Origin of the sequence: Snodgrassella alvi (genome assembly GCF_040741455.2) — a bacterium.
GTDB lineage: Bacteria > Pseudomonadota > Gammaproteobacteria > Burkholderiales > Neisseriaceae > Snodgrassella > Snodgrassella alvi_E.
In genome coordinates this window covers 1,787,819-2,018,504 of sequence record NZ_CP160328.2, presented here as the reverse complement: position 1 = coordinate 2,018,504, position 230,686 = coordinate 1,787,819, and the positions used below count along the sequence as shown (strand labels likewise).

The following is a 230,686-nucleotide window of genomic DNA, read 5'->3' as shown; positions in this document are numbered from 1 at the left end:
TTCTGGCTAAAAATAAATTATCCAAATATCTAAGCTTTTTCTGTATTACGCCGTTGCAAACGCCAGCTACAAAACTGCCAGCAGCGGTTGAACACATGGCGATACACAAAAATCGCACACAGCAGGCAGCCACCGGCAGAACCAGCACAAATCAGAAACATGGTCAGTAACTGAAAACGAATGGCCTGATCAGGTGAAGCACCGGCCAGAATTTGTCCGGTAATCATTCCCGGCAGACTCACCAGCCCTACTACACTCAACTGATTAATCGTCGGCAACATCCCAGCGACAACGGCAGATCGTGCCGTATCCCGATAAGCTTCCCAGCCACTGGCACCCATGGACAATAAAACTTCTACCCTAGCCTGCTGCTGGCGTAAGTCCTGTGTTAACCGGTCAAGACATAAAGCCACAGCAGTTAAACAATTACCAAGCACCATACCCAAAATCGGAATGACATACTGCGGCGAATACCATGGATGGATATGAAGCACCGCATACAGTCCTACTGCAGCACTTAACCAAGAAGCCAACCACACTGAAGACAGTGCATCACGAGTCAGACCACGATAAACATAGCTACCACGAGAGCGCGCCGAAAATCCGGCTATTAAGGTCATCACAGCAATAATCAGCAGTACCCAATACCATTGATTAGCCGCAAAAATCCATTTAAGCAACAAGCCTACAATGGATAACTGCACCACAGCACGCACAGCAGATATCAAAATCCGTTTCGTTAACCCTAGCTTTAGCCATAATGATACACCGGCACTCACCAAAATCAGCAAAGAAGCCAGAGCCAGCTCAGCAACACTAATATAATTAGTTCCTTGCATTATTGCCTCCCATTCTTTACCGAATGCTTGATGTGCGTTATTCGTCCGGCATCAAAATACCAGATTTCATCACCCACTTCGCTAACTTGTTGCTCACTATGCGAAACCCACATATAGGCAGCCTGCGGATTTGCATGTTGCCACTGATTAACCAGTTTCTGTACCGTGCGTGCAGAATCCTCATCCAGAGAAGCTGTGGGTTCGTCCAGCAACAATACCGGAGGATTCAACTGTAAAATACGCAGCAAACAAACCAATTGCGCTTCACCACCCGATAAATCGGTACCGTCACGCTCCAGAAAATGCTCATCCTTACCCATATTCTGCAAAACCTGAAGCACATGTTCCGGCTGAAACGTCAAATGCTGATAATGATGCAAAGTATAAGGTAACTGCAAATTATCACGCACCGTACCCGGAATCAATACCGCCTGCTGACGCACATAAGCAATCTGGCTACGGTGCCGTGCAATACTATGTGCATTCAAATTCACAGGCTGATTCTGACAATACAACGTACCAGCAGCAGGTAAATCTAGCAAAGAAATTGTACGTAAAAAAACCGATTTTCCTGCTCCGGATGCACCGCTGATTGCCACACGTGCCCCAGCTCTGAGCTGAAAATCGATATCCTGTAATAACATTCTGCCATCATCATGGGCGCGCTGACACACACCCTCACCAGATAAAATTGGCGTATTCATGACGAACCACGCAGTTCTTTCGGCAGCACAAACATAATATTTTCCTCCACACCCTCACCTTCGGTAACTGTTGGATATCCCCAGGAAACAATCGTCTGTACAACATCATTAACCAGTACCTCCGGTGCTGACGCACCGGCAGTAACACCTACACGGCGCTTGCCGGAAAACCACTCAGTCTGCAGACAGCTGGCATTATCTACCATATAAGCATCAACACCCAGCAAAGCTGCCACTTCGCGTAAACGATTACTATTCGAACTGTTAGGAGACCCTACCACAATTACCACATCACAAGTAGCGGCTAACTTCTTTACCGCCTCCTGACGATTGGTGGTTGCATAACAAATATCCTCTTTATGCGGACTTTTAATGTGAGGAAAACGCTGTTTCAACGCAGCAATAATACCGCTGGTTTCATCTACCGATAGCGTTGTCTGGCTCACATGCGCCAGCTTTTCTTCATTGCGGACCTGTAAACCTGCCACATCAGCAACTGTTTCCACCAGCAGCATTGCCCCCGGCGGCAGTTGCCCCATCGTACCTTCTACTTCCGGATGACCCTTATGCCCGATCATCACAATCTGATATCCCTGCTCATCAAGACGAGATACCTGTCTGTGGACTTTCGTTACCAAAGGGCAAGTAGCATCAAAAATACGGAAACCACGCGCCACCGCTTCTTGCTGTACCGCCTGAGATACCCCATGTGCCGAATAAATCAACGTGGCATCAGCTGGCACATCATCCAGACTCTCAATAAACACTGCGCCCTTGTTACGCAGATTATCAACAACAAACTTATTATGTACCACTTCATGGCGCACATAAATCGGTGCACCATATTCTTCCAAAGCCCGTTCTACAATACTGATGGCTCGGTCAACACCAGCACAAAATCCTCGCGGATTAGCCAGTAAAATCTTTTTGTCGCTCATTCAACTTCCCGTTAGCTGGCTGATTTCACCAAAATTAAACCAATCAAGCTGCCTTTTTCTTCTGATGAAAAATACTTTCCAGCACCAGCAAAACCGCACCGACACAAATCAGGCTATCCGCAACATTAAACGCCGGATAAAACCAATTATGGTAGTAAAACAACAGAAAATCAACCACATGACCATGTACCAATCGATCAGCAACATTACCAGCCGCACCACCAATAATCAACGCAGCAGCCACTTTACCTATTGTTCCGAATTCATCGCGGATAATCCCACGCAGGAGGTAAATACAAATTACCAGCGCCAGTCCCATAAAGAAAAACTTCTGCCATCCACCCGCATCGGCAAGGAAACTAAATGCCGCGCCTGGATTATAAGCCAGCGTCAAATCAAAAAAACCCGGTATTACCGCAATTCGTTCCAGATAATGAACATTTTGCAATATCAGATATTTCGTTAACTGGTCTGCCAAAAGACCCAGTACGATAATGGCACCATATAAAAACAGTTTTTTACGTTGCATAACCATCCTTAAAACCAGAACAGGCGTGACCGACTAAATCTGCCACACCTGAATCATTCAAATCAAGCCTAAAAAAACGACAACATTACAGCCGTTACCTAGTCTCAGGCATACAAACGCTTTTCACCGGCACCATCGACATTTTGCACACAGCGACCACAAATAGTCGGGTGCTGAGGGTCGGAGCCCACATCATCAGTATAATGCCAGCAACGCTCACATTTTGTACCCTGATCCACCGATACAGTGGCAGATAGCTCTTCTCCAGCTTCTACGGTAACTTTCGCCACCATCAATACAAAACGTAATTCATCACCCAGCGCGGCCACATAAGGCAGCAAATCTGCTGGCACCTTAATCGCCACATCAGCCTGTAAAGAAGACCCTACACTCTTATCCGCACGCAACGATTCAATAGCCACATTCACCGTATCACGCACTGCTCGGATCGCCTGCCATTTCAGTGTTAAGCTATCTACATCAGCTAAAGGCGGGAATTCATGCCCCGTATGGTACAGTACACTATCTTCTTCATCACCACTCAATACTGCCCAAGCCTCCTCAGCAGTAAAGCAAAGAATTGGGCTCAATAAAAGCACCAGATTACGCGTAATATGATACAAAGCAGTTTGCGCACTACGTCGGCCATGGCTGCCAGCCTGCATTGTATATAAACGGTCTTTCAGAATATCCAGATAAAACGCACCCATATCTTCTGAACAGAAATGGACAATATCCTGTACCGCAAAATGGAACGCATAACGGGCAAAATAATCATCAGCCACACGCTGCTGCAATTGCTGTGCCAAAACCAGTGCATAACGGTCTAGCTCCAGCATCTCATCCACTGGCACCGCATCTGTAGCCGGATTGAAATCACTCAAATTCGCTAAAAGGAAACGTAGCGTATTCCGCAGACGCCGGTAGCTTTCTGACACTCGTTTTAAAATTTCATCTGAAATTGCCAGCTCACCGGAATAATCAGTAGAAGCCACCCACAAGCGCAGAATATCTGCACCCAGACTATCATTTACCTTCTGTGGTGATACCACATTACCCACAGATTTAGACATTTTCTGCCCGTTGCCATCCACCACAAAACCATGTGTCAGCAACTGTTTATACGGCGCACTGCCAACTGTAGCACAGGCAGTTAGCAGCGAAGACTGAAACCAGCCGCGATGCTGATCAGAGCCCTCCAGATACAAATCTGCAGGCCATGCCAGCTCAGGGCGCTGACGCAGTACTGCGTAATGCGTACTGCCCGAATCAAACCAAACATCCAGCGTATCTGGCAATTTATCATACTCATCCGCATCTGCGCCCAAAAGCTCATGCTTATCCAGCGCAAACCACGCCTCAATACCATGCTGCTCAATCCGCTTAGCCACCTCTTCCAGCAATTCAGCCGAACGTGGATGGAGCTGACCAGTTTCCTTATGGGCAAAAAAGGCCATTGGCGTGCCCCAGTAACGCTGGCGAGATACCACCCAGTCTGGACGACCTTCAATCATTGCCTCCAGACGCGCGCGTCCCCATGCCGGAAAAAACTCAGTCACCTCTACAGCATCCATCGCCTTATCACGCAAAGTCTTGCCATCCGTACCTTCTTTATCCATACCAATAAACCACTGGCCAGTAGCACGGTAAATCAAAGGCGTTTTATGGCGCCAGCAATGCGCATAACTATGAGTAATTTTTCCATTCGACAGTAATCTGCCCTCTTCGGCCACCCAATCAATCACCACCGGATTACCTTCCCAGACCGTCATCCCTGCCAATCTGGGCACATCACTGATATATCGTCCCTCAGCATTCACTGGGTTATATAACTGAATACCATACCGCAAGCAGGCAAAATAATCGTCCAGACCATGTGCAGGTGCCGTATGTACCAGACCTGTACCGGCCTCAGTAGTCACATGCTCACCCAGTAAAACCGGAATATCTCGATCCAGAAATGGATGATTCAAATGCAGTTTCTCCAGTTGTCGTCCTACAACTTCAGCCAGTACCGCAGTATCATCCACATCGAAACCAAAACGTTCCAAAGCTGCTTCAGCTAGCTCTTTAGCCAACACCAGCTTACCTTTTGGCGTATCAAACAACTGATAAACAACGTCCGGCCCCACACAAATTGCCTGACTGGCCGGCAAAGTCCACGGCGTAGTTGTCCAGATCACCGCATAGGCTTCGCCTAAAATCTCATTCAGACCAAACACAGCAGCCAGCGCCGCGTTATCCTTAAACTGATACGCCACATCAATCGCAAAAGAAACCTTATCTTTATATTCAACTTCAGCTTCTGCCAGCGAAGAACCACAATCCAAACAGAACTGCACTGGTTTCTCACCCCGATACAAATAGCCGCCTTGCTGAATCTTTCCCAGTGTACGGACAATATCCGCCTCAGTCTGATAATCCATCGTCAGATATGGATGCTCCCAATCGCCCAGCACCCCCAGACGCATAAAATCCTGTTTCTGGCGCGCAATCTGCTCCCGCGCATATTCACGGCACAGCTCACGGAATTTAGCAGCCGGAATATTCTTACCGTGCTTCTTTTCTACCATCAGCTCAATCGGCAAACCATGACAATCCCAGCCCGGCACATATGGCGCATCAAAACCAGCCAGCGTCTTACTGCGGATAATAATATCCTTCAATACCTTATTCACTGCATGGCCGATATGAATATCACCGTTCGCATACGGTGGGCCATCATGCAGAATAAATTTCGGTCGTCCAGCAGCCAGCTTACGCAGCTTCTGATAACGTTTCTGTTCATACCATGATTTCAGCCAGCCACCTTCACGCTTGGCTAGATTACCGCGCATTGGAAACGGCGTGTCCAACAAATTTACAGTTTTGCTATAGTCAGTCATGACTTTCTCTTTAAAATATATCCGTTAATTCAATAATCTAAAAATCAGTATTATTTTACGGCCACCCGAACGCCACTTAGCAATTCAGGCAGCCTGCCATATTCGTGCCGCATCCATATCAGCAAAAATCTGAGCCTGCAACGCTGCCAAAGAATCAAACTTCAGCTCATCACGCAACTTATGCAGAAAATGTATCCCTAAGCGCTGACCATACAAATTGGCAGCACAATCAAAAATATGTACTTCAAGCTTCTGCTGGCTACCCGTAGAAACCGTCGGATTTTTACCAAAACTGGCCACACCACGTTTACGTCCGAAAGCACCTGTTACATCCACCACAAAAACCCCATTCAGCGCATAATGCAAAGCCGGCAGATGCACATTTGCCGTTGGGCAGCCCAATTCGCGACCCAGCTTGGCGCCATGTTTCACTCGACCACTGAGCACATACTCATGTCCCAGCAGCAACTGCGCATAAGCTAGGTTACCAGCAGCCAGCGCCATACGAACTGCCGTACTTGAGGCACGTACATCTTCAACCACAACAGATGGCGTTCTCTCTGTTACAAAAGCCTCCTGAGCCTGCAATAAAGCAAAATCACCGCTGCGATGGGCTCCAAAACGAAAATCATCACCCACCAGCAAATAGCGTGCTGATAACTTTTCAATCAGCATCTGCCGGATAAAATCCATCGGCTGCATCAATGCAAACTGCTGATTAAACCGCAGCACATACACCGCATCCACACAACCACTTTCAGCAAGCAAATTCAGCTTATCCCGCAGCGGCGACAACCGGTAAGGCAAAGACTTACCTGCCTGCTGCGCAAAAAACTCCTGAGGTTGCGGTTCAAATATCATCACCACCGAAGCAAGCCCGCGTTTATCAGCTTCCTGACGCAAGCGCAGCAAAATATGGCGATGTCCACAGTGCACACCATCAAAATTACCGATTGTTACTGCCGTACCACCAGACCAATCCGGCCGCAGCCCGCTCCCCAACCAAACTTGCATACAATTCTTGAACGAATCAAATAATAAAACACACCATTGTAAACACTTCAGCTCACCTTAGCCAGCGTAATTAAACAGCATTTTCCACCCTCTGCAGCCAACAAATCCGCTTTATACTCAACGGCAAACAAAATTTGATACAGTTACAACAGCATTTCTTGCTAAAATAGCGCCCACATAACGCCAAGGCTTAGCCCAGCCGGCAGCAATACCCCAAAAACCACCATTAGGTAACACAATGGCCTTTCGTTTCGACATCATCTACGAATACCGTGAAATGTTTTATTACGGTGCGCTCACCACATTAGGCGTCACTCTGATTTCCACATTTATGGGCACCTTACTCGGCCTGATATTCGCCCTCACGCGTATTATCCGCCTCGAAAAGGGCGGCCTGCCCATACGCGCACTGGTATGGACACTGCGGCAAATTTCGCTGCTGTATGTCACCATATTTCGCGGTACACCGCTATTTGTTCAAATTTTCATCTGGTATTTCGTCTGGTTTCCACTGCTCATCAACCCAACTGATGGCCTGATTATCAGTGGAGATCTTGCCGTAGAACTCCGGCGCAGTTATGGCGCACTGATTGCCGGCACACTAGCCTTGTCAGTCAACTCCGGCGCCTACATCACCGAAATCTTCCGCGCTGGCATTCAGTCTATCGACCGCGGCCAATTTGAAGCCTCCCGCTCACTAGGACTCAGCTATACACAAGCCATGCGCTACGTTATCCTGCCACAGGCCATCCGGCGTATGCTGCCACCCATTGGGAATGAATTCATTACTCTTCTTAAAGACAGCTCACTGCTTTCAGCCATCGCTGTGGCCGAACTAGCCTTTGCCGCCCGCGCCGCAGCCGGACGTTACCTTAACTATGAAACCCCACTCTACACCATCGCCATAATTTATTTGATCATGACCATAGCATTGAGTTGGTTCTTTTCATGGCTTGAAAAAAGATACAATAAAGGTTATCAGCATTAATTCATAATTCACGCAAAAGATATCAAATATAACAATCATACAGAGCGGTTGAAATATATATACCGCTCTATTTTTTTATCCGCTAAAAAATGTTAAAAAACCATACCAAATAAATAGCCTGATCTAAATACATTTATTTTCTCATCTTTAATTAAGTAGCCCACCCAAACATGTGAAATACAAATAAAAAATAGGCACAGGCAAAATTTGTCATTCCGACTAATATTGATGCATATCGACACTCTAGATGGGGAATCTACATTTACCCTTGTCCATGAAAACCCAGACTAGATTGCTGAACAGGGCAAATGTATGAATGATTTTAAAGTTGGAGCAGCAACTAAAGTTTACACTGCATGGGGCTTCGGCCATTGCGCCCCTTGCTAGCAATCTTAAAAATTAATGTAAATATCAAACTGAATCGCCAATTTTTGGCGTGGCATGGGCACTAATGGTAGCATGACTAAATACATGATCGTCTCTGCCAGCCGTTCACTGATGCAAATTTATAAATTACACTTCAAAGAAGTGGCTAGACTCACCGATGCCGCCTTAACTCCATGTCATGCCATTAAACGTTCATCAAACAAGATTACACCATCTGCTTTTGTATTTGTCATCGGTATTGTTGGCTTAGGACATATGGCAGTCCAAATTCTAAAAAATGTTTATTCTGCCACCATTATTGCCGATGATAAGCTTGAATTAGCCAAAAAATACGGTGCCGATTACGTCGTGCGTACTAATAAAGATATTGATACCGTTGCCAAAGAAATAACCCAAATTACTGATTCAAAAAATGTGCCGTTATTCTCGACTTCGTCGGTTACAATCCAACATTGGCCTTAGGGGCCAAAACTGTTGGTTTGGGTGGAGACTGGACAGTAGTTGGACTTGGTGGTGGACAATTAAACCGACATAGCGCCAATCAAGCATGGGGTACATCACTACACACCCCATTTTACGGTTCCCACATAGTAATTTTGACAAATTAGCCAACAGCCTTGATAGGAATTGGTTTAATAATTTTTAAATCAATCCAGAATCTTAACTACGACTTTAGAATTGAAGAATAAAAATAACCAGAATAAAATTTCGGGGCTTTTTTTCTATTCAACAAGATTTCTATCAATATCTCCTGTTAAATAAAATTCATTAAATGCTTTTCTGACTTTCGTAAAATCTTCGGTTATGGTTCGATTATCCCACAAATCACCGTATAAACTTACCAAACCCCGAGTTCGATTATTGTCCCAAAAAGTTCTTACTTCATCATCTTCATCATCTTCATTTCCAGCTAATGGAGCCCTTTTCGAAAACAAGACTAGATATTTTCCATTATCTGCGTAAAGCTTCAATTCGTAAGGAGTCGTACCTTTCACATCATTTTGTATCAGATAAAGTACGCCCTCACTTGAGGCAAATAAATCCAGAGCATTATTTATATCTTCTAGTGTTGGGTTACGATTTACAATTCCATCATTATTTTTATATAGATCACCAACTATTCTTCCATTAAATTTAAATTCTGTTTTCATTTTGGAGTCTCCGTTCTTTCCATTTTACTCATACCAGGTTTCCATTTATAAAATATATCTGCTTCTGTAGTCTCAGCTTTGATATTTAATGAATTCAATTTTGATGCTTTAGCCATTGAAACAATATCATGTCTGCAATAGTACACACCTCCTCCCCTTAACTCCCATATATGCATTAGCTCCTTCGGTTACAACCTTATCAGCAGCCTGCTGTAGTGCTCCTATTTCTGCATGTGTATTCTTCATATCACCATTTGATTTTGGATTTTTGGATTTTGCTACTTTCTTAGCTATTTCTTGTGTATCAACATTTTATTAAATAAACTCGTTTTTTTTAATTTACCTTTTTACTAAAATCAAATAATCTCTTGTATTAAATTAATAGTAATTTTGACAAATTAGTCAACAGCCTTGATAGGAATTGGTTTAACAATTTTTAAATCAATCCAGAATCTTAATTACGGCTTTAGAATTGAATTGAAGAATAAAAAAACCCCGAATAAAATTTCGGGGCTTTTTTTCTATTCAACAAGATTTCTATCAATATCTCCTGTTAAATAAAATTCATTAAATGCTTTTCTGACTTTCGTAAAATCTTCGGTTATGGTTCGATTATCCCATAAATCACCGTATACACTTACCAAACCCCGAGTTCGATTACTGTCCCAAAAAGTTCTTACTTCATCATCTTCATCATCTTCATTATCTTCATCATCTTCATTTCCAGCTAATGGAAGCCTTTTTGAAAACATGACTAGATATTTTCCTTTATCTGCGTAAAGCGTCAATTCGTAAGGCGTTGTACCTTTCACATAATCCTGTATCAAATAAAGTACGCCTTCGCTTGAAGCAAATAAATCTAGAGCATTATTTATATCTTCTAATGTTGGATTACCACTACAACTTACATTACCAAAAAGAGTTCCATTAAATTTGAATTCTGTTTTCATTTTGAAATCTTCTTTCTATTCATTTTACGCTCACCAGCTATTTATTCATAAAATATATCATCTAAGGTTCAAAGTAGTCTGGTTTGCAGAATCAAGTTTAAAATTCCCAAACGAATCAGCAATACCTCTCCATATCAGCAGCCCCCTCAAATTTACTGCCAGTTGGGGGATACACATAAATCGTTAATCAGGTAGTTAATTTCATTATTATATAAAGTCTGGCTATTATTCAAACTAACCTGCCATAATGGGCTCGTGCTCCAATCGCTATCCGGTATTTTGTACTAAGTGGTTTTGCCATCTACGGTTTTGCTGATGCGCCGGCCAAACAGGTCGTATGTTAGCTGGCTAATTATCCGCTGTCGTTGCTGACTTTACTCAGGTTCTCGGGGGCGTTGTAGTCAAAGTTCTAACTTTAAATTAAAAATAATCCCGCAATATAATAAATTGCGGGATTATCATATTTAGATTTTATCTAAAATATACATATCTGTAGCTTGTAAACCTTCCCTTTTTAACAATTTGAAATTGACATTTAATTTCAAGTAATGAATTAAACCAAAAATATTAGTATTTACAATTATTTCAACCTTGTGTATTAATAATTAATAGTTATAACTAGATTCAGTAAGATAATTTTTAAAATCAAAAAGCATATTAGTAGTCTAGTTATACATCCTTCCAAACTGAGTTTATCTCCCGTTTTTATTCCATTATCGTTTAGATGAATCATTTTAAGTCTTTATTAACAAATATTTATTAAAATAAAAAATATAGGCTGTAATCACTCAGCGTTAATAGAATATTAAATACATTTTAGATAATTATAAATCTTCATTATTATCATGTAATTTATTCTTCAATGAGAATATTTTTATATTTATCTTTAATATTTAAAATAGCTTCTAAACAAATAATTTTTCCATTAATTGAACCACTTTCTAGACAAATTTCATAACCGCTTTTCTTTTTTATTTTAAAATTCATATTATCTTTAAAAGGGTATTTAATCAAAATATTATCTAATTTTTTAATACAAATAGATGAAATATAGCATCCTTCTAAACCTTCATCTTCATCAATATCATTATTAAAAATATGCAAAAGTTTAATATCTTTACATATAATATTACCCATTACTTCGCCTTGATGGTATACACTTACTAGTTCTAATGATAAATCATTACCATGATTTAAAATTTTTGTAAATCCTAATCCTAAATCACAAATCTTTTTCATATTTATCTCCCAAATTTATTTTACAAAATGCCTAGTTGAATGCGATTCATTTTCTAATTTATTTCCCCACTAATCTTGCCTTTCATTTTATTAGACCTGCTGTTGCCAAATTTTTTTGTTCTTATTATTTCACCAGTCTTAGGTGTTATCCAACCCTTTGTAAATGTTTTTGAAACTTTATTAGATATAAAAACAGCGTAAGAAAACGCTGTTTTTTGAAATGAAATTTCATTTTATATTATGTTTAATTTAGTTTTATTTGCTAAAATTTCAATTTGTTTTTTAAGAATAAATTTGTTTTTTTTAACAAAAAATTGATGTGTTAAATCATATCCAGTGATTGTAAAACAACCTAATAATGGATAAATAAATATATACAATCTTTTTTCTTTAAGAACATTATCCAATAAATACATATAATTATTAAACGATTTAATTCTTATTGGTTTATTATCAATTATAGCAATAACATTTGCTTTTGAAATTTTAAACAAATATGTATATATAAATATAAATTTATTTTCAATTTTATTAAATAACATTTTTTTTCTTACACTTTTTTTTGCATCATTATAAGAAACTAGATCAGCATTAATGTATTCATTTTCTGTTAAAAAATGATCAAAAATAGAAATACAAAAAATATAATATTTTTTTTCTAATAAATTTAAATTACTTAAATCTAATTTAATCAATTTGTATATTAAATTTCTCATTCTCTTATATATTTTCCTTCTTTACTTAATGTACCTATTCTATCACCTTTTTTGTTAAATAACTTCCAGTAACTACCTCCATGTCCTCTTACTCCTGCTCTGTCTTTAGAAATTTTCCAGCCAGTTTTAGGATCTTGATAATCTCCACCCTTAAGTCTTTTATTAAATCGGCTTGAGTCAACTTGATCTCCTTTTTTTAATTTCTTTTTATAATTATTATCTTGATCATCAGGATCAGGTGAACCTCCTACCGTATTCTTACTATTTGCATCACTTATTTCAATATCTTTAGTTTCACAGTCCTTTTATCCTGACTTTTATTATCATTAAGCATTGGTATTGTGGGTAATCCTGTAAGCCAACCTACCATCCCCCATTTCAACGCTTCGCTTGCCAGTCTGTTGCAAGTAGGATTCAACACACAAAATCGTATCCCATTTATTGCAACCCTTATTCCAGCAACAATTAATGGAACAGCTACAGGAGCAATCTCCTCAGTCGGATCACTGTATACCAGCGGATTTCCACCTACATATCCATACGTGTTTATCCCTCCAGCCAACCCTATCGGGTCATTCTGAATATATCTCCCCGTCTTCGCGTCATAATCCCTGAAGTAGTTATACGATAGTCCAGTCTCTTCGTCGTAATACTGTCCCGGAAACCTCAGGTTCATGGTGATTTGGTTATTTGCATCCAGTTCGCTGTTGCCAAATGCATCACTGGTAATCTTCCTGCTCTGTTCTCCTGCACTGTTTATTGCTAGTTGTGGAGTGCCCAGATGGTCTGTTATTAGGTAGTGATAGCTGGCATTTTTTAGGGTTTGGCCTTCATTTAGATTGGCCTGTCACAATTGGCTGGTGCCCCAATCGCTGTCCGGTATCCAGCTATACGCTACTTGCATCCGTCCTGTTTGATCCAGGTCGGCTATCAGCCCTGCGCTGCTGTAGATGTAGTAGGTGGTTTTGCCATTTACGGTTTTGCTGATGCGCCGGCCAAACAGGTCGTATGGTAACTAGCTATTTTTCTGCTGTCGTTGCTGACTTTACTTAGTCTCTCGGCCGCGTTGTAGCTAAAGTATTTACATTGAATTAAATATTCAAAAAATATCCCGCAATAAAATAAATGGCGGGATAATTAAATTCAATTTTTAACTAATATATACATGTATTTAAGCTATTCTTACTATTTTCTTTTTAATAATTTAAAATTAGAATTTGGTTCAGAATAATGAATTAAACCGGCAACATCAGTATCTACCATTATTCCAGTTTTACATGTATCTATCCAAGATTCATAATCAAATTCAGGAAGATAATCTTTTGAATCAAAAGAGCATAATACTAAACCTGTCATTCCTCCTTCTAAACTAAGTTTATCTCCTGCCCTTATTTCATCACCATTCGGATAATTCATTTTAATTCCTTAATTAATAAATTATTATTAAAATTAAAAAAGTTAGCAATAATCTAAATGTTTTCAATATTAATATAGCTATTTATTATTACAAAATTTTCAAATAGTTTATTTATTTTTAAATATTTAAACATAAAATTTAAAAAACATGTAGTTATAAATACTAAAAAATTAGCTAGCGGTAGATAATCAAAAGTATATAATCTAGATTATATCGGTATAATCGATTCATTCACAATTTTAAAAGTTGACCACACGGTTCTGTCAGGATCTTTAAGTACTGTTTCTACTTGATCCTCATTTTTTCCTTTAGTTATTGTATATGAAAAAGTAAGATAAGTATCTCCATTAATATTCCATTTTTTTTCAGCACTATCTATGTCTGAGATAAACAATTGATCATTGGTTCGAATATTTTTAAGTTTACTCAGCTCTAGCGAAAAAAATAATTTATTTTCAAATACGACAATTGTGAAATCATCGTGCACTTTCCCATTTTTAGCATATCTTGTATCATAGTATGAAATAAGTAATACAAAAATTTTTATAAACAAAAAAAATATTAAAAAATTTATTATAGATAAATTTTAAAAAAATCCTAGTCTATAATCTAGGATTTTTTTAACATAATTATTTTAAATTAATAATTTTTATAAAAATTTATCATTTCACGAAGTAATAAAGGTAAATCGGCACCATCCTTTCTAAAATAATCATCTTTTAATTGGCCTCCCGATAAAACCACAGTATAAAAATTTTTCTTATCCCTCTCACCATCAAATTTGATTACTATTGTGCAACCTTCTTGTGCAATTGATTCAACTTGATCTAAATAAGTGATCATATTAACTCTATATACCATTTTTTAAAGCTCCAGATATTTCTTCAATACTTCTCAACCTTCCAGTAGCAGAATTATTAATTACATTTCTAATTTGAGATTTACTAATATTAATATTATTTCTTTTTGCAAGTTGCTCTACAACAGTTTGAGCCGTTCTTTTATTTGCATTATTAAATAAATGTCTACCAGCAATATCTCTAATAACCACGGCACTCTTATCATAAAATCCTGTTCTATACGACATATTTGCTAAAACCGTATCAACTTCTCCTGTAACCGTATTTGAACCACCATGAATTTTATTTATCAATTTTATTTCATCAGCACTAATACCAATAAAAGAATCTGAGTTTTTTCATCATCAGGATCTTCAGGTGGAGGTACTGCTCCCATAATATAGTAACATTATTGGGATCATTTATACTAACTGTATTACTATCGCATGATTTTGTATTATTTTTATTATCTTCTCTGTTTCCCGTTAATGTAGGCAAAACATCTGTGCCTTTAATTCTTTCACGTATATTTTGATATAAACCAGACCAAGAATCAGTGACATTTTTTTTACATACTGGTGACACTACACATGCACTTAAAATAGTGGCTCCTATTAATACTGGAACTATTACTTGAGCAAACTCCCCAGTCGGATCACTGTATACCAGCGGATTTCCACCTACATACCCATACGTGTTTACTCCTCCTGCTAACCCTATCGGGTCACTCTGGATATATCTCCCCGTCTTCGCGTCATAATCCCTGAAGTAGTTATACGATAGTCCGGTCTCTTCGTCGTAATACTGTCCCGGAAACCTCAGGTTCATGGTGATTTGGTTATTTGCATCCAGTTCGCTGTTGCCAAACGCATCACTGGTAATCTTCCAGCTCTGTTCTCCTGCACTGTTTATTGCTAGTTGTGGGGTGCCAAGATGGTCTGTTATTAGGTAGTGATAGCTGGCATTTTTTAGGGTTTGGCCTTCATTTAGATTGGCCTGCCATAAGGGCCTGATGCCCCAATCGCTGTCTGGTGCCCAACCGTACGCTACTTGCATCCGTCCTGTTTGATCCAGTTTGGCTATTAGTCCTTCGCTGCTGTAGATGTAGTAGGTAGTTTTGCCATTTACGGTTTTGCTGATGCGCCGGCCAAATGGGTCGTATTGGTAGCTGGCTATTTCTCCGTTGTCGTTGCTGACTTTACTTAGTCTATCTGCAGCGTTATAGCTATAGCTGAGTTTTTTATTGGCGTTTTCTTCTGTCGCTAGCTGCCCGTTGATGGTGTAGCTGAGGCTGGTTTGTTGTTTGCCTTCTCCCCATTTGATGAGTTGGTTGAGGTCGTTGTACTGCCACTCACCTGGTTGTTGGGCGCTACCGGTGCGGTTGTCTATGGCATCGTAGCTGTACGATTCTGCTCGTTGCGCTTGGCTTTCTTGTTTCGGTTTGACTTGGATTAACAAATCAATTATTAATTATTTAAGATTGAGAATTAATAATTGGATTAAACATTTAAAATAAATTAATTATATCAGATCAATATAAATTAATTTTCCAAATCATCACCTTGATATAAAAACCAAGCTCGTTTACATTTTTCATAATCAGCTGGACTTTCCGCATCATTAAAACAATATTCTAAAAACATTTTTTTACTAATTCTTCTACTACAACGAATACAACTATAAACAAAATCAGGTGTACCAGCAAACATATGATATAAACCCCATTCATGCCTGTAATATACAAAATCAACATTTTCATTAGTTATAATTGTATGACAATATGAATAATTTAAATCACTAGAATTAATATTACTACTATTATTATTAAATTGTAATATTTCTTCCAATCCATCGTCATAGAATAAGTATTGATAATAACTATTAGACCCTAACCTATGAATTGCATCAGAAAGCCACTCAGCCTCTATTGAATATAGATAGCCTGCACAAGGCATAGCTACCCATCCTTTATCATTTATAAATTGCTTAGAAATTCCTTTATCTGAATTTAGTAAGTATTCAGAAAAATTAGCTTTATTCTCAAATAATGCTTTTCTTGAAATTAAATTACTCATTATTAGCCCCATTATTTATTTACTTACGCTTAATTAAAAATTATATATATAAATCCTTGCCAAAAGGCAAGGATTAAATACTAAATAAAGCTAAATTAATTTATTGATATAAATCCCATATATATTTGCATTCTCGAAATTCTTTGGAATCTTTCATAAATTGATGATAGTACTCGTTATAAATTTCTTTACAATTTTGCTCACTACATTGAATGCAGCTATAAACAAAATCATAAGTTCCAGCAAATATATGATATAAATTATCTAAATTTTTATAATACATAAAATCAATATTTTTATTAGTTAGAATAACTCGTTTATCCAAAAAACCGTATTCGCTATCATAAATATTTTCTTGATTATTAATAATTTCTAAATATTCTATTTTATCATTATTTTCGATAATATATTGTTCATATGTAGTAAATCCAAATCTATGAATGGCATCAGACAACCATTCAGACTCAATAATTTCAAGATTTTCAGGAATAATCATTGCTACCCAATTATTTTTATAAATAAAATCTTTTGAAATCACGCAGTGAGTATTTAAAATACTTTGTATAAATTCAATTTTATCTCTATACAAAGATGTATTTTGATCACAAATGTTCATCACATATCCTTGTTAATATCTAATTTTTGTTACTCGTTTACCTTTAATAGGTCTTATTTCCATTGTGGGTCTGCCACTAGAGCTATTAGGACGTATTACTACTATTCTGCCATCCTTAAGCTGACCATGTAAAACAACATTTTCTCTACCTACATTTTTAACATTACTTGGATTTAAATTATTAAAATCCTTTTGCGTTTGCTCCCATCCAGATTTATTACGTATATATTGTGTACTGTGTCCTTTTGTTTTTGGCCCAGGAGTAGAATCATTAATAATATCCTTTAGAACTTTATCTTGTTCATTCTCATTATCTGGATCAGGAGGAGGAGCTGCTCCATTAGTACTTATATTATTAAGGTCGTTTATATTAACTGTATTACTATCGCATGATTTTGTATTATTTTTATCATCTTCTTTGTGCTCCGATAATGTAGGCAAAACATCTGTGCCTTTAATTCTTTCACGTATATTTTGATATAAACCAGACCAAGAATCAGTCACAAATTTTTTACATGCTGGTGACACTACACATGCACTTATAATAGTGGCTCCTATTAATACTGGCACTATTACTTGAGCCAACTCCCCAGTTGGGTCACTATATACCAGCGGATTTCCACCTACATACCCATACGTGTTTATTCCCCCAGCTAACCCTATCGGGTCATTCTGAATATATCTCCCCGTCTTCGCGTCGTAATCCCTGAAATAGTTATACGATAGTCCAGTCTCTTCATCGTAATACTGTCCCGGAAACCTCAGGTTCATGGTGATTTGGTTATTTGCATCCAGTTCGCTGTTGCCAAATGCATCACTGGTAATCTTCCAGCTCTGTTCTCCTGTACTGTTTATTGCTAGTTGTGGGGTGCCCAGATGGTCTGTTATCAGGTAGTGATAGCTGGCATTTTTTAGGGTTTGGCCTTCGTTTAGATTCGCCTGCCACAGTGGGCTGGTGCCCCAGTCGCTATCTGGTGCCCAACCGTACGCTACTTGCATCCGTCCTGTCTGATTCAGTTCAGCTATTAGCCCTTCGCTGCTGTAGATATAGTAGGTAGTTTTGCCATTTACGGTTTTGCTGATGCGCCGGCCAAATGGGTCGTACTGGTAGCTGGCTATTTCTCCTTAAATATTCGTTTTAATTTATATAGTTCAGAATTTATACATTTGCAAATAATAATATATTAAAAAAAAGCTTTAACTATTTAATCTTAGTTAAAGCCCAAATATATTTTACCGCTAATTTACTTATCCATAGCTTTATAGTTAATTGCAAATAAAATATAGTACATTTTTATTAAACCATATCATAAAAAAAATTGTCTAATGCTTCTTGTTCAGTATTAAACCATTTTAAATATGAAAAGCTAAATTCTTCTCTAACTAATTCGTAATAATTTTTTTTTTGGCTTACACAATCCTTCTCGAAATCAGCATCATCGTATAAATAATCTATTGATATTACAGCAAACTTATTATCTTTCAATCTTTCTAACAAGTTAGCTTTACATATATTATTACAATCATTATTACATTGATTTATTAATATACTGCTTTCTTTATATAAATTTAGTCCCATTGTCGAACCCATTTTCCCTTCTTTACTCTCATATTGGTATTAGCTCTGAAATTTTTGAAACTAGTATGTATTTCTCCATTTGATTTTGTAATCACAACTCTATCCCCTAAACATGTACAGTATAACCTACCTCACTATCTTTATATTTTTTACATTCTCTTATAACTCTATTCCTATCACCCACTTGCCTATGTTTATCAGTAGCTGCTTGCTCTCCTACCATCCCCCATTTCAACGCTTCGCTTGCCAGTCTGTTTCAAGTAAAATTTAACGCACAAAATCGTATCCCATTTATTGCTACCCTTATTACAGCAACAATTAATGGAACAGCTATAGGAGCAATCTCCCCAGTCGGGTCACTGTATAAAAGCGGATTTCCACCTACATATCCATACGTGTTTACTCCTCCTGCTAACCCTATTGGGTCATTCTGAATATACCTTCCCGTCTTCGCGTCATAATCCCTGAAGTAGTTATACGATAGTCCAGTCTCTTCGTAGTAATACTGTCCCAGAAACCTCAGGTTCATTGTGATTTGGTTATTTACATCCAGTTCGCTGTTGCCAAATGCATCACTGGTAATCTTCCAGCTCTGTTCTCCTGCACTGTTTATTGCTTGTTGCATGGTGCCCAGATGGTCTGTTATTAGGTAGTAATAACTGGCGTTTTTCAAGGTTTGGCCTTCACTTAGGTTAGCTTACCACAGTGGGCTAATACACTTTAAAAATGTATATAAATATACTTGAGTAATATATGTTAATTTTTAATTGTAATCATATTTTTAAAAATATTATTATAAAGAAAAATTTTTTTACATAACAAAATAATTTTAGATAGTTATACACATCATTTTAATTTAATAATTTCTACATAAAAATATAGTATGAATAATAAAAATTTACTAACTAATTAAGTTTATTGACCTAGTTAAAGATTTATAATTAGTTAGTCTTTATCAAACAATTTAATATTTAAAAATTAAATTAGTTTTAAAATTTTCGAAAATATAGTTTTAATATTTTCAATTTCTCAAAATTATTCATTTTCATCTATTTTCCCGAAGACATTTTCTATCCTTTCCAAATATTTTTTATAATAAATAGTATATTTTTTTTTATCATATAGCCTTTTATATATATATTGACGCCCATAGATAGCATAATGAATATCTTCTGATACACTAGCCTCAATTTCCCAGTCCTTTAGGATAAATAATTGAATTTTTTCCTCTTTAGGTAGTTGATTCAATTTTTTTATTAAAGCAGTTTCTTTTAATCTAGATATAAGCACATAACGGTATATATCTGAATCACTTAATAAATTATAATTTAATTTATCTGTAAAATCATCATCGTTTAAAACCTGACGAGCATAATAAGCTAAACAATACCTATGTGGTTTTTTCCAATCAATCGGCACATCTAATTTTTTAATAATTTTATCAGCTTCTAAAATCCAAGTTTTTTTATCTGTATTATTATAGATACTAAAAGAAACATAATGTTCAAATGTATCTGATCTATATATTACAATATATACTACCCCATCATTAATATAAGCAACTTTAGCTTTGAAGTAATTATTTTTTATTAAACATGTATTCAACATAAAAACTCCACTTTTTTGAAAAAAAGAAAGCTAATTGAATTTTTTTGCAACCTCTTTGGAAACACTCATTTTTTCTGCTATTGACCGTTTTGATGATTTTAATATTTCATCTGCTTGCTTGTCATATTCACAACCCCAAAGTTTAGCTTCATTTACAAGCTTTTTCAAAGCATCTAATACTCGATTGTACCTTAGATTATGTCCACTGTCCCCTCCTCCATATTTTATTAAGTCTCCGGCTCGTATTCTTGCTCTCATTGATAAATAATATATTGCATTTCTTATTTTTTGACAACGATCGTTTGGGTCAAAAGGGTCATATCCTAACTCTTTTTTTCCTTCACATACATTAAGTAAATGATCTTCCCCTGGATGTCTTGAATTTAAATATGGTAACCCATTATTTCCTTCTTTCAATCTTCTATCAATATTCTGATTTATGCCTGCACCTACTCCAGGCATGATGCCAGAAACTAATCTTCTTGCCCGAATGCTTGATAATGCTGATCTCAAACCTATAATGCCTAACCTTATTCCAGCAACAACTAATGCACCAACTACCGGAGCAATCTCCCCAGTCGGGTCACTATATATAAGCGGATTCCCACCTACATATCCATACGTGTTTACTCCTCCTGCTAACCCTATCGGGTCACTCTGAATATATCTCCCCGTCTTCGCGTCGTAATTCCTGAAGTAGTTGTACGACAGTCCGGTCTCTTCGTCGTAATACTGTCCCGGAAACCTCAGGTTCATGGTGATTTGGTTATTTGCATCCAGTTCGCTGTTGCCAAATGCATCACTGGTAATTTTCCAGCTCTGTTCTCCTGTACTGTTTATTGCTAGTTGTGGGGTGCCAAGATGGTCTGTTATTAGGTAGTGATAGCTGGCATTTTTTAGGGTTTGGCCTTCGTTTAGATTCGCCTGCCACAGTGGGCTGGTGCCCCAATCGCTGTCTGGTGCCCAACCGTACGCTACTTGCATCCGTCCTGTTTGATCCAGTTCAGCTATCAGCCCTTCGCTGCTGTAGATATAGTAGGTGGTTTTGCCATTTACGGTTTTGCTGATGCGCCGGCCAAATGGGTCGTATTGGTAGCTGGCTATTTCTCCGCTGTCGTTACTGACTTTACTTAGTCTCTCGGCCGCGTTGTAGCTATAGCTGAGTTTTTTATTGGCGTTTTCTTCTGTCGCTAGCTGCCCGTTGATGGTGTAGCTGAGGCTGGTCTGTTGTTTGCCTTCTCCCCACTTGATGAGTTGGTTGAGGTCGTTGTACTGCCACTCACCTGGTTGTTGGGCGCTACCGGTGCGGTTGCCGATGGCATCGTAGCTGTAGGATTCTGCTCGTTGCGCTAGGCTTTCCTGTTCCGGTTTGACTTGGGTTAAGCGGTCTAATTGGTCATACTGGTAGCTACTGCTGCCCTTTTCTGTCTGGATACTGCTGATGTTGCTGACTTTATCGTAGCTGTAGTGGCGTTCGAGTAAGGTTTGTCCTTTGCTAACCAGTTTGATTTGTGTTGGTCGCTGTAAGGCATCATAGCTGTTGGTTTGTTCTGCTTGCGGATAGGTGATACGTTTAGGCTGATTCCATTGGTAATCACGCCAGTTGATTTCTTCTCCGTTTGGCAGTATGGCTTGCTGTAACTGGCCGTTGGCATAACGATAGTTTACTGTGCTGTTATCGGGATAGGTGATGCTGGCTAGGTTGCCATCTGTATCATAGCTGTATTTTAAGGTTTTGCTGATGCGGCCATAGCTGATGTTTTCTTCAACGATTCGTCCTAGGGCATCGCGCTGATAGGTGTAATGGCTGTTGGAGCTGCCGCTTTGCTGTACGTCTGTCAGTTGGTTGTTGGCATCATATTGGTAGTTGACTGTCTGTTCGGCGGTGTCGGCACCGGCTGCGATGTAGTTTTGCTGGCTGAGGTTTCCCGCTGCATCATACTGATACTGTATGCGGTTGCCGTTGGCCTGCTTCTGTTCGGTCAGCTGGTTGGCAGCGTTGTAGCTGTATTCGACGTTGTTGCCCAGTGTTTTGGTTTCTTTGAGTAGGTTGTTATTTTGATCATATTCAAAGTGGTACTGGTTGCCTTTGGCATCAGTCAGTGTGCTGAGGTTGTCAGACAGGTCATACTGGTACTGGGTTTTACCTGACAGTGCATCTATGTCGGCTGTGATTTGTCCCAGTGCGTTGTATTGGCTTTGGCTGGTGCGGTTGGCAGCATCGGTGCGGCTGATTTGTTGGCCTAGTTGGTCATAGCTGCTGTGGCTGCTTATCTGGGTATTGCTGTCCAGCTGCTGGTTGACGCTGATGGTGTTACCCATGTTGTCATAATCGTAGCTTTCGCTGTAGGTCGGGTAGTTTATTTTGGTCAGGAGTCCAGCCTGACTGGTGCCGGGTGCGCCATATTCGTAGCTAAGCTGATTGCCTTTGTAGTCTTTATACTGGCTGATTCTGCTGTTGCTGTCGTAGCTCTGTTCACTAACCAGTCCGGATGGGGTGATGGTTTTAATCAGGCGGTTGAGCTGGTCATACTGCTGGGTGGTAACTTGATTCAATGCGTCAGTGGTTTTTACTTCGCGCCCTGTTGCTGTATTTTGATAGCTGTAATGGGTGCTGTTGCCTTGCGCATCGGTCATCTCTACTATTCGGCCGAGGGCATCGGTTTTCATGGTAAAGGTGTGCTTGAGTGGGTCGGTTACTTGTGTTGTGTAACCGGCAGCGTTGTAACCCAATAGCCATTTCTGCTGTAAAGGGTTCTGTAATTCGGTTGGCTGACCTTGTATGTTATAGCTGTACTGGTACTGTTGCCCTTTGCCATCGGTATAGCTGGCTATGTTGCCGTAGCGGTCAAAGCTTTGCTGCAGGCTGATGCTCTTTTGATTATTGCCTATGGTGGCTTTGGTTTGCTGACCTAGGTTGTCATACTCGAAGTTGACGATGCGTTGCTCGGGTTTGCCGGCAGCATAGGTGATTTTGGTCGGCTGGTTGGCAGCATTGTATTCAAAGGTGATGCTGTCGCCTTTGGCGTTGATTTGTTTGACCGGTTTGTTGGCCTGATTGTATTGATATTCTTCTACTGCGCCATTCGGATAGGTGACTTTAACCGGATAGTCCGCTTGGTTATACTGGGTAGTGGTAATCTGCCCGCGTTCGTCGGTGTATTTGACGATGTTGTTGGCGCTGTCTCGATCATAGCGGGCGGTAAGATGGCCGTTTATACTTTCGGTCAGTACGCGTCCATTGCTGTCAAATACGGTGACGGTTTTTTGTCCGGCCGGATCGTTGACGGTGATGGTGTATTGTTTGTTGACGCGGTTGTACTCGGTGTTATAAACAGTCACAGCACCGGTTTTGCTGGTGATTTTGCCTACGCGTGCCAGTTTGTTTTCATGATCGGCTGCGCCGGTGCTCACTACGGCACTTTGTGATATTACGCCACCATTGCGGCCGCTGCCCATGGCAAACTGTGATGAGGGTACGGACACGATGTAATCAATTTTGGTGACGCCACCATCGGGATCGGTGCGGCGGTTTATCTGGCCGTTGTTGTCGTAACCATATTTCCAGACGTTGCCCATGACGTCGGTTACTTGGGTCAGGCGGTCTCCGGACCAGTTGTAGCTGACGCTGCGGCCACTGCGGTCGGTGGCTTTGATTAGGTGATCCTGATTGTCATAGTCTAGGTTGTATACGAGTTCGCCGTTGTTATCTTTAATGGCTTTGCGCTGCCCGTCTTTATCTAGCTCAAAGCTAACTTGTACGTTGTTGGCATTGCCATAGGCCAGTGGCCGGCCTTTGCTGTCATAGTTTATCCAGTTACCCTCTGGATCCGTCCAGCGCCAGCCGGTTTCGGTTTTGCTGATGGATACTTGTTTGTAGGTATATAAGTCGGCTTCGCCGCTGCGCTGATACAGGGTACCGGCACGATCGATGGTTTTGACGCTGCTGTCGAGCGGATCTAATACGAAGCGTAGTTCGGCCCAGGCTGGATTGAGATACCAACGTCCATTTTCCCAGGTGCGGTTGAGTTTGACTTCTCCACCTAATACTTTTACCCGCATGTCTACGGTGTTTTCGGTATATTCGGTATTCGGCAGTCTGACGCTGGCATGACTGATGCCAGATAATTTTTCGTCATTGCCGCTGATGCGGGCATACGCCATCTGCGGCAATGCCATTACCAGCATGAGTATGTAGCTGATTACCCGGAACAGCCATTCCTTCAGGCTGTTCCGGGGTCGGTTGTTTGTTTTCATTTTTTGACCCTTGTGTTTAATTTATTTATTTTGTTTTATTTGTTGGTATTAGCACGAACCATCTTTCGAACCACCTGAAGCGCAGGGCGCATCCGGGGTACAGCCAGGCGTTATCGGCATCGCCTCCGGCGAACCCGCTCCAGCCCCATTTCCGAAAGTGCCGCCGCCCACTCCTCCAAGTGAACCGCCGCCTCCCCAGCCAATACCATTGCCCTTGGTTGAGCATTTTTTACCGGTGTATTGATAGAAACGCCCACTACTGCTGCCTTTGGAAATGTCACCACTGGGACACTCACTCTGATGTGATTCCTCATAGCTAGCTTCGTAGGATGTGCAGTCGTCTTCATCTGGTACAGCACGTAGCAAGTCTGATAGCGAAGCAATTCTGGTTTCTGCCGGCGCCTGTTGTTTCGGATCAAGAGCAGTCACTTTATAGGAAATCACTACTTTTTCTTTTGGTTTGAGCACACTGGGCACTTCACCAAAAAATTCATACTTGAAGTGAGCATCAGTTTTCGGCAAATTCAGTACCACATGGTCAGCCTGTACCAGACCATAATTGCTGACTGTAATCTGGCCCGTTTTTTCTTCTCCAACCTGCATTGCACCAAGATTAATAGACAATGGTTCGAGCATAATGACAGGTGCCGGTACTTGCGTATTAAAGGTGGCATTAACATTAATGTCATACACATCTTTAATGGAGGTTTCAGTCACGCCAAACTCTACATTGATTGTCTGATACTCCAGAAATACATGCTGATTAGTTGTGCTATCAGGCTGAATCACTATACGGCCGCTGGCATCCATATGATTAGGTGCGCTGACGCGATAGCGATAGATGCCTGCCGGCAGCTTGTTTAAGGTTGCGATACCATCTTTGTCTGTATTGAAAGTATATTGTTCCGTTAATACACTATCATTCTGCAACTTGATGGTTGCTCCTTTTACGCCTTTGATGGGCTGTCCGTCTGCATCTAGGGTGGCGGTATAGATATCAGCCACATCAAAGTGAGCTACGCCCTGTCCGCTCTGGGTAACGGAAATTCTTACCGGAATGGTGCCTGCTACTTTGCCGCTGCTGGATACTCTGATAATAAAGTTGTAAATGCCGTCGGGGATGCTGTTGTCCGGCTGAGCCATGATTTGTACCGGTACTTTTTCATCAACCGCAATTTCATTAATATTTTTATCACTGGCAATAAATACCCAGCTCGGAGCGGGATTACCCTGCTCATCTACCAGCTCTACCTGAACATTTTTTGCCGCTGCCAATCCTTTATTGCCAACGCTGACTTTGGCTGTGGAGCTGGTATTTTGCTGTAAGCCAGTCTGTATATAGGTAGGCGATGCATACAATTCAGGCATTGGCTGACCAAGCTCATAATTAATCTGTAATTTACCGCGTACCAGATCTCCTGAATCATCGGCATAGGCCACCAAAAACAAGCTGCCCTTTTCGGCTGCATGATCGTCTGCGGTGAATTTAATTGTTGTCGTGCGACTCTGTCCGGGGGCAATATTTACAGCTTCAGATTCAATATTCACGCCCTGAGGCAATACGCCATCTGGCTGATTTTCAGCAGCCAATACCCAGCGCAGGTTTTTAGCACCGGTACTGGCTGTAGCATTAACCTGTATGGGTGTGGTGATGGTTCGCGGCGCTTTGAGCTGATAGCCTTGTATATTAAATGCGATGCGGTTGATATCAAAACTGCCCTGACTGGTAACAGTTTTTTCATCCGGATGAATAATGCCAACCTGATATGTACCCGAGTCAGATTCCTGCGGGGTAAAGGTATAGGTGAAATGGCCGTTTTCATCAGTGGCAACAGCTATTCTGCGTTCAAACCCTTTTACATTCAAAACCAGTTTTAGCGGTAGGTTTGCAGCTATCGTATTTTCAGCACGATAAACAGCCTGCCCGCTAATGGTTACTGGCTGCGGGCCATAACTAACCGCAGGGCTGATTGCGGTAATTTTACCGGTATAAGGTGTGGGAGGCGGAGCCGGTGGTTCAATTTTGACATTGACCGTACGGGTGCTGGTCACTGTTTTGCCGCTGGTATTGGTCACTTTTGCACTGATTTTGTGGCTGCCATTATCCTCCATGGTCAGAGGCCAGTGTGCCTGATAGGGGCGTTCTGACAGAGTAGCAAACTGTTTGTTATCTATCAATAAATCTACTTTTTCGATACCAAGTTCATCTGCAGCATCTACCTGAATATCAACCGGAGCAGCAAGTGTTTGATTATCACTGGGAGTAGTAATGATTGCAGTGGGTGTCGGTAAAGCGAAATCAAACTGCACCGGTGCACTGGGCTCACTGCTGCCAGCATCATTCTGCGCTACAGCATGTAAGCGGTAACTACCTTCTTTCGGCAACAGAATATCCTGAGTGAAATAGCCTTGTGCATCAGCAGTAACCTTTTCACCCACTGGTTTATCATTCAGATACAACTGTACTTTTGCACCAGACTCAGCAGTACCCTGAACTTTTAATGCTGCGTTCTTAACCTTTGTCTGGGTAACAGGGCTGATAAGTACTGGAGGTGTAACCGTAATAGCAGATGCCTGAGTATAGCCTGAGCTGTTGCCTGCTTTATCCAAAGCATTCAGTCGGGCATATAACATTCCACCAACAGGCACATTATCTATCTGCACATTATTGCTTTGCAGATTAATATCCTGATCGATAATGGGTTTATTGAAATCTGGATTATTGGCAATTTGCAGATGTATAGAGGCTATACCACTCAGATTATCACTGCTGCTGTAACCAATTCTCACCGCTTTGTCATTAACACGACTGAATTGGTTTAGTTCCACAACCGGTTTGGTCGTATCTACGGTAATGAGCTCAGAGGGTGAAGACCACATTTCCCAGGTAGCACCTCGATTAATACTTCCGCGTACACGGGCGCGATAAGACTGTCCATTTTGTAAACCTGCATCATAAGTATATTGATTTACTTTATTCAGTATTTTTTTATAGACGGTATTTCCGGAAGCATCCTGAATTTCAATTTCCCATGTATCAAGTGTATTGATATTCTGCCATGTCCAGCTTGGTGCCTGATTTGTATAACGGGCAGCAGGTTGTGGTGCAGCCGGTGTTAGATCAGAAATATCGATAAAATTGTACTCAGCATTCTCATTCTTGGTATATTCACTTAAATCATTATTAGGCGTAAATAAAATAGCCTGTTCTGGTTTAATGATATTGGCTTTATTACAGCCTACTTGAACGTTCTTTGGCGTGATGCCCTGAATACCAATTGTTGCACTCTCGCCTTTGCTTAGATCAATATTTAAAGTACGATACTGATATTTAATCTGATTTGTACCTTCATAAAGAATCGCTTCAAAGGTTCCCATAGGCAGATTCGAACTATAAAAATACTGATTCGTCCATTGCACAATGAGTTTTCTGTTTGGCGCTTCACCCTGTGTTTCGTATTTAATGGTACCAGCAGGCTGGCCGTATACATCAGTTCTTAAATCATCCCAGAATACAAACAGTGTATTATTGATTGCAGGTAGGCAAGAGTTATTGTAACCGCTGCTTGGATTCGAAAATTGCAGTAATCCATTTGTACTTACATAAAATTTATTATATTTTTTGCCATAATAATTAAACTCAAAACCAATCGGTAATGCGCCACTGACTTTATCATCACCTTTCAGTTTTGTGTCGGTACCGGCATAGCTTGCCGCACTGGCAATGGTGCATAATGCACAGACAACCATTGCATATGCTTTTCTCTGCTTATTTTTATGTTTTGGCTCTTTTTTTATGTTTAAACCGAAAAACCTTTTTTTCCAGTATTGATAAATATTCATTGTGTACCCCTCATGAGTTCGAATACTCCTTAAATAAATTAAATAGTTATGCGGCATGGTCTGGATAAACTTTGTCCAGCATGATTCATTAAATTATTTTGTTGTTGTATATATTGCTGATAAGCCGCTAATCCGCCTTGCAACCAGACAATATGGTCGTTTTCTGCAAAGCTCATTTGCCGCTGCAATAGCCTAAGCGTCTGTTCATCTGGGCTAACCAGTACATAGCGTATAAAGGCATCATTACGATTATCTCCTTGGCTGATGTATTGCTTTAGTTCTGGACCAGATATCTGGGCAAGACTAAATTGTTTAGCAGGCAGTTCTGGTAAAGTATTCATTTGTTGTGAATTCAAACCTATACTAATCACCTGCCATTGTATGGATTGACTACCGGATAAAAACTCCAGTGCAGAAATTTCCTGCTGACTGGGCTTATTATGCTTTTGTACTTTTTCCCAGACAAAAAATCCTCCGCTTAAAGCATATACGTGGTTAAAACCTTTTTTTCTTAAATTTTTAATAGTTTGATTTATCTGTAATTCATCAAAACCAGTTCCAACCAAAATCACGGTTTTAGGAGCTAAAAAATCGGCACTATACAATCGACTAAGCGGTACAGCCAGCATTTTCAGCCCTGTTTCTTGTTGCACTGCACCAGTTCTGATATCCACCCACACCGCATTCTTCCATTGCGGCTGACTTAACGCTTTTATGCTAAGCCAGTATTTATGATCAAGTGGTTGTTTAACGTGGTTTTGCGGCCAGTTTACGGCTACAGGCTGTTGTGCCAAGTCTGGTTTATCATTGAGACAGGCAGATAATTCCTGTGCCAATATCCGTACACTGAAAAAAAATAAAATTCCAGTGATATAAATAATCTGTGATAACTTCAGCATCGCATATCTGTATTTTTATTGGTTTATCATTCAAAATTTACAGCCACAACGATATATCGTGGTGTTGCAGCTGAATAATCAAGCTAAATAGTATTTCTCATCTAATTGAAATATTAATACTTACCAATTAGCTTGATTTGACAATGGTTAAAATGGTTTATTGCTAATATGTAATCATTATTCAACTAATAATTATCATTTAAATTCAATATACAAGCGCTTTTATTTCTGAATCGCGTAAAATTTCTACACTGGTGGCCAGCATTAGAGCGATTGCACGTTAACAACCACCTAGAAAAATTTTAAATATCTTCAAATAGCATTATTAATTAGCTATATTTCATAAAATAAACAAATAATATTTATTTCAAAAGCATAAACTAACTATTACCACAATCCAGATAAGATTAATTGTCATTAAAAACTTTCAACCTCTATTTTATGGTTGCCGTTAAAATATAAATATTTTTAATCTATTTATTAAATTCAAAATTTTTCTGTTGTTAATACTTCCTCTATATTAGCTATATATATATCAATAAAATATTAACTTAATTGCGTAGCTCCATTATTCGCAATAATCAATTATCCTGCTCGCATTAATGAGCCTCAAAGGCGAATCAAGATAAAGAAATGGTACAGATGCTCTATGTATACGGATTTCAGATTTAAAGGTTTCAGAGCTTTGTGATTGCGCTCTATCTTGTTCTGAAGTCTGAATCCCGGATTTCATACGGCTGTATATAGCCAATAAATTTTGTAAACAGTTAATAATTTTGCTAAATAGATATTAACTTTCTTTTGTACACCTTTAATATTAGCATACCCTAATATTTTTAGGCAAATAATTTGTATCAGTTACTTAACTACGCTAATAAAGCATTATTTTACTACCATAAATTAGATGATACTTATTTTTTCCATACAACTATTTAGGAAGCTATCTGTAAATATTTCTGCTTCAAGCGCGATTATTTGCACCTCTAGAGATGTTTATTATGTTTATCTTCTTCAACTAGCTAGATTTAATCATGCTATTAATTTCCAAAATATATCTGGATAATGATTAAGTTACCTAATAAAAATGTTTTCCCAAACAGGCGAATTAAAGTACCAACAGAATAAAATTATTGGACAACGTAATGCCGTCTTTCAACGCTGATATCTGGTATTCGTCGCTGAGTCTCAAAAATATCATATGCAGGTTTCAATTGTTGCCAGAAAGGAAAATATTCTGAATCCTGATTTTTTTTCATATTAGATGGGCTCATCATAAATGGAAAAATATGTATCGGAATCTGCTTCTGCCCCTCGTCTAATGCCAAGCTGACGAGAGTATATATTTCTTCTATACTTGCGTCTGTCATGGCATAACAACCTGCAGAAACACATTTACCATGTATCATAATATAACTACCGTTAAAACCATTTGCTTGATCGTAAGTATTTGGAAAACCAATATTAAAGGACAGATGATAACGGCTATGTGGATTGAGCAGATTTTTCTGGGTTGCATAAAAGCCTTCCGGACTTTTGCCATCACCTTCTGCTTTTTTAGGTCCCAGTCCACCAGAAAAAGTACAAATTCTCCATGTTTTATATAGCTTGTATGGCTGATTTTTATGTTGAGTCCAGATTTCCAGAATCCCTTCCTGCTTAAAAAGACGCAAATAAATATTATCCCCGCGTACTGGATAATTGGCCGGATTCGTTTGAAGTGGATATTCCAAAGCTTGAGCATGATGGTATCGATTCAATGCCTGATTAATTGCTGATAAAGAATCAATGTATAGCGGATTATTCTTCAACACCAGCACAAACCCAGCAATAAAAGCAATTAAACAGCCACCCACAAAAAAACCAAAGATTCTATTATTCCTGAATTTAAAATTGTTTTTGCGTTTTCTCACTACAGCCGAAATCAATAAAACAAACCCTACAGCAACCAAAAATATCAGGCTGGAGAGGCAAAGCAGGTTTCCGATTAATTTTGACATATATTATCTTTGATTTTCTCAACAGAAATCTGACTGTTTAAACTGATGGCTGGTTGTTAAACAACTGATTTATATGATTTCGTAAGCGCTTTAAGATTAAAAGTATCTTATTCAACTTATATTACTATAGTATGTAAAAATAAATCAATTTATTTAGCATTCTATTCAGAATTTAAATTGACTAATCAATCATTTACTTGCTTGATGATTTTTGGCAATCCATAATAATTTGATGCTTAACTCTGATGAATCCCCTAATGATTTTGGTAAAAATCATTAAGTTAAGGTGGATACACATCTTGTCATATGATCAAATGGTTTCGCGAAAAATCAATAATCAGACAACAAGATGTGCGAACTCGATATTTTACACGACTCTCTTTACCAATTCTGCCCCGAATTACACTTAAAACGACTCAACAGCTTAACGTTGGCTTGCCACGCATTACTTGACTGTAAAACTCTCACTCTTACCGAACTTGGCCGTAACCTGCCAACCAAAGCGAGAACAAAACATAACATCAAACGAATCGACCGATTGTTAGGTAATCGTCACCTCCACAAAGAGCGACTCGCTGTATACCGTTGGCATGCTAGCTTTATCTGTTCGGGCAATACGATGCCCATTGTACTTGTTGACTGGTCTGATATTCGTGAGCAAAAACGACTTATGGTATTGCGAGCTTCAGTCGCACTACACGGTCGTTCTGTTACTCTTTATGAGAAAGCGTTCCCGCTTTCAGAGCAATGTTCAAAGAAAGCTCATGACCAATTTCTAGCCGACCTTGCGAGCATTCTACCGAGTAACACCACACCGCTCATTGTCAGTGATGCTGGCTTTAAAGTGCCATGGTATAAATCCGTTGAGAAGCTGGGTTGGTACTGGTTAAGTCGAGTAAGAGGAAAAGTACAATATGCAGACCTAGGAGCGGAAAACTGGAAACCTATCAGCAACTTACATGATATGTCATCTAGTCACTCAAAGACTTTAGGCTATAAGAGGCTGACTAAAAGCAATCCAATCTCATGCCAAATTCTATTGTATAAATCTCGCTCTAAAGGCCGAAAAAATCAGCGCTCGACACTGAGAGATCCCCTCATAATTTCCCCAAAGCGTAACCATGTGTGAATAAATTTTGAGCTAGTAGGGTTGCAGCCACGAGTAAGTCTTCCCTTGTTATTGTGTAGCCAGAATGCCGCAAAACTTCCATGCCTAAGCGAACTGTTGAGAGTACGTTTCGATTTCTGACTGTGTTAGCCTGGAAGTGCTTGTCCCAACCTTGTTTCTGAGCATGAACGCCCGCAAGCCAACATGTTAGTTGAAGCATCAGGGCGATTAGCAGCATGATATCAAAACGCTCTGAGCTGCTCGTTCGGCTATGGCGTAGGCCTAGTCCGTAGGCAGGACTTTTCAAGTCTCGGAAGGTTTCTTCAATCTGCATTCGCTTCGAATAGATATTAACAAGTTGTTTGGGTGTTCGAATTTCAACAGGTAAGTTAGTTGCTAGAACCCATGGCTCCTTTGCCGACGCTGAGTAGATTTTAGGTGACGGGTGGTGACAATGAGTCCGTGTCGAGCGCTGAGAGATCCCCTCATAATTTCCCCAAAACGTAACCATGTGTGAATAGATTTTGAGTAAGCAGGGTTGCAGCCACGAGTGAGTCTTCCCTTGTTATTGTGTAGCCAGAATGCCGCAAAACTTCCATGCCTAAGCGAACTGTTGAGAGTACGTTTCGATTTCTGACTGTGTTAGCCTGGAAGTGCTTGTCCCAACCTTGTTTCTGAGCATGAACGCCCGCAAGCCAACATGTTAGTTGAAGCATCAGGGCGATTAGCAGCATGATATCAAAACGCTCTGAGCTGCTCGTTCGGCTATGGCGTAGGCCTAGTCCGTAGGCAGGACTTTTCAAGTCTCGGAAGGTTTCTTCAATCTGCATTCGCTTCGAATAGATATTAACAAGTTGTTTGGGTGTTCGAATTTCAACAGGTAAGTTAGTTGCTAGAATCCATGGCTCCTTTGCCGACGCTGAGTAGATTTTAGGTGACGGGTGGTGACAATGAGTCCGTGTCGAGCGCTGATTTTTTCGGCCTTTAGAGCGAGATTTATACAATAGAATTTGGCATGAGATTGGATTGCTTTTAGTCAGCCTCTTATAGCCTAAAGTCTTTGAGTGACTAGATGACATATCATGTAAGTTGCTGATAGGTTTCCAGTTTTCCGCTCCTAGGTCTGCATATTGTACTTTTCCTCTTACTCGACTTAACCAGTACCAACCCAGCTTCTCAACGGATTTATACCATGGCACTTTAAAGCCAGCATCACTGACAATGAGCGGTGTGGTGTTACTCGGTAGAATGCTCGCAAGGTCGGCTAGAAATTGGTCATGAGCTTTCTTTGAACATTGCTCTGAAAGCGGGAACGCTTTCTCATAAAGAGTAACAGAACGACCGTGTAGTGCGACTGAAGCTCGCAATACCATAAGCCGTTTTTGCTCACGGATATCAGACCAGTCAACAAGTACAATGGGCATCGTATTGCCCGAACAGATAAAGCTAGCATGCCAACGGTATACAGCGAGTCGCTCTTTGTGGAGGTGACGATTACCTAACAATCGGTCGATTCGTTTGATGTTATGTTTTGTTCTCGCTTTGGTTGGCAGGTTACGGCCAAGTTCGGTAAGAGTGAGAGTTTTACAGTCAAGTAAGGCGTGGCAAGCCAACGTTAAGCTGTTGAGTCGTTTTAAGTGTAATTCGGGGCAGAATTGGTAAAGAGAGTCGTGTAAAATATCGAGTTCGCACATTTTGTTGTCTGATTATTGATTTTTGGCGAAACCATTTGATCATATGACAAGATGTGTATCTACCTTAACTTAATGATTTTGATAAAAATCATTAGGGGATTCATCAGTGCTTAACTTGTATTTAATCAAACAGAAAAACTTAACATTCGACATCTAATTTATTTTTAAAACAGATTAGCTAATATTTTATGCAACTTCAGCTTCAATTTGCTATTTAAAAACTACTGAGCAAACATCTGTTGTTTTTTGATAATTTCACACATAAAAATTATTAGCAATAAGAAATAAAAAAGCATTACCCGCAGCCTATAAGCCATTGGTAATGCTTTTGTTTGTTACTTCCTGTTCAGCTGACACATAACGTGATGCGCTGTCCAGAAACCTACTAATAAGGATGTTATCGCTTGTCTCTTACTTTTTTTCTAAAGAAACCGGAAAGGTAACTAAATTATTAGTCTTATTCGGATCAGCTAACAACCCCTGAACACGTGCTTTAAAATCAGCCTTTCCGTTTGCGCTGGTAATTTTGACTGTCTGCAGAATAATCGTTTCTTCGCCTATAGGCAGTTTATCAATCCGGTTTGCAGACTCATTATAATTGCCCATCACTACTTTCTGTTTCGTGATTTGTACATCATCGGATAGCGATTGCAGAGAAATATTGCGCGCATCCGCAGGACCGTTGTTGGTGATAGTCAACAACAATTGCACACAGTCAGCCGGTAATGCCGGTGTAAGCTCTACTTTTTCAACCTCCAAAGCAATATCAGCTGCTCCAGGCATAACAGGAATACTAACCTCATTATTATTTAAATTAGCATCCTCCGTCTGGCTTTTAATCCGAACCGTAAACTGGCTTACCTTATCGGATCCGGTCACCTTAACCGTCAGTAACAACGTGGTGCTTTCTCCGGCGGCTAGATTATCGATACGCTCTTCCTGAGTATTGTAATTTCCAGCCAGTACTTGCTGAGCTGTAATCTCCAGATTATCTGGTAACTCAGGTTGGAGATAAACATTACGTGCACTCAGTGGTCCGTTATTACTAATTGTGACGAGTAACTGAGCGGTATCTTGATCTAAAGAATTATTCCATTCAACGGCTTCAGCATTGATTGCAACATCTGTCTTACCTGGAGCCACAGCAGCAGATGCAACATTATTACTCATATCAGGGTCAGCTGAATCACTGTTGATATGTGCAGTAAATTCACCCTTACCATCAACATTTTTCATTCGCACAGTAAATAGCATCGTAACCGCCTCATTGGCGCCAAGCGCATCGATACGCTGCTTCACAGAATTGAAATTGCCAGACAAAACTTTTTGCTCAGTAATTTCCAAATCAGATGACAATTCAGGCTGCACATGAATATTTCGTGCAGTTTCCGGCCCTTGGTTCGACACAGTCAGTAAAAATTGTGCCGTATCCGCAGGCAGTTTATCATTCCACTCTACTGTCTCAATATTCACAGCAATATCTGCATCACCAGCCACAGGCGGCTGAACCGCAGCTTGCTTAGCAAACAGATAATTCTCAGCATGCATATTGTCTTGCAGAACAATATGCTCGATTTTACCTGCCAGAGCCTGACCACCGGCACTACCTGCCACAGCTGGTCCGTCAATCATATCTGCAACATCGTCAACCCAGATAGAATAATCACCGGCCGCTAACTTATCAAAACTAAACCTGCCTGATTCGTCAGTGTAGGCCACTTGTTCAATGCGCTTACCGGCCACATTCTGCCCTGATAAAACAACCTTGATATGGCTTAAACCCTTTTCATCATGATTTAGCAGGCCATCAGCATTCACATCATTGTAGACTGTACCGGCTATCAGCCCCTGAGCATACGCAGCATTATGCTTAAATAAACTATACTGACCGGTAGAATCAGAATCGAACACATTCACATAATAAGACCAAGACATATCCTTATTACGCGATTTGGATAACCAGACATTATCGCTTAGCAAGTGTTTACCATCCGAACGTACCACATCGTCTGGCTGTCTGCTGCCCTGAAAAGGATCCGCCACCTTGGCATAAACAAATCCTTTTGTAGCAGGAAAAGAAAGCTGATAGCCTTTATCACCTGCTTGCATTAAAGCTTGACTGCTTTGCTCAGACACATCTGAGTTCAGGCCACTAGATTCATACAGACGTACTACATCACCATCACGAGCCAGAAAATCTGTGACATCATCGCTATCCGGTAAATCAGCTTTTACATCATGAATTAAGGAGTGGGTATTCGTGGCTTTCAACAGACTGGTCACTGCCCCACCCAGTGTATCCGCATGTGTAAACGTGGCCTTAAAATCCGTAAATGTCCCCGACAGACTGGCAATCATATTCCAGCGGCCTACTGTAGAAGCACCGCCAGCTATATCTCCAAAATTCAGCAATAGACTTTTATCTGCAGGCTGATTATTGATATAGCTGCCCAGAATAGAAAAATCCACCAAAAGATTTTTCTTATTTTCCACAATCTTCGGCTGAGCTGAATCAATCACCGTGTGATAAGAAATGCCCTTACCATCATTGCGAATACGAACACCAAGAGTAAAAGGCTCAGGTGTTTCTTCCTCAGCCGTAAACGGATCATCACCATAAACTTCTCCCGGTAAAAAATAATCGAGCGTCAGCAATGGCTGAGGTTTCACTACCACATAATCTGGCACCACATCTACTGTCGTTTCCTGACCATTTAGCTCATAGGTGAGTTTTGCGCCTATATTGTAAAGCGTGTCCTTATCCTGAGCTGCGCCAAATGCAGGAATAATCATCCAATGGATATCAGCATTGGATTTGGCCGCAATCTGCCCCGTCCCATTAATATCATCAACACCGGACAAAGAATCAGTACGATAAAAGAATTTGGCCTGGCTATCCTCAGTTTTTTGCGTCACTTCAACTGGCTGATTATCCTTATCTGTAAAAACCAGCTCCACACGAATATTTTTCAGATTTGCATCCAGACCATTTTTAATTAACATCCGAGCATCAAAAGCTTGCCGCTCAAAAGACAGCTTTTGCTCAATCACAATTTTAACTTCCGCACACTCCACATCCTGCGCAAATGCCGATCTGACCGGCAAAATGCTACAGAACAAAAATGCCAGAAGAGTCAGCATATGGCAAAACCCCTTACCATATTTCAACAGGGTACCCTTCATCATTTAACCTTTATATATTATTATTCATTTTATTGAATTTACAGATAAATCTAGTCACACTTACTCATCTACTCAATATTTATCTGTTTACTCTCCTTAAAAATATTATTTATAGATAGTTCTAATTTTTATTCAGATTCTTATATTCTCCATTTTAATATGCATATGAAATTATTGTAATTAAAATATAATGATATTTTTTAAAATTATCAGATAAATTATGTCCCATCTAGTTATAATTTAAACAGCATAAATAAAATATCAAAATCAGCTAAATAGATTTCAAACCCAAACTCATAGACATAAATATAATCAAGACAATACTTTTATTTTGAGCTATATAAGTGGAATATTATCTGACCATAAAAGCCAGCAAAGCAAAATACCGCCGGCACAAAAATCAATTATATTTTTTCAAAAAACTACAACTAAAGCTTTGTATATGGCGCGTTAGTTGAAAGAATTAAAAGTACAGCACTCAAAATTAATGCTGACACAAAAATAAAGTATCCAAGCATCCGGCTTATATTTCTTCAAGTGAAATAATTTCCTAATATTTGTTCTGGAATGCACGATTTTTTATTGTAAAGCATAAGTATGCAATGAATAAAATTTAAATTTGCATTAAATTGGAAGCAAAGTTCACAAAGAAAAATCTCTAAATAGTACACATAGTATTCAAGAGAAATATAATAGCTGCACAAGCAAAATCAATATTTAACCTAAACTATATTAAGATTAAACAAACGAAGCTGAATTTTTTATCGGCAAAAGATATCAAAATTCTTTCTATAAATTAAATATTTAATCATCATAAAATTCAGACCCACTATAATTTATTGCAAAATGTTAAACCTCTAATTCCCATCATTACCCTTTTTATAAACTATCCTGTTAAATATAATAAATATTATAGCAAATATCTTTACACCGTTTTTATACATGAATCAGTGCAGCAAAATCCTATTTATAAAATTTTTTTAACTATACCCTTTTTCAATTATCATTTGCAAGCCAAATTTAGTACAAATAAATACCAAAAGCATAAATATATAAGCAAACTAAACATCATGAATTAGTTTAGAACACTACTGAGTCTACTTTATTTATAAATAGATGGAGTAATAATAAAGATATAATTATGTATTAAAGTTTAATACACGTTAACAGATACAAAAAACCAGTACCTGCCAAACTGATTAACCTCACTATACGATTGAATAATTCAGCTCTTTTCGTTTTAACCATACCTAAACACATCGATAATAGAAGAATTTTAGGGTTAAAATTTAAATTATTCAAAACACAAATCTACAGTTAAACAGTTGTCACAAAACCTTATTTATTTCCAATAATTGATATGAAAAAATTTGCATGAAAGCACAACTATGACAACATTAATTTCAGAATCAGAATAGATTTCAACTTGTGAGTAATTATGTTTTTGTTGCAAACAAATTTGTGTTTGCTATAGATAGCACACGCAGCTTATTAAATAATTTTTTTTATTAGGTTAGTTCAATTCAGAGCGAAAACTAATAACTACTGTGCACAACCAATCCATCATAAGCAGGTTCGCAGTTTTTCGGGCAACGCTGCTTTAAATTATGGTATTCCTGTTTATGGGTCATGTGGATAAAGTAAGTATGTTTGGCCTCAATTCGTTTGGCGTAAGCAAAAGCCTGTTTGGTACTAAGATGGCTGGGGTATGAAGTGTCCATCAAGCAATCGAGAAACAGGTAATCTAGTCCCTGTAAATGTGGGAAAATGGATTCGTCAATATGGTTGAGATCGGTAAACCAGGCAATGTTGCCTATGCGATAAGCACTGCTTGTCCAGCTTCCATGTGATACAGCAAACTGCCATACAGGTACGTCTTCAATAGTGAGAACCCTGCTCTGCCCCTGATTTAACGGTAACTCATGTGCGCGCAGTACAGGACGGTTCCAGTGGTTATTTTGCTCCAGAAAGGCGTAATCAAAGCGGCTGCAAATATTAGCCAATGTATCACGATGGCCGTATATCGGTATGGGCGCGCGCTGTTTGTAGCAGAATGCGCGCAAATCATCGATACCGTTTAGATGGTCGGCATGAGGGTGGGTATAGAGCACGCCATCGATATGCGACAGTTGATGTTGTAAAGCCTGATGGTAAAAATCGGTACCTGTGTCAATTTGCCAGTGCTGTTTGCCTATCTGAATATGAGCACTGCAACGGGTGCGCCTGTTTTTCGGGTCGCTGCTGGTGCAGGTAGCACATTCACAACCGATTACTGGCGTGCCGGAGGAACTGCCACAGCCGAGTACAGTTAGAATAATCTGTGTCATGGCTGGCTAGTCAGCGGTGGTAATTTGCTAAACAAGCGATAGGTATTGGCGGTGGTGGCTGCTTCGATGGTTGCCATGCTCTCGCCGCGAAACTGTGCGACAAATTCGGCGGTGTAACGTACGTAAGCCGGTTCATTTGGTTTGCCACGCTTGGGCACTGGAGCCAGATAAGGAGCATCAGTTTCAACCAATATGCGATCTAAAGGTACGTATTTGCAAGCTTCTTGTATCTGCTGCGCGTTTTTGAAGGTCACTATACCAGAGAAAGAAATATAAAAGCCTAAATCCAATACTGCTTTAGCAAAGGCAGTATCTTCGGTAAAGCAATGAATAACGCCTTGTTGTGCTTGGTTTTCATGTAGAAGGCGCAGTGTATCCGCAGCAGCATCACGGGTATGAATAATCAGGGGCAGACCGGTTTGGTTGGAGGCCTGTATATGCGTGCTGAAGCGTGCATGCTGCCAGGACAGATCACCACTGCACCAATGATAATCGAGGCCAGTTTCCCCGATACCGACTACTTTCGGATGTTGTGCAGCCGCAATCAGTTCATCTATACTCATTTCCGCCGAGTTTTGGTCTTCAGGATGCACTCCGACACTGGCAAACAGATTTGTATGCTGCTCGGCCAGTGCCAGCACTTCATCTGCGCTTTGGCGGTCTACACTAATAGCAATAGCCTGCCCTATTTCTGCCTGCGCCATATTCTCCAAAACTTGTGGCAGTCTGGCTGCCAACTCAGGCATATTCAAATGGCAGTGTGAATCGATAAGCATGATTACAGGGTATATGTTGTGCGTTCGCTCAGCAGTAAACCAGGCAGAATATCTTCAATACTCTGCTTTACGGCAATGCTGTCTTCATCTTTGCCAAAAGCCAGTCCGATTCCCTGAGGCTGGCCGGTAGATGTAGCTGCGGTGTTTATCCATACTACTTTTGTGCGCAGATATTTGGCTTCGTTGAATTCGGGCAGGTTTACCGCCAGTAATACTTCTTCACCCATTTGAAACGTATCTGTTGTGGGCGCAAACAGGCCACCATGCTGTAGAAATGCCATATAGCTACGATACAGCTCTGGTTTATCGGGAATGGTTAAATTGAGCATTTTGCCCGGCAGATTGGTAGGCGCTTCAGCCATAAACTTCCTTTGTGCTTATGTGTGTTTATGCTGCCACACATTAAGATAATCTATTAACAGGTCTTCTAGTTGCATTTTAACATTGAGGGTATGTTTACCGTAAGGGGCTAGCGCATTTACTCTGTCGATTAAAGCAAACAGGGATAACGGGTCGATTTGTGTAGTAATCTCGTTCAATGCATTTTGCCAAGCCGGATAATACATGGCACACATATGTTGCTGCGCTAGAGACATATCCAGTAACCATTTGGCCAGCCAGTCGAGAAAGGTTGCCAGAGCCAGTTTCTGTTTGTCAAAAGCAGCAGCATAATCCAGCATGGCAATCAGACGTGGCTTGACGAGCAAAGGGATAAGTTCATTACGTAACTGCGTATGGCTGTCGTTATCAGAAAACAAGGGTGCCCCGCCGTGAAAGGCAAGCAAATCAGCCGTTTTTTCACCATGTAATTGTTGAGCAAAGGCCAATGCCTCTGCTGGTGTGGGCATGGTTAACACAACCTGACGACAACGACTTTTAATGGTAGGTAGTAGGCGATCTTTCTGATGGCTGACCAGAATAAAAATCATCCCAGCCGGAGGTTCTTCTAGAATTTTCAGCAAAGCATTGGCGGCCTGTGTATTCATACTTTCAGCGGGGTAAATCAAAGCCACACGTTTGCCGCCGCGATGGGCACTTAGGTGAGCAAAGTCGAGCACATTACGGATGGTTTCTACTTTAATTTGTGCCAGCTTTCGTTCACCGCCGTCGCTTTCTGCTTCTTCCGGCGTCACCATCAGGAAATCCGGATGGCTGTGCTGGCTGAATAAATGACAAGAAGTACACACACCACAAGGCTGATGATTGGCTTGCGGGGACTCACACAGCAGTGCTTGCGCCAGATGCTCGGCAAATTCCCGCTTACCGATTCCCGGATGGCCATAAAGCAACCATGCTTGCGGCTGCTGCTGCCAGTGCTGGGCAATCTGTTGCCAAACAGGTTCGAGCCATGGGTAAATCATGGGTTCAATCCAAACTGTTGTGCCAAACTCTGATTGATTTGCGCTGCTACAGCATCCAGTTGCAGGCTGCTATTAATGATGGCGTAGCGTTGCGGTGCCGCCGCGGCACGGTCTAAATAAACCTGACGTGTGTGTTCAAAAAAATTAGTATCCAGTTGCTCAAAGCGGTCGGGGCTTGTGTTGTGACTTAGACGCTGCTGAGCCACAGCCAAAGGCACATCCAGTAGTAAAGTTAAATCAGGTTGCAATCCTTGCTGTACCCAGTTTTCCAGAATAGCAATATCAGGCAGAGGCAGACCGCGTCCACCACCCTGATAAGCAAAAGTAGCGTCTGTAAAACGATCACTGACAACATGCATACCTTGTGCCAGAGCCGGTTTAATCACCTCATCCAGATGTTGCTGACGGGCAGCAAAAATCATCAGTGTTTCAGTGCGGGCATTGGCACGAGTAGCAGGATTAAGCAAGAGCTCGCGTAACGCTTCACCAATAGCAGTGCCTCCCGGCTCACGGGTAAACAGTACCGGCAATTGGTGTTTTTCAAACCATGTACGAATGGTATCGAGGTTGGTTGATTTACCGGCACCATCAATCCCATCCAACGTAATAAATTTTGCTTTCATCTATACTAATCTGCTCAGGGTTTTTTCAGAATATACTGGCGAACCGCTGCGTTATGCTCGTTCAGACTGTGGCTGAACTGGCTGCGTCCGCTACCATCATTACGCGCCACAAAATACAGGTAATCATTACTTGCCGGATGAGCAGCTGCTTCTAGCGCAGCTTTGCCCGGCAATGCAATCGGGCTGGGTGGTAGTCCGGCTCGAGTATAAGTATTGTATGGTGTGTCACGACGTAAATCAGCTTTGCCAATTTTACCTTTATAGCGGCTGCCCATGCCATAAATCACGCTAGGGTCTGTTTGTAAGCGCATATGCTGATTAAGCCGATTAACGAATACCGCGGCCACATTGCTTCTGTCTTCCGCATGTCCAGTTTCTTTTTCTATCAGACTGGCCATAATCAGCATTTCGTAGTCAGACTGGTAAGGAAGATTACTGCGCCGTTCTTCCCATGCGGCCTGCAAATGTTTCTGCATCGCCTTATATGCTTGCTGGTACAGCGATAAATCACTGCTATCAGAGCTAATATCATACGTTGCTGGAAAAAACAGCCCTTCTGCGTGGGCATAATGGGTATCATCTGCCACTTGTTTAAGTATTTGGGCATCAGTCCAGCCACGAGTAAGATGTTCTATATCGGGTGTACCATCAACAATCCTGCGCATCTGTGCAAACGTACTACCTTCAATAATTTGCACATTAATACTGTCTGGCTTACCATTTCGCAGCCTTTGCAGAATCTGCCAGCTTGATACCGAGCGGGACAAGCGATAATTGCCACGATGAATTTTATCACCCATGCCAAGCATATAGGCCGTGCCAACAAATACCCAGCGGCTGTAAATCACATCATTACTGGTTAGTATTCTGCTTACTCCGCTAATACCATAGTCTGCTGGCACTTTCAAACGATAGCCCGCGTTACTTTTAGGCATAAATAACAACAATGCCCATACTAGCGCAAACATCAGTAAACCCGTCAAAATCAGCAATACCGCCCGTCGTTGTTTACGCCGCATAAAAGCTATCCTGTCAAATAAGATTATTTTAGACTAGCCTGTAAGTATAAATTTAATTGGCAGAAGCCACCACTCCTGCCTTTAATCCAAATGTGTGTCCAGATATGCAATATTTATTGGGTAGAATAGTTTACAGATTGAGAACTGTATTTCCACTTTAACAAGAAAGCTTAAGCTAGGGCTTGCAAAATTCAGTAGTTCAGGTAAAATGCGCAGCCTGTTCAGCAATAAACGCTGTAACAATCGGGGGTATAGCTCAGTTGGTAGAGCGCTTGCATGGCATGCAAGAGGTCAGCGGTTCGATCCCGCTTACCTCCACCATATAAATAATGATTTTATAAATAAATGGACGCAAACATGCGTCTTTTTTTGTATCTGCTTTTGACAGCGCTTGGGTTTTGCTCCGGTTTTATAAATGATTCAAATAATCTATTTATTCACCTGAAAAGTGAAGGCAAATTAACTATTAGAAAATATATTCATGCCAAATTAGCGTTAGAAGAATTATATCGATAAATTAAAACTGTTGATTAGTAACAACAAAATTTTTTGCCAATTAAAATTTTAAATTTTTTAAAAACAATAATTTAAATTATATAATTATTTTGTCTAAACATAATATTAAACATGAATCGTAAATCAGAAATTTTAGTGTTATAAATTAATAAATATAGTAATTTTAATTATTTCAATTCTAATAAGGGGATAAAAATTGTTAGATACAAAATTTTCTTTTGAAGGCTTAATCATCAATAAAATAATTGCTCATCGTGTTTACGCTAGAAATGCAGATAAAACCATAGATCCACCTAAAATTAGTAATCATCTTATTAATTTATCAAATGAAGCAAAAACTTCCTTAGAAAGCCGAATTACAAATGCATTAGGAAATAAATCTCATGGCATTGAAATGACAATTAGAGAAACTGATGACAATAGTTTCTTTAATATCGCTGCCAATGCGTTATTTGATTCTGATTCCGAATTTATCATAAAAACCAGCATGCTTGCTCAAAACTTATCAAAGGCTCAACTCAGCGTTAATACTCCAGGCGGGATTTTGATTATTGCTAAAGGTCATGTCGGAGAAGATGATAAACGATTTATTATTGTTATTAAAGCTGAACCACAAAGTGGTTTTCAAACCTCAGATAATGATGATAATATTTCATTAGAATATATTAAAGATTTATTATTAACGGATGCACAACGTTTATATAAAATTGGTTTTTTAGTTGAAGAAACTAATCAATCAAGAACAAAATTACATGTCAGTAATTTTCGTGCTTTTCTATTTGACCATTTATTGACAAGTATTGATACAAAAAAAGCTGGAAGTTATTTTTATTATAATTTTTTGGGTATGAGTATTGCAGAATCATCAAAAAAACTTACGCAGAATTTTTTTGAATTTACAAAAAATTTTATCGATAATTCAGGAATGACAGACGATGAAAAAATAGATACTCATGAAGCATTACGTGTAATGTTAAAAAATCAAGATGCAATGATAAGTGTACACGATTTTGCAAAACAAAATTTATCTGTAGAATATCAAAATCAATATGAAAAATTTATGGAGAAAAAGAACTTTCCATCAAATTCAGTTATTAAGGATACAGAATACATCAAAAAAAGGTTGAATACTCGTCGTAAATACTGTTTTAGTAATAATGTAATTATTTCAACTCCATCAAATAAAACTGAAGAATACTTATCCTTGAAAGAACTTGAAGATCAAAAGTATACTCAAATCACCATTAAAGGCTTGTTGCAAAAACAAGAATGAATACAATTGAAGAATTTTTGAATTATTTCGAACAGCATAAAAATTTTTTTTGTGCTTGGGGGGATTATGTAACAAAAAAAATTGAAAATGAGCTAACTACCCAAATAACTCCTTTAAAAATCAGTGAATTTTTGAAAATTGAAGCCAAGCCAAGAATTAAAGAAATTGAATCTGCTAAAGCCAAAATATATAGAAAAAACTATACTAATCCTAAAGTTGAAATGACCGATTTGGTCGGTGTCCGATTTGTTGTTCTTATTTCGCAACAGATTGATATTATCAGCAATATTATAGAAAAAGAAGTTACTTGGAATGCAGTGGTTTCCAACGATTTCTGCAAAGATAGGGAACTAAATCCTACCGTATTTGATTATCAATCTAAACATTATGAAGTACGTCCTAACAAAAATATTTTCATCAAATATAATGACAAAAAAATAGAAATTTCAAAAGATATCTGCTGTGAAGTACAAATACGTTCGTTGCTTCAACATGCTTACGCTGAATTGGTTCATGATAATCTGTATAAACCAGCTGGAAAAGTACCTAATGAAGCTAAAAGAGAAGTTGCTAAAAGCATGGCATTAATGGAAACTACAGATGATTTATTTACTCATACGTTGACATTGCTACAAAAACATAATACACCTATAAATAATCTTTATGAAAATTTATCAAATTTATATATAGATATATTTATAACAGATTCAAATTTTGATAAAAAAACTAATTTGATGATTTTAGAAGTGTTTTCAAATTATATTAGCGAATCAATAATAGATCAAATTCAAGATCTTTTAAAGAAAAAAAAATTTATAGAAAATAAAATTAGAACACAAATTGAGAATTCTTATCTATTTCAACAACCAATTATTCTATTTATCTATTGGCTAGTATCTTCGAATCCTACCGCCATAACAAAAAATATTTGGCCTTTACCTGCTTTCCAACAAGATTTAAGCTATGTATTTTCAGATCTTGATAAAGGTCCATTACCAGAATAGTAATTATTTATAAAATTTGTTTATACTATAAAATAAATTTACTTGAATATTCTATTTAAACAAAAATTATTTTATTTATTTGATATATAAAATTTTGCAGTGATTCTGCATTTATTCCCAAAGCACGCACACATAAAACGCAATCTGCAGCTTGTGTGATACCCCACAGATAATCATCGTTTTCAAGTGGCCAATCTGGCAATAAAGCGGTGTATATTTGGTTAATTAGCTGCAGCAAGTCCGTTTTGCTGGCGGCGGTATTGACATAATAGAGGCTGGCTTGATGGGTGTATTGCTCCATCTGTCCCAATACATTAAGAGGTTGGCGATTGGGTTGCCAGAAGATATTGTCGCTTAGTAATGGCTGTTGCTGATAATCAATGGTTACTCGTGATGACAAATAACGAAAATCCCAGCGTTCATGATTAAGTACGCGGCCGCAGGCGATGATTTCGCCCAAAATTAGCTGGCAGTTATCCGCCAGACTGATTTGCATACTTTGAGTTAAGGCAGCATCGCGATGCAGCACCAATGGATGCGGTAGATAGCAAAGCCGGCTGTTTTCATGCAGAAAAATACGTGTATGCTGCTGCGCTTCTGCTGCCTGAGGCATGGATTGGATGCGAGTAAAGGCTTGTGTGAACAAGTACAGTTGTGTTTGTTGCGCCAGCTCTATCTCAATATCTATATGATCACCAGCTAGCAAACCCGGCGAAGAACTCATCTGCATCACCGAGAGTGCCTGAGGCCATACCGGTGTAGCCATATGGGGTAAAGTCAGGATTTTCAGTGGCGGGGTATAAAAGCAGCTACCTAAGATGGTCTGTCCGCGCTGGTTGAGCTGAGTGACAAGTGCTAATCGGCTGTGCATTAGCGTATCAAGCCTGCAGGTTCTGCTACATTTTCCAATAAGGCGTATTTTTTAATCCAGTCTATTATTGTATTTATCCCCTCTTCTGCCATCAGATTGGTAAATACAAACGGCTGCCCTTTACGCATGCGCTGAGCATCATGCTGCATAACTTCGAGACTGGCACCTACGTAAGGAGCCAAATCGGTTTTGTTAATGACCAGTAAATCAGAACGGGTAATACCGGGGCCCCCTTTGCGCGGAATTTTTTCGCCCTGTGCTACATCGATCACAAACAGGGTAACATCGGCCAAATCCGGGCTAAAGGTGGCGGAAAGATTATCACCACCACTTTCGATAAAAACAATCTGATTATCTGGAAACCGCGCCACCATTTCGTCTACTGCTTCCAGATTCATGCTGGCATCTTCACGGATGGCGGTATGCGGACAACCGCCAGTTTCTACACCCATAATACGCTCAGGTGGCAGCAAGCTATTTTTGGTCAGAAACTCGGCATCTTCCTGTGTATATATATCATTGGTGATTACTGCAATGCTGTATTGCTGTGCCATATGGCGAGTCAGTTTTTCAATCAATGCGGTTTTGCCCGAACCCACCGGACCGGCAACGCCGATTTTTATGTATTGACGCATCTTAAGTGCAGACCTTTCGCTTTGGTAAGCGCTTATTTGTATTTATTTTGTGAACAATGTTTTTAGACTGTTAAACTCATGTGGACAGACAGAAAGGCAAATCAGCCTTTTCTGTCTGAACGGAGAGTTAATAGCGATCAGGCTGTGAACAGCATCCCAAAGCCAACCAGACCAATTAAGCTGCCGGTCAGGCGTAATAACCATTGCTGTTTGCTCAAGGCCGTACCCAATCCAAAACCGGCGGTGTGCAACGCAGCGGTAACAATAACAAAGCCACATGCATAGCTGAATGCGCCATGAGCACCCATTTCAGCACCATGTGCTACACCGTGAAACAGAGCAAACAATCCGACCAAAACCATGGCTGCTGAAGCCGGTACTTTTTTAAGCCACGCTGCAGCAAGGCCCAGTACCAGTACCGAAACGGCTATTCCCTGCTCCAGCATCGGTATCTGCATACCATGTGCACCAAGTATAAAACCAACTATCATCACCCCAACGAATGTTGATGGTATTAGCCAGCGTGTTTTTCCGCGTAAAGTAGCAGCCCACAAACCCACGGCCAGCATTGCCAGCAAATGGTCCCAGCCACTGAGCGGGTGCAATGCACCCGCCTGCCAGCCTTCAGTTATATGTCCAGGGTGAGCAAAGGCCAGTACCGGACTTAATAATAACAAGGTAAATATTTTTTTCATGATTTTCTCCATTAAATATGAATCTAACTCATATATAAACGAGTATATAATCGTTCATGCTGCATGGCTCTGATATCTGTGGCCAGTGTTGTCGCACCTAATTGCTTTATAGAAGGCTGCATGCTAGCAGCAACGGTTTCAGCAATCTTTTCATGCAATTCAATTAACATTTCCTGCCCCGCCATCTGGCTAAGTGGAATCAATTTCACCCCATTAGTAATCAGGCCCACTACAGCGTTGTAATAAAATGCCTGTAGTGTAGCCGCTTTATCTAAATGCATTGCAGCCGCCAGCAGACCAAATACCAGTGGATAAAATCCCCGTACCTGCTGTGACAACAGTGCTTCTTGAAAGGATCTCACTATGGCTGTCTGGTAATGCGGTGCAAAAATTTTAAGCAGGCGTATGCCGAGTTTGTAGCTGCTCTCACGCAGTTCACGAGCTACTTTGGCAGCACCAATCTGTTTATCTAGCTGCATCAGTGCTGGCAGATTATTGTCTTTGCTGGAATGGTAGGCCAATGATACATAGGCACCATCATTGTGTATCCAGTTTTGCTGCAATTGGGTACAAACAAATTCTTTCAGGGTAGCCTCATTATGTACTGCGCCTTGCTGAACAAAGGTTTCCAGCCCGCCGGAGTGGTTAAAGCCTCCAATTGGCAGCGTAGGATCAGCCAGTTGCAGCAATAAACCTGCACGGGTTAAAGCATGAATATCAAGCTGGCTTCCAAAGTTGCTCATAGATGCAAACATTAATGATGGTGGTGTTCTGCAAATTCATGGCTGTGGCTATGCGTGTGACTACCGCCCACACCTGGTGCAGAATTGGCACGCAATTGTTCACTCAACCGCCGTTGCTGGCGCGTAGGCGCAAAACCAGCTGCTTGCAACCATTCAAACAATGGTTTATCAAATGGTAACAGTAATTCATTTCCGTCTAAAAACAATGGTGTATGTTTGTTCCCGATTTCATAGCAGGCACGTGCCATTTCCGCTAGGGTCTGTGGCGACAGCACCATCACTTCACTAGGCTCAATCTGCACTACGATAGCCAGCTGCTTATCCAGATACACCACATCATCATGATGCAGACGTTGTCCTTCTTTCAGCAGGCGAAAAGCAATTTCTCGCCCGTCATTGGTGGTGGTGCGGATAATGCGGCGGTCTGCTTCAAACCATTGCAGGCAGACGGTATCGACTTTCTGGGTTGTTATCTGCTGCTGTTGTTTAAGCGTTTGCAGATTGCCGATAATGGTTTGGATGATGAGATTCATTTTGATTTTTGATGATTTTAAGTAACAATAAGAGAATATAATAAAAATTATGAAAAATATTTAATTTCAAACAGATTAATATAAAAACATTTGACTCGAATTACAAAGATTTTTTTTCGTCATATTAAATTCAATCCAACATTTTCAACACAAAGAAAATTTATTTCAAAAACATAAAGTTACTTTTACTATCTGAATAAACAAATTTTATGCATTGAGACAAATGATATGAATTTTTTGTCCTAAATTTTAACACCATTAAAAATAAAAAAATTGATTTCATTCCATTCTTAATCATCCTCAAAACAGAAAATACCGCTGCGCCAAAGCTACTTTTTTAGCTGGCTCACAGGTAATATGCTCACCATTCACGCGTACTTCATATGTTTCCGGATTTACGGTAATTTCCGGCATGGCATGATTATGAATTAGGTCTTTTTTACCAATATTACGGCAATTGCGCACAGGAAGAGTTTGTTTATGCAATCCATACCGGCTACGGATATCGTTATCTACTCCAGCCTGTGAAACAAATAATACGGCAGTATCTTGCACAGCCCGTCCCAGTGCACCAAACATAGGACGATAGATTACCGGCTGAGGAGTCGGGATAGAGGCATTCGGGTCACCCATACGGGCATAGCTGATGGTGCCACCCTTAATAATGATTTCAGGTTTGACGCCGAAAAAAGCTGGTTTCCATAAAACCAAATCGGCGATTTTGCCGGCTTCGATTGAACCGACATAATCGTTGATGCCTTGAGCAATGGCAGGATTAATGGTGTATTTGGCTAAATAGCGCTTGATACGGAAATTATCATTGTTGCCGGTTTCTTCTGGCAACGAGCCACGCTGCTGTTTCATTTTGTCGGCAGTTTGCCATGTGCGTACGATAACTTCCGCAACCCTGCCCATCGCCTGTGAATCCGAACTCATAATTGAGAATACACCCATATCATGCAGGATATCTTCCGCAGCAATGGTTTCCGGTCTAATGCGTGAATCGGCAAAGGCCACATCTTCAGCCACACTTTTATCCAGATGATGACACACCATCAGCATATCCAGATGCTCGTCGATAGTATTCACAGTAAACGGGCGTGTGGGATTGGTAGATGCTGGTAAAACATTCGGATACATAGCAGCTTTGATGATATCCGGTGCATGGCCGCCGCCTGCGCCCTCTGTGTGAAAGGTATGGATTACTCTGCCATCAATAGCACGCATGGTATCTTCCAGAAATCCGCCTTCATTCAGAGTATCGGTGTGGATAGCTACCTGCACATCCATTTCATCCGCAATTTTTAAGGAAGCATCGATAACAGCCGCGGTGGCACCCCAATCTTCGTGAATTTTCAACCCCAGCGCACCGGCGGCTATCTGTTCACGTAAAGGCTCGAGGCTGGCGCAATTGCCTTTACCAAAAAAGCCCAGATTGACTGGTGCCTGTTCTGCCGCCTGTAACATTTTTTGTATATGCCACGCCCCTGGTGTAACTGTGGTGGCATTGGTTCCGTCAGCTGGCCCTGTCCCTCCACCAATCATGGTGGTGATGCCGGATTCAATGGCATGGGTAATCTGCTGCGGTGAGATAAAGTGGATATGGGTATCTATTCCCCCGGCAGTGGCGATCAGATTGGCACCATTATGGACTTCGGTGGCCGCACCGATAATCATGTTTGGTGTCACACCATCCATAGTATCGGGATTACCTGCCTGCCCAACGCCCACGATTTTACCATCACGAATACCGATATCAGCTTTGACGATGCCCCAGTAATCCATTATCAGTACATTGGTAATCACCATATCCAACACATTCTGGTTGCTGCGTGTGGCAGTAGCAGACTGCGCCATACCATCCCGAATGGATTTACCACCGCCAAATTTGCCCTCTTCTCCATAAGTAAGTAAATCGCGTTCTACTTCGGCAAACAATTCAGTATCACCTAAACGCACTTTATCGCCTACGGTAGGCCCGTAGGTGGCAACATATTGCTGACGGGAAATTTTCAGGCTCATGGCAGATTCTCGATTCAATTCACTGGTAGAAATGTTTAGTGGTGACTTAATTTGGTTCTGTCCGGTATCTGGATACCAATAATTATTGATTGTTTAGACTGCCATTAATGGCATTATGAAATCCAAATACTTTTTTCAAACCACCATATTCGGTTAATTCTATGGTTTTCACTTCACCAGGCTCGAAACGTACAGCATTACCAGAAGGCACATTCAGGCGCATGCCGCGCGTTTGTTCACGTTCAAATTCCAGCGCCGCATTGGTTTCATAAAAATGATAATGTGAGCCCACTTGTATGGGGCGGTCGCCACGGTTCACTACGGTAATGGTAAGGGTACGGCGATTCTGATTGGCGATAATATCGTCTGCAGCCAGCACATATTCTCCGGGAATCATACATTTCTCCTGATCAGACGTGGTACGAATATTTTGTTTGCATGTAGTTGCTATTTAGCAGGGCGTAACCTGCAATGTCTGAATTCTGTATCAGCGAATGGGCTGGTGTACGGTCACCAGTTTGGTACCATCCGGAAAAGTTGCTTCAATCTGTACTTCATTTACCATTTCAGGCACACCTTCCATCACGTCAGCACTGGTTAATAATGTCGCACCATATTGCATTAATTCTGCTACGCTCATGCCGTCACGTGCTGCCTCCTGTAGCTGGCTGCTGATGTAGGCTATGGCTTCGGGATAATTCAGCAGTACACCGCGAGCACGGCGTTTGGCAGCCAGTTCGCCGGCCAGAAACAGCATTAGTTTTTCCTGTTCACGACTGGTTAAATGCATGGTTTGTTTTCCTGTGTAAATATCTGAACGTTATTTACATTGCGCTATAAACTAAGATAGTTTTATTTACAATTGATAATAAACTTAAAGTAGTGTTTCTGTATATAGGTAGCTGAATGTTTCGGTGAAATTGATAAACCCGTATAAACATATGCTTATACGGGTTTAACACTGCTGAAAACTGGATTTATTTAATATAAACAGCCCAATATAAAGAACAATGCAAGTTAAATCACTCCCTGAGCTTTTACTCTGGGCTGGCTTTCCAGTTTATTAAGGGCTGAAAGATAGGCTTTGGCACTGGCAACAATAATATCGGTATCAGCACCCTGCCCGCTAACCAGATGGCCTTCACGCGACAACCGTACTGTTACTTCGCCCTGACTTTCGGTACCCGCTGTAATGGCGTTTACCGAATACAGCTGCAAATCAGCTGTACTACCCGCTTCTGATTCAATAGCTTTGAAGACAGCATCAACCGGACCAGAACCATGGCTGCTGGCGCGTTTTTCGTTTCCGTCCACATTAAAGACGATTTCAGCTACCGGCTCTTCACCGGTTTCACTATGAATACTCAGTGAAACGTATTTGTAACGATCAGGCGCGCGGCTGACTAACTCATCTGATACCAGTGCATGCAAGTCCTCATCGAAAATTTCGCGTTTTTTATCAGCCAGCTCTTTAAAACGGGCAAAAGCCGCATTTAAAGCTTCTTCACTTTCCAGTTCAATACCCAGCTCTTGCAATTTGGTACGGAAAGCATTGCGGCCGGAGAGTTTGCCTAGTGTCAGGCGGTTGGTACTCCAACCTACCGATTCAGCAGACATAATTTCATATGTTTCACGACATTTCAGCACGCCATCCTGATGGATACCGGATTCATGTGCAAAAGCATTGGCACCAACTATGGCTTTATTCGGCTGCACCGGATAACCGGTTACAGTAGACACCATTTTCGAGGTTGGTACTATCTGCGTGGTGTCGATATTGGTTTCCAAGCCAAAAACATCATGGCGGGTTTTCAATGCCATTACCACTTCTTCAAGGCTGGCATTGCCGGCACGCTCACCCAATCCATTAATGGTACATTCTACCTGCCTAGCACCGCCAATCACCGCTGCTAGTGAATTACCCACAGCAAGTCCGAGATCATTATGGCAGTGTGCCGACCAAATTACTTTATCGCTACCCGGTGTTTTCTGAATCAATTCACGGAAAAAGGCTTCTGTCTGAAATGGGATGGCATAGCCCACGGTATCAGGGATATTAATGGTGGTGGCACCTGCTTCAATCACTGCCTGACAGATTTCAGCTAGAAAATTAATATCGCTACGCAATGCATCTTCGCAAGAGAATTCAACATCATCCGTATATTCGCGCGCGATTTTAACGGCTTTGACTGCGGTTTCTTTCACCTGCTGCGGTTTCATCCGCAGTTTATGCTCCATATGCAGGGGGCTGGTGGCGATAAAAGTATGAATTCGTTTCTTCTTGGCTGGTGCGATCGCTTCGCCAGCCTTACGTACATCGCGTTCATTTGCACGGGATAATGAGCACACTGTGGCATTCTGAATAATTTCAGCAATGGTGTGAATAGCATCAAAATCCCCTGGGCTGGCTGCTGCAAATCCGGCTTCAATTACGTCCACACCCAGCTTCTCCAATTGGCGTGCAATGCGAATTTTTTCTTCCTTCGTCATAGCCGCTCCCGGCGACTGTTCTCCATCACGCAGAGTGGTATCAAATATAATGACTCGATTATTGGTACTGGTCATTCTTGGTCTCTCCAAGGTAGTGTTATTGTGTTGCATAAAAGCATTGATATCGAGCGGCTTGTTTTGTTTCTCAGCCATCAGAATAATTTTTTGCAGTTGATTCAGTGGTAAGGAACCACGCTTACGCCATTTATAGATGGCTGCAGCAGAGGCTGCGCTATCAGGATAATGCTGTTTCAGGGCTTCAGCTAAAGCATTTACGCCACCAAAATAGGCAATTAAGCGGTCTATATTCAATTGCATAACTGACCTTTTGTCCAATTTACTTTTTTCATCATGCTACAATTATTCTATTACGCTAATATACGTAAAATTGGACAAAAAAACAAGTTTATTTTATTCAAAGATATTATTGAAATTATTTTTTAGACATTTTGTACATTTTTATAATGAAGCACGATAAATCGCCACACTACCCTAATATTGAATAGGTCAGACAACGGCTTTCCTATCGGCCTCAGCCTTACATGGCTAAATTTTCTTTCAATCAAATACCTGCAATTACACCTTCAGCATGACATTCGTACACTTTGTAGTAGCCAATTTATTTTTTCTTACAGATGACAACATGCGTGACATCAGCAGCATGAGTAGCTGAGACTTGCTCCTATAAGTGTTTTACAGTGGCCAGAAATACCCTCTAACATATTGCTTCGTCTGACTTATCAATACTGCTTGTTTTTCGATTACTCACCAAATTAGCCTGCACAATTTGTCCTAAGGCTTTTGGAAAAATATTGGATTTAGCAAAATCGTATTACCTATAATCTAGCACGGCGCCATCATTTTCGTTTGTTCAAGTACCTGCAAGCGCGTTGGCATTTGCCGTCTGTATTTGTTCGGTATTATTATCGTTGTGATTATTTAAGTTATACAGAAATTTTTTACCGTGAGGCTAAACGCTACCATAATGCTTCGGTGCCTCCGCTGACGCTAAATCCGGCTTTTATCCGTTTATACCAAAATATTGGCCAGCACACTCAGGTTTTGATTGTTGGCCGTAGCCTTGGTGGATGAAACGGTTCGCATCTGAGCAGGATAGTAGTTGCTCACAGTGTCCACTGCCGTTTTTTAGTTATGCTGGATCCATAGTCTATCGAAATCACGATATCCGGATCGCCGGTCATCTTATACATCAGGCTCAGATTTACCACAATATTTTTATATCCATATAACATAAATATATGTATATCAGTGGCTTTTACATACGGCCAGCAGAAAACTGACATTCTGCTGAATGGAAAAACTGGGTTTCGTGGGCTGGCTGGCAGAGGTTAATTAAAACGGCCCCCCGGAAAGTCATTTAGTGGTTAATCAATGTACACAGTATTCTCATCGGCAGGCTGAAAATATGTTTACCTGCCCTACCCGTCTGGGTCTAAGTACTGCCTCAGCATTAATGCAGGAAATTGACGGTTTGTTGCAGAATGCTGATTTACTGCCGCTTAACAATTGATTCTTCTTGAAACCTACCGTTGGGTTCGGTGACACATTTTATGTGTGATTAACCAAACGGAAAGTTAAGCCGATGAGATACGCTTTAATCAAGCCAGATGGCGCTAACCATGCGGCCTGTTTGTCCATCACGCCGGTACGAGAAATAGCGTTCGCGCTGCAATACCGTACACTCTGTGCCACCATAGACTTGATGTACACCGACATCTGCCAGAGCTAGCCGTGCCAGCGCATATATATCGGCAAGATAATGATGGTTACCGATGTCAGTAAAAGCAGCCTGTGCTTTGGGCTGATGCAGACAGAAAGCTTCCCATACGTCGGGGTCGACCTCGAAAGCTTCGGGTCCGATTGCCGGACCAAGATAAGCCATTATTTCCAATGGGCTGACCCGCATGGCTTCTATGGTATTTTGCAATATGCCGCCGGCCAGTCCGCGCCAGCCGGCATGGGCGGCAGCTACGGTTGTACCGGCACGGTCACACAGCAGCACTGGTAGGCAATCGGCTGTCATGATGGCGCAGGCGACTTTTTCTCCTTGGCGGCTATAGCTGGCGTCGGCTTCAGCTGGCTGTCCAGACTGCAATGCAGATAATGCCGTTGTGGCTGCGATTACATTTACACTGTGAGTCTGATTCAGATAGGCGATTGGCTGTGCTGCCTGCTGCTGCACAATGGCGCGGTTTTGTGCTACGGCTTGAGGATGATCACCTACGTGTGCACCAACGTTCAATGATGCAAATGGCGCTTTGCTGATGCCACCCAGTCGTGTAGTGATCAGGGTATGTACATTGTTTGGTGCTGGCCAGTCTGCCTGTGCAAAGGCATTTTTGTCCTGACACAGACCAAGTGCCTGATTCATGTCCCATTGTGTATTCATGCGGCGGCCTTATTATTCGCGTATGTAAATTACATCCACGTCGTAATCATCGTCATCCCAGTCTTCGTCTTCATCATCGGTCAGACGTTTCTGCCATTCATCAGCGTTTTTGATGGCTGAATCCATGCCTGCCTGTAGACGCAGTACAGAAAGTAAGTGATAGATATCTTCGGGCAGTGAAGCTTCAAACTGTACTTTTTCTTGTGTCTGCGGATGAATAAAACTGAGCCGGTAAGCATGCAGTGCCTGCCGTGCCATTGCTTTTATTGCTGCTTTGGCTTCGATGGTAGCTGGATGGCGCGGGTTGCCATAGAGCGGATCTCCAGCAAGCGGATGGCCTGCGGCTTTCATGTGTACGCGTATCTGATGGGTACGGCCGGTTTCGAGCTGACATTCGATATAGCTGAAATCGGCATATCGTTCGAGCACTTTGACGTGGGTGATGGCTTCTTTGCCTCCAAACGGTACCACGGCCATTCGTGTGCGGTTATGCGGATCACGGCCAATCAGTGTTTCGATTTTGCCATCATAAGGTACGATTCCGTCAGCCACTGCACGATAGGTTCGTTTAACAGTCCGTGCTTGTAGCTGGCGTACTAAGTGTGTTTGTGCCGGCACGGTTTTGGCTACAACCATGAGGCCGCTGGTATCTTTATCTAGACGGTGCACGATACCGGCTCTCGGTACTTGTGCCAGTGCCGGGCAATAGGCGAGCAGGCCGTTCAGTAGTGTGCCCTGCCAATTGCCTGCTGCGGGATGTACAACAAGACCAGCCGGTTTATTCAATACCAGTACGCTATAATCTTCATATATAATGTCTAGTGCCATGGCTTCGGGGGTGAATGCGAGCTGGCTTTCATCCTGTTGTATGGCTGCCTGTATGGTTTCACCGCCGATCAGTTTATATTTCGGCGGTACGATGTGGCCGTTAACGGTGACGTGATTTTCCCTGATCCAGGCAGTAAGACGGCTGCGGGAGAACTCAGGCGCCAGTTTGGCCAATGCTGCGTCCAGGCGCAGGCCGGCTAGATCATTAGGTACGGTCCAATTTTTATAACTTTGTGCAGCTTCATCTGCCGCAAAGGGCAAATCATCGTTATAATCGTCATCATTCTCTAACAAAGAAGTGTCTTTCATGAAAAATTTGTTTTTGGCGGTGGCCTTAGGCCTTTTACTGAGTGCCTGTGCCAGCACAAGTACGGTCGATAAGGATTCCCAGATTACTCAGGACTGGTCTGTTCAGCGTCTGTATAATGAAGCACACGATGAGCTGATGCATCGTAATTATACTCATGCAGAGAAATTATACGAAATTCTGCAGTCTCGATTCCCGTATGGTTCGTATGCGGAGCAGGCTCAGCTGGACACAGCATATGCTTATTATAAAGATGATGAGAATGATAAAGCATTGGCGGCAATTGAACAGTTTCAGCGTTTGTACCCGCAGCACCCCAATATGGATTACGCTTTGTATTTGAAAGCACTGATTCAGCTGAATGAGGACAAATCCTTTGTTAATAAGCTGGCCAAACAAGATTGGTCTGACCGCGACCCGAAAGCTAATCGGGAAGCTTATACCACTTTTGCTCAACTAGTAGAATATTTCCCCCAAAGTAAATATGCTGCCGATGCTCGCGATAAGATGCAGAAACTGCTGGATGCGCTTGGCGGGAATGAGCTTTCAGTAGCACGTTATTATATGAAACGTGGTGCATGGCTGGCGGCTGTTGGCCGTGCACAGACGGTTATTTCTCAATACCAGAATACGCCTAATGTGGAGGAAGCACTGGCTATTATGGTTTCTGCGTATGAAAAACTGGGTGAGCAGAAGCTCAGTGATGATACTAAGCGCGTTCTGGCACAGAATTTTCCAAATAGCCCGTATCTGCAATCTCCGTGGCAGGATCATAATGCCATTCCATGGTGGCGTTATTGGAAGTAAAGCCTAACGGTAAATCTCAAAATCTGATGAACAGTGCTATTAGATCGATACAAGGTATCGGTCTAATTTTTTATTTGGTTATTTGGACTAGAGACTGAAATTCTTTTTAATCTTATATGCTATAAAAATTCTATCCAGTGAGATGATAATTTGGATATTAATGTTTTTGAGTTGAGAGTGATTTTGTATCGATATTATTTATTCTAGATTTGATTGGTTATAGTAGCCGATGGTGATGAACATCTATAAAAGTTAATATCTCGTTTTTAAAATTTTTTTACTGATTGCTAATTGTGTTGCACTGGCCTGTTTGTTTGCCAGCTATTTATTTTTTGCAGTATTGCTGAATCTGCGAAATTTTATGCTCAAAAGCAATGAAACTGGCATTTATTCTTGTGGCTGATATGTCCGTGCCAGCCAGCGAATGTGCATCTGTGCGTCTGGTAGCAATTGTTTTAATTCAGTAACTGCTGCTTCTGCCAGCAACTTTCCACACATAAATATATCAATAGCGGCATACTGATGCTCTGGCCACGTATGGATACTGATATGTGACTCGGCCAGTAGCAATACGCCGGTTACGCCTCCACTACCACCAAAAGTATGAAAATAGCTTTCTAAGATATGTGCCCGTGCAGCTTGGGCTAGCTGACGCAGGAGCTGCTCGATTGCACTACTGTTTTGTAACCATTTGCTGTCCAACTGATAAACATCCAGCAGACAGTGCTGCCCGATAATATGATTATTCTGCATTATTTGTGCCAATGTCCACTGCTACCTCCATAATAGCTGTGACCAACAGTAGAATCTTCTGCTTTCTCAGAAGAATACGAAGCATAATTTATCCAAGTGAAGCCGATCACAATCAGGATGGCCATGAAGATATTGAATTTTTTATAACCTTCTGCTGAACCGAATATAAAGAGTTCCCGATAAGGAAAATCACGGAGTAATCCATAGGCAAGAATATGCCAACACAAAGGCGTGAACAGATATTCAAAATCTGCTACACCAGCTACAAAAATTTTAATAAAAATAGGCAAATTCAAAACAATAAATACCAGCATCCAAAAGGTTGGCGTGTGGATATCGGTACTGAGATGCAATACGTTTTTCACCCGCCAGCTTTTAATGTTGGCTTTGGTAAAATCGTTTGCTTTAATGTTTTGGTGTTCACGAACAAGAACTGCTGCTTTATCAGCAGGCATGGGTTTGGCATCAATGCTGATGTTTTTATTTCCCTGAAACCATGCAGACACCAGTGTCGCCGGTATATTGCTGACGACAGACCATGATTGTTCGTTTCGGGTCAGGGTGGTAGATAATTTACGCTCTTCGCACCCATAATCGATGTAATACATTCTGTCGCCAGGAGAGACTTGCCAGTAAAAGGCTCCAGCTGCATACTCAACTTGAGCTGCGTAATCATATAAAAATGGGACGCTGTCTTTGTTTGCATCAATTGGTTCTAGCGGTTTTTTCAGAACCGGCCAGTCATCCAATGTGGTAGCTATTGCCCATTGGTTTTTTCCCTGCTCCACCAGCCACAGAAACCCTTTTTTGGGTGAGTAGAGCAGATATTCTGTCCAGCCAGCTGAGTCATCCTCATCTTCACTTTCTTTGCGTTCAGCCAGCTGGATATAAAGCGGTACATCCGGCATAACTTTTTCTACCGGTACGTAATACAACACCATGGCGCCCAGCACCCACCAGTTTTCATTATCAATGCGTGCTTTGCTGCCGATTTTAATGGTTAGAGCGCGTTGTTGATGCTCACGCATTTCATGCGTCGCATTCTGGTGAGCCGTTTCTTCACTCATGTTGAGCTGGCTGCGGCAATACTGGCAGACAACGTGGTCTGCCACACCGCTTACCCAGCGTATTTCCCCGCCGCAATTGGGACATTTACCTCTTTTGGTACTGCCCTTGACATAACCGGAACGGGTACGAATCTGGTCGGGTGTACGGGTGTTTTGCAGTCTCAGGGCACTGAGTGCCACGCCTTTACCGGCAAAGACTTGTGGCTGTGCCTGACCGTCGGCGTAATCTAGTGTAATGAAGGATGTACCATTGCGGCAATCTGCTACCTGTGCCTTTTCCGATTCAGGTAAAGGCACCGGCAGTTCGCCTTCGGCTGCATACTGGCCGCGGCGGATATCACGGATATCGGCTACGGCATAGTGCCGGTCTCTGTATTTGAAATAAGAGCTTCCTACTTTGAGATTGCTGAATTCTGGTAAAGCTTTCGCTTGAGGAGATGTAGGCTGCAGGCGGGTGAAAACAAAGCGGTCATTGGATTCAGATAGCCATGCACTGCTGCCATCATGCATCAGTGCATGCCATTCACTCCACGAACCGGCTTCGTAGCTGACTTGCATACGCCCGATGAGGGTGAACGGTTTACCCTGCCACATCCCAGTAGTACCGATTTGCAGTGGTGATAGATCATTTAAAACTGCAGAATGGCGGCCGGATAGTACTAATGCATTCTGTTGGATTAATAAAACAGAATGACAATAGCCACAAACTGCGGTGACGGCGGTTGCTGAGCGTATACCGATTTCGGCACCACAGCTCGGACAAGTACTGTACAGCAGATAGGAAAAACTGTTCATACAGCCATTTAGTCAGTGAGTTTTCTGAGAATCTCGGCCTTAGCTGAATCATAGTCGCTCTGACTGATAAGATTCTGCTCCAGCAGGGTTTTCAGCTGTGACAATCGAGCGGTTATATCTGCTGTTTCTGGTTTAGAGGCCGGTGCGGCAGTGGCAGTACCGGTGATACCTGAAGTCATGACATTAGCAATATTCATACCGGCAGCTAATCCAGCTCCGATGCCGGCTACTCCGCCTTCATTCTGTGCAGCCAGTGGAATAGCCTGAGCCGTCTGGTATTGGGTGTAGCGTCCCATGTCGCCAACGATACCCATGCCCATGCGTTCATCCAGCCGTTCTTGCAGGCTCTCTGGTAGGGTAATGCTTTCTACGGTGAAATTTTCCAGCGCAAGTCCCATGGCGGTGAATGCCGGTTGTAATAGGGTAGTCATTTGTTCCGACAGCAGCATCTGATTAGCAGCCATATCCAGAAAAGGAATATTTGCGTTGCCAAAAGCGGAGGCAAGCTGGGTAACAGCCAGATTGCGCAGCTGTTCTTCCAGTGTTTCGGTGCGGTATTCTTCGCATACACCGCTTACTTGGCTAAAAAACAATTCTGGCTGGGCAATACGGAATGAATACATACCAAATGAACGCACAGAAACAGCACCGAAATCATTGTCGCGGATGGTAACCGGCTGTGCGGTGCCCCAGCGTCTGGAAAGCTGCTGACGCATATTGAAGAAGTACACGTCGGATTTGAATGGTGATTGAAATAATTTACCCCAGTGTTTGAGATCGGTTAGTAAGGGCAGATTCTGGGTATTAAGTGTGAATGTACCGGTACCAAACAGGTCGGCGATGGCGCCTTCGTCTACAAACAAGGCATTTTGTGATTCGCGGACAATGAGTGCGGCTCCGTTTTGAATTTCCTGATCCTTAATCGGAAAACGCCACATCAGGACTTCAGGGTCGGGGTTTTCCCACTGGATTACATCAATGAATTGTTTCTTGATGAAGCCACCGAGTTTGTTAATGCCAAAAATTGAGTTCAGAACCATTTTTGTATCCCGTTCAGATGTTTGATTGTTAACTTAGTGCAGCTGCATTAAGGATGCCGATAGACACTGACAGCCCGAAAAATAAGGCGCCGACGGCGATATTGTTGTTCGCCAGTTCGAAATTGGCCTTGGGGATAAGCAATGTGGCAATAAAGTACACCAGAATCTGCACAATCATAGCTGCCGCGCCCCAGATGATGAAACTGATGAGATTGACAGATTGCAACATGCTGGAAATGAGGGTGATGCAGAATCCGATCATGGCGCCGCTCATTGAGACGGCACAGGCAAGGTTGCCCTGCTTAATCAATTTTAGTTCGGCTACCGGAGTTATTCGTATATAAAAAATAATAAATACGATAAGTAGCAACAGGGCAACGCCAAAATATTTTAAATATTGTATGTACTGCCAGAGAGTAATTACCATAGTTTATTATCCTGACTGTTTAGTTTTTTAACATACCGTATAATAATGTTTTTGTATAGTTTATTATTTACTTTTTTTTGCAATTTGTTAGCTTTAGATTGAAATGTGGTATCTGGTTTGTTGCTAGAGCAGAAATATTTATTAAGTATTTTTTAATCGGGATGCTTTATTTTTATTACAGAGCTGGTTTCAACGGACGGCAGGTGGCTGCTGTGATGCTGAAAAAATATTAAAAGGATAATTTGTGAATCCTGCTTTGATTGTTTCTGTGTTTGTTGTGGCCAGTTGTGGGCTGGCTTATGAATTGATTATGGCGGCACTGGCCAGCTATTTGCTTGGTGACTCGATACTCCAGTTTTCGTCGATTATCGGTGTGTATATGTTTGCGATGGGCATTGGTGCGCATCTGACTCGTTATATATCCGACCGTGATGCGCTGAGCCGCTTTATTGATATTGAAATTCTGGTGGGAATTGTCGGCGGTGTTTCGGCGCTGCTTTTGTTTGTTTTATTTGGTTTTTCTGCGGCACCTTTTCGTTCGGTGCTATACGGGCTGGTGCTGATTATCGGTATTATTACGGGAATGGAGCTGCCGCTGGTGATGCGGGTGCTGAATCTGCGTGAGGTGGAGTTTAAAGAAGTGGTCAGCCGTGTACTGACTTTTGACTATCTAGGAGCGCTGGCTGTTTCGTTGTTGTTTCCTCTGATTCTAGCTCCAAAGCTGGGCATGGCAAGAAGTGCGCTGTTGTTCGGGATTTTAAATACGGCAGTGGCACTGCTGACAGCGCGGCTGTTTAAGCAGGAACTACCTCGTTACCAGCGTCTACGTATGCGCGGCAATATAGTGCTGTTGGTTTTATTGCTGTTTTTCTGTTACGCCAATCACATTACGAATAAAGCAGAACAACATTATTTTGGTGACCCAGTGGTGTTTAGCACCGCTTCTCCTTATCAGCGGCTGGTGATTACGAAATGGCATAATGATACAAGATTGTTTCTTAATGGTAATTTACAGTTTTCTTCAGTAGATGAGGCACGCTATCACGAAGCACTGGTACTGCCGGTGATGGAGCAGAATCCGCAGGCCTCCCGCATTTTGATACTAGGTGGCGGAGATGGGCTGGCAGCACGGGAGGTGCTGAAATATCCACAGGTAAGCCGGATTACGCTGGTGGATCTGGATGCAAGTATGACGCGTGTTTTCCGTACTTCGGCAACTTTGCGTGAGCTGAATCAGAATTCGCTTAATCACCCGAAACTGCGCATTATTAATGCGGATGCGGCGCAATGGCTGCAACACAATCAGGAAAAATTCGATGTGGTGATTATCGATTTTCCTGACCCTTCCAATTTTTCCCTCGGCAAACTGTATTCGGTACCAATGTACCGTATGGTGGCGCGACATTTAAATCCGCATGGTAATCTGGTGGTGCAGTCTACTTCACCTTACTTTGCACCCAATGCGTTCTGGTGCATTGTCAATACACTGGAAGCTGCCGGACTGAAAACGCTACCTTTTCATGTGTATGTCCCTTCTTTTGGTGAGTGGGGCTATGTGATGGCCAATCAGACTGGTGAGTTTCTGATTCCAGACCATTATCGGGTGCCGACACGCTATCTAGATGCAGAAACGACGCGCGAAATGTTTGTGTTTCCAAAAGATATGCAGCGGCGAGCAGTAGAACCCAATCATCTGAACACGCAGAAGTTAGTGGAATATTTTGAGGCTGACTGGCGCGCGGTGATGCGCTGATAGGGGTAAAAAAATGAAAATCAGTCGCCGCCGGTTTCTCAGCAATGTGTTGGGCGCCAGTATGGTGGGTTTGAGCAGCTATGAGGCGTGGCGCTATTTTGTACCAGGGCAGCCACCAATCAGTGTGGATTTCCCCGGTAAGACTGTGGGGCATGCTATTCGTGATGCGCAACGACAACCTCCAGCTAATATTCCAACACGCCATGTGAATACGGTGATTGTCGGCAGTGGTGCGGCGGGGCTGTCTGCTGCCTGGCAGTTATCGAGACAGGGCATGCACGATTATATTTTACTTGATGGTGCTGAACGCAATGGCAATAATCGCGGTGAACACCAGTTTGGTGTGGATTACCCCACCGGTGCGCATTATCTGCCCCTACCCTCACCGGAATCGGAACACATCCGAGAATTACTCGGCGATTTACAACTGTATCAGCATGGTGTGTATGATGAGCGCTCACTGCTACAGGTGCCCAATGAGCGTTTATTCTATCAACAACACTGGCAGAATGAATTGCTGCCTCAGCGTGATGCTGATAGTCAGCGTTTTTTCCGTTTTATTCATCAGCTCAGCAGCCAGCGCGGTGTGGATGGCAAGCGTATATTTACCATTCCGCTGGATTTGGCCAGTAACGACAACGAATGGCGCCGTCTGGAACGGATAACTTTTGCCAATTGGCTGGAACAGCAAGGTTATCACTCGCCTACTCTGCTGTGGTATCTGGACTATTGCTGTCGTGATGATTATGGGCAAGGCATCGGCCAAATCTGTGCGTGGGCCGGACTGCACTATTTCTGCGCCCGTGGCACAGAGCAGAATGAACACGGTACAGTGCTGACCTGGCCGCACGGTTTACATGAGCTGTCGCAGCGGATACGCGCATTTTGCCGTCTGCAAGCTATGGAAAACATTCCTGAAACCGATCAGCCATTGACTCAGCCGCGCAGTCTCCGTGCTTATGCAGTTTCGATTGAAGAAGAGGCTCAGGGAGTACGTCTGTTAATCTGTACCGCACAACAGCAATATTTCTGGCTACAGGCACGGCATGCAATCTGTGCCATGCCACTGTATATCGCAGCTCACGTGGTGCAGAATATTCAGCGATATGGTTTTCAGCCACAGACCCATATGCCTCAGTATGCCCCTTGGATTGTGGCTAATTTTTTACTGCGCGGCATGCCTCCAGAAAAAAGTGGCAGCGCGCTGGCATGGGACAACATTTTGTATCAAGGTGATGGGCTAGGCTATGTGGTGGCCACACACCAGCAAATTCGGCAAGGGCCGCCACCCTTTACATCTTTCACTGCCTATACAGCATTGAATCATGATTCGCCGACCAACATACGTCACTGGATGCTATCGGCCTCACCTGAAGAAATATACCAATGTGCGGCTAAAGAATTGGAAGAGATTTATGGCATTGTGTTGCGAAAGCGTATGGTACAGGCGCGTATCAGTCTACGCGGCCATGCCATGGCCGTACCACAGCCCGGTTATCTCACCAATGCGGGCTTAATGGCGTTGCGCTCTTATCAGGGTCGTTTACAGTTTGCCCATAGTGATTTATCCGGCTATTCGATTTTTGAGGAAGCCTGCTATTGGGGTAAACGTGCCGCTGAGCAGATTCTGGCACAACAGTAATATTGATTACAGGTCTGATTTGAAAAACAACAGCCTGTGTACGAACTTGTCCACAGGCTGCTTAATCTGCTACTGATATACTAGATTTCGAAGTAATCCATAATACTTTGTGCAGCATCACGCCCTTCTGCTATGGCGGTAACCACCAAATCCGAACCACGGGTGATGTCGCCGCCAGCAAAGATTTTTGGATTGGCGGTTTGCTGTTTGTATTCACCACTAGTCTGAATACGGCCGCGCTCGTCCACGGTGACACCAACTTCACCTAACCACGGCATGCTGTGCGGTGCAAAACCAAAGGCTACAATTATGGCATCACAGGTAATGATTTCTTCACTACCGGCTATGATTTCGGCACGGCGCCGGCCGCGTTCGTCTGGTACACCCATGCTGGTGCGGACAACCTGAATGCCGGTTACTGTGCCTGCTTCGTTTGTCACCACAGTCTGAGGCTGCACATTGAATTTAAACTGCACGCCTTCTTCCCGCGCATTGTTGAATTCTTTTCTGGAGCCGGGCATATTGGCAGCATCGCGGCGGTAAGCACAGATTACTTCTTTGGCCTGCTGCCGCAGCGCGGTGCGTACACAATCCATGGCAGTATCGCCGCCACCAAGCACCACGACACGCTTACCTTCCATGCATACATAATCTTTGCTATCGATGTTTAGCAGATGTTCCGTATTGCCAATCAGATAGGGCAAAGCCAGATAAACACCGCTGGACTCTTCATTTTCGATACCGGCACGTAGTCCCTGATAGGTCCCCACGCCTAGAAACACTGCATCATATTGCTGCTCAAGCTCTTGCAAGCTAATGTCGGTACCGACATTGACACCCAGTTTGAATTCTATGCCCATATCAGTGAGTACGTGCCGCCGCCGCATCATGACTTCTTTTTCCAATTTGAACGCCGGTATACCAAAGGTGAGCAGGCCGCCGATTTCGGATGCCCGTTCGTATACGGTCACGTCTACACCATTGCGGATGAGAACATCGGCACAGCCGAGGCCAGCGGGTCCGGCTCCAACCACCGCTACTTTTTTACCCACTTTTTCCACGGTGGCAATATCTGGATGCCAACCTTGCGCAAATGCCTGTTCGGTAATGTATTTTTCGATGGCTCCGATGGTAACGGCGCCGAATTCCGCATTCAAGGTACAATCGCCTTCACACAGACGATCCTGCGGGCATACGCGGCCGCAGACTTCAGGAAGGCTGTTGGTGGTGTGTGCTAACTCGGCTGCTTCGATAATTCGCCCTTCATTCGCCAGTCGCAGCCAATTGGGAATGTTGTTGTGCAACGGGCATTTATTCTGGCAGTACGGATTACCACAGGCCAGACAGCGGTCTGCCTGAGCAATTGCCTGTGCTGTGGTAAAGGGCTGATAAATTTCCGCAAACTCCTGCTGGCGTACGCTCAGCGGTTCTTTCGGTGGATCGACACGCGGTACATCAATAAACTGATAAACATTTTCGCGTTGACTCATGTGGTGTTCCTTGCACGATTTTTGATTATTGCTGTCTTAATGTCTGCTCTTACTGGGTAACAGCGCGCAATTCAGTGACGGTACGCGGTTTGTGCCCCAGCAGCGCATCGACATCATTGGCTTTTGGTTTCACCAGCACAAAGCGGTTCACATAGTTGTCCCACTCAGCCAGAATGCGTTCCCCCAGCGGGCTGTGAGTATTTTCCACATGCTCGGCGATGAGGCCGCGTAGATTTTCCTGATGCATGGTAAGTGCAGCGATGTCTAAACCTTCAACCAGCTCAGAATTAATACGCTGTCTGAAGCCGCCATCCACATCCAGCACATAGGCAAAGCCACCAGTCATACCGGCACCGAAATTGATACCGGTTTTGCCTAATACACACACTACTCCGCCGGTCATGTATTCACAGCCGTTGTCGCCAATACCTTCCACCACGACTGTGGCACCAGAATTACGCACCGCAAAGCGCTCACCTGCCTTGCCAGAAGCAAACAATTTGCCACCAGTAGCACCATAAAGGCAGGTATTGCCGATAATGGTGGTGTCTTCTGGCCGGAAAGCAGTGCCGCCATGCGGCCTAATCACAATTTTGCCGCCGGCCATACCTTTACCGACATAATCGTTGGCATCACCAGTTAGATACAGATTCATGCTACCAGCCAGCCAAACACCAAAACTCTGTCCGGCAGTACCATTTAGATAGATATCAAAGCGTTGTGAAGTACGGCCACGATTTCCATGAATAGCAGCAATCTGTCCAGCTAAGGCAGCGCCTACGGAGCGGTCGGTATTATTGATATCATAGGTCAGATCCACATCGGCACCGCTCTGTACGGCATCGCCAACGTCCTGCATGATGGTGTGATTGAGGCGACCAGTATCGAATGGCGGATTGGTTTGCGTACAGTAGCGAGCACTGCCATCCGGTACCTTGGGTGAATACAGTAACTTGCTTAAATCCAGCGTACCCTGTTTCGGGGTGATGCCAGCAACGATTTCCAGTAGTTCCGTGCGGCCGATTAAATCAGTCAGGCGGGTGATGCCGAGCTGTGCCATGATTTCACGCACATCCTGTGCAATGAATTTAAAATAATTCATTGCTTTTTCAGGCAGACCGTGGAAATGTTCGTGGCGCAGAGTGTCATCCTGCGTAGCCACGCCGGTGGCACAGTTATTCAGGTGACAGATACGCAGATAGCGGCAGCCCAGCGCAATCATCGGCCCAGTGCCGAAGCCAAAGCTTTCCGCTCCCAGAATAGCCGCTTTAACGATGTCTAGACCGGTTTTCAAGCCGCCATCAACCTGTAACCGCACTTTGTGGCGCAAATTGTTTTCTACCAGCGCCTGCTGGGCTTCTGCCAGTCCCAGCTCCCAAGGACTACCAGCGTATTTCACACTGGTTATCGGGCTGGCGCCAGTGCCGCCGTCATAGCCGGATATAGTAATTAAATCTGCATAAGCTTTGGCTACGCCGGTAGCGATGGTACCCACGCCTGGTAAAGACACCAGTTTTACCGAAATCAGCGCACGCGGATTAATCTGTTTTAAATCGAAAATCAGCTGTGCTAAATCTTCGATGGAATAAATATCATGGTGCGGGGGTGGTGAAATCAAGGTGGAACCGGGCACAGCGAAGCGCAATTGCGCGATGTATGGTGTGACCTTATCTCCGGGAAGCTGTCCACCCTCACCCGGTTTGGCACCTTGCGCTACTTTTATCTGAATCACATCGGCACTCATCAGGTAGGCCGGTGTGACGCCAAAACGTCCCGAAGCCACTTGCTTAATCCGTGAAACGCGTTCGGTGCCGTAGCGACGTGGGTCTTCGCCACCCTCGCCAGAGTTGGAATAGCCGCCCAGACGATTCATCGCCGTGGCCAGTGCCTCATGTGCCTCTGGGCTTAATGCACCAATCGACATAGCCGCGCTATCGAATCGTTTATATAAATTTTCTGCTGCTTCTACCTGTTCAAGTGCCACTGGTGTGGCTGCTTCCGTTTTAAGCCGTAGCAAATCCCGCAGCATGGAGGGAGGGCGTTTATTCACAGCATCCGCATAGTGGCGGTAGCGGGCATAGTCACCGCTGTTGATGGCAGCCTGTAAGGTATTCACCACTTCTGGATTGTAGGCATGGAATTCACCCTGCGGCTTATATTTCAGAAAACCGCCAATTTCCAGACCACGGCTTTTCTGCCATGCACGTTTGTGGAACCAGCGCAGATCATCTTCTAGCTGTGCAAATGTAGCCCCTTCAATACGGTTTACCATATTTTTGAAACACAACTGCATGACTTCATGATGAAAACCAATGGCTTCGAAAAGACAGGCACAGCGATAAGACGAAATGGTAGAGATACCCATTTTGGAAATGATTTTATACAGCCCCTTATTGATACCATTACGGAAATTGAGCATCACCTGCCGTAAAGGTTTAGTAATCGCACCAATACTTACCATTCTGGCCAGACTTTCATACGCCAGATACGGATACACCGCTGTAGCACCTAGACCAATCAGTACGGCAAAATGGTGCGGATTTCGTGCAGATGCGGTTTCAACCACAATATTGGCATCGCATCGCAAATTGGTTTCTACCAGCCGCTGCTGAATCGCGCCCACACTGAGCACAGCCGGAATCGGCATAGCATTACGGCTGACATTGCGATCAGATACCACCAGCAGAACTGCCCCATTTCTGACCGCGGCAACTGCCTCATCACACAAATGCAGCAAAGCTTCCTGCAAGCTGGTTTCATTTGGGTTGTACACCGCCTGCAGGTGATGATGCTGATAGTGTTCGGCAGAAAGCTGAAGCAACTGCTGCATATCGGAGTAAAGCAATACTGGTGATTTAAAATTCACCCGATGCGACATGCCTTCAGCCTCAAAGAACACGCTCATCTCACGCCCGATACAAGTATTCAGGCTCATCACATGCTTTTCGCGTAAAGGGTCTATTGGCGGATTGGTTACCTGAGCAAAGTATTGGCGGAAATAATCAAACAGCAGGCGTGGTCGCTGCGAAAGTACTGCAAACGGCGTATCGTCTCCCATCGAACCTACTGCTTCCTGTCCATTCTCGCCCAACACACGAATCACACTTTCCAGCTCTTCCATGTCATAGCCAAATAGTTTTTGGTAAACCAACAGCTGGTCTGCTGAAAAAATGGCTTCTCCGGTTTCATTTTCCGGCAGTTTTTCAAATGGAATTAGCGATAAAACATTTCTGTCTAGCCATTCTTTATACGGATGGCGCGTTTTCAGCTCGGTATTAATGTCTGCCGACTGCATCAACCGTCCTTCACGCGTATCAATCACCAGCAGCTCACCGGGGCCGACACGGCCTTTTTCAACCACCTCATCGGGAGCGTAATCCCAGATACCTACTTCGGAGGCAATAGTAATCAGCTTATCTTGCGTAATCACATAGCGCGCTGGCCGCAGACCATTGCGGTCGAGCGTACAGGCTGCATAGCGCCCATCACTGAGCACAATTCCTGCCGGCCCGTCCCATGGCTCCATATGCATAGAATTGAAATCGTAAAATGCGCGTAAATCGTCATCCATATCTGGATTGTGCTGCCATGCCGGTGGTACCAGCAAACGCATAGCACGAAACAAATCCATACCACCATTCACAAACAGCTCCAGCATATTATCCAGAGAACTGGAATCCGAGCCAGTTTCATTCACAAACGGCGCAGCGGTCTGTAAATCCGGAATCAAAGGCGTATGGTATTTGTAGGAGCGTGCTCGTGCCCAAGCACGGTTGCCGGAAATGGTATTGATTTCCCCATTGTGCGCCAAATAGCGAAAAGGCTGCGCCAATTGCCACCGCGGCAGCGTATTGGTAGAAAAGCGCTGATGAAACAGACAAATTGCACTTTGCATACGCAAATCAGCCAGATCAGGATAAAAGCGCGGCAAATCCTTGGGCATGCATAGCCCTTTATATATCATCACCTGATTAGACAAGCTGCAAATATAAAAATCTCGGTGACTAATGCGTTTCTCAATCCGCCGGCGCGTCATAAACAGCCGCCGCTCCAAATCGCGCGGCAGCCAGCCGGCAGGTGCATTCACAAACACCTGCTCAATATGTGGCATATCGGCTAACGCAATGGCGCCAAGCATTTTAGGGTTGGTGGGCACCGTGCGCCACAGAGAAATATTCAGCGTTTCCTGCGTCAGCTCTTCTTCAATAATGGCTTTGTACTCCTGTGCCAGCGCCTCATCGCGCGGAAAGAAAATCATGCCGACGGCGAAATTTTTAGCCAGAGTGATGCCGCTTTCCTCAGCCACAGCCTGAAAGAATTTTTTCGGCATTTGCAGCAGCAGGCCACAACCATCACCAGTTTTACCATCTGACAAAATCGCGCCGCGATGCTGCATGCGCGACAGCCCCAATATTGCGGTACGCACCACCTTATGGCTGGGTTCACCCTCAATATTGGCGATTAATCCAAAACCGCAGTTTTCTTTTACCAGAGTATGGTCGTATAAGCCGGACATCAGGAAACCTCGTTTGCTGCACTGATTGCAAAGCACAATTTAGTTAGACAAGGTAACAAACATACAAAAATTTACCCTTTAACGTCAAAACCTTTTTTCATAGAAACGATAAAAAAAACGCTATAATTTGAATCAATTACAGCATAAATCACTACCCAGAGACATATATATGCAGATTAAACCGGCATTTAATCAAAAAATCACTATATTTCACCAATTTACATAAACGTGTTAATCAGTCTTCAGAAAGCAAAAAAATTTGCTGAAAACACGAATAATGTCATCAGCAAATTATTCTAAATGAAAATAATAATCAATTATTATTGTAATTCAATTATATATAACAACTGGCAGCCTACACCTGACCCTAAAGAAAAAAATTGTCCTTATCCTGCGTATCTTTAACTTGAATGAATGTGCAGACTTTATTTGAAATCCTCTCACCAGCCTAAAACATTTTCTAATTTATGTTTGCGACAACAGCGCAGATCTTGCGCCAAAAATAGTATTCAATAATCCCTATCCAGAACCAGAAAAGTAAATTCTCTGAGCAGCACCATGCCGATGATCACCGGCAATATATTCATTTCCATTCCAACCAATATCAATTTTTTGCCAAAATATTCATTTAATCTCCCACTGGTAAAGCTATCTGCCTAAATAAACACAACTGATAGAAAATGAAAATTAACAAACAAATGACATTTAAAGTATTTATCGATAAAATAAAATATCATTACAAAATTAAAATAAATTTAAATAAATGAAAAATATTTTTTGCCTGATCATCATTGCCTTTCTCTGTGGTTGTATGACTCCGAAAGGCGATTATCATATTGTCGCGGAAGATGAATTTGGAAGAGATTTAGCTCCGAATATTAAATTTGTTGCACAAAATGGCACAGGTATTACCAGCACTAAAATTAGCCTGTGTGCAGGTTCTCCAGGAGCTATTATTCGCATATACGATTTACATACAAACGAAGAAATAAAAAGTCTAAGTCCACGTAAATGCCGCTGAAAAAACGAAAAGACGCATTGAAATTTTAGCGGCTAAAATTCACGCGTATCGTAAATAACAGCCAAAATACGCATCTTCTAGTTTGTATGCTGTATTTTGCCATCAATAAATAAGGGAGATGCCCGCATCTCCCTTGAAGTTTTATTCGTTTACCACACCTGCGTGCTCAGCCTGCACATCTGCATGATAACTCGAGCGAACCATCGCCCCAATAGCACCATGCTTAAATCCCATCTCATAAGCACGTTTTTCAAAAGCCTTAAACTGCTGCGGTGTCACATAGCGCAACACTGGCAAATGGCTGTTGCTGGGTTGCAAATACTGGCCTATGGTAATCATTTCTACATCATGGTCGCGTAAATCCTGCATCACTTGCAGAATTTCTTCATCACTTTCACCCAGACCAACCATCAATCCAGACTTGGTGGCTACTTCAGGACGTAGCACCTTATATTGCTTCAGCAATTTCAGTGAATGCAGATAATCTGCACCAGGACGCGCCTGTTTATACAGCCGCGGTGCCGTTTCCAGATTATGATTCAGCACATCCGGCGGAGTCTGCGCCAGAATTTCCAGTGCAATATCTAGGCGTCCACGGAAATCCGGCACCAGCACCTCAATCTGAGTATGCGGGCTGGCTTCACGGATAGCAGTAATGCAGTCAGCAAAATGCTGCGCACCACCATCACGCAGATCATCACGGTCAACAGACGTAATCACCACATAGCGCAAATTCATCGCTTTTACCGAAGCAGCCAGATGGCTTGGTTCCTGCTCATCCAGCGGATTAGGACGGCCATGGCCAACATCGCAAAACGGACAACGACGAGTACAGATATCACCCATAATCATGAAAGTAGCCGTACCCTTGCTAAAACATTCACCGATATTTGGACAACTGGCTTCCTCACATACCGTATGCAACTTCTGTTCGCGCACGATACTTTTAATTTCAAAAAACTTCTGACTGCTCGGTAAACGTGCCCGAATCCATTCCGGTTTTTTCAGCTTTTGTTCCAGAGGAACCACTTTAATCGGAATACGTGCCGTTTTTTCTGCACCCTTGTGTTTTACCCCTTGGCTGTTATCTTGATTCATAGTACAACTTTCTGTGTAGATGGCCGCTCAGGAGGCGGAGCATTCAATTGCAAACTCAGGTAGCCGGTTAAGCGTTCTGCCACTTCAGCCAGTGTTGGACACGGCTTTATCAGCTCAGCAATCTGCGTCATATGCAAGCCGGCATAGCCGCAAGGATTAATGTGTGTAAACGGAGTCAGGTCCATATTCACATTCAGCGCCAGCCCGTGATACACCGCACCCTGTTTAATGCGCAGCCCCAGCGACGCGATTTTCCGGCCGCTAACGTAGACACCGGGCCGTTTCGGGTCATTCTCCGCTGCAATGCCATAATCGGACAGCGTGGCAATAATACTGTTTTCCAACCGGCTTACTAGCTCACGCACGGTAATATGGCGACGCTTAAAATCAATCAGCGTATACACCACCAACTGACCTGGGCCGTGATAAGTCACCTGCCCACCGCGGTCTATGTGTACTACCTCAATATCATCATGCACCAGAATATGTTCCGGTTTACCGGCCATGCCCTGTGTAAATACGGGCGGATGTTCAACAACCCACAACTCATCTTCGGTTTGGGCTGTGCGAGCAGCCGTAAATTCTTGCATTGCAGCAAATACCGGCTGATAAGCGCGTAAACCCAGCTGCACCACTTTCATAGTACAACTTTCACCATCGGATGGCTGCTTAAAGAACGATAAATATCATCCAACTGCTGCTGACTTTCGGCACGAACAACCACTGTAGCACTAATATAATTACCCTTACTGCTCGGGCGGGTATTAATATCTGAAGCTGCGGTTTCTGGCGCATGCTGCTGCACCACGTCCAGCACCCGAGCCGCAAATTCCGGATGCTGTTCACCCATTACCTTAATCGGGAAATCCAGCGGAAATTCAATAATACTGGTTTTCAGATCATCACTCATCTTCATACCTTTCCTGTCTGGTCACGTTTTTACCATGTAAATCACATGCAAAACAGGCTTAATCACGTAAAAAAATTTAATCACAGGCAAACAGCAGCCCTAAACCCATATTAAACAGCTCTTTTCTGTGCCAGATAGGTTTGCAGACCCCGTTCACGCAATACACAGCTTGGACACTCACCGCAGCCGCCTTCCACGCCGTTATAACAAGTGTGCGTATGCTCACGCACATAATCCAGATAGCCAAGCTCATCTGCCAGCGCCCATGTCTGTGCCTTGTCCAGATACATCAGCGGCGTAATCAGACGAAACTCATAATCCATAGCCAGATTCAACGTCACATTCATCGACTGTACAAACACATTGCGGCAATCCGGATAGCCGGAAAAGTCGGTTTCACATACGCCAGCAATCACATCTTGAATACCCTGACCTTTGGCAAAAATAGCGGCATACAACAAAAACAACGCATTACGGCCATCTACAAACGTATTCGGCAGCCCATTTGCCGGAGTTTCAATAGACTGCTGCTTATCCATCAGCGCATTATGCGTAATGCTTTGCAGCAATGACAAATCCATTACGGTCTGTGCTACGCCTAAGTCCTGCGCAATCCAGCGTGCCTTTTCCAGCTCAATCGCATGGCGCTGACCATACTGAAAAGTAATCGTCTGCACATTTTCACGCCCATAAGTCGCTATAGCCTGCAATAGACAAGTCGTCGAATCCTGACCGCCGGAAAAAATTACCAGCGCTCGAGTATGTTGTTCCATTATTTCGTTTCCTTAGTTTTGATTTCAGAAACAGCCGTAAAAACCGCTTTTACCGCCGCCTGACGTGGGAAGTTTGCGAACCACGCAAGTACTTATTATAAAACATTTGCTCTTCCCCTACCGACAGCCAGTCCACGAAAGCCACCAAAACAGGTAAAATAAACCGCTTTACTGCTTTAAATTCAAATATTCAAACATGTTGGTACTGGGAATCGAATCATCCTGTGACGAAACCGGCGTTGCCCTATACGACACCGAACACGGACTACTGGCTCATCAGCTGCACACACAAATTGCCATGCACGCCGAATATGGCGGCGTCGTACCCGAGCTGGCCAGCCGCGACCATATTCGCCGCCTAACCCCGCTTACACAGGCGTGTCTGCATCAGGCCGGCAAAACATTTGCCGACATCGATGCCATCGCCTATACCCAAGGTCCAGGGCTAGGTGGTGCATTACTGGCCGGAGCCAGCTTTGCCAACGCACTGGCTTTTGCTCTAAATAAACCCATCATTCCCGTTCATCATCTAGAAGGCCATATGCTGTCGCCGTTGCTCAGCGACGACAAACCGGATTTTCCATTTGTCGCCTTACTGGTTTCTGGCGGTCACACCCAATTTATGGCCGTCAAAGGCATCGGCGACTACACCCTACTGGGCGAAAGCATCGATGATGCAGCCGGTGAAGCATTTGATAAAACTGCCAAACTACTTGGCCTGCCCTATCCAGGCGGTGCTAAACTGTCTGAGCTAGCCAGACTTGGCCACAGCGGCAGCCTGCATTTTCCGCGCCCTATGCTGCATTCGCACGATCTGAACATGAGTTTTTCCGGTTTAAAAACCGCCGTACTCACTGCCGTCAACAAAATCAAAGCAGAAACTGGCTGCGGCGAAGCTTTACCCGAACAAATCAGACATGATATCTGCCGCGAATTCCAGAACGCCGTTGTCGATGTACTGACCAGCAAAGCCAAACAGGCACTACAGCAAACCGGCTACAAACAACTAGTCGTAGCTGGCGGTGTGGGTGCCAATTGGCAGTTGCGCCAAAGCCTCAGCAGCCTTCCTGAAGTGCATACATTCTTTCCTCCGCTAGCCTACTGCACCGACAACGGTGCCATGATTGCCTTTGCCGGAGCTATGCATCTGTCCAGCGCCCGCCCTACCGGCAGTTTTAATGTTAGACCGCGCTGGCCGCTTAGCCAGATTGTCAACTAACCCGCCCCCCTTGCCTCTCAACTTGTAGCGTTTGATATGTATGATTGAAATAAAAAATCTCAGCTTACAGCGCGGTAGCAAACAGCTTCTGCAACACGCCAGCCTGACAATCTATCCCGGTCAGCGCGTCGGCCTGATTGGCAAAAATGGCACCGGCAAATCCAGCCTGTTTGCCCTGCTGGAAGGAAAAATCAGCCATGATAGTGGCGACCTACGCCTACCCAAACACTGGCAGCTAGCCACCGTCAAGCAGGAAACACCGGCACTTGATATCCCTGCGCTGGACTACGTACTTCAAGGCGACACAGAATTACAGCAACTACAACAACTGCTGCAACAGGCCGAAGCAGGCAACGACGGACTCAAACAGGCCGAACTTCATGCACGTCTAGATGAAATCGGTGCCTACAGCGCACCAGCACGTGCCGCCAAATTACTAAACGGCCTAGGTTTCTCACAACAAGAACAGCATCAGCCAGTAAAATCATTCAGCGGTGGCTGGCGTATGCGCCTAAATCTGGCTCAGGCACTCATGTGCCGTACTGACCTGCTTCTACTAGACGAACCCACCAACCATCTGGATTTAGAAACTGTCCTGTGGCTAGAGCAACATCTGGCCGGTCTCGAAACCACCCAGATAATCATCTCGCACGACCGCGATTTCCTCAACGCCACCACCACCCAAACCGTCGAACTGGCACAGCAACAACTGACTCTTTACGGTGGCAACTACGATTTCTACCAGCAAGAGCGCGCACAGCGACTCGCACAGCAGCAGGCCGCCTATATCAAACAACAGGCACACATACAGCATCTGCAATCCTTTATCGACCGCTTCAAAGCTAAAGCCACCAAAGCAGTACAGGCACAGAGTCGCATCAAAGCATTGGCCAGATTAGAACGTATCGCACCAGCTCATCTGGACAGCGAATTTTCATTTGAATTTGCCCAGCCCGACCATCTGCCCAATCCGCTGCTAAAACTTGAAAACATCAATCTAGGTTATGGCAACCGAACGGTATTGCATAACATCGATCTCTCAGTCGAATCAGGTGCACGCTATGGTCTGCTAGGTGTCAATGGCAGCGGTAAATCCACCCTAATAAAAGCCATCTCCGGCAGCCTGCAACCATTAAGCGGCCAGATTGTGCGAGCCGAAAAACTCAAAATCGGCTACTTTGTACAGCACCAGCTTGAAACCCTACGTGCCGACCAAAGCCCAATATGGCACATTCAGCAACTGTCTCCAGACGTGCGCGAACAGGAAATTCGCAATTTCCTTGGCAGCTTTGCCTTTTTCGGCGATATGGCAATGCAACCTATAGCCCCCTTTTCAGGTGGCGAAAAAGCAAGGCTGGCACTGGCCATGATTGTGTGGCAGAAGCCCAACCTTTTACTGCTGGACGAACCCACTAACCATCTGGATTTAGACATGCGCCACGCCCTGACACTAGCATTACAAAGCTTTCAGGGCGCATTAATCGTAGTGTCGCATGACCGTAGCCTGCTCGAATCCACCACCGACGCCCTGATATACCTCAATCAGGGCGAGCTCAGACACTTCGACGGCGACCTGAGCAACTACCGCCAGTGGCGTCTGACACAAGAGCAAACCAGTATCGACCAGCCGCAAAACTCCAGCGACAGCATTAAGCGCAAAGAGCAAAAACGCATCGAGGCACAACAGCGGCAGGAACGAGCCAAACTGACCAAACCCTTGATGAAAAATATCGAAAAAGCCGAACGCGACATGGAAACCTGGCAACAGCAGCAGCAGGAAGGCGAAGCCTTTCTCGCCAGCGAAGAAGCCTACCTTGACGAAAACCGCACAAAATTACAACAAACCATTACCCAACTAGCCGAGCTCAAAGTAAAATTAACCCAAACTGAAGAAAAATGGCTTGAATGGCAGCAACAGCTTGAAGACATCAGCCAACAAAACTGAATGATTGATGTACAAGGTTTAATAATGACATATAAAAAAGCGCTTCCCATACTGATCATTTCTGGCAGCCTGCTAATCAGTGCGCAAGTACCGGCAAAAGTATATACCTGCCTTGAAAACGGCGAAGTTGTCTATACATCAAAACCTAAAGGCAACTGTGCCGTCGCTAGCTTGCCTGCTATCGGCAGCTATAGCGACAGCCGCCCCAGCTACCGCAGTAGTAGTAGCTCTTCAACAAGCGTGCGTAGTCGACCACGCCCAGCCACACGCGTAGCCACAGCATACAGCGGGCCCCAGCCCTCGGTAAATATCGTACCCAAAGGCAGTGACAATACCCGCCGTGCAATCCTACAACAGGAACTGACCAACGAGCGCAACGCACTGGCTCAGGCACAGGAAGCACTTAACCGCAGCCGTACTGGCAAAGGCGGCAATACTACCGAGTTGCAAAGCGCCGTACTCGACCGCCAGCAGAATATTCAGGCAATTCAGCGCGAACTTGGCCGCATGTAACCCCCTTACAAAGGACAAATCATGAAAAAAAACCTCATTCTGGCTGCACTATGCTCCCTACTGAGCACTACTGCACTAGCACAGATATACGAATGTACCGACAGCCGTGGCAACCACAGCTATTCAGAAGTACCAAATGGCAAAAACTGTCGCCAGGCCAATAATCTAGGGGGAAATTTTTCCACTACACCAGCTTACAAACCTGCTGTGGATAACCATTCTGCTCCCACAGATAACTACGAAGCAGAAAAGCAGCCTAACCAGTCGGCAATAGCTTCAGCACGAAAAAATCTTGCAGATGCCAAAAAAGCGCTGGAAGAAGGCAAAAAAGTACGTTTGGGCAACGAACGCAACTACGTACGCTATCAGGAACGCATCAAAGGATTAGAAGATGCCGTACAAGCCAAACAACAGGAACTAGACAAAGCCATGAATGGCAACTAAACCACGGATATCCCTGCTTACAGTTTTTTTCCTGCAACCTTTAAGCAGGGATAATTAATAAAACGAAGGTTTTATTAATTTATTTATTAATGAATCTGTTCTTTGCCTTTTATCGCACTTGATGGCAAAGAAATCAGTAATGCTTGTTGTTGGCCTTGTTTATCCTTTGGCGTTTTTATTTCAAGTAAAGTCTCTGTACCAATTCCAGAAAATAAAATATTTACATTTTCTATATAGCATAGCTCAAAACATTTAAATTCTGAATTCAATGCTGAATTTTTAGTTATTTTAGCAATTCTGGATTGTAATAATTTTTGATAATTTTTATCTATGTATATCGTTACTGCAGCTTGTCTAACCCCTGCCAATGTCAGCGTTATATCTGTAAGGCTGATCATAATATTATTAACACAGAATAGCAGCAAAATTAATGAGTAAATTATGATTATTAATTTCGAAGGAATTTCAATTTTACCAATTTTAAAATAAAGTATATTTATGTTTTTTGCACTTGGTTTAAGTTGGTTTATTTTGAAAAGAGTATTCCATTTTTGATTAAAAATACAAAAACCAATAAGAATCAAAACAGCTCCATAATTAGCAATAAAAGAAATCAATGTTTTAAACAAACTTCTTGTTTGGAACCAACTATAAAATATAAGTGACAAACAGAATAAATTAGCTATTATGCTTAAAAAAATATAAATTTTTTCTTTAGGCAAAATAATGGGACGAAGATTACATTTATTAAAACATTTATTAAAACATTTATTAATCGGTTTTGGAAATAAAATTAAAAATATTCGACCGGCCATGTATTGCTGGAAAATAAATATAAAACATAAAAATCCAAATATTACAAAAATATACATACAAAACAATACATCCCCCACCGATATACCAACCGGATAGAATTGATATGTTATACAGTACCAAAATATTATAATTACACCAATAATATTTCCAACTAAACCTAATAACGCAACAGCATTGCGAATAGTTTTTATTCTAGATTCCAGATTACTAATCATGCTTTTTCCCCTAAAACCCTTAGACTTAATGAAAAAACCACCAATGTTAATTTATATAGATTAACATTAGCGGTTGAATTTTAACAAATATGTTACTAAAAGCTCATTCAAGCTTCGGATGTAAATCAATGTACTGCTGTTTGCGCATTTCCAGCGTCTGTATCTGTTCCTGCAATCGTGCAATTTCTGCGTCGATATCTTCCACACTCTGCTCAATATGCTCATAAGTCTGTGCCAGCAGCTCACGCGCTTCCTGTTTACTCGAAGCAGAAGGTGAAACACCGCGTAACGGGCGGTTAGCTGTTTCTTTCAGGCAGATACCGGTCACAATTCCGATTACGCCCACCAGCATCAGATAATAGGCCGGAATAAACAGATTATTGCTGGCGTCCACCAGTGCTGCTGCGATGGTTGGCGTTAATCCGGCAATAATAATCGCAATATTAAACGCACTGGCTAGAGCACTGTAGCGAATACGTGTTGGAAACAAGGCCGGTAAAGTAGAGGCCATTACGCCAGTAAAGGAATTCAATATTACTGCAAGAATAAACAGACCGAGGAATATCAACCCTACTTTGCCGCTGGTAATCAGCTGAAAACACGGTATGGCCAGTACCAGCAGAGCAATCGACCCACCAATCACAAAGGGCTTACGGCCGATTTTGTCGCTAGTGAATCCGATAATTGGCTGCATAAACATCATGCCTATCATAATCGCGATAATAATCAGCACCCCACGGTCTTCTCCGTAATGCAGATTATGCGACAAATAGCTGGGCATATAAGTCAGTAGCATGTAATAGGTAATATTGGTAGTGAGGACTAGCCCTACGCTGACCAGCAAAGTTCGCCAAAATCGGCGCAAGACCTCTTTGAACGACACCTGAGGGCGGTTGCTCACTGCTTCCTGTTCTTCTTTTTCCATCATATCCAGATGTTTCTGGAAAGCCGGAGTTTCTTCAGCGGCATGACGCAGATATAGGCCGAGCAAGCCTAAAGGAGCGGCTAGGAAAAATGGAATACGCCAGCCCCATGAAAGGAAATGCGACGAGCCCATGATATTTTCCAGCAACACCACCAACCCCGCGCCGAGCACAAAGCCGCATATCGACCCAAAATCAAGAAAACTGCCCAGAAAACCACGCTGGCGGTCGGGCGCATATTCCGCCACAAAAATTGCTGCACCGGTGTATTCACCACCTACTGAAAAACCCTGTGCCAGTTTGCATAGCAGCAACAGCACCGGTGCCCAAATGCCGATACTGTGATAGGAAGGAATCAGCCCGATACAGAACGTACTGAGCGCCATAATAATAATGGTGGTCGACAGCACTTTTTGCCGGCCGAAACGGTCGCCAAGAATACCGAAAAATACGCCACCTAAAGGGCGCACCAGAAAGGGAACGGAGAAGGTACCCAGCGCAGCGATAATCTGCACACTGGGCGAAGCTGATGGAAAAAACACTTGTCCTAGCGCATAGGCCACAAAACCATAGACACCAAAATCAAACCATTCCATGGCGTTGCCTAGCGCCGCTGCTGAAATCGCCTTTTTCAGCTTACTCTGGTCAACAATCGTAATGTCGTGTAATTCCAGTGTACCATTCTGGGTAGGAATCAATGGCGGTACTTGAGACGAAGTCTCAATCTGTTCATTAGGTTCAGCCATGGCAATCCTCTCATTATTAATATTGAAATGGTGAATATCAGTATAACATACGCCAAATTTTTAGCTTTATATCTGATTTTAAAAGAAAACCACCAATAGCATAATTGAGAAAACACCACTGCACGTCAAGATTAACTTATTCAGTCACGAATTTTAACCAGCTTAACGCAAGCTTTTTTTCCGCTACTTTCATGGATATTCCTGCACAGCAGTACCAGCCCTTGCATCCGCCTGCAAAGCCTGCCAGTAGGCCGGCAGCTGTTCATGCAGCCGGTGTAGCTGCCGCCACAACACTTTCTCCACCACATCTTCATCCGCCTGAGGCCGGCTTTGCACCAGCTCTGTGTCCAGTTTTGACCATTCAGCTTGTAGCACAGCATCAGCAGCATCCTGCGCCATCAGCTCTGCCAGTGCTGATGCGATAACAGACCAGTGCTGTATTCGCTGTGGTGTCAGCTGTGGTCGCATCCGATCCACCTGCGCCCGCAGCGCCCCAAGTGCGGAAATACAGCTTAGCAACACATAATTAAGTTGCAAAATAGTTTTGCCCTCGGGCAGACGTCGTCCATAGCGCGCCGGCTCCATCGACATATCTGCCACCGTATTACTTAACGTTGCCGCCAGCTCATGCGCCGTGCGGCGGGCTAAACGGTAGTCCACATCGTCACGCAGCCCTTGCTGCAATTGCTGCGCAACCTGCCGCAGATAGGCAGCGTCACTGCACAGAGCACGGCGGGCAATCCGTCCCAATGTCAAATAACGCCAGTCTGGCCACAGATACGACACCGCGCACCACGCCAATACCGAACCCAGAATCGTATCCACAAAGCGCGACAGCATTGCCGACTGGGTATCCATGCCAATAATAGCAAAGCCAACCAACACCTGTACGGTAATAAAAAAGGTGGAAAAACTATAACGGCGTACACGGAAAGCAAAAAACAATACCGTACTCACTACCACAATCACCAGCCGGCCAGCCAGTGTCGGCACAAAATATGGCAACACCGACCCCACTACCACACCGAGCAGCGTGCCCACGATACGCTGCTTCAGACGGACAGTAGTGGCTGAATAGTTGGGCTGGCAAACAATAACACCAGTGAGCAGAATCCAGTAGCCCATTTTAAGCTGGCAGCCTTCCACCACCACACAGCTCACTGCCGTCAGGATCGCTAGCCGTACCGCATGACGCAATACATTTGATTGCAAAGTAAAATGAGCGCGCACAGCCGGCAGAATATCGCGAATGCGATCCACATCCAGTCCTGCGATTTGTGTCTCGCTGACTGCTTCTGCTGTGGCACCAGTCTTTACCTGCTCCAGCCACAATAGCTGCTCATTGATTCCCAAAACATTGGCTATCAATTGCTGCAACCCTGGTGTATCTTCATCACAACCATTTTCAGCACAATAGCGCTCAGCTGCCTGCTCAATGCCCTCACCAGCACGGCGCAGCATCGGATTGAATACATAGTGTTTGTCCTCGTGCAGACACTCACTCATCTGCTGGCAAGCCTGTGCCTGCAGCACAATCAAACGCTGAATTCGGTAAATCAGATCAGAATGAGCCAACCTGTGAGCCAGCGCCGTATAATCCACATGGCGCGAGCTGATGCGTTCATGAATATTCTGTGCGGTTAGATAATATTGCAGTAAGGTGCCCAAACCGCGCTGGCGATGCTGACGGCGCAGACGGTAAAACAGCGCTGCGCGACAGCGGTTAAACCCCTCAATTACAGCCGTATTTTTCATCGCCAGCGCCAATTCCTTTTCTGCCAGCAAGTCAGCCTCATCTGGGTCGAAAAACTGTGCTTTCACCAGCATATAATCGGCCAGACGCGCAAAAGCACCTGATAAATTATCCTGTACCGGCCGATTGGGAAACAGCAAATGCAGCACAAGCGTACATATACTAAACAGGCTGGTGCCGCAAATCAGCATTAGCGGATTGGTATACCAAGGCAGCATTGGCGAATAAGTCAGAACCGTATACAGCATCACCAGCAGCGTACCAAACGCAATGGTACGGTAGCGCGCATCAATGGCGCCCATCATCGTCATGGTAAACGCCGCCCAAATCATCAGTAGCGAAAACGCCAGAGGGTGCCCAAATGTCCATTGAACTGCCGTAGCCGCTAAAGAAAAATGAATCAGCGTATAAAACAGATTACGTAGCCGGCCGGTAAAACCATCATCTAAATCTACCAGTCCGCCAGCGATAATCCCCAGAAACAGAGCCGTGCTTTCCGCCGTATTACCGGTATACCAAACCCACAAAGCGGCCAGCACCATGCTCAGCAGCATCGGCAGATTAGCCAGATAACCGGCACGCACCGGAATTGTTCTCATCAGACTGTCCTTAATCAGCAGAACTTACCATTATGCTTATTTTAACAAGCCACCGGCTGCCCGTCCGGCGGATTCTGTTTACCAAAAAGCCGGCCATAACGGCCGGCTATATACACAGGAATACAGGCACAATTATTTTTTTTCTGCCTGTGCCTGCCACGTATCACGTAAAGTAACCGTGCGGTTAAATACCGGATTTTCCGGCGTATGGTCGTAGCGGTCGGTAACAAAATAGCCCAACCGCTCAAACTGATAGCGCGTTTCCGGTGCCAGCGTATTCGCTACTGGTTCGACCAGCGCATCAATTTCCGTTACCGAGGCCGGATTCAGAAATTCAGTAAAATCGCGGTACTGACCATCATCTCCACGTACTGCATCCGGACGCTCCACCGTAAACAGCCGGTCGTAAAGACGTACTTTGGCCGATACCGCATGCTCCGTAGACAGCCAGTGTATTACCCCTTTCACCTTACGCCCTTGCGGCTTGGCAGCCAGTGTTTCGTGATCGATGGAACACTTCAGCGACACCACCCGGCCGGATGAATCCTGCACCACTTCCTCACATTTAATCACATAGCTGTATCGCAGACGCACCTCGCCACCCGGTGTGAGCCTCTGCCAGCCTTTAGGCGGGTCTAACGCAAAATCATCGGCTTCGATATAAATGGTTTTGCTCAGCGGCATCAGACGCTCACCCATCTCTGGATGATGTGGATGGTATGGCGCTTCACGGCTTTGTGTCACTGCCTCATCAAAATTAATAAGCTCCACTTTAATCGGGTTTAACACCGCAATCATTCGTGGCGCTACACTTTCCAGATCTTCTCGAATGGCTCCTTCGAGCACACTCATATCTACTACATTTTCACTTTTAGAAATTCCCACCCGCTTAGCAAACAGGCGCAGCCCTTCCGGCGTATAGCCGCGACGACGCATACCAGAAATGGTAGGCATACGCGGGTCGTCCCAGCCAGAAACATGATCCTGCACCACCAGCTGATTGAGCTTGCGCTTGGACGTAATCGAATACAGCAACTCTAACCGAGAAAACTCATACTGATGAGGTTGATGGGCAATAGCAATGTTTTCCACCACCCAGTCATATAGCGGCCGATGGGATTCGAATTCCAGCGTACACAAGGAATGGGTAATATTTTCAATCGCATCTGAAATCGCATGCGTGTAATCATACATCGGGTAAATCACCCACTTATCACCAGTACGGTGATGATGCACACGGCGGATACGGTAAATCACTGGGTCGCGCAGATTGATATTGCCTGCCGCCATATCGATTTTCAACCGCAGCGTTTTACTGCCGTCTGGAAACTCACCGTCACGCATGCGCGCAAACAAATCCAGATTTTCCTCAACAGAACGTTCGCGATATGGGCTGTTTCTGCCCGGCTCAGTTAACGTACCGCGGTACTGGCGCATTTCCTCCGCATCCAGATCATCCACATACGCTTTACCATCTTGAATCAGCGCCACTGCGTAATCATACAGACGCTCGAAATAATCAGAAGCATAATGTTCCTCATGCCACTGAAAGCCCAGCCACTGCACATCTTCTTTAATCGAGCGCACATACTCATCCGATTCTTTCTCAGGATTCGTATCATCAAAGCGCAGATTGCACAAACCATCATAAATATAAGCCAGACCAAAATTCAAACAAATGGATTTGGCGTGGCCAACATGCAAATAACCATTCGGCTCCGGAGGAAAACGCGTAATCACCTGCTGACACTTGCCGCTTTGCAGGTCTTCCTCAATGATAGAACGGATAAAATGATTATCGGCAAACTGATCTTTATTAAGCATAGCTATTCTGAATATGTGCAAAGGCATTTACAGCAGACCGGCTGAAAATACCAACCAAAAGGTAATAATTATATACCCAATTTATATAAGCAATATACAATTATACTAAATAAAAAAAGCATTAAGTATTTTAGTAATAGTCTGGCAAATACTAAACCAAATTAACCGAAATACAAACAAAATTTTACTTTAACACCCGTAATCAGCTTACTTAAGCTCTTCAAATAGCATTTTTACCTCAGTTAGCATCCGGCTAATCAAACGGATAGCAGAGCAACCAGCTACAGGAAAACATGCCATAGCAGATGTCACCCCTATTTTTCAGCACGTAGCACCTTCTATTTAGTCCAAGTGCAGCCATATAAGTAGCATATGCCGAAATAACTCTTTTTTAGCCCCGTGCCGCAGCACCCAAAATTAACCCCTGCATACATACTAATAATTATCACAAAGCTTTACAGCCGCCACGCCAGCAGTTTCCGGCTTCAAGCCGATAGCCTTAAGCACAAGCACCGCAGTTGCACGTAAGTAAATCCACATTCCTGACCGCTGTATCGTTCTTTTTCCAAATGCCGGCCAGTACCTACACCAGAAACACCTCAATCAGCCTGCAGCTGACCCTACCAATAAATAAAGTATAGACCTACCCGTCCAACTGCACACAATGCCAACACAAATTTCATATACCACACCGAGCATAGAACAAAAGTTTAATGTAAAATACTAACGCTATGTTTTAGTAACTAAATCTTACTTACATCCACGCTGCTTCAGCACAACAACAAACTGCTAAAAATACTGGGCTCGCTGCAATTTATCGCTTCAAAACGAAGCCTATAAATTGGAGGTTACAGCATAAGGACGGCAATTAATTCAATTAAAGCAGCACTGTGCCACGCTGTTCGCATCCATTGCGAGTAAGACACAACATCAGGCACAGCATCAAAGGACAAAACATGGGAACAACAGACAACATCAGTAAGCTAAAGCCACAGCTTAAACAACAGCAACACAAAACCGACAACCAACAGGCACCCATTAATCACCACACTGCTGACGCTAAGCATAGCGCTGCCACATCATCACCTTCTCATTCACTGCTGAGCCGAGCCTGCCACTATTACTTCCATCCAGCAGCAACCATCCGCAGAAAAAACCGTATCAAAACAATTCGAATCGCTGCTAAAACCGCGTTATTACTCAGCATTGCCCTCATCATCTTTGCTTCAGTTCGAAATATCATCCGCCTTAAAAATACCAACCCTGGTCACACCATATTCACCATTCCGCCTGCCGGTGTGCGCAAACCCTTCCCCTTTACCGTGCAAAACTTCCGTGCCTTATTTAACGCCCTCAACAGTGAGAAAAACATTATCAGCAGCCAGCCGGCTCCGTACCAACAGCAAAAAGCACTAAAACAGCACCGCACAGAAAACTAAACCATACGCCTACGCCACGACATATCAGTCTGACTTTGCGGGGTAGCTTTACGCCGATGCCACACGGCCAACCCATGGTGGTGTTGGTGGCAATACCGTCACATAGTCAGCATAAATTGCAGACTAATTCGAGGCTGCCGGCAGCTTGCCTTGCGGGCATAATTCCTCTATATGCTGGTATAATCATATGCGCGATGTTTTCGCCCTCTTTCTTGATGGCTTCGAGCCTGGCTTAATTGTGCCGATAATCGACCATGGATTTAAGACTCTGTCGTGGCGCGCATAGCTTTTAACTTTTGGCAAATAGCTTAGAATGCATCGGCGTATTTCTACCCTCTTAATATTAGCGTAGGTAATGAAAATCTGATTACAAGCCAGAAAATGCACGGTGATATTTTTTACCCTGCCAAAATCATCGCTGGCAGATGGTGATGAGGGCGGTAAGGTAAACATCAGCTAAATATTTTTTAGCATATGGCATAATATAACCATTTCTTTCTTATTATTAATCTTAATAAATTTAAACACTTAATCCACCACTCTCAATACAGTAGCGCGTCCCATGATGTATACACGACCATGCTTCTGCTCCCACTTTTCTCACAGATAAGAAGAACCAAGGGTGAATGCACATTTATTTTTTACCGATTTCGCAAGCATCCCCATTTCTGGCACCCTGTATTCAGTTGTCGTTGATTGGATCACTGTACATATTTTCACAATCGTATACGAGTGCTTTTAATGAGCATATTTAGGATTAGTTTTTGCCGAAGGTAATTCAGACAATAGGTTTGAAGCCGAATTGCAAGAGATGATAGCCGGAATAGCCAATAATATGCTGGATAATTTAAAAAATAATATTATATTTGTATATTTTATGTAAAATATCTATTTTCAAATATATTCTAGAAATTTTGAAAAAAAAGTTATCTTTAATATAGAGATTGATTACTTTAGTACTTATATTCAACCTAAAACCCTTTGGCATATTATTATGCTAAATTATATTCGATATTTTATTTGTATTTTATCCATTAAGATATATTTTGATAAATAGAAGCTGAAGCAAAGCCACGGGATTAATTATACCAATATCATTAATACACTATAATCTACTTAAATAGAGTGATATTGGCAATGTACACAATAAAACGCCACTGCACTGATATCAATGCAATGGCGTTGGGGCGAAGTCAGCGTTAATGAAACGCTGTATTGAGAGTACTGCTAATTCAGCAAACTTAGCAATACTTTTTTTATTATTTCAATCTTTTGTGGTGAAAGTGTCTGTCTCCGCTTAGGCAAATAAGTGTCAATCAAAAATGCCGGAATGCATGTTTTCGAGATGAAATCCATGCAGGTATCTAACCATCAATTTATGGCTTTCTTCTATTAAATTTCAACCTTTGTTGTCAATATAAATTTTTCTGACGATGCTGAGGAGAAATTTGCTAAGCCTGGCCGGCTAAATGCCATCAAGAGTGAGTTGCTTACACATTTCATTCTTATACACTACTCGCTTGTTGCTGATATTATCTTAGCCTGCTTCACTTGCCTTTTTATGCCACTAACTAATAAGTATGGTTTACCCTTTCTGATACCTTTACCTTTTACAATTTCTGTATGTTTTCTAGAATTCTATGACTTTTGATTTTTTAATTTTTCTAATCACGTAAATACAAGTCAGATCCTAGTTGCCACGTGCCTAGCTAACACAAATATTGTTATGGCCAATTTCCTCAATGCAGGGCGATGCGGACACGCTAAATATAATGGTAAAACCAACTTTTACTAATCATTTCCTCCCCTTAATACGGTGGAAAACTTTTCGGGATTAAAGACGTCGAAGCACTAAAACTTAAAGTAGCTGCTTCGTTAGAGGCATGCAAAAAATTTGGTAGTCAGCGCTGCTGTGATGGAATGTATGAGGGTTACAGATGAAAAAAAAACCAAATTCTTAGAATTTGGTCAGGTAGTTTATGGCAACGTTATTATTATGAATGGACAGGCTGAGTGGGTGTGTGTCTGTCAGGGATATGCAGACCTAGCGACTTGAGGGTCCAGTCGCGGATGCGCTGTACAAGCTCGGGATTGTGTTCGAGTTTCTGGCCATAGCTAGGTATCCATTTATGTAGGGTCGCAGACCAATCGCCAGCCACTTGAGCGGGAAAGCAGTGTTCAAGTAACTCAAGCATAATGGATACAGAAGTGGAGGCTCCGGGGGAGGCTCCTAAAAGAGCGGCAAGAGTGCCATCGGCAGATTTTACCAGTTCAGTGCCAAACTGAAGCACACCACCCTTATGTGGATCGTTTTTAATTACCTGCACACGATTACCGGCGATGGCAAGCTGCCAGTCTTCATCTCGAGCTTCAGGATAGAATGTGCGTAATTCTTTCATGCGGTCGGCAAAGCTTAATCTCACTTGTTGGATGAGATAGTGTTCGAGGCCGAGGTTGTGCATGCCAACGGTGAGCATAGGACGAATATTGGCAAAGTTGAGGGTTTTGAATAGATCTTTGAAGGAACCACGTTTGAGGAATTTGGTGGTAAAGCCGGCAAAAGGGCCGAAAAGTAAGGCTTCTTCGCCATTAATCACGCGTTTATCCAGATGTGGCACACTCATAGGTGGAGCACCGACGGAGGCTTTGCCATAGACTTTGGCATTATGGCGGCGGACGATTTCAGGGTTTTTACACACTAGCCATTGTCCGGATACAGGAAAGCCGCCGTAGCCCTTGCTGACATTGATTTGGCTTTTCTGCAGCAAACGCAAGGAACCACCACCAGCACCGATAAATACAAAACGAGCAGATATCTGCTGACGGGTATTGGTAGAGAGGTCTCTGATATCAAGCAACCAGCGGCCACTTTCCTGCCGGAGGTCAATAATTTCGTGCTGAAGATGCAGGTGACAACCGTGTTCGGTAAGGTTGTTGATTAAGAGGCGGCTTAAAGAGCCATAGTTTACGTCGGTACCAAGGTCTGACCAAGTGACGGCAACGGGCTCACTGTTGTCCCGCCCTTGCATCATAAGGGGTACCCACTGGCTGATTTGTTGTTTGTCTTCGGTGTAGAGCATGTCCTGAAACAGACGGTATTGTTGCAGGGCATGGTAGCGTTTGCGTAGGAAATCTACATCCTTTTCACCGCGCACGAGACTCATGTGAGGAACGCTGCGGATGAATTCGCTAGGGTCAGAAATCATGCCGGCGTCAACAAGTGAGGCCCAAAACTGTTTGGACAGCTCGAACTGCTCGATGATTTTGATGGCTTTGGATACTTCAACTGTGCCGTCTTTTAGCTCAGGTGTATAGTTGAGTTCGCACAGGGCTGAGTGGCCGGTACCTGCATTATTCCATGCATCGGAACTTTCGGCGGCTACATCGGCAAGGCGTTCGTAGATGTTTATCTGCCAGTCTGGCTGTAACCCCTTGAGAAATGTTCCCAGTGTTGCGCTCATGATGCCGGCGCCAATGAGTACGACGTCTGCTGAGCTATCGCATTTGGTGTTTTTCATAACGCAAACTCTTCTCTCTTCTCTTCAGGTTGTTCTGATAAGTGTTTATCTGGAAGTTAGCACAAAGAAGTATTCACTATTGGTGTGATTTATGTGTTTTTGACTTAAATCATTGACAATAATAAGTGCTTAATTTAAGCACTTTTACTTGTCCTCAGCAATAGTAAATTTAGTTCTGGCGCGGCTATGCCGGTTTTGCAACGATTAGCTGGTTGATTATTTTGCTGTTTGACGATTGTTATGATGACGATGAAATTTTTTGATAACAGCAGGTGATGGCTACACCAGCTTAGGAACGGGAGCCGATTATGTGTATGATGATATTGAAGATTTGCGATAACAGCCGACTGTAATGGCGAGAGTGCAGATGATTACAGCCTGATAACTAATGTTTTTTTGCTAGTATTTTTACATTGGCAAAGCATAGTGCACTAAGTCCGGCCGCCAGTGCATTGAGGAGCAGGGGCAACCAGTCTAGCGGCCAGACAAACAGCCAGTTCTGTATCAGGGCAGTAAACAAAGCGGTGCCGGCGGCTACGGCACTGATGATGAGACGTGGCAGGTGGTGGCTGAGGTAGCTACTGAGGATGGCAGACAGAAGTGAGGGTAGAAAGGCAAACAGCATGCAGCCGCAGAGTAATATTAGGATAAGGCGAAAATCGTTGTGGTTGAGCAGGTTGACGGGATGCAGTGGCAGCTCGCTACTTACTCGCCATATGAAGAGGATGGAGCAAAATATTGCGGTACACACTACGCTGGCGGCGGTTTGCAGAAGCAGCGCGGGAAGTCTGGCCAGAGCCAGCAAGCGCTGGCGATGCGAGAGCTGCATAGTATGGCTCCAGTATGGTGTGCCGGTGCTGGGCGGCAGCGGCCGGCACGTATAGAGATAGCTAGGTTAGTATATACCTGTGGCGCTAAGGGCGGAAATTTTATGCTCCGAGTACGGCCGGCTTAGTATTTTTTGGGCAGCGCCAACCACTATTGGATGGCAATACACCGGCCGATACCGGAAACATTTGTCATTCAGGTGTCACTGGCGCCGAAGAGCAGGTTTTCTTTGATGGCGCGAATTTTGTCACGTATCTGGGCTGCTTCTTCAAACTGTAAGTCACGGGCGGCTGCCTGCATGGCTTTTTCGAGTTTAGCAATCTCTTTAACCGCATCGTCTTCGGTATGGATTTCGCCAACTTTGAGTTTACTGCGGCCTCGGCCTTTGCCGCCGTTTTCGTCGTGATACACACCATCAATGAGGTCACGCACCTGTTTTTTTATCTGCTGCGGTACGATACCGTGTTCAGTATTGAATTGTATCTGGCGGGCACGTCGCCGCTCAGTTTCGTCTATCGCCGCTTTCATAGAGTCGGTGATTTTGTCTGCGTATAGAATGGCTTTGCCGTTGACGTTACGCGCGGCACGGCCAATAGTCTGAATCAGACTGCGGTGGCTACGCAGGAAGCCTTCCTTGTCGGCATCGAGTATGGCCACCAGTGAAACTTCAGGAATATCCAGCCCCTCACGTAGCAGGTTGATGCCGACGAGTACATCGAATAATCCAAGTCGCAGGTCGCGGATGATTTCTACGCGCTCAACAGTATCAATGTCGCTATGCAAATAGCGAACTTTAACGCCTAACTCAGCGTAGTAATCGGTAAGCTGCTCGGCCATGCGTTTAGTCAGAGTGGTTACGAGTACGCGCTCACCTTTTTCACGACGAATATTGATTTCTGAAAGTAAATCATCTACCTGCGTGGCCACAGGACGAATGATGATTTCTGGGTCAACAAGACCTGTGGGGCGCACCACCTGTTCGACCACCTGCCCTGCGTGCTCTTCTTCGTATTTCGCCGGTGTGGCGGAAACAAAAATAGTCTGTGGCATCACGCGCTCGAATTCGTGAAACTTCAATGGGCGGTTGTCTCGTGCCGAAGGCAAGCGGAAACCATAATCAACCAGATTTTGCTTGCGCGAAGCATCACCCTTATACATGCCACCAATCTGGCTGACGGTGACATGGCTCTCGTCGATAAACATCAGTGCGTTTTTAGGAAGATAGTCCATCAAAGTGGGTGGCGGTTCGCCTTCAGGTTTGCCGGAAAAATGGCGAGAATAGTTTTCAATGCCCTTGCAGAAACCCATTTCGTAGAGCATTTCCAAATCAAAGCGCGTACGCTGCTCTATGCGCTGGGCTTCAACCAGCCGCCCCTCGTGAGTAAACCATTTAATGCGGTCGCCCAGCTCCTCTTTGATGTGTTCACAGGCACGCAGTACCGTATCACGGGGGGTGACATAGTGGCTGGAGGGGAATACCGTATAGCGGCCGACACGCTGTTGCAAGCTGCCGGATACAGGGTCGAATAATTGCATGCGGTCAACTTCATCATCAAACAGACTTACGCGCAGTGCCAGCTCGGAGCTTTCGGCCGGATAAATATCAATCACGTCGCCACGTACGCGGAAAGAGCCACGCGCAAAGTCGATGTCGCCGCGTTCATATTGCATCGCTACCAGTCGCGCTATGATGTCGCGCTGGTCGATTTTCTGTCCTTCTTTAAGGTGCAGAATCATCTGATGGTATTCATTGGGGTCGCCAATACCGTAAATAGCAGACACAGTGGCAACTATCACAACATCCTGCCGCTGCATCAGGCTTTTGGTGGCGCTCAGGCGCATCTGTTCGATGTGTTCATTGATGGCCGAATCTTTTTCGATAAAAAGGTCGCGGCTGGGAACATAGGCTTCCGGTTGATAGTAATCATAGTAAGAGACGAAATATTCAACGGCGTTTTCAGGAAAAAATTCGCGCATCTCTGCGTACAACTGGGCAGCCAGTGTTTTGTTGTGCGCCATGATGATGGCCGGACGGCCACTACGGGCGATAACGTTAGCCATGGTAAAAGTTTTACCTGAGCCGGTTACCCCAAGCAGAGTCTGGCTGGATAAACCATCATCCAGCCCTTCCAGCAATCCCTCAATTGCCGTTGGCTGGTCGCCAGCCGGTGGAAACGGCTGGTGCAATTTGAATACACTACCGGGATACTGAATCACATCCATATGTCTGCTACCTGAAAATAAATTCATCCAAAAAATTAACACTGCTCATAATGGCTAAAAACCGCAGTACGCGGTTTAATCTACACATAAGGCCATCTATAGCAAAAAGCAAGCAGCCACAGGGGATTTATAACGCAATCGGGCATTTCAGCAACGGCTGTGACCAGACTTTACTATTCATAATAATTTTCTTACAAATCATCTTATTAGATGGAACTAATACTCTCAACTGAAATGCAAGGCCTGTTGTTCTGCTTATCGCTACTACTAACAAAGCTAATTGCAACAAGCCGCTGGAATTTAGTGGCCGAATACAGAGCTGATTCGATATTTTATGCCTATCTGACTGTTAAAATATTTATATTGCGCTAATGTGCTGCACCTATGCAATGATATCGGACTTGTATACAACATAAACAGTTATAATCTATACAAAATCAGAGTAAACCAAGTGGCCGCTGGCCGCTAACAAATTGGCTACAGGGGATAAGCTGAAATGAGTGAAAACAGCCTGAAAAAATGTGTACCTATCGAAATTCCTGATGATAATCCGTTTCAGAACGATGTACTGAACAGAAAAGACAATATTGAAATTCTCACCAAGTTTATTACCAGCTTTGAACAATCAATTGTGCTGTGTATTGATGGCGGCTGGGGGCAAGGCAAAACCACTTTTATCAGGATGTGGGAAAAATATTTGCATCAGCAATCTATTCCGACTATTTATTTCAATGCCTGGGAAAGTGATTACACTGATGATGCACTGATTGCTTTGATTGGGGAGATTGGTTTATCAATTGAAAATTTGTCTGGAGAAAATAAGGAAAAAGGCAATGATTTTTTAAATACGTTAAAGAACAAATCAATCTATTTGGGTAAAAGCTGCTTCTGCGAAAGACTGGCTGGCAATTGGTTCAGCAATAGGAAGCTTCTTTACGAATGGACGAATTAAAGCGGATAAAATTGTAGAGTTTACAAACAATTTGGGTGCTTGTTTAGCCAAAGAGCAAATTGAAAAATACGAAAAATCAAAACAAATTTTAAATTAATTTAAAGAAAATTTGAGTAAACTGGCAGAATGCTATTCCTCTACCAATGAAACGAAACCATTGATAATCTTTATTGATGAGCTGGATCGCTGCCGCCTTAATTTTGCAATTGAAGTACTGGAAAAAGCCAAACATTTTTTTAATGTGGACAATATTATTTTTGTACTGGCCACAGATAAAAGCCAGCTTGCGCATTCCATTCAGGCGGTATATGGGCAAGGACTGGATGTAAATGGCTATCTGCGGCGGTTTATTGATTTTGATTATTTATTACCAACTTCAGATAATAATAACTTTTTTAAAAATTTGCTTCAAAAGTTCTCTCTCGACCAAATTCTTAATAATACAAAACCCTTTTATATGGACACAGTTTCTAGGGACACTTATTTAAATTTATCCAATAATTTGATTAATTTATATCAATTAACGTTAAGAGAACAAGAGTCATTTAGTAAAATTCTCAATGTCGTCTTAAGAACTCATAATCATTTAGATAGAAGTGAATTAACTCTGTTATTTTTCTTAATTATTTTAAAATTAAAAGTTCCTGATATTTATAAATCTCTTAATAAAAATAGTATAAAAAATTTCATAAACCGTGCTTTAGAAAATCTTCAATCACATTCTACTGTTGTAGAATCTAAAGATTTAAAATCTCTTCCATTGTTAGAAAGTTTACTGTTGAGTGTTTCTAGCTTGAATCCATTATCTGTTAATACACCAATCGTACAAAATTATATTAAAAAATATAATTTGGATAACGACAAAATAACAGTCTTAGAAAAATGCTTTTTAATGATTAAATATGAAGAATTTGGTACTTATGAATTGCTAAATTTAAAAAAATCAATTGAATTTTCAGTAAATTTTAGCCTTTAATAAATCATCATCTTTAATAGAAATGAATTTTAAGCATTAAAATCCACCATCATGAAGCCTATCTGCAAGGCTCTAAAGATGTACAAAATAAGGACCTGTTTAGACTCAGCCTAAAAGCCGATTGTACTTGTATCTTTGAGTAAAGACTTCATCATTGCCGCAGCGACCAACCTACCCCGCTGCCAGCACCGGTATCGGATATTGGATATTGGATTAATGCTTTCCATTCATTAATAAAATAATCAGCCGCCTATTTGGCGGCTGGATATATTACTTGGTGGCTTTGCGTTTTGAATAATCAATGGCTTTATAGTAATCTGAGCCGCTATTACCTTCCGGATGTTTTTTCACTCTGGCAAGGCAATCGTTAATTACTGATTCATCATACATACGATAATCTTTATCAGTCAAACCACCATTCATTGCTTTCTTTTTCATTTTTTTAGCGATGTTGATTAATTCCTGTCTCGTCATCAATCCGGTGAGATTGTAAATTCTGTTTCGAGCAATCTCATTTTCTAGCCCGTTTCTTTTAATCATAGTAAATTGTTGTAGATTTTTATTGAGCAGGTACTCATCAGGTGTGCCTTTTAAAAAGGCTTTTTCAATTTCTGTACCCACTACTCTATCAGCATCCGCCAGCGATCTTTGCCCTCTGTAAGCCATATTATATTGATTATAGGTTGTTGATAAAACCGTTTCCAAGGTTATGCATTGTGCAGGTAAGTCTTCGATGTTAGAGGAATCATAGCTATATCCTTTAGCAAATACGCCCGAACACAGCCCAAATAATAATGCAGAAGCTAAAATGTATTTTTTCATAAGTGAATATTCCTAATTTATATGAGTGGATTAAGCCATACTTTCTTTATACAGCCTGCAATATATGCTTCGCAATTATAAAATTTCAGAACTTTTGCTCTGATTTAACCCATCGCATAAATTTAATCCAACAGCCAAAATTAATATATAAACAATTTTGCTACTGTTCATAACCATTTCTGTTATAACAACCAAAAGTGTCTAATATTTGTTCAATTTATACATCAAAACTTATAACAAACCAGTCTTCTAATATGTCCTGAATCATGTTCCGAATGAGGGAAACTTATCGCCACTTGTTTGCAGAATTGGTCTGAATGATAAAGGGTTGCTACAGCATAACAAAACAGAGATTTTTGCTAACATTGCGACCAGAAATGTATTTAGCATAAAAGAAGTTGTATCAATCTGAATTTGGTTTAAACAAATTTAAAAAACTTAGCCGGAGTGTCCCACAATACGGCCTGTGCCAGTGTTTCATCCTGTAACAATATATTCAGCTGTGTAGTCAGATATTCAGGATTGATCTGCTGTTCGTACTGAGTATGCGGCCAGTCACTGCCCCACATCAGGCGCTCACGGCCAAGGTTTTCCACAAGCTTAGGTACAGTATCGGCTAAAAATTTATGACCTTCATCCGCATGAGCACAGATGCGGTATACCGCAGAGATTTTGCACCACACCAGCCCACTGTGCCCCCATTCTAATAGCTGCTGAAAACCGTAATCACGGCTATGATTACAATCTGATGGCCGGCCGAAATGGTCGATTACCACATTGATCTGCTTTCTAAGCAGTGGCACCAGAATGGAGCTGAGTTTGTTGCTGCGGCAGTGCACTTCCACATGCCAGCAAAGAGATTTGATTTTTTCGAGCAAATCTTGCCATGCAGCAGTATTCAGATCCGGCTGGGTGCCATCGATAACATTAAGACGGATGCCAACGATGCCGCTTCTGTCTAATGCTTCCAATTCGGGCAAGCTGATATCGGGAGTAACACAGGCTACGCCTCTGAGTCTGGGGGCAGCCTGAGCTATCGCTTGCAGCATAAAGCTATTGTCACTACCCAGAAAACTTGGCTGGATTAATACGCCATGGGTGCAGCCGAGCGCATCCAGATGCGCCAGATAAGCAGACAGTGGCGCATTCTGAGCCGGTGTATAGCGCCGGCCAGCCACCATCGGCAAATCCAGTGTAAATACATGTGCATGACTGTCTATTCTGCCGATTGTTGGCTGAATCATTTTTTTACCTTATTTAATATTCTACTTATCGGAAATCTGACCATCCTGATTGATCTGCTTTAAATCACGGCCTTTGGTTTCCGGCAGGAGCAATACACTGATAACTACAATTGAATAAGCCCAGCTGGCATCAATACCGATTGCGGAACCCAGTGACATAGATGCACTCATGTGACCAACTAGAAACGGAAAGATTGAGGAAAGTATGCGGCCAAAGTTATAACAAAAACCCACGCCGGCACCACGATACTGTTGCGGATAGAGTTCGTTAAACAATGCACCAAGGCTTGAAGGTATACCAGCGGCAAAAAAGCCTAGTGGAAAACCGAGAAACAGCATTTGGGTATTAGTCAATGGTACAAAAAGATAGATGCGAACGGTAATTACACAACAGATGGCAAAGCAAGCTACATTGAAGCGGCGGCCGATTTTGTCGAGCAGTACCGAGCTAGCGATACAGCCACACCAGAATGCAACAATAATTACAGCCAAATAGCCACTAGAATTAAGTACCGAAAGATGGCGCTCTTCTTTAAGAAAGGTTGGCAGCCACGACATAATGGCATGATAGCCGCCATGTGCACCCAGTCCTAGTAAACCACCCAATACCGTGGTGCGAATAAGCTTGGGTGAAAAAATACCGAAGAGTGCATCAGCTAATGGTTGCCTTTCTTCGGTTTTTGATGTTTCGACTGTCTGCTTGACCGGTTCCTCTACATGCCGGCGAACATAAAATATAAGTAACGATGGCAATAGACCCACAGCAAACATAATGCGCCAAGCCATGCTTTCTGGTGCCAGACTAAACACAATGGAAAACAAGATTACGGATAATCCCCATCCCACAGCCCATGCACTTTGTACAATAGCCATTACCTTGCCACGATACTGACTGGAGATAGTTTCAGCCATCAGTACAGCTCCGGCAGCCCATTCTCCCCCAATACCAAAACCCTGTAAGGCTTTGAGTGCTAACAACCAATGGTAGTCGGTTACAAATGCAGCCAGGAATGTAAAAAATGCAAACCACACAATCATGATTTGCAGTGTACGGACGCGTCCATAGCGGTCGGAAAGAGCTCCAGCAAACCAACCGCCCAAAGCTGAGGTAACTAATGTCGCACTGCTGAGTAATCCGGCCTGCCCTTTGGTAATGGCAAAATAGGCAATTAATGAGGGAATCACCAATCCGAACATCTGATTTTCGAGTGCATCAAGTGCCCAGCCACTGAAACACGCCCAAAAAGTTTTTCTCTCATTTCTTGATACATTTTTATACCACATAAACATGATGGTTCTCTTTCTTTGTCTAGTTTTGAGAATATATCGTTTTGATTAATTTCTTACAGATTAAAGTTTTTTTTAAAACTTTATGCCTTTAATTTACTCTTAACAGCATTTTTAGCCAATAAAAAAGCTTTGTTTATTTGAACTAAAACAAATAGGCAGAATGATTTTTTCGAATCTTTAAAACTCAGTAACTTATTAATCAACTCTTTTCTTACCGTATAGGTTCATCGAAGTTTATTGATTAAATCAGGCTGAGTATCATTCAGATACTATGCAGCGCCTTAAACACGAGCAACGGCAGGTCTAATTCGTGAAGCTGTATTTGTAAATTATGGTTAGGAATAAGCAATTTCATTTAATTTTAATGAAGATATTTCATTTGTTGCAATCTATTTGCGTACATATTTTTATATATCGTTAAAAATTGCGCATATATCGATATATTTGACATAAAATTCTAATTCAAATCATTAATTTAATATTTAATAATATTCACTGTGGCTTTGCTTTCTTCTGGCACTGTTGACTGCCGCTGGAGAATGGTGAAATTTAAATGATATTGCAATAAATCAGGATTGATACCTGTATGTTGTTTCCAAATTTAAGGCAACATTTTTTATTGCGGCCGGAATAGCTAGCCGGATGATATCCGGCAGATTGTTCCTCCTGTCTGGTTGCTGTTCTCCCACAGCTTGTGTTTTCAATTTTTACATTATATTTATTAAATTAAACATTAAAATATTAATACTTAAAATAAGTTTTGTCAAAATAAATGATTTAAAAAAAGGATTTAATTAGTTTTGCTTGAATATAATTCTATAAAATATAATTTCGTAAATTATATATTTATAATATATATTTAGTATTATCAGTTTAAAATACCTTATTAATAATTTTATTATGAATAATCAGAAATATAAAATCTGGATAAATGGTTTGAACTTTGACACAAACATTTAATAAATACCTTCAAGGTAGGTATTAATAATCAATTGCTAATGCAAATTAGAAAATATTTTGAAATTTAATAGAAAGAGTTAAACCTAAACCAGACAAAATTTTCTTTAAAGTTATTTATTTTACTTGTGAATATGATTTAGCTTCTTCCAACAATTAATATCATCTTCAATTCATAAAATTTCTATGTTGGATAAGTGAAGAACATAATTTTTCTAAGTACGGATAGAGTGGTAAAAAACGGGATATAAAACACATTAGTCGTATTGATATAGGCGTAATTTGTTTTGTATTTAAATGTAACATTAACCTAACAATAGATGTCATTTGTAGACAAAAAATTTTGGGTTATGCCATTATTTATGGACTTTAAAATAATCCAAAAAATGTTGGGCAAGGATATTGTAATGGATCATATCCATGTAATGCAGTGAACTCAAACACCTTTTTCACGGCAACTGATTCACTCTGGCCAGCGGCTATTTTGAGTATTGATACATAATGCGTTATTTTCTGGTGTATACACGCTTGATAAACATAATAACTATTTTGTTAGATACAAAAAATGGAACGGCTATTTTGGCCAATCGCAGAGCTAAACAAAAAATTTTTTACACTAAAAATTCAGTGAAGAAAAAAACACCATTAGCACCGGCGCGGTTAAATTTACAATAAAGCCGAAGCTGATGGCCAATGGTACAGCACTGATTCCACCGGAAGCCTGTATCGCGGGCAGGGTAAAATCAAGGCTGGTGGCGCCGCCGATGCTGACGGCTGCAGTAGGATAGCGTCGCATCAAAAGAGGAATAAACAGCAGCGCAAAGAATTCGCGTGCCAGATCATTGAACATGGCAATGCTGCCCCACACGGCTCCATAGGATTTACTTATAATAATGCTGGAAAGCGAATACCAGCCATATCCACTACTCAGTGCCAGCCCTTTGCTAATGGATACGTTTGGCATCAACAGTGCAAACAGCAGACCGCCAAGCAGACTGGCCAGTGTGAATAAAACGGCACAAATCACACCACGGCGATTCAGAAATACTTGTCGCAAGGTAATACCGCAACTACGCAACTGCATTCCAACCAGCAGCAATAGAATAATCAGTGCCTTGTTGACAGCAGCCTGCGGATTGCCTAACCAGCTAAAAGAAAAAAAGTGGCCGGCGGTCAAACCGAGCAGCAGACAGGCTACCTGTTTTAAGCTACCCATAATGCTGATATCACCTGACTGGGTTGCGGTCTGCTGCCGTTGCACATGCCACGGGTAACGGCGGTCAAACCAGATAAACAGCAGTAGATTGGTACTTATAAGGCAGACAAATAATACTGCTACGGTAAAACTGATGACAGCCAACTCGGCGCCTAGATTGGGCACTTGTGCCAGTGACAGACCAATCAAAAATAAAATCAAATACACCAGCCATGAGAGTCCGATATTCAGCCAGCTAACGGCACGCGCAGGCACAGGAATACAAAATCCGGCAAACAGCGGAATCAAGATGATGAACAAAGTAAGCAGATTTTGCATAGTTCGCGGTTAAGGTGCAGTTAAATGAGTAGCATGATATGGCTGCCAGACTAAATAAAATCAGCAGCACATTGACTGACAATGGCTGCTGCCGAATTCGTCCGGTATAGCTTTACTGCTCCACGAATGCGCGCTCAATTACATAGTCACCGCGCTGCCCCATTTTCGGGGAAATGGATAGCCCGAAGCTATTGAGGGTGTCACAGCAATCTTTGAGCATTTCCGGACTGCCACAAATCATAGCTCGGTCGTCGGCGGAATTGATCGGTGGTAAGCCAATGTCGGTGAAAAGTTTACCTGATTTCATTAAATCAGTTAAGCGCCCATGATGAATGTAGTCTTCACGTGATACCACCGGATAATAAATTAGTTTTTCGCGCACCATCTCACCCAGATATTCGTGATTAGGCAGTTCGGTGGTGAAGTGGTCGTAATAGGCCAAATCTTTCTGGTAGCGTACGCCGTGAATCAGGATAATTTTTTCAAACTGCTCGTAGATATCAGGGTCTTTGGTGACGCTGAGAAACGGTGCTAAACCGGTACCGGTAGAAAGCAAATACAGGTTTTTACCAGGATTGAGATCACCAGCAATCAATGTGCCAGTGGGCTTTTTGCTAACGAGCACTTCATCGCCCGGCTTCAGGTGTTGCAGGCGACTGGTTAATGGGCCATCCTGTACTTTGATACTGAAAAAAGCCAGCTCTTCTTCCCAATTGGCACTGGCAATACTGTAAGCACGCATTAGCGGTTTGCCATCCACCAGCAAGCCAATCATGACAAACTGGCCATTCTGAAAACGCAGAGATTCGTCACGGGTGCAGGTAAATGTGAAGTATGCATCTGTCCAGTGATGTACGGACAGGACTTTTTGAGTGTTGTAGGCTGCCATTAATAATCCATGATTAAGGAAAGCGGTATTTTTAGCGTAAACCGAAAATACGCCAGCCTGATGTCTGAATAAGCATTTTTGCTGTCGGCGCTGGCGTAAGGTGTGAATTTTAAGACAATTTGATGCGCGGTTCAATGGGTTTTAGAGTAATCACTTTAATCATTTCAGCTGGCAGGAAACATTTAGCTCAAGCTTCTGCCAATACAGCAACAGACTGCCAGTTTCCCGACAGCCTGTTGTGAATGATGAAATAATTTAGTTGAAATTACAGGCGGCCGTGGCACAATTTATATTTCAGGCCACTGCCACAGGGACAAGGGTCGTTGCGGCGCACAATGATGCCGCGTGCTTCCATGGCTGTGGGGCTGTAATCCTCATCGTCGTCAGTACCGGCTGCAAACATCTGCGGCGGCAGTGTCTCTTCTTCTGCCGGCGCCTGTTCGAAACGCACGGAAATCAGCAATGAGGCTACGGTATTGCGTATGTTGCTCCACATGGCCTGAAACATTTCAAATGCTTCGCGTTTGTATTCTTGTTTGGGGTTTTTCTGGGCGTATCCGCGCAGATGAATCCCTTGCCGCAGGTAATCCATATCGGCCAGATGCTCGCGCCAGCGGTTGTCGATGATTTGCAGCATGATATCGCGTTCGAATCTACGCATGGTTTCAAGGCCAACCTGTTCGACTTTATAAGCATAATCCTTTTCAACCATGTCTAGCAGGCGCTCACAGATGCTTTCATTGTCGAGGCTATTGTCTTCTTTTAGCCAGTCGTTGATGGAAACTTCGATGTGGAAATCGCTGGCCAGTTTGTGCTCCAGTCCAGCAATATCCCATTGCTCTTCCATGCTATCGGGCGGGATAAAGCTGTCTACCGTTTCCACAATAGCATCGTGACGAATTTCCTGCATCAGGCCGTCGATATCGTTGCTAGCCAGTATTTCGGCACGCTGATGGTAAATCACTTTACGCTGGTCGTTGGCGACGTCGTCGTACTCCAGTACTTGCTTACGCATGTCGAAATTACGGTTTTCCACTTTACGCTGGGCACCTTCAATCTGGCGGGTCAGCATGCCGGCTTCTATGGCAACGCCACGTTCAGGCGCGAGGCGATTCAGAATGGCCGTGGCACGGTCTAGGGCAAACAGGCGTAGCAGCGGGTCTTCAAATGAAAGATAAAAACGGCTCGAACCGGCATCACCCTGACGGCCGGCGCGGCCACGCAACTGGTTGTCGATACGGCGGCTTTCATGGCGTTCAGTACCAATGATGTGCAACCCGCCTGCGGCTATTACAGCATCGTGATCGCGCTGCCATTGTTCCTGTAGTTTGGCAATTTTTTCTGCTTTGGCAGCTTCACTGAGACTCTCGTCGTCCTGAATGGCATCAATTTGCGGCTTGATGTTGCCGCCAAGTACGATATCGGTACCGCGGCCTGCCATGTTGGTGGCAACGGTAATCATGCCTGGGCGGCCGGCCTGTGCAATGATGTCGGCTTCGCGGGCATGCTCTTTGGCATTGAGCACATTGTGCTGCAAATGCTCTTTATCCAATAATGCGGAAACCAGCTCGGAGTTTTCGATACTGGTGGTACCGACCAGTATGGGCTGGCCTTTGGCGTGGCGTTCTTTGATATCAGCCACTACAGCTTCGAACTTCTCTTCGATGGAACGGTAAATCTGGTCGTTCAGGTCTTTACGTATCATCGGGCGATTTGGCGGGATGATGACGGTTTCAAGACCATAAATATTCTGGAATTCAAATGCTTCGGTATCAGCAGTACCGGTCATGCCGGCTAGTTTGTCGTACAGGCGGAAGAAATTCTGGAAAGTAATGGAAGCCAGTGTCTGGTTTTCTTTATTGATTTCCACACCTTCTTTGGCTTCTACTGCCTGATGAAGACCATCAGACCAGCGCCGGCCGGCCATCAGACGGCCGGTAAACTCGTCTACAATCACTACTTCACCATCCTGCACCACGTAATGCTGGTCGCGCTGGTATAAGGTATAGGCGCGCAAGGCAGCCATCAGATGGTGCATCAGCATGATGTTGGTAGTAGAGTAAAGGGAATCGCCCTCTTTTAACAATCCCATTTTGGTGAGAATCTGTTCGGCGTGCTCATGCCCCTGATCGCTGAGAATGACCTGTCTACCTTTTTCGTCTACCCAGTAATCGCCCTCGCCTTCTTCGGTCTTCTGGGCAATTAGTTGCGGCGGTATCTGGTTCATTACCTGATATAGAGTGACGTTATCATCGGCCTGACCGGAAATAATTAGTGGAGTACGTGCTTCGTCAATTAGGATGGAATCGACTTCGTCGACTACAGCGTATGAGAGCTCACGCTGTACTTTTTCGCTCAAGTCACTGACCATATTGTCGCGGAGATAATCAAAGCCGTATTCGTTGTTGGTACCGTAGGTGATATCAGCCTGATAAGCGGCTTTTTTATCTTCATGGTCCATGTTGCTGATAATGATGCCAACAGACATGCCAAGGAATTCATACAGCGGACGCATGATGCCAGCGTCACGAGCGGCCAGATAATCGTTGACTGTAACGACGTGCACGCCTTTGCCAGCCAGAGCATTAAGATACACAGCTGTGGTGGCCACCAGTGTTTTACCTTCACCGGTGCGCATTTCGGCAATTTTGCCGTGATGCAGCACCATGCCGCCAATCAGCTGCACATCAAAGTGGCGCATGCCAAGTACGCGCCGGCTAGCCTCACGACATACGGCAAAGGCTTCTACCAGCAGGTGGTCCAGTTTTTCGCCATCGGCCAGACGTTGTTTGAATTCAGCTGTTTTAGCCTGTAGTTCAGTATCACTAAGTGCCTGAATGGTTGGTTCAAGGGCATTGATTTTGGATACTTCTTTACGATATTGTTTCAAAAGCCGGTCGTTGCGGCTTCCGAGAATTTTTTTTGCCAGGTTCTTCAACATAAATCAATAGTCCGGCACCTAAAGGGCGCAGTAAAAAGTAAGCATGAAATAGGGAATTTTAACACAAGCCTCTGTGCTGCTGTGCGGCTGATTGCATGCTTGTTTCAATTATAGGAAACAAAAAACTTGTTTGGCGCATAAGGTTGCGTATTATGCTGGTTAATATAATGGTTAATTGTTTTTTTCCAAGCAGCTTAGATGATGTAAAACTATTTGTTTGTAAAAACTGAAGTGGAAAATAAAAAAGCTTTATCTATATAGCTAACGATGATCACAAACTAGAGAACATAATTCAGAGTAAAGCTTTTTAAAATGATTCAACTGAGTGCGAACATTCTTATTATTTAAATTATTGATTATTAAATACAATCAATAATCAAAACGTAAACAGCCAAAATAAAACTCATCTTGTTTTGAAGTCTTGTCTCGGCCGATAAGAATAATGTTTGGATACAGGTTAGTTTTTGTTACAGGATTAGTATATTTAAAATATTGATTTATATCGCCCCATGATAAAGTTTCTTTTGATGAGCGAGGAACAGATTTAGCGCCGATAGATTCAGCAAACTTAGCCATATCACCTTTTGCTATTGCATAAAAGTACGAACCACTATCTCCTTGATATCGAACAGCAGAAACTTTAACATTCGAAATGTGCAACGGTTTTGCAAAGCGATATTTCAAATTTATGAGGCCATTTTTTTCAAAGTCTTTTACGGCAATTTTTTGTTTTTTTAGCTGATTAGCGATATTTGCATCACGAGCATCTATGGGTTCAGCCTTACATAATAGTGCTGCTCTAAATTGTTCCGGAGATACTGTATTGCTTTTAGCTACGGCAGCCCAATGATTTAAATTAAAAAAGAATAGTAAGGCACATATAATTACTTTATGTCTCCTCATATTACAACTTTCTCATTTTGAATATTTTTGTCAAACATTTGAATGTTCATAAAATCAAATATATTTTTTATCTTAACATTTATTAATTAAAGCCATTCAATACTACTAATTAAATTTTACGTTTAGAATTTTTAGTCTTTTTTTTCACTTAAACGCTGTAATGCAATTGCCAACTCTGGGTGATGGCTCAAAGCCTCAGCTGAACGCGCCAATTCACTGCGCGCTAAAGGACCGAGACTAGCGCGTTTAGCCAATTCAGGCTTTAAATCTGGTGGTTGCACTTTAACTTTAACTGATTCAACCGTGCCATCAATCAGTTGTAATTGTGGTAATAATGCCGGTAATACCATGCGTAATCGAGAAGCGGCCATGCTGTTAAAGGCGATGACGACCAAACATCCATCGCGCACACAAGCTACATTAAAGTGCGGTCTCATGGTGGCAGGCAATTCTTGCTTGAGACAGTTTGTCAAACGTTGCCAATGTGTAGACTGTGCCAACAACTGTTGAAGTTGCTTATTTTTTTGGCCAATCTGGTTCAGATTCATAGCAGTCACTGTCAAGATTGAATTGATTTCAAAGAGTTCATTGTAGATTCAATCATTTCCATACGTTTAACAACTTTTAAGTTAGCTGTCTCTAATGTATAGCCTTCATCTAGCAGCTCTTTAATCAAAAGCATTTTTTTTATGTTGATATAATTATATCTTCTATTTTTTCCTTCACCATTTGTAAGGCTGGATACTATACCTTTGTCCTCCCAATAACGGATTTGCCGTGTCGGAATTCCTGTTATCTGAGACACCTCACCAATACCCACAATAAGTGTTTCTAAAAATTTATCATCAAATGCCATATTACAACCTTATTTGGAATTTATTTGCAATAATTGTAAATAAATTGCAAAAATAAATTTATTCTGTAAAATAGTATACCTGTATAAAAATTAAATACCAAATTTCGATGTAATCAACTAATTACCCTGTACTAACCGCTAATTTTCAGAGACATAATATGACAAAAGCAAATTTAACCACATTGAAATCAAAGACAGATGATGTAAAAAAATCTGCATTGGTTCTTATCGAATGCCAAAATGAATGGCTTCACCCAACAGGCCATTTATATCAGAGCTTTAAAGATAAAGATTTATTTGAAGATTCAATCAAAAATATTGAATCAGCTTTGGTCTATGCAAGACAGATTAAGATGCCAATTATTCACTGTGGTTTAAGATTTCAAAAGGGATATCCAGAATTAGCCAATGGAAAAACAGGCTTGAGATGTGCCATCAGTCACTATGGTACATTTCCTATTGACACTTTTAATTCACAATTTTATGAAACTTTAGCACCAATAAACGAAGAATTTATTGTAATGGGAAGAACTGGATCAAGTGGATTTGCTGGTTCCAATTTGGATGTTTATCTAAGAAATAATAATATAGAAACACTTTATTTAGTAGGATATGCTACTAATGTTTGTGTGGAATCAACTTTCCGTGAAGCTCAAGACAAAGGCTATCTTCCAGTCATTATTAGTGATGCAACTGGAACATTTGATAGAATTCAACAAGATCATATGCTGAAGTATACAGTTCCCCATTATGGTGAATCAATAACGACCGGCGAATTTGAGCGGCTATATGACTATAGCTAAATTTTTAATTTAAATTTAAAATAAATTCAATAGTTTATAGAACATCCTGTTTAGCTATCCTGATGATTGGGATAGCTAAATCACATTCTTCACATTTATTCTAAATATTAACTAACGGTATAAACAACTGGTAAAAGGTATTTTTAATTTATAATAAAATGTAGGATCCAAATTTATCGCTTTAGCTAAAAAAAAATCAGCATTTATAATATTTTTACATTAAATTCAATTAATTAAATATATTAAAAAACAACCATATCACAGTGTAGAAATTTTTGATTTTAGCTTGATAATGTTTAAAAAAGAATTTAATTATTTCAACCTTTTATCATTTGTATACTGGTCTAAATATTACCATGCAAAAAAATATTTCAAGCGACTCAGGCATGAATTCACAATATCTCAAATTGGAAAATATGCTGAACGCAATTGAATATCGTAGCCTTTGTTAAAAACCATTTTCCATAATAATCTGCCCTGGTACTCTATTGCGATGCATGCTATAGCCCATATTCAGCAGTGACTGAAATGTATCAGCTACCATGCTTGGATTGCCACATAGCATAAACCGAGTCTTTTCTGGAGTAAAATCAAGCTGTAAGCCCTTGGCTAGAGAACCATTTGACAATAATTGTGGTAAACGTTCATGCAGTGCACCTGTGACATTTTCACGGGTAACCACTGGTTGGTAGGATAATCTATCAACATATTCACCAACCAGCGGATGATGATTTAATTCTTTGATATAATTGCTAAAAATTAATTCATTTGCGTGAGAAACAGAATGCACCAGCCCGATTTGCTGAAAACGCTCCCACACCGATGGTTGTTGTAGCATAGACAGAAACGGTGCGATGCCGCTGCCGGTACTGAGCAGAACCAGTTGTTCACCATCGGTGAAGCGGCCGGGCAATAGAAAGCCAAATGCAGATTTATCAAGCAGGATGGTGTCTTCTGCTTTTAGCTGTGCCAGCCTTGCACTCATCGGCCCGTTTTCAATCAGTACCACAAAAAATTCTAATGTCTCAGCATATTCGGCTGAGACAATGGAATAGGCGCGCCAGATATATCCAGCGCCATCGCGAAAACCCAATCGCGCAAACTGGCCGGCACTGAAGCGATAAGCTTCGGGGCGGGTAATGGCAAAAGTCAGCAGTTTCGGGGTATGGTATTTTACCCACAGTACAGTTTCTTCGGTAAATTTGGCTTCAGCAGCCTGCATGCAGTTGTTCCTGTGTCGGCCACCAGTCAAGCGGCGGCGCTGTATTGTGTTAGAGTCTGATATCGATGTCCTGATATTTGCGGCTGATTTCGGTATTTTTGATTTCAATGCCGTCGCTTACTGCCCATTTACCATCATTGATACGCTGGTATTGCAGGCTGAAGTCGCCATCGCCGATTTTATGCAGGGCAAAGGTTTCGCCCGCTGGAATATAAAAAGAGCGGATAGCGGTGAATTTTCCAGCGTGCAATTCGTATAATTGGGCAAATACCGGCGATTGCAAGGATGAGGCGTGCACGATGATGGTGTTATTACCGCGTTCACGCAAAACTGGATAACCGGATACATAGGCAGCCTTAAGCGGAAAAAGCTGTCCGTTGGGTGCTGTTAGCACTGGTGCGCCGGTCTGCGCCGGCGTATTTTCCGCAGGCGGATAGGCCAGTCGCCACCACACGCCACCCATGGCTATCAGAATCGCGATACCCACTATCCACATCCATCCATGGCCATGGTCGTGCAGGTCAACCACGTGGTCTTGATGATTGGGTAGCAAAACTGGCGGAGCAAACGGGGTCTGCTTTCGAGCCAGTAAGGCCGGTGACACATGTGCTTGCAGGCTCTGGCGCGCAATCCACACATCATGATGATGGCGTTTTTCTGGGTCCGAGAGCACGTTGTAGGCTTCGTTGATTTCAGCCATGCGCTGATGTGCCTGCGGATTATGCGGATTGCGGTCTGGATGGTATTTTTGAGACAAAGCCCGATAGGCGGCGCGAATCACTTCTGCAGACGCGCCGGGAGCTACATTTAATACGTCGTAGTAGTTGTGCACGGATTGTTCACTTACACTGGTTAAATCAAGGTATTGAGTGCATGGCTGATATCCTCCCAGATATCTTCGATATCTTCGATGCCGGCAGAAATACGCAGCAGACCTTCCCGAATACCTAATGCTTCTTTTACTTCTTTACTCATGCCGCTGTGCGACTGGCTGGAGCTATGGTTAATTAAGCTTTCCACGCCACCAAGGCTAGCAGCCATGCGGATTAGGCGCAAGTTTTTAATTACGCTGTTGGCCGCTTCGCGGCTGTTCTGGCGTAGGTAGATGGAGACTACTCCGCCGAAGCCATGCTTCATTTGTTTGCAAGCAATATCGTGATGTTCGTGTTCAGGCAGGCCGGGATAAAACACTTTTTCTACCGCCGGATGCTGCTTCAGCCGGCGCGCTAGCTCAGCTGCATTGGCCAGATGCCGATCCATGCGTACAACCAGAGTTTTGATACCGCGTAATACCAGCGCACAGTCCATTGGGCCGGCCACGCCGCCGGTTTGAATACTCAGTGCTCGCAACTGCCGCGCATGTGCTTCATCTTTAACCACGACAATACCCATTAATACATCGGAATGTCCGCACAAATATTTGGTAGCAGAATGAAACACGATGTCTACACCTAGATTCAGCGGTTGCTGAACATAGGGAGTGCCAAAGGTATTGTCCATACCAACAATGGCTCCGGCTGCTTTGGCTTTCTCACACAGTGCAGCGATGTCTACCAGACGCAATAACGGGTTACTCGGAGTTTCTAGCCATACCATTTTGACTTTTGTTTGTGCCAATATGCTATCCAGATTGGCTGGATTAGTGAGGTCTGCAAAAATAACATTCACGCCCCATTGGGCATACACTTCTGTGAGTAGGTCGTAGGCACCACCATAAATATCGGCTACAGCCACAATAGTGTCACCTGGACGCAGAAAAGTACGCCACACGGCATCAATTCCGGCCATACCACTGGCGTAGGCAAAGCCAGCGCAACCATTTTCCAGCTCGGCTACCGTATCTTCTAACACCTGACGGGTAGGGTTGGAGATGCGTGCATAACGAAACGAAATATTTTCGCCGATTTCATGCAGGGCAAACATGCTATTTTGGTAAATAGGCGGCATTAAAGCACGGTTATGCTCTTCAGGCTGATAACTGGAATGAATGGTCTGTGTGGCAAATTTCATATTTTCTCCGCTGGGATAAGTCTTGGTTTTGTCGGTACCGCAGCAGGTACTGGCAAAATACCGGCTGCCGCGGGTGCTTAGTTTAGCATGCACCCTGCTTCTGAGGCAGCTTCACGTTGCCGAATACCTAATCCCGAGTGATTTGCTCGGAATTAAGCCATACAGTATAATTTTACGCCTTATGTGCCGCCAGTTTGGATGTTTTTATAGTATCTGGCGGGCAGATTTGACATTGTTTCAAGAGGAAAACCATCAGAATGGACACTATTGCCGATGTGCAAAGCAGTGTTGATAAACGCAATATGCCAATCAATCAGGTTGGAGTGAAGGGCTTACGGCTACCCCTATGTATTATGAGTGCGGCCGGTGAACAACACACAATAGCTGATTTAACCATGACAGTAGCGCTGCCAGCCGAGCAGAAGGGCACGCATATGTCTCGTTTTGTCGAGTTAATGCAATCGCAGCAAGTCAGCATTGATTTTTCGGCGCTCAAAGAGCTTACCGTGAACATGTTGCAGAAGCTACAGGCAACGGCTGGTAAAATCAGTATGCGTTTTCCTTTTTTTCGGCGCAAGCAGGCACCAGTGACGGCTATTTCCAGCCTGCTGGATTACGAAGTGAAGCTCTGTGGGGAGATCAAGGACGGTATTTATCAGCACACGTTGCAGGTAATGATTCCGGTAACTAGCTTATGTCCGTGTAGTAAGGAAATTTCGGCTTACGGTGCACATAATCAGCGCTCACATGTGACAGTTACACTACAATCCTGCGAAGCCGTGATGATTGAAGAAATCATTGATATGGTGGAGCAGCAGGGTTCCTGTCAATTATATGGTCTGCTGAAACGGCCGGATGAAAAATATGTAACTGAATACGCTTACGACAATCCGAAATTTGTTGAGGATATGGTACGTGATGTAGCTACGGCGCTTAAAGCCGACCCGCGCATTCAATCTTTTACCGTAGAAAGCGAAAATTTCGAATCTATTCACAATCACTCGGCCTATGCACTGATACAATACCCCTGATTTGATATCTCAACATTCAATCTTTATCCGTTTCTGTGTGGATAAACTTAGGAAACATAAGGGGAAGTGAATGGCTACCCCCCGCTTGGTTTTGCTGGTAGCCATTTACTGAGTTCGATGTTCTGGTTGGAATTAAACTGGCTACTGTGACATTTATGTATCACTCTTTTTCTCGCTTGCGTGTCTGCACGGATTTCCTACTGAAGCATTTGGTGCTGTTATCTGCGCTGCTATTGGTTCTGAGCCACGCTGGGCTGGCTGCTGGTAATAACGGTAGACTGTTGCCGCCGGAACAGGCTTTTGTGCCACAGTTAAATGTACATGATAATGAAATACGGGTACATTTTGTTATTGCAAATGGCTATTATTTATACCGCAATAAAATTCTAGCTACTACTGAGCCGGCGGGCGTGCTCGGTGCCGCTCAGTTTAACCAGTCGGGAAAACAGAAAGAGGATGAATTCTTTGGCAAGCAAGAGGTTTATTACCAACATACTGATGTGGTCTGGCGCTATAACAAAGGCACACAAACCGAACCATATCAGCTGACCTTATCCTATCAGGGCTGTGCTGAAGCTGGTATCTGTTATCCGCCAGTGGAAAATACTCTTACCATCAGCCGCACTGGCAAATATCATATTGTCCCCTCTTCTGCGTCTACTCAGCCGGAGCTGGATAGTTTTAGCAGCCCTCCTGCTATTGCTCCACCTCCAGACTGGTCTGGCAATTCGGGCAGTGACAGTCTGTTTCAGTTATCCCGGACAACCCTAATTACCAATTTAATGACGTTTTTCATTGCCGGCATGGGTTTGAGCCTGACGGCATGTATGTATCCATTACTGCCGATTGTGTCGGCAATTGTCATGGGTTCGCGCCAGAAAACTACAAAATGGCGCGCATTTCTGCTGTCGTTTGTGTATGTGCAGGGGCTGGCTTTTACTTACACCGTGGTGGGTATTGTAACGGCACGTACCGGAGCTTTTCTCACCGGCTGGCTTCAACAGCCGGCAGTAGTGCTATCTGCAGCAGCAATATTGGTGATTCTGGCATTGTCGATGTTTGATTTATACAGTATTCAGCTACCCGCCAGCTGGCAGGCATATTTTCAACGCATCAGCAACCGTTTCCGTGGCGGTCATTTATTATCAGTACTGGTTATGGGGGCATTGTCGGCACTAATTATCGGTCCCTGTGTTGCACCGCCATTGGCTTTTGCGCTGGGCTATATTGGTCAGAGCGGTGATGCTGCTCTGGGAGGTATGGCACTGTATGTCATGGCACTGGGTACTGGTGTTCCACTGATTCTGATTTCCGTATTTGGCGTACATATCCTACCGCGTGCCGGAAACTGGATGACGTGTGTAAAATATTTATTCGGGTTGATGCTATTGGGCGCGGCCACTTATATTGCCACCCCGTTTCTAAACTACTATCTGGTGATCATCATTTATACCTTGCTGATGGTAGCACCGGCGTGTTATCTGGGCTGGCAGTGGTATTATGCCCCCAAACGCAGACACTGGTTCACAGCACTGGCCGGCATACTATTTCTGACTAGTGGTATTTATTTTATGACAGCCAGCGTCATGCACTATGTCACCCCGCTCCATCGCTTTTTGACATTAACACCGCCAAACGGCCAGCATTTCGGAAGATATTTCACTAAGCCAATTCATTTGCGACAGGCCATGCAGGAGCTGTTTGATAAGGATCCAGACAAACCGGTAGTCGTAGATTTCTATGCCGACTGGTGCATTTCCTGTAAAGAAATGACAGCGTTTACTTTAAGTAATGCTGCGGTCAGAAGAGTAATTGAAGAAGATCGCTTCTTACAAATCGATGTTACCAACAATACACCAGCGCAACGACACATGTTGCAACAGTATGGCTTGTACGGACCACCCGGTCTATTTGTGGTACACAGTAACGGCTATCGCAGTAAACCCTTAATTGGGTATGTACCAGCACCGGAATTATTAAGCTGGTATGACAAACAAGTACAGAAAGCACAATAAATTAGCAGCCTCGCTGCAAATGCAGGGAGGCTGCCGCGCAGATAACAAACTGTATCGGCTGTATCAAAGAAAAGTGTTTAGTCGTGATATTTGCGGTCGGCTACTTTTAGTGCTCTCCGAGCTAAAGCCAGATTGGCAGTTTTACGGTCGAGCACCATAAACATGAATACGCCTTTCACATTCTTCATCGGCCTCAGTAGGTAATACTGTTTATGCAGACTGATGAGAATATCATCTATCGCATCTTCATTGCTTTCCTGTCCATAGAGGCGTGCAATGGCTTTTACCTCGGAACGAACAATTTCAGTATTGCCAGCAGAAAGAATGTCCAGATCCATGCCAGACGGGCTGACTCCATCTATAAACATTCCGCTTTCATAATCCACGACAGCACACGCCATGACACCTTTAGTTGCCGCCAGCTCATCAATGACGCCTTCAAATCTCACTGTGATATCCTTCTTCTGATGCCATACTTGCTTATGGCAGGGTATTTAAGCATCTATTTTCCAATTTTTTCCCGCTTTTGACCAGCATTAACTATTTTTTTAACTCGATGCTCATTTCGATATTCATTTATCTTCATACAGATAGCCCAGTCAGCCCTCAGAAGCAAAATCCAGTTCTGAATCAGATGCAAACCACCGTGCTACCGCTATAATAGCAACATTGAACAGGGGCGGAAGCTGTTATGCTGTATGTTTATCAATCCAATCACTTATCTGATTTAGCTGCACTTTTGGCCAGCGTGTATCAGCACACCGCCGAGTATTCAGCATGGACGCCGACTGAAATTGTAGTTCAAAGTCAGGGTATGCGCCGCTACCTTAACCACTATCTGGCTCAGGAACACGGCATCGCAGCCAATCTGCATTTCAGCCTACCAGCTGCTTACATCTGGCAGTTAACTCATAAAGTACTACCTGACACGCCCAGACTCAATCCTTTTCAGACAGATGTGCTGCGTTGGCGCCTATTCAGCCTGTTTCGTAGCAATGATTTACAGGGAGCGCAATTATGCCTGACTGCCAAAGCATTGCAATCATATCTTGAAAGCAGTATACAGGCACCCTACCATCTTGCCGGCAAACTTGCAGATATGTTTGACCAATATTTAATTTATCGCAATGATTGGATAAATAATTGGCAAAAAAAAGAATTAGTTGGCCTTGGAGAAGATGAGGACTGGCAGGCAGAATTATGGTATTGGCTAAGCAAAGAAACCAATTCTTCCCATCGTGCCGACCTAATGCAAGAATTTTTGTCACAGCTGCGAGAAGAACACCTACCGAAACGTATTTTTGTTTTTGGCATTGCCACTCTGGCACCAGTCTATCTACACGCTTTGCAGATAATGGCACAGCACACAGATGTACATGTGTTTGCAGTGAATCCCAGTGCCGAATACTGGGGCAATGTCCTTTCTGCTGATTTACTGCTCGAGCATCAGCAAGCGGATTCAAGTATGGTCGGCCATCCACTACTCGCCAGTCTGGGAAAACAGGGACGTGATTTTTTTGATGCACTCAATGATTTAGGCGAAGTGGTGTACATGCCACCAGTTTATGCAGAATGCGGCGACACTGCCGACAGCCTGCTACACCGGCTACAAAACGATATTCAGTGTCTGCACTATCCGAAACAGACCGACCCACCTTATGTACAGCAAGCTTATGATAATTCTATACAGATTGTGTCTGCACACTCCTGCTTACGTGAGCTGCAAATTCTGAAAGAGCAGTTGATGCAGGATTTAGCCACACATCCAGAGTGGCAGCCACAGGACATTGCCGTACTCACTCCGCATATCGAGCCTTATTTACCGTTCATTCATGCGGTATTTGGTCAATCTCAGGGCAACATCCCTGCACTGCCCTACAACATTGCTGACGTAAAAATCAGTTTGCAGGAGCCATTACTGCAATTGCTGGAAAAACTCTTGCAACTCATGCAAAGCCGCTTCGACATCGAAAGCATACAGCCTTTATTAGACGAATCACCGCTGCGCGCACATTTCGATTTAAGTGACAGCGACGTGGAACTAATTAGCCGTGTCTGGCGAGAACAAGGTGTGCGATGGGGCATAGACACAGATATGCGCCATAAATATGGCGGTGAAAGCAAACTTTTTACTTGGCAGCAAGCACGAGAACGAACTGTACTAGGCTGGCTGCTGCCAGACGATAAACGCACTGCCCTGTGGCAGCAACAATTGCCATGGTTTGGCGATGTTGGTCAGACAGAGATTCTAGCTCGGGGACAACAATTAATTGATTGTCTGATTAAGCACCACAGCTGCTGGCAAAGCGCTGCCAGCATCAGCGATTGGATTGCCCGCACACGCCTGCTCCTGCGCGATATAGCCGATGCAGATTCTCTGGCTGGTCAAGCCATGCAGCAATTGGAAACCAGCCTTGGCGAATGGCAGGCACAAGCAGAGCTGGCACAATTTGAGTGTCTAATTGAGCCAGAAATTGCCATAGAGCATTTACAGAACTATCTATCCGGCACTCGTCAGGCCGGCTTTTTACGGGGTGGCATCACCTTTTGCAGTATGGTGCCGATGCGCAGTCTACCCTTTCGTTGCATTTGCCTACTTGGTCTAAACGATGGAGACTACCCGCGTACCACTAAATCCGCTGCTTTCGATTTGATTGCCCGCCATCCACGCCGAGGCGACCGTGCACGCCGCAATGACGACCGCTATCTGTTTCTCGAATCCATTTTGAGTGCACGGGAGAAACTCTATCTGTCATATATTGGTAAAGATATACGCAAAAACGAAGAGTTGGCACCTTCTGCCCTACTGCATGAGCTAATAGATGTACTGTCGGCTATGACGGGCTGCAACCCGTTGCAGTTCAATCAGCAACATATCATTCGTCATCCATTACAACCGTTTTCCTATCGATATTTTAATGGAGACCTGAACAGCAGCCGCTCTGATTATGCCAAAGCTTTGAATCAAAAAACTGTCAAGCCACTGCCATTTTATGCAGCCACAGAAGAAGCCGAATTACAACCACAAGAAATTGATATTGAAACGTTTATCCGTTTCTGGCGCAATCCGGTACGCCATTGGCTACAACAACAATTGCAATGGCAGGCACCGTATCAAGAAGCACCGGTCAGCGCCGCAGAACCATTTGCCATTGAAAACAGCGCCTTAATCTATAATGCTTACACGCGCGCGCGCCAGCAGCATCTGGATTTTAACGACGTGGATGCAGCATTGGCGGTCAGCGGACTGGTGCCAGAAGGCGCGCTTGGTTTAGTTGTCAGCCAGACTTTACGCACTCAAACACTCGCTCTGGACGGTGAAATACTGTTTAGCCCCGCTGTAGCCGATATCGCTTTCGTTTTCAATCATCAACAGCTTCAGCTTAATGGCAACATCAGCCATATACACCAGTGCGGACAATTACTCGAGCGCTCTCAGGCGCCCACCGCACCAGATAACATTGAATTGTACCTGCGCCATTTGCTTTTTTGCGCCAGCGCCACAGAGTTTGAACAGCATACCTACGAGCTATACCCGCCCCAGCCACGCAAGCTAGCCGCACTAAGCCGGCCGGATGCACAGGCGCAACTGGCCTTATGGCTGGATTATTACCAGCTTGGGCAATACCGGCCACTGCCGTTTTTTCCGAAAACCAGTCTCAGTGCCGCCCGCTACTGGTATAAGCGCCGACAAAAAGCCAACACTCCAGCAGAATATGGCTCGGAAGAACGCAGCGCAGCTTTTAAAATGTATATAGACAGCCACAACGGCAAACCGCAGGCCGAATATCCCGAAGTAGCCCAAGTATTCGGCCGTGACGACACCCTGCCGATTGACAGCCCGCTGTTTTGGCAGCTGATTGAAGAACTACTTCTGCCAATGATGGCCACGCTGGAAACAGCCGAAAAAGAACAATGAGCCAAGCCTTAAATCCCATTACCATGCCCTTGCACGGCAGCAGCCTCATAGAAGCCTCTGCCGGTACCGGCAAAACATTCAACATCGCAGCTTTGTTTGCACGGCTGGTACTGCTGGAACACATGCCGGTAGACGCCATACTGGTGGTGACCTTCACCAAAGCCGCCACTGCCGAACTAAAAACCCGCCTGCGGACACGCCTCAACCAAGCTCTGGCCTTACTTCAAAACACTCTGCCCGCCGAACAAAACGATCCGGTACTGCAACAGCTGATTGACTATGCGCGCGCTCAGGAAGACGAAACGAGTCTGATACTGCGCCTACAGGCAGCGATTACCCAATTCGACCGCGCCGCCGTCTACACCATTCACGGCTTCTGTCAGCGCGTACTCACTGACTACGCCTTTTTGTGCCAGACACCATTTGATACCGAAACCATCGAAACCGACCCAGAACTATTGTGCCGGTTTGCCGAGGATTTCTGGCGCCGGCAAGTCAGCAACAACAACAGCTTAGCTGAGCTTGTGGTAACCTACAAACTAACACCGGCACGCCTAATGCGTGAAATGGGTCGTTATTGTGGTATAGCCGATATCCAATTGCGCCAGCCGCCGGCTGTAAACAAAGATGCTATCCATGCATGTTGGCAGCAGACTTGGCACACTGTCAGTACGCGCTTTGCTCATATTCAGGATGCTTTCTGGCAATTACAGCCACATCTCAACGGCAATATTTATCGCACTAGCAGCTACCAACAACTTTTCTGCGAACTACAATCAGCTTTGGAAAGTGTAGCCAGCATACCGACCTTTTCCACAGCAACACTAGAAAGATGTGCCAAACTGTCTGCTGACCAGCTGCACGAAAAAACCAAAAAAGGACAAACTCTAAACGATGTACTGGTAGCGGAAGTAGCGGTATTAGCCGAGTTAGCCGCTGCTTTCAGCGCCTTGCAAGCTGCAGACACAAGCGTTGTACTGCAATTACAGCTGGATTGCTTCAATTACGTAAAACAGTGTTTAAGCGAACATCGGCGCCACAGCCATCAACGCAGCTACGACGATCTTCTTGCCGACGTTGGTATGGCACTATCTACAGAAAATCCCATGGCCTCTGCACTGGCTGCCGCATTAGCACAAACATGGCAAATAGCACTTGTAGACGAATGCCAAGACACCGACCCGCTGCAATACAAAATATTCAAAACCGCTTTCGCCGAGCAAAATCGACCACTGATTATGGTTGGCGATCCCAAACAAGCTATTTATCGTTTTCGCGGTGCCGACATTCATGCCTATCTACGTGCTGCCGCCGATACTCCGCCGCAACAACGCTACACCCTCACCACCAATTACCGCAGCCATCAGGCACTCGTACAGGCAATTGGGCATCTCTTCAATGGCAAACAGCTGCCATTTGTGCTGGAAGGTATCGATTACCCACCGGTACAAGCACAGGCGCTTGAAAGCCGCCTGCATAGCAGACTGAACAAAACAGTCGTACCTGCCGTGGTCGTACGCTGGCTACCAGAACAAATTGAGCTCAACAGCAAAGGCGAAGAGCTTATCCCCAATAAAGACAGCTTGCGTGTACGTGCAGCAGAATGCTGTGCCCACGAAATAGCCAGCCTGATTAATCAAGGCAGACGAGATGAACTGTTACTCAATACTCGGCCATTACAGGCAGGCGACATCGCCGTACTGGTACATTCCCACAACGAAGGCAGCATGATTGCCAGTGCACTTAAACGCTGCGGTATCATGAGTGTGTCACTGGGTAATCAGTCCGTATTTGCCAGTACTGAAGCACAGGCTGTACTGGCGCTGCTCCGTTTTTGGCTGCAACCACAACGTACCGAAATTTTGCGCTTTATTCTTGGCGGCATACTGTATAACCAAACAGCGGCACAACTGGCACAACTGAACGAAAACGAAAACGACCTCAGCGAATGGATACAACTGGCACAGCAAACCCGCGAGCTATGGCAGCAGTACGGGATTTATAGCGCCATGCAGTGGTTTGCCGGCCACACCAGCATGGAAACGAACCTGCTTAGCCAGCGCAATGAACGCAGCCTGACCAATCTGTGGCAACTCACTGAATTACTTGCCGACGCCGAACAAACCCTGTCCACCGCCACCGCCTTGCTCGACTGGCTAGCCAGTGCCATCGACAACGAACGGCCGGCCGCTGAAAACAACCTGCTGCGGCTGGAAAGCGACGAAGCATTGGTTAAAATTGTTACCATGCATGCCTCCAAAGGGCTAGAATATCCTGTCGTATTCTGTCCTTTTGTTTGGGACGGCAAAGAGGCCATCAACAATCAGGAAAATTGGCAGCGCTTGCATCAGCAGGATAAGACAGAACTGATTGCCAGCAGCCTTCTTAGCGACACTGACCGCACAGAATTGGTACGCGAAAGCATGGCCGAACGTTTGCGCCTGTATTACGTAGCTTTCACCCGTGCCCGTGAACAACTCATTCTCTATACAGCCGCCTGCAACAACACCGCCTGCAACCCTATGGCATGGTTACTGGACGGGCAGCCCGACGGCACACTTGAACAATCACTACAGTTTTGGCAACAAACCCATAAAAAAAATCTCTCCAGCACCCTGCATGCAGCATGGCAAAAACGATTAGCCGGCTGCAGCACATCCATGTTTCACTGGTGCGAAGGCAGTGTTGCGCCTACCGTTGCGGATGAAGCAGCAGCGCCAGAGCAACCCTATCGCGCCCTGACCCTGCCACCACGAGAATTTCAGACTGTACGCTATACCAGCTTCACCAGCTTAAGCCGCCACGAATACCGTCACCACGAACACAGCCTCGAAGAAGAAAAACTGGCACCAGCACTCGATCAGGCGGAAATATTGTCACAGCCTGCAACCCCCACCGCTGAAGCCGAAACCGCCCTATTGGCATTTGAACGTGGCATCAATGCCGGCTTGTGCCTGCATGCCATACTAGAACAGACTGAATTTAGCCAGCCAGCCAACAGTGACGAACAAGAACAAATACTTGCCTGTCTCGCCCGCTACGGTTTCGATAATACCCATGCCGCTACCATGCAGGAACTCAGCGATGCCGTACGCCACTGCCCCTTGTCCGCACAGACCACCATAGCAAGCCTGCCCATCACACAGCGCGTTGCCGAAATGAATTTCATGCTACACGTCGACGACTTTAATATCGCAGATTTACAACAGTGGTTTGCCCAAGCACCCGGCCTGCCTGAATGCTGTGTTCAGGCAGCTCAAGAGCTAGACTTTGCCACCGTCAGCGGCTATATCAACGGCGCCATCGACCTAATGGGCGAAGACATTAACGGGCAAGTATATGTAATTGATTACAAATCTAACCATCTGGGCAACCGCCTTGACGACTATACCCAGGCAAACATGGACACCGCTATCGCCAGACATCATTACTATTTACAGGCACTCATCTACAGCATCGCCTGCGCCCGATTTCTGCACAGCCACGGCCAGCTGCCGACCACCATCAGCGTACGATATCTGTTTCTGCGCGGCCTTAATCCGCTCAATCAGCATGGCATCTGGCAGTGGGATATCGATACCAGTACCCTGAAGCCATGGCTGCCAGCACATGACAAAGCAAAATAGCTGCGGTATATTGAACGTAACTGCCGTAAATTCGCTAAGGAAGCAACAGCATGCTAAATAAACCCGAAGAATTCATCATGGCCATTCTCGCCGGCATCTGGGTAGTGATCACCTTCATCATCTGCCGCTATCTGCAACTGCCAACAGATACGGGTTTACTCGTCACCACCTTGACACTGGTGTGGGCACTGGTGTTTTTTCTGCTATGGCAACGCGCACGCACGCGCAACATATGGCCATTATTCTTGGGTTTACTGGTCATGTGCTGGTGGCGTGCCATTCACCACGGCTCAAGCGAAATCATGCTCAATAGTGATGGCAGCACAACCAAATTGGTACATTGGTACGGCAGCTGGACAGCACTCATTATCTACGCCCTGATTCCGGTTATTGCCGGCTATGCTTTCAAATGGTGGCAGCATAAACGGCAACGCCCGCAGCCTAGCGCCTAAATTTCCATTCGCATCATTCTACCGTGCGGCAAAACCACAGTTTTGCCGCAAACTCATTTACAGAAGATAGGCGGCTTTCCCACAATCCAAATCCTGCCGGCAAAAAACAACAGCCTGTCACACACATCTGCTCCCAAAATCCATATTTTTACTTAATCGGGTAAAATTCCGGAAATCAGAATGGATAACCGGACAGCAACCACTAAAATCACTACATCTACCACAGAACACATCAGCCCAAACCCATGTCCCAAACCGCACACAATTTGCAGCAACGCCGTCGATTAGGCCGCATGCGCCTTCTGGCTACCAGCCTACTGTGTGCTGCCTGCGTCTTATTTGTGTTCAGTTGTCTGTGGCAGCAGCACTATCCGGCACTCGCTTACCTGAAAGCATTTGCCGAAGCAGCCATGGTAGGTGCACTGGCTGACTGGTTTGCGGTTACAGCCCTATTCCGCCATCCACTCGGTTTGCCCATTCCTCACACCGCCATTCTGCCGCAAAAGCAAAATAAAATCGCCGATGAGCTCGCACGCTTTATCGAAAACAATTTTTTGCAAGACAAAGCCATCGCCAGCCGCATTTATCGTCTGCATCCGGCCACAAGCGCATTACAATGGCTGGTCAATACAGACAACCAACAGCAATGGTTGCCTATCCTTACTCGTCAGATTCCGCTCCTATTACGCACCGCCACCGCTAGCGACGTCTCCCGATTCATTAGCCAACTGCTAAACACACAGTACAGCGGTGCCCGCGTAGGCAAAACATTAGCCAACATCTTGCTATTGATAAACAAACAAGGAATCGACACCATTCTCCTGCGTGCGCTATTACAACAAGTGCGCCGCTGGCTACAAAACGAACAAACACGAGCTCAGTTGGAAAAAAGCCTGTTGTCATGGGTAGGCAGAATAGAAAAGAGCGACCCCTCCACATGGGACAAACTCAAAGCCTCCCTCAAAACCACCCTCACTGCACAGATAGATGACTGGGTAGCCGGCAAAGCTCTCAACTGGGCTGATTCCTATATAGACGCTGTACTAGACAATCCACAACATGCATTCTGGCGTGCCAGTCGCAAACAACTGCTCATTATCGAGCGGCAGTTACGCCGCAACCGCAGCTGGCACCGCAAACTGGCCACCAGCCGGCAGCAATTACTACAATCATCCGCCTTACAGCAAAGCATCATGGATTTATGGGATAGCTTCGTCGGCTGGAGTGAGCAGGACATCACTCAACATAACTCTTGGTGGCAGCAACAGCTCATCCACCTGTGTAGCCATATGCAACAGCAAGCCAGCCAGTATCCACAATTTATGCGCCGGCTCGACACCCGCATCACACTATGTGCACGCCATTTCATCCAGCAGTACAAAAATCGCGTCAGCCAGTTTATCGCAGACAAAGTAAAAAGCTGGGATAGCCGGCAGATGGTAGATAAACTCGAGCTAAGTGTTGGCCGCGATTTACAATTCATCCGCATCAACGGCACATTGGTGGGCGGATGTATCGGTCTCATCATCTACGTACTATCACAATGGTTAAGTCACTAAAAAATTAGAGCACATTAACCTGTCCGCCTAAACAAATGATTTTATTGTTTAAAGATTTGTTTGTATTGATTAAGATATAATAAGCCACATCCATACCTGCATCTGGACAGACTCACCCCATGTATATTCCCTCCCGCTTTCTTGTTTTTCTTGCACTGTCCTGCATCCTCGTCAAAGCGCAGGCTCAGCCCCAGCCAGTTAATTCAGATCCTCATACCGCCGAACTAAGTCCCATTGTGGTTGTTGCTTCAAAGCAAAATGCACCCGGTATCGAAATTATCGACCCCAAAACTGCCCTTCAACCTCTACCGGCACAGGATGGTGCCGACTTACTCAAATCCGTAGCCGGCATGAGTGTTACCCGCAAAGGCGGTAGCTCCGGCGACCCTTTGCTGCGCGGACTTGGCGGTTCGCGCCTGCTCATTACTGCCGACGACCAGTTTGTACTCGGTGGCTGCCCGGGACGCATGGATCCGCCCACATCCTATCTCTTTCCGGCCAGTTACGACCGCGTAATCATCACCAAAGGCCCTCAAGCCGTTAATCAGGGACCGGGTATGATCACTGGTTCAGTCCGATTCATGCGTGACGAAAAACCACTAACACAGCCCACGGCCAAACTCGATAGCGCCCTTACCAAAGGCTCATTTGGCCGTAGCGATGCCTACATAGACAGCACACTAGGCAACCAGTACGGCTGGCTTCGACTCAACGCCAGCCACAACGAATCAAAAGACTACAAAGATGGTAATGGTGACACCGTTCATTCGGCTTTCAAGCGCAACAACCAAATAGTTCAGGGTGCCCTCACACCTTTCACCGATACCTTGCTTGCCGTACAGTACGAACACAGCACCGGCCATGCCCGCTATGCCGACCGGTCAATGGACGGTACCCAATTTAACCGCCGTGGCTGGTCAATGAAACTACGTCAGCAAAACATCACTGACTGGCTAAGCCAGATACAGTTTGAATACGGCCGCAGCAAAATTGATCATGTCATGGACAACTTCAGCCTGCGTACTACTCCACCAATGAAAATGAATGGCGGCATGGGTATGGGCATGAAAACGGGTACAGGCATGAACGGAATGGACAGTACGCATCAAGCAGCCATGCCGGTACGGCGCATGTATTCAGTAATGAATCCAGGACGTGAAATTAAATCAGCCAAACTGTCGGCACAGATAGAGCTTGGCAACACCCACAGCGAAATTGGCGCAGACTGGCAGAGTGACGAAGTCAGCTCACGCCCGATGATGATGAGCACCGACAAACATCAGGCAGAAAACTTCACCAGATGGCCGTTTGAATGGAATCAGACTTATAAACGCCATGGTGTCTACGTGCAAAGCGAATGGAATTTCGACGAAAACAATAGCCTCTACGGTGGTCTGCGTCACGACTGGACCAATACCCAGTTCAACCCTAAGAAAAATACCATTGCCCCAAATTATCTACATCAACATGAAGGCCTAAACGCAGGCTTCATGCGTTTGCAACACCGTGGTGACAGATTCACCAGCTATATTGGCTATGGTCAGGCCGAGCGTGCCCCCGATTACTGGGAACGCAGCAAAACAAATGGTGCAAAACTGCACAAAGAAACCAACCACGAAATCGACGCTGGCCTCAGCTATCAAGGCAGCAGCATCACCAGCTCCATCGACATCTTCGCTAGCAGAATCAATGATTTCATATTGATTGAAAGCATAAATAGCAAAAATTATGCCCGCCAGATTAATGCCCGTCGCTATGGCTTCGAAGCCAAAACCAACTGGCAGTTTGCCCCACACTGGAATCTTGGTGGCAGTCTGGCTTATACCTACGCCAGCAACCGCAGCGACAAACGGCCACTGGCACAAACCCCACCATTAGAATGGCGCACGTACCTCAACTGGGAAAACGAACACTTCAGCGCCGGTGCCCTTTGGCGTTTAGCTGCCAGCCAGCATCGCTATGCCAAAAATCAGGGCAACATCGTCGGTATGGATTTAGGCCGCAGCAATGGTTTCGGTACCCTTGCTCTCAATGCAGGCTGGAAACCCAACAAGCACGCTCTCCTACAAATCGGCATCGACAACCTCTTCAACAAAACCTATGCCGAAGCTGTCAACAAATCTGCCTACGATTTCGACACCTATTCCGTACAGGAACGCCGCGTCAACGAACCTGGCCGTACCCTTTGGGCACGGGCTCAGATACGCTTCTGATACATTGCCAGCCCACATACAAAAACCCCGGATATCCGAGGTTTTCAATCAACAGAATACACGCCAGCGCATCAGCGCAACAACTTCTGCTGCTGGCGTAAATGCCAATATTGCTGCTGCTGTTTAGGCGTCAGAATCTGATAAATATCGTGTTCCCGTTTCAGCTGTAAAAAATCATAATCAGCACGAGCCTGTTGCTGCTGCGCCCATATCTGCTGTTCCTGTGCAATCATATTCTTAGCCTTAGCATCATCAAAACGTTTGCCAGTAACCAGATTTCTACGCAGCTGCTGAAGATTAGACAATGTCTGCCGATTTTCATTACTCATCAACGGACGCTGACTAGCATATTGATGATCAATTTTCTGCACCAGCGCCTTCTGTTGCGTACTCAAATTCAACTGCGGCAAAATTGAATGCGTATTCACCCACCCTTTTACCGGTGCATGTTCTTGAACCACTACAGTTTCAGTCATCACCGCAGTGGGCACATCCGTTGCGGGTGCTGCAAAAGCAGCGATACTCAAAGAAGACAAAGCAGCCAGCGTTACTACACGGGTAAAACTTTTCATAACACAACTCCTTATTATTTCAGTTAACAATGCACCACAGCATCACATTCTTATATCATCAACAGTATTTCATAAACCAGCGTAAAAACAGGAATATAAATGCAATTAATAAGTAAACAATACTATTATAGCGCCATCAGAAAAAAAACAGCACCCGCATTACAGGTGCTGTTGAATCAAACGGCCAGAATTATTTCTTATCCGGCAGCGCATAAGCAATTACATAATCGCCTACATCCGTAGCATGGCTGGTGCCACCAGCTGAAATCACTACATATTCCTTACCTGTTTTCGGCGAAACATAAATCAGCGGGGCAGCCACCGAACCCACCGGCAGACGCGCTTTCCACACTTCCTTACCTGTTTTCGCATCCAGAGCACGCAGATAATAATCCTGCGTACCAGCAAAGAACACCAGACCAGAAGCTGTAGCCGTAGGACCGCCCAAAGTAGGCATACCAATCGGCATTTGCTGATGCGTCTTAATACCCAGCGGACCAGTATCCTGCACCGTACCCAAAGGTACCTGCCATACCAGCTGCTTAGTGGTTAAATCAATAGCACTCATTGTACCGAACGGAGGCTGCTGACACGGCACACCCAGTGGAGACTGCAGAATATCAATCTTCACCCCACCATAAATACCTGCCACCTGCGGCCGGATTGTACCCATAAAGCCAGGTACTTCATCAGTGGATACCTTATACTGCTTAGCCTGCTCACGGGTGACCAACTGCATACGCAGCGCCATGCGCATATCATTAACAAACATTAGATTGCGCGATTCATCAATCGAAATACCGCCCCAGTTCATACCACCCAATAGACTAGGCCATTCAATATAGGGTTGCGCACCCGGTGGCGTGAAACGGCCTTTGTATACCGATTTCTTAAACAAAATACGGCAATACAGCTGGTCAAACGGCGTAATACCCCACATCCGTTGCTCAGTCAGCGTTTCATTTCCGATACTCGGCATACCTACCGAATCCGGCTGCGTAGTCGCCAGACGCTCACCTTCTGCAGCCGGAGCAGTCGGTACAGGCCGTTCCACTACCTTAGTCACAAACTCACCATTGCGACGGTCAATCACAAAAATCTGACCGGTCTTAGTAGTCTGAATCAGAGCAGGAACTTTCTGTCCTTTATCATTAGTCACATCATACAACACCGGCTGAGAAGGCAGATCATAGTCCCACACATCATGGTGAATCAGCTGTCGCACCCAGCGCAGCTTACCCGTGCTGGCATCTAGAGCCACCACAGCCGCACCGAATTTTTCTTTAATGTGATTGCGGTCACCGCCCCAGTAATCCGGAGGGCCATTACCAGTTGGTAAGTAAACTTGATTCAGTTCCTTATCATAAGTAGGAATAGTCCATACATTTGGCGTTTCTAAAGTATAGTTCTGACCAGGTTTAGCTAAACCATCCGGTTTACCGATATCCCAAGTCCACACCAGCTTACCGTCACGCACATCAAACGCACGCACCGCACCGGAAGGCTCACCATGCACGATATCACGTACCCAGCCGCCAACCACCGTCAGATGCCCCATCATTACCGGTACCGAAGTTGGGTGATAGCGCTTACTGTTTTCAGTCGGCCCCATATACGTTTTCAGGTCCACATAGCCTTTATTACCGAAACCTGGGCACAACGTTCCTTTATCCGCATCCAGCGTAAATAAACGCGCATCAACAGTAGAAACCACAATACGGCGGCGGCATACAGGCTCAGTATAGGCTGCTTTCTCTGCTGTAGTCAGACTTTCGTCCTTATCCATATCATAATAGCCAACACCGCGACAGGTCACATGTTCGGCTGTACGCGCTTTCGGGTCAAAGCGCCAGATCAGCTTACCCGTATCCGCATCAATGGCCGAAACCAGATTTTCCGGCGTACACGAATACAGCTTGTCACCAATCTGCAACGGCGTATTTTCATCCACACCAATTGCCTTGCCACTGGTACGGCGGCCGGTATGGAACGTCCATGCCACCTGTAGATTACGTACATTATCCGGATTAATTTGGGTATAAGGCGCAAAACGTGTCCCATGCTGATTACGGCCAAAAAATGCCCAATCAGCTGGATTACGCGCACTTACCTGAGCAGCAGCTGCATTCTCGCTAATGGCGACCTGATTACGAATCTCACCATGAGGAAAATATGCCGCAATCAGCGTAGCCAGCAACGCTAGGAAAATAACTGCTCCGCCCCAATTGTAGAAACGGCGCGCCCCAGTCGAAACACCAGAATAACCACTGCCTGACCAGAAAGTCATCATCAGCAGCAGAGCCGGCACCACCAGTCGCGACAATAGCGGCCAGAAAGTCAGCTCCGGCGCATCAACCAATGCCCAGATAAACGTTGCCACAAAAATCAGCAGTGAAACTAAAGCCATACAAGACTTACGCTTAGCTACCAGCACCGCCAGCACCAGATAAGCAATACCGGCCAGCAGATAATACATGGATCCGCCCTGCATCAGCAGCACAATCCCGCCATAGCCCAGCGCCAGACCACTTGCCAGTAAAATCAATACCAGCAGCCAGCGAGGTAAACAACGCCAGCAACCACCTGAAGAACCAGACATCAACTACTCCTAACCTGAAGTGTGTGAATAAAAATTGCCACCCAACACGCAAAGCTTCCACCCTGCCCGTCAGCCAGCAATCAATACCAATATTTGAAATAATTATTTATAAATCAATGAAATTAAATGACTTAAACAAACAAAATTAAAATAAAATTAACAAAACAGCATTATTATTAACTTGAAAATAAGCCATTGTCAAAAAATTAACATTCAGGCTATAGTTGATAAGTAAAAACAGACCAAGCAAAAAATTAAAAAAGTGCGCATTTTGAAAAAAATTCTGCTTTCTGCCTGCGTCGGCACTCATTCAAATCCAAACAAATCCATAATCTCATTCTTTATCATCACATCAGAGTAGTCCTAACAGCCGGACTTACGGCCATAAAAAAAGCGAAACCGCTATTAGTAGCGGTTTCGCCATCATCATAGATACCAGAGCAGTACCGGCAGAATTATTCCAACCTACACACGGGCAGTTAACGCAGCCACAGCTGGCAAAGTCTTACCCTCCAAAAACTCCAAAAATGCACCACCACCAGTACTGATATAACTAATATCATCCTTGACACCAAACTGAGCAATCGCCGCCAGCGTATCGCCGCCACCGGCAATTGAAAAAGCTTCACTAGCCGCAATTGCCTCAGCCAGGACCTCAGTACCATGCGCAAACGAAGCAAACTCAAACACCCCTACTGGGCCGTTCCAAACAATTGTTCTGGCCGATTTGAGCATCTGTGCCAGCCTTTGTGCCGACTGCGGGCCAATATCCAAAATCATATCATCCGCCGCCACATCTGCCACATTTTTGATTTCAGCCGGCGCATCTGCCGCAAAGCGTTTTGCCACTACAACATCAGTGGGTAGCGGAATATCCCCGCCCTTAGCCGCAATTTTGTCCAGAATCTGCCGCGCACTGTTTACTAGCTCCGATTCCGCCAGCGACTGTCCCACTGGCAAGCCTTGTGCCAGCAAAAAAGTATTGGCAATCCCACCGCCAACAATCAAATGGTCCACTTTATCAGCCAAACTCTCCAGAATCGTCAGTTTAGTCGATACCTTACTGCCACCCACAATCGCAACAACCGGTGTTTGGGGATTTTGCAACGCTTGTGACAGCGCATCTAGCTCAGCAGTCAACAGCATACCAGCACAGGCCATACCCGCCACCGCGGCTACCGCTACAGTAGAAGCTTCAGCTCGGTGTGCCGTCCCAAACGCATCATTTACATACACATCACCCAGCGCAGCATAAGCCGCAGCCAGAGCTGAGTCATTTTCTTTTTCACCAACATTCAGGCGCACATTAGGCAGCATCACCACCTCTCCCGCCTGTAACTGTGGTTTATGCTCACGCCAATCTTCCACTACCCTGACTTCTTGCCTCAGCAGCTCGCCTAGACGTTGTGCTACCGGCGCCACACTGTCTTCCGGCTTCGGTGCTCCAGCTTTCGGACGCCCCAGATGCGTCAATACCACCACAGCAGCCCCTTGCTGCAAACAAAAACGGATTGAAGCCAGCGAAGCACGAATGCGCGTATCATCTGCAATCACACCATCCTTTACCGGCACATTCATATCCACCCGAATAACAACAGTCTTGCCCGACACATTCTGGTCAGCCAACTTTTTAAACAACATGGTAGAGTTCCCGAAACAAAAATCGCCGACAAAATCGCCTTACCATTCAAAACCGCCCGACGACCACCTCATCAGCGCAACAAACACATAAAAATAGTTATCAAACACAAAAAACTTGAAAAACTTTGAATTATCTTATAATTTAAATTCAGGGTAAAGTCAGAAACCGGATAAAACCGAAAGCACATATACCCTTAATATAGTTAAAACCATTATCAACCCAACACATAAGCATACTCAAACAGGATAACATCATGACCCTTGCCTACTGGTGTATTTTTATAGCCATGCTACTGCCATGGATTACCGCCTTTTATGCAAGAAAAATCGGTGGTTTCATCGCCGACGACAATCATCGACCGCGCGCATTTCTGGCTAGAGCGTATGACAAAGCTGCTCGCGCCGATGCAGCGCAACAGAATGGTTACGAAATTTTTGCCCCCTTTGCCGCTGCGGTTATCATAGCTCATGCCACTGGCAAGGCTGCCCAGATCACTATTAATTACTGGAGCGTTCTATTCATACTCAGCCGGCTAGGTTACCTATATTGCTACATCAAAGATAAACCCTTTGCCCGCTCCTGCATTTGGGGTGTAGGCGTCGTGTGCATCATCTCCTTATATATCGCTTCCATCTAAAAGTGTAGTCTGTAGCAATATAAAAACATAACCAAAGCTTACAGACAACAGTAGTCAGACCAAAAGCCTAACTACTGCCGTCTACTACGCTTTACATATTCTATCGGAGTCCATACATGGCAAATCACACTGCCTCATGTTTGTGTGGAAAAATTACTTTTTCCCTTGAACTGGAAGATTATTCCATGAGTGCCTGCCACTGCCATACCTGCCGCCAATGGAATGCTGGTCCATTAATGACCATCATGCATACTGGCAAAATTCACTTTCACAACAAAGAGCTGATTACTCATTATCAATCATCAGAATGGGCAGAACGGGCATTCTGTTCAGAATGCGGCACCCATCTTTACTACCGATTAAAACACAGCGGCCTATATTACATAGCTGCATGGATTTTCAAACCACCCCTGCCACTGGACTTCAACCTACAAGTGTATATAGACAACAAACCCGACTGCTACACCTTCGCCAATCAAACCCAAAACATGACAGAAGCCGACATTCTGCAAATGATTGAAGATAAAAACTAAAATACCAAGTCACACCATATCAACTGGTATAGTTTCTGACAAAAAACAAGCCACATAACACATCCGTATTACATGGCTCACATATTCCATTCCTTGCTAACACAATTGCGACAACATCACATCCGTTCCACTATCATGGCAATACCCTGACCGCCGCCAATACACAGCGTAGCCAAACCTAGCTGTACATCACGTTTACGCAAACCATACAGCAGGCTTACCAGGATACGTGTACCACTGGCACCAATCGGGTGACCAAGCGCAATTGCCCCACCATGAACATTGGTTTTATCCATATCAAAGTTCAACTCACGCCCAACCCCGAGAAACTGCGCAGCAAAAGCCTCATTAGCCTCGATCAGATCAATATCTGCCAGAGACAGACCAGCTTTCTGTAAAGCTTTCTGAGTCGCCGGCACTGGCCCAAGCCCCATCAGCGCAGGATCAACACCGGCACTGGCATAGCTACGAATACGCGCTAGCGGTTGCAAACCCAGCTCTCTGGCTTTACTTTCCGCCATCACCATCACTGCTGCCGCACCATCATTAATACCAGATGAATTACCCGCCGTCACCGTACCATCGGCGCGGAAAGCCGGTTTTAACTTAGCCAGCCCCTCAGCGGTAGCTTCTGCACGCGGATACTCATCACGAGCAAACACCACTTCACCCTTACGCGACTTAATCGTCACCGGCACAATTTCAGCGTCGAACACACCAGCAGCCACAGCCTGTGCCGCCAGCTGCTGCGAACGTAAAGCCAGCCCGTCCTGCTCCTGCCGGCTAATCTGATATTTTTGTGCAATATTTTCAGCAGTAATACCCATATGATAATGATTGGTCGCACAAGTCAGACCATCATGAACCATCGTATCAATTACCTGCTGATTGCCCATACGAAAGCCCCAGCGTGCTCCACTGTCCAGCAGATACGGTGCACGGCTCATATTTTCCATACCACCCGCAATAACCACTTCTGCATCTTTAGCTGCAATAGCCTGTGCCGCCAAAGCCACCGTTTTCAGACCAGAACCGCATACTTTATTTACCGTATAAGCCGGTACCGTATCATTCAGCCCAGCTGCCAGTGCTGCCTGCCGTGCCGGATTTTGTCCCAGCCCTGCCTGCAACACGTTACCCATCACAACTTCATCAACCAGCCCCGCATCGACACCGGCACGACTAATCGATTCTGCAATCACTAATCTGCCTAAATCCACCGTACCCACACTGGCCAGCGAACCATTGAAACTGCCTACTGGTGTACGCGCTGCACTAACAATTACCGCATGTTCCATATCTACTCCTTAACCTGACAACTGCCCGTTTTACAGACCTCGCTGGCTGATTGTCATTTCGCAGAAATTTTCTGCAACCATAAATTCAGCCTGTGTTTTGGCCTTAATCGTTTCCAAATCAACGCCCGGCGCATGCTCCTGCAACACCAGCTGCCCATCGTCAAAAGCAAACACCGCCAGCTCAGTAACAATCAGATTTACCTTGTTTTTAGCTGTCAGCGGCAGACTACATTTTTTCAGAATCTTCGATTCACCGTTTTTCGTGCAGTGTTCCATACCGATAATCACACGACGAGCTCCGGTAACCAAATCCATCGCTCCTCCCATGCCCGGCACCATTTTGCCAGGTACCATCCAATTGGCCAGACTGGCTTCCTGATCCACTTCCAGACCACCCAGCACACAGGCATCCACATGGCCGCCGCGAATCAGCGCAAATGAAAACGCACTATCAAAAGTACAGCCACCAGCTGCAATACCACACGGCTGCCCCCCAGCATTCACCATATTCGGATTGGCTTCATCTGGATTAAATGCTGCCAGACCCAGAAAACCATTTTCAGACTGTAAGGTAATATGAACATCTTCCGGCACATAATTGGCCACCTGTGTCGGCAGACCAATCCCAAGATTCACCACATCACCGTCATTAAATTCCAGCGCAATTCTGCGTGCAATCAGCTCTTTTGCATTCATGGCAATAATCCCCTATGCTGGATAAACAATATAATCAATCAGTGCTGCTGGCGTAATCGCTGCATCTGGTGTAATTGCGCCTACTTCAACCACGTTATTCGCTTCCACAATTACCGTTTTCGCCGCCAGAGCAACCAGCGGATTGAAATTCTGCGCCGCCAGCTCATACACCAAATTACCCAGCTTATCGGCCGTTTTGGCTTCCACAATAGCCAAGTCAGCCTCCAGAGGCAGTTCCAGCAGAAACTCGCGCCCATTCACCTCAATTTTCTGCTTACCTTCCTCAACCACCGTTCCCAGCCCTGTTGGCGTCAGCACTCCGCCCAGACCAGCACCGGCTGCGCGAATACGCTCAGCCAAAGTACCCTGCGGCACCAGCTCCACCTCAATCTCGCCGGCAATCATTTTTTTACCAGTTTCCGGATTGGTACCAATGTGGGAAGTAATTACTTTTTTCACCCGATTATGCGTAATCAACGGCCCTACACCGGTTTCCACAAATGCCGTGTCATTGCCAATAATCGTTAAATCTTTCACCCCTGCATCCAGAATGGCCTGTACTAATCTGGCAGGCGTACCTATACCCATAAAACCGCCAAACATAATTGTCATGCCATCCCACAGATGATTTTTCACATCTGCCAAACTGAGCTGTTTCGTTTTCATATTTTTCTAACCTGAGACAAACCAAAATCCAGACAAAAAGCAACTACCCTTCCAGCCTACATGCACATCAGGACATATCGTCTTGTCGGCCGGCGGTGCCCACAGCTACCGCCAACCATTTAGCAATTACTCAATATCCATATCTAGAATTGCGGCGCTTAGCCCTTTGCCATGCATATCATGAGCCAGAGAACGGGTCACCCCGCCACCCAGCGCGCCATACATCACAAAATTCAGCGCACCAATATTTGGCAGCTCATAGCGCACCACCTCACCAGTCACAACGTCAGCAAAAAACGCTTTCACCTTTTCCGGTGTAACAGCCGCTTTCAGACGCTCAAAGTCTTCAGGTTGATAAGCAATTACCGAAATATTAGAAGTATTGCCCTTATCACCAGTACGAGAGTGTGCAATTTCACGTAGCTTCATTATCAAACCTCCAGATAGTCAATGCTGGTTGTCACCAGATTACGCGGAATATAAGTAGAATCCATCGCCACAATTTCTTTGACAGACTTCATTGCACCACCACCGCCAGCAGGACCATTGGTATACAAAGCTTCCACTTCATTACCCACCACCGCAGCAGCAGCTTTCGTTTCAAAACGGCCGGCCACACGTACACGCACCTCGTAAGGCTGACTATTCCGAGACAACGTCGCCCCATGCAAAGAATCCACTCCGATTAAATCGAAACGAACCTCTTGTGGCTGCACAGCAGTAATCGCAAAACGTTCTTTCACAATGTCCAAAGCCAAACGACCACGCTCAACCGCACCAGGGCCGGCATAGCTCATCTCACCTTCACCAATAAAGCCATCCTCATAACCCACAGACACCTTCAACGTTTCTGGACGCGCACGGCCGGTACCGCCTGATACCGCCACACGATCCTTACCCACCTGAGTAAACGTTACCTGACTGAAATCAGCAGTCACATCCGGCGTTTTATACTCATCCGGCCGGTGAATTTCATACAGCATCTGTTCTTTACAAGTATCAGGCGTCACCATACCGCCAGAACCTTCAACTTTAGTAATCACCGCATCACCATCCGCACTGATTTCAGCAATTGGAAAGCCTAAACGTGCCAGATCAGGTACATAACGATAGCCTGGGTCAGCAAAATAGCCACCGGTAATTTGGCCGGCACATTCCAACAAATGTCCCAGAATCGTGCCTTTACCCAGATGCGCCCAATCATCCGCTGCCCATTGAAACTCATGCATCATAATAGACAGGAATAAAGACGGGTCAGAAACACGGCCTGCAATCACAATATCCGCCCCGTTAGCCAGCGCCTGCACCATTGGTTCCGCACCAATATAGGCATTAGCAGAAACAATTTTCTTGCCACATTGTGAAACTGGTTTTTGCTGCTCATCCAGCAACAAATCCTGCTGCATGACCTGTTCAAAAACATCATCACCTTCAATAATCGCAATTTTCAGATTTTTAGCGCCTAGCGAACGCGCAATCTCAGCAGTTAACTTCGCAGCAGCCCGCGGATTGGCAGAACCCATATTGGTCACAATCCTAATGCCCTTTTCCAGACAGGCCGGCAATACCGCCCGCATACGTGCACCCAGCAATTCATTAAAACCAGCATCCGGATTGTGTTTTTTCTGGCGCTGACCAATCGCAATCGTCCGCTCAGCCAAACATTCAAACACCAGATACTGAATATTCCCTTTTTCAGCCAACTCAACCGCCGGCTCAATCCGGTCGCCGGCATATCCGGCACCGCAACCAATTCTGATTTTTTTCATCATCCATACCTCATTACACACAATAATTTACAAACAGCCTTTTACAGCGGGAATACACCCGTCACCACTGCACCAATCGCCATCACAATAGAAGCCAGCCACAAAACCGGAATACTGAATCTCTGATGATCGGCCAGATCCACACCACACAGACTGCATAAGAGAAAAGTAGCAGGCGTCAGCGGACTTACCGGAAAACCTGTAGTCATCTGTCCCAGCAAAGAAGCCTGTGCCACCTCAATCGGCGGGAAACCGCCAATATTCGCCACTACCGGCATAATGCCGAAATAATAAGAATCAGGATCAAATACCAGACTCAGCGGCATCGCAATCAGACTGACAATAAACGGAATATGAGAAGAAAGCGCATCAGGCACAAAATGACCAGCAGAAACCGCCATCGCCTTAAGCATGCCGGATTCACCCATAATGCCCGTGAACACACCTGCCGCAAACAAAATCGAAGCCATCATCAGCGCACCCTTAGCATGCGCATTAATTCGCGCAGATTGCTCAGCCGGTTTACGGTAATTCAGCGTCAGCGCAATACAGCAGGCCACCATAAAAATAACAACCGGCGGAATCTTAGTGGCCACCATACCGGTAATCACCAAAACCACCAGAATAATATTCGGCCAGAATAAATGCGGACGACGCAGTTTGCGTTCTTCCTCAGTCAGCTCTTTAGGCGCAAAATGCGTTACCGCATTTTCATCACCACCAGCACTGGCTGTAGCTCCAGCCAGCCCCAAACGCCGTTCTTCCTTACGACCCCAGTACCAGCCCATAAATACCATGAATGCCAAACCGCAAATCTGTGCAGGAATCAAAGGCGTAAACAAATCATGCGTCGATACATCCAAAGCAGCCGCAGCGCGAATCATCGGCCCCGTCCAAGGCAGAAAATTTACACCTGCACTCAATGCCGTAATACCGGCCAGAATTCTTTTATCGATGCCCAACTTGTCATACAAAGGCAGCATCGCCGGCACAGTAATCAGAAAAGTCACCGCACCATTACCATCCAAATGCGCAATCAGCGCCAGCACACCCGTACCGATAATGATTTTCTTCGGACTGGTACCGACAACCTTTAGAATTTTGGCAATAATCGGATCAAACATCCCCGCATCGCTTACCACACCAAAGAAAATAATGGCAAACACGAACATAGCCGCCATCGGTGCCAGTTTCGCAATCCCCGCCACCACCATCTTAGGAATCGTGGTGTAATGTGGCACAATTTCCTGACCACCATCAAACAATGGCACAGCATAAAGCGCAACCACCGCTCCCAGAATCGGAATCGTAATTAAAGCGACAATCGGCGATAGCCGCTTGCTCATAATACAAAACAGCAAAGTTGCAATAGTTAATATGCCTATTAAAGCCAGCATAAAAGTCCCCTTTTTGGGTCGTTATTAATAAAAAAAAGAATCAATATCCAACAATGCAGCATTCTCACCATAACGACCCACCCTGTCTAATCGATTAAAAAGATGGATTAATAAAGAAAATCGATTAATCAATTCCGCTTTAAAAAACATTGATAAAAAAATAATAAACTTTGCAGAAAATATGCTATCGTAGAAAATGATAAAAATAAAAACGGCAATTAATGATATATGAATATATCAATCAAACAGATAAAAGCTTTTCTCGCATTGGTCGAAGAAGACAATTTCACCCGGGCCGCACAGAAAATTCATTTATCTCAGCCTGCGTTCAGCAGCCTTATAGCTAATTTAGAACAGGAAATCGGCTACCGCCTGTTTGACAGAGATACCCGCAAAGTTCGCCTAAATGAAAACGGTATCCACTTCATCAAACTGGCACGTGAACTCATGTTTGCTTACGAACGAACAACCAAAGAAATACGTTCTCATGCCAATGCCTATCAGGAAAAACTAATACTCGCAGTCATGCCCTCCATCGTCGTGCAATGGGTGTCGCAGCTGCTGGCCACCTTTCATCACCGGCATGCCAACATCAAAGTCGAACTGTTAGACACACAATGGGACTTATGCCTACAAGCTTTATTACAAGGACACGCCGAGCTGGCCTTAACCGCCAAATCCCCGTCTTTAACAGAAATATCATCTGAATTTCTTTTTTCAGATAAATTTCATCTTATTTGTCATATAAACCATCCATTGGCGTGCAAAGACAATATCCAACTCAAAGATCTACTGGAATACGACATGATAGGCTTCACCAAAGGCACTAGCATCCGCCACTATGTCGATAAAATCGTTGATTTATTTGGAATTAATTATGTAGTTGAAGTCAGTCAACTCACCACCATGATGGGGCTGGTTGCAGCAAACTATGGCATTGGACTGGTGCCCAGACTGACCTTATTTCAGTTTGAGCACAATAATCTGGTCGTCAAAGACGTACAAGACATGAATCTGGAACGATCCATATATCTGATAAAACACAAAGAACGAAAACTCTCAGCACAGGCGGAGAATTTTTACTACCATATCAAAGCCAATATCTTCAGCGATTAACTACCCGTATTAGCAAATAATTATTTTATTTTCCAGCAGTAGCCGGACGGGCACGACGCTGGCCAGTTGCAGAAGAGAATTCAGCAGGCTGAGCACTACTACCGCTCACACTAATTTCATACCGCAACTTTTCATAAGTAGCTTTACCTATACCTTTCACCTTCATAATATCTGCTGTAGAAACAAAAGGACCATGTTCATTCCGATATTCCACAATTGCCTGCGCTTTAACCGCTCCAATATGCGGTAAGGATTGTAGCTGCTGCGCTGTAGCAGAATTAATATTTACCGCCGCCCGCGCCGAAACCATAGTTAACAATAATGTCAGCAGCACAATCATCTTCCGCATTTGTTTCTCCCCTGAATATCCACTTGAAGAATTGAGCACATCCTTACATTCAGAATGTGCCAAAAGCATAAAACACAAATAACATTTATGCAAATATTATTTTTATACCCATTCAGTAATTCATATAGCACAAATACCCAAACAACCCACCACAAACCAAACATAAAAAATATACTTTTCTTGAAAGGTTTGCACAGATTCAGGATAATTCATACCGGATAAACCCTGTCCCATACAACAAGGTTTAGAACCTTACTAAAACAAAGCTGATTCAGGCAGCTGTCACCCTTCATCAAAAGGCAACTTCATGGCATCACATCTGGCTAACGCAATTCGCTTTCTAGCAATGGACGCAATTCAACAGGCTAACTCCGGCCACCCTGGTGCACCAATGGGCATGGCCGAAATGGCAACTGTACTTTGGCGCGAATTCCTGCAACACAACCCGGCAAATCCTAAATTCTACAACCGTGACCGCTTCATTTTATCCAATGGCCACGCCTCCATGTTGCTGTACAGCCTGCTGCATCTGAGCGGCTACAACCTCAGCATAGAAGACCTGAAAAACTTTCGTCAGCTGCATAGCAAAACACCCGGCCACCCCGAGTATGGCTACACTGATGGCGTCGAAACCACCACTGGTCCTCTGGGACAGGGCATCGGTAATGCAGTTGGTATGGCATTAGCCGAAAAAATTCTGGCAGCCCGATTCAACAAACCCGGCTTCAACATCATGGATCATTACACCTACGTTTTCGTCGGTGATGGCTGCTTAATGGAAGGTATCTCTCACGAAGTATGTTCACTGGCCGGCACCCTCAAACTAGGCAAACTAATTGTTTTATATGATGACAATAACATTTCCATTGATGGCAAAGTAGACAACTGGTTTAGCGAAAACATTCCTGAACGCTTTGCTGCTTACGGCTGGCACACCGTGGCCAATGTAGACGGCCATGATGAAGTCGCCATCCGCGCAGCCATCACCGCCGCCAAAGCCGAAACTGATAAACCATCTATCATATGTTGCAAAACCAAAATCGGAAAAGGTGCAGCTAATAAAGAGGGTAGCCATAAAACCCACGGCGCCCCACTAGGTGCCGAAGAAATTGCCGCTACACGGACAGCCCTTAACTGGACACATGCGCCCTTTACCATTCCACAGGAAATCTACGACGATTGGAATGCAGCAGCAGCCGGCGCAAAACTGGAGCAGGACTGGCAAGATTTATTTAGCCGTTACCAGCAGCAATATCCGGCCGAAGCTACAGAATTCATGCGCCGTATGGATAGCAAACTGCCAGAAAATTACGACGCCCATGTACAAAAAGCCTTGAACGACATATGCAACAAAGCTGAAAAAGTTGCTACTCGCAAAGCCAGTCAGAACAGTATCGAAATTCTGGCAGAGATTCTGCCAGAATTAGTTGGCGGTTCTGCAGATCTTACACCCTCAAACCTGACCGACTGGTCCGGCAGTACCTCTATAACGCCCTCAGATAGCGGCAATTATATTCACTATGGCGTGCGCGAATTTGGTATGGCTGCCATCATGAATGGCCTCAGCCTACACGGCGGCATCAAGCCGTTTGGCGCCACCTTCCTAATGTTCAGCGAATATGCACGTAATGCCCTGCGCATGGCAGCACTGATGCGTATCAATCCGGTATTCGTATTTACTCACGACTCAATTGGCTTAGGAGAGGACGGCCCTACACACCAACCTGTGGAACAAATCGCTACCTTACGCCTCATTCCGAATATGAGTGTATGGCGTCCGTGCGACAGCGCAGAATCATTGGTGGCCTGGGCTGATGCCGTAGCTGCTGAAAACCACCCAAGCTGCTTAATTTTCAGCCGTCAGGGATTACCTTTTATGCCAAGAACCAGCCAGCAGCTAGCAGATATACGCCGTGGCGGATACGTGTTAAAAACCGCAAATGAAAAAACAACACAGGCCGTACTGATTGCCACTGGTTCCGAAGTTGAACTAGCCATTAATGCGCAAAGCAAACTAGCCGAAATGGGCATAGGCACTACCGTTGTCTCTATGCCCAATACCAATATCTTCGACAGGCAAGATAAAGCATATCGCGACAGTGTCTTACCAGCCGGCATACCTCGTATTGCCATAGAAGCTGGCGTCAGTGATTCTTGGTACAAATACGTAGGCAACAATGGAGCCATTATCGGCATCAACCGCTTTGGTGAATCTGCGCCTGCAGAGCAACTCTTCAAAGAATTTGGCTTTACCGTTGAGCAAGTAGTTGATGTGGTTAAACGCCTAATTTAAATCAACTCGTAAAAAAGCCAGCAGTAATTGCTGGCTTTTTTATATCAGATCAATTCCCATCAATCTTTTACATTAACATGGCGCGTTTCTGGCATCATCAACATCGCTATGATAGAAAATACACTGGTAACCACCACATAATAAGCAGGGGAGACTGCACCAAAATGCTCTATTAACCAGGTTAACACAAACTGCGCCGTACCTCCGAACAATGTCACGCCAATCGCATAAATTAACGATACACCCGTTGCGCGCAACGCAATCGGCATCATTTCTGGAATTGCCACCAAACTACTGGCACCACTCATTCCTGTTAACAACGTAACTGTCATCGTCACCAGCAACAACATTGCCACACTTTCAGTTTTTACCAACATATAAAACATTGGCACAATCAGCAACATCAAAGCCACACGTGGCCAGAGCATAATACTTTTGCGCCCATATTTATCAGCCAGAAAACCGGCTAGCAGAGAAAACAGAAACATCATTACCCCGCCCAAAACAGTACTAATTTGAGCAACTGCCGGATTCAACTCAAGCGTATTAATAGCAAAAGTAGTCATATAATTGCCAACCTGAGCCGTAATAGCAGTCGACATCAAAGCTAAAATACCCAGAATAACCTCTTTTCGATAACGCGTGAATATTATCTTTATTATCTGAGAATCACTATGATAGGCTGGTTTTTCCAAAGTTTCCGGTAAAGCACGGCGAATATAAACGGCAATCGGAATTAATGCCAGACTCACCAGAAATGGTATACGCCATCCCCAACTAGCCAACTGCTCGGAACTCAGTGTAGCAGAAACAACATAACCCACCACTCCGCCTACAGCCACTGCAATACCCTGACTAGCCATTTGCCAGCTGGCATAAAAAGCGCGTTGATTAGGAGGCGCTGATTCGATAAGCATAGACGAAGCCGGACCAACCTCTCCACCTAGCGCCAAACCTTGTACTAGACGAGCCAACAGCACAATAATTGGTGCAGCAATACCGATACTTTCATAACTAGGCGTAGCAGCCAGTCCCAGCGTACCAATCGTAATTAACGTTACCGTTAAAATCATGGCCGCTCTTCGCCCTTTTTTATCTGCATAAGTACCAATTAACAGTCCACCAAGAGGACGAGTAAAAAAACCTACACCATAAACAGCCACAGCAGTCAGCAAGCTGATAAATTTATCATCATTTGGAAAAAAAGACTTTGCAATATAAACAGAGAAAAACGAATAAATAATAAAATCGTAAAATTCTAGTGCATTACCCGCTACTGCCGCAGCTATCGCTTTCGCCGGTGGCTTCTTGTGTTCAACAGCCTCTTGGCCTGTATTCATATTAAAACTCCCTGATAAAATAAAAAAATCAAAACAAAATTATTTTAAAAATCGTTCTGCCAGCGCTACCCAGTAAGTGGCACCAATAACAATATTCTTATCATTAAAATCATAATAAGGATTATGCAGATCAAAACCAGAAGCAGCATCCTTTTCCTTCAGACCATTACCAATAAATAAATAACTTCCCGGACACTTTTCCAGCATAAACGCAAAATCTTCACTACCAGCCATAGGTTGCGTCTGGTCTACAATATCTTCTTCTGCAACCACATCACGGGCAACATCACGGGCAAATTGTGTTTCCTTACTCGTGTTAAATACAGGAGCATAACCATGTTGATAATCCACAGAAGCCACCACATTAAAACTTTGTGCCTGAGCATGAGCTATAGCCTCAATACGTTCCTGCAACATCTTACGTACTTCCGGCTTAAAACAACGCACAGTCAGCTTTAATTCAGCTTGTTCCGGTATCACATTATTGGCTACACCTGCATGGAACATACCCACAGTCACCACTGCTGAATCAAGCGGATTTACATTACGAGACACAATCGTCTGCAAAGCCATCACAATAGAAGAAGCAGCCACAATAGGGTCGTGCGTATTATGCGGTTTCGCCCCGTGACCACCTACCCCTTTAACCGTAATCGTAGCCACATCAGAAGAAGCCATCATCCAGCCATCATAAAAATGCAATTCACCTTGAGGATAACCAGGCATATTGTGCATACCATATACCGCATCACACGGATATTTTTCAAAAAGGCCGTCAGCAATCATCTGCATTGCGCCGCTACCCGATTTACCATACTCTTCAGCCGGCTGAAAAATCAAATTCAGCGTTCCATTAAACGCCTTTCTACTTGCCAGCACTTTCGCTGCTGCCAACAACATCGTCGTATGCCCATCATGACCACAGGCATGCATCTTCCCTTCATGTTTACTCGAATGCGTCACACCACTTTCTTCCAAAATCGGAAGGGCATCCATATCAGCACGAATACCAACACTCTTTGAACCATCACCAACACGAAGCTGGGCAACTAAACCGGTGCCTCCAATTCCTCGCTCAACTTGATAACCCCATTGCTCCAACATACCAGCAACCAGATCACTGGTACGATTTTCAGCAAAAGCCAGCTCAGGGTGTTGATGAATATCATGACGCAACTGAACAAAAGTATCCAATTCAGCCTCTACCATTTCCCTAACTGCTTTCATAAACATACCCTTACACATATTCTTTAAAAGAAAGGATTATAGCTTAACAAACACGATTTTCATTGACAAAAAAGAATAATTAAAAACAGAATTTGATGTTATTGACACTAATTATTAAGAACTTATTATATAAATATATGATTTATTTAAATAGATTACATATTTATAACCAAAAATCAAACTAATAACTTAAATTTATTTCCAACAATATTAAAATTAAGTTGTTAATTGATAGTTTAATATCCAAAAAAATTAAAAGAAAAAATGCACTTTACATCAAAATATAAAGTGCATTTAAACATTAAAAACGTATTATCCAGCTTTAATATATATCAGAATATTAAATTCTAACAAAAATTCAATATTCTACCTAAATTTCATATCTCTATTAAATATCAATAATAAAATTAGCGCAAACATGGCAACCAAAGGTAAAACCCAAACATAGCGCCAAGTAACAGGAAAATAACTAAGCTTTAACACACCATTCCATTGTGGTGGGACTGAAACTTGCACTAAAGATCCTGAATCATCCGCAACAACAGGTAAAGAGTGATCGTTAATTTTTGCAGTATAACCAAACCACCATAAGCGAGGAAAAATAAGAGTTAACACCTCTTTATGTTCTGGGATTCTAATTAAATCAATATTATTCTGATGTGATAAAACATTAACGCCCGCAATATTAGGAAATACAAAAGGAGAATTTCTGTTCCATCCTATAGTTTTGTCTAACGGTAAAGAAACATAAAGATCATGCCTACTTCCTGCAAATTGAACCACAGTGTATCCACATTGCTTAAACTGAGAACTAAAAGCAGAATATTTAGCTTCATCTACAATAATTGTGCTAATACGCATCAACTCAGCCTGGCAAACATGAGATTTGTCAGATAATTGCAAAATATTCTTTAAAGACATCTCAGGCTTGAAAATACCATGCGAAGTTTGATTTGCAGGCAGAATCTTATCTAATCTTTTATTACCAACCGGAGTATAACCATTTATTGATTTAATACCATAAAAACCAAACAGAGCAGAAGCAATATCATTAAATTGTCTAATCTGATTTAAATTAGTATTATCTGGAAGCGATAAAACATAGCCTTCCAAATTGACATTTTTAGGTAAACTAATTTGCTCTGCTAAATCAGTATGTCTCGAATAATAGCCACCCAAAGTTGGCAATCCATTTAATATAATTAATAGTATTAATAAACTTAACCCTACCATTGAAAATGAGCTTTTTCTCTTTATAAACATAGGGCTCAATAAAAGTAACCAAATTGAAAAAATCTGCAACACAACAAAAATAGGATGGAGATTCCAAGAATTAAAAAAAACAAATATTGACGATAAAAGAATAAAACACAAATATTTCTTATTCAAATTTGCCAAAATACTTTTATTTAAAAAAAATGAATCGCGCTCCAATAAAAATAAAATTAATATAAAACATAAAATCAGCGCGAATGTATCAAATCCGGCATAAAAAGGTAATCCAAGAAAAAAACAGCCCAAGATAATGTATAAAACAAAAGAAATTTTTTTATTTAATTTTATACCTTTCTCATTTATACCTTGAGCAAATTGCAAAATATAGAATACAGCTAAACACTCAAATAAACTTAGAAAAGGTAAAAAGCGAAAAGGCCAGCGAAAAGGTCCAAACTGACTGGGCATTTGTGACAAAACAAAAAACGCAATCATTAAAGTCAAAAATATTTTTAAATTGTCATTTTTTTGCCATAATGATTTCACATTGTAGTAAAAAAAAACTATTGGTACGAATAAAGTTGAAAAACCTAAAGGAATGAGTATTAATTTATAGCTAAAATAAGTCATGTAATCATAAAATGTAGGGAAAAAACCCATAATGATTGTTGCCCAAGACGGTATAAAAGCTTTATTTTGGTTATCAAATCCACTAACTCGGTTAATTAACTCATGAGAAAAAATATATTCAGAATAAATAGGAAAAGCAAAAATAAAAGCCAAAACGGTAGGTAAACTTAAATAAAATGCTTTTTGCAATCCATTAGATTGTTTCAGTTGATAAGCTACACTGACTACAACAAAAACAACGTAACCGATGACACCATGTGGCCAGCCAGCTGCTAACAAAAAAATGACTGAAATAAAATTTAAAACAATATTTGTTTTAGAAAAATGATTTAGAAGTAACAAAAAAGTGGCAATAGAAACCATGGCCCAAGCCTGCCCACTAGCTGCATTCCACCATGCACCTAAATACTGATAAAGAAAAATTGGCTGAATCACAGCTAAACTAGCAAATGCATAAGCATAACAATTTTGCAGTTTGAACGTTTTAGCAATAGACAAAGACGAAAGGCATACTAATACAATATTAATGAAAGCTAATACCCGTCCAGGTAACTGAATATCATCAAACTTGGAAGTAATGAGAGAAACGAGAATATTTTGCGGCAAAAAAATTCCTCTATCTAAATCAATCACTTCATTACCGCCAAAATACATCGAATCAACAATTAAAGGTATTTTACCCTGTGACCATATATGACCCATCTGTCTGAAAAAACCCAGCATTTCAAATTCGGCATCATCAACACAAAAAAAATCGTTCTGAAACAAACAACAAATAGTTATAACAGTAATAGCATATAATGTAGAAAATAACAGAGCCTGTTTAAGGTTAATTTTATTTTGGTTCATCGATTTTTATCCGAATCTTTAAGATTATTACAATCGGCACATATCACTCAATATCGGTACTAGACAGAATTCATACAAATTATCGAATTATCTTACCAGTATCTAACATAAACTTTTAATCAACGTTCGCGAACAATACTTTGAATAGGTGTGTTATACAAAATCATCAAAAATGATACGCCAAGTATATTGAATCCAGTATGAACCTGCTAAACAAATAGTCCGGAATTGAAATGTACTAAAATGGCTTATAACCCTATTCTAGAATTAATAACAGCAAGTAGAAAATATTTCTGCAACTCTTCCACTTTCTAAATTTATAAATATCTAGCCAATAATATGATACCTACAATTAAAGCCAGCAAAGCTAGGCTTTTTTTATCCTGAATTAAAAAAACAATTGGATCTTCATTCATCAAACCACGTTTTGTCATCATCCATAAGTTACCTATCAAATAAATCATGAGGAGCTGCACCAACCACAATAAAGCGGGGACATGATAAAGAACAATTGTTTCAGACGCAGTGATGTATAGACCAAATAGAATAATGGCTCCGATATAGGTACTTATACCCAAAGGCCAAAGTATATCCAAATCAGATTTAATATACCCCCTACCAGCAATTACTTTTTTTTCATCTGGCATAGCAATCAGCTCAGTACAACGTTTAACTGTAGCTAGACTTAAAAAAATAGAAATTGAAAAAGCTAAAAGCGGATAGCTTAAATCAATATTTGTAACCACACCTCCAGCAAAAATTCGGATGGTATACAGAACAGACAAAATTATAATATCAAGCAATATAATTTGTTTTAATCTCAAACTATATATAGTAGTTATCAATAAATATAATAAAAAAACACTAAAAAACATCCAAGAAATATTGATAGCAATAATAGCAGCAATGATTAATAGTACTAGACTGGCTGTTATACCTTGTACGATTGATAACTTTCCCGATGCAAAAGGGCGCTGCATTTTATTACTATGGACACGATCATTTTCTATGTCCCATAAATCGTTAAGGATATAAGTTGCTGATGCACCTAAAGAAAAAGCCACAAATCCGACAAAAGTTGTAAATAATTTATGCAAATCAAAGAATTGAAAAGCAGTTAACAGAGGAACAAAAAGTAAAATATTTTTTAGCCATTGATGTATGCGAATCGCTTTCATCCAAGTATTGATGCTAAAACCAGTATTTTCCCATTTCTTTAAAACAGGTGTTCCAGATTGTTGAATCTTGAGAGTTAATTGATTTACTTTTTTTCCTACTACAATTGCACCACATGCTTCCTTCCAGATTACTAAATCAGCAACATTATCACCAGCATAAACAAATTCTTGACCAATCTTTTCCTGTATGGCATTGAGTTTATTAATACCTTTTAGATTTTGCCTAGAATTAGTAGCAATAACATCATCGAAACATTGAAGATAGTTAGCTGTTTTTTCTGCAATACCCTCATATGCAGCAGTGGCTAGATAGATTTTTCTTCCATTTTGTTTTTCATGCCAAATATATTCGAGTAGTTCTTGGCGATAAGGCATTTGTTCAGCACGATAACCTGTCTGCTCATAAACAAATTTTTTTAATTCTACCTTGCTATGAAAACATAACTTGATCAGTTTAAAAATTACATAAGGTTTTATCTTAATCAAGGCTATTAAAGTTTCATGTAACGAATCAGTCAGAATTAAAGTTCCATCTAAATCCACTACAAGTGGATGACTAGATTCTTGCACTATTTTTCCTTAACAAATCAAACAAAAAAAATAATTTTATATATAACTGTCAATACCATCAACATATAGATTATTTATCTTGATTAAATCAGATATCAAACAAATAAAGAACAACTTTCCCTGATTTAGAAACAGTTATGAGTAAATATATACCTAATAATTTTATACTAATTATACCCGTCCCCACACAGGATTTGACTACAGCAACAGCAGGCAAGCAATCTATTTCCTCTTCGGCCGCGAAACGACCGGCCTGCCGCAGGAGTTCGCACAGGCCAGAGCAGATCACTGCCTGCGTATCCCTCAGACTTCCCATATCCGCTCATTGAATCTATCCAACGCAGCGGCCATCGTAGTGTACGAAGCCCTACGGCAGCAGGGGTTCGCTGGTTTGTCTTAACCAGTTTCTCATTCAGCACAAAGCAAAAAACCCAGTAGACTATCTACTGGGTTCTTTTTAATGGGTGTCTGGCGGTGTCCTACTTTCACATGGGCATCCATACTATCATCGGCGCTAGGTCGTTTCACGGTCCTGTTCGGGATGGGAAGGCGTGGGACCAACCCGCTATGGCCGCCAGACTTTAAACTGTCAAATCAGAAAGCCTTAATCTTGGTGATGCTTGTATTCTCATCAGTAAGCTTTATCATTTACCTTGCACATCTTCTGCGTGCGAAGTCCTTCAAATGATAGAGTCAAGCCTCACGAGCAATTAGTATCGGTTAGCTCCAAGTGTTACCACTCTTCCACACCCGACCTATCAACGTCCTGGTCTCGAACGTCTCTTTAGAGGGATTAAATCCCTAGGGAAGTCTCATCTTCAGGCGAGTTTCACGCTTAGATGCTTTCAGCGTTTATCTCTTCCGAACTTAGCTACCCGGCGATGCGACTGGCGTCACAACCGGTACACCAGAGGTTCGTCCACTCCGGTCCTCTCGTACTAGGAGCAGCCCCCGTCAAACTTCCAACGCCCACTGCAGATAGGGACCAAACTGTCTCACGACGTTTTAAACCCAGCTCACGTACCACTTTAAATGGCGAACAGCCATACCCTTGGGACCGACTACAGCCCCAGGATGTGATGAGCCGACATCGAGGTGCCAAACTCCGCCGTCGATATGAACTCTTGGGCGGAATCAGCCTGTTATCCCCGGAGTACCTTTTATCCGTTGAGCGATGGCCCTTCCATTCAGAACCACCGGATCACTATGTCCTGCTTTCGCACCTGCTCGACTTGTCGGTCTCGCAGTTAAGCTACCTTGTGCCATTGTACTATCAGTCCGATTTCCGACCGGACCTAGGTAACCTTCGAACTCCTCCGTTACTCTTTGGGAGGAGACCGCCCCAGTCAAACTGCCTACCATGCACGGTCCCCGATCCAGATAATGGATCCGGGTTAGAACCTCAAAGTCACCAGGGTGGTATTTCAAGGACGGCTCCACAGAAACTAGCGTTCCTGCTTCTTAGCCTCCCACCTATCCTACACAAGTGACTTCAAAGTCCAATGCAAAGCTACAGTAAAGGTTCACGGGGTCTTTCCGTCTAGCAGCGGGGAGATTGCATCTTCACAACCATTTCAACTTCGCTGAGTCTCAGGAGGAGACAGTGTGGCCATCGTTACGCCATTCGTGCGGGTCGGAACTTACCCGACAAGGAATTTCGCTACCTTAGGACCGTTATAGTTACGGCCGCCGTTTACTGGGGCTTCGATCCGATGCTTGCACATCTTCAATTAACCTTCCAGCACCGGGCAGGCGTCACACCCTATACGTCCACTTTCGTGTTTGCAGAGTGCTGTGTTTTTATTAAACAGTCGCAGCCACCTATTCTCTGCGACCTCTAATAGCTTACAGAGTAAATCTTTCACCATCAGAGGCATACCTTCTCCCGAAGTTACGGTATCAATTTGCCGAGTTCCTTCTCCTGAGTTCTCTCAAGCGCCTTAGAATTCTCATCCTACCCACCTGTGTCGGTTTGCGGTACGGTTTCATTCAAACTGAAGCTTAGTGGCTTTTCCTGGAAGCGTGGTATCAGTCACTTCGTGTCCTTAGACACTCGTCATCACTTCTCGGCGTTAAGCACCCGGATTTGCCTAAGTGCTCCACCTACCGGCTTAAACGATCTATTCCAACAGATCGATGACCTAACCTTCTCCGTCCCCACATCGCATTTGAATCAAGTACAGGAATATTAACCTGTTTCCCATCGACTACGCATCTCTGCCTTGCCTTAGGGGCCGACTCACCCTACGCCGATGAACGTTGCGTAGGAAACCTTGGGTTTTCGGCGACAGGGCTTTTCACCCTGTTTATCGCTACTCATGTCAACATTCGCACTTCTGATACCTCCAGCATGCTTCTCAACACACCTTCTTCGGCCTACAGAACGCTCCCCTACCATGTCAGTTGCCTGACATCCGCAGCTTCGGTTACAGATTTGAGCCCCGTTACATCTTCCGCGCAGGACGACTCGACCAGTGAGCTATTACGCTTTCTTTAAATGATGGCTGCTTCTAAGCCAACATCCTGGCTGTCTCGGCCTTCCCACTTCGTTTACCACTTAATCTGTCATTTGGGACCTTAGCTGGCGGTCTGGGTTGTTTCCCTCTTGACACCGGACGTTAGCACCCGATGTCTGTCTCCCGAGGAACCACTTGATGGTATTCTTAGTTTGCCATGGGTTGGTAAGTCGCAATGACCCCCTAGCCATAACAGTGCTTTACCCCCATCAGTGTCTTGCTCGAGGCACTACCTAAATAGTTTTCGGGGAGAACCAGCTATCTCCGAGTTTGTTTAGCCTTTCACCCCTATCCACAGCTCATCCCCGCATTTTGCAACATGCGTGGGTTCGGTCCTCCAGTACCTGTTACGGCACCTTCAACCTGGCCATGGATAGATCACTCGGTTTCGGGTCTACACCCAGCAACTCGTCGCCCTATTAAGACTCGGTTTCCCTGCGCCTCCCCTAATCGGTTAAGCTCGCTACTGAATGTAAGTCGTTGACCCATTATACAAAAGGTACGCAGTCACGGATTACTCCGCTCCCACTGTTTGTATGCATCAGGTTTCAGGTTCTGTTTCACTCCCCTCCCGGGGTTCTTTTCGCCTTTCCCTCACGGTACTGGTTCACTATCGGTCGATGATGAGTATTTAGCCTTGGAGGATGGTCCCCCCATATTCAGACAGGATTTCTCGTGTCCCGCCCTACTTCTCGTATACTTAGTACCATCTCTGAAATTTCAAATACGGGGCTATCACCCTCTGTGGCCAAGCTTCCCAGCTTGTTCTTCTATCTCAGTGACTATCATATACAGGCTCTTACGCGTTCGCTCGCCACTACTTGCGCAATCTCGGTTGATTTCTTTTCCTCTGGGTACTTAGATGGTTCAGTTCTCCAGGTTCGCTTCTCTAAACCTATGTATTCAGTTTAGGATACCATGCTTTTACATGGTGGGTTTCCCCATTCGGATATCGCGGGATCACAGCTCTATTGCCAGCTCCCCCACGCTTTTCGCAGGCTTACACGTCCTTCTTCGCCTATCATCGCCAAGGCATCCACCTGATGCACTTATTCACTTGACTCTATCATTTCAAGAACCTCTTGACTTCATCACAACTACCGTTGACCTGTAATCATGACTTAAGCTCCCTACTCTCATAAAGCTTACTTCTTGGTTGTCTGAACAACGCCTTTTGTCTTCGTTGCTCAGCGATACAATCATCACCCAATTCTTTCAGCACTTCCACTTCATCCGTCTCCAGACTCTGCTTCCATGCCTCAATCTTTGTTTGTTGATTTCGGCTTTCCAATTTGTTAAAGATCGATGCGTTACTTCGCAAATTAAATTCAGCTTCCGCTTCATCTGCTTCCAGATAAACTCAATTTAATTTCCAAAGTAAAGTGTGGTGGAGGCAAACGGGATCGAACCGATGACCCCCTGCTTGCAAAGCAGGTGCTCTACCAACTGAGCTATGCCCCCTCTCTTCTTAAATAAGTGGTGGGTCTGGGAGGACTTGAACCTCCGACCCCACGCTTATCAAGCGTGTGCTCTAACCAGCTGAGCTACAAACCCAGTTTATTCAGTCTCTTCTCGCATCTTTTCAGTTTACCGATAAGTGTGAATGCGAATAACCCTCTTCTTTTCTCTAGAAAGGAGGTGATCCAGCCGCAGGTTCCCCTACGGCTACCTTGTTACGACTTCACCCCAGTCATGAAGCATACCGTGTTAAGCGACCCCCTTGCGGTTAGTCTACCCAATTCTGGTATCCCCCACTCCCATGGTGTGACGGGCGGTGTGTACAAGACCCGGGAACGTATTCACCGCAGTATGCTGACCTGCGATTACTAGCGATTCCGACTTCATGCACTCGAGTTGCAGAGTGCAATCCGGACTACGATCGGCTTTCTGAGATTGGCTTCACCTCGCGGCTTCGCTACCCTCTGTACCGACCATTGTATGACGTGTGAAGCCCTGGTCATAAGGGCCATGAGGACTTGACGTCATCCCCACCTTCCTCCGGTTTGTCACCGGCAGTCTCATTAGAGTGCCCAACTTAATGATGGCAACTAATGACAAGGGTTGCGCTCGTTGCGGGACTTAACCCAACATCTCACGACACGAGCTGACGACAGCCATGCAGCACCTGTGTTACGGTTCCCGAAGGCACTCTCCTATCTCTAAGAGATTCCGTACATGTCAAGACCAGGTAAGGTTCTTCGCGTTGCATCGAATTAATCCACATCATCCACCGCTTGTGCGGGTCCCCGTCAATTCCTTTGAGTTTTAATCTTGCGACCGTACTCCCCAGGCGGACAATTTCTCGCGTTAGCTTCGCTACTAAGACATCTAGTGCCCCAACAGCTAATTGTCATCGTTTAGGGCGTGGACTACCAGGGTATCTAATCCTGTTTGCTACCCACGCTTTCGAGCATGAACGTCAGTGTTATCCCAGGAGGCTGCCTTCGCCATCGGTATTCCTCCACATCTCTACGCATTTCACTGCTACACGTGGAATTCTACCTCCCTCTGACACACTCTAGTTAGACAGTTTCAAATGCACGTCCCAAGTTGAGCTCGGGGATTTCACATCTGACTTATCTAACCGTCTGCGCTCGCTTTACGCCCAGTAATTCCGATTAACGCTCGCACCCTACGTATTACCGCGGCTGCTGGCACGTAGTTAGCCGGTGCTTATTCTTTAGGTACCGTCAGCACCAGGTGGTATTAGCACCCGGCTTTTCTTCCCTAACAAAAGTCCTTTACAACCCGAAGGCCTTCTTCAGACACGCGGCATGGCTGGATCAGGGTTCCCCCCATTGTCCAAAATTCCCCACTGCTGCCTCCCGTAGGAGTTTGGGCCGTGTCTCAGTCCCAATGTGGCGGATCATCCTCTCAGACCCGCTATGGATCGTCGCCTTGGTAGGCCTTTACCCCACCAACTAGCTAATCCAACATCGGCCGCTCAAATAACGCGAGGTCCTAAGATCCCCCGCTTTCCCCCTCAGGGCGTATGCGGTATTAGCCATCCTTTCGGACAGTTATCCCCCATTACTCGGTACGTTCCGATGCATTACTCACCCGTTCGCCACTCGCCACCAGAGAGCAAGCTCTCCGTGCTGCCGTTCGACTTGCATGTGTAAAGCATGCCGCCAGCGTTCAATCTGAGCCAGGATCAAACTCTTATGTTTAATCTTAGCTTGTTGTAATCCTGAAGTTCCCTTCAGTATCACTGGTCTGCTTCAAAGTTATTGACAAGATTTATTACTATCCTGTCCCTCTGAATCAGTGTGAGGCTTATCCGCACTCACACTTATCGGTAATCTGTTCTGTTAAAGAGCGTTGCTTTCGACTGCGTTCTACTTTAAACTGTTTCGTTCGTTTCGGCTCGCGTCTCAGCGAAGAAGGCGAACTATACGCCCCTACATCCACCCTGTCAACTACTTCCTCCTCTTATTTTTATCCAATACACCAAACCTCTGTTCTAATAAGATTTATTTTTACCGCTCTCGCCTCGGTTATTGGTCTTCTTTCAGTCATTTAACTCAATCCCTTACTTCTTATGACTCTTATCTTGCTTCATTTGCGTTGGTGAGATGATTTGTAATATTTGCTGACGCTTTTCTTGGCTTAATTTGGTCAAATTTAATGTCTGCTTGGCGAGTACACCATATATCTCCTGCTCTGTTGTGTTTAATGCCTGCCAATGTTTTGCGATTGTGGTGCTATCGCCACGTTTTATTGGCCCTGTAAGGGCTTCTTCCGGAACCATTGTTTGTAGTTGGTTTAGATTTTGCTGCATGAGCTGATTTACTAGTCGTTCAGCCAGGCTTTTCTGTATAGACAAAGAAGTAAGTATATTACGTGCATATGCATTTAAGGTAACTAGAAAATTGGCACTGGCTGATAGTGCGGTGTGATAGCGGCTTTTCTGGTTTGCATCAATAATAAAGCTATTTAATTTTGCAGCCTGAGCCAGTTGTTGCAGTATAGGTAAAGCAACTTTATCGCCTTCTATGGCGCACATGTGTCCGGCTAATTGATTTAAGGCTATTTCGATTGAGGCAAAAGGAAATACCGGATGCAGGGAGCCTGCCAGCACTTTATTTTGGTTTGATTTTAATATTTTGCTGTCTAATGCACCGCTTAGGTGAATAACTAATGAATTGGGTGTTAGGCAATGATTTTGTTGAATTTGCCAGCTTATTTTTTCGATAGCCTGATCGCTGACACCTATAACATAAATATCAGCTGGCGGTAGATTGCTCAATTCTTGGCATAGTTGAACAGAAGGTATATGGTTTTTAAGATTTTGCGCTGTAGTGAAGCTGCGGTTCCATGCTGCCTGTATATTTATTTGCTTGCTCTGATGCCAGATGATGGCGAGGCTGGAGGCTACTTTACCGGTACCAATGATATTTACACGCAGTTGGGATGACATATTGAGTTGTGGTTGGATGGTGGGGATATTGGTCATTATGGGTTTTATAGGGTTGATTAGGTAATTATTTTGCTGAAGGATATGAGTTGTAATTGAAGCCGCTTAACCAAAACGGTACACTTCGGTACTTACTCTTTATTCTAATCATAATTTTTTGGGCAAACACGTTAATGAAACCAGCTTTTAATGTGAAATCCGCGCGTCTAGATACTTTGTCGGTACAGTTGCTGACGGATGACCTGACTTTGATTAACCATGAATTAAAGCAACGTGCAGAGCGTTTTGGTAATTTGCGTAATATGCCTTTTACACTTGATCTGCACAATCTTACCAATCCGGAAACATTGGACTTGGCTAAAATTGTGGCACTGTTTTCACGTTATCATTTGCGTATTATTGCTATCCGTCATTCTGATGCAGCCTGGGTCAGCTTAGCCAAACAACATAATATAGCTTTCAGTATTTTACCGGAAGAACAGGCTAACAGTAGGGTTAAAGCTGTGGCTGATGCGCTGGTTCAGCCGTCTGCCGATGTTAATGACAAAATAAATTCTTCAGTTGCTGCAAGTGCTCTGCCTACGTTGGTAATTGATCGCACCATAAGAACAGGTCAGCAAGTATATGCGGAAAAATCAGATTTGATTGTTCTGGGTTTGGTCAGTGAAGGGGCGGAAATCATTGCTGATGGCAATATTCATATTTATGGTCCTTTACGCGGACGAGCTCTGGCCGGTGCGGCAGGGAATAAGGAAACACGTATTTTTGCTCAGTCTATGCAAGCTGAGCTGGTATCTGTGGCCGGTATTTATCGTATTTTTGACCAGCAGTTGCCGGCGCATCTGGATCGCCATCCGGTACAGATTTTCTTGCAAAATGACCGGCTGGTACTCAGTGCGATTCAGGCGCATTAGTTAATTCAGGGACACGCATCGGTGTGTGGCTGATTTGTGAATGTTTTGTAGATTCGTTTATATAACAAAAGGAATTTAATTGTGGCAAAGATTATTGTGGTGACGTCAGGTAAGGGCGGCGTGGGTAAAACCACGACCAGTGCCAGTATTGCAACTGGTCTGGCTTTAGCCGGCCATAAAACTGCGGTAATTGATTTTGATGTGGGTTTGCGTAATCTGGATTTGATTATGGGTTGTGAGCGCCGAGTGGTTTATGACCTAATTAATGTTATTCAGGATGAAGCTACGCTGAATCAGGCACTAATCAAGGATAAACACTGTGATAATCTTTATGTGTTACCTGCTTCGCAAACTCGTGATAAGGATGCACTGACCCGTGATGGGGTGGAAAAGGTGCTGAAGGATTTAACAACGAAGATGGGTTTCGAATATGTGGTTTGTGACTCACCGGCAGGCATTGAGCAGGGTGCGTTGATGGCCTTGTATTTTGCGGATGAGGCAATTGTTACCACTAACCCAGAAATTTCCAGTGTGCGTGATTCTGACCGTATTCTGGGTATTTTGTCGAGCAAATCCAGACGAGCTGAAACCAACAGTGAACCGGTAAAAGAACATTTGCTGATTACGCGCTATTCACCTGAACGTGTAGACAAAGGTGAGATGCTGTCTGTACAAGATATTCAGGATATTTTACGTATTCCGCTGATTGGTGTGATTCCAGAATCCCAGAACGTATTGCAGGCTTCTAATTCTGGCACGCCGGTAATTTTGCAGGAAAATTCGGTAGTGGCGGAAGCTTATAAAGATGTTGTTGCGCGCCTGCTGGGTGAAGACCGTCCAATCCGCTTTGTGGATGCTGAGAAAAAAGGCTTTCTCAAGCGTCTGTTCGGAGGTTAAGACATGTCTATAATGGATTTTCTTTTTGGCAAAAAGCAGCAATCCGCTCAGACAGCGCGTGACCGTTTGCAGATTATTATTGCGCAGGAACGCGCTACTCAGACTCCGGATTATTTGCCTACGCTGCAAAAGGAACTGTTGCAAGTACTTTCAAAGTATGTCCATGTTTCTTTAGACGATATTCATATTTCTCAAGAAAAGAAAGATGGTATGGATGTCTTGGCACTTAATATTACTTTACCGGAAACAGGAAAGAAAAAGGCCAGTGAATGACGCTGACTGAATTGCGCTATATTGTGGCTGTTGCTCAGGAAAAACATTTTGGGCGTGCTGCCCAGCGATGTTTTGTTAGCCAGCCTACTTTATCTATTGCAATTAAGAAGCTGGAAGAAGAGCTGGGGCTGACTTTATTTGACCGCAGCAGTAATGAGGTAATGACAACTGATGCTGGTCAGCGCATTGTGCTTCAGGCTCGCCGTGTGCTTGAGGAGGCTGACCGCATTAAGTTGATGGCCAATCAGGAGCAAAGTGAGCTTGAAGGAATTTTCAAACTAGGGCTGATATTCACTATTGCTCCCTATTTGCTTCCAAAGCTGATTTTATCTCTACGTCAGCTGGCGCCAGAAATGCCTTTACAGCTGGATGAAAATTATACGGATGTTTTAAAAGAATCGCTTAAGCGAGGCGATCTGGATGCGATTGTTGTTGCAGAACCGTTTCAGGAAAACGGTTTGCAAACGATACCGCTTTATGATGAACCTTTTTTTGTTATTGTGCCTAAGGGTCATGCATTTGAGCATTTGGACGAGGTAACGCCGAAACAGCTGGGTGAAGAACGGGTGTTGCTGCTGACTGAGGGTAACTGTATGCGTGATAATGTGCTGGATAGTTGTCAGGAACTGGCTTCGCGCCAGAAAATTCTGGGCCTATCGAACAGTATTCAGGGCAGCTCTATTAATACCATCCGGCATATGGTGGCCAGCGGTTTGGGTATCAGTGTGATGCCAGCGACTGCTTTAACGGATAATGATCATTTATTATTCAGCATTATTCCTTTTTCAAAACCGACACCTGAGCGAAGAGTGGTACTGGCTTCGCGTCGTAATTTTGTCCGGCCTAAGGCTTTACGTATTATCAAATCAGCTATCTTGTCTTCGCAGTTAACCGGCGTGAAGTTTATCCATGATGTGGATTAATATCTCGCTTTTCTGAAAAACGTCTGTGTCTAAGCAGGCGTTTTTTCATTAGTCAGTTTGATTATCAGTCTTTTTCAAAATGGATAATTTGGTCTATAGCTATGGTTTGTTTTAGCAGATAAACCTGAAGCGTTTGAATGAGACATTTAGATTTTAAAGGAATTTTGCATGATTGCTTTAATACAACGCGTTAAGCAAGCTAATGTGGAAGTAAATGGCGAAACAGTTGGTCAGATAAAACAGGGATTACTGATTTTATTAGGTGTTGAACAGGGAGACGATACACAAAAGGCTGAACATCTTTGCGATAAGGTACTTGGTTACCGTGTTTTCAGTGATCAGGATAATAAAATGAATCTGAATGTTAGACAGATAGGCGGGCAAGTATTGGTGGTATCACAATTTACACTGGCTGCAGACACTAAAAAAGGCACCAGACCTAGCTTTACTAGAGGTGCTGCGCCGGCTGCAGCGGAACGCTTGTATGATTATTTCGTTGAATTGTGTCAAAGGCAGATTTCCACTGAAACCGGTATTTTTGCAGCCAATATGCAGGTATCTTTGGTAAATGATGGACCGGTAACTTTCTGGCTTCAGGTTTGATAATTTTCTACGATTGTTTTTGCTATTTTGTAATCAGTGATATTTAATACCGGTTTAATTCCTGCCTGAGTACGCGGATATTGGCCTGCCTATCATTAACATTCTGCTGCCAACGCTGAATCTGAACGGCGATACCTTGTTTTTGCGCTTGACGCAGTTGCTGTTGTGCAGCAGCCAGTGCCCGCTGTTCACTGACGATATCACGTTGTACAAGCTGTTTCGGTGTTGGCTTGGGTACGATGATTATTTTGGCTGGGACGGTAGGTTGTGTATTCTTGATTTTAGGTGATGCTTCTGACTTCGGCATTTGCTGACGCAGTAGAATGCCGATTTTAGGAGCTGGAGGGGTTTTCATTAGGTCGCCATCACGTCCGAATTCAGCGCTGTACCATAACCGCTGTAACTGTTCTAAACCAGGTGCATTCTGATTTTCTAATGAATATTTTTTTAAATTGTCACCATCGGTAGGCGGATGTTTGGCTATCTGGCAGTGCACGTCTAAAGGTTTAGTTGTGTAACTGACATGGTTATTGGCCAATGGACATGCATACCATGTCACTTGTGTCGGTTCGCTAGCGGTAACATTGGCAGTTGAATTATCTTCAGCCCAAGCTAGATTTAAATATGTTGACAATAGTATGCCGATACTGAGATGGAGGCTGAGTTTGAACTTGTTTTGCATGGCTAAGGCTCATTGCGTCTAATCTGAATCAAACACCCTAAACAAGTTTGTATCACATTTATTCTGCTTTTGGTATTTAATTCCAAATTATACCTGTATGGTATCTGGATATAATTTTGTAACAAATTATTGATGTATCTTTGCTTCCTTTAATTTTATTATACCAAAAACATAATTATCATGTTTCTTGTTGCGGTGGAATCTGGTACTTTCTATTGTTTGATAATGTATTTGAGTAGCGGTTTTTAATGTTGGGCGCAAAAACAGCCTTGCAGATGATCATTAACTAGTCCCATTGATTGCATAAATGCATAACAAGTGGTGGGACCGACAAAACTAAAACCGCGTTTTTTCAGCGCTTTTGACATGGCCGTACTTATTTTTGTCTGAGTCGGCACTTCGGATAAATGCGAATAATGATTGATAATCGGCTGATGATTGACAAACGACCAGATAAAATTAGCAAAATCTTCTCCCTGTTCTTGCATGGAAAGATAGGCATGCGCATTATGGATAATTGCCTGTAATTTGCCCGGATGGCGTATCAGTCCCGGATTTCGGAGTAATGGCTCAATATCATTGATGGTTATAATTTTTTGCGGATTGAAATCATAAAAGCAACGCCGGTATTCAGCACGTTTTTTTAATACCGTTATCCATGATAGTCCGGCCTGCTGGCCTTCTAGACAGATTTTTTCAAACAATTTCTGGCCGTCTTTCTGCACATGCCCCCATTCATTATCATGGTACTGCTGATATAGTGGATCAGCGTTGACCCATTCACATCTTGTTATTTGTTTTTGCATTTTATGTTTGGCACTGGATTGAAGGAATTAATCTGTCTGAACATTTATGATATTTAGTTTAAGTATGTCTGAATGAGTGTAGCAATCCCTAATAGACAGAACAAGACGCAGGCACCTATGCGGATGCGGTTTAAGGGCAAACGTTGCATGAGCCAATTACCAAAAAATATCACTGGAACATTTGCCAACAATAAGCCTGCTGTACTGCCCATAACTACAGAAAATAAATCCCGATACTGCGCTGCCAGCAATATGGTAGCAATTTGGGTTTTATCCCCTACTTCAGCCAGAAAAAACAAAACAGATGTAGCCACAAACGGCCCGTAGCGCATGAATCGGGTATCTACACCATCATCCTTATCTGGTTTTAATAGCCACAATCCCACGACTAAGAAACTGATACCGACTACCCAGCCCATTAACTGCGGGGTAAAAAATCGTGCGACTTCTACGCCAAACCATGCTGAAACAACGTGATTAAGTAATGTGGCACATAACATACCAGCAATAATGGCATATTTACGCGCAAAGCGGGTAGCCAAAAATAATGTCAGTAATTGAGTTTTATCGCCAATCTCAGCCAGTGCAACGGGAACAACGGAAGAAAGAAAAGCATGAATCATTATGAGATACCGTAGGCGGGCATAGACAAAAGACACGATAAAACGCCCGCCATTGCAGTTTTATCCTGTCTCAAGTCTCGTTAATCCACCATCTGGTTAGACGTTACGACCATACAGCAAATGCTGCAAATATGTTGATCGTAACCACAGGTATTGGAGATATTACCTGTGAAACTACTCCCTTAAGGCACTGCATCATAACCGAATCCGGACGATATTAACAAGCGAATTTCTGAATTGACGCATTAAATTTGATTTTAAACAATAAAACAGGCTGCCAAACCTTTTGGCAGCCTGCTGCTGTGAAGATAACAGATTAATAGTAACCCAAAACTTTCCACCAAACTCCGCCAATTACAACGAAGATAGCAAGTTCAATCACGCTCATGATGAAACCAATTTTCCACCATTCACCTAGGGTCACAAAGCCGGAACCGAATACTACAGGTGAGGTACCGGTAGCGTAATGAGTTAGGGTCATCATAATGCTGGAAGCAGCAGCCATCATCAGCGCAAACAGCATGGGCGGCGCACCCAATGCCAGACCGGCTGAGTAAAAGGCGGCAAACATAGCGGTAATATGAGCCGTGGTGCTGGCAAACATATAATGTGCATACATATACGCCAGTAATAATAGTGTACAGGCACCCATCCAGCCCATACCCAGACTACCAATACTGCTTTCCAGTACGCCGGAGAACCATGTAATCAGTCCCAGTTTATTCAGGAACGTTGCCATCATTACCAATGCAGCAAACCAAGTGATGGTATCCCACGCACTTTTTTCTTTCAGGATGTCATCCCAGCTCAATACGCCGGTTAAAAGAAGAAGCGACAAACCGATAAACGCGGTGGTGGTCGGATCTACTGCAAAGGATTTACCGAACAGCATGGCCGGAATACCTGCCCACAGAATCAGCAATACCGCAAAAATACCCAGCATGATTTTTTCATCACGTGTCATCGGGCCCTGTTCTTTCAAACGCTCTTTGGCAAAAGCCACTGCATTCGGAGTGTGCTTGATTTCAGGCGGATACAACCAGTAGATAATCAGCGGCATCAAGAACATCGCTACTAAACCGGGTACCAGCATGGCCAGCGCCCAAGTACCCCAAGAAAGATGAATATCGCTGTTGGTGGCTTTGGCTACCAGATCCACAATCAAAGGATTGGGTGCTGTAGCGGTAATAAACATAATTGAACTGATGGGATTAGCGTGGTAATTTACCAATGCCAGAAATTTACCCATGCGTTTTTCGGTGCCCTTTTCGGGGTCTGAATCATAGCTGGATGCTATAGATTTCATGATTGGGTGAATGATACCGCCACCACGGGCTGTATTACTGGGGGTTACTGGAGCCAATAATAGTTCCACCACTGCCAGACTATAGGCCACACCCAGGGTACGTTTACCCCACAAGCCGATAAACAGGTAGCCGACACGAGCGCCCAAACCAGTTTTCAGCAAACCACGAGAAATCATGATTGCTACGCCAATCAGCCAGATAAGTGGATTACCAAAGCTGCTTAAAGCATCATTCATAGCTTTGCTGGGTGTGTCTGCAGTAACACCGGTTACGGCTACCAGCATAATAGCAATGATAGACAGCGCACCAATGGGCATAGCTTTGCCGATAATAGCTGCAATCACACCAACAAACATAGCCAGCAAATGCCAAGCTTGAGGAGAAACCCCTTCTGGTACCGGGATGGCAAACCAGACTATCAGGCCGATTAACAGCGCTACGGCAGCGGGAATGGGCTTGAACCCAATTTTGACAGGCATACAACTTACTCCTAATCATGAAGAAATAGATACAGCCAGACAGAAATCATTAATGTCTTGAGTGATTGTAAACTCATATTGAAAAACACCGTCTGACATAGCGCAAATTAGTATCAGACGGCATTGACAAAAGCAGGATGATTTTACTGTTTAAGCCTGAATGAATATAACATACAACCATGTAAGCAAACGCTATTGATATTAAAGCAGACATTAGGGGTGCAATAATTTGGATAAAATTTGCAAAACTATGCTTGAAATCGTATCAGGTATACCCATTTACGATTCATTAGCAATAGTATAACGGTGGTTTCATACTACCTATTTGCAACTGTAAAATAATGCTGCAAATCACGAAATTAAATAATTAGGAGATTTTAAATATGGCAAAAGTAATCGGTATTGATTTGGGTACGACCAACTCATGTGTTGCCATTTCAGAAGGTGGCCAGACAAAAGTAATTGAAAATGCGGAAGGTGCACGTACCACACCTTCTATTGTTGCTTATCTGGACGACAATGAAATTCTGGTTGGGGCACCTGCCAAACGTCAGGCAGTAACCAACCCTAAAAATACTATTTATGCAGTAAAACGTCTGATTGGACGTAAATTCGACGATGCTGAAGTACAGCGCGATATCAAATCCATGCCTTTCCAGATTGTTAAAGCCAATAACAACGATGCATGGGTGGAAGCACATGGTGAAAAACTGTCTCCTCCACAGGTTTCTGCTGAAGTACTGCGTAAAATGAAAAAAGCAGCCGAAGATTATCTCGGTGAAAAGGTTACTGAAGCTGTTATCACTGTGCCAGCCTATTTTAACGACAGTCAGCGTCAGGCTACCAAGGATGCCGGCCGTATTGCTGGTCTGGATGTAAAACGCATTATCAACGAACCTACAGCTGCTGCTTTGGCCTTTGGTATGGACAAAGGCGAAAAAGGCGATCGTAAAATTGCCGTTTACGACTTGGGTGGCGGTACTTTCGATATTTCTATTATTGAAATTGCCGAAATTGATGGCGACAAACAGTTTGAAGTATTGGCTACCAATGGCGATACCTTCCTTGGTGGTGAAGATTTCGATCAACGTCTGATTAACTACATCATCGATGAATTCAAAAAAGATCAAGGTATCGACCTGAAAAATGATGTAATGGCACTGCAACGTCTGAAAGAAGCCGCTGAAAAAGCCAAAATCGAACTTTCCAGTGGACAACAAACTGAAATCAACCTGCCTTACATCACCATGGATGCGACTGGCCCGAAACATCTGGCCATGAAAATCACCCGAGCCAAATTTGAAAGTCTGGTTGAAGATCTGATTACCCGTTCTATCGAACCTTGCCGTACTGCCATCAAGGATGCCGGTTTAAGTGTGAACGATATTAACGATGTGATTTTGGTAGGTGGTCAGAGCCGCATGCCAAAAGTACAGGAAGCTGTAAAAGATTTCTTTGGTAAAGAACCACGTCGCGACGTTAACCCTGATGAAGCAGTGGCTGTTGGTGCAGCCATTCAAGGGGCAGTACTGGCCGGTGACCGCAGTGACGTATTGCTGCTGGACGTAACCCCGCTGTCTTTGGGTATCGAAACCATGGGCGGTGTGATGACCAAGCTCATCAACAAAAACACCACTATTCCGACCAAAGCAACTCAGACATTCTCTACTGCTGAAGACAATCAAAGTGCTGTAACCATTCATGTATTGCAGGGTGAACGTGAACGTGCTTCTGCTAATAAGAGTCTGGGACAGTTTAATCTGGGTGACATTCCGCCGGCTCCACGCGGTGTACCACAAGTAGAAGTAACTTTCGATATCGATGCTAACGGTATTTTGCATGTTTCTGCCAAAGATAAAGGCACAGGTAAAGAAGCTAACATTACTATTCAAGCTTCATCTGGATTGAGCGAAGAAGAAATCGAACGCATGGTAAAAGATGCAGAGGCCAATGCAGAAGAAGACCGCAAACTGGCTGAACTGGTAAGCAGTCGCAATCAGGCCGAAGCTCTGATTCACTCCGTGCAGAAATCTTTGAGCGAATACGGTGATAAACTTGATGCAGCTGAAAAAGAAAAAATCGAAGCAGCCATTAAGGAAGCTGAAGAAGCTGTTAAAGGCGAAGACAAAGCTGCAATTGATGCTAAATCAGAAGCACTGGGTGCAGCCAGCCAGAAGCTGGGCGAAATGATGTATGCTCAGGCTCAGTCAGAAAGCCAACAGGCTGGAGCACAAGCTGATCAGGCTCAAAGCAAAGGTAACGATGATGTTGTTGATGCTGAATTTGAAGAAGTAAAAGATAAAGAGAAAAAAGACTAAGTTTTTCCTTTAAAATAAAACCCCGCTAACAAGCGGGGTTTTATTTTAGGCGCGTCAAGGAAGAGAAAGTCTTTTTACTGAGAATAATATTGCTCACAAGCTGAATTTGGATATTAAGAGGAGTATAAATAATTATGCAGGCATACGTTCTGGCTACTAACAAAATGTTGCTTTACTCTTCAGATTTTGGTTAACCTAGCAAATACCCTGTGTGATTGTAAAAAAAACAGACATGTCTGTGAAACGGCCGTTACAATAAGTACATTAATTATTGACTATAAATATATTTCTACCGGAGTAAAAGATGAACTTTTATATTTTGCTTATCCTGCTGGGCGTTTGCTGTGCCATTTTAACAGCCGGATTTTGCGGACGTTCTCAGCGCTGGGGACCGTGGACTATGCTGGCAGGCATCAGCTGTCTGCTGATTCTGATTATGTTGATGATTTATAAATTGTCCCGTGTTGTCGGTTTGTAACTTACTGGTGTTCAGTCCGTAAGATTCAGGCGAAAATTCAGGATAATAATTACATTTACCAAAAAACTGAAAATTAGGTATCTACATGCAAAACAAATTAAGCAAAATAACCTGTATTGAAGATTTGCGCAAAGTGGCCAAGCGCAAAGTACCGAAAATGTTTTACGACTACGCAGATACTGGTTCATGGACAGAAACTACCTATCATGCCAATACCACCGATTTTCAGCCGATTAAGCTGCGTCAGCGTGTACTAACTGATATGACCGGCCGTACACTGGAAACTACTATGGTAGGGCAAAAGGTGAAAATGCCGGTTGCAATCGCTCCTACTGGCCTGACTGGTATGCAGCATGCCGACGGAGAAATTCTGGCGGCGCGCGCTGCTGAAAAATTCGGGGTTCCATTCACTCTATCCACTATGTCCGTCTGCTCCATTGAAGATGTAGCAGAAAACACCAGCACTCCTTTCTGGTTTCAATTGTATGTAATGCGCGACCGCGAATTTATGCGCGACCTTATTCGCCGTGCTCAGGCTGCCAATTGCTCTGCTCTGGTAGTTACTGCTGATTTACAGGTAATGGGGCAGCGCCATAAAGACATTAAAAATGGCCTATCTACCCCCCCCAAACCCACCTTGCGCAACTGGATTAATCTGGCCACCAAACCGGAATGGTGTCTGGCTATGCTTAATACCCAACGCCGCACTTTCCGCAATATTGTTGGTCACTGCAAAGGCGTAGCTGACATGTCTTCACTGGCCTCATGGACAAGCGAACAATTCGATCCGCGTCTAAGCTGGAAAGACATTGAAGAAATCAAGAATTTATGGGGCGGTAAATTGATTATCAAGGGGATACTGGATGCTGAAGATGCTGAAATGGCGGTCAAATCCGGTGCTGATGCAATCGTGGTATCTAATCATGGCGGTCGCCAGCTAGATGGCGCTCCCTCTACCATTCACGCTTTACCCAATATCATCTCTGCCGTGGGCAACGACATCGAAGTATGGCTAGACAGTGGTATCCGTACAGGTCAGGATGTATTAAAGGCCATGGCTATGGGTGCCAAAGGTACACTGATCGGCCGTGCCTTTCTGTATGGCCTGGGTGCATATGGTGAGGACGGCGTAAGACGCGCTCTCGAAATCATCTACAACGAATTAGATACCACCATGGCTTTTACCGGCCACACCGATATCAAAAAAGTTAATACCGATATCCTGATACCCGGCACTTATCCTGTTGCCAGTTAATTCTGCTTAAATGAGCAAGTTTAAGGCTATTTGTCTATGACAAATAGCCTTTTCTGCTGTTACAGATAAATCAATCTACGTTTATCACCATTCTGCTGCCATACAAACAAGCAGCAACAGGTGACAAAGCCACAACAGGCGGCTATGCTTGCATTTTTATTGCTCTATAGGTTGTTATGAACATCACTGAGAAAATTGCTGCCGAACTAAATGTAGCTGCGGCACGAATTCAGGCTGCGATTGACCTACTGGATGATGGTGCCACTGTACCGTTTGTAGCCCGCTACCGCAAAGAGGCCACTGGAGGACTAGATGATACGCAATTGCGCACCCTTGCCGAACGCCTTCAGTACCTGCGCGAATTGCAGGAACGTAAGCAGACCGTCCTGTCCAGTATCGAAGAACAAGGCAAACTCACTGATGAGCTGCGGCAAAGTATTGCTGCAGTAGATAACAAAACCGCGCTGGAAGATATTTATCTGCCCTACAAACCCAAACGCCGTACCAAAGCACAAATTGCGCGAGAACACGGACTGGCACCACTGGCCGAAGCTCTGCTCAATCAGCCGCAGCTGAATCCAGAAACAGAGGCGCAAAACTATCTGAATGAAAATGTAGCCGATAGTAAAGCTGCGCTAGACGGTGCGCGTGCCATACTGATGGAGCAGTTTGCCGAAGATGCTACACTAATTGGCCACCTGCGCGATAAACTGTGGCGAGAAGGTGAAATCCACGCCATCGTACTCGAAGGACAGGAAAGCGCTGGCGAAAAATTCAAAGATTATTTTAATCACCGCGAACCGATACACAGCATGCCCAGCCACCGCGCACTAGCTATTTTACGGGGACGCAACGAAGGCATACTGGCACTAAACCTAAAATATCAACCGGACGATAAACCTGTCGGCGAACAAAGTATTTACGAACAGTTGATTGCCGACCAATTTGGTATCGCTGACAATGGGCGCCCTGCCGACCGTTGGCTGCGCGACACCGTACGCCTGAGCTGGCGCGCCAAAATCTTCCTATCGCTGGAATTGGACGCCCTCAACCGGCTAAAAGAAAATGCTGACCAGGCTGCCATCAGCGTATTTGCGCAAAACCTCAAGGATTTACTGCTGGCAGCTCCGGCAGGTCGCCTCACCACCATTGGCCTCGATCCCGGTATCCGTACTGGCGTTAAAGTCGCGGTAGTAGATGATACCGGCAAACTACTGGAAACTACCACTATCTATCCCCACCAGCCACGTAACGACTGGCAGGGTGCCCTCAACACACTGATGCATCTGGTTAAGCAGCATAACGTGCAGCTGATTGCCATCGGCAACGGCACCGCCAGCCGTGAAACAGACAAACTGGCTGGCGAACTGATTCGCGCCTTGCCCGAACGCAAGCTACAAAAAATTGTCGTCTCCGAAGCCGGGGCTTCTGTCTATTCCGCTTCTGCACTGGCTGCCAAAGAGTTTCCTGAGCTGGATGTTAGCCTGCGCGGTGCCGTTTCTATTGCCCGCCGTCTACAAGACCCACTAGCCGAATTGGTGAAAATTGACCCCAAATCCATCGGTGTGGGCCAGTATCAGCATGATGTGAATCAGACCCAGCTAGCCAGAAGTCTAGATGCCGTAGTTGAAGACTGTGTGAATGCCGTTGGCGTAGATGTAAATACCGCCTCAGTGGCTTTGCTGGCGCACATTTCTGGCCTCAACAGCACGCTGGCGCAGAATATTGTCACCTATCGCGACCAGAATGGCGCCTTTGCAAATCGTCGCACTCTGATGAACGTACCGCGTCTGGGCAGCAAAACTTTTGAACAGGCAGCCGGCTTTCTGAGAATTCAGGGTGGTGATGAACCACTTGACGCAAGCGCCGTGCACCCAGAAAGCTATCCTATCGTCGCCAAAATGCTCCAAACCACGCACCTGCGTGCCGAAGAACTCATTGGCAACCGCAGCGTCCTCAAAACCTTGAAACCGAGCGATTATATCGACAGCCACGTTGGTCTGCCGACCATCAACGATATTCTTGCTGAGCTAGAAAAACCTGGTCGCGACCCACGCGGCGAATTTCAGACTGCCACCTTTGCCGACGGTATTGAAGATATAACCGACCTAAAAAGCGGCATGATACTTGAAGGTGTAGTTAGCAACGTAGCTGCATTCGGTGCATTTGTTGATATCGGCGTTCATCAGGACGGTCTGATCCATGTTTCGGCACTGGCCAACCGCTATGTTGCCGACCCGCGTGACGTTGTGAAAGCCGGCGATGTGGTAAAAGTAAAAGTTGTCGAAGTCGATGTCGCACGTAAACGCATTGCTTTATCCATGCGCCTAAACGACGAAACCAAACCAGCAGCATCCAGAAGTGACCGCCCACGCAGACAACAAGACAAAACCGGGCATAACAGCGGCATCACAGATAATGCCATGGCCGCAGCATTTGCCCGCCTGAAACAATAGCTGGCGCACCCATATAACAACAGGGGGGTTGATAACCCCCCTGTTTTGTAGCCTAGCCAGCAATGTAGAACTAGCGACAGTCTTTACCAGACAAAGTGATGCTCTGCTGTGAATGATCCTGAAACGTATACACATAAACAAAATCAAATCCTCCCAACAGCATTCGACGTGTCAGAGGCTGACGACAGCTGCGCATGAGCTCTTTTTTCACAGAATCTACATTAAAATTATCTCGCTTACGCTTTTCGTCCAGCATTGTATATGAATAATAAATCGTGTGATTATGGCGTACAGCTGCATTAAACCTTATCTGCTTATGCTGCTGTGGCAATTTTTTTTGCAACGCCATCAGCTGCTGATCAACAGAAGTGGTTAACGCTGGGTCGATTACCAGCGGCATATGTCGCGGCTGGCTGGCGGCAGAAGCTTCCACAGCATCCACAGCTTGCTGATGGCAACCTCCCAGCAGACACATATAAAACAGCCCGCAAATTATTTTTTTCATAGTACGCTTTCCGTAGTGGCAAATTCGTTATCCGGCTGTACGAACACTAGCACCGCCTCTCCCCTATAATTGATTGGATAACGAAAAAACAGTGTAGCACGTCCGCGCTAATTTTCTACTTGTTTAATCACCTGATTCAAATCGTCCATATTTAGGTTTTTACGCAGATACTCCTCGCTCTGGGGCAATGCAATTTCTATTGACTGCTTACGTTCAAACGCCAGCTCTGCTTTGGCAGCACGAAAATCAATCACATGTCCACCTAGTTTGCGTGTGGTATCAATAAAATGCAGATGGAAGCCGGCTACCGACAGCTCCTTGAAAAACTCCGGCGTCCAGAACCCAATCAGCGAACCGCTGACAGCCTCCACTGTATCCACCACCTGTTGCTTAAACACCTCAACCACAGACGGATAGGGTTTCTGCTGCGCATACGGGCGGCGGATTTTCAGTTCATCAAAACGGGCATTGATTCTCACTGCCACAAACACATTATCCATAGGCAAATAGTTGGACAGATGGGTATACAGATTGTCTTTACAGATATCCACCACATCTACCACCTTGTCTGGTTGAAACGTGGTAACCTGCACAAATGGCAACAGCTCTTCATCGCCCATCACCTTTACCGCTTTATCGCCATCAGCCTCCAGAAAATCCTGATCAATAATTACCTCACCTGCTAACGCGTGCGAGCAACCCAGACCAAAATTGCCATATTTTTTTACCTCCCCAACCGCAAATACCCCATCGAACAAGCCTGCCATCAAAGCATTAATCGTAGAAAACTGCCGGATTTCTTTTTGCATGTATATTCTCCTGCATAATTTATTTACATATTAATTAATTGTATTCCATTTAGCAGTTTATAGCTAATATCAGCCATCAAGCATTTGTCAAAAAAATGAATTATCAATAAATCAATCTACATAGATTTTTTCCTTAAATACGCTCTTCAATATTTTTCGGCAGATTAGTTTGCCTTAGGAAGGGAGCAGCTATTAACAATGCTATCAAATATCAGACTAACAGCATCTCAATAACAACATCACCTGCATGATTACATAACGCCTCTGTTCGAGCTGTTTCATCGAACCAGCGGATAGAAAGTACAAATATTCAGTATTTATGAACTAGCCTCCATCAACTATTATTGCTAGTCCACACCCACTAATATCGATACAAAAATCAAAATCATCTGCAAACTACTCCTTGATCATTAGCGATTGTCCCAACACGAGCACTAGTTGCCACACTCACCGGCAACCTAAACGGAAGCATTAACTGTATTTAGCCTAAACGCGCCCACACAGCATAAACATATTGTCATAATATTTTTGTCGATAATGAAAAATATTGGCGGTTTTATTTTCATAGATTGTTCTTAACGAATATTGATAGTATCTGGAACAATTATTTTAATTTTGGTGTAGCAATGAAAACCTTTATTTATTTTTTTCTCGCCGCTATTGCTGAAATCAGTGGCTGTTTTTCTTTCTGGGCATGGCAACGTATGGGTAAGTCTGCATGGTGGACATTACCGGGCACATTATCGCTGCTGCTATTTGCATGGCTGCTCACTTTGGTAGAAAGCAATATTGCCGGCCGTGCCTATGCAGTATATGGTGGTATCTACATCTGCTCATCACTACTGTGGTCATGGATAGTAGAAAAATCCATGCCAGATAAATGGGACATCAGCGGAGCACTGGTATGCCTCCTCGGCGCTGCCATGATATTGATGGCACCACACAGCTAAGATTGTAATTCATAATTTATTTAGACAGATTATCCCGTAATAAAGCATGGAAAGTGACAAGTAGGCAGGCTACGTCTAAACTTGTACTTTAGCTGAACAGACAATGGCTGTAGATAATTATGCTACTAAAAAGTTTACTTTCGCTGTCATTAGGTACCTTTGCACTGGGCATGGCAGAATTCAGTATGATGGGTATTTTGCCGGATGTAGCTGCTACTCTGCATATCAGCATTGCACAGGGCGGGCATTTTATTGCTGCTTATGCTATCGGCGTATGTTGCGGTGCCTGGCTGCTGGTATTAAGTTACCGCCTACCGCCGAAAACCATTTTGCTGTCACTGTCGGTACTGATTGCCATCGGCAATCTGCTGGCATCCATTGCACCCGGCTATAACACACTGCTCGTAGCGCGTTTTATTTCCGGCCTACCGCATGGAGCATACTTTGGTATCGGCTCGATTGTTGCCACTAAACTGGCGCCACCTGGCCGTTCCGCGCAGGCTGTAGCTATGATGATTGCGGGCATGACGGTAGCCAATCTACTTGGTGTACCCGTAGGCACGTGGCTAAGTCTGCATTTAAGCTGGCGGCTGGTATTTGCTTTGGTAGCCATGGTGGCAATTGTGCTAATTTTTACCTTACAGCGTTTTATTCCGCAGATGGAACGGCTACCTGATACCGGCATTCTGGGGCAATTCCGTTTCCTGAAATCAGCCGCACCATGGTTGATCTTAGCGGCTACCACCTTTGGTAATGGCGGCATTTTTTGCTGGTTCAGCTATATCCGTCCCTTATTAACACAGGTATCCGGTTTCAATGGCAATCAGGTCAGCCTACTAATGGTACTGGCTGGTGCCGGTATGGTAGCAGGAAACTGGTGTGGCGGCCGTCTGGCGGATCGCTATACCCCCGGCCAGGTAGCTGCCGGTTTGCAAGGGCTGGCCGCAGTGTCATTGTTACTGATTTTTGTGTGTTCTTCTGTCGGCTGGCTGTCGGCCACACTGATGTGTGTATGCACATTCTGTCTGTTTGCAGTATCAGCACCACAACAGCTCCTATTGCTGCGCTTTTCGCCCGGTGGTGCGCTACTGGGTGCAGCCAGCGTACAGATGGCTTTTAATCTAGGCAATGCCATTGGTTCATACAGTGGCGGCGTGGCCATCAGCCACCAATGGGGTTATCAGTATCCGGCACTGCTCGGGGTACCGTTAACTTTAATCGGCTGTGCCTGCCTACTGTGGTTTCACCGTCGCTACGAAAGTCAAGGACGAGCAATCTGAAGCATACGGAGATAATGATGAGCGATACAATACCGGAAAATATCCAGCAACGCCTGCATCTGGCAATTAAACATGGTAATCAGGCCGAGCAGCAGCGTCTGTGGCATGAGTACAGTAGTCTACAGGGCTTTAGCAACGAGTGGGTAATGTCAGCACGACTGGGTCAGGACGGCTATACGGAGGAACAGGCACATATGGTAGCCTGCCTATTTGGCCGTTGTTAGCATGCACAATGACACAACAGGAATATATGACTGAAATTATTGTTGAAACCCATCCACTAGCACCGTTTCTGCCAGCCAATGCAAAGCTTCTAATGTTGGGGTCTTTTCCGCCACCGGCCACACGTTGGAAAATGGATTTTTACTATCCGAATCTGCAAAATGATATGTGGCGCATATTCGGGCTGGTGTTTTTTCAGAATAAAAATTATTTTCTTAGTAATGATCAAAAAGGCTTCAATGAGCCTTTAATTCGCGCTTTTCTTAACCAACGTGGCATTGCCATCAACGATACAGCCTATCAAATCAAGCGCCTGCAAAACAATGCGGCGGATAAATTTCTCGAAGTGGTAACACCAGTGGATTTAGCGGCATTACTGGTACAGATTCCAGACTGTCGGCACATAATGACCACAGGCGACAAAGCCACCACCACTTTATTGCAACTGCTCCCGGCAGGAACTCCGGTACCAACTATCGGCCATCCCAGTGAAACCATACTAAACGGACGGCAGCTGACCCTTTCCAGACTGCCTTCTTCTTCGCGAGCTTATCCACTCGCACTTGAACGCAAAGCACAGGTTTATCAAGATTATTTTACTAACATCGGTTTATTAAACTGATTTTTAATTTTCGGGAAAACATTAATGCATATTCTTATTTTCGGTGCCAGCGGCGGCGTGGGCAAAGCTTTGGTCGAACAGGCACTGGCAAACGGTGATGAAGTGACAGCAGTAGTACGTTTGCAGAAAAAACTTAATATCCAACACCCTAAATTACATATTCGTCTTTGTGACGTGTTTGAGAAAGCCGATGTAGCAGCATTGTTTACAAACAACAGCCATTACAACGCAGTGGCCTCGGCTCTTAACACCAAGCAAGGCATAAAGCCAAGCAATGATTTGGAACGTATGCTGAGCAATATCACCCCACAAATGCAACAGTATGGCATTAAACGCATCGTTTATTGTGCCTCCGCCGGCGTAGACAATGAGCTGGAAGGTGAACGCGGACAGGCCGCAATGGAGTTTTTACGCCACCCGCTGGCTGACCATCGTGCCGCTATAGCGCAAATTCAGGCGGCCGGTTTAGACGCAACCATCGTACGCCCACTTGGCCTAACCCACGATACCCTAACCGGAAAATATACTGAGGCAGCACAGGGCATACCAGCAGGCAGTGGCCGCATAGCCCGAGCCGATGTGGCGCACTTCATGCTAAAAGCGTTACATGATGATGCCTATATCGGCCAGTCTGTCGCTTTGTCTGGCGTATGAATACAAAAACTAATGCCAGAGCCAAGCTCTGGCAGTAGTTTTATTTTAATCAATTGTCTGCCACAACAAATAATCGGATTTTTATTTGTGAATTTTTTGGTAAAACGACGCTTCACCCTCGGGGCGGGTTTTAAACCGTTTATGCAGCCAGTAATACTGTGGCGGCTGCTCTCGTACTCGTGCTTCGATAAAATCATTCATTCGTTGCGTATCGGCCACTATATCTTTACTGGGAAAATTATCCCATTGCTGATAAAACCGCAAGGTAACCTTGCCATCTGATTCCCGTGTCGGAATTGCTGGAACCACTTTAGCATTGGTTAAAGCAGCGATACGACTCAGACCAGCAATCGTCGCTGTGGGAATTCCGAAAAAGTTTACAAAAATCGATTCTCTTCGTCCGAAATCCTGATCGGGCAAATATAAAAACGGCGCACTGCTGCTTTTGATTTTTTTAATAATCGCACGCAGCCCTTCAGTGCGCCCTATCAGAAACACATTATTATAGCGATGGCGTCCCTTGAGAATCTGCTCATCCATCTGTTTATTTTTCTGATGTGAATACACGCTGATTAAGGGCACATCTTGGTTGAGCGCATACACTGCCGCTTCAAATGCAGTAAAGTGCGGATAGAGTAAAATTACTTTTTCACCGGCGGCCAGCGCTTCATCAAGATAATGTTTGTCTTGATAGCGCACCAATTTTTTTAAACGCGCGGCATCACCATACCAGTACAGCCCGTATTCCAGCAGCAGCATAGACATATGATAGAAATGTTCGCGCAATACTTTACGTCGCTGCTGCTCCGTCCATTCGGGAAAACAGTGGCGCAGATTAATCAAACCAATTCGCCGCCGTGGAGCAACCGCATAATAACTCAGCCAGCCCACACAGCGTGCCAGCGCATGAATCGCCCCTAACGGCAGCAACTGCAGCATATATAAAAAAGCAAAAGCCAGTTTCATCATCATTACAATATTACCTACTGGTTATTTTCAACCAGCCCAGCATTAAACGCCGTCTATTGTACACAAGCTGCCGTCAATTTACATTCACAGTTGTATCTAAGCCCTTTTCTTATCACTTACAGCCAAACAAAACCAGTTCATAAAAACACGGCCTGTATCGCAAATACACAGGCCGTATCAGATAAACCAAACTAGCTTAATGAGCTCCGCCACCTCCGCCACTGCCAAATGGCGGTTTAGCAAACCACACCAGCACAATCAGAACTAAAAATGTCATGCCATACAGCCAGAATAAATCATTGGCACCCATAATATGCGACTGCTGACCGATAGTCTGCTCGATTGAGCCTAATGGCTGTATTCCACTCATACCCAGCTGATTCATCCCCTGAATCGACTCATTCATAGTGCTGTTATAAGGATGAATGTTCTCCACTAATTGTGTATGGTGTAATGCTTCGCGTTTATCCCACAATACATTAACCATCGACGTACCAATACCGCCGGCTAAAATTCGCACAAAATTAGAAATACTGGAAGCACTGGCAATCTGCGAACCAGACATATTCGACAAAGTGATTTGGGTTAACGGCATAAAGAACATCGCCATTCCAATACCCTGCACAAACTGCGGCCAGAATACATCCATAAAACTCATACCGGCATTAAAATTAGTCCGCCAGAAGAAACAGATGGCGTAAACGGTGAAACTGATGGTCACCAATACCCGCATATCCAGCCGGTTGCCAAACTTACCAATTAGCGGCGACAGCAATACTGGGAAGATACCAATCGGTGCCGTTGCCAGCCCTGCCCATGTTGCGGTATATCCTAGCTGCATCTGCAACAGCATCGGCAAGAGCACAATTGCCCCCATATACGTCATATAGGCAGTACTGAGCGTAATTACCCCTACAGTAAAATTACGGTCCTTAAACAAGCGCAAGTCCACAATCGGATACTTTGCATACCATTCCCAGATAATAAAGTAGCTCAGGCACACTACCGCAATTACCGCAAGCGTAATGATTTCATTGGATGAAAACCAGTCTAGCTCATGGCCACGGTCAAGCATCATCTGCAATGCACCCACACCGACTACCATTAGCGACAGACCCATACGGTCAATAGGCTGGTGCTCAGTTTCGGTTTCACGTTTTTTAAGCATCTGCCAAGAAATAGCGGCAGCCACCAAACCAATTGGTACATTAATAAAGAAAATCCAGCCCCAATGCCAGTTGTCACTGATGATACCGCCAAGAATCGGCCCAAAAATCGGTGCCACAATAATCACCATCGACCACATCGCCAACGCCATTGGGCGTTTTTCCGGCGGATAGGCAGCCATCAGCAGACTTTGTGACAACGGAATCATCGGCCCAGCCACAGCACCCTGCACCACGCGGAAAAACACCAGCAAGGCCAGACTAGGCGCAATACCACATAAAAAAGAGGCAAGCACAAACGACAGTGTTGCCACCACAAATACTTTTACTTCGCCAAAGCGTCGTGCCAGCCAGCCTGTGAGTGGTACCGAAATAGCATTGGCCACGGCAAACGCCGTAATTACCCACGTACCCTGACTATTGGCTGCACCCAAATTACCAGTAATGGTGGGCAAAGCCACATTGGCGATAGTGGAATCCAGTACCTGCATAAATACGGCTAGTGACAGCGCCACCGTAACCAGAGCAAGAGCCGGACCTTTCAAGGGAGAATGCGTCATTCAAGCAAAGCCTTAATACAAAAACCTTCTCGGTGTAGCGTCAGCTCATTTCATGCCTCATGAGCACGAATATTCCTACTCACCAGAGAAAGCTTCTGAAATTAAAATAAAAATCAAGCCAGATCAACATCGCAGTAACCGCCACTGGCACGAGAACAATCACCCTGCGCCAGTAGCAATCGGATCATAATTAGGCAGAACAGAATTAGGGCGCGTACTGGGCAAAAATTTGCTCAATCATATTATTGATTGGCGTCCAATCAATCGCAGCCATATTGCCATTAGTAGGAATCGCCGTAGCAGCAGTTAAATCCTGACCATCCTGATTACGAGTATTCACTTCTACATCCATAGACAGACCTACCCGCAGCGGATGCGCAGCCAGCTCTTTAGGTTCCAGCGCAATCCGCACCGGCACACGTTGTACAACCTTAATCCAGTTACCAGTCGCATTCTGCGCCGGTAAAAGGGAAAACGCAGCACCAGTACCGGCAGACAGACCAGCCACCCTACCGTGATAAGTCACTTTACTGCCATACACATCCGCTTTAATTTCCACCGGCTGACCAATACGTATTTTCGCCAGCTGGCTTTCCTTAAAGTTCGCATCTACCCAGACATTATTCAGTGGCACCACCGCCATCAGCGCCGCACCAGTTGCCACTTTCTGGCCTACCTGCACATTGCGTTTTGCTACCTGTCCATCCACCGGAGCCTTGATTTGCGTACGCTGTAAATCCAGCCATGCACTTTTCAGATGACTAACAGCGGTCATCACAGCTGGCTGCTGACGCAGCGGCACATTGTGGCCAAGCACAGCTTTAGCTGCATTTTCCTGCCCCTGCATGGCCTTCAGGTTTGCCTGCGCTTCCACTACCGCATCACGGGCATGGCTTAATTCTTCCGCAGAAATTGCATCGGTACCAGCCAGACTCTGGCGCCGCTGTAAATCAGCTTGCAAGCGTTTTAACTGAGCCTGTTGCGCCGCTACCTGTGCACTGGCCTGATGCGACTGAGCCGTCTGCTGCTGATTCTGACGAATCGCATTAATCAGCTCATCATGAGCCCGCTCAAACGCCAGCTGCATATCACTGTTATCCAACTCTACCAACACCTGTCCTGCCTTAACAGTCTGGGTATCATCCACGTTTACCTTTTGCACCGTGCCGGTAATTTGCGGCGTAATCTGCACCAGATGGCCATTCACATATGCATCATCAGTGGATTCCTCATGCTGCCATAACAGCAGATACATTAGCAGAAAGCCCAGCGCAATCAGCACAAATACCACCGTCAGCAACACCAGCTTACGCTTGCGGCCGGCGGGCACACGTTCTGACTGCGGTTGTACCGCCGGTTGAGAGGTAGTCACTGCCTCATTGGTTTGCTTTTGTTCACTCATACGTCAATAGCTCAAGAAAATAGGAAATTAACACTCAGTTACTGATTATTGCCACTTGCAGGAATTTTAAAACCACCACCAAGCGCAGCATGCAGGTTATTCCAGCTCTGTTGCCGCCACGCAGCGGTTTTTGCTAAATCTGCCTGTGCACTTAAAGCTGCATCCTCGCGTTGCAACTTGGTAAGCGCATTCTCCAGACCAGCTGCATGGCGTCTATTGCTGGATACAGCATTTTTCTGCGCCACCTGCCATGCCTGCTGCTGTAAAGGCAAGGCTTCAGAACTACGCTGATAGTCACTGACAGCATCGGCTGCCTGCTGCAAAGCCGTCAGCACCGTTTTATCGTATTGCGCCACCTGCTCATTGTAAGCAGAACGTTTACCAGCCAAAGCAGCCTGCAAACTGCCTGACGTAAATATCGGCAACGAAATAGCCGGCACAATACCCAGCATGCGTGAAGAAGAATGCACCAAGTCAAACGCATCAACATGCGCCAAACCTGCCAGTCCTTGGATTTCTATATTCGGATAAAACGCTGCTTGTGCCGCTTTAATTCCAAAATAATCCGATTGCAGTAAAGCTCGTTGCGCCGCAATATCCGGTCGCTGCCCCAGAATATCGGCATGTAAACCATTTACCGCCACTTCTGGCACTTTCCCCAGCGGCTGCGGTACCACCGCTGGCATCTGAGTAGGTGAAACACCTATCAGCGCAGCCATACTGTGCCGGGCACGTTCGATATCCGCCTGCGTCTGGCGCAAAGCGCTTTGCATAGCCAGTACATTCTGCGACACAGCATATTCATCACTCGCTGGTTGCAGACCAGCACGAATCCGATTCGCCACCAGTTTCTGCAACGCTTGATTCACCGCAATACGCTTTTGCAACACTTTAGCCTGCTCCTGCAACAACTGCCATTGCGTATATTGCGATACAATACTTTGGCTTAGTAGCAACCGTGCCTGCTCTTGCTGATAAGCAGCAGCCACACGCGCACCAAGTGCTGATTTAATCAAATTACGCTGCTTACCCCAAAAATCAAAAGTATAATTAACTGCCAGCGCAGCCATTTCATTACTGAACACATGATTCGGGTCATCACCCGCTCTGTTTGAATCTGGTTTCGGATTTAGGTAAGCGGCCACACCATTAGCCTGCAAAGCTACCTGTACGCCAGCCTCCCCTTTGGCACCACGCCATTGCGCTTCAGCCTCAGCAAAACGAGCAGCGGCCACGCGCAAATCCGGTGCACTGGCTAGCCCGATATCCATCAACTGGTTCAGCAACGGCTGATTCAGACCGAGCCACCAGCTTTGCTTAGCCTGTATAGTTTGACCGGCTGGCAAATGCAGCTGGGCTGCATCCTGCGGGCTTTGTAACTCAGGCTGGCGGCCAAAATTGGCACAGGCAGACAACAACAGCAAAGCCAGCGGGCTGACAAGAGATAACTGACGCAATCGGCGCGCAGATACAGTTAATTTCATGCAAATCTCAGCAAAAAGTTAAGCAGCAGTTAATAACTTTGTTAAAAGCTGCTGCAATTGTTCATATTCTGGTTCACTCAGGGCTGACCATACCCTCCGGTGCACCTCATTGGTTTCCGGACTGACACGTTGAATCAAATCCTCACCGGCCTTAGTTAATTTCAGCGTAATTTTGCGCCGATCTAAAGGATGAGTTGAACGAGTAGCCCAGCCATTTACAACCAGATCATCAGATAAACGCGTAGCACTAGTACGGGTGAGATTAAGAATATTGCTTAGTTCCGAAGGTAAAATCTCATGATTTGGCCGCGCATACACAGCCAGCAGCGCATGCCACAAGCTTTCGGACAAATGGTGTTTATGCAAACGCTCATTCAGCTGATTGTGAATCGTTGCATGCACCAAACGCACCAGACGGCTTAGCATTACCAGCTGAACATTCATGCTCGGCATTTTCACTGCCAGCACCCCCAAAGTAGCTTCCAGTTCGGCAGCAGGAAGAGAAAAACCCATTTCAGAGCACCTCAAAGTCCATAAAATAAGCCATTATAATAAATTTATCTCTTATTATAAATGGAGCTTATAGTTTGGCAGAGAATATTCCAACCCCAAAATAGTCACTAAAGCATCAAAATTTTAAAATTTTTTGCTTATCAATCTGCATGCTACAAAATTAATTTACACCACCCATCCCATACCAACGTTATTTTCCGGTACATCAGCATAATCAGTAGCTCAACAAACTGAACCATCAGACAACACTAGCAAAAACCATCAGCCGCCAGCTGTATCGTTGCAGAAAAGAAACATCAAGCTATTCAACCACACTAAACAGCAGCCCGAATAAAATTATCCAATTCGCAAATACAACTTATTAATAAACCGCTACAGACATCAATCGGATAAGTGTTTCCTAAACAAAATAAAAAACAATTACCCCAAACCACCCTAAATCGTTAAGACCATAATTATATTTAATAACAGATTAAATATTTAGAGTTTTTGAAATTTTTTACGCCGTATTAACCAGATACCGGCTTTTTCTGGCTAGTGTCAACAACCTTTCACACCAGCCGGCAACAAAATTGCACCATACACTATGTACAAAACTCCCGTTTTCTTAGCAAACCAACCACCAATACGCACACAAACTGTCACTTCAGCTCATTTCACGACCAATCGTCAGCCTGATTTAACCATTATTTTTCTCTTTTATACAAATATCCTTATCAGCTGCATACAACAAAAAACAGGCTGCTTAAAAGCAACCTGTTTGTATCAACCCATCCAAATCAGATACCCGCAGCCTCACGCAGCAACTGAGCTTTATCCGTACGCTCCCAAGTAAATTCCGGCTCTTCACGTCCAAAATGGCCATATGCTGCTGTTTTAGCATAAATAGGACGCTGTAAATCCAGCATTTTAATAATTCCTTTCGGACGCAAATCAAAATGCTGTTGCACAATCTCAATAAGCCGACTCTCCTCAATCTTACCGGTACCGAAAGTATCGATTGCAATCGAAGTCGGCTGCGCAATACCGATTGCATAGGAAATCTGAATTTGACACTGGCTAGCCAGACCGGCAGCCACAATATTTTTCGCCACATAGCGGCAAGCATAAGCAGCAGAACGGTCTACCTTGGTGGGATCCTTACCCGAAAATGCGCCACCTCCATGCGGCGCTGCACCACCGTATGTGTCCACAATAATTTTGCGTCCAGTTAATCCACAGTCGCCCTGCGGCCCACCAATCACAAAACGTCCGGTCGGATTAATCAGATACTGAGTATCTTCAGTTAGCATTTCAGCAGGTAATACCGGCTTAATAATCAGTTCCTTCACCGCCTCAACCAGTTCCTCACGCCCGATTTCGGGATCATGCTGCGTAGACAGCACCACCGTATCAATGCGCTTCACCTTACCGGTGTCACTATCATATACACAAGTCAGCTGAGCCTTTGCATCCGGACGGAGCCACGGCAGTTCACCGCTTTTACGTACTTCACTCTGGCGCTGCATGAGACGATGCGCATAATAAATCGCAAACGGCATCAGCGTCGGCGTTTCATCACAGGCATAACCAAACATCAGCCCCTGATCACCGGCACCCATATCCAGATCCAACCCCTCACCCTCATTCACACCCTGCGCAATGTCAGGCGACTGTTCGTCATAACAAACCATGACTGCACAGCCACTGGCATCAAAACCCAGCTCGGATGAGTTATAACCAATACGCTTAATCGTATCGCGGGCAACTTGTATATAATTAATATGTGCGCGTGTGGACACTTCGCCGGCCAACACACACAAACCGGTATTAACCAACGTTTCAGCAGCTACGCGCGCTGAAGGATCCTGCGTCAGGATAGCGTCTAAAATAGAATCGGATATCTGGTCGGCAACTTTATCCGGATGTCCTTCCGAAACCGACTCAGAAGTAAACAGAAATTCACTCATAATTGGCGGATACTTTCTGATGCTAATATTGCTTTATGGGCAGTTATAGATGCTTTTGTTACAATGTCGCCCAAATTTTGATTTGAGATACAGAACAGATGCAAAAGCTGGTTTATTTCGTATTTTCCTTATTGGCGTTAATCCCCTTGCCAGTTTTACAGGGCATCGGCTCAATACTGGGGCGCCTTGGCTTTTACTTCGCCACCAGTGAACGTGAACGCACAACCAAAAATCTGCATTTTAGCAAAATTGCTGCCAACGACCAACAAGCAGAAAAACTAGTCAAATCCATTTTTGCTGAAACTGCCAAGAGCGGATTAGAGCTGTCCATCGCATGGACCCGCTCCAGCAACCACATCGTATCCTTGTTCAAAGAAGTGCACGGCTGGAAACACATTGAAGAAGCCATTGCAAATAAACACGGGCTGCTCCTTATTACCCCGCATCTAGGCAATTACGACCTTGCCGGCCGCTACTTGAGCGAAAAACTACCATTCCCTCTCACTGCCATGTACCGGCCACCCAAAATAAGCTGGCTGGAAAGCGTCATGAATAACGGCCGCGTGCGTGACAACGGCTACACCGCACCAGCCAACATGCAAGGCGTTAAACAAGTAGTACGGGCATTAAAAAACAAAGAAGCCACCATCATCTTGCCTGATCAGGTGCCTGGAGAAGGTGAAGGCGTCTGGGCCAACTTTTTTGACCGGCCAGCCTATACCATGACACTGGCTTCACGGCTTGCCATCATGCCTAATGTAACAGCCCTATTCTTTTGCGGCGAACGCCTACCCTATGGCCGCGGCTTTGCCCTGCACATCGCCCCACTTACTGGCACACTCACCGGCAACAGAGAACATGATGCACAAATCATCAATAACAATGTCGAAAAGTGGGTTAAACGTTTTCCCAGCCAATACCTATTTGGCTACAATCGTTACAAAAAACGCAAGAACATACCTCTTCCCTAGGTAAATTTATTTATATAAATAAATTTTAAAAACTGATATAGCTTATTGTTGACCTAAAAAAATAATGACAATTACATTATTGATTGAGTAAAAATTCTACTTTATCCCCTTTTTTCTTAGAATAACGTTCAAATAATCCTGAATATAAATATGCTTTAAACACCTTTAATTATCAATAAGCTTTATACAATGGCACTTTTAGCAGTAATATTCTTCCTTAAATAAATCAATATTGAATAGATAAAGACATAGCTTAAAAATACTGCCTGTCCAGCATATGTTTACGATTATTATTATAGAAATAAAATATTTTATTAATTTACTGAACAACAATAATACTCAAGTTATAGCAATATTTTAATCTTAGTAACAATGGTATAAAAATTAAATGAATTACAAATATATTGATAGGATTTCATACATCACATATATCTGCAAAACATAAGCAAATATAAATTATTCAGAGAATGACATTAAAGCTAAATTATTTAATTTTAATGAATTAATACCGCCCAAAAATATAGATATAGTATTACATTTATATATAGTTATTTTAAGAAAATTATAAAATCACAATCTTATATATTATAAAAAGCATTCACAAAAATCTAAAATTAATATTCTAATCTGATGACGCTAATATATGCGAAATGAAAACTAAATTGATAGATATATTTTAGCTCACATTATAAAACCTCAAAAATATCTATCACCTCATTACTGTGATTTTCTGTTGTGGATTAATTTTCTATCATCCTTGTGATAAACAAAATTATTTTTGATGGAAAGATTTTAAATCTATATAGGGTATAGTTTCAGTCACAATTTCGTAGCTTTACTAACTGCGCATTTACCCATGATCGTTATTTGCATAGCATTTCACCTAAAAGAAAAACGCATACTTTCATTCCGCAAATTGAAAGTATTTCTGAAAATACTGAATTAATATTGTCAATAAGAGAGATTCACTTTAAATCATGAACAAAATACCCATCGGTCTGTATAAGAGCAAAATAACCCTAATCAAAATAACCTCTAAAATTATTATCATGTAATATACACAATCGAATTAGAACATTAAAAAGCATAATACTCAGCATATAAGGTTATCACCAAGATTTTTTAATACTACTTACTCTCTTCGTATTCAACCCAACCTACTAGCCAATCAATCGACAATCCACTAGCACAGTATCGAAATCCACATAAAGCCGCTTTACTCAGTCAACAAAGGAAATATAATATATTCTCAAGCAGTATACTTATCATCACCTGCAACTTACGCCATTGTGTCAGTCAACTGTCTACTCTAAATAGTGCCTTACGTAATCATTAATTACTAATTAAATTTAAACAAAAAAAGAGCCATCCGGCTCTTTTTTTGTATTTGTAAACTGTGTTGGCAGTGGCAATACAAATTAACGTTTTGAGAACTGTTTCGCACGGCGTGCTTTGCGCAGACCGAATTTTTTACGTTCAACTTCACGTGCATCACGAGTAACCAGACCAGCAGCAGACAGAGTTGGTTTCAGCGCTGCATCGTAGTCAATCAATGCACGGGTAATACCGTGACGAATCGCACCAGACTGGCCAGTTTCACCGCCGCCTACAACGTTTACTTTAATGTCGAAAGATTCTAGATTTTCGGTCAACACTAATGGCTGACGTACAATCATGCGGCCGGTTTCACGGCCAAAGAATTCATCCAGCGGACGGCCATTCACAATAATCTGACCGCTACCTTTTTGCAGGAAAACACGAGCCACTGAACTTTTGCGGCGACCCGTGCCGTAGTAATATTTACCGTTCATTGCGTGTCCTTAGATTTCCAAAACTTTAGGTTGTTGAGCAGCATGGCCATGTTCTGAAGTTGCATATACTTTCAGTTTTTTAATCATAGCGTAGCCCAACGGACCTTTAGGCAACATACCTTTAACGGCTTTTTCCAGCGCACGGCCAGGGAACTGGTTTTGCATTTCTGCAAAAGTACGCTCGTAGATACCACCCGGGAAGCCTGAGTGGCGATAGTATTTTTTGTCAGTCTGTTTCTGACCAGTTACACGCAGTTTGTCAGCATTGATTACAATGATGTAATCGCCAGTATCAACATGTGGCGTGTATTCTGGCTTATGTTTGCCACGCAGACGGCGAGCGATTTCAGCAGCCAGACGACCCAGAACTTTGTCTTGAGCATCAACCACATACCAATCGCGCTTCACCTCATGCGGCTTAGCTGAAAAGGTTTTCATAGGAGCTAATCCAGATAAATATACGAAAGCTTCTAATATTAAAGATTAATCAAGTGATTGTCAATTGCTAAGCTTGGTCATACAACAATCTCTCTATCCTCAGTAACATAGGCAGGCTGTGCTTTTCACGCTTGCCAGCCTGTCTAACCAATGCGCCTGAAGGGCGGCAAACATGCCAGTAATTGCTTGCCATAGCGCGCTGTCAGAATACGGTTATCCAGAATAGTCACACGGCCATAATCTGTTTCGGTACGAATCAGCCGTCCAACGGCCTGTATCAGCTTAATGCTGGCTTCAGGCACGGTAATTTCCATAAAAGGATTGCCGCCACGAGCTTCTATCCATTGATTACGGGTTTTTTCAATCGGATTATCCGGCATCGCAAAGGGCAACTTAGCAATGATCACCTGTACACACATTTCACCCGGTAAATCTAACCCTTCAGCAAAACTGTCGAGTCCAAATATAATGCTGGGTTTTCCATCGGTAATAGCCTGATGATGGCGCTGCAAGAGAACTTGCTTAGGTAGTTCTCCCTGCACCAGTAACAAAGGTAAATGGCTGTCGGGTAATTTCAATGCCACTTCTTGCATCTGCCGGCGGGAAGAAAACAGAACCAACGTTCCAATGGCTTCGTTTTCATTAATCAGTTTTGGAAGCCACTGTACAATTTCGCTGGTATGAGCAGCTGCATCTTTCGGACTGGCAGTCAGTGCAGGTATATACAGCTCCCCTTGCTCGGCAAAATGAAACGGGCTATCTAGTGCCAGCATAGTGGTATCTGTTAACCAATTAAGGCCAGTTTGTTTTAGCAGCAAATCAAAAGTACCCAACGAGCGTAACGTTGCCGAGGTCAGTAAAGCGCCTGCCGCACGTCGCCATAGACCACTGGCCAGTTTGCCGGCACTGGTAATCGGAGAAGCATTAAAACTGTAATCAACTTTATCTTTACTCGTTCGGGTAATCCATTTAGCCAGCGGTGCTTCCTCTTCAACATTTTCAGTTGCGAGTAAATCCCAAACATCAACCACTTGCTCTATACGCGCCAGCAACATACCCAGATCACCGCTAAGCCGGTCAAGCAAACTGCTGTCCTGATTTTTATCACGTCGTGCGGCCGATAGAGCCTCATTCAGACTATTGATGTGTTTAAGCAGCATGCGTGCGGCCAAAGCGGTATTATCAACCAATATTTTCAATGTAGCTGGGATGACGCCATCCGGCCACAACCAGCTACTTTCATCATGGCCATCTTGTGCTGCCAGGCTGGGTTCATCAGCCAAATGCATCATCCATTCCTGCAAATTTTCCTGCAAAGCGGAGGCTGCCTCTGTAGCCATTACAGCAAGTTCACTTTTATCCAGCACACCAGCTACTTTATCCACAACATTACCAGTGCGTTCTAAAAACCATAATGCTTGATTCAAGCTGTGTTCAGCCGCAAACTGCTGCAAAGCTTTGTGTGGCAAATGGTGCGCCTCATCTATACAATAAAAGCTATTGGAAGGTGATGGCAAAATAACGCCACCGCCCATACCGATATCAGCCAACAATAAATCATGGTTAGCCACCACCACATTTACAGTTTCCAGCGTTTCTCGCGCCAAAAAAAACGGACACTCCGGTCGATTGGGACACCCAGCTTTCAAACAGCCGTGGCGGTCATTGGTAACTTTCTGCCACAGACCATCATCAATCTGTTGCGGCCACGTATCTCGATCTCCATTAAAAGTACGGTCAGCAAACTGGTCGGCCATATCACGTAATACCGCCAGCTCCTCACTTTTAGGTTTCCGGTCCCACAACGCCTGCTGTGGTTCGAACCCTTGTAAACTATCCTGTGCGTTCAATTGGGTTAATTGATACAGTTTATAGGGACACAAATAGCGACCACGCCCTTTGGCGAGTGCAAAGCTGAGATTCAGACCACTGTGTCTGACCACAAAGGGTAAATCACGCCCTACCAGCTGCTCCTGTAAAGCCACAGTAGCACTGCTGACCACCAGAATTTTGCCGCGGGTCTGCGCCATAATCCCGCCGGCCAACAGGTAGGCCAGACTTTTGCCTACACCTGTAGGCCCCTCCACCACCACAATTGATTCCCCATTGCGCTGTGGTGCTTCTCCACCATCCTCCTGCTGTTGAGTGCGTGAAAATGCATTGGCAATCGCGGCCACCATCTCCCGTTGTGCCTGACGTGGCCGGAAATTAGGCAGACTTTTGGCGATATTCTGGTAATGTTCGCGTATCGCGTTCTTTTCTAAATCTGTGAGCATAACTGGTCAGACAAAAGCAAATAGCATAAACACTTATTCTATTTAGTAGTAAAGTTATTTAAAATCAGTATATTCGCAACGTAATTCCAATTATATACTGATATTCCATATTAAATTTCAGCAGGTCCATCATGAACAAAATTATTTATCTTGTTATAACCTGTCTGGTAGCCACAGGCTTGATAGCCTGCTCCAAAACACAACAGGATAACGCATCCGCCGCAACGGCTACTAAAAAAGAACTCGTGTTCGGTGCATCCGCCATGCCCTACACCACCATCTTTGAGCAAGGCGTTAAGCCAATTCTGGAAAAACAGGGTTATAAGATTAAAACCCTGAATTTTTCCACGCTGGAAGTGAATAATCAATCTGTAAATAATGGACAGGTTGATTTCAATCTGGATCAGCATACTGCCTATCTGAATGTTTTCAACCGTGAAAAAGGCACACATCTATATCCGCTAGTGCATATTCCAACCGTACCAGCTGCCATTTATTCAAATAAATACACCTCCATCCAACAGGCCCCCAACGGTGCCAGCGTACTGATTCCAAGCGATCCGGCTAATACCTCACGTGCGTTACGTATTCTGACCGATAACCACTTAATTCAGTTAAAACCCAACACCAATCCAATACTCGCAACCACACGAGACATTGCCAGCAATCCTAAACTACTAAAAATCAAAGAAATTGATTCAGTTATGATTCCGCGCACATTAAATGAAGTGGACTTCGGGTTCGCCTCAGGGGGCATTGCCTATCAGTCCAAACTGGATCCGAAAAAAGCTGTTCTGCGTGAAAAGGTGATTCCGGAAATGGAAATGGTGGTCACCATCAATGAAAAAAACAAAGACACTCAATGGGCAAAAGATTTAAAAGCAGCTTATCAGTCAGATGAATTTAAACAATTTATGCAGAAATACAATCAGAACCAAATGTGGGTAATGCCACAGGCTGAGTAAGCTGCCTGATAATACTTCTTTTCTGAGGATAACCGGTAATACTTTACAAGTATTACCGGTTATCTATTTTATTGTTATTTGCCACGATACAGAATCGTAGCACCATTTTTATCAGCCTGAAAACAAATTCCATTCTTAAACAACATAACATTAAATTTAAATACATTTTATAATATAAAGATTACAAAACTTATCTGCACAAGCATGACTCTCTATAGCATCAAACCTGCTTTTCAAAAATTGCTACGTCCACTAATGTTTTGGCTGTACAGAAAAGGCATTACAGCCAACCACATTACGCTAACTGCTATCGGCCTTTCAGTTTTAATAGGTGCCATCCTCGCTCTGTTTCCTTATCCAAAATTATTTTGGCTGTTGCCGATTACTTTGTTTATCCGCATGGCGTTAAATGCACTGGATGGTATGCTGGCACGCGAATGTAATCAACAAAGCCGGCTTGGTGCGGTATTAAACGAGCTTGGCGATGTATTATCTGATATTGCGCTGTATTTACCATTTATATTATTACCCCACAGCAATACAGCCACCGTACTGGTTATGCTGTTCTGTGCAGCCTTAACTGAATTCAGTGGCATTCTCGCGCAAACCATTAACGGCATTCGCAGCTATGCTGGCCCGATGGGAAAAAGTGACCGTGCGCTGATTTTTGGTAGCTGGTCTTTACTGATAGCTATCTGGCCAAATTTAACAATTTGGAATAATTTCATCTGGTGTGCCTCTATCCTCTTATTGATTTGGACTTGCATTAACCGTTGTCGCAGCGCCATACATGGAGGCCGTTAATATGCTGCTACAAAAATCCCTATTGGTTATCTTCAGCCTTTTACTGTTGGCAACGATAATCAACGGATTACTAGTTTGCCTGCAAAAAAATAAAGATTGGCGCGAACTTACCCTGCGTATCCGCACATGGTGGGTAATTGTTATTTTGTTTTCACTAGCACTGATCAGCCCCTGCTGGCTTGGATTAAGTTTTTTTGCTTTAGTGAGCTTTATAGCTTTAAAAGAATATTTAACTCTGGTTCCCGCCCGCCATGCAGACAGAATGCCCATATTATGGATGTTTATTACCATTCCGATTAACTACTGGTTAATCGGTATCGACTGGTACGGATTGTTTATCGTATTCATACCAGTATATATGTTTCTATTTTTACCAGCTCGTATGGTTATTGCTGGCGATACCAGACATTTTTTGCGTACCGTTTCTCAGCTGCAATGGGGGTTAATGACGACAGTATTTGCTTTCAGCCATGTTGCCTGTCTGCTAGTATTACCCAATGATAAGCAGCAAACTGGAGCTTTATTAGTCCTGTTTCTCGTTGGACTGACAGAATTCAACGATATTACCCAATACCTATGGGGAAAATCACTTGGGAAAATCAAAATTACTCCTAAAGTCAGTCCGAACAAAACACTGGCCGGTTTGCTTGGCGGAATAGGTAGCACCACTATAGCAGCCATGTTATTAGGCCCTATACTGACGCCTTTGAACTGGAGTATGGCCATACTGGCTGGATTGATTATCAGTGTCAGTGGCTTTTGTGGAGACATTGTGATGTCAGCCATCAAACGTGATATCGGTATCAAAGACAGTGGCACACTACTACCAGGGCACGGCGGCATCCTTGACCGCCTTGATTCATTGATATTTACCGCACCAGTATTTTTTCATTTTGTCCGATACTTTTACTACTAAGCCATGCTGAAATCATTACTCAAACCATTATTTGCCCTATGCATCGTATGGCCAGTTATGCGTTTATGGCTGGGTTTACGTATCCACCAGCACCAGAATCTGCCTAAACAAGGACCGGCTATTCTCGTTGCCAATCACAATAGCCACATGGATGTGTTTGCATTAATGTCACTGTACTCTCCCATGCAACAGCGTCAGATTCATCCAGCAGCTGCAGCAGATTACTTTCTCAGCAATAAATGGATGGCATGGTTTGCGCTCAATGTACTGAATATTATTCCGGTTACACGCCAGAATAACGGTCAGGGTAATCCCTTGCAAGGCTGTGAAGAAGCCTTACGCAAAAACAAAATTCTGATTTTATTTCCAGAAGGCTCCCGTGGTGAACCTGGCAAAATGCAGCCATTAAAATCAGGTTTATGGCATTTGAGTGCCACCATGCCTGACGTACCAATTATTCCGGTGTGGCTGCAAGGCACTGAACAGATTATGGCAAAAGGAAATCGCATTCCCTTGCCGCTGTTTATTGATGTCAATATCGGTAAACCGATGTATTTCCAGCCTGACAAAGAACAATTTAAAACAGAGCTATTAAACCATTTATTAGCATTGCGTCCTCAATACAGCAAAAAAGATTTCGACGACTGAACAATATCAGCCCACAGATGATAGCTGCTTAGAGTTTAAATCAAAAAGCTCACTTTCAAATCAGTGAGGTCTTAATTAGGTACATTTAAGTACACCAACATTCAAATCCACACTGGGTTTCGTGTAAACGATCTACATGAACATTCCTCCAACAGCAATTTACTACGCACATCCTGAAGCAATTTAACTGCTACCATAACGGATTTTGTGATGGCATCAATCACCCGTGGCACTCACTATCCAAAATGACTCTTTAGTTGCAAACTTGCCAGAATAGATTATGCATAATATGGTTTAGAGAGAAATAAAATTACTGGCCATCGAAGCAACTTCTTAAAAAATTATTAAATATTAATGAATGGAATATTTTAGTTTTTTATGGTTCTACCTCACATTCATAAACCAAAATAATAAATAATTTAGCAGACAGAAACCTGATAAATTATCTATTTTTTCCCCTAAGAAAAATTAATCAATTTATGACCGTACGAATTCTTACAGAAAAATGATTTTCGCATGAAAACACAATTTTTTTCTTCTAAGCATTTATTCAACTGAAGTGGCAATTTTCTTATGCAAATCCTTATTTTTGTCGCTCCCCTTATATCCGAATTAAAGCAAGTTTTACTGCGACTCCAGACATGCTTTATATGCTTATAGACTTTTACTACGCTTATCACCGCCCAGTTTTACACCCAGGCATATAGAAAATTTCATACTAGGTTGCCAAGTTAATCAAAGCAATTATTCTTATCTTATAAATATTTATCTTCATTATGTACCGTTTCATGCTCCACCATTTTTTGTCACATCTATCCAAGCGTTATCATTTGGCATGAAGGTGCAATAAAACTGACTTACAGGAATGTTACAACACATTTATAAAATTGGTTTTATACTGAATTACTAAAAAAATCAGCAAGTTCAGAATACAATAAATCATTATTGATGATATAGCTGCCATGATCATGATCTGGCACAACTTTTAATTTGGAATGGGGCAAAGCTTCAGCAATTGAGCTAAATACCTCAGGATGATAAATATCATTTTCCGCCCCAATCACAAAAGCTGGCACAGTGACATCCTTCAGAGAAGATATATCAATATGTGGCTGCTCCAACATCATTTTATATAACGGATCACCTGTTTGTTCATAGTACTGCTGCATAAACTCAAAAGTTTCAGCATTAAAATCCGCAGGCGAAAGATTCACTCCTAATAATGCCATCTTGGAAATCACAGACTGATCGTGTAGAGCAAGTAATAAAGAAATAATTGCACCATCACTAAAGCCAATAATATTAACCGGATCAATGGCCAAAGCCATAATCAATGCATAAATATCATCTGCCATCACTTTATAATCATAGATAGCAGTTTTTTCACTTAAACCATGATTACGGCTATCCACTGCATACACGGTATAATCATGGTGAAATTTTTGAATCAGTGGAGCAAAAATACTGTGATCTTCACCGTTCCCATGCAATAGTATTAAAGCCTCCCCACTTCCTGATTTTTTATAATTGATATTAATACCATTTACATTAATCATTAAATTTGTTCCATTTTTCTGTTTTTATTTCGGATAATTATCTATTAATATTGAAATCAGTTAAATAATATCATCAATCATAGAAATACAAACCAATTATTATTTAGCAATACAACATCTGTCTTATCTGATATAAACTAAGGGTCATATTATTTATTGATTCATTTAAATGAGCCTGAACATAGTTTTATATCAACCTCAAATACCTGCTAATACAGGCAACATTGCCCGCACCTGTGCTGGCACTGGTACCAGCCTGCATTTAATTCACCCTCTTGGCTTTTCAACAGACGACCGTATGCTTAAACGTGCCGGTCTTGATTACTGGCCTTATGTCGATATTCATTATCATGACAGCCTAGAAGCTTTTATTGAAATGACCGAAGCGCAAGCCAATGCACAAGTGTATCTAATCGAGACGTACGGCACGCGCAACTACACAGAATTTGACTACAGCAACAGCAGGCAAGCAATCTATTTCCTCTTCGGCCGCGAAACGACCGGCCTGCCGCAGGAGTTCGCACAGGCCAGAGCAGATCACTGCCTGCGTATCCCTCAGACTTCCCATATCCGCTCATTGAATCTATCCAACGCAGCGGCCATCGTAGTGTACGAAGCCCTACGGCAGCAGGGGTTCGCTGGTTTGTCTTAACCAGTTTCTCATTCAGCACAAAGCAAAAAACCCAGTAGACTATCTACTGGGTTCTTTTTAATGGGTGTCTGGCGGTGTCCTACTTTCACATGGGCATCCATACTATCATCGGCGCTAGGTCGTTTCACGGTCCTGTTCGGGATGGGAAGGCGTGGGACCAACCCGCTATGGCCGCCAGACTTTAAACTGTCAAATCAGAAAGCCTTAATCTTGGTGATGCTTGTATTCTCATCAGTAAGCTTTATCATTTACCTTGCACATCTTCTGCGTGCGAAGTCCTTCAAATGATAGAGTCAAGCCTCACGAGCAATTAGTATCGGTTAGCTCCAAGTGTTACCACTCTTCCACACCCGACCTATCAACGTCCTGGTCTCGAACGTCTCTTTAGAGGGATTAAATCCCTAGGGAAGTCTCATCTTCAGGCGAGTTTCACGCTTAGATGCTTTCAGCGTTTATCTCTTCCGAACTTAGCTACCCGGCGATGCGACTGGCGTCACAACCGGTACACCAGAGGTTCGTCCACTCCGGTCCTCTCGTACTAGGAGCAGCCCCCGTCAAACTTCCAACGCCCACTGCAGATAGGGACCAAACTGTCTCACGACGTTTTAAACCCAGCTCACGTACCACTTTAAATGGCGAACAGCCATACCCTTGGGACCGACTACAGCCCCAGGATGTGATGAGCCGACATCGAGGTGCCAAACTCCGCCGTCGATATGAACTCTTGGGCGGAATCAGCCTGTTATCCCCGGAGTACCTTTTATCCGTTGAGCGATGGCCCTTCCATTCAGAACCACCGGATCACTATGTCCTGCTTTCGCACCTGCTCGACTTGTCGGTCTCGCAGTTAAGCTACCTTGTGCCATTGTACTATCAGTCCGATTTCCGACCGGACCTAGGTAACCTTCGAACTCCTCCGTTACTCTTTGGGAGGAGACCGCCCCAGTCAAACTGCCTACCATGCACGGTCCCCGATCCAGATAATGGATCCGGGTTAGAACCTCAAAGTCACCAGGGTGGTATTTCAAGGACGGCTCCACAGAAACTAGCGTTCCTGCTTCTTAGCCTCCCACCTATCCTACACAAGTGACTTCAAAGTCCAATGCAAAGCTACAGTAAAGGTTCACGGGGTCTTTCCGTCTAGCAGCGGGGAGATTGCATCTTCACAACCATTTCAACTTCGCTGAGTCTCAGGAGGAGACAGTGTGGCCATCGTTACGCCATTCGTGCGGGTCGGAACTTACCCGACAAGGAATTTCGCTACCTTAGGACCGTTATAGTTACGGCCGCCGTTTACTGGGGCTTCGATCCGATGCTTGCACATCTTCAATTAACCTTCCAGCACCGGGCAGGCGTCACACCCTATACGTCCACTTTCGTGTTTGCAGAGTGCTGTGTTTTTATTAAACAGTCGCAGCCACCTATTCTCTGCGACCTCTAATAGCTTACAGAGTAAATCTTTCACCATCAGAGGCATACCTTCTCCCGAAGTTACGGTATCAATTTGCCGAGTTCCTTCTCCTGAGTTCTCTCAAGCGCCTTAGAATTCTCATCCTACCCACCTGTGTCGGTTTGCGGTACGGTTTCATTCAAACTGAAGCTTAGTGGCTTTTCCTGGAAGCGTGGTATCAGTCACTTCGTGTCCTTAGACACTCGTCATCACTTCTCGGCGTTAAGCACCCGGATTTGCCTAAGTGCTCCACCTACCGGCTTAAACGATCTATTCCAACAGATCGATGACCTAACCTTCTCCGTCCCCACATCGCATTTGAATCAAGTACAGGAATATTAACCTGTTTCCCATCGACTACGCATCTCTGCCTTGCCTTAGGGGCCGACTCACCCTACGCCGATGAACGTTGCGTAGGAAACCTTGGGTTTTCGGCGACAGGGCTTTTCACCCTGTTTATCGCTACTCATGTCAACATTCGCACTTCTGATACCTCCAGCATGCTTCTCAACACACCTTCTTCGGCCTACAGAACGCTCCCCTACCATGTCAGTTGCCTGACATCCGCAGCTTCGGTTACAGATTTGAGCCCCGTTACATCTTCCGCGCAGGACGACTCGACCAGTGAGCTATTACGCTTTCTTTAAATGATGGCTGCTTCTAAGCCAACATCCTGGCTGTCTCGGCCTTCCCACTTCGTTTACCACTTAATCTGTCATTTGGGACCTTAGCTGGCGGTCTGGGTTGTTTCCCTCTTGACACCGGACGTTAGCACCCGATGTCTGTCTCCCGAGGAACCACTTGATGGTATTCTTAGTTTGCCATGGGTTGGTAAGTCGCAATGACCCCCTAGCCATAACAGTGCTTTACCCCCATCAGTGTCTTGCTCGAGGCACTACCTAAATAGTTTTCGGGGAGAACCAGCTATCTCCGAGTTTGTTTAGCCTTTCACCCCTATCCACAGCTCATCCCCGCATTTTGCAACATGCGTGGGTTCGGTCCTCCAGTACCTGTTACGGCACCTTCAACCTGGCCATGGATAGATCACTCGGTTTCGGGTCTACACCCAGCAACTCGTCGCCCTATTAAGACTCGGTTTCCCTGCGCCTCCCCTAATCGGTTAAGCTCGCTACTGAATGTAAGTCGTTGACCCATTATACAAAAGGTACGCAGTCACGGATTACTCCGCTCCCACTGTTTGTATGCATCAGGTTTCAGGTTCTGTTTCACTCCCCTCCCGGGGTTCTTTTCGCCTTTCCCTCACGGTACTGGTTCACTATCGGTCGATGATGAGTATTTAGCCTTGGAGGATGGTCCCCCCATATTCAGACAGGATTTCTCGTGTCCCGCCCTACTTCTCGTATACTTAGTACCATCTCTGAAATTTCAAATACGGGGCTATCACCCTCTGTGGCCAAGCTTCCCAGCTTGTTCTTCTATCTCAGTGACTATCATATACAGGCTCTTACGCGTTCGCTCGCCACTACTTGCGCAATCTCGGTTGATTTCTTTTCCTCTGGGTACTTAGATGGTTCAGTTCTCCAGGTTCGCTTCTCTAAACCTATGTATTCAGTTTAGGATACCATGCTTTTACATGGTGGGTTTCCCCATTCGGATATCGCGGGATCACAGCTCTATTGCCAGCTCCCCCACGCTTTTCGCAGGCTTACACGTCCTTCTTCGCCTATCATCGCCAAGGCATCCACCTGATGCACTTATTCACTTGACTCTATCATTTCAAGAACCTCTTGACTTCATCACAACTACCGTTGACCTGTAATCATGACTTAAGCTCCCTACTCTCATAAAGCTTACTTCTTGGTTGTCTGAACAACGCCTTTTGTCTTCGTTGCTCAGCGATACAATCATCACCCAATTCTTTCAGCACTTCCACTTCATCCGTCTCCAGACTCTGCTTCCATGCCTCAATCTTTGTTTGTTGATTTCGGCTTTCCAATTTGTTAAAGATCGATGCGTTACTTCGCAAATTAAATTCAGCTTCCGCTTCATCTGCTTCCAGATAAACTCAATTTAATTTCCAAAGTAAAGTGTGGTGGAGGCAAACGGGATCGAACCGATGACCCCCTGCTTGCAAAGCAGGTGCTCTACCAACTGAGCTATGCCCCCTCTCTTCTTAAATAAGTGGTGGGTCTGGGAGGACTTGAACCTCCGACCCCACGCTTATCAAGCGTGTGCTCTAACCAGCTGAGCTACAAACCCAGTTTATTCAGTCTCTTCTCGCATCTTTTCAGTTTACCGATAAGTGTGAATGCGAATAACCCTCTTCTTTTCTCTAGAAAGGAGGTGATCCAGCCGCAGGTTCCCCTACGGCTACCTTGTTACGACTTCACCCCAGTCATGAAGCATACCGTGTTAAGCGACCCCCTTGCGGTTAGTCTACCCAATTCTGGTATCCCCCACTCCCATGGTGTGACGGGCGGTGTGTACAAGACCCGGGAACGTATTCACCGCAGTATGCTGACCTGCGATTACTAGCGATTCCGACTTCATGCACTCGAGTTGCAGAGTGCAATCCGGACTACGATCGGCTTTCTGAGATTGGCTTCACCTCGCGGCTTCGCTACCCTCTGTACCGACCATTGTATGACGTGTGAAGCCCTGGTCATAAGGGCCATGAGGACTTGACGTCATCCCCACCTTCCTCCGGTTTGTCACCGGCAGTCTCATTAGAGTGCCCAACTTAATGATGGCAACTAATGACAAGGGTTGCGCTCGTTGCGGGACTTAACCCAACATCTCACGACACGAGCTGACGACAGCCATGCAGCACCTGTGTTACGGTTCCCGAAGGCACTCTCCTATCTCTAAGAGATTCCGTACATGTCAAGACCAGGTAAGGTTCTTCGCGTTGCATCGAATTAATCCACATCATCCACCGCTTGTGCGGGTCCCCGTCAATTCCTTTGAGTTTTAATCTTGCGACCGTACTCCCCAGGCGGACAATTTCTCGCGTTAGCTTCGCTACTAAGACATCTAGTGCCCCAACAGCTAATTGTCATCGTTTAGGGCGTGGACTACCAGGGTATCTAATCCTGTTTGCTACCCACGCTTTCGAGCATGAACGTCAGTGTTATCCCAGGAGGCTGCCTTCGCCATCGGTATTCCTCCACATCTCTACGCATTTCACTGCTACACGTGGAATTCTACCTCCCTCTGACACACTCTAGTTAGACAGTTTCAAATGCACGTCCCAAGTTGAGCTCGGGGATTTCACATCTGACTTATCTAACCGTCTGCGCTCGCTTTACGCCCAGTAATTCCGATTAACGCTCGCACCCTACGTATTACCGCGGCTGCTGGCACGTAGTTAGCCGGTGCTTATTCTTTAGGTACCGTCAGCACCAGGTGGTATTAGCACCCGGCTTTTCTTCCCTAACAAAAGTCCTTTACAACCCGAAGGCCTTCTTCAGACACGCGGCATGGCTGGATCAGGGTTCCCCCCATTGTCCAAAATTCCCCACTGCTGCCTCCCGTAGGAGTTTGGGCCGTGTCTCAGTCCCAATGTGGCGGATCATCCTCTCAGACCCGCTATGGATCGTCGCCTTGGTAGGCCTTTACCCCACCAACTAGCTAATCCAACATCGGCCGCTCAAATAACGCGAGGTCCTAAGATCCCCCGCTTTCCCCCTCAGGGCGTATGCGGTATTAGCCATCCTTTCGGACAGTTATCCCCCATTACTCGGTACGTTCCGATGCATTACTCACCCGTTCGCCACTCGCCACCAGAGAGCAAGCTCTCCGTGCTGCCGTTCGACTTGCATGTGTAAAGCATGCCGCCAGCGTTCAATCTGAGCCAGGATCAAACTCTTATGTTTAATCTTAGCTTGTTGTAATCCTGAAGTTCCCTTCAGTATCACTGGTCTGCTTCAAAGTTATTGACAAGATTTATTACTATCCTGTCCCTCTGAATCAGTGTGAGGCTTATCCGCACTCACACTTATCGGTAATCTGTTCTGTTAAAGAGCGTTGCTTTCGACTGCGTTCTACTTTAAACTGTTTCGTTCGTTTCGGCTCGCGTCTCAGCGAAGAAGGCGAACTATACGCCCCTGCATCCACCCTGTCAACTACTTCCTCCTCTTATTTTTATCCAATCCACCAAGCCACTGTTCTAATAAGATTTATTTTTACTGCTCTCACCCCGGTTACTGGTCTTCATTTAGTCATTTAACCCAACCCCTTTGTGATTTGACTGTTGTAGTACTTTGACTTGGTATTTGGCTTTTCTTTTTTCTGTTTATGGTTTTTAGAAACGGCGATTACTTTTTTCCGTTAAATTGAGCCCGCTAAGGTCTATTACTTAACAGGCTTTTTATAAATTGATGTTTTTTCACTAGAGATTCGTCTGATGGTTATGCACGCGTGTTTTGCATTTGCTCAAGCATATGCACCATTTCATTTAGTTACCTGTAAATTAAATTAGGTCGAAGGTACAGTGGTAATACTGATGATATGGTCACGCTCTGTCAGTAGTCTATTATGTATTGTTTGTATTATGACGAAATTGTGGATGCGTTTTTTTTGATTTTGCTGCTTGAGAGTAGTTTTGAAAGTGGTAAACAAAATGTGTAAAACATAAAGCATATTATTCCTCAGAAGTTGCATCCTATGAAAGTACAATCGATTGTTGAGAATAGAGGTATTACGCGAAAAGATATTTATCCTTTGCGTAAGAATGTTACCGGAATGGGATATTCTGATTCTCTCTTAACAAATTGAGAAAAATATTAAAATAATAAAGTAAGGCAGCAAAGTTTCGTAGTGTAAATATCCCGCAGGCTGTATTTCCTGCTGTTCTGAATATAAGCTGTTTTTATTTGTAGGCTGCTTATTAATTTTAGGGGGAAATAGAGAATGTTTTATTTATCTGATGCTGAACTGGACAGGCTGTTACTGGACGATGTTGCATATGGTGATTTAACGACACGGGCTTTGGGTGTGGGTGACCGTTTAGGACAGATGACGTTTTGTCGGCAGATGGCCGGTCGGGTAAGTGGTGTGGCTGTGGCTGTAAGGTTGTTGCAAAAGCTGGCTCTAGATGTGGTGGTTCATGTGAAAGATGGGGAAGATGTGGCTGCAGGTACGGTATTAGTGACGGCTTCCGGCTCAGCAGAAAAGCTGCATTTGGGCTGGAAGGTGGTACAAAATGTGCTGGAATGGTGTGGCGGTGTGGCGCAATATATGGCGCAGATGGTGACCACAGCTCAGGCTATTAATCCACTGGTACAGATTGCCTGTACGCGCAAAAGTATTCCCGGCACTAAGACGCTGGCAATTGTGGCGGTGATTGATGGTGGGGGGATTTTACATCGTGCAGGTACGGCTGAGTCGGTGTTGTTATTTGCCAATCATCGCCGTTTTTATGCAGAACCCGATAACTGGGATGCTATGGTGACTAAACTCCGGAGGTATGCGCCGGAAAAGAAGGTTATTGTTGAAGCAGATAATATTGAAGAGGCTGTGGCTGCTTTAAATGTACAGCCTGATATTGTGCAATTGGATAAATTTTCACCGGAACAATTTGCTTTGGTAATGCAGCAAGCTCAATCGCTGGCACCGAGGTGTTTGCTATCAGCAGCAGGAGGAATTACGTTAATGAATGTGGCGGATTATGTGCGTGCCGGTGCGCTATTATTGGTAACTTCTGCGCCCTATTATGCGCCACCGATAGATATTAAGGTACGTTTACAACCTATTTGAGTTGAATTTTAGTCGAAGTTATGGCTCAAGGGTTGGTTCTGTAATATCGACCACGCTTATGCAATGCTTTGCTTGTTTTTGTATTTTATTTGGTTTAACGATGGCTAAGATGGTGTGTTTTGGTGATGTCAGCTTAGCCATCGTTTTTTATCTACCGTATAAGCCTGAAGACTGGTTATTTATCCAGCCCTTGCTGCACCATATGTGCTGCTCGGATTACGGCTTTAGCTTTATTCTGAGTTTCTTGCCATTCCAGTTCTTCATCAGAGTCAAATACGATGCCGCCCCCGCTTTGTACAAAAAGAGTGTTATTTCTGATAACTCCGGTACGGATGGCGATACATAAATCCATGTCACCAGAAAAACTTAGATAGCCGGCTGCGCCACCATAGATACCACGTTTATTTGGTTCTAGCTCTTCGATAATTTCCAGAGCACGCACTTTGGGTGCTCCTGATAGTGTTCCGGCTGGAAAAGTTGCGGCGAGTACATCTAGATTGGAAATGCCATCCTGTAACACACCCTCAACGTTGGAAACCAGATGCATGACATGAGAATAACGTTCAATAACCATTTTATCAGTTACTTTTACTTGTCCTGTTTTGCTGATGCGACCGACGTCATTACGACCAAGGTCGATTAACATAACATGCTCGGCTACTTCTTTGGGGTCGTGGCTTAGTTCCTGTGCCAGCGCCTGATCTTCTTCCGGTGTTTTTCCACGAGGCCGGGTACCGGCAATGGGGCGTACGGTAACGTTGTTCTGTTCTCGCCGCACCAGAATTTCCGGTGAGGAACCAACCACATGAAAATCGTCAAAATGGTAATAAAATAAATAAGGTGAAGGATTTAAGGTGCGTAACGCACGATAGAGACTGAGTGGATTGTCATGAAATGGCATACTTAGGCGCTGGCTAGGCACGACTTGCATGCAATCGCCATCAAGAATGTATTCCCGTACTTGCTTAACATAATTTTTGTACTGCTCTGCACCGGTTTCTGGTACTGCTTCTGTATGCTTGCTACCAAGAGAAAGGGGTAGTTGTACGCTTTGACGCAGAGCGGTACGGAGTTCTTCAAGCCGTGACCTTGCCTGTTGATAACCGTCTTTTTTGCTGGTATCTGCATAAACAATCAAATAGATTTTACCGGATAGATTGTCTACTACGGCCAGCTCTAAGGAAAGTAATAAAAATATATCTGGTGTCCCTATGGGGTTAGGTTTATCTGCTTGTTTTAGACGGTGAGCAATCTGCTCGAAATGGTATATTGTTTCGTAACCAAAATAGCCAACTAGTCCTCCGGTAAAGCGAGGCAAATTCGGAATAGCAGGTGTTTTATAACGGGACTGAAATTGGTTGATAAAAGACAGTGGATTACCCTGATATGTCTCAACTAGCTGCGCCTGCTGATATACATTGGTAGTTTGCCCAGATATTTTCAAATAGGTATCACAGGGTAGACCTATAAAAGAATAACGTCCAAACCGCTCGCCGTTTACTACAGATTCGAGCAGGTAGCTGAATGGTTTGTTTGCTAATTTAAGATAGAGCGATAAGGGGGTATCCATGTCGGCTAACACTTCCTGCACTAAAGGGATATGCGTATAGCCGGCTGCAGTCTGTTGCTGGTATTCAGCTAGGGTAATCATGATATTTATTTGGTCTGTGTATTGATATGCTTGCTCAGAATAATGATGCTTTTAAACTATTGTTTTTTACTGATTCATATCATAGCGTAATTCATAATGAAAAGCATTTTTTACGCAGGCTTTTTTGTTATGACATGCACGTAGGAGAGATGACTTAATATACTGTTATTTGGAGTGAAATCAGACTTGTCAATAAAAAAGCTGCCGTTTGATGGGCAGCTTTTTTGCTGGTTTACTCGTCAACTGGTGCTTCACCGTCAGTTTCGTCCAGTTGCCCTTCGGTATTCTGCGCAGTGATACCGACTTTGTTGCGAATTTTAAAATTGATTTCATTGGCAATTTCTGGGTTGTCTTTAAGCCACTGGCGTACATTATCTTTACCCTGACCAATTTTGCTGCCATTGTAGCTGTACCAAGCACCAGCTTTTTCAACGATACCCAGTTTAACGCCAATATCTATCAGTTCTCCCTCCCAGCTTACGCCTTCGCCATATAAAATATCAAATTCGGCTTGCTTAAACGGCGGAGCAACTTTGTTTTTAATCACTTTCACGCGTGTTTCGTTACCAATGACGTCATCCCCTTTTTTAATCTGGCCGATTTTGCGGATATCCAATCGTACGGATGAGTAAAATTTAAGTGCATTACCGCCAGTCGTGGTTTCAGGGTTTCCAAACATTACGCCGATTTTCATGCGAATCTGGTTGATAAAGATAACCAGTGTGTTGGTTTTTTTAATGTTACCAGTTAATTTGCGTAAGGCCTGACTCATCAGACGAGCCTGTAAACCAACATGGCTGTCACCCATTTCGCCTTCGATTTCAGCTTTAGGTACCAGTGCAGCAACGGAGTCAACGACAACCATATCTACACCACCACTGCGTACCAGCATGTCACAGATCTCCAGAGCCTGTTCACCGGTATCCGGTTGGGAAACCAATAATTCTTCAACTTTTACACCTAGTTTACGTGCATAGATGGGGTCAAAGGCATTTTCGGCATCGATAAAGGCGCAGGTACCTCCACCTTTCTGACATTGAGCAATGGCTTCTAGACAGAGTGTGGTTTTACCGGATGATTCTGGACCGTAGATTTCTACAATACGACCTCTGGGTAGGCCACCTACGCCCAAAGCCAAGTCTAGTCCAAGTGAACCGGTAGAAATGACTTCAAGGTTTTCATCAGTATGGCTGCCATCCATTTTCATGATGGAACCTTTACCAAAACTTCTTTCTATTTGGGCTAGGGCCGCAGCCAGTGCTTTGCTTTTTTCATCTGACATGATGTTGTGCTCGCCTGTTTATAATTGATTAAATAAATCAATTATCGCATAAGGTTCTGGTCAGGTGTTTAGCAAAAGTTTAGTTATGCTATGTATTTGAATTTTACAGTTTTGTTATTGTCTGCTGTGAGTGGAAATGTCCGACAGCTGCCTGTTTTCCACTTATGAAGTTATTTCCTCAGAATAATTTTTTACGAATTTTTATTGATTGCAGACGGTTGTCAGTCAAGTTTATAAGAGGTTGATAAAGATGATACACTATTGTCTTACTTTAGTAACTTTAGTTGTTGCTATGACTCTTCCATGACGGCCGGATAGCGGTTGTTAGGTTGTCTTTCACAATGCTGACATTTGTTCAGTAATTAGTTCTATCGAATTCGTTACAGTTGCTTGTCATTGCTGGCAGCAGCTGGGGGTTGTCTTATATGAATGCTTTTGCCAATTTGGGCTTATCTCAGGAAATTGTCTCTGCACTTTCTGATCAGGGCTATCAGGAACCTACGCCTATCCAATCTGCCGCTATTCCAAAGGCTTTGGCTGGAGTGGATTTACTTGCGGCAGCACAGACCGGTACTGGAAAAACCGCAGCATTTATGCTGCCGAGTCTGGAGCGACTAAAGTGTTATGGAAATACCAGTACTTCTCCGGCGATGCATCCGGTACGTATGTTGGTACTGACACCTACGCGTGAACTGGCAGATCAAATTGACCAGAATGTACAGGGGTATCTAAAAAATCTGTCTTTACGCCAGACGGTTTTGTTTGGTGGTATGAATATGGAAATCCAGAAACAGAATTTACGTCAGGGCTGTGAAATTGTCATTGCTACAGTAGGACGTCTGCTGGATCATGTTCAGCAAAAAAATATTCAACTGAACAAGGTGGAAATTGTGGTGTTGGACGAAGCAGACCGTATGCTGGATATGGGGTTTATTGATGATATCCGCAAAATTATGCAGATGCTGCCACCGCAACGGCAAACACTACTGTTTTCAGCTACTTTTGCACCGGCAATTCAGCGGCTGGCACAGGATTTCATGCATCACCCTGAGAAAATTCAGGTAACAGCACAAAATACCACTTCGGCCAATGTGGAGCAACATATCATTGCATTGGATAGTGGACGCAAACGTTCTCTTCTGCAACGGCTGATATGCGACCTGAACATGAATCAGGTAATTGTATTCTGCAACACCAAGCAAAGTGTTGATCAGGTCAATCGCGAATTAAACCGACGGGGTATTACTGCACAGGCAATTCATGGTGATAAATCGCAGCAAACACGTCTGGAAACACTGGCTCAATTTAAGGAAGGCAGTTTACGTGTTCTGGTGGCTACTGATGTGGCGGCTAGAGGACTGGATATTGCCGAACTGCCTTTTGTAATTAATTATGAACTGCCACTGAATGCTGAAGACTATGTACACCGAATAGGACGTACGGGACGTGCCGGCGCAGAAGGCGTGGCCATTTCATTAATGGATGAGCAGGAACAGAAAGTATTCGGTGCGATAAAGGAATTGACCGGAAATGACCTTTTAATAGAGCGGATTGAGGGTTTTGAGCCACGTTGGTGGGAACAGACTCCGGCCGAAAATAAGGCTGTACAGACATCCTCCGTGAAAGTGGAAAGTAATAGTCACACACCACACCAGCATCAACGTAATAACAAATTTAATTCAGAAAACAATAATAAAGGATTGGATAATAAGGATGTCAGTGTGACTTGCCAGCAGATTCCTGGCCGAGCACGCCGCTTTAGCCGGCATAATCATCCGCAATGTGCTCTGTTGCAACCAAATTTTGGCGCTCGAAAAACGAAAATCCGTATTTAGAGATAATTTAAATCTTTGATATAATTATTGTTTTAACATCTACTCTATTTGCAAATGAGTAAATAGTGAAAAAATTTGGGAATTAATCCAACTATAGGTATAATGCGCTGCTGTGGCGGGTCTCCTCGCATGGTTATTTAGGACAACGGGTCAGGTGCGGAAGCAAGCAGCCCAGCCTAAAGCGACCAGTGCCGGGGGTCTGGCTCGCCACCCTCATCTCTAATAAATTCTATCTTTTATTTCCTTATTTTCCTTTTCATCAATTGATTATTGTATTTACTCTGCTGCTTTGTTAATCTGCATCAATCTGATTACAACAAGAGTTAACACAATGAATATTCGATACTCTTCCTATTTGTACGCAATAATACTGTCTGTTAGTGGTTTTAATTCCATGGCAGAAGGACTGAATTATGGTGTCGTTGAGTTAACTGCAGATGCGAAACAAGTTGTAGCTCGCGATGAAATGGTGTTGCTACTCAAAATTCAGCAGCAGGGTATAAACAGGCAACAAGTAAGCAGTACCGTTACTAATCAATTAAATCAGGTTTTGGCCAGTGCTCGCCGGCATGAAGATTTCAATACCACTCAGCTAACCCGTAGGGTTGAGCCTAGATTTGATTTTCAAAAAGATAAGCGAATAGACAATGGCTGGCAGGATTTTGCCCTGATACAAATTAAAAGTACTAATTTATCTGCTCTAAATCGATTCGCTGCTGAAGTTCAGAAAGTGGCAGCGATTGAAGGTATTGATTATCAGGTTGCGGATGCTACTCTGCAAAATAATGAAGCCAAATTGACTCAGCAGGCCATTGCTCTTTTTCAGCAGCGAGCCCGACAGATAACTCATGATTTAGGTGGACATGGATACAAAGTAGTGAATATGAGTATAGGCAGCAGCCAGAGTGGTCGAAATTATAACGCTTATGCTAGCCCTCTGATGATGAGCCGAGCTAGTAACTCTGCTCCAGTTCAGGACGTTGCAGCTGGAGAAACCCTGTTAACTCTAAACATTAATGGAAAGATACAGGTTACCGGATTACCTTAATCACGCCTCAATGCTTCTTTTAACTAAATCCATATTATTGGGTTTTAGTTGAATACGAAAGATAAAAGAAAAGCCAGCTCGAATGAACTGGCTTTTCTTTTAAACTGGCACGCCCACGGGGAATCGAACCCCGGTTACCGCCGTGAAAGGGCGATGTCCTAACCGCTAGACGATGGGCGCGGATTTGGTGCACCCGGAGCGATTCGAACGCCCGACCCTCTGGTTCGTAGCCAGATACTCTATCCAACTGAGCTACGGGTGCGTGAAAGATGTGCAGTATAGGCAACATTGACTCCAGTGTCAACACTAGCGATGCTCAAAAAAAATTAATAATAGGCAATATATTGTTTTGATGAAAAAGAATTCTTCGATTTAAGGGCGTTGAATACAGGATTAAATATGCATTTCATATATTTTATTAGCTGTACTTGCATTCATTTTAAGATAAAATACTTATTCTTTATGCGTTATTTGTTTGCGTCATGAATCATGCTGTCAATTATGACGCCGCTGCATTTGCCGATCTGGCAGCGGTTTTGTTCACGCTGCCGTTGCCAGTTGCGATTGTTGATCTGGAAACCACCGGTGGTCACTTTGAAAATGACCGGATTACTGAAATAGCCATTTTGAGGTTTCATGAAGGTTGTATCAGCCGGCATCAATGGCTAATTAATCCACAGCAGCCTATTAGCGAATTCATTACTCAGTTAACCGGCATCAGCAATGAAATGGTGCAGGATAAGCCAGTTTTTACTGATATTGCCACAGAATTATTACCCTTATTAAGAGGGCATTTACTGGTCGCTCACAATAGCCGCTTTGATTATACTTTTTTGCGCCATGCCTTTGCCCACTGCCAGATTAACTTTGCTGCTCCTACCCTGGACACTGTGCCATTTTCACGCAAATTGTATCCGCAATATTTTAAGCATAATCTAGACAGCATTATTGAACGCTTTGCGATTAAGATTGATGCTGCAAAACGCCATCGGGCAATGGGTGATGCCATAGCTCTGGCTGAATTTTTACAATACAGCTTGAAAGAAAAAACCATATCAGTTTGGATGACCCACTGGCAAACATTGATTAAACCTGGTTTTCTGCCTTCATGGCTTCAATCAGAATTACGCCAGCAGTTGTATTCTTTACCAGATTGTGCAGGTCTGATTTTATGGCAGCCGAATCAGCAGGAAAAGGCCAAAATAAGGTTAGTGGAACGTGCATTTACTGATATGTGCACGCTACTCCAGCATAAAAAAACTGTAAAAGAATGGTTGCTAACTAGGAGCGTAGATTTTATTCCATCAATAAGTACATTGCATGCAGTTTGGCTGCAAGGCTATTATCTGTTGCATCATGGATATAGTTGTACAGATGCCAAAGATGCACCAGCGAAATGGTATACAGTTACTTTTGTTCCCAACTTTCATGGTCAGCTGCAGGCTAGGATTGTTCACCTCAGAGAAGGGATCCTGTCTCAACCACCGTTTGGATTATTTGTTCATCCACGGGCAGCCAAGCGAGCACTGGCAGAATGGGCTCGCCAGTATGATTTGTGTCCAGCGGTGCTGGATATAACGCCACAAAGTCTTGGCCAGAATGAACCCTGCCCCAAACAGGCAGCAGGGTTATGTGATGGTAGTTGCCGACAGGATGCTGCTACCCAGAAACACAACAAGCTAATTTTAAAATATGCACCATTATTACCAGTTTGTGACTGGGGCAAATGGCACCAGTTGCAGCTGACTGAAATTGATGCTGTTACCGGTAACAACATAATCATTGAAGCCCAGGCAGGTTGCATTCGACTGGATGAACAACACTGGTACTTTCATCCGCTGCTACCAAAACTTCTGAAGCAACGGCTGAAAAAACCTACAAATATTAAGTTTATCTGTTAAGGAAATAAAGCAGCAGGTTGTATTTATGAGCTGTCACAACCTGCTGCTTTCAGTAATATGATAATTTTGTATTTAAGATTTGCTTTGCTGTAAGTCTTCGTTTTTAGTTGTCGCTATATTGTCCCGAACGGAATTTTTGGGCTGAGTCAGCTGTTCATGCGTGTGAACAACATTGGGGCCGATGCGATCAGGCACTTGGTCCGGCATTCCATTAATCGGTATAACCGCTGCCTGTGTAATATCAGTATAGGGTAAGGATGATTCTGCATCAGCCGGAGAGTTTTTATTCACCCCTTTACTCATGAATTCCAATGTAATGCTCTTGTCAGCACGTTTGCGCAGCTGCTCCTGTAAGACTTTTTTTTCCATTAATTGCTTCGCATCTGCATTTAATAGCTGTAATACTTTCTGATAACTACAATTCATTTCATCTATAGCATTAGCCGTATCAATAAAATGTTTGTCTACCTGCTGACGATAGTTATCAAAACTGGTTTTCACGGCCTGATAGTGCTGGTGCTGTTTTCCACGGCGCAGAATTAACCACATCAAACCCAATCCAAGCAACAATCCGATTATTGCAGCTAAAGATACATATAACCAAAGCTGACCATTCATACTGTTTTCCTTTTCCAATCAATATCGCTTTTGTTATGTCTAGCGGCTGTGACTATAACAGCCATCGAAGCTATAAAGTAATTTAATTTACGGCTATATGGCTCAAATTTAGTCGTTCTAAACATTTTCAACATTTGTATTTGGTTAAATGACTAGATAGACGCTCAGTAACAACACCACTAAGCTGAACAAAGCCGCAATCAAATCGTCAAGCATAATACCAAAACCACCATGGACACGCTTATCAAACCAGCGAATCGGCCAAGGTTTAACTGCATCAAAAAAGCGAAAAACCGCAAATGCAGCTAACCACCATATCCAGCCAGCTGGTATGCAGAATAAAATCAGCACCATGGCAGCTATTTCATCCCAGACTATGCCACCATAGTCTTGTCGGTGTAATGCTTTTTCAGTGTAATCACAAATAAAAATACCCACCAGAAAAAGAAAGACAGCAAACACAATGTTGTACCAGAACGAAAAACCGAGCATGAGCCACAATGCAGCCAAGGGCAATGCTGGTAGCGTCCCAAATGTACCAGGTGCTTTAGGTGCCAGACCGCTACCAAAGCCAAAGCCCAGCCAACACACTGGATGCTTACATAACCAGCGCCATGTCGGGGTAACCAAAGGTGTAGTCGTTTCTGAATTAGCCAAAATGATCAAATCCCTGATGCTGTAGCTGAATCACATTGCCAGCATGATTAATTAATTGCAGCTCACGCCCTGCGGTAATGGTACCTATTTTTGTTACTGATGTAGTAGCTCTGTTGGCTGCAGCCATAATTGCCTCACGTTGGCTGGGCGCAGCGGTAAATACCAGCTCATAATCGTCACCACCAGCCAAAAGCCAATGGTATAGCTGAGCCGGAAGAAATGCATCAGATATTCGTAGATCTGGTAATGAAGGAATCAAATCAACATTTATTGTTGCACCAACATTGCTGGCTTTGAGAATATGATTGATATCCTGTGTGAGACCATCAGATATATCCTGTGCCGCATGTGCCAGTGATAAAAGCTCCTTTCCTAGTGCAACACGAGGTTCCGGACGCAGTCGTTTAGCTTCGCACTGAGCAAATACTGCAGCTGGTAAAGAAGTCTTATGCAAGTACACATCCAGAGCAGCCGCAGCCAGCCCCAGCAATCCGGTCACCCAGATATCATCACCCAGTTGTGCCGCATCTCGGCGTAATGCGTGTTGGCGTGGTGTTTCACCAATAATGGTAACATTAAACACCCAATTACCCTTAGTGGTATCTCCTCCTATTAAGGTAACACCAAATCGACGCGCCAGTGCAAACAATGCATCACAAAAAGCGGTTAACCAGTCTTGTTTCAGCTCCGGCAATGCCACGCTTAATAGAGCCCAGCGAGGAGTAGCACCCATAGCAGCCATATCTGAGAAATTGACAGCTAATACCTTATGCGCCAGATCTTCTGGGGCAACATCTGTAAAAAAATGGGTTCCTCCCACAAGCATATCTGTACTGAAATGCAAATCATAGCCACTGCGTGGCCGCACGATGGCTGCATCATCACCAATACCCAACACCAGTTCGTTATCCTGCTGCTGCCGGTGGAGATATTGTTGAATGAAATCAAACTCTGTCACCAAATATCCAATTTTATCTAAAATCTAGGATAATTCTAAAGATTCTTGGCTTATCGTGCCACAAAAGCTTGTATTTAAATATACTGATAATTGTATGAATAACCAAATATGCAATCTTTATTTTTTTATTCCAAAGCTTGATTAATTCCCATATTATTTAAAAAAAATGACAATATGGTACTTATAAAGCAAGGAATAATCGCCATCTTCAAATAATAATAACTGAACAATATATAAGCAATTATTCTACAGAAACAAAAATAATTGCTATATTGCCAACATCAAAACCACTAAACCAATGTCATCACGATATTTATTAATCGCGTCGAAAAAGACTAATCGATGCGATTGTGGTTTTTTGAAGCCTACTATAAACGGATGACAAAACATTCGCATTTGAATTATTTATCCCCTGTTCAATTTGAAATTAAACTGAAATAACGATTTAACTAAACTGTTCGTTAAAATGATGGCTCATCAAAGGAGAGCGTCACATTTTAGAGGACACTACCACCGCCGTTTGGGATTGAGTATTGAACTATTATTCAAGCAAATTAGAAAATACCTCAATAAATTAAGGCAATATCACTATTATTTATCTTTACTCCAATCCAAAAGCACTCGCGCGCACCCGAATACTGTTGGTAATTTCTCGCCAAATCACCATCAATTGCTCTTGCGTATACCCCTGGGTTTCATCTTCGGGAATTTTATAATACATTTTGATTTGCAACTGTGGCGTTTTATAGGTTGGATCGAGCATATTTATACCTAATGTAAACTTATACCACCAGTCATCTGACTCATAACCTGATTCATCCGAAAAAAACTGCCCTTTGGTTAACCACTCTTCTAACAGCAAACCTTGACTTTCGCGCGTGCCCTTATAAATAGTGTACCCCCGATCATCGGTTACGTAACTTTCGGCTTGATCAAGTAGCTTATAAAAACCTTTATAATTGTTATACGAAATACTAAAATAAAAATTATTGTCCTCATTATACCGATAAGTAACCTCGGTATCTTTCCATTCGCTATCCTCACCTTGCATAAATCCATGTAACAAACAAAAGCCTGGTGTGATTGGAATACTTAAATCATCACGTGGCTGAATTCGCTCAAACAGTTGGCGCAGTTCTTGTAATTTTTTTGGGACATCATTTGTATAGAGTTCTGGATATTTCATCCGATTTTCATCATGTTTTTTATCAGAACCGTTTTGCGCTTTCATCTCTATTTTTAACGTCACTTCGTCTTGCCAGCGGTAACCCTCAAGAATTCTGGCGGAATCATCGGTACCTGGACTCTCCATCCGTTCAAAAATAATTCCTTGCATTTTATCCGGATGATTAGTCTGTACCGGATACACCGCTTTTAAATAGGGGCTATCGGTCGGGTCAATCGTTTTAGTATCTTTTAACGCCTGCTCACGCTGGGCGATCATCTGTTTAAACGGCGGTAAATACTGCTTTTGGGTGGTAATCACAAAATCACCCGTGCCTTTATAATAAAACAGGCTTTCATTATTGACTTTAAATGCCGCAGGAAAATCAATTAAATAAGTGCCAACACAGCGTGTCTGGGAATTGTTTAGTAAAGCATCAACCTGCTGCTGTTCGTTTGCTGATAAAGTCAATTTTTTAATATTTTTGTTAAATGCCTGACAACTGATTAATGTTAAGAATAGAGCAATCGCGACGGCTCCCTTTTTTTTTAAGGGGGTTAATGTGTTCATGCTAGAGGCACCTTTTTCATTATGAAGAATATTCTGGTTTATTAACTTCTTTATATAGTTAATTCAAAATATTTTCTTGCATATAAATAGCATTATTTGCTCGAATCTAAATCATTCACCAGTCCCATATAAAGCGCCCTTCAAAATAATATAAATTATCTCTATGTACATTTAGCTGCTAGCCTGTTTGTGAATTAAGTCTTTTCAATTAATGTAAGATAACTGATACACTTTAATACCGCCTAAACAGCAACCAATACAATGGCTGCAACAATAACTTTATCTATCCGTTTAGGTAAAAAATAGAGTTATTTCTTACCAATAAAAAAGTTTTTTATCTGGCTTAAGTTATTGCGCGCATCCGCTAAATTAATCTCCTTTAGCTTTTACTTATACTCTTTTATATTTGCAATTAACTATGAATAAGAATTGTTGTGCTAGCTTTACTTTAATTAGAAGTTTTGCGCGGAAAATCTATTTGACCAATTATTAGCAGCGGAGAACAGTCACTTATTCTATAGTACAAATACTTATTAGTTATTAAAATAGATGGCACAAACGAAATGGATTAGAAAATTTTAGTAGCGGAAACTATTCTAAATCAGGGCAAAAGCCCGCTCAGCTCTCCTAGAAACCAGTTTACCCTAGGATCAGGGGTCGGGCGTGTTACAGCAAAATAATTTACTATATTAGCAGCCTGCTGGGTCAACAGTGGTATCAATACACCGCTGCGTACATAAGACTCCGCTACTTCTTCAGATAACAAGCCAAGATGGCTACCTGCCAGAATAAACATCAGTGTAGCTTGCTGTTTATAAGCCACAGCAGTTGTATTACCTGTCATCAAACTATTACCTTCTTGCTGCCGAGCATAAATACGTTTTACCCATTGATAGTCTTCAACTAATAAATTTAATGTTAAATCACTCACTTTAGCTGCTGGATGAGATATATGGCAATAAATATACTCACGTTCTTCAAATACCAGTTGATAATGTAGATTCTTTAATAGGCTGTAATAATAACCAACACCAAAATCCATCTGATTATTGGCGATGGCAATCTCAATATCCTGCGGTGCACAAATATCTATCGACAGCCGTAGCTCGGGATAATGCTGATATGCACTGGCAATGACCTTATTAAGGATATTCTGGAAATCTACCGGCAGATATTCCACTAGTCCAATACGCAAAGTACCAGACAACACTGAGCGGTGCCACTTAATGTTCTGTACCTCACGGTGAAATTCACTGGTTGCCTGAAGCAGTAATGTACAGGCTTCATATAACTGATGGCCAGCTTTGGTTAAGGCGAAACCGGAACGCCCACGCCGACATAGCACCACGCCTAGACTCTCTTCCAGATGCGCCAGATGAGTACTGATGGCTGACTGCGACATATTAAGCCGCTTTTGAGCAGCAGTAACACCCTGACACTCCACAATAGCTACAAATGCCTGTAAAGCCTTTAAATCATGTTTTATCAAGGTGTGTAACATAGTCGCCCATTATATAAATTAGTTTAATACCGGTATCTGCACCGTATCATTACAGGCCGCTGATAATATCTGACTTAATACCGCAAAAAATTCACTGCCATCACGACCAGAAATCCATCGCCCTTGGTGGTAAGCAAAATGATAACCACCGCTTTTTGCAGCAATCCATAATTCCTGAGTAGCCACATGACGATTAACAATAATCTGCTCACCGTTGTCGGACTCAATAGTGAGTACATTACCACCTGCCTCACAATCCAACTCCCACCCACCAGTATCTATACATTCATCAATATAACCAAACAGCTCATCGCTATACTGTAAAAATTCACTCTCGGTCATTTCGCTTACCGTAACTCTACATTTTATTACATTCAAGCTGTTATCTTGCCATATAATATGGCTAAATCCTAGTTTTATCCGTGATGGCAATTTGCCGTACCGGCCATTTAAATCATAGTGAGCCAGATTAATGCTTCGTTTTTTATTTTTGAGCGTGCTTGCAACCTGTTTCCTGTCTGCTTGTGGCTATAAAGGTGACTTATATCTGCCTAAAGAAGGTGATAAAGCCAAATACGGCGTAATACAAACCGGCTTGACCATCGACCCAATTGACCAGAAAACACTACCCAAACATGACTGATTCTTTCCATTGTGAGCAAATACCCTATTCCGTTTTAGCTGCTGAATACGGTACGCCACTATATGTATACAGCCAGCAAGCCATGACTGCGGCTCTTAATCAATACCAACAGGCTTTTGCCGCATTACAGCCCTTAATATGCTATGCAGTTAAGGCTAATAGTAATTTATCTATTTTGCGCCATTTTGCTCAATTAGGTTGTGGCTTTGATATCGTTTCCGGAGGTGAGTTACAGCGCGTTTTAACCGCAGGTGGCGATGCCAAAAACATTATTTTTTCCGGCGTGGGTAAAAGCTGTGCCGAAATAGAATGGGCGCTGAAGCAAAATATCCGCTGCTTTAATGTTGAATCATTGCCGGAACTAGAACGCATCAATACCATTGCAGCCAGACTGGACAAAATTGCCCCGATATCTTTGCGCATCAACCCTGATGTTAACGCGCATACTCATCCGTACATTTCTACCGGATTAAAAGCTAATAAATTCGGTATTGCCTATCAAGATGCCATAGCAGCTTACCAACTGGCAGCCACTTTACCGCATCTGCAGATAACTGGAATCGACTGCCACATCGGGTCACAGTTAACGGATTTATCGCCATTAGTTGAAGCACTGGAACGCATGCTGCTGCTGGTTGATAAACTGGCCGCATTGAATATTAACTTAGAACATATTGATTTAGGTGGTGGAGTTGGTATTGTTTATCAAAATGAAAATGTGCCGGATTTAGTTACTTATGCTGCTGCCGTGGAACGGTTGCTGGCTGGTCGTCATTTGCAGCTAATGCTGGAGCCGGGTCGCAGTCTGATTGGTAATGCCGGCACTTTACTGACTACTGTTGAATACATTAAACATGGCGAAGAAAAGAATTTCGTTGTCGTCGACGCCGCTATGAATGATTTGATGCGCCCATCGCTGTATCAGGCCTATCACGCCATTGTTAATGCCAACCAGACTTCAGCAGATGAATTAATCGCTGATGTGGTCGGTCCGATCTGTGAATCCGGTGATTTTCTGGCCAAAGACCGCACCATTGCTGCTAAAGCTGGTGATTTACTGTTGATTAAAAGTACAGGTGCCTATGCATCGAGTATGGCCAGTAACTACAATACCCGCTGTCGAGCGGCAGAAGTACTGGTAAATGGAGCAGAATATAAATTAATTCGTCAACGTGAAAACCTCACTGATTTGCTGAGTCCTGAAAAGGCCTGTTTGTAAACAACCAGTAACAGTTAAATATCATCGTATAAATCTATTTAACAGCGTATTAGCTCAATCCTTAGGCGAATACGCTATATTTTCTCCAGATAGATAAATTTTTTTATTCATTACTGATATTTGCTGTTATTGTATCTGGTTATATCAGCCAGTTAGCGATAATTGTCTGAATTAATCAATTCTTATTCTTTAACCCTAACCCTTCGTTACAAATAAATATTCTTATACCTATATTCTATCGTATTAAATGGATTATCTTTCAGGAAAGATACGTATATGCACCAGAAATTTTCGCATCGTGCTCAGGTATTAAAAAGTTCTGCTATTCGTGAAATTCTCAAGGTAACTGAGCAACCCGATATCATCTCTTTCGCCGGCGGTCTACCTGCCCCCGATGCATTCCCGCTGACAGAAATCAAAACTGCCACAGACACTGTACTACAAAGCAAAGATATTTACGGTGCATTGCAATATGGCCCCACTGAAGGTTATGCACCCTTACGCCAATGGATAGCTGATTATTTGTCTGCGCGCGATCAAACCGCAGTAAAACCGGCACAGGTTCTGATAGTAACCGGTTCACAGCAGGCTCTGGATTTAATAGGCAAAATGCTGATTGATTCTGATGATAAAGTTCTGGTAGAAACCCCTACTTATCTGGGTGCATTACAGGCTTTTAATCAATACGCACCAGAATATATTGCGATAGAAAGTGATAGCGATGGGCTGAAACCGGAAACTATTAGGGATGATGTGGCGGCTGAAGCAAAATTTTTGTATACAATCCCTAACTTTCAAAATCCAACAGGACGTCGTTTAACCGAATCGCGGCGACAAACACTGGTAGCAAAAGCCAAACATAATCATTTGATATTGGTTGAAGACGATCCTTATGGTGATTTGGATTATCAGGGTCATCGTTTACCTTGTCTGTACAGTCTCGCACCGGAAAACACTATTTATTTGGGCTCATTTTCAAAAATATTAACGCCGGGGCTACGCTTGGGTTTTATTGTCGCCAGTGAGCAATTTATCAGCAAACTGGTACAACTCAAACAGGCTGCAGATTTACATACTCCCAGTCTGACTCAATATATAGCCTATCAGGTACTGAGCAAGAATAATTTTCTTACACATCACATTCCCAAAATTCGCGAAATCTATGCCAAGCGCTGTCAGTACATGCTGGATTCACTAAAACGTTATATGCCCAGACAAGTTCATTGGAATCAGCCTGAAGGTGGCATGTTTATTTGGGTAGAGTTACCGGAAAATATCAATGCTACTGAATTACTCAGCGACGCAATCAGCCAGAAAGTGGCTTTTGTACCTGGCGAAACTTTTTATGCTCATGCTGAAAAAACCAATTGCTTTCGACTGGCCTTTGTGACAGTGCCGGAAGAAAAAATCGAACGTGGTATAAAAATTTTGGCCGAGATGATTAATCATCGAATTCATCATCTGCAAGAAAAAACAGTGATGATGTAAATTTGATATCATTCATTGACTGACCAATATCGGCAGGTATTGGTGTTGAGGTATATCAGATGGAAATTTTTGCAGTTAATCAGCACAAACGTTAGGCAAACAGAGATTTTTCTAAAGTAGTAGTATGCTGAGGTTAATTAAAAACGGACTGAATAAAATCCAGTCCGTTTTTTTTCGTTCAGTTCATTATTGAACTTTAATTTCTACATCAACGCCAGCTGGCAAGTCCAGTTTCATCAATGCATCAGTGGTTTTATCAGTCCAGTCGATAATGTCCATCAGACGCAGATGAGTGCGGATTTCCAACTGTTCACGTGAAGTTTTGTTCACATGTGGTGAACGCAGCAGATTGAAACGTTCAATTTTAGTAGGCAGAGGAATCGGGCCTTTTACCACAGCGCCAGTACGTTTGGCAGTATCCACGATTTCCTGAGCAGAACGGTCAATCAGGGCGTAGTCATAAGCTTTCAGACGAATACGGATTTTCTGGTTTTTCATATCTATATTCTTCCTGATTAAGCGATAACTTTAGCAACCACACCGGCACCAACTGTTCGGCCACCTTCACGAATCGCAAAGCGCAAGCCTTCTTCCATTGCGATTGGGTGAATCAACTCTACGTCGATGGTCACATTTTCACCCGGCATTACCATTTCTACACCTTCTGCCAGACTTACTGCGCCTGTTACGTCAGTGGTACGGAAGTAGAATTGCGGACGGTAGTTTGCGAAGAATGGGGTATGACGTCCACCTTCTTCTTTGCTCAATACGTATACTTCAGCTTTAAATTTGGTGTGCGGGGTGATGCTGCCCGGTTTTGCCAATACCTGACCACGTTCTACTTCTTCACGTTTGGTACCACGCAACAATACACCTACGTTATCACCAGCCTGACCTTGATCCAGCAATTTGCGGAACATTTCCACACCGGTACAAGTAGTTTTCTGGGTGTCTTTCAGACCCACGATTTCAATTTCATCGCCTACGTTGATTACACCGCGTTCAACACGACCGGTAACCACAGTACCACGACCTGAAATTGAGAATACGTCTTCAATCGGCAACAGGAATGGTTTGTCTACAGCACGTTCCGGTGTCGGAATGTAGCTGTCTAATGCATCAGCCAAAGCCATAATAGAAGCTTCACCAATATCAGACTGGTCACCTTCCAGTGCTTTCAGTGCAGAACCTTTAATCAACGGAACATCGTCGCCTGGGAATTCGTAGCTAGACAGCAGATCACGGATTTCCATTTCTACCAGTTCCAGCAATTCTTCGTCGTCTACCATGTCACATTTGTTCATGTAAACGATGATGTATGGTACACCTACCTGACGAGCCAGCAGAATGTGCTCACGGGTTTGCGGCATTGGGCCGTCAGCAGCTGAAACCACCAGAATGGCGCCGTCCATCTGTGCAGCACCGGTAATCATGTTTTTCACATAGTCAGCGTGTCCCGGGCAATCTACGTGTGCATAGTGACGCTCTGCGGTTTCGTATTCTACGTGTGATGTATTAATAGTAATACCACGGGCTTTTTCTTCTGGGGCATTGTCAATCTGATCGTATGCTTTCGCTGCACCACCAAATTTTTTGGACAGAATGGTACAGATTGCAGCGGTCAATGTGGTTTTACCATGGTCAACGTGACCGATGGTGCCAACGTTTACGTGCGGTTTACTCCGCTCGAATTTTTCTTTAGCCATGAGCTAAGTTTCCTTGAATAAAGATCGATTAAAGAACGATGATAACCTGAAAGCACAAAGTCTTTCAGGTTATCGGTAAATAAGTTAGCCTTTGCGGGCAGCAATCACCTGCTCAGCTACATTATTCGGTGCTTCGGCGTATTTCTTGAATTCCATGGAGTAGGTAGCACGACCCTGAGTAGCAGAACGCAGGTCAGTTGAGTAACCGAACATTTCTGCCAGCGGTACTTCGGCACGTACTTTCTTGCCGCCAATACCATCATCGTCCATACCCAGTACGATGCCACGACGACGGTTCAGGTCGCCCATTACATCGCCCATGTAGTCTTCCGGTGTTTCTACTTCAACAGCCATAATTGGCTCCAGTAATACTGGAGAAGCCTTACGCATACCGTCTTTGAATGCCATAGAACCGGCTAATTCAAATGCGATTTGTGAAGAGTCCACATCATGGTAAGAACCGAAGGTCAGACGTACACGAATATCCACTACTGGATAGCCAGCCAAAATACCGTTGGTCATGGTATCGCGGATACCTTTATCCACAGACGGGATGAATTCGCGTGGAATCACACCACCTTTAATCTCGTCGATGAATTCGTAGTTCACACCACCTGGTTCCAGAGGTTCCATGGTGATTACTACGTGACCATACTGACCTTTACCGCCAGACTGTTTCACGTATTTAGCTTCGGATTCCACTGATTTACGAATGGTTTCACGATAAGCCACTTGTGGAGCACCCACATTGGCTTCTACGCCAAATTCACGTTTCATACGGTCGACAATAATTTCCAGATGCAATTCACCCATACCGGAAATAATGGTCTGACCAGATTCTTCGTCGGTTTTCACGCGGAAAGAAGGGTCTTCTTTAGCCAAACGGTTCAGAGCCAGACCCATTTTTTCCTGGTCAGCTTTGGTTTTCGGTTCAACCGCAACGTGAATTACGGGTTCTGGGAATTCCATGCGTTCCAAAATAATCGGCGCATCAGTATCACACAGAGTTTCACCGGTAGTCACATCTTTCAGACCAATCACTGCAGCAATGTCGCCGGCACGAACTTCTTCGATTTCATCGCGGTCGTTCGCTTTCATCTGTACCAGACGACCAATACGTTCTTTGGTGCCTTTCACAGAGTTCACTACGGTATCACCGGATTTTACTACGCCGGAATACACACGGATGAAAGTCAGCTGACCAACGTATTTGTCGTTCATCAGCTTGAACGCCAATGCAGAGAATTTCTCATCATCACTGGCTTTACGGCTGTCTTTTTCACCGTCAGGTGTTTCACCTGCAACTGGTGGAATGTCTGTCGGGCTAGGCAGATACTCAACCACGGCATCCAATAAGCGTTGTACACCTTTGTTCTTAAACGCAGAACCACACAATACTGGCTGAATTTCGCCAGCCAGTGTACGTGCACGCAGTGCAGCAACAATTTCTTCCTCGCTCAGCTCTTCGCCGCCAAGGTATTTTTCCATCAGTTCTTCGTTGGCTTCAGCCGCAGCTTCCACCATTTTTTCGCGCCATTCTTCAGCTACGTCTTTCAGATCAGCCGGAATATCCGCATACTCAAATTTCAGACCCTGAGTAGCATCATCCCATACGATAGCCTGCATTTTCAGCAAATCAACTACGCCTTCAAAGCCATCTTCCGCACCCACCGGAATCACAACCGGCACTGGATTGGCACGCAGACGGGTTTGCATCTGTTCTACCACGCGGAAGAAGTTAGCGCCCTGACGGTCCATTTTGTTGACGAAAGCCAGACGAGGCACTTTATATTTGTTGGCCTGACGCCATACAGTCTCAGACTGAGGCTGTACACCGCCCACAGCGCAGTAAACCATCACTGCGCCATCCAGAACACGCATAGAACGTTCTACCTCAACGGTAAAGTCTACGTGTCCCGGGGTATCAATAATATTTAAACGATGTTCTTTAAACTGGCCGGCCATACCTTTCCAGAAAGTAGTTACAGCAGCCGAGGTAATGGTAATACCGCGCTCCTGTTCCTGTTCCATCCAGTCAGTAGTGGCCGCACCGTCATGCACTTCACCCAGTTTGTGAGTCATGCCGGTGTAAAACAGAATACGTTCTGAAGTGGTGGTTTTACCAGCATCAATATGTGCAGAAATACCGATATTACGGTATTGCTCAATAGGGGTTTTACGAGCCACGATAATTGCCTTTCTGCATTAGAAGCGGAAGTGAGAGAAGGCTTTGTTGGCTTCGGCCATACGATGTACTTCCTCACGTTTTTTCAATGCACCGCCGCGGCCTTCTGCCGCATCAATCAATTCACCAGCCAGACGCAAATCCATGGATTTTTCGCCGCGTTTACGAGCCGCATCACGTACCCAGCGCATGGCCAGAGCCAGACGGCGGGCAGGACGAACCTCAACAGGAACTTGATAGTTTGCACCACCGACACGACGGCTTTTTACTTCTACAACCGGTTTGGCGTTGGCAATGGCTTCGTTAAACACTTCAATGGCTTCTTTGCCGGTTTTCTTTTCAATCTGTTCCAGCGCACCATATACAATGCGTTCAGCCACAGATTTTTTACCGTCAATCATCAGCACATTCATGAATTTAGATAATTCGATACTGCCGAATTTCGGATCTGGCAATATGTCACGTTTCGGGACTTCTCTACGTCTTGGCATTTCAATTTCCTTAAACTATTCAGCTGGGATTTACCCACGAATATTTATGTAAATATTCACTTACTCGACAGTTTTCCTGCCGATGCGTCCCATTATTTAGGACGTTTAGCACCGTATTTAGAACGGGACTGTTTGCGGTCTTTAACACCTGCAGTGTCCAGAGAACCACGTACGGTGTGATAACGCACACCCGGCAAGTCTTTTACACGACCGCCGCGAATCAGTACTACGCTGTGTTCTTGCAGGTTGTGGCCTTCACCGCCGATGTATGAAATTACTTCATATCCGTTGGTCAGACGCACTTTGCATACTTTACGCAGAGCTGAGTTAGGTTTTTTAGGGGTGGTGGTGTATACACGGGTGCATACACCACGTTTCTGAGGGCAAGCCTCCAGAGCAGGTACTTTGTTGACGTAAACCGGAGCCTGACGTCCTTTGCGTACCAATTGGTTGATAGTAGGCATATTTTCTCTTTATCCTGTTGAGTCAATACATGCCGACACCATGTCGGCAAAGCTGCTATTTTAACACTTGATTTATTACCCGGTCAAGATAATCAAGCTACCGTACCAATATATCTGCTGGAAAAACAATCATATAAAACCATAAACATAAAACAAACCGCTGAAAAATTTTCAGCGGTTTGTTTTAGCTTTCAGCAGCAATTTTGGTTACTCACCTTTATCTGCCGCTTCAGCCGCCACTTGCTCCTGCCATTTCTGACGACGGCTACGGTGATAGGTCAGACCGGTACCGGCCGGAATCAAACGACCCACAATTACGTTTTCTTTCAGACCGCGTAAATCATCACGTTTACCCATGATGGCAGCTTCAGTTAACACGCGCGTGGTTTCCTGGAAGGAAGCCGCAGAGATGAAGGAGTCGGTAGACAATGATGCTTTGGTAATACCCAACAATACGTTATCAAAACGCACCGGTTCTTTACCTTCTGCCAACAGTTTTTCATTGGCAATCATCACATCACCACGCTCAACCTGCTCACCAGTAATGAAGTGGCTATCACCGGCATCAGCAATGTTCACACGACGCAGCATCTGGCGAATAATCACTTCGATGTGTTTGTCGGAAATCTTCACACCTTGCAGGCGGTACACTTCCTGTACTTCCTGTACGATATAGCGCGCCAGCGCTTCAATACCCTGCAAACGCAGAATATCATGTGGATCCACCGCACCATCAACAATGACTTCACCACGATTCACCACCTGACCATCGTGTACCAGTACCTGCTTTTCTTTGGAAATCAGGGTTTCATAGGCTACACCATCTGCATCAGTGATAATCAGACGCTGTTTGCCTTTGGTTTCCTTACCAAAAGATACGGTACCGGTTACCTCGGCCAGCATGCCAACGTCTTTCGGGGTGCGCGCTTCGAACAACTCAGCTACACGTGGCAAACCACCGGTAATATCACGGGTTTTAGATGAAGCCTGAGGAATACGTGCCAGCACATCACCTTTACCCACTTCCTGCCCTTCGCGCACGGTAATCACCGCACCCACTGGGAAGGCCATGGAAACGGCGGTTTCGCTACCGGCCATGCGAATTTCTTCGCCTTTGTCATCCAAAAGCTTAACGGTTGGACGCAATAGCTTAGACTGGGTAGAGGAGCGACGTTTACCATCGATCACCACCAGCGTAGACAAACCAGTCACATCATCGGTCTGTTTCGCTACAGTCACGCCTTCTTCGATGTTTTCGAAGCGTACACGACCGGCAAATTCGGTGATCATCGGACGGGTATGCGGATCCCATGTAGCCAGAGTCTGACCAGCTTTAACTATGCCACCATCTTTGACCTGCAACAGTGCACCGTAAGGCACTTTATGGCGTTCACGCTCACGACCGATATCGTCATGAATCACGATTTCAGATGAGCGACCAATAACAACCAATTCACCTTTATTGTTGGCTACGTAGCGCATCTGGCTGGAGAAGCGTACGGTACCGCCGGATTTGGCTTCAACCTGACTGGCTGCAGCAGCTCGAGACGCCGCACCACCAATGTGGAAGGTACGCATGGTCAACTGGGTACCCGGTTCACCAATGGATTGCGCCGCAATCACACCGACAGATTCACCAGCATTCACGAGTTTACCGCGCGCCAGATCTCGACCATAACACTTGGCACACAAGCCATGGCGAGTTTTACAGGTAATCGGTGTGCGTACTTTAACTTCATCGACACCAGAATTATCGATTAAATCAACCAGACTTTCGTTTAACAAGGTTCCAGCATCAACCAATGTTTCGCCGCTGGTTGGATCCACCACATCTTCGGCAGTGACGCGACCCAGAACGCGGTCACGCAGGGATTCGATAATATCACCACCCTGTACCACAGCTTTCATCACGAAACCATCATTGGTACCGCAATCATCTTCAACCACCACCAAATCTTGAGTCACGTCGACCAGACGGCGAGTCAGATAACCAGAGTTCGCGGTTTTCAGCGCCGTATCGGCCAGACCCTTACGTGCACCGTGGGTAGAAATAAAGTACTGTAATACGGTCAAGCCTTCGCGGAAGTTGGAAGTAATCGGTGTTTCAATAATGGAACCATCTGGTTTCGCCATCAAACCACGCATACCAGATAGCTGTTTAATCTGCGCCGCAGAACCACGGGCACCTGAGTCAGCCATCATGTAGATGGAGTTGAAGGATTCCTGATCAACCAAATTGCCGTCACGGTCAACCACTTTCTGGGTAGACAGATTATCCATCATCGCTTTGGCGATCTTATCACCGGTACGACCCCAGATATCGACAACTTTGTTGTAACGTTCGCCGTTGGTAACCAAACCCTGACGGTACTGGTCTTCAATCTCTTTCACTTCGGCATTGGCTTCAGCCAGCAACTGTGGTTTGCTTTCTGGCACCAGCATGTCATCTACACAGATGGAGATACCAGCACGAGTAGAGAACGCATAACCGGTATACATCAGATGGTCAGCAAAGATGACGGTATCGCGCAAGCCACAACGACGGAACGAAGCATTAATCAGCTTAGAAATTTCTTTTTTCTTCAGCGTTTTGTTAATGTGTTCGAACGACAGGCCTTTAGGCAAAATTTCTGACAGCAACGCACGACCAACGGTGGTTTCGTAGCGATTTACCACGGGCACAAACTCATCCTGACCGTTTTTCACCCATTCGCGCAGACGCACGGTAATTTTGGTACCGAGCTCAACCTGACGGGTCTGATAAGCACGATGAACTTCTTTCACATCGGCAAACAGGCTACCTTCACCTTTACCGTTAATTTTGTCGCGGGTCATGTAATACAGACCCAAGACGATATCCTGTGACGGTACAATAATCGGATCACCATTGGCTGGTGACAACACGTTATTAGAAGCCAGCATCAGAGTGCGTGCTTCCATTTGCGCTTCCAGACTCAATGGTACGTGTACCGCCATCTGGTCACCGTCAAAGTCAGCATTGAACGCAGTACAAACCAATGGGTGCAACTGAATAGCCTTACCTTCAATCAGAATCGGTTCAAACGCCTGAATACCCAGACGGTGCAAGGTTGGAGCACGGTTAAGCAATATTGGATGTTCACGAATCACATCTTCGAGAATATCCCATACAATCGGCTCTTCCTGTTCCACCATCTTTTTGGCTTTTTTGATGGTGGTGACAGTTGGGTCAAGTTGTTCCAGTTTATGGAAAATAAATGGTTTGAACAGCTCCAAAGCCATTTTTTTCGGCAGACCACACTGGTGTAGACGCAGATACGGTCCCACGGTAATCACCGAACGGCCGGAATAATCCACACGTTTCCCCAGCAAGTTTTGACGGAAACGACCGCCCTTACCTTTAATCATGTCGGCCAGTGATTTCAACGGACGCTTATTGGCCCCGGTCATGGCTTTACCACGACGACCATTATCCAAAAGTGAATCAACCGCTTCTTGCAGCATACGTTTTTCATTGCGTACGATGATGTCTGGTGCACGCAATTCAAGCAAGCGTTTCAAACGGTTATTACGGTTGATGACACGGCGATACAGATCATTCAAGTCAGAAGTAGCAAAACGACCACCATCCAGCGGTACCAGCGGACGCAGATCCGGTGGCAATACTGGCAACACGTCCATAATCATCCATTCCAGCTTCATGCCGGAACGTTGGAAGGCTTCCAGTACTTTCAGACGTTTCGCAATTTTCTTGATTTTGGTATCGGAGCTGGTGGAATCCAATTCCTGCCGTAATACCGTCACTTCATGCGCAATATCCATAGCGCGCAACAGGTCACGGATACCTTCAGCACCCATTTTGGCTTCGAAATCACCGCCAAACTCTTCATATTTGCTGATGTACTCTTCTTCACTGAGCAGTTGACGCGGCTGCAATGAAGTCAAGCCCGGGTCTGTAACCACATAAGCTTCAAAATACAGAATGCGTTCAATATCACGCAATGTCATATCCAGCACCATACCCAAACGGGATGGTAACGATTTCAGAAACCAGATATGCGCTACTGGTGCAGCCAATTCAATATGTCCCATGCGTTCGCGACGCACTTTGGACAAGGTTACTTCCACACCACATTTTTCACAGGTTACCCCGCGAAATTTCAGGCGTTTGTATTTACCACACAAGCATTCATAATCTTTGATCGGGCCGAAAATTTTGGCACAGAAGAGACCATCACGTTCTGGCTTGAACGTACGGTAATTAATCGTTTCCGGCTTTTTCACTTCACCGTACGACCAAGAACGAATGGTATCCGGCGATGCAATACCGATTTTGATCGCGTCAAATTCTTCTTCGGCACTGGCATTTTGCAGCGGATTAAATAAGTCTGATAAAGCTTTCATATTTGCTCCTGACGATGCCGCATGCAGTAGCAGCTACTGCATGCGACCGGTGTCGGTTAATAACGTTCCAAATCCATATCCAAGCCCAAAGAGCGAATTTCCTTCAACAACACATTGAAAGATTCCGGCATACCGGCATCGATTTTGTATTCGCCTTTAACAATGTTTTCGTACATTTTGGTGCGACCGTTTACGTCATCTGATTTCACAGTCAACATTTCCTGCAGGGTATAAGCGGCACCATAAGCTTCCAGTGCCCATACCTCCATCTCACCAAAACGCTGACCACCAAACTGAGCTTTACCACCCAGCGGCTGTTGTGTCACCAGACTGTACGGACCAGTTGAACGGGCATGCATTTTTTCATCCACCAAATGGTGCAGTTTGAGGTAATGCATCACACCCACGGTGACCTTACGGTCAAAAGCTTCACCAGTACGACCATCGTACAGGGTCATCTGCGTGCGGGTATCGTTAAAGCCCAGTTTCTGGATTTCCGGATCGTCTTCAGGATAGGCCAGTGCCAACATGTTTTTGATTTCGGATTCTTCCGCACCATCAAATACTGGGGTGGCTACAGTCATCCCTTTACGCAGATGTTGAGCCAGATTGATGATTTCTTCATCATTAAACTGAGACAAATCTTCTTTCTTACCACTGCTGTTGTATACCTTCTCAAGGAAAGCACGAACTTCATCAGCAGCACGTTTTTCGGTCAGCATGCGGTCGATGCGTTCACCAATACCTTTGGCAGCCCAACCTAAATGCACTTCCAGAATCTGACCAATGTTCATACGGCTTGGCACACCCAGTGGATTCAGTACAATGTCCACAGAACGGCCGTCAGCCATATACGGCATGTCTTCAACTGGCAGAATGCGAGATACCACACCTTTATTACCGTGACGACCGGCCATTTTGTCACCGGCTTTTAGGCGGCGTTTGATGGCGATAAAGACTTTAACCATCTTCTGTACGCCCGGCTGCAGTTCATCGCCCTGAGTCAGTTTTTTCTTCTTGATTTCGTACTGAGCGTCTGATTCTTCATGTTTAGCTTGTAAACTTTCTTTAATCAGTTCCACTTGCTTGGCAATGCTTTCATCACTCAGGCGAATATCAAACCAGTCATGGCGACTAGGCAATGAGGCTAGGTAGTCTTTAGTCACTTCACTACCTTTAGCCAGCTTCAGCGGACCACCATTTACTTTCTGACCCAAAATTAAGCGTTCGATACGGTCAAAAGCATCGTCATTGAAAATACGCAACTGGTCAGTCAGGTTCTGGCGATAGCGTTTTAGCTCTGCATCAATAATGGCTTTAGCACGTTTGTCGCGTTCAATGCCTTCACGGGTAAATACCTGCACGTCAATCACGGTACCGCTCATACCGGTAGGCATACGCAGCGAAGTATCTTTAACATCACTGGCTTTTTCACCAAAAATAGCACGCAGCAGTTTTTCTTCTGGCGTTAGCTGAGTTTCACCTTTAGGCGTCACTTTACCCACCAGTACGTCACCAGCTTCAACTTCAGCACCGATATACACAATACCGGATTCATCCAGACGATTCTGCATACGTTCGGATAAATTCGGAATATCACGGGTAATTTCTTCCGCCCCCAGCTTGGTGTCACGTGATACCACATTCAATTCTTCAATGTGGATAGAGGTATAACGATCACCTGCAACCACTCGTTCTGAAATCAGAATTGAGTCTTCATAGTTGTAACCATTCCATGGCATGAAGGCGATGGTCATGTTCTGACCCAGTGCCAATTCGCCCAAATCGGTTGATGCCCCGTCGGCAATCACATCACCACGGGCAATCACGTCACCTTTTTGTACGGCCGGACGCTGGTTAATGTTGGTTGACTGGTTAGAACGAGTGAATTTCACCAGATTGTAAATATCCACACCCACTTCACCAGCAGTGGCTTCATCGTCGTTAACGCGTACTACTACACGGTTGGCATCAACATATTCAACGACACCACCACGGCTAGCGGCAATGGCAGTCGCACTGTCAATCGCAACAGAACGCTCAATACCGGTACCTACTAGTGGTTTTTCTGCACGCAGACAAGGAACAGCCTGACGTTGCATGTTGGCACCCATCAAGGCACGGTTCGCGTCATCGTGCTCCAAGAATGGAATCAATGAAGCTGCCACGGAAACTACCTGCCCTGTTGCCACGTCCATATATTGCACGCGGTCAGGGGTAGCCATAATGGTTTCACCTTTTTCACGACAGGTAACCAGATCACCAATAATGCGTCCTTCATTATCCAAATCAGCATTGGCCTGAGCAATAACAAAACGACCTTCTTCGATAGCAGACAGGTAGTCAATATCATTGGTTACTTTACCATCCACAACACGACGGTAAGGGGTTTCCAAGAAGCCATATTTATTGGTACGCGCATAGACAGCCAGAGAGTTAATCAAGCCAATGTTCGGCCCTTCCGGTGTTTCAATCGGACACACGCGACCATAATGAGTCGGATGTACGTCACGTACTTCAAAGCCGGCACGTTCACGCGTCAGACCACCCGGACCCAGCGCAGAAACACGACGCTTATGCGTAATTTCAGAAAGTGGATTGGTCTGATCCATAAACTGGGATAACTGGCTGGATCCAAAAAATTCTTTTATCGCAGCAGATACAGGCTTAGCGTTAATCAAATCGTGCGGCATCAGATTTTCGGATTCAGCCTGATTCAAACGCTCTTTTACAGCTCGTTCTACACGTGACAGACCACTGCGAAACTGATTTTCGGCCAGCTCGCCAACGGAGCGCACACGACGATTACCCAGATGATCGATATCATCGACTTCACCATGACCATTGCGCAGTTCAACCAACGTAGCAATGACTGACACGATATCCGGAATAGTCAGCACATGATTGCC

General features: G+C 44.0%; 178 protein-coding genes, 7 tRNA genes, 6 rRNA genes, 1 other RNA gene and 2 pseudogenes (1 of these 194 only partly in view). 61 read left to right on the top strand and 133 right to left on the bottom strand.

Annotation, left to right across the window (positions count from 1 at the left end; genetic code table 11):
- Positions 1 to 29: 29 nt before the first annotated feature.
- The 6 genes from fetB to ribF form a co-directional block, all read right to left on the bottom strand.
- Positions 30 to 839, bottom strand: coding sequence for an iron export ABC transporter permease subunit FetB (fetB, locus tag ABU615_RS08985; RefSeq protein WP_100139733.1), 810 nt, complete (start codon positions 837 to 839; stop codon positions 30 to 32).
- Positions 839 to 1,543 (bottom strand): ATP-binding cassette domain-containing protein, encoded by a 705-nt coding sequence (locus ABU615_RS08980; RefSeq protein ID WP_370388869.1) that lies wholly within the window; start codon positions 1,541 to 1,543, stop codon positions 839 to 841. Before ABU615_RS08980 ends, fetB begins: the two co-directional genes overlap by 1 nt.
- Positions 1,540 to 2,481, bottom strand: a complete 942-nt coding sequence (gene ispH, locus ABU615_RS08975) for a 4-hydroxy-3-methylbut-2-enyl diphosphate reductase (RefSeq protein ID WP_367489295.1) — start codon at positions 2,479 to 2,481, stop codon at positions 1,540 to 1,542. Before ispH ends, ABU615_RS08980 begins: the two co-directional genes overlap by 4 nt.
- A 43-nt stretch (positions 2,482 to 2,524) precedes the next feature.
- On the bottom strand, positions 2,525 to 3,010 hold the full coding sequence (gene lspA, locus ABU615_RS08970; RefSeq protein WP_367489298.1) for a signal peptidase II: 486 nt from the start codon (positions 3,008 to 3,010) through the stop codon (positions 2,525 to 2,527).
- 104 nt (positions 3,011 to 3,114) lie between these two features.
- Positions 3,115 to 5,895 carry an isoleucine--tRNA ligase gene (gene ileS / locus ABU615_RS08965; protein WP_370388868.1) on the bottom strand — a complete coding sequence of 927 codons (2,781 nt, stop codon included), beginning with the start codon at positions 5,893 to 5,895 and terminating at the stop codon, positions 3,115 to 3,117.
- Between the two features lie 84 nt (positions 5,896 to 5,979).
- On the bottom strand, positions 5,980 to 6,909 hold the full coding sequence (ribF, locus tag ABU615_RS08960; RefSeq protein WP_370388867.1) for a bifunctional riboflavin kinase/FAD synthetase: 930 nt from the start codon (positions 6,907 to 6,909) through the stop codon (positions 5,980 to 5,982).
- Positions 6,910 to 7,147: 238 nt separating this feature from the next.
- Here ribF and ABU615_RS08955 point away from each other — a divergent pair, with 238 nt between their 5' ends.
- Positions 7,148 to 7,897, top strand: a complete 750-nt coding sequence (locus tag ABU615_RS08955) for an amino acid ABC transporter permease (protein ID WP_100156280.1) — start codon at positions 7,148 to 7,150, stop codon at positions 7,895 to 7,897.
- A 441-nt stretch (positions 7,898 to 8,338) separates the two neighbouring features.
- On the top strand, positions 8,339 to 8,746 hold the full coding sequence (locus ABU615_RS08950) for a zinc-binding dehydrogenase (protein WP_370388866.1): 408 nt from the start codon (positions 8,339 to 8,341) through the stop codon (positions 8,744 to 8,746).
- 260 nt (positions 8,747 to 9,006) lie between these two features.
- On the opposite strand, the gene ABU615_RS08945 is transcribed toward ABU615_RS08950, so the two are convergent.
- From ABU615_RS08945 to ABU615_RS08855, 19 genes are all read right to left on the bottom strand, one after another.
- Positions 9,007 to 9,435, bottom strand: a complete 429-nt coding sequence (locus ABU615_RS08945; RefSeq protein ID WP_267408255.1) for a hypothetical protein — start codon at positions 9,433 to 9,435, stop codon at positions 9,007 to 9,009.
- Between the two features lie 521 nt (positions 9,436 to 9,956).
- The gene (locus ABU615_RS08940) at positions 9,957 to 10,385 is read right to left on the bottom strand and encodes a hypothetical protein (RefSeq protein ID WP_367489306.1); all 429 of its coding nucleotides are present in this window, start codon (positions 10,383 to 10,385) and stop codon (positions 9,957 to 9,959) included.
- An 852-nt stretch (positions 10,386 to 11,237) separates the two neighbouring features.
- Complete coding sequence (locus ABU615_RS08935; protein WP_267408258.1) at positions 11,238 to 11,624, bottom strand: hypothetical protein; 387 nt, start codon at positions 11,622 to 11,624, stop codon at positions 11,238 to 11,240.
- Positions 11,625 to 11,857: 233 nt separating this feature from the next.
- Positions 11,858 to 12,340, bottom strand: coding sequence for a hypothetical protein (locus tag ABU615_RS08930; RefSeq protein ID WP_370388865.1), 483 nt, complete (start codon positions 12,338 to 12,340; stop codon positions 11,858 to 11,860).
- 274 nt (positions 12,341 to 12,614) lie between these two features.
- A complete protein-coding gene (locus ABU615_RS08925; RefSeq protein WP_370389359.1) occupies positions 12,615 to 13,070 on the bottom strand; it encodes an RHS repeat-associated core domain-containing protein in 456 nt (151 codons plus the stop codon).
- Positions 13,071 to 13,525: 455 nt separating this feature from the next.
- The gene (locus ABU615_RS08920) at positions 13,526 to 13,756 is read right to left on the bottom strand and encodes a hypothetical protein (protein WP_367489320.1); all 231 of its coding nucleotides are present in this window, start codon (positions 13,754 to 13,756) and stop codon (positions 13,526 to 13,528) included.
- A 640-nt stretch (positions 13,757 to 14,396) separates the two neighbouring features.
- The gene (locus tag ABU615_RS08915; RefSeq protein WP_144340461.1) at positions 14,397 to 14,600 is read right to left on the bottom strand and encodes a hypothetical protein; all 204 of its coding nucleotides are present in this window, start codon (positions 14,598 to 14,600) and stop codon (positions 14,397 to 14,399) included.
- A gap of 7 nt (positions 14,601 to 14,607) precedes the next feature.
- Complete coding sequence (locus ABU615_RS08910) at positions 14,608 to 14,910, bottom strand: hypothetical protein (protein ID WP_367489326.1); 303 nt, start codon at positions 14,908 to 14,910, stop codon at positions 14,608 to 14,610.
- A 16-nt stretch (positions 14,911 to 14,926) separates the two neighbouring features.
- On the bottom strand, positions 14,927 to 16,054 hold the full coding sequence (locus ABU615_RS08905) for an RHS repeat domain-containing protein (RefSeq protein ID WP_370388864.1): 1,128 nt from the start codon (positions 16,052 to 16,054) through the stop codon (positions 14,927 to 14,929).
- A gap of 83 nt (positions 16,055 to 16,137) precedes the next feature.
- Positions 16,138 to 16,671 (bottom strand): hypothetical protein, encoded by a 534-nt coding sequence (locus ABU615_RS08900; RefSeq protein WP_100156270.1) that lies wholly within the window; start codon positions 16,669 to 16,671, stop codon positions 16,138 to 16,140.
- A 100-nt stretch (positions 16,672 to 16,771) separates the two neighbouring features.
- Positions 16,772 to 17,287 (bottom strand): hypothetical protein, encoded by a 516-nt coding sequence (locus ABU615_RS08895; RefSeq protein ID WP_100156269.1) that lies wholly within the window; start codon positions 17,285 to 17,287, stop codon positions 16,772 to 16,774.
- A 12-nt stretch (positions 17,288 to 17,299) separates the two neighbouring features.
- A complete protein-coding gene (locus ABU615_RS08890; RefSeq protein WP_370388863.1) occupies positions 17,300 to 18,286 on the bottom strand; it encodes an RHS repeat domain-containing protein in 987 nt (328 codons plus the stop codon).
- Positions 18,287 to 18,584: 298 nt separating this feature from the next.
- Positions 18,585 to 18,878, bottom strand: coding sequence for a hypothetical protein (locus ABU615_RS08885; RefSeq protein WP_370388862.1), 294 nt, complete (start codon positions 18,876 to 18,878; stop codon positions 18,585 to 18,587).
- A gap of 244 nt (positions 18,879 to 19,122) precedes the next feature.
- Positions 19,123 to 19,539: an RHS repeat-associated core domain-containing protein gene (locus ABU615_RS08880; RefSeq protein WP_367489341.1), complete on the bottom strand. Its 417-nt coding sequence runs from the start codon at positions 19,537 to 19,539 to the stop codon at positions 19,123 to 19,125.
- A gap of 362 nt (positions 19,540 to 19,901) precedes the next feature.
- Positions 19,902 to 20,474: a hypothetical protein gene (locus ABU615_RS08875; protein WP_367440156.1), complete on the bottom strand. Its 573-nt coding sequence runs from the start codon at positions 20,472 to 20,474 to the stop codon at positions 19,902 to 19,904.
- 30 nt (positions 20,475 to 20,504) lie between these two features.
- The gene (locus ABU615_RS08870) at positions 20,505 to 24,731 is read right to left on the bottom strand and encodes an RHS repeat-associated core domain-containing protein (RefSeq protein ID WP_370388861.1); all 4,227 of its coding nucleotides are present in this window, start codon (positions 24,729 to 24,731) and stop codon (positions 20,505 to 20,507) included.
- Positions 24,732 to 24,779: 48 nt separating this feature from the next.
- Positions 24,780 to 28,574, bottom strand: a complete 3,795-nt coding sequence (locus ABU615_RS08865; RefSeq protein ID WP_370388860.1) for an Ig-like domain-containing protein — start codon at positions 28,572 to 28,574, stop codon at positions 24,780 to 24,782.
- A 38-nt stretch (positions 28,575 to 28,612) separates the two neighbouring features.
- Positions 28,613 to 29,473, bottom strand: coding sequence for a rhodanese-like domain-containing protein (locus ABU615_RS08860; protein WP_370388859.1), 861 nt, complete (start codon positions 29,471 to 29,473; stop codon positions 28,613 to 28,615).
- Between the two features lie 1,127 nt (positions 29,474 to 30,600).
- Positions 30,601 to 31,470 carry a L,D-transpeptidase family protein gene (locus tag ABU615_RS08855; RefSeq protein WP_370388858.1) on the bottom strand — a complete coding sequence of 290 codons (870 nt, stop codon included), beginning with the start codon at positions 31,468 to 31,470 and terminating at the stop codon, positions 30,601 to 30,603.
- A 349-nt stretch (positions 31,471 to 31,819) separates the two neighbouring features.
- Between ABU615_RS08855 and ABU615_RS08850 the strand changes: the two are divergent.
- Positions 31,820 to 32,554 (top strand): annotated as a pseudogene (locus ABU615_RS08850) (IS4-like element ISVsa5 family transposase); the annotation flags it as partial.
- Between the two features lie 13 nt (positions 32,555 to 32,567).
- Here the strand turns inward: ABU615_RS08850 and ABU615_RS08845 are convergent.
- From ABU615_RS08845 to mltG, 9 genes and pseudogenes are all read right to left on the bottom strand, one after another.
- Positions 32,568 to 33,056: pseudogene (locus ABU615_RS08845) on the bottom strand (IS4-like element ISVsa5 family transposase); the annotation flags it as partial.
- Between the two features lie 7 nt (positions 33,057 to 33,063).
- The gene (locus ABU615_RS08840) at positions 33,064 to 34,272 is read right to left on the bottom strand and encodes an IS4-like element ISVsa5 family transposase (RefSeq protein WP_001352368.1); all 1,209 of its coding nucleotides are present in this window, start codon (positions 34,270 to 34,272) and stop codon (positions 33,064 to 33,066) included.
- Between the two features lie 411 nt (positions 34,273 to 34,683).
- Positions 34,684 to 37,413: an SdrD B-like domain-containing protein gene (locus tag ABU615_RS08835; protein WP_370388857.1), complete on the bottom strand. Its 2,730-nt coding sequence runs from the start codon at positions 37,411 to 37,413 to the stop codon at positions 34,684 to 34,686.
- A gap of 1,577 nt (positions 37,414 to 38,990) precedes the next feature.
- Positions 38,991 to 39,782, bottom strand: a complete 792-nt coding sequence (locus tag ABU615_RS08830; protein WP_370388856.1) for an MBL fold metallo-hydrolase — start codon at positions 39,780 to 39,782, stop codon at positions 38,991 to 38,993.
- Positions 39,779 to 40,561 (bottom strand): TatD family hydrolase, encoded by a 783-nt coding sequence (locus ABU615_RS08825; RefSeq protein WP_370389358.1) that lies wholly within the window; start codon positions 40,559 to 40,561, stop codon positions 39,779 to 39,781. Before ABU615_RS08825 ends, ABU615_RS08830 begins: the two co-directional genes overlap by 4 nt.
- Positions 40,561 to 40,920 (bottom strand): PilZ domain-containing protein, encoded by a 360-nt coding sequence (locus ABU615_RS08820; RefSeq protein WP_100139715.1) that lies wholly within the window; start codon positions 40,918 to 40,920, stop codon positions 40,561 to 40,563. Before ABU615_RS08820 ends, ABU615_RS08825 begins: the two co-directional genes overlap by 1 nt.
- 15 nt (positions 40,921 to 40,935) lie before the next feature.
- Positions 40,936 to 41,919, bottom strand: a complete 984-nt coding sequence (gene holB, locus ABU615_RS08815; RefSeq protein WP_370388855.1) for a DNA polymerase III subunit delta' — start codon at positions 41,917 to 41,919, stop codon at positions 40,936 to 40,938.
- Positions 41,916 to 42,542, bottom strand: a complete 627-nt coding sequence (gene tmk / locus ABU615_RS08810; protein ID WP_100139713.1) for a dTMP kinase — start codon at positions 42,540 to 42,542, stop codon at positions 41,916 to 41,918. The genes holB and tmk overlap by 4 nt, the downstream gene beginning before the upstream one ends.
- A gap of 14 nt (positions 42,543 to 42,556) precedes the next feature.
- Positions 42,557 to 43,561, bottom strand: coding sequence for an endolytic transglycosylase MltG (gene mltG / locus ABU615_RS08805; protein ID WP_370388854.1), 1,005 nt, complete (start codon positions 43,559 to 43,561; stop codon positions 42,557 to 42,559).
- Between the two features lie 245 nt (positions 43,562 to 43,806).
- On the opposite strand from mltG, the gene ABU615_RS08800 reads away from it, so the two are divergent.
- The 3 genes from ABU615_RS08800 to ABU615_RS08790 all read left to right on the top strand — a co-directional run bounded on the left by ABU615_RS08800 (position 43,807) and on the right by ABU615_RS08790 (position 46,354).
- Positions 43,807 to 43,882: transfer RNA gene (locus ABU615_RS08800), tRNA-Ala, on the top strand.
- 391 nt (positions 43,883 to 44,273) lie between these two features.
- Positions 44,274 to 45,350 (top strand): nucleoid-associated protein, encoded by a 1,077-nt coding sequence (locus tag ABU615_RS08795; protein ID WP_370388853.1) that lies wholly within the window; start codon positions 44,274 to 44,276, stop codon positions 45,348 to 45,350.
- Positions 45,347 to 46,354: a GTP pyrophosphokinase family protein gene (locus tag ABU615_RS08790; RefSeq protein WP_367489399.1), complete on the top strand. Its 1,008-nt coding sequence runs from the start codon at positions 45,347 to 45,349 to the stop codon at positions 46,352 to 46,354. Before ABU615_RS08795 ends, ABU615_RS08790 begins: the two co-directional genes overlap by 4 nt.
- Positions 46,355 to 46,409: 55 nt before the next feature.
- On the opposite strand, the gene ABU615_RS08785 is transcribed toward ABU615_RS08790, so the two are convergent.
- From ABU615_RS08785 to ABU615_RS08745, 9 genes are all read right to left on the bottom strand, one after another.
- Positions 46,410 to 47,225 (bottom strand): urease accessory protein UreD, encoded by an 816-nt coding sequence (locus ABU615_RS08785; protein WP_367489402.1) that lies wholly within the window; start codon positions 47,223 to 47,225, stop codon positions 46,410 to 46,412.
- Positions 47,225 to 47,860, bottom strand: a complete 636-nt coding sequence (gene ureG / locus ABU615_RS08780; RefSeq protein WP_367489405.1) for an urease accessory protein UreG — start codon at positions 47,858 to 47,860, stop codon at positions 47,225 to 47,227. The genes ABU615_RS08785 and ureG overlap by 1 nt, the downstream gene beginning before the upstream one ends.
- A 137-nt stretch (positions 47,861 to 47,997) precedes the next feature.
- The gene (locus ABU615_RS08775) at positions 47,998 to 48,555 is read right to left on the bottom strand and encodes a HupE/UreJ family protein (RefSeq protein WP_367489408.1); all 558 of its coding nucleotides are present in this window, start codon (positions 48,553 to 48,555) and stop codon (positions 47,998 to 48,000) included.
- Positions 48,556 to 48,578: 23 nt separating this feature from the next.
- Positions 48,579 to 49,298 (bottom strand): urease accessory protein UreF, encoded by a 720-nt coding sequence (locus tag ABU615_RS08770; protein WP_370388852.1) that lies wholly within the window; start codon positions 49,296 to 49,298, stop codon positions 48,579 to 48,581.
- An 11-nt stretch (positions 49,299 to 49,309) separates the two neighbouring features.
- Complete coding sequence (gene ureE, locus ABU615_RS08765) at positions 49,310 to 49,831, bottom strand: urease accessory protein UreE (protein ID WP_100156256.1); 522 nt, start codon at positions 49,829 to 49,831, stop codon at positions 49,310 to 49,312.
- A 300-nt stretch (positions 49,832 to 50,131) separates the two neighbouring features.
- Entirely contained in the window at positions 50,132 to 51,853 is a 1,722-nt protein-coding gene (gene ureC, locus ABU615_RS08760) for an urease subunit alpha (protein WP_370388851.1), read from the bottom strand.
- 82 nt (positions 51,854 to 51,935) lie between these two features.
- Positions 51,936 to 52,250: an urease subunit beta gene (gene ureB, locus ABU615_RS08755; protein ID WP_100139706.1), complete on the bottom strand. Its 315-nt coding sequence runs from the start codon at positions 52,248 to 52,250 to the stop codon at positions 51,936 to 51,938.
- Between the two features lie 90 nt (positions 52,251 to 52,340).
- A complete protein-coding gene (gene ureA, locus ABU615_RS08750) occupies positions 52,341 to 52,643 on the bottom strand; it encodes an urease subunit gamma (RefSeq protein WP_100139705.1) in 303 nt (100 codons plus the stop codon).
- Positions 52,644 to 52,870: 227 nt separating this feature from the next.
- Complete coding sequence (locus ABU615_RS08745; RefSeq protein ID WP_370388850.1) at positions 52,871 to 54,661, bottom strand: 2-isopropylmalate synthase; 1,791 nt, start codon at positions 54,659 to 54,661, stop codon at positions 52,871 to 52,873.
- A 549-nt stretch (positions 54,662 to 55,210) separates the two neighbouring features.
- Between ABU615_RS08745 and ABU615_RS08740 the strand changes: the two genes are divergently transcribed.
- Positions 55,211 to 55,435: a hypothetical protein gene (locus ABU615_RS08740; RefSeq protein WP_370388849.1), complete on the top strand. Its 225-nt coding sequence runs from the start codon at positions 55,211 to 55,213 to the stop codon at positions 55,433 to 55,435.
- Positions 55,436 to 55,724: 289 nt separating this feature from the next.
- Positions 55,725 to 55,874 carry a hypothetical protein gene (locus tag ABU615_RS08735; protein ID WP_267391427.1) on the top strand — a complete coding sequence of 50 codons (150 nt, stop codon included), beginning with the start codon at positions 55,725 to 55,727 and terminating at the stop codon, positions 55,872 to 55,874.
- Between the two features lie 84 nt (positions 55,875 to 55,958).
- Here ABU615_RS08735 and pgeF read toward each other — a convergent pair whose 3' ends face one another.
- Together pgeF and rluD are read right to left on the bottom strand one after the other, a co-directional pair.
- The gene (gene pgeF, locus ABU615_RS08730) at positions 55,959 to 56,753 is read right to left on the bottom strand and encodes a peptidoglycan editing factor PgeF (RefSeq protein WP_370388848.1); all 795 of its coding nucleotides are present in this window, start codon (positions 56,751 to 56,753) and stop codon (positions 55,959 to 55,961) included.
- 12 nt (positions 56,754 to 56,765) lie between these two features.
- Positions 56,766 to 57,890 carry a 23S rRNA pseudouridine(1911/1915/1917) synthase RluD gene (gene rluD, locus ABU615_RS08725; RefSeq protein ID WP_370388847.1) on the bottom strand — a complete coding sequence of 375 codons (1,125 nt, stop codon included), beginning with the start codon at positions 57,888 to 57,890 and terminating at the stop codon, positions 56,766 to 56,768.
- On the opposite strand from rluD, the gene ABU615_RS08720 reads away from it, so the two are divergent.
- Positions 57,889 to 58,695, top strand: coding sequence for an outer membrane protein assembly factor BamD (locus ABU615_RS08720; protein ID WP_100152195.1), 807 nt, complete (start codon positions 57,889 to 57,891; stop codon positions 58,693 to 58,695). The two genes, rluD and ABU615_RS08720, sit on opposite strands and share 2 nt — an antisense overlap.
- A gap of 387 nt (positions 58,696 to 59,082) precedes the next feature.
- Here ABU615_RS08720 and speD read toward each other — a convergent pair whose 3' ends face one another.
- The 4 genes from speD to ABU615_RS08700 are packed head-to-tail and all read right to left on the bottom strand — an operon-like array spanning position 59,083 to position 62,777.
- Positions 59,083 to 59,448, bottom strand: coding sequence for an adenosylmethionine decarboxylase (speD, locus tag ABU615_RS08715; RefSeq protein ID WP_370388575.1), 366 nt, complete (start codon positions 59,446 to 59,448; stop codon positions 59,083 to 59,085).
- A complete protein-coding gene (locus ABU615_RS08710; RefSeq protein WP_370388846.1) occupies positions 59,448 to 61,310 on the bottom strand; it encodes a DUF4178 domain-containing protein in 1,863 nt (620 codons plus the stop codon). The genes speD and ABU615_RS08710 overlap by 1 nt, the downstream gene beginning before the upstream one ends.
- Positions 61,311 to 61,318: 8 nt before the next feature.
- Positions 61,319 to 62,350: an SPFH domain-containing protein gene (locus tag ABU615_RS08705; protein ID WP_100139678.1), complete on the bottom strand. Its 1,032-nt coding sequence runs from the start codon at positions 62,348 to 62,350 to the stop codon at positions 61,319 to 61,321.
- 28 nt (positions 62,351 to 62,378) lie between these two features.
- Positions 62,379 to 62,777, bottom strand: a complete 399-nt coding sequence (locus ABU615_RS08700; protein WP_100139677.1) for a DUF350 domain-containing protein — start codon at positions 62,775 to 62,777, stop codon at positions 62,379 to 62,381.
- Between the two features lie 244 nt (positions 62,778 to 63,021).
- On the opposite strand from ABU615_RS08700, the gene ABU615_RS08695 reads away from it, so the two are divergent.
- Positions 63,022 to 64,530, top strand: coding sequence for a polyamine aminopropyltransferase (locus tag ABU615_RS08695; protein WP_367489437.1), 1,509 nt, complete (start codon positions 63,022 to 63,024; stop codon positions 64,528 to 64,530).
- Positions 64,531 to 64,543: 13 nt separating this feature from the next.
- A complete protein-coding gene (locus ABU615_RS08690; protein ID WP_370388845.1) occupies positions 64,544 to 66,172 on the top strand; it encodes an FAD-dependent oxidoreductase in 1,629 nt (542 codons plus the stop codon).
- Positions 66,173 to 66,252: 80 nt separating this feature from the next.
- Here the strand turns inward: ABU615_RS08690 and ABU615_RS08685 are convergent, their stop codons facing one another.
- Both ABU615_RS08685 and gltB read right to left on the bottom strand, forming a co-directional pair.
- Positions 66,253 to 67,662, bottom strand: coding sequence for an FAD-dependent oxidoreductase (locus tag ABU615_RS08685; RefSeq protein ID WP_370388844.1), 1,410 nt, complete (start codon positions 67,660 to 67,662; stop codon positions 66,253 to 66,255).
- Between the two features lie 49 nt (positions 67,663 to 67,711).
- A complete protein-coding gene (gene gltB, locus ABU615_RS08680; RefSeq protein ID WP_370388843.1) occupies positions 67,712 to 72,178 on the bottom strand; it encodes a glutamate synthase large subunit in 4,467 nt (1,488 codons plus the stop codon).
- Positions 72,179 to 72,941: 763 nt separating this feature from the next.
- Here gltB and ABU615_RS08675 point away from each other — a divergent pair.
- Positions 72,942 to 73,199 (top strand): hypothetical protein, encoded by a 258-nt coding sequence (locus tag ABU615_RS08675; RefSeq protein WP_267391440.1) that lies wholly within the window; start codon positions 72,942 to 72,944, stop codon positions 73,197 to 73,199.
- 141 nt (positions 73,200 to 73,340) lie between these two features.
- Here the strand turns inward: ABU615_RS08675 and lipA are convergent, their stop codons facing one another.
- The 4 genes from lipA to queC all read right to left on the bottom strand — a co-directional run bounded on the left by lipA (position 73,341) and on the right by queC (position 75,980).
- Entirely contained in the window at positions 73,341 to 74,297 is a 957-nt protein-coding gene (gene lipA, locus ABU615_RS08670) for a lipoyl synthase (RefSeq protein ID WP_367417932.1), read from the bottom strand.
- Complete coding sequence (gene lipB / locus ABU615_RS08665; protein ID WP_370388842.1) at positions 74,294 to 74,938, bottom strand: lipoyl(octanoyl) transferase LipB; 645 nt, start codon at positions 74,936 to 74,938, stop codon at positions 74,294 to 74,296. The genes lipA and lipB overlap by 4 nt, the downstream gene beginning before the upstream one ends.
- Complete coding sequence (locus ABU615_RS08660) at positions 74,935 to 75,207, bottom strand: YbeD family protein (RefSeq protein ID WP_100156240.1); 273 nt, start codon at positions 75,205 to 75,207, stop codon at positions 74,935 to 74,937. Before ABU615_RS08660 ends, lipB begins: the two co-directional genes overlap by 4 nt.
- A gap of 110 nt (positions 75,208 to 75,317) precedes the next feature.
- The gene (gene queC / locus ABU615_RS08655) at positions 75,318 to 75,980 is read right to left on the bottom strand and encodes a 7-cyano-7-deazaguanine synthase QueC (RefSeq protein ID WP_370388841.1); all 663 of its coding nucleotides are present in this window, start codon (positions 75,978 to 75,980) and stop codon (positions 75,318 to 75,320) included.
- A 196-nt stretch (positions 75,981 to 76,176) separates the two neighbouring features.
- Here queC and tsaD point away from each other — a divergent pair, with 196 nt between their 5' ends.
- The 4 genes from tsaD to ABU615_RS08635 are packed head-to-tail and all read left to right on the top strand — an operon-like array spanning position 76,177 to position 80,101.
- On the top strand, positions 76,177 to 77,199 hold the full coding sequence (gene tsaD / locus ABU615_RS08650; protein ID WP_267391444.1) for a tRNA (adenosine(37)-N6)-threonylcarbamoyltransferase complex transferase subunit TsaD: 1,023 nt from the start codon (positions 76,177 to 76,179) through the stop codon (positions 77,197 to 77,199).
- 40 nt (positions 77,200 to 77,239) lie between these two features.
- The gene (locus ABU615_RS08645) at positions 77,240 to 79,144 is read left to right on the top strand and encodes an ATP-binding cassette domain-containing protein (RefSeq protein ID WP_367489451.1); all 1,905 of its coding nucleotides are present in this window, start codon (positions 77,240 to 77,242) and stop codon (positions 79,142 to 79,144) included.
- Between the two features lie 24 nt (positions 79,145 to 79,168).
- Positions 79,169 to 79,657, top strand: coding sequence for a hypothetical protein (locus ABU615_RS08640; RefSeq protein ID WP_100140205.1), 489 nt, complete (start codon positions 79,169 to 79,171; stop codon positions 79,655 to 79,657).
- 21 nt (positions 79,658 to 79,678) lie between these two features.
- Complete coding sequence (locus ABU615_RS08635) at positions 79,679 to 80,101, top strand: DUF4124 domain-containing protein (protein ID WP_100152179.1); 423 nt, start codon at positions 79,679 to 79,681, stop codon at positions 80,099 to 80,101.
- An 86-nt stretch (positions 80,102 to 80,187) separates the two neighbouring features.
- Here the strand turns inward: ABU615_RS08635 and ABU615_RS08630 are convergent, their stop codons facing one another.
- The 4 genes from ABU615_RS08630 to ABU615_RS08615 all read right to left on the bottom strand — a co-directional run bounded on the left by ABU615_RS08630 (position 80,188) and on the right by ABU615_RS08615 (position 86,977).
- A complete protein-coding gene (locus tag ABU615_RS08630; RefSeq protein WP_370388840.1) occupies positions 80,188 to 81,132 on the bottom strand; it encodes a hypothetical protein in 945 nt (314 codons plus the stop codon).
- A 103-nt stretch (positions 81,133 to 81,235) separates the two neighbouring features.
- Positions 81,236 to 82,801 (bottom strand): glycine betaine/L-proline transporter ProP, encoded by a 1,566-nt coding sequence (proP, locus tag ABU615_RS08625; protein WP_100152177.1) that lies wholly within the window; start codon positions 82,799 to 82,801, stop codon positions 81,236 to 81,238.
- Positions 82,802 to 82,990: 189 nt separating this feature from the next.
- Entirely contained in the window at positions 82,991 to 85,153 is a 2,163-nt protein-coding gene (gene yccS, locus ABU615_RS08620) for a YccS family putative transporter (RefSeq protein ID WP_370388839.1), read from the bottom strand.
- 132 nt (positions 85,154 to 85,285) lie between these two features.
- Complete coding sequence (locus ABU615_RS08615; RefSeq protein ID WP_267408313.1) at positions 85,286 to 86,977, bottom strand: glutamine--tRNA ligase/YqeY domain fusion protein; 1,692 nt, start codon at positions 86,975 to 86,977, stop codon at positions 85,286 to 85,288.
- Between the two features lie 956 nt (positions 86,978 to 87,933).
- On the opposite strand from ABU615_RS08615, the gene ABU615_RS08610 reads away from it, so the two are divergent.
- A complete protein-coding gene (locus ABU615_RS08610; RefSeq protein WP_370388838.1) occupies positions 87,934 to 88,416 on the top strand; it encodes a hypothetical protein in 483 nt (160 codons plus the stop codon).
- 1,994 nt (positions 88,417 to 90,410) lie between these two features.
- Here ABU615_RS08610 and mqo read toward each other — a convergent pair.
- Positions 90,411 to 91,934 (bottom strand): malate dehydrogenase (quinone), encoded by a 1,524-nt coding sequence (gene mqo, locus ABU615_RS08605; protein WP_267408315.1) that lies wholly within the window; start codon positions 91,932 to 91,934, stop codon positions 90,411 to 90,413.
- Positions 91,935 to 92,319: 385 nt separating this feature from the next.
- Complete coding sequence (locus ABU615_RS08600) at positions 92,320 to 92,559, bottom strand: hypothetical protein (protein ID WP_267404676.1); 240 nt, start codon at positions 92,557 to 92,559, stop codon at positions 92,320 to 92,322.
- Positions 92,560 to 92,598: 39 nt separating this feature from the next.
- Between ABU615_RS08600 and ABU615_RS08595 the strand changes: the two genes are divergently transcribed.
- The gene (locus ABU615_RS08595) at positions 92,599 to 92,889 is read left to right on the top strand and encodes a hypothetical protein (RefSeq protein WP_370388837.1); all 291 of its coding nucleotides are present in this window, start codon (positions 92,599 to 92,601) and stop codon (positions 92,887 to 92,889) included.
- A gap of 68 nt (positions 92,890 to 92,957) precedes the next feature.
- Here ABU615_RS08595 and uvrB read toward each other — a convergent pair whose 3' ends face one another.
- Positions 92,958 to 94,985, bottom strand: a complete 2,028-nt coding sequence (gene uvrB, locus ABU615_RS08590; RefSeq protein ID WP_100139657.1) for an excinuclease ABC subunit UvrB — start codon at positions 94,983 to 94,985, stop codon at positions 92,958 to 92,960.
- A 496-nt stretch (positions 94,986 to 95,481) separates the two neighbouring features.
- Here uvrB and ABU615_RS08585 point away from each other — a divergent pair, with 496 nt between their 5' ends.
- Together ABU615_RS08585 and ABU615_RS08580 are read left to right on the top strand one after the other, a co-directional pair.
- The gene (locus ABU615_RS08585; protein ID WP_367489482.1) at positions 95,482 to 95,937 is read left to right on the top strand and encodes a P-loop NTPase fold protein; all 456 of its coding nucleotides are present in this window, start codon (positions 95,482 to 95,484) and stop codon (positions 95,935 to 95,937) included.
- Between the two features lie 109 nt (positions 95,938 to 96,046).
- Positions 96,047 to 96,913: a P-loop NTPase fold protein gene (locus tag ABU615_RS08580; protein ID WP_370388836.1), complete on the top strand. Its 867-nt coding sequence runs from the start codon at positions 96,047 to 96,049 to the stop codon at positions 96,911 to 96,913.
- A gap of 270 nt (positions 96,914 to 97,183) precedes the next feature.
- On the opposite strand, the gene ABU615_RS08575 is transcribed toward ABU615_RS08580, so the two are convergent.
- The 9 genes from ABU615_RS08575 to ABU615_RS08535 form a co-directional block, all read right to left on the bottom strand.
- The gene (locus ABU615_RS08575) at positions 97,184 to 97,735 is read right to left on the bottom strand and encodes a hypothetical protein (protein WP_100152170.1); all 552 of its coding nucleotides are present in this window, start codon (positions 97,733 to 97,735) and stop codon (positions 97,184 to 97,186) included.
- A 419-nt stretch (positions 97,736 to 98,154) separates the two neighbouring features.
- A complete protein-coding gene (locus ABU615_RS08570) occupies positions 98,155 to 98,979 on the bottom strand; it encodes an amidohydrolase (protein WP_370388835.1) in 825 nt (274 codons plus the stop codon).
- A 21-nt stretch (positions 98,980 to 99,000) separates the two neighbouring features.
- On the bottom strand, positions 99,001 to 100,269 hold the full coding sequence (locus tag ABU615_RS08565) for an MFS transporter (protein WP_267391457.1): 1,269 nt from the start codon (positions 100,267 to 100,269) through the stop codon (positions 99,001 to 99,003).
- Between the two features lie 1,573 nt (positions 100,270 to 101,842).
- Positions 101,843 to 102,760 carry a lysine exporter LysO family protein gene (locus ABU615_RS08560; RefSeq protein WP_370388834.1) on the bottom strand — a complete coding sequence of 306 codons (918 nt, stop codon included), beginning with the start codon at positions 102,758 to 102,760 and terminating at the stop codon, positions 101,843 to 101,845.
- Between the two features lie 112 nt (positions 102,761 to 102,872).
- On the bottom strand, positions 102,873 to 103,649 hold the full coding sequence (locus tag ABU615_RS08555) for a ferredoxin--NADP reductase (RefSeq protein ID WP_267391459.1): 777 nt from the start codon (positions 103,647 to 103,649) through the stop codon (positions 102,873 to 102,875).
- Between the two features lie 265 nt (positions 103,650 to 103,914).
- Entirely contained in the window at positions 103,915 to 106,590 is a 2,676-nt protein-coding gene (secA, locus tag ABU615_RS08550) for a preprotein translocase subunit SecA (RefSeq protein ID WP_370388833.1), read from the bottom strand.
- Positions 106,591 to 106,959: 369 nt separating this feature from the next.
- Complete coding sequence (locus ABU615_RS08545) at positions 106,960 to 107,493, bottom strand: hypothetical protein (RefSeq protein ID WP_370388832.1); 534 nt, start codon at positions 107,491 to 107,493, stop codon at positions 106,960 to 106,962.
- Positions 107,494 to 107,624: 131 nt separating this feature from the next.
- Positions 107,625 to 108,041 (bottom strand): DciA family protein, encoded by a 417-nt coding sequence (locus ABU615_RS08540; protein ID WP_370388831.1) that lies wholly within the window; start codon positions 108,039 to 108,041, stop codon positions 107,625 to 107,627.
- Positions 108,042 to 108,052: 11 nt separating this feature from the next.
- The gene (locus ABU615_RS08535) at positions 108,053 to 108,349 is read right to left on the bottom strand and encodes a MerR family transcriptional regulator (RefSeq protein ID WP_367434366.1); all 297 of its coding nucleotides are present in this window, start codon (positions 108,347 to 108,349) and stop codon (positions 108,053 to 108,055) included.
- A gap of 158 nt (positions 108,350 to 108,507) precedes the next feature.
- On the opposite strand from ABU615_RS08535, the gene ABU615_RS08530 reads away from it, so the two are divergent.
- The gene (locus tag ABU615_RS08530; protein WP_267391464.1) at positions 108,508 to 109,152 is read left to right on the top strand and encodes a cysteine hydrolase; all 645 of its coding nucleotides are present in this window, start codon (positions 108,508 to 108,510) and stop codon (positions 109,150 to 109,152) included.
- 448 nt (positions 109,153 to 109,600) lie between these two features.
- Here ABU615_RS08530 and ABU615_RS08525 read toward each other — a convergent pair whose 3' ends face one another.
- From ABU615_RS08525 to ABU615_RS08515, 3 genes are read right to left on the bottom strand one after another with little or no spacing between them, the layout of a single operon-like run.
- Positions 109,601 to 110,374, bottom strand: a complete 774-nt coding sequence (locus ABU615_RS08525) for a ferredoxin--NADP reductase (RefSeq protein ID WP_367489524.1) — start codon at positions 110,372 to 110,374, stop codon at positions 109,601 to 109,603.
- Between the two features lie 49 nt (positions 110,375 to 110,423).
- Positions 110,424 to 111,206 carry a J domain-containing protein gene (locus tag ABU615_RS08520; protein ID WP_267391466.1) on the bottom strand — a complete coding sequence of 261 codons (783 nt, stop codon included), beginning with the start codon at positions 111,204 to 111,206 and terminating at the stop codon, positions 110,424 to 110,426.
- A 20-nt stretch (positions 111,207 to 111,226) separates the two neighbouring features.
- The gene (locus ABU615_RS08515; RefSeq protein WP_370388830.1) at positions 111,227 to 112,384 is read right to left on the bottom strand and encodes a PLP-dependent aspartate aminotransferase family protein; all 1,158 of its coding nucleotides are present in this window, start codon (positions 112,382 to 112,384) and stop codon (positions 111,227 to 111,229) included.
- Between the two features lie 257 nt (positions 112,385 to 112,641).
- On the opposite strand from ABU615_RS08515, the gene folE2 reads away from it, so the two are divergent.
- Together folE2 and dsbD are read left to right on the top strand one after the other, a co-directional pair.
- Complete coding sequence (gene folE2 / locus ABU615_RS08510) at positions 112,642 to 113,415, top strand: GTP cyclohydrolase FolE2 (RefSeq protein WP_370388829.1); 774 nt, start codon at positions 112,642 to 112,644, stop codon at positions 113,413 to 113,415.
- Between the two features lie 155 nt (positions 113,416 to 113,570).
- Positions 113,571 to 115,430, top strand: a complete 1,860-nt coding sequence (dsbD, locus tag ABU615_RS08505) for a protein-disulfide reductase DsbD (RefSeq protein ID WP_370388828.1) — start codon at positions 113,571 to 113,573, stop codon at positions 115,428 to 115,430.
- Positions 115,431 to 115,507: 77 nt separating this feature from the next.
- Here dsbD and ABU615_RS08500 read toward each other — a convergent pair whose 3' ends face one another.
- Complete coding sequence (locus ABU615_RS08500) at positions 115,508 to 115,879, bottom strand: hypothetical protein (protein WP_257377951.1); 372 nt, start codon at positions 115,877 to 115,879, stop codon at positions 115,508 to 115,510.
- Between the two features lie 242 nt (positions 115,880 to 116,121).
- On the opposite strand from ABU615_RS08500, the gene recC reads away from it, so the two are divergent.
- The 5 genes from recC to ABU615_RS08475 all read left to right on the top strand — a co-directional run bounded on the left by recC (position 116,122) and on the right by ABU615_RS08475 (position 127,199).
- The gene (gene recC / locus ABU615_RS08495; protein ID WP_370388827.1) at positions 116,122 to 119,349 is read left to right on the top strand and encodes an exodeoxyribonuclease V subunit gamma; all 3,228 of its coding nucleotides are present in this window, start codon (positions 116,122 to 116,124) and stop codon (positions 119,347 to 119,349) included.
- Positions 119,346 to 122,975 carry an exodeoxyribonuclease V subunit beta gene (recB, locus tag ABU615_RS08490; RefSeq protein ID WP_370388826.1) on the top strand — a complete coding sequence of 1,210 codons (3,630 nt, stop codon included), beginning with the start codon at positions 119,346 to 119,348 and terminating at the stop codon, positions 122,973 to 122,975. The genes recC and recB overlap by 4 nt, the downstream gene beginning before the upstream one ends.
- 50 nt (positions 122,976 to 123,025) lie before the next feature.
- Entirely contained in the window at positions 123,026 to 123,427 is a 402-nt protein-coding gene (locus tag ABU615_RS08485) for a hypothetical protein (RefSeq protein ID WP_367489564.1), read from the top strand.
- A gap of 245 nt (positions 123,428 to 123,672) precedes the next feature.
- Positions 123,673 to 124,986, top strand: coding sequence for a DUF445 domain-containing protein (locus ABU615_RS08480; protein ID WP_370388825.1), 1,314 nt, complete (start codon positions 123,673 to 123,675; stop codon positions 124,984 to 124,986).
- 119 nt (positions 124,987 to 125,105) lie between these two features.
- Positions 125,106 to 127,199 carry a TonB-dependent receptor domain-containing protein gene (locus ABU615_RS08475; protein WP_267391474.1) on the top strand — a complete coding sequence of 698 codons (2,094 nt, stop codon included), beginning with the start codon at positions 125,106 to 125,108 and terminating at the stop codon, positions 127,197 to 127,199.
- 71 nt (positions 127,200 to 127,270) lie between these two features.
- Here the strand turns inward: ABU615_RS08475 and ABU615_RS08470 are convergent, their stop codons facing one another.
- The 3 genes from ABU615_RS08470 to ABU615_RS08460 form a co-directional block, all read right to left on the bottom strand.
- Positions 127,271 to 127,771, bottom strand: a complete 501-nt coding sequence (locus ABU615_RS08470; RefSeq protein WP_367489582.1) for a Spy/CpxP family protein refolding chaperone — start codon at positions 127,769 to 127,771, stop codon at positions 127,271 to 127,273.
- Between the two features lie 190 nt (positions 127,772 to 127,961).
- The gene (locus tag ABU615_RS08465; RefSeq protein WP_267391476.1) at positions 127,962 to 130,370 is read right to left on the bottom strand and encodes a membrane-bound PQQ-dependent dehydrogenase, glucose/quinate/shikimate family; all 2,409 of its coding nucleotides are present in this window, start codon (positions 130,368 to 130,370) and stop codon (positions 127,962 to 127,964) included.
- A 465-nt stretch (positions 130,371 to 130,835) separates the two neighbouring features.
- Positions 130,836 to 132,011 carry a phosphoglycerate kinase gene (locus tag ABU615_RS08460; protein WP_367489591.1) on the bottom strand — a complete coding sequence of 392 codons (1,176 nt, stop codon included), beginning with the start codon at positions 132,009 to 132,011 and terminating at the stop codon, positions 130,836 to 130,838.
- 254 nt (positions 132,012 to 132,265) lie between these two features.
- Here ABU615_RS08460 and ABU615_RS08455 point away from each other — a divergent pair, with 254 nt between their 5' ends.
- Positions 132,266 to 132,649: an MAPEG family protein gene (locus ABU615_RS08455; protein ID WP_267408335.1), complete on the top strand. Its 384-nt coding sequence runs from the start codon at positions 132,266 to 132,268 to the stop codon at positions 132,647 to 132,649.
- A gap of 116 nt (positions 132,650 to 132,765) precedes the next feature.
- Positions 132,766 to 133,182, top strand: coding sequence for a GFA family protein (locus tag ABU615_RS08450; protein WP_367489594.1), 417 nt, complete (start codon positions 132,766 to 132,768; stop codon positions 133,180 to 133,182).
- A 116-nt stretch (positions 133,183 to 133,298) separates the two neighbouring features.
- Here the strand turns inward: ABU615_RS08450 and ABU615_RS08445 are convergent, their stop codons facing one another.
- From ABU615_RS08445 to ABU615_RS08420, 6 genes are all read right to left on the bottom strand, one after another.
- Entirely contained in the window at positions 133,299 to 134,480 is a 1,182-nt protein-coding gene (locus tag ABU615_RS08445; RefSeq protein ID WP_267408337.1) for an acetyl-CoA C-acetyltransferase, read from the bottom strand.
- Positions 134,481 to 134,510: 30 nt separating this feature from the next.
- The gene (locus tag ABU615_RS08440; RefSeq protein WP_267391482.1) at positions 134,511 to 135,176 is read right to left on the bottom strand and encodes a 3-oxoacid CoA-transferase subunit B; all 666 of its coding nucleotides are present in this window, start codon (positions 135,174 to 135,176) and stop codon (positions 134,511 to 134,513) included.
- A gap of 12 nt (positions 135,177 to 135,188) precedes the next feature.
- Positions 135,189 to 135,842, bottom strand: a complete 654-nt coding sequence (atoD, locus tag ABU615_RS08435; protein ID WP_267391484.1) for an acetate CoA-transferase subunit alpha — start codon at positions 135,840 to 135,842, stop codon at positions 135,189 to 135,191.
- A 126-nt stretch (positions 135,843 to 135,968) separates the two neighbouring features.
- Positions 135,969 to 136,271 (bottom strand): hypothetical protein, encoded by a 303-nt coding sequence (locus ABU615_RS08430; RefSeq protein ID WP_100139627.1) that lies wholly within the window; start codon positions 136,269 to 136,271, stop codon positions 135,969 to 135,971.
- Positions 136,272 to 136,273: 2 nt separating this feature from the next.
- A complete protein-coding gene (locus ABU615_RS08425; protein WP_370388824.1) occupies positions 136,274 to 137,611 on the bottom strand; it encodes an acyclic terpene utilization AtuA family protein in 1,338 nt (445 codons plus the stop codon).
- A gap of 41 nt (positions 137,612 to 137,652) precedes the next feature.
- Positions 137,653 to 139,008, bottom strand: a complete 1,356-nt coding sequence (locus ABU615_RS08420) for a CitMHS family transporter (protein ID WP_267408339.1) — start codon at positions 139,006 to 139,008, stop codon at positions 137,653 to 137,655.
- 228 nt (positions 139,009 to 139,236) lie between these two features.
- Between ABU615_RS08420 and ABU615_RS08415 the strand changes: the two genes are divergently transcribed.
- Positions 139,237 to 140,124 carry a LysR family transcriptional regulator gene (locus tag ABU615_RS08415; RefSeq protein WP_370388823.1) on the top strand — a complete coding sequence of 296 codons (888 nt, stop codon included), beginning with the start codon at positions 139,237 to 139,239 and terminating at the stop codon, positions 140,122 to 140,124.
- A gap of 25 nt (positions 140,125 to 140,149) precedes the next feature.
- Here ABU615_RS08415 and ABU615_RS08410 read toward each other — a convergent pair whose 3' ends face one another.
- The gene (locus ABU615_RS08410) at positions 140,150 to 140,473 is read right to left on the bottom strand and encodes a ComEA family DNA-binding protein (RefSeq protein WP_367489614.1); all 324 of its coding nucleotides are present in this window, start codon (positions 140,471 to 140,473) and stop codon (positions 140,150 to 140,152) included.
- A 307-nt stretch (positions 140,474 to 140,780) separates the two neighbouring features.
- On the opposite strand from ABU615_RS08410, the gene tkt reads away from it, so the two are divergent.
- Positions 140,781 to 142,766: a transketolase gene (tkt, locus tag ABU615_RS08405; protein ID WP_370388547.1), complete on the top strand. Its 1,986-nt coding sequence runs from the start codon at positions 140,781 to 140,783 to the stop codon at positions 142,764 to 142,766.
- Positions 142,767 to 142,825: 59 nt separating this feature from the next.
- On the opposite strand, the gene ABU615_RS08400 is transcribed toward tkt, so the two are convergent.
- The 4 genes from ABU615_RS08400 to ABU615_RS08385 form a co-directional block, all read right to left on the bottom strand.
- The gene (locus ABU615_RS08400; protein ID WP_267391493.1) at positions 142,826 to 144,106 is read right to left on the bottom strand and encodes an MFS transporter; all 1,281 of its coding nucleotides are present in this window, start codon (positions 144,104 to 144,106) and stop codon (positions 142,826 to 142,828) included.
- 39 nt (positions 144,107 to 144,145) lie between these two features.
- Complete coding sequence (locus ABU615_RS08395; protein WP_370388822.1) at positions 144,146 to 145,333, bottom strand: M20 aminoacylase family protein; 1,188 nt, start codon at positions 145,331 to 145,333, stop codon at positions 144,146 to 144,148.
- Between the two features lie 366 nt (positions 145,334 to 145,699).
- Entirely contained in the window at positions 145,700 to 148,027 is a 2,328-nt protein-coding gene (locus ABU615_RS08390; RefSeq protein ID WP_370388821.1) for a hypothetical protein, read from the bottom strand.
- A gap of 317 nt (positions 148,028 to 148,344) precedes the next feature.
- Positions 148,345 to 149,775 carry a UbiA family prenyltransferase gene (locus ABU615_RS08385; protein ID WP_370388820.1) on the bottom strand — a complete coding sequence of 477 codons (1,431 nt, stop codon included), beginning with the start codon at positions 149,773 to 149,775 and terminating at the stop codon, positions 148,345 to 148,347.
- A 220-nt stretch (positions 149,776 to 149,995) separates the two neighbouring features.
- On the opposite strand from ABU615_RS08385, the gene ABU615_RS08380 reads away from it, so the two are divergent.
- Entirely contained in the window at positions 149,996 to 150,175 is a 180-nt protein-coding gene (locus tag ABU615_RS08380) for a TrmH family RNA methyltransferase (RefSeq protein WP_100152697.1), read from the top strand.
- 66 nt (positions 150,176 to 150,241) lie between these two features.
- On the opposite strand, the gene rrf (ABU615_RS08375) is transcribed toward ABU615_RS08380, so the two are convergent.
- The 6 genes from rrf (ABU615_RS08375) to ABU615_RS08350 form a co-directional block, all read right to left on the bottom strand.
- Positions 150,242 to 150,354: ribosomal RNA gene (rrf, locus tag ABU615_RS08375) — 5S ribosomal RNA — on the bottom strand.
- Positions 150,355 to 150,464: 110 nt separating this feature from the next.
- Positions 150,465 to 153,354 (bottom strand): 23S ribosomal RNA (locus ABU615_RS08370).
- 322 nt (positions 153,355 to 153,676) lie between these two features.
- Positions 153,677 to 153,752: transfer RNA gene (locus ABU615_RS08365), tRNA-Ala, on the bottom strand.
- Between the two features lie 16 nt (positions 153,753 to 153,768).
- A tRNA-Ile gene (locus tag ABU615_RS08360) sits at positions 153,769 to 153,845 on the bottom strand.
- 77 nt (positions 153,846 to 153,922) lie between these two features.
- Positions 153,923 to 155,461, bottom strand: a 16S ribosomal RNA gene (locus ABU615_RS08355).
- Together the 16S, 23S and 5S rRNA genes with 2 tRNA genes alongside form the textbook arrangement of a ribosomal RNA operon.
- 362 nt (positions 155,462 to 155,823) lie before the next feature.
- On the bottom strand, positions 155,824 to 156,747 hold the full coding sequence (locus ABU615_RS08350; protein ID WP_370388819.1) for a Rossmann-like and DUF2520 domain-containing protein: 924 nt from the start codon (positions 156,745 to 156,747) through the stop codon (positions 155,824 to 155,826).
- Between the two features lie 134 nt (positions 156,748 to 156,881).
- On the opposite strand from ABU615_RS08350, the gene minC reads away from it, so the two are divergent.
- From minC to dtd, 5 genes are all read left to right on the top strand, one after another.
- Positions 156,882 to 157,622, top strand: coding sequence for a septum site-determining protein MinC (gene minC, locus ABU615_RS08345; RefSeq protein ID WP_367489642.1), 741 nt, complete (start codon positions 156,882 to 156,884; stop codon positions 157,620 to 157,622).
- 81 nt (positions 157,623 to 157,703) lie between these two features.
- The gene (gene minD / locus ABU615_RS08340) at positions 157,704 to 158,519 is read left to right on the top strand and encodes a septum site-determining protein MinD (protein WP_100140915.1); all 816 of its coding nucleotides are present in this window, start codon (positions 157,704 to 157,706) and stop codon (positions 158,517 to 158,519) included.
- 3 nt (positions 158,520 to 158,522) lie between these two features.
- Complete coding sequence (minE, locus tag ABU615_RS08335) at positions 158,523 to 158,792, top strand: cell division topological specificity factor MinE (RefSeq protein ID WP_100140914.1); 270 nt, start codon at positions 158,523 to 158,525, stop codon at positions 158,790 to 158,792.
- Entirely contained in the window at positions 158,789 to 159,715 is a 927-nt protein-coding gene (locus tag ABU615_RS08330; protein ID WP_100140913.1) for a hydrogen peroxide-inducible genes activator, read from the top strand. The genes minE and ABU615_RS08330 overlap by 4 nt, the downstream gene beginning before the upstream one ends.
- A gap of 168 nt (positions 159,716 to 159,883) precedes the next feature.
- The gene (gene dtd, locus ABU615_RS08325) at positions 159,884 to 160,318 is read left to right on the top strand and encodes a D-aminoacyl-tRNA deacylase (protein WP_367489645.1); all 435 of its coding nucleotides are present in this window, start codon (positions 159,884 to 159,886) and stop codon (positions 160,316 to 160,318) included.
- A gap of 43 nt (positions 160,319 to 160,361) precedes the next feature.
- Here dtd and ABU615_RS08320 read toward each other — a convergent pair whose 3' ends face one another.
- The 4 genes from ABU615_RS08320 to ABU615_RS08305 all read right to left on the bottom strand — a co-directional run bounded on the left by ABU615_RS08320 (position 160,362) and on the right by ABU615_RS08305 (position 164,203).
- Positions 160,362 to 161,000, bottom strand: a complete 639-nt coding sequence (locus ABU615_RS08320) for a hypothetical protein (protein ID WP_267391984.1) — start codon at positions 160,998 to 161,000, stop codon at positions 160,362 to 160,364.
- A gap of 245 nt (positions 161,001 to 161,245) precedes the next feature.
- Positions 161,246 to 161,806, bottom strand: a complete 561-nt coding sequence (locus ABU615_RS08315; RefSeq protein WP_100140910.1) for a DNA-3-methyladenine glycosylase I — start codon at positions 161,804 to 161,806, stop codon at positions 161,246 to 161,248.
- 53 nt (positions 161,807 to 161,859) lie between these two features.
- Complete coding sequence (locus tag ABU615_RS08310; RefSeq protein WP_100156117.1) at positions 161,860 to 162,426, bottom strand: TMEM165/GDT1 family protein; 567 nt, start codon at positions 162,424 to 162,426, stop codon at positions 161,860 to 161,862.
- Positions 162,427 to 162,745: 319 nt separating this feature from the next.
- Positions 162,746 to 164,203 carry a DASS family sodium-coupled anion symporter gene (locus ABU615_RS08305; protein WP_267391989.1) on the bottom strand — a complete coding sequence of 486 codons (1,458 nt, stop codon included), beginning with the start codon at positions 164,201 to 164,203 and terminating at the stop codon, positions 162,746 to 162,748.
- A 395-nt stretch (positions 164,204 to 164,598) separates the two neighbouring features.
- Between ABU615_RS08305 and dnaK the strand changes: the two genes are divergently transcribed.
- From dnaK to ABU615_RS08285, 4 genes are all read left to right on the top strand, one after another.
- Positions 164,599 to 166,533, top strand: coding sequence for a molecular chaperone DnaK (gene dnaK / locus ABU615_RS08300; RefSeq protein ID WP_369608825.1), 1,935 nt, complete (start codon positions 164,599 to 164,601; stop codon positions 166,531 to 166,533).
- Between the two features lie 304 nt (positions 166,534 to 166,837).
- A complete protein-coding gene (locus ABU615_RS08295; protein WP_267409064.1) occupies positions 166,838 to 167,011 on the top strand; it encodes a hypothetical protein in 174 nt (57 codons plus the stop codon).
- An 85-nt stretch (positions 167,012 to 167,096) separates the two neighbouring features.
- A complete protein-coding gene (locus ABU615_RS08290) occupies positions 167,097 to 168,266 on the top strand; it encodes an L-lactate dehydrogenase (RefSeq protein ID WP_369608824.1) in 1,170 nt (389 codons plus the stop codon).
- Between the two features lie 176 nt (positions 168,267 to 168,442).
- Positions 168,443 to 170,722 (top strand): Tex family protein, encoded by a 2,280-nt coding sequence (locus tag ABU615_RS08285; protein WP_370388818.1) that lies wholly within the window; start codon positions 168,443 to 168,445, stop codon positions 170,720 to 170,722.
- Between the two features lie 70 nt (positions 170,723 to 170,792).
- Here the strand turns inward: ABU615_RS08285 and ABU615_RS08280 are convergent, their stop codons facing one another.
- Both ABU615_RS08280 and budA read right to left on the bottom strand, forming a co-directional pair.
- Positions 170,793 to 171,227 (bottom strand): hypothetical protein, encoded by a 435-nt coding sequence (locus tag ABU615_RS08280; protein ID WP_370388817.1) that lies wholly within the window; start codon positions 171,225 to 171,227, stop codon positions 170,793 to 170,795.
- 107 nt (positions 171,228 to 171,334) lie between these two features.
- Positions 171,335 to 172,036 (bottom strand): acetolactate decarboxylase, encoded by a 702-nt coding sequence (gene budA / locus ABU615_RS08275; RefSeq protein ID WP_267409060.1) that lies wholly within the window; start codon positions 172,034 to 172,036, stop codon positions 171,335 to 171,337.
- A 626-nt stretch (positions 172,037 to 172,662) separates the two neighbouring features.
- On the opposite strand from budA, the gene ABU615_RS08270 reads away from it, so the two are divergent.
- The 5 genes from ABU615_RS08270 to ABU615_RS08250 all read left to right on the top strand — a co-directional run bounded on the left by ABU615_RS08270 (position 172,663) and on the right by ABU615_RS08250 (position 175,764).
- Complete coding sequence (locus tag ABU615_RS08270) at positions 172,663 to 172,986, top strand: YnfA family protein (protein ID WP_367489660.1); 324 nt, start codon at positions 172,663 to 172,665, stop codon at positions 172,984 to 172,986.
- A 119-nt stretch (positions 172,987 to 173,105) separates the two neighbouring features.
- Positions 173,106 to 174,266 (top strand): MFS transporter, encoded by a 1,161-nt coding sequence (locus ABU615_RS08265; RefSeq protein WP_367577678.1) that lies wholly within the window; start codon positions 173,106 to 173,108, stop codon positions 174,264 to 174,266.
- Between the two features lie 17 nt (positions 174,267 to 174,283).
- A complete protein-coding gene (locus ABU615_RS08260) occupies positions 174,284 to 174,490 on the top strand; it encodes a cyanate hydratase (RefSeq protein WP_267391977.1) in 207 nt (68 codons plus the stop codon).
- A gap of 8 nt (positions 174,491 to 174,498) precedes the next feature.
- A complete protein-coding gene (locus ABU615_RS08255) occupies positions 174,499 to 175,110 on the top strand; it encodes a uracil-DNA glycosylase family protein (protein ID WP_370388816.1) in 612 nt (203 codons plus the stop codon).
- A 24-nt stretch (positions 175,111 to 175,134) separates the two neighbouring features.
- Positions 175,135 to 175,764, top strand: coding sequence for an NAD(P)-dependent oxidoreductase (locus ABU615_RS08250; protein WP_367489670.1), 630 nt, complete (start codon positions 175,135 to 175,137; stop codon positions 175,762 to 175,764).
- Positions 175,765 to 175,845: 81 nt separating this feature from the next.
- Here ABU615_RS08250 and ABU615_RS08245 read toward each other — a convergent pair whose 3' ends face one another.
- The 6 genes from ABU615_RS08245 to metK form a co-directional block, all read right to left on the bottom strand.
- The gene (locus ABU615_RS08245) at positions 175,846 to 176,730 is read right to left on the bottom strand and encodes a lipid A biosynthesis lauroyl acyltransferase (protein ID WP_370389357.1); all 885 of its coding nucleotides are present in this window, start codon (positions 176,728 to 176,730) and stop codon (positions 175,846 to 175,848) included.
- A gap of 199 nt (positions 176,731 to 176,929) precedes the next feature.
- Complete coding sequence (locus ABU615_RS08240) at positions 176,930 to 178,459, bottom strand: DHA2 family efflux MFS transporter permease subunit (protein ID WP_370388815.1); 1,530 nt, start codon at positions 178,457 to 178,459, stop codon at positions 176,930 to 176,932.
- A gap of 205 nt (positions 178,460 to 178,664) precedes the next feature.
- Positions 178,665 to 179,861 carry an efflux RND transporter periplasmic adaptor subunit gene (locus ABU615_RS08235; RefSeq protein ID WP_370388814.1) on the bottom strand — a complete coding sequence of 399 codons (1,197 nt, stop codon included), beginning with the start codon at positions 179,859 to 179,861 and terminating at the stop codon, positions 178,665 to 178,667.
- 38 nt (positions 179,862 to 179,899) lie between these two features.
- Entirely contained in the window at positions 179,900 to 181,345 is a 1,446-nt protein-coding gene (locus ABU615_RS08230; RefSeq protein WP_370388813.1) for an efflux transporter outer membrane subunit, read from the bottom strand.
- 18 nt (positions 181,346 to 181,363) lie between these two features.
- On the bottom strand, positions 181,364 to 181,858 hold the full coding sequence (locus ABU615_RS08225) for a MarR family winged helix-turn-helix transcriptional regulator (protein WP_100140896.1): 495 nt from the start codon (positions 181,856 to 181,858) through the stop codon (positions 181,364 to 181,366).
- Positions 181,859 to 182,637: 779 nt separating this feature from the next.
- Positions 182,638 to 183,807, bottom strand: a complete 1,170-nt coding sequence (gene metK / locus ABU615_RS08220) for a methionine adenosyltransferase (RefSeq protein ID WP_100156107.1) — start codon at positions 183,805 to 183,807, stop codon at positions 182,638 to 182,640.
- Positions 183,808 to 183,905: 98 nt separating this feature from the next.
- On the opposite strand from metK, the gene ABU615_RS08215 reads away from it, so the two are divergent.
- Complete coding sequence (locus tag ABU615_RS08215) at positions 183,906 to 184,778, top strand: lysophospholipid acyltransferase family protein (RefSeq protein WP_367489679.1); 873 nt, start codon at positions 183,906 to 183,908, stop codon at positions 184,776 to 184,778.
- A gap of 1,418 nt (positions 184,779 to 186,196) precedes the next feature.
- On the opposite strand, the gene rpsI is transcribed toward ABU615_RS08215, so the two are convergent.
- The 3 genes from rpsI to dinG all read right to left on the bottom strand — a co-directional run bounded on the left by rpsI (position 186,197) and on the right by dinG (position 189,303).
- Positions 186,197 to 186,589, bottom strand: coding sequence for a 30S ribosomal protein S9 (gene rpsI, locus ABU615_RS08210; RefSeq protein WP_100140893.1), 393 nt, complete (start codon positions 186,587 to 186,589; stop codon positions 186,197 to 186,199).
- 9 nt (positions 186,590 to 186,598) lie between these two features.
- Positions 186,599 to 187,027, bottom strand: coding sequence for a 50S ribosomal protein L13 (gene rplM, locus ABU615_RS08205; RefSeq protein WP_100140892.1), 429 nt, complete (start codon positions 187,025 to 187,027; stop codon positions 186,599 to 186,601).
- 143 nt (positions 187,028 to 187,170) lie between these two features.
- Positions 187,171 to 189,303 carry an ATP-dependent DNA helicase DinG gene (dinG, locus tag ABU615_RS08200; RefSeq protein WP_367489686.1) on the bottom strand — a complete coding sequence of 711 codons (2,133 nt, stop codon included), beginning with the start codon at positions 189,301 to 189,303 and terminating at the stop codon, positions 187,171 to 187,173.
- Between the two features lie 131 nt (positions 189,304 to 189,434).
- Here dinG and ABU615_RS08195 point away from each other — a divergent pair, with 131 nt between their 5' ends.
- From ABU615_RS08195 to ABU615_RS08180, 4 genes are all read left to right on the top strand, one after another.
- The gene (locus ABU615_RS08195) at positions 189,435 to 190,268 is read left to right on the top strand and encodes a MetQ/NlpA family ABC transporter substrate-binding protein (RefSeq protein WP_100140890.1); all 834 of its coding nucleotides are present in this window, start codon (positions 189,435 to 189,437) and stop codon (positions 190,266 to 190,268) included.
- A gap of 204 nt (positions 190,269 to 190,472) precedes the next feature.
- On the top strand, positions 190,473 to 191,072 hold the full coding sequence (locus ABU615_RS08190) for a CDP-alcohol phosphatidyltransferase family protein (protein WP_100140889.1): 600 nt from the start codon (positions 190,473 to 190,475) through the stop codon (positions 191,070 to 191,072).
- A 1-nt stretch (position 191,073) separates the two neighbouring features.
- Positions 191,074 to 191,988, top strand: a complete 915-nt coding sequence (locus ABU615_RS08185) for a phosphatidate cytidylyltransferase (RefSeq protein ID WP_367489690.1) — start codon at positions 191,074 to 191,076, stop codon at positions 191,986 to 191,988.
- A 3-nt stretch (positions 191,989 to 191,991) separates the two neighbouring features.
- A complete protein-coding gene (locus ABU615_RS08180) occupies positions 191,992 to 192,636 on the top strand; it encodes a lysophospholipid acyltransferase family protein (protein ID WP_370388812.1) in 645 nt (214 codons plus the stop codon).
- Between the two features lie 893 nt (positions 192,637 to 193,529).
- Here ABU615_RS08180 and ABU615_RS08175 read toward each other — a convergent pair.
- Complete coding sequence (locus tag ABU615_RS08175) at positions 193,530 to 194,192, bottom strand: alpha/beta fold hydrolase (RefSeq protein WP_367489696.1); 663 nt, start codon at positions 194,190 to 194,192, stop codon at positions 193,530 to 193,532.
- A gap of 169 nt (positions 194,193 to 194,361) precedes the next feature.
- On the opposite strand from ABU615_RS08175, the gene trmL reads away from it, so the two are divergent.
- Positions 194,362 to 194,844, top strand: a complete 483-nt coding sequence (trmL, locus tag ABU615_RS08170) for a tRNA (uridine(34)/cytosine(34)/5-carboxymethylaminomethyluridine(34)-2'-O)-methyltransferase TrmL (RefSeq protein WP_100151609.1) — start codon at positions 194,362 to 194,364, stop codon at positions 194,842 to 194,844.
- A 66-nt stretch (positions 194,845 to 194,910) separates the two neighbouring features.
- On the opposite strand, the gene rrf (ABU615_RS08165) is transcribed toward trmL, so the two are convergent.
- The 5 genes from rrf (ABU615_RS08165) to ABU615_RS08145 all read right to left on the bottom strand — a co-directional run bounded on the left by rrf (ABU615_RS08165) (position 194,911) and on the right by ABU615_RS08145 (position 200,130).
- Positions 194,911 to 195,023 (bottom strand): 5S ribosomal RNA (rrf, locus tag ABU615_RS08165).
- 110 nt (positions 195,024 to 195,133) lie between these two features.
- Positions 195,134 to 198,023 (bottom strand): 23S ribosomal RNA (locus ABU615_RS08160).
- Positions 198,024 to 198,345: 322 nt separating this feature from the next.
- Positions 198,346 to 198,421 (bottom strand) — tRNA-Ala (locus ABU615_RS08155).
- A 16-nt stretch (positions 198,422 to 198,437) separates the two neighbouring features.
- A tRNA-Ile gene (locus tag ABU615_RS08150) sits at positions 198,438 to 198,514 on the bottom strand.
- Between the two features lie 77 nt (positions 198,515 to 198,591).
- Positions 198,592 to 200,130, bottom strand: a 16S ribosomal RNA gene (locus tag ABU615_RS08145).
- Positions 200,131 to 201,166: 1,036 nt separating this feature from the next.
- Here ABU615_RS08145 and modD point away from each other — a divergent pair.
- Positions 201,167 to 202,012 carry a ModD protein gene (gene modD, locus ABU615_RS08140; RefSeq protein ID WP_370388811.1) on the top strand — a complete coding sequence of 282 codons (846 nt, stop codon included), beginning with the start codon at positions 201,167 to 201,169 and terminating at the stop codon, positions 202,010 to 202,012.
- Between the two features lie 175 nt (positions 202,013 to 202,187).
- Here modD and trpE read toward each other — a convergent pair whose 3' ends face one another.
- Both trpE and recA read right to left on the bottom strand, forming a co-directional pair.
- Positions 202,188 to 203,663, bottom strand: coding sequence for an anthranilate synthase component I (gene trpE / locus ABU615_RS08135; protein ID WP_370388810.1), 1,476 nt, complete (start codon positions 203,661 to 203,663; stop codon positions 202,188 to 202,190).
- A gap of 232 nt (positions 203,664 to 203,895) precedes the next feature.
- Positions 203,896 to 204,945 carry a recombinase RecA gene (gene recA, locus ABU615_RS08130; RefSeq protein WP_367431260.1) on the bottom strand — a complete coding sequence of 350 codons (1,050 nt, stop codon included), beginning with the start codon at positions 204,943 to 204,945 and terminating at the stop codon, positions 203,896 to 203,898.
- A gap of 425 nt (positions 204,946 to 205,370) precedes the next feature.
- On the opposite strand from recA, the gene ABU615_RS08125 reads away from it, so the two are divergent.
- From ABU615_RS08125 to ABU615_RS08115, 3 genes are all read left to right on the top strand, one after another.
- Positions 205,371 to 206,780, top strand: coding sequence for a DEAD/DEAH box helicase (locus ABU615_RS08125; RefSeq protein ID WP_370386576.1), 1,410 nt, complete (start codon positions 205,371 to 205,373; stop codon positions 206,778 to 206,780).
- A gap of 114 nt (positions 206,781 to 206,894) precedes the next feature.
- An RNA gene (ffs, locus tag ABU615_RS08120) (signal recognition particle sRNA small type) lies at positions 206,895 to 206,992 on the top strand.
- 119 nt (positions 206,993 to 207,111) lie between these two features.
- Positions 207,112 to 207,828 (top strand): SIMPL domain-containing protein, encoded by a 717-nt coding sequence (locus tag ABU615_RS08115; protein ID WP_370388809.1) that lies wholly within the window; start codon positions 207,112 to 207,114, stop codon positions 207,826 to 207,828.
- A 105-nt stretch (positions 207,829 to 207,933) separates the two neighbouring features.
- Here ABU615_RS08115 and ABU615_RS08110 read toward each other — a convergent pair.
- Both ABU615_RS08110 and ABU615_RS08105 read right to left on the bottom strand, forming a co-directional pair.
- Positions 207,934 to 208,008 (bottom strand) — tRNA-Glu (locus ABU615_RS08110).
- A 5-nt stretch (positions 208,009 to 208,013) separates the two neighbouring features.
- Positions 208,014 to 208,090: transfer RNA gene (locus ABU615_RS08105), tRNA-Arg, on the bottom strand.
- Between the two features lie 220 nt (positions 208,091 to 208,310).
- Here ABU615_RS08105 and ABU615_RS08100 point away from each other — a divergent pair.
- Positions 208,311 to 209,729 (top strand): exonuclease domain-containing protein, encoded by a 1,419-nt coding sequence (locus ABU615_RS08100; RefSeq protein ID WP_370388808.1) that lies wholly within the window; start codon positions 208,311 to 208,313, stop codon positions 209,727 to 209,729.
- A 72-nt stretch (positions 209,730 to 209,801) separates the two neighbouring features.
- On the opposite strand, the gene ABU615_RS08095 is transcribed toward ABU615_RS08100, so the two are convergent.
- From ABU615_RS08095 to cyaY, 6 genes are all read right to left on the bottom strand, one after another.
- Complete coding sequence (locus ABU615_RS08095) at positions 209,802 to 210,347, bottom strand: ZapG family protein (protein WP_370388807.1); 546 nt, start codon at positions 210,345 to 210,347, stop codon at positions 209,802 to 209,804.
- A gap of 144 nt (positions 210,348 to 210,491) precedes the next feature.
- Positions 210,492 to 211,013, bottom strand: a complete 522-nt coding sequence (locus ABU615_RS08090) for a phosphatidylglycerophosphatase A (protein WP_370388806.1) — start codon at positions 211,011 to 211,013, stop codon at positions 210,492 to 210,494.
- Entirely contained in the window at positions 210,997 to 211,962 is a 966-nt protein-coding gene (gene thiL, locus ABU615_RS08085; RefSeq protein ID WP_370388805.1) for a thiamine-phosphate kinase, read from the bottom strand. Before thiL ends, ABU615_RS08090 begins: the two co-directional genes overlap by 17 nt.
- Positions 211,963 to 212,563: 601 nt before the next feature.
- On the bottom strand, positions 212,564 to 213,697 hold the full coding sequence (locus tag ABU615_RS08080) for a T6SS immunity protein Tli4 family protein (RefSeq protein ID WP_370388804.1): 1,134 nt from the start codon (positions 213,695 to 213,697) through the stop codon (positions 212,564 to 212,566).
- 601 nt (positions 213,698 to 214,298) lie between these two features.
- Positions 214,299 to 215,198 carry a LysR family transcriptional regulator gene (locus ABU615_RS08075; RefSeq protein ID WP_370388803.1) on the bottom strand — a complete coding sequence of 300 codons (900 nt, stop codon included), beginning with the start codon at positions 215,196 to 215,198 and terminating at the stop codon, positions 214,299 to 214,301.
- A gap of 18 nt (positions 215,199 to 215,216) precedes the next feature.
- Positions 215,217 to 215,540, bottom strand: coding sequence for an iron donor protein CyaY (gene cyaY / locus ABU615_RS08070; protein ID WP_370388802.1), 324 nt, complete (start codon positions 215,538 to 215,540; stop codon positions 215,217 to 215,219).
- Between the two features lie 130 nt (positions 215,541 to 215,670).
- Here cyaY and ABU615_RS08065 point away from each other — a divergent pair, with 130 nt between their 5' ends.
- From ABU615_RS08065 to ABU615_RS08055, 3 genes are all read left to right on the top strand, one after another.
- Positions 215,671 to 215,841 (top strand): lipoprotein, encoded by a 171-nt coding sequence (locus tag ABU615_RS08065; protein ID WP_100140802.1) that lies wholly within the window; start codon positions 215,671 to 215,673, stop codon positions 215,839 to 215,841.
- On the top strand, positions 215,834 to 217,060 hold the full coding sequence (gene lysA / locus ABU615_RS08060) for a diaminopimelate decarboxylase (protein ID WP_367489737.1): 1,227 nt from the start codon (positions 215,834 to 215,836) through the stop codon (positions 217,058 to 217,060). The genes ABU615_RS08065 and lysA overlap by 8 nt, the downstream gene beginning before the upstream one ends.
- Positions 217,061 to 217,336: 276 nt before the next feature.
- Complete coding sequence (locus tag ABU615_RS08055) at positions 217,337 to 218,548, top strand: PLP-dependent aminotransferase family protein (protein ID WP_370388801.1); 1,212 nt, start codon at positions 217,337 to 217,339, stop codon at positions 218,546 to 218,548.
- A 186-nt stretch (positions 218,549 to 218,734) separates the two neighbouring features.
- Here the strand turns inward: ABU615_RS08055 and rpsJ are convergent, their stop codons facing one another.
- The 7 genes from rpsJ to rpoB form a co-directional block, all read right to left on the bottom strand.
- The gene (gene rpsJ, locus ABU615_RS08050) at positions 218,735 to 219,046 is read right to left on the bottom strand and encodes a 30S ribosomal protein S10 (protein WP_025329903.1); all 312 of its coding nucleotides are present in this window, start codon (positions 219,044 to 219,046) and stop codon (positions 218,735 to 218,737) included.
- Positions 219,047 to 219,063: 17 nt separating this feature from the next.
- Positions 219,064 to 220,254: an elongation factor Tu gene (tuf, locus tag ABU615_RS08045; protein WP_100140805.1), complete on the bottom strand. Its 1,191-nt coding sequence runs from the start codon at positions 220,252 to 220,254 to the stop codon at positions 219,064 to 219,066.
- 84 nt (positions 220,255 to 220,338) lie between these two features.
- Positions 220,339 to 222,441, bottom strand: coding sequence for an elongation factor G (gene fusA / locus ABU615_RS08040; RefSeq protein ID WP_100140806.1), 2,103 nt, complete (start codon positions 222,439 to 222,441; stop codon positions 220,339 to 220,341).
- A gap of 18 nt (positions 222,442 to 222,459) precedes the next feature.
- Entirely contained in the window at positions 222,460 to 222,930 is a 471-nt protein-coding gene (gene rpsG / locus ABU615_RS08035; protein ID WP_025329901.1) for a 30S ribosomal protein S7, read from the bottom strand.
- A gap of 92 nt (positions 222,931 to 223,022) precedes the next feature.
- On the bottom strand, positions 223,023 to 223,394 hold the full coding sequence (gene rpsL / locus ABU615_RS08030; protein ID WP_025329900.1) for a 30S ribosomal protein S12: 372 nt from the start codon (positions 223,392 to 223,394) through the stop codon (positions 223,023 to 223,025).
- Between the two features lie 207 nt (positions 223,395 to 223,601).
- Positions 223,602 to 227,777, bottom strand: coding sequence for a DNA-directed RNA polymerase subunit beta' (rpoC, locus tag ABU615_RS08025; protein WP_370388800.1), 4,176 nt, complete (start codon positions 227,775 to 227,777; stop codon positions 223,602 to 223,604).
- A 56-nt stretch (positions 227,778 to 227,833) separates the two neighbouring features.
- Positions 227,834 to 230,686 carry the 3' portion of a DNA-directed RNA polymerase subunit beta gene (gene rpoB, locus ABU615_RS08020; RefSeq protein WP_100140808.1) on the bottom strand. The gene runs 1,329 nt beyond the window's last position, so only the last 2,853 of its 4,182 coding nucleotides appear in the window; its start codon lies beyond the right edge, outside the window — the gene reads right to left on this strand; the stop codon is at positions 227,834 to 227,836.

Bases quoted from the DNA above. Each gene is read 5' to 3' on its own strand.
- ureG (WP_367489405.1), bottom strand. From the start codon at position 47,860: ATGCGTCAATACATAAAAATCGGCGTTGCCGGTCCGGTGGGTTCGGGC.
- ABU615_RS08980 (WP_370388869.1), bottom strand. From the start codon at position 1,543: ATGAATACGCCAATTTTATCTGGTGAGGGTGTGTGTCAGCGCGCCCAT.
- rpsJ (WP_025329903.1), bottom strand. From the start codon at position 219,046: ATGAAAAACCAGAAAATCCGTATTCGTCTGAAAGCTTATGACTACGCC.
- tkt (WP_370388547.1), top strand. From the start codon at position 140,781: ATGGCATCACATCTGGCTAACGCAATTCGCTTTCTAGCAATGGACGCA.
- ABU615_RS08885 (WP_370388862.1), bottom strand. From the start codon at position 18,878: ATGGGTTCGACAATGGGACTAAATTTATATAAAGAAAGCAGTATATTA.
- ABU615_RS08180 (WP_370388812.1), top strand. From the start codon at position 191,992: ATGCTGAAATCATTACTCAAACCATTATTTGCCCTATGCATCGTATGG.
- ABU615_RS08675 (WP_267391440.1), top strand. From the start codon at position 72,942: ATGAAAAATATTTTTTGCCTGATCATCATTGCCTTTCTCTGTGGTTGT.
- ABU615_RS08820 (WP_100139715.1), bottom strand. From the start codon at position 40,920: ATGGCTGAAGCGCCTACCAATCTGCCGGGCAAAATGCTCAATTTAACC.
- ABU615_RS08100 (WP_370388808.1), top strand. From the start codon at position 208,311: ATGAATCATGCTGTCAATTATGACGCCGCTGCATTTGCCGATCTGGCA.
- ABU615_RS08470 (WP_367489582.1), bottom strand. From the start codon at position 127,771: ATGAAAAGTTTTACCCGTGTAGTAACGCTGGCTGCTTTGTCTTCTTTG.
- ABU615_RS08685 (WP_370388844.1), bottom strand. From the start codon at position 67,662: ATGAGTCAACGCGAAAATGTTTATCAGTTTATTGATGTACCGCGTGTC.
- ABU615_RS08615 (WP_267408313.1), bottom strand. From the start codon at position 86,977: ATGCTTAATAAAGATCAGTTTGCCGATAATCATTTTATCCGTTCTATC.
- ABU615_RS08830 (WP_370388856.1), bottom strand. From the start codon at position 39,782: ATGACACAGATTATTCTAACTGTACTCGGCTGTGGCAGTTCCTCCGGC.
- ABU615_RS08575 (WP_100152170.1), bottom strand. From the start codon at position 97,735: ATGAAAAAATACATTTTAGCTTCTGCATTATTATTTGGGCTGTGTTCG.
- ABU615_RS08480 (WP_370388825.1), top strand. From the start codon at position 123,673: ATGTCCCAAACCGCACACAATTTGCAGCAACGCCGTCGATTAGGCCGC.
- ABU615_RS08055 (WP_370388801.1), top strand. From the start codon at position 217,337: ATGCACCAGAAATTTTCGCATCGTGCTCAGGTATTAAAAAGTTCTGCT.
- ABU615_RS08945 (WP_267408255.1), bottom strand. From the start codon at position 9,435: ATGAAAACAGAATTTAAATTTAATGGAAGAATAGTTGGTGATCTATAT.
- recA (WP_367431260.1), bottom strand. From the start codon at position 204,945: ATGTCAGATGAAAAAAGCAAAGCACTGGCTGCGGCCCTAGCCCAAATA.
- rpsL (WP_025329900.1), bottom strand. From the start codon at position 223,394: ATGCCTACTATCAACCAATTGGTACGCAAAGGACGTCAGGCTCCGGTT.
- ABU615_RS08915 (WP_144340461.1), bottom strand. From the start codon at position 14,600: ATGATCACTTATTTAGATCAAGTTGAATCAATTGCACAAGAAGGTTGC.
- dinG (WP_367489686.1), bottom strand. From the start codon at position 189,303: ATGCTCACAGATTTAGAAAAGAACGCGATACGCGAACATTACCAGAAT.
- pgeF (WP_370388848.1), bottom strand. From the start codon at position 56,753: ATGAATACACAATGGGACATGAATCAGGCACTTGGTCTGTGTCAGGAC.
- ABU615_RS08460 (WP_367489591.1), bottom strand. From the start codon at position 132,011: ATGTTGTTTAAAAAGTTGGCTGACCAGAATGTGTCGGGCAAGACTGTT.
- ABU615_RS08415 (WP_370388823.1), top strand. From the start codon at position 139,237: ATGAATATATCAATCAAACAGATAAAAGCTTTTCTCGCATTGGTCGAA.
- ABU615_RS08585 (WP_367489482.1), top strand. From the start codon at position 95,482: ATGAGTGAAAACAGCCTGAAAAAATGTGTACCTATCGAAATTCCTGAT.
- dtd (WP_367489645.1), top strand. From the start codon at position 159,884: ATGATTGCTTTAATACAACGCGTTAAGCAAGCTAATGTGGAAGTAAAT.
- ABU615_RS08560 (WP_370388834.1), bottom strand. From the start codon at position 102,760: ATGCAAAATCTGCTTACTTTGTTCATCATCTTGATTCCGCTGTTTGCC.
- ABU615_RS08410 (WP_367489614.1), bottom strand. From the start codon at position 140,473: ATGCGGAAGATGATTGTGCTGCTGACATTATTGTTAACTATGGTTTCG.
- ABU615_RS08255 (WP_370388816.1), top strand. From the start codon at position 174,499: ATGACACAACAGGAATATATGACTGAAATTATTGTTGAAACCCATCCA.
- rluD (WP_370388847.1), bottom strand. From the start codon at position 57,890: ATGAAAGACACTTCTTTGTTAGAGAATGATGACGATTATAACGATGAT.
- ABU615_RS08775 (WP_367489408.1), bottom strand. From the start codon at position 48,555: ATGAAAAAAATATTTACCTTGTTATTATTAAGTCCGGTACTGGCCTTT.
- ABU615_RS08610 (WP_370388838.1), top strand. From the start codon at position 87,934: ATGGGAACAACAGACAACATCAGTAAGCTAAAGCCACAGCTTAAACAA.
- cyaY (WP_370388802.1), bottom strand. From the start codon at position 215,540: ATGACCGAGAGTGAATTTTTACAGTATAGCGATGAGCTGTTTGGTTAT.
- ABU615_RS08565 (WP_267391457.1), bottom strand. From the start codon at position 100,269: ATGTTTATGTGGTATAAAAATGTATCAAGAAATGAGAGAAAAACTTTT.
- ABU615_RS08840 (WP_001352368.1), bottom strand. From the start codon at position 34,272: ATGTGCGAACTCGATATTTTACACGACTCTCTTTACCAATTCTGCCCC.
- ABU615_RS08420 (WP_267408339.1), bottom strand. From the start codon at position 139,008: ATGCTGGCTTTAATAGGCATATTAACTATTGCAACTTTGCTGTTTTGT.
- lysA (WP_367489737.1), top strand. From the start codon at position 215,834: ATGACTGATTCTTTCCATTGTGAGCAAATACCCTATTCCGTTTTAGCT.
- lspA (WP_367489298.1), bottom strand. From the start codon at position 3,010: ATGCAACGTAAAAAACTGTTTTTATATGGTGCCATTATCGTACTGGGT.
- ABU615_RS08660 (WP_100156240.1), bottom strand. From the start codon at position 75,207: ATGAGTGATGATCTGAAAACCAGTATTATTGAATTTCCGCTGGATTTC.
- ABU615_RS08950 (WP_370388866.1), top strand. From the start codon at position 8,339: ATGGGCACTAATGGTAGCATGACTAAATACATGATCGTCTCTGCCAGC.
- ABU615_RS08095 (WP_370388807.1), bottom strand. From the start codon at position 210,347: ATGAATGGTCAGCTTTGGTTATATGTATCTTTAGCTGCAATAATCGGA.
- ABU615_RS08920 (WP_367489320.1), bottom strand. From the start codon at position 13,756: ATGAATTATCCGAATGGTGATGAAATAAGGGCAGGAGATAAACTTAGT.
- ABU615_RS08545 (WP_370388832.1), bottom strand. From the start codon at position 107,493: ATGAGGAGACATAAAGTAATTATATGTGCCTTACTATTCTTTTTTAAT.
- ABU615_RS08125 (WP_370386576.1), top strand. From the start codon at position 205,371: ATGAATGCTTTTGCCAATTTGGGCTTATCTCAGGAAATTGTCTCTGCA.
- ABU615_RS08115 (WP_370388809.1), top strand. From the start codon at position 207,112: ATGAATATTCGATACTCTTCCTATTTGTACGCAATAATACTGTCTGTT.
- ABU615_RS08230 (WP_370388813.1), bottom strand. From the start codon at position 181,345: ATGAAATTAACTGTATCTGCGCGCCGATTGCGTCAGTTATCTCTTGTC.
- ABU615_RS08955 (WP_100156280.1), top strand. From the start codon at position 7,148: ATGGCCTTTCGTTTCGACATCATCTACGAATACCGTGAAATGTTTTAT.
- ABU615_RS08790 (WP_367489399.1), top strand. From the start codon at position 45,347: ATGAATACAATTGAAGAATTTTTGAATTATTTCGAACAGCATAAAAAT.
- ABU615_RS08535 (WP_367434366.1), bottom strand. From the start codon at position 108,349: ATGGCATTTGATGATAAATTTTTAGAAACACTTATTGTGGGTATTGGT.
- recB (WP_370388826.1), top strand. From the start codon at position 119,346: ATGAGCCAAGCCTTAAATCCCATTACCATGCCCTTGCACGGCAGCAGC.
- ABU615_RS08600 (WP_267404676.1), bottom strand. From the start codon at position 92,559: ATGCTGTTTGCCTTTCTACCCTCACTTCTGTCTGCCATCCTCAGTAGC.
- ABU615_RS08285 (WP_370388818.1), top strand. From the start codon at position 168,443: ATGAACATCACTGAGAAAATTGCTGCCGAACTAAATGTAGCTGCGGCA.
- ureC (WP_370388851.1), bottom strand. From the start codon at position 51,853: ATGAGCCTGAAAATTTCCCGTCAGCAATATGTTGCCACCTACGGGCCT.
- ABU615_RS08640 (WP_100140205.1), top strand. From the start codon at position 79,169: ATGACATATAAAAAAGCGCTTCCCATACTGATCATTTCTGGCAGCCTG.
- ABU615_RS08835 (WP_370388857.1), bottom strand. From the start codon at position 37,413: ATGCTGACTCTTCTGGCATTTTTGTTCTGTAGCATTTTGCCGGTCAGA.
- ABU615_RS08390 (WP_370388821.1), bottom strand. From the start codon at position 148,027: ATGAACCAAAATAAAATTAACCTTAAACAGGCTCTGTTATTTTCTACA.
- ABU615_RS08865 (WP_370388860.1), bottom strand. From the start codon at position 28,574: ATGAATATTTATCAATACTGGAAAAAAAGGTTTTTCGGTTTAAACATA.
- ABU615_RS08705 (WP_100139678.1), bottom strand. From the start codon at position 62,350: ATGGTTCTGAACTCAATTTTTGGCATTAACAAACTCGGTGGCTTCATC.
- ABU615_RS08065 (WP_100140802.1), top strand. From the start codon at position 215,671: ATGCTTCGTTTTTTATTTTTGAGCGTGCTTGCAACCTGTTTCCTGTCT.
- trpE (WP_370388810.1), bottom strand. From the start codon at position 203,663: ATGATTACCCTAGCTGAATACCAGCAACAGACTGCAGCCGGCTATACG.
- ABU615_RS08270 (WP_367489660.1), top strand. From the start codon at position 172,663: ATGAAAACCTTTATTTATTTTTTTCTCGCCGCTATTGCTGAAATCAGT.
- ABU615_RS08320 (WP_267391984.1), bottom strand. From the start codon at position 161,000: ATGCAAAACAAGTTCAAACTCAGCCTCCATCTCAGTATCGGCATACTA.
- ileS (WP_370388868.1), bottom strand. From the start codon at position 5,895: ATGACTGACTATAGCAAAACTGTAAATTTGTTGGACACGCCGTTTCCA.
- tsaD (WP_267391444.1), top strand. From the start codon at position 76,177: ATGTTGGTACTGGGAATCGAATCATCCTGTGACGAAACCGGCGTTGCC.
- budA (WP_267409060.1), bottom strand. From the start codon at position 172,036: ATGCAAAAAGAAATCCGGCAGTTTTCTACGATTAATGCTTTGATGGCA.
- folE2 (WP_370388829.1), top strand. From the start codon at position 112,642: ATGGACACTATTGCCGATGTGCAAAGCAGTGTTGATAAACGCAATATG.
- ureA (WP_100139705.1), bottom strand. From the start codon at position 52,643: ATGCATTTAACCAGTCGTGAACAGGAAAAACTAATGCTGTTTCTGGCC.
- dnaK (WP_369608825.1), top strand. From the start codon at position 164,599: ATGGCAAAAGTAATCGGTATTGATTTGGGTACGACCAACTCATGTGTT.
- ABU615_RS08700 (WP_100139677.1), bottom strand. From the start codon at position 62,777: ATGGTAATTACTCTCTGGCAGTACATACAATATTTAAAATATTTTGGC.
- gltB (WP_370388843.1), bottom strand. From the start codon at position 72,178: ATGTCCGGCTTATACGACCATACTCTGGTAAAAGAAAACTGCGGTTTT.
- ABU615_RS08425 (WP_370388824.1), bottom strand. From the start codon at position 137,611: ATGAAAAAAATCAGAATTGGTTGCGGTGCCGGATATGCCGGCGACCGG.
- ABU615_RS08935 (WP_267408258.1), bottom strand. From the start codon at position 11,624: ATGAAAAAGATTTGTGATTTAGGATTAGGATTTACAAAAATTTTAAAT.
- dsbD (WP_370388828.1), top strand. From the start codon at position 113,571: ATGTATCACTCTTTTTCTCGCTTGCGTGTCTGCACGGATTTCCTACTG.
- ABU615_RS08890 (WP_370388863.1), bottom strand. From the start codon at position 18,286: ATGCAAGTAGCGTACGGTTGGGCACCAGATAGCGACTGGGGCACCAGC.
- ABU615_RS08860 (WP_370388859.1), bottom strand. From the start codon at position 29,473: ATGCTGAAGTTATCACAGATTATTTATATCACTGGAATTTTATTTTTT.
- ABU615_RS08080 (WP_370388804.1), bottom strand. From the start codon at position 213,697: ATGAACACATTAACCCCCTTAAAAAAAAAGGGAGCCGTCGCGATTGCT.
- modD (WP_370388811.1), top strand. From the start codon at position 201,167: ATGTTTTATTTATCTGATGCTGAACTGGACAGGCTGTTACTGGACGAT.
- ABU615_RS08900 (WP_100156270.1), bottom strand. From the start codon at position 16,671: ATGAGTAATTTAATTTCAAGAAAAGCATTATTTGAGAATAAAGCTAAT.
- tuf (WP_100140805.1), bottom strand. From the start codon at position 220,254: ATGGCTAAAGAAAAATTCGAGCGGAGTAAACCGCACGTAAACGTTGGC.
- ABU615_RS08225 (WP_100140896.1), bottom strand. From the start codon at position 181,858: ATGGGTTTTTCTCTTCCTGCTGCCGAACTGGAAGCTACTTTGGGGGTG.
- ABU615_RS08350 (WP_370388819.1), bottom strand. From the start codon at position 156,747: ATGACCAATATCCCCACCATCCAACCACAACTCAATATGTCATCCCAA.
- ABU615_RS08875 (WP_367440156.1), bottom strand. From the start codon at position 20,474: ATGTTGAATACATGTTTAATAAAAAATAATTACTTCAAAGCTAAAGTT.
- ABU615_RS08330 (WP_100140913.1), top strand. From the start codon at position 158,789: ATGACGCTGACTGAATTGCGCTATATTGTGGCTGTTGCTCAGGAAAAA.
- ABU615_RS08265 (WP_367577678.1), top strand. From the start codon at position 173,106: ATGCTACTAAAAAGTTTACTTTCGCTGTCATTAGGTACCTTTGCACTG.
- ABU615_RS08290 (WP_369608824.1), top strand. From the start codon at position 167,097: ATGCAAAACAAATTAAGCAAAATAACCTGTATTGAAGATTTGCGCAAA.
- ABU615_RS08855 (WP_370388858.1), bottom strand. From the start codon at position 31,470: ATGTCAAAATTAATCGGAAACCTGCTTTGCCTCTCCAGCCTGATATTT.
- fetB (WP_100139733.1), bottom strand. From the start codon at position 839: ATGCAAGGAACTAATTATATTAGTGTTGCTGAGCTGGCTCTGGCTTCT.
- metK (WP_100156107.1), bottom strand. From the start codon at position 183,807: ATGAGTGAATTTCTGTTTACTTCTGAGTCGGTTTCGGAAGGACATCCG.
- tmk (WP_100139713.1), bottom strand. From the start codon at position 42,542: ATGAAAGCAAAATTTATTACGTTGGATGGGATTGATGGTGCCGGTAAA.
- ureE (WP_100156256.1), bottom strand. From the start codon at position 49,831: ATGAATCTCATCATCCAAACCATTATCGGCAATCTGCAAACGCTTAAA.
- ABU615_RS08075 (WP_370388803.1), bottom strand. From the start codon at position 215,198: ATGTTACACACCTTGATAAAACATGATTTAAAGGCTTTACAGGCATTT.
- ABU615_RS08635 (WP_100152179.1), top strand. From the start codon at position 79,679: ATGAAAAAAAACCTCATTCTGGCTGCACTATGCTCCCTACTGAGCACT.
- ureB (WP_100139706.1), bottom strand. From the start codon at position 52,250: ATGATTCCCGGAGAATATGTGCTGGCTGCAGACGATATTATCGCCAAT.
- ABU615_RS08295 (WP_267409064.1), top strand. From the start codon at position 166,838: ATGAACTTTTATATTTTGCTTATCCTGCTGGGCGTTTGCTGTGCCATT.
- ABU615_RS08720 (WP_100152195.1), top strand. From the start codon at position 57,889: ATGAAAAATTTGTTTTTGGCGGTGGCCTTAGGCCTTTTACTGAGTGCC.
- rpsI (WP_100140893.1), bottom strand. From the start codon at position 186,589: ATGAACGGTAAATATTACTACGGCACGGGTCGCCGCAAAAGTTCAGTG.
- rpoC (WP_370388800.1), bottom strand. From the start codon at position 227,777: ATGAAAGCTTTATCAGACTTATTTAATCCGCTGCAAAATGCCAGTGCC.
- ribF (WP_370388867.1), bottom strand. From the start codon at position 6,909: ATGCAAGTTTGGTTGGGGAGCGGGCTGCGGCCGGATTGGTCTGGTGGT.
- ABU615_RS08235 (WP_370388814.1), bottom strand. From the start codon at position 179,861: ATGAGTGAACAAAAGCAAACCAATGAGGCAGTGACTACCTCTCAACCG.
- queC (WP_370388841.1), bottom strand. From the start codon at position 75,980: ATGGAACAACATACTCGAGCGCTGGTAATTTTTTCCGGCGGTCAGGAT.
- ABU615_RS08315 (WP_100140910.1), bottom strand. From the start codon at position 161,806: ATGCAAAAACAAATAACAAGATGTGAATGGGTCAACGCTGATCCACTA.
- ABU615_RS08940 (WP_367489306.1), bottom strand. From the start codon at position 10,385: ATGAAAACAGAATTCAAATTTAATGGAACTCTTTTTGGTAATGTAAGT.
- ABU615_RS08280 (WP_370388817.1), bottom strand. From the start codon at position 171,227: ATGAAAAAAATAATTTGCGGGCTGTTTTATATGTGTCTGCTGGGAGGT.
- ispH (WP_367489295.1), bottom strand. From the start codon at position 2,481: ATGAGCGACAAAAAGATTTTACTGGCTAATCCGCGAGGATTTTGTGCT.
- ABU615_RS08445 (WP_267408337.1), bottom strand. From the start codon at position 134,480: ATGGAACATGCGGTAATTGTTAGTGCAGCGCGTACACCAGTAGGCAGT.
- ABU615_RS08630 (WP_370388840.1), bottom strand. From the start codon at position 81,132: ATGATTAGTAATCTGGAATCTAGAATAAAAACTATTCGCAATGCTGTT.
- yccS (WP_370388839.1), bottom strand. From the start codon at position 85,153: ATGAGAACAATTCCGGTGCGTGCCGGTTATCTGGCTAATCTGCCGATG.
- ABU615_RS08645 (WP_367489451.1), top strand. From the start codon at position 77,240: ATGATTGAAATAAAAAATCTCAGCTTACAGCGCGGTAGCAAACAGCTT.
- mltG (WP_370388854.1), bottom strand. From the start codon at position 43,561: ATGCGGCGTAAACAACGACGGGCGGTATTGCTGATTTTGACGGGTTTA.
- ABU615_RS08245 (WP_370389357.1), bottom strand. From the start codon at position 176,730: ATGAAACTGGCTTTTGCTTTTTTATATATGCTGCAGTTGCTGCCGTTA.
- ABU615_RS08485 (WP_367489564.1), top strand. From the start codon at position 123,026: ATGCTAAATAAACCCGAAGAATTCATCATGGCCATTCTCGCCGGCATC.
- ABU615_RS08185 (WP_367489690.1), top strand. From the start codon at position 191,074: ATGCTGCTACAAAAATCCCTATTGGTTATCTTCAGCCTTTTACTGTTG.
- ABU615_RS08540 (WP_370388831.1), bottom strand. From the start codon at position 108,041: ATGAATCTGAACCAGATTGGCCAAAAAAATAAGCAACTTCAACAGTTG.
- ABU615_RS08690 (WP_370388845.1), top strand. From the start codon at position 64,544: ATGAAAATCAGTCGCCGCCGGTTTCTCAGCAATGTGTTGGGCGCCAGT.
- ABU615_RS08515 (WP_370388830.1), bottom strand. From the start codon at position 112,384: ATGAAATTTGCCACACAGACCATTCATTCCAGTTATCAGCCTGAAGAG.
- ABU615_RS08250 (WP_367489670.1), top strand. From the start codon at position 175,135: ATGCATATTCTTATTTTCGGTGCCAGCGGCGGCGTGGGCAAAGCTTTG.
- ABU615_RS08465 (WP_267391476.1), bottom strand. From the start codon at position 130,370: ATGTCTGGTTCTTCAGGTGGTTGCTGGCGTTGTTTACCTCGCTGGCTG.
- atoD (WP_267391484.1), bottom strand. From the start codon at position 135,842: ATGAAAACGAAACAGCTCAGTTTGGCAGATGTGAAAAATCATCTGTGG.
- ABU615_RS08525 (WP_367489524.1), bottom strand. From the start codon at position 110,374: ATGCAGGCTGCTGAAGCCAAATTTACCGAAGAAACTGTACTGTGGGTA.
- ABU615_RS08555 (WP_267391459.1), bottom strand. From the start codon at position 103,649: ATGGCAGCCTACAACACTCAAAAAGTCCTGTCCGTACATCACTGGACA.
- uvrB (WP_100139657.1), bottom strand. From the start codon at position 94,985: ATGGATGTGATTCAGTATCCCGGTAGTGTATTCAAATTGCACCAGCCG.
- lipB (WP_370388842.1), bottom strand. From the start codon at position 74,938: ATGAAAGTGGTGCAGCTGGGTTTACGCGCTTATCAGCCGGTATTTGCT.
- ABU615_RS08240 (WP_370388815.1), bottom strand. From the start codon at position 178,459: ATGACGCATTCTCCCTTGAAAGGTCCGGCTCTTGCTCTGGTTACGGTG.
- ABU615_RS08785 (WP_367489402.1), bottom strand. From the start codon at position 47,225: ATGCACAGCCGATTAGCACTTGTCACTCAGCTCAACCAGCGCGGACAG.
- ABU615_RS08440 (WP_267391482.1), bottom strand. From the start codon at position 135,176: ATGAATGCAAAAGAGCTGATTGCACGCAGAATTGCGCTGGAATTTAAT.
- recC (WP_370388827.1), top strand. From the start codon at position 116,122: ATGCTGTATGTTTATCAATCCAATCACTTATCTGATTTAGCTGCACTT.
- minC (WP_367489642.1), top strand. From the start codon at position 156,882: ATGAAACCAGCTTTTAATGTGAAATCCGCGCGTCTAGATACTTTGTCG.
- ABU615_RS08430 (WP_100139627.1), bottom strand. From the start codon at position 136,271: ATGAAGCTACGTGAAATTGCACACTCTCGTACTGGTGATAAGGGCAAT.
- rplM (WP_100140892.1), bottom strand. From the start codon at position 187,027: ATGAAAACCTTTTCAGCTAAGCCGCATGAGGTGAAGCGCGATTGGTAT.
- minE (WP_100140914.1), top strand. From the start codon at position 158,523: ATGTCTATAATGGATTTTCTTTTTGGCAAAAAGCAGCAATCCGCTCAG.
- mqo (WP_267408315.1), bottom strand. From the start codon at position 91,934: ATGAAAAACACCAAATGCGATAGCTCAGCAGACGTCGTACTCATTGGC.
- speD (WP_370388575.1), bottom strand. From the start codon at position 59,448: ATGCAGAATAATCATATTATCGGGCAGCACTGTCTGCTGGATGTTTAT.
- ABU615_RS08530 (WP_267391464.1), top strand. From the start codon at position 108,508: ATGACAAAAGCAAATTTAACCACATTGAAATCAAAGACAGATGATGTA.
- ABU615_RS08195 (WP_100140890.1), top strand. From the start codon at position 189,435: ATGAACAAAATTATTTATCTTGTTATAACCTGTCTGGTAGCCACAGGC.
- proP (WP_100152177.1), bottom strand. From the start codon at position 82,801: ATGGCTGAACCTAATGAACAGATTGAGACTTCGTCTCAAGTACCGCCA.
- ABU615_RS08770 (WP_370388852.1), bottom strand. From the start codon at position 49,298: ATGAGCAACTTTGGAAGCCAGCTTGATATTCATGCTTTAACCCGTGCA.
- trmL (WP_100151609.1), top strand. From the start codon at position 194,362: ATGAGCCTGAACATAGTTTTATATCAACCTCAAATACCTGCTAATACA.
- ABU615_RS08400 (WP_267391493.1), bottom strand. From the start codon at position 144,106: ATGAATACAGGCCAAGAGGCTGTTGAACACAAGAAGCCACCGGCGAAA.
- ABU615_RS08710 (WP_370388846.1), bottom strand. From the start codon at position 61,310: ATGAACAGTTTTTCCTATCTGCTGTACAGTACTTGTCCGAGCTGTGGT.
- ABU615_RS08930 (WP_370388865.1), bottom strand. From the start codon at position 12,340: ATGAGAAATTTAATATACAAATTGATTAAATTAGATTTAAGTAATTTA.
- ABU615_RS08455 (WP_267408335.1), top strand. From the start codon at position 132,266: ATGACCCTTGCCTACTGGTGTATTTTTATAGCCATGCTACTGCCATGG.
- ABU615_RS08870 (WP_370388861.1), bottom strand. From the start codon at position 24,731: ATGAAAACAAACAACCGACCCCGGAACAGCCTGAAGGAATGGCTGTTC.
- ABU615_RS08175 (WP_367489696.1), bottom strand. From the start codon at position 194,192: ATGATTAATGTAAATGGTATTAATATCAATTATAAAAAATCAGGAAGT.
- ABU615_RS08395 (WP_370388822.1), bottom strand. From the start codon at position 145,333: ATGAAAGCAGTTAGGGAAATGGTAGAGGCTGAATTGGATACTTTTGTT.
- ABU615_RS08450 (WP_367489594.1), top strand. From the start codon at position 132,766: ATGGCAAATCACACTGCCTCATGTTTGTGTGGAAAAATTACTTTTTCC.
- ABU615_RS08895 (WP_100156269.1), bottom strand. From the start codon at position 17,287: ATGAACATTTGTGATCAAAATACATCTTTGTATAGAGATAAAATTGAA.
- secA (WP_370388833.1), bottom strand. From the start codon at position 106,590: ATGTTGAAGAACCTGGCAAAAAAAATTCTCGGAAGCCGCAACGACCGG.
- ABU615_RS08745 (WP_370388850.1), bottom strand. From the start codon at position 54,661: ATGCAATTGAATATAGACCGCTTAATTGCCTATTTTGGTGGCGTAAAT.
- holB (WP_370388855.1), bottom strand. From the start codon at position 41,919: ATGATTTACCCATGGCTCGAACCTGTTTGGCAACAGATTGCCCAGCAC.
- ABU615_RS08570 (WP_370388835.1), bottom strand. From the start codon at position 98,979: ATGATTCAGCCAACAATCGGCAGAATAGACAGTCATGCACATGTATTT.
- ABU615_RS08475 (WP_267391474.1), top strand. From the start codon at position 125,106: ATGTATATTCCCTCCCGCTTTCTTGTTTTTCTTGCACTGTCCTGCATC.
- lipA (WP_367417932.1), bottom strand. From the start codon at position 74,297: ATGAATCAAGATAACAGCCAAGGGGTAAAACACAAGGGTGCAGAAAAA.
- ABU615_RS08215 (WP_367489679.1), top strand. From the start codon at position 183,906: ATGCAAAAGCTGGTTTATTTCGTATTTTCCTTATTGGCGTTAATCCCC.
- ABU615_RS08190 (WP_100140889.1), top strand. From the start codon at position 190,473: ATGACTCTCTATAGCATCAAACCTGCTTTTCAAAAATTGCTACGTCCA.
- ABU615_RS08260 (WP_267391977.1), top strand. From the start codon at position 174,284: ATGAGCGATACAATACCGGAAAATATCCAGCAACGCCTGCATCTGGCA.
- rpsG (WP_025329901.1), bottom strand. From the start codon at position 222,930: ATGCCAAGACGTAGAGAAGTCCCGAAACGTGACATATTGCCAGATCCG.